The following is a 230686-nucleotide window of genomic DNA, read 5'->3' on the forward strand; positions in this document are numbered from 1 at the left end:
CGAGCGCGGTCTGGTCGGCAACTGGCGCGATGCCTTCGCCTCCGCCGCCACCGCGACCGATCTGGAGCGTTTCACCACGCATCTGTTGTCCGCGCACCTGCCGCATACGGTGATCATCGATTGCAGCGGTAGCGCGGACGTGGCCGATCGCTATGCGGACTGGCTGGCTGCCGGCATCCACGTGGTGACGCCGAACAAGCAGGCCGGCTCCGGTCCGTTGCAGCGGTATCAGGCGATCCGTGCGGCGGCCGATGCCAGCGGCGCGCGCTTCCGTTACGAAGCGACCGTGGGCGCCGGCCTGCCGGTGATCACCACGCTGCGCGACCTGGTCGATACCGGCGATACGGTGACCTCGATCGAAGGCATCTTCTCCGGCACGCTGGCCTGGCTGTTCAACAAATACGACGGCAGCGTGCCGTTCGCCGAACTGGTGACGCAGGCACGCGGCATGGGCTATACCGAACCGGATCCACGCGACGATCTGTCCGGTGTGGACGTGGCGCGCAAGCTGGTGATCCTGGCGCGCGAAGCCGGGCGCGAGATCAGCCTGGAGGACGTGCAGGTCGAGAGCCTGGTGCCCGAAGCACTGCGTCAGGCCAGCGTGGACGATTTCATGGCGCGCCTGCATGAGGTGGATGCGACCTTCGCACAGCGCCTGGCCGATGCACGTGCACGCGGCAATGTGCTGCGCTATGTCGCGCAGCTGCCGCCGGATCGCGCGCCCAGCGTGGGCCTGGTCGAGCTGCCGGCCGATCACGCCTTCGCCAATCTGCGCCTGACCGACAACGTGGTGCAGTTCACCACGCGTCGCTACTGCGAGAATCCGTTGGTGGTGCAGGGGCCCGGTGCGGGCCCGGAAGTCACCGCGGCCGGCGTGTTTGCCGATCTGCTGCGGGTGGCGGCGGGCGAGGGGGCACGCTTGTGAACCAGGCGGTTGCAGACCAGGCCGCGCAGATGCAACAGGTGGCGATTGCTGCGCGCGAGCTGGGCCAGGCACGCGCCTTCGCACCGGCCTCGGTGGCGAATGTGGCTGTGGGATTCGATCTGCTCGGCTATCCCATCGACGGCGTCGGCGACACCGTCACGGTGCGGCGTATCGAGGCGCCGCTGGTGCGCATCGCCGCCATCCGAGGCACCACCGTGGCCTTGCCGCTGGATGCCGCGCGCAACACTGCGGGTGCGGCCTTGATGTCGTTGCGCGCGGCGCTGGCGCTGCCGTTCGGCTTCGAGATCGAGATCGACAAAGGCATTGCGCTGAGTTCGGGCATGGGCGGTTCGGCAGCGTCCTGCGTGGCGGCGTTGGTTGCCGCCAACGCGCTGCTGGATGCGCCGCTGAGTAACGAGCAGCTGTATCAGCACGCCCTCGATGGCGAGGCGGTGGCCAGCGGCAGCCGCCATGGCGACAACCTGGGGCCGCTGTTTCTAGGCGGCCTGGTGTTGTGCACGCTGGAGCGTCTGGTGCCGATCAACGTGCCGGCGGCGTGGCACAGCCTGCTGGTGCATCCGGACGCGGTGCTGGAAACGCGGCGCGCGCGAGAAGTCCTGGCCGGCGACTATCAACTGCGCGAGTTCGTCGCGCAGAGCACCAACCTGGCCCTGGTGCTGGCCGGTTGCCATGCCGGTGATGCCGATTTGGTGCGTGCGGGCCTGCGCGATGTGCTGATCGAACCACGCCGCGCGCCGTTGATCGCCGGCTTTGCCGCTGCCAAGCAGGCCGCGCTGGATCACGATGCCCTGGGTGCCAGCATTTCCGGCGCCGGCCCCAGCGTATTCGCCTGGTTTGCATCGCGCGCGGCCGCCGACGCTGCCGCCGCAGCGGTGAAGGCCGCCTTCGCAGGCGTTGGCCTGGATAGCCAGCACTGGGTATCCCCGATCGCCAGCCCAGCCGCGCGGTTGCTCGCATGAGCCGTCGCACGCCTGTCGTTGTCGATCGATCGCCCGCGCACGGCAGGCAGGCCGTGCAGCGCGCAAGGCACGCGTCAACCGACCACGACCTCGCTGATCTGCATCACCGGCGCAAGATCGGTGTAGTTGGGAATGTCGCCCAGGATTTCCTGTGCATGTGGCCCGAAGCTGGCGCCGAAGGCCTCCACCGACTCGCAGAAGATATGGCACATGCCGATGAAGGCCGGGGGGCTGCCCGGCTCGCCGCCGCTGATGCCCTTGTCCACCGTGTAGCGCAGGCAGGCCGCGCCCATCCGCGCGCTCACCAGCGGCATATGCGCGTCGCGGTAGTAGGCATGGTCGAAGCGGGCGCCTTCGCGGTACGGGTACATCACGCTGACCTTGATCATCTGCCGGCTCCACTGGAAGGTGCGCGCAGCATAGCGCCGCGCCGCTCCTGCCGGGCGCCCCTGCGGCGCAGCGCGGCCATGCCGCAGTGTCCGGTCTTTTCATTCACGGGCCACGCCCCGTCTTCGCCTTGTCTGGAGTCGTCATCATGAACTTCCTCTCCACCCGTGGCGGCGCACCCGCCGCAAGCCTGAGCCAGGCGATTGCCGCCGGCCTGGCACCCGATGGCGGCCTGTACGTGCCGCAGGCCCTGCCACCGGCACGCACGCTGACGGCAGGCGCCACGCTGGCCGACACCGCCGCCACGTTGCTGCAGCCATTCTTCGACGGCGATGCATTGGCGCCAGAGCTGCCGGCCATCTGTGCCGAGGCGTTCGACTTCCCGGCGCCGCTGGTGGCCCTGGGCACGCCCGGCGATTACGCGCTGGAGCTGTTCCATGGCCCGACCGCCGCGTTCAAGGATTTCGGTGCGCGCTTTCTTGCGGCCTGCCTGACTCGCCTGCGGCGTGCCGAAGGCCGGCCGCTCACCATCCTGGTCGCCACTTCCGGCGACACCGGCGCTGCGGTGGCGGCGGCCTTCCATCGGCAGCCGGGCCTGCGCGTGGTGGTGCTGTATCCGGATGGGCGCGTGTCGCCGCGCCAGGCGCATCAGCTGGGCTGCTTCGGCGACAACATCCAGGCCCTGCGCGTTGCCGGCACGTTCGACGATTGCCAGGCGATGGTCAAGCAGGCCCTGAACGATGCCGCGCTGCAGGCGCAGCTGCCGCTGAGTTCGGCCAACAGCATCAGCCTGGGCCGCTTGCTGCCGCAGATGAGCTACTACGCGCACGCCGCCCTGCAGCACCATGCCGGCGCGGGGGCGGCGCTGAACCTGGTGGTGCCCACCGGCAACCTGGGCAACGGGCTGGCGGCGATCCTGGCGCGCGCGCTCGGCGTGCCGCTGGGCCGTATCGCGCTGGCCTCCAATGCCAATCATGTAGTGCCGGATTATTTTGCCGGCGACGATTACGCGCCGCAGCCCAGCGTGGCGACGCTGGCCAATGCGATGGACGTGGGCGCGCCAAGCAACTTCGAACGGCTGCGCTGGCTCTATGACGGCGACGATGCCGCGTTGCGCGAGGCATTTCGTGCGCTTTCGGTGGACGATGCCGCGATCCGCCAGACCGTGCAGCAGCGCTTTGCCCGCTATGGCGAAGTGCATTGCCCGCATACCGCCACCGCCGTGCATGTGCTGGAGCAGCTGCGCGCGGAAGGGGCCGAAGGCGGCACCGGCGACTGGGCGGTGGCGGCCACAGCGCATCCGGCCAAGTTCGAGGGCGTGGTCGAGCCCCTGATCGGGCGCGAGGTGGGCGTGCCGCCGGCGCTGGCCGCGCTGCTGCAGCGTCCCGCGCGTGCCGAAACGCTGGCGCCGGACTATGCCGCGTTGCGGCAGCGCCTGCTTGCGGATGCGGCCTGACCGAACGTGTTCAGGGTGTTGGGGTTGGAAAGTGCCGTCCATGGGGCTATTTCTAGCGGGTGCGGCCCCAGCGTGGCGCCGCGTCCGATGTGGGTTGGTGCATGTCTTATCGAGTGATCGCCGTTGCCGCCGCGTTGTGCGGGTGGGCAGCGGCTGGAGCGGCCAGCGCGGCCGATGTCATGTCTGCCTCGCCGTTGCCGGCGCTGGGCGCACCGCGTATCGGTCTGGTCGATGCATTGGCGCGGCAGGCGCCATCGCTGGATCGCCAGGTGCTGGCGCTGGCGGCCGAAGCTTTGCAATGCGCGCGGCAGCGCCAGCAGGTGGGCACCGAGCGCGTGCTGAGCGTCATCGACTACAGCCGGCCGTCGACCGAGCGCAGGCTATGGGTGTTCGATCTGGAGCGGCAGCGGCTGCTGTTCCAGGAATGGGTGGCGCACGGGCGCAATACCGGCAACAACCTGGCGGCCAAGTTCTCCAATGACGACGGCAGTTTCCAGTCCAGCCTGGGCGCATTCACCGCGCAGGAGTCGTATACCGGCCACAACGGCTATTCGTTGCGGCTCAAGGGCCTGGAGCCCGGGTTCAACGACCATGCGCGCGACCGCGCGATCGTGATCCATGGTGCGCCCTATGTCAGCGAGGCGGTGATCCGCACGCAGGGCCGGCTCGGCCGCAGCCTGGGCTGCCCGGCGGTGCGTCCGGCGGTGGCCAGGCAATTGATTGATACCTTGCGTGAAGGCGCCTTCGTGTTCGCCTACTACCCGGACCGGGCCTGGCTGCGGCAATCGCGGCTGCTGGGCGGCGGATGTGGTGCGTCGGTGGCAAGTGCGAATGCGGGCGGGCGCTGAGGCGTTCCGGCTTGCCAGCTATTAAGTCTCAGACGGTATCGCCGGCGAGGCTGCGCAGCGCCGCGTAATCCAGGATCTGCACCAGATGCAGCTGCGGCAGCGCGATCAACTGCTGTTGCCTGAGTTTGGTGAAGGTGCGGCTGACCGTTTCCACGGTCAGCCCGAGATGGTCGGCGATATCGCTACGGCTCATCGGCAGCGCGACGGTGTCGCCGCTGGCGCCGGGCTGGGTGGAGCGGGCCGCCAGGCGCAGCAGGAAGTGCGCCAGCCGTTCGCTGGGTTGCAGGCGCGCCAGCAGCAGGCCGGTGTCCTGTGCGGCGGCCAGTTCCATGCTGGCGCGCTGCAGCAGCTTGCGTTCCAGCTGCGGATAGCGCTCGCGCAACTGGCGCATCTGTGCCATCGGGGTGCGGCAGACCCGGCTGTCGATGATGGCTTCGATGTCGTGGCGGTGCTGCGGCGTTTCGGTCAGGCCGACATAGTCGCCCGGCAGCACGAAGCCGGTGACCTGGCGGCGGCCGTCGGCCAGCGTGCGCACCATGCGCAGCGCGCCGGAAGTCAGCGTATAGACGTGCTGGCGGATGTCGCCGGCGCGCACCAGGGTGCTGCCGGGCGCATAGGACTGGGCGCTGGTGGCCTGGTCGAGCGCGTCCATTTCCTGCGGCGACAGCGCCGCGCAGATGGCCCGGCCGCGGACCGCACACAGCGCGCAGTCGGAACCGCGCGCATCGCTGCGCCCGGCCGCGCTGGGCGCCGGGCAGGTCGTGCTGGGGTCTGAAAGCTGCCGGTACATGAGTCACGCACTGCTGGAACGCAGGTGAATGATACGCCATGCGGTCAGCGCGGCCGCCCAGCCGGTAGAATTGCGCGTTCGCCACATTGCCCTGCAGGAGTTTCGCTCGTGATCAAGCCCCGTACGCCGCCCGGCATCATGGAATTGCTGCCGCGCGAGCAGATCGCGTTCCAGCGCATGCTGGACGTCATCCGCCGCAACTACGAGCGGTTCGGGTTCCTGCCGGTCGAAACGCCGGTATTCGAGCTGTCCGATGTGTTGCTGACCAAGTCCGGTGGCGAGACCGAGCGCCAGGTGTATTTCGTGCAATCCACCGGTGCGCTGGCCAATGCCGCCGCCGTGGCGGACGAAGGCGGCGAGGGGGGCTTGCCCGAGCTGGCGCTGCGCTTCGACCTGACCGTGCCGCTGGCGCGCTACGTGGCCGAGCACGAGCACGACCTGAGCTTCCCGTTCCGCCGCTACCAGATGCAGCGCGTGTATCGCGGCGAGCGTGCCCAGCGCGGGCGTTTCCGCGAGTTCTACCAGTGCGACATCGACGTGATCGGCAAGGATGCGTTGAGCATCCGCTACGACGCCGAGGTGCTGGCGGTGATCCACGCGGTGTTCGCCGAGCTGGGCATCGGCGCGTTCAAGGTGCAGTTGAACAACCGCAAGCTGCTGCGCGGCTTCTTCGAAAGCCTGGGCGTGGCCGAGGGCGAGCTGCAGCTGGCGGTATTGCGCGAGGTCGACAAGATCGACAAGCGCGGCGCCGACTACGTGCGCGACACGCTGGTGGGCGAAGGCTTCGGCATCGCCGCCGAGCAGGTCGACAGGATCCTGGCCTTCGTGGCGGTGCGCTCGAACGGGCATGCCGATGCGCTGGCGCAGCTGCAGGCGCTGGAGGCCTCGGTCGCTGCGAGCGCGACCCTGGGCGAGGGCATCGCCGAGCTGCGCGAAGTGCTGGAGCTGGTCAAGGCACTGGGCGTGCCGGAGAGCGCGTACTGCCTGAACTTCTCGATCGCGCGCGGGCTGGACTACTACACCGGCACCGTCTACGAGACCACGCTGACCGACCACCCGCAGATCGGCTCGATCTGCTCGGGCGGCCGCTATGAAAGCCTGGCCAGCCACTACACCAAGTCCAGGTTGCCTGGCGTGGGCATCTCGATCGGCCTGACCCGCCTGTTCTGGCAGCTGCGCGAGGCCGGCCTGATCCAGGGCATCGCCGAGAGCAGCGTGCACGCGATGGTGGCGCTGATGGACGAGTCGCGGCTGGAGGACGCGCTGGATATCGCGCGCCGGCTGCGCATCGGCGGCATCAATACCGAAGTGCAGATGGAGCCGAAGAAGATCGGCAAGCAGTTCCAGTACGCCGCGCGCGCAGGCATCCGCTTCGTGGTGCTGGCCGGCGACGACGAGCTGGCGCGCGGGGTGGTGGCGGTCAAGGACCTGGTGCGCGAGCAGCAGTTCGAGGTGGCCCGCGACGAGCTGGCCAGCACCTTGCTGGTGGAACTGGAGCAGGCCAGGGCGATGCTGGTGGCCGGGGGCGTCAACGGCGATTGACGTCGCCGGAAGCGGTAAGAAGGCGCCGCCTGGTCGGTAACGGCAGCAGCGGCGCCGGGTGCATCCCGATGCACGGACAGGCCCATCGACGCCTCGGTGTCGGTGGGTTTGTCGTTTCTGACTCGCCGCACCGACCGGTACGTCCCTGAACGCTTTGCCCGCGGCGCTTGTCCTATGGCCTGCGTTTGCGTTAATGTGCTAACACGCTATTACATTAACGCAATGAAACAACGACCCGCCCCCCGCGAAAGTGCCGATGCCGCCGCCTCCCTCAAGATGCTGGCCGATGCCCTGGCCTGCCTGAAGGAGCCTGGGGCGGTCGAGGCCTTCCTGCGCGATCTGTGCACGCCCGCCGAGCTGGAGGCCATGTCGGATCGCTGGCGGGTGGTGCCGTTGCTGATCAAGGGCGTGCCGTATCGCGAAATCCACGAGCTGACCCAGGTCAGCGTGACCACCATCGGGCGCGTTGCGCGCACCCTGGAACATGGTGCCGGCGGCTATGCCGAGGCCCTGCGCGAGCAATCCTCGCGCCCTGTCGAATCCCACTGAGAGAACAAGATGAGTGCTTCCACGGCAGCACCGGCACGTGACCGGTTGCGTATCGCCATCCAGAAGAGCGGCCGCCTGGCCGAACCGGCGCGCAGCCTGCTGGCGGCCTGCGGGCTGAGCTGGCGGCAGAGCCGCGACAAGCTGTTCTGCTACGGTGAATCGCTGCCGGTGGACCTGCTGCTGGTGCGCGACGACGACATCCCCGGCCTGATCGCCGATGGCGTCTGCGACCTGGGCATCGTCGGCCAGAACGAACTCGAGGAGCAGGCATCCGAGCGCCGCCGCAATGGCCTGCCGGCCGCTTATCACGCGGTGCGCGGGGTCGGTTTCGGCCAGTGCCGGCTGATGCTGGCGGTGCCGGAAGAGTGGGACTGGCAGGGCGTGGCGCAACTGGCCGGCAAGCGGATCGCCACCAGCTACCCGGCGATCCTGGCCGACTGGCTGGAGCGCCAGGGCATCGATGCGGCAGTGGTGGAATTGTCCGGCTCGGTGGAAATCGCCCCGCGCCTGGGCACCGCGGATCTGATCTGCGATCTGGTCTCCAGCGGCGCCACCCTGGCCGCCAACCAGCTCAAGCCGGTGGAACTGGTGATGGAAAGCGAAGCGGTGCTGGCCGGTGCGGTGCGCGAGCCGGCCGACGCGCGCGCAGCATTGCTGGCGATGCTGCTGCGGCGCATGGACGGCGTGCTCAAGCTGCGCGACAGCAAGCTGCTGATGTTCCGCGCCGAGCAGGACGCCGTGGATGCGCTGCGCCGCCTGTTGCCCGATGCCGAGCCGCTGGTGCAGCTGCCCGACGACGGCAACGGCGCACTGCGGCTGCAGACCATGTGCCATGGCGCGGTGACCTGGCAGCGGCTGGAAGAACTCGAACGCGCAGGTGCGCAAGGTCTGATGGTGTTGACGGTGGAGCGCTCGCTGGCATGAATATTCTCGATTGGTCGCAACTGGACACCGCTGCGCGGACCCAGGCATTGACCCGCCCGGTGCAGACCGTGGCCACGCAGACGCGCGAGGCGGTCGCCGCATTGATTGCCGATGTGCGCACGCGTGGCGATGTCGCGCTGCGCGAGATCACCGCGCGTTTCGATGGCGTGGCACTGGACAGCTTCGCCGTGAGCGATGCCGAATTTGCCGCCGCCGAAGCGGCGGTGGCGCCGGAACTGCGCCAGGCCATGCAGGACGCGGTGGCGCGCATCGACACCTTCCACCGCGCGGGCATGAGCGAAGGCTATGCAGTGGAGACCGCGCCTGGCGTGGTCTGCGAAAAGATCGTGCGGCCGATCGGCCGGGTCGGCCTGTACGTGCCGGCCGGCAGTGCGCCGTTGCCGTCGACTGCGTTGATGCTCGGGGTTCCCGCGCGTCTGGCCGGCTGCCGCGAGGTGGTGCTGTGCACGCCGCCGCGCAAGGACGGCAGCGTGGATCCGGCGGTGCTGGCCGCCGCGCAACTGACCGGCGTGCGCCGTGTGTTCAAGCTCGGCGGTGCGCAGGCGATTGCGGCAATGGCGTACGGCACCGACTCGGTTCCGGGTTGCGACAAGTTGTTCGGCCCGGGCAACAGCTTCGTCACCGAGGCCAAGCAGCAGGTGGCGCAGTCCGGCGCGGCGGCGATCGACATGCCGGCCGGCCCGTCCGAAGTGCTGGTGATCGCCGATGCCGGCGCGCAGCCGGCCTTCGTTGCCGCAGATCTGCTCTCGCAGGCAGAACACGGCCCGGATTCGCAGGTGCTGCTGTTGTCCGACAGCGATGCGCTGATCGCGGCGGTGCAGGTGGAACTTGATGCCCAGCTGGCGCAACTCTCGCGCGCCGGGATCGCGCGCCAGGCGCTGGCGCAATCGCGCCTGATCAAGGTGCAGGCGCTGGAGGAGGCGTTTGCGATCAGCAATCGCTATGCACCGGAGCACCTGATCCTCGCGCTGCGCGAGCCGCGTGCGTGGCTGGGCCAGGTCGAAGCTGCCGGCTCGGTGTTTCTCGGCGATTACACGCCCGAAGCGCTGGGCGATTACTGCAGCGGCACCAACCACGTGCTGCCGACCAGCGGTGCGGCGCGCGCCTATAGCGGCGTAAGCGTGGCCAGCTTCCAGAACATGGTCAGCGTGCAGGCCGCCAGCAAGGCCGGCATCGACGGCATCGGCGCATGCGCGCTGATCCTGGCGCGCGCCGAGGGCCTGGATGCGCACGCCAATGCAGTGGCATTGCGCATGGGAGTGGCAGCATGAGTACGCCATCGATTCTGGAACTGGTGCGCGAGGATCTGCGTGCCTTCGCCGGCTATTCGTCGGCACGCACCAGCGCGTTGCAGGGCGATGTGTGGCTCAACGCCAACGAATCGGCCTGGGGCAATCCTGCCGATCCCAGCGGCAGCACGCGGCGCTACCCGGACCCGCAACCCAAGGGTCTGCGCGCTGCATTGGCGGGGCTGTATGGCTGTACGCCCGAGCAGCTGTTGATCGGCCGTGGCAGCGACGAGGCAATCGATCTGCTGGTGCGCGGCCTGTGCGTGCCCGGGCGCGATGCGGTGGTGGTGACCCCGCCGGTGTTCGGCATGTACGCGGTGTGCGCGCGCCTGCAGAACGCACCCCTGGTCGAGGTGCCGCTGGTGGATGGATCGGACGGTTTCCACGCGGATATTCCGGCGATCGTCGAAGCAGCGCTGAGCTCGCAGGCCAAGCTGGTGTTCCTGTGCTCGCCGTCCAACCCGGCCGGCTCGGCAATTGCCCTGGACGAGATCGAAACCGCCTTGCAGGCCCTGCGGGGCAGGGCGCTGGTGGTGGTTGACGAAGCCTACGGCGAGTTCTCCGACATACCCTCAGCAGTGAGCCTGCTTGCGCGCTACGACAATCTGGCGGTGTTGCGCACGTTGTCCAAGGCGCATGCGCTGGCAGCGGCACGCATCGGCAGCCTGATCGCCAACGCCGAGTTGATCGCCTTGTTGCGGCGCTGCCAGGCGCCGTACCCGGTGCCGACGCCGTGCGCGGCAATGGCCGAACAGGCCTTGTCCGCGCCGGCGCTGGAGGTCACGCGCCGGCGCATCGCCGAGGTGCGCAGCGAGCGCACACGCGTGCACACCGCACTCGAGCAGCTGGCCGGCGTGCGTCAGGTGTACCCCTCGCAGGGCAACTTTCTGCTGGTGCGTTTCGACGATGCCGAAGCGGCATTCCAGGCGCTGCTGGAGGCCGGCGTGGTGGTGCGCGATCAACGCGCGGTACCGCAGCTGTCCGATGCCCTGCGCATCACCCTGGGCACGCCCGAACAGAACGCGCGCGTGCTGAGCGCGCTGCAACGCACACAGGAGGCCGCCGCATGACCCCGATTCTCTTCGTCGACCGCGACGGCACGCTGATCACCGAGCCGGCCGATTACCAGATCGACGCCTACGAAAAACTGCGCCTGGTCGACAACGTGATTCCGGCAATGCTGAAGCTGCGCGACGCCGGCTATCAATTCGTCATCGTCAGCAACCAGGATGGCCTGGGCAGCGAGAGCTATCCGCGGGCGTCCTTCGATGGCCCGAACAACCTGATGCTGCAGATCTTCGCCAGCCAGGGCATCGTGTTCCGCGAGGTGTTGATCGACTGCAGCTGGCCGGCCGACAACGCGCCCACGCGCAAACCCGGGGTCGGCCTGATGGTGCCTTACCTGCAGGACCGCACGATCGACTGGGCACGCTCGGCAATGGTGGGCGACCGCATCACCGACATCCAGTTCGCGCAGAACCTCAATATCCGTGGCTTCCAGCTGCGCACCGACGAATTCGGCGGCGAGTGGGACTGGCCCGGCATCGCGCACGAGCTGGCCGATGCGCCAAGGCGTGCGGTGGTTCAACGCAACACCAAGGAAACCAAGATCCGCGTCGAACTGGATCTGGACCGCGTGGCCGAACCGAAGACCGCCACCGGCCTGCCGTTCTTCGACCACATGCTGGAACAGATCGGCAAGCACGGAGGCTTTGCGCTGGATATCCGCGCCGAAGGCGATCTGCATATCGACGAGCACCACACCATCGAAGACACCGGTCTGGCGCTGGGCCAGGCCTTGCGCGAAGCGCTGGGCGACAAGCGCGGCATCGGCCGTTACGGCTTCGACCCCGACGACAGCCCGTGGCGTGTGGCCGGCGATACCACCCAGCATGGCTTCACGCTGCCGATGGACGAAACCATCGCCAGTGCCGCGCTGGATTTCAGTGGCCGGCCATACTTCGTGTTCGAAGGCGAGTTCAAACGCGAACGTGTGGGCGACATGCCGACCGAACTGGTGCCGCATTTCTTCCGCTCGATCTGCGATGCCTCCGGCCTGAACCTGCACCTGAGCGTGCGTGGCGAGAACGATCACCACAAGGTCGAAGCCTGCTTCAAGGCCCTGGCGCGTGCGTTGCGCCAGGCGATCCGTCGCGAAGGCACTGCGTTGCCCACCACCAAGGGTGCGCTATGACCGATGTCGCGTTGATCGATGCCGGCGGCGCCAACCTGGGCTCGGTGCGCTACGCATTGGAACGGCTGGGCGTGGAAGCGCGCCTGGTACGCGATGCAGCAGGGTTGCAGGGCGCGCAGCGGGTGATCCTGCCTGGCGTCGGCGCCGCGCCCGAGGCGATGTCGCGCCTGCGCGCACAGGGCCTGGTCGAGCCGTTGCGGCAGTTGCAGGTGCCGTTGATCGGCATCTGCCTGGGGATGCAGTTGCTGTTCGAACATTCCGAAGAAGGCGATGTCGATTGCCTGGGCGTGCTGCCGGGCATCGTGCGGCACATGACGCCCGCACTCGGCATACGCGTGCCGCATATGGGTTGGAATCAGCTGGTGCCGATGCGCGACTCCGCGTTGCTGGCCGGTTTGCCGGAGCGCGCCAGTGCCTATTTTGTGCATGGGTATGCCGCGCCGGTGACGGCCGACACCGTGGCCGCCTGCGACCACGGCGGTCTGTTCACCGCAGTGGTGCAGCACGGCCTGCGCTGCGGCGCGCAGTTCCACCCCGAGCGTTCGGCCGAGACCGGTGCACGCATCCTGCGCAATTTTCTTGAGATGAGCTTCCCATGAGTTTCACCGTTTACCCGGCCCTGGATATCCGCAACGGCCGCGTGGTGCGCCTGCTGCAAGGCGACTACGCACGCGAGACGCAATACGGCGACGATGTGCTGCCGCGCGCGCAGGCGTTTGCCGATGCCGGCGCGCAGTGGATGCATCTGGTCGATCTAGATGCGGCAAAGGCCGGTGGTTACACGCTGGCCACCACACTGGGCGAGATCGCACGTGCCACCGGCTTGCGGGTGCAGACCGGTGGTGGCGTCCGCTCACGCGAGGATGTGGCGCGCATCCTCGATGCCGGCGCCGCGCGCGTGGTGATCGGCTCGTTGGCGGTGCGCCAGGCCGATACCGTCATCGCCTGGCTGCAGGAATTCGGCGCCGATCGGCTGACCATCGCACTGGACACGCGCCAGGACGCCGACGGCGTATGGCAGTTGCCGGTGCACGGCTGGACCGAGCCCGCCGAGGCCACGCTGGATCAGTTGGCCGTGCGTTACGCGCAGGCGGGCCTGCAGCATCTGCTGTGCACCGACATCGCACGCGACGGCATGTTGTCCGGCCCGAACATGGATTTGTACGCGCACCTGCGCACGCTGGCGCCGCAGTTGCAGGTGCAGGTGTCCGGCGGTGCGCGCAACCTGGCCGATGTCGCGGCCGCTAAGGCTGCCGGCTGCGCCGGTATCGTGCTCGGCAAGGCCTTGCTGGAAGGGCATCTTGCGTTGAAGGAGGCACTGGCATGCTGAGCCGCCGTATCATTCCGTGCCTGGACGTGCGCGACGGGCGCGTGGTCAAGGGCGTCAAGTTCCGCGACCACATTGATATGGGCGACATCGTCGAACTGGCGCTGCGCTACCGCGACCAGGGCGCAGACGAGCTGGTGTTCTACGACATCGGTGCCAGCCCGGAAGGGCGCTCGGTCGACTACACCTGGGTCGAGCGGGTGGCGCGGCTGATCGATATTCCATTCTGCGTGGCCGGCGGCATCGGCAATGTGGAAACCGCGCGCGCGGTGCTGCATGCCGGTGCCGACAAGATTTCGATCAACTCGCCCGCGCTTGGCCGCCCGCAGTTGATCTCCGAGCTGGCCGATGCCTTCGGCGTGCAGTGCGTGGTGGTCGGTGTCGACTCGATTCGTGAGGACGACGGGCAGTGGAGGGTGCGTCGCTATACCGGCGACCCGAGCAAGACCCAGGCCTTGCCGATGCGCACGCTGGACTGGGTGGCCGAAGCGCAGCGCCTGGGTGCGGGCGAGATCGTGCTCAACTGCATGGACAACGACGGCGTGCGGCGCGGCTACGACATCGCGCAGCTGCGCCAGGTACGCGCGCTCTGCCACGTGCCGTTGATTGCCTCCGGCGGTGCCGGCGACATGCAGCATTTTGCCGACGTGTTCGACCAGGCCGATGTCGATGGCGCGCTGGCGGCAAGCGTGTTTCACAGTGGCGCGATTCCGATCCCGGAACTCAAGCAATTCCTGCGCGCGCAACAGATCGAGGTACGTGATGGGCAGTAACGAGACGGCAGCGGGCGACGCGTTCGCCGCGCTGGACTGGCGCAAGGGCGATGGTTTGTTGCCGGTGGTCGTGCAGGACGCCGACAACCTGCGCGTGCTGATGCTGGGCTACATGAATGCCGAAGCGCTGGCGGTCACGCAGCAACGCGGCGAAGTCACCTTCTTCAGCCGCAGCAAGCAGCGCCTGTGGACCAAGGGCGAGAGCTCGGGCAACGTGTTGAAGGTGGTGTCGATCCAGACCGATTGCGATGCCGACACGCTGCTGGTGCAGGCGCGCCCGCATGGGCCGACCTGCCATCTTGGCCGCACCAGCTGTTTCCCCACCGCGCCCGGCCAGTTCCTCGGCAGCCTGGATGCCTTGATCGCCACGCGCGAGCAGGAGCGCCCGCACGGCAGCTACACCACCAAGCTGTTCGAGCAGGGCATCCGCCGCATCGCGCAGAAGGTGGGCGAGGAGGGCGTGGAAACCGCGCTGGCCGGCGTGGTGCAGGGCGATGCCGAGTTGCTCGACGAGTCGGCCGACCTGCTGTATCACCTGATCGTGCTGTTGCGCGCGCGCGGCCTGGGCCTGGGCGATGCGGTGGCGCTATTGGAGTCGCGGCACAAGTAACGTAGTCATGTAGGAGCGCACCCGGGCGCGACGCGTTAGGGGTAAGGCCCGTCGCGCCCGGGTGCGCTCCTACGGGGCACGTGTCGGCGTGTCTTTCGCGCCGTGCGCCTGGCGAGGGCGGGTACAATTTCCGCTGATCTTCGCGCGGGAAAACGCATGCAGCTTCGCTTCGCTCTGTTGGCCCTGGGTTTGCTCGCGGGGAGCGCGTACGCACGCGATGCCGTGGTCGATGGCATCGTCTACGAAGAACGCGACGGGCGTGCCGGACGCAGCGCCGACGAGCCGGGCATTGGCGACGTGACCGTCTCCAACGGCGAGCAGCTGGTGCGCACCGACGCGCAAGGCCGCTACCGCCTGCCGGTACGCGACGGGCAGACGGTGTTCGTGATCAAGCCAGGCGACCGCAGCTTTGTGCCAAGCGCGGACGGACTGCCGGGTTTCTGGCGTCACTACGCACCCACGGGATCGGCCAAGCGCAAGTACCCTGGCATCGCCGCCACCGGGCGCAACACCCGGCACTGGGATTTCGCGCTGACCCCGCGCGCCAGCGCCGGCAGGGATGGGTTCCAGATGCTGGTGTTCGCCGACAGCCAGACCGCCAGCCTGACCGACGTGGGGTACTACCAGCGCGATATCGTCGCGCCGATCATCGGCAAGACCCCGGCCCGGCTGGGCACCACGCTGGGCGATATCGTCAGCGACGATCTGAGCCTGTACCCGGCCCTGAACAAGGTCACCACCCAGCTGGGCGTGCCGTGGTTCCATGTGCCGGGCAATCACGATCTCAACTTCGACGCGGGCGACGATGCGCAGTCACTGGACAGCTGGCGTGCCGTCTACGGCCCGGACACCTACGCGGTGGAAGAGGCCAACGCCAGCTTCGTGTTCCTGGACGATGTGATCTATACGCCAGGCGGCAAACCGGCCTATGTCGGCGGCCTGCGCGAGGACCAGTTCGCGTTCCTGCAGGCCTATCTGGCGCAGCTGCCGCGCGAGCGGCTGCTGGTGCTGGGGATGCATATTCCGTTGTTCGACGCAGCGCCGGGGCAGGAGACCTTCCGGCATGCCGATCGCCGCCGCCTGTTCGCCCTGTTGAAGGATTTCCCGCATGTGCTGGTGCTGAGCGCACACAGCCATACCCAGCGACAGGTCGATCACGGCGCCGACGAAGGTTGGCAGGGCGCCCGCCCGCTGCACGAATACAACGTCGGCGCGGCCTGCGGTGCGTTCTGGTCCGGTGCCAAGGACGCCGCCGGCATTCCCGACGCGACGATGAGCGACGGCACGCCGAACGGTTACGCGGTGCTGCAGGTGGCGCCCGGCGGCGACTACACGCTGGCATATCACGTCGCGCGTTCGGTCGATGATGCGCAACTGATGCTGCACGGGCCCAAGGTGCTGCGCCAGGGCGCGTATGCGGCCTGGGGGATCTACGCCAATGTGTTCATGGGCCGGGACGACACCCTCGTCGAGATGCGCATCGACAATGGCGCATGGCAGCCGATGAAGCGGGTGGAGCGCGCCGATCCGCGGCTGCTGGCCGAGAACGTGCGCGACGATGCGGCCGAGCAGTTGCGCGGCTACGACCGCTCGCCCGAGGCCACGCCGTCCACGCACCTGTGGCGTGGCGCATTGCCGACCACGCTGGAGCTGGGCGAACACACCGTGGACGTGCGCGCGTCGCTGCCGACCGGGCAGTACAGCGCACGCACGGTGTATCGCCTGCAGCGCGCCGATCCTTGAGGGGCAGGCAGGGCTGTGCGGGATGCGAGAGTGTGTGGAGAGCCCTTCGCGCATGAATGCGCTCCTACGGGAGCGTTGTGGATGGATGCGCGGCTGAATCCTGGGGGGCAGAAACACAAACGCCTCCACGAGGGAGGCGTTCTGGGATCCGGGCTGGCAGGCGATGGCGCGCTGGCGGGGATCGATGCTGGCTGGCGTGTGCTGGCTGGCCGGGCGAGTGTAGCGAGGCCGCGCAAGCGCTGACGAAATGAGAATTAGTCTCAGCGCGTGACAGTGATCAGGGTGTCGGTGTCGGTGGCAAGGGCACGGGCAGCGGGTTGCGCGGGCGGGTGGGAGCGGCCGGTGTTTTGGCGTTCGTCGGGCTGTGCAGTGGCTGCGTATCGGAATCGCTTTCTGGAACGCGGTCTTGCCCGTCATCCGGCACAGCATCCAGCGGCGGATACGGATAGGCCACCGCCGGGCCTGTATGCAGGCCTGCACGCCAGCGTGCCAGCACCGGCGCGATGCGCCTGCCGAGCGACTGCTGCGGCAACGACGGCAATTCGCCGTCCTGTTTCTCGCGCGCAGTGATCGCCGTTTTGGCGCTGGCGAACGCTGCCAACGGGTCGTCGCTGCGGTTCATCGCATCGATCAACCAGGCCTGGCCGAAGTAGGTCGCATTGGAGGTGTTGCCGCAGCCGAACGAAGGCCGGTCTGCGCGCGCAGCAGTGAGGACCAGCGTGTCCGGTGAACGCAGCGCCGGAATGAAGCCACCCGAGTAGCAGGCCGACAGCACGATGATGCGGTTGCCGATCCCGGCATCGTCCAGCGCCTGGCGCAGATCCTGCGGGCTGATGAAATCCTCTTCGTTCTGGTCCACCTGCACGTACAGCGTGTGGTCTTCGGTGCCATGGGTGGTGACGAACAACAGCAGCGCGTCTTCCTTGCGATCCATGCGCTTGCCGACCGCCGCAAGCGTGTCGTAGAGGTTGTCGTAGGTCGCCAACGGTGCATACGGCTGCTCGCCCAGATTGTCCGGGTTGTTGACCAGCGCCACCACGCGGCCGCGCGCATCGAAGCGCCGTTCGAACAGCTGCTTGAGGTAGAGCGTCTCGTTGCGAAACACATCGTCGCTGGCATCGCCGGCGAAGCCGACCACATACAGATCGCTCACGCCGGGACGCTGCGGCTGCAGCGCGTTCAAGGCCTGCGCGAGCGCCGCGTGGTCGACCGGATCGACCTCGTCTTCGCTTGCCGCCTGGTTCGGCAATGCGGCACCGGCATCGGGATGGCAGCCGGCCATCAAGGCCACGATGACGATCAACAATGAGAGTCGCCGCAGCAAGGCGCTCGGTCCGAAGGTGGAATGCAGCGACATGGAAAAACGCCGAAGTCTGGGAGAGACGGGTGGAGCGCCTGGGCGCCGTGATTGCGACGCAGGCGGTGACGCTGCACAACGTCCATCGCTGTGCTTCAGGCACATCTTGCAGAATACGTCCCGTGCAGCTGGCCTTCCATGCCGGGCCTCGCCAATCCGCATTGGCGAGGCCGGCTGACCCGAGCCGGCAAAAGGCGGCGCGAGCGTGCCGTCAGGCAGGCGCAGATGGTGCACTTGAACCGTCACCTATCCGCAGCGCGCGCAGCACCAGACAGCGGCTGCGCTGACCCATTGGTGAGCGCAGCCGGCTTGTCGAGCGTGCTTACAGCGCCAGCTCGGTAAAACTCTCCACGCGCTGGTGGCTACCGATCTCGTCGGCTGCGCGTGGCGTGGGGTAATCCTCCAGACGGTCCAGCAGCGCAGTGCGCATGCCGGCACGCTTGGCGGCGTCCAGCTCTTCGATCACATCCGACAGGAACAGGATCTCGCCCGGCGGCACGCCGATGCGTTCGGCGATGCGGCGGTAGCTGGCGCTCTCGCGCTTGGGGCCGACCTCGGTATCGAACCAGTCGCTGATCAGCCCGCTCAGGTCGCCGGCATCGCTGTGCGCGAAGAACAGCTTCTGCGCCGGCACCGAGCCGGACGAATACACGTACAGCGGAATGCCGGCCGCATGCCAGGCCTGCAGCTGGATTGCCGCATCGGCATAGATATGCGCGGTGAAGTCGGCGGTCTTGTAGCCATCGCCCCAGATCATGCCCTGCAGCGCCTTGAGTGCGGTGTGCTTGCGATCCTCGTCGATCCAGGTCTGCAGGGTGCTGACCAGCACCTCGTCCGGCACATCCTCGCCGATCTCGTCGGCCACCTGGTTGAGCCAGTGCCGCACCTGTGGGTGGCCACCGTGCTCGCGCACGTAGGCCGGCATGGCGCGGCGCGCATACGGAAACAACACGTCCTTGACGAACGAGATGCTGCTGGTCGTACCTTCGATATCGGTGAGGATCGCTTGCGGTCGTGTCATCGTCAGCTGGCCTTGTGAGGTTTCTCGGGGGCGTAGCGGGGGAATTGTTGGGCGATTTCGGTGCCGGTGAAATGGCCGACCCAGCCATCGGGCTCGGTGAAGAAGCGGATCGCCACGAAGTGGGGCTCAGGCCCCATGTCGAACCAGTGCAGGGTGCTATCGGGCACGGCGATCAGGTCGTCCTTCACGCATTCGATCTCGTAGACCTTGTCGTCCACGTGCAGCGTGAACAGGCCCGAGCCGGCCACGAAGAAACGCACCTCGTCTTCCTTGTGGAAGTGCTCGTCGAGGAATTTGGCGCGCATTTCCTCGCGCTTGGGGTTGTCCGGCGCGATGCTGACCACGTCCACGGTCTTGAAGCCGCGCTCGGCACTGATGCGGTCGATGTCGACGCGGTAGGCATCCATGACCTGCTCGGGCGTGGCGCCGGGCTCGACCGGCTGGCTGGCATGCCAGCGCTCGAAGGTCACGCCGATCTTGGTCAGCTCGGCGGCGATGGCATCGCCGTCGCGGCTGTCGAATTCCGGAATGCTGGGATTGGTGTCGGCGAAGATACGCAGTCGGCTCATGGCGATCTGGCTCACAAGGGAAGGGGGAGGTGGCGAGGACTCAGCGCGGGCCGCGCAGCTTCAGCAGCTCGAGTTCGCAATGCAGCAGGAATTCGAAGGCCTCCAGGTGACGGCGTGCCTCGGCCATGTTGCGGCCCCAGGCATACAGACCGTGTCCTTCGATGAGATACCCCCACAGGCTCTGTTTGTCCAGCAAGGCCTCCACCTGCGCGGCCAGCACCTGCATGTCCTGGGTATTGGCGAACACCGGCACGTCCACTGCCGTTTCATGGGTGGTGTTGCCCTCGAAGGCTTTCAATAGCTCATAGCCTTCCAGCCGGATCACGCCGGCGCCGGCATACAGCCGCGAGGCGATGGTCTGCACCGGCGAATGGGTGTGCAGCACGCAGCCGATCTCCGGGAAGCGGCGATACAGCTGGGTATGCAGCAGCGTCTCCGCGGACGGGCGCAACGGCCGGCCGACGGCCAGGCCATCAAAGTCCACCACCATGATGTCTTCCTCGACCAGGCGGCCCTTGTCGCGGCCGGACACGGTGATCGCGGCGTGCTGTTCGTCCAGGCGATGGGAGAAATTGCTGCTGGTGGCCGGCGTCCAGCCGGCCTGGGCCAGCTCGCGGATGTTGCCGATCAGCAGTTGCGCCAGCTCGTGCAGACGCGCGGCGCTATAGGGCAGGGGGGCAGTGGTCGCATTCATGGTCCTATTCTACTGCCCCGCCGGATTACGGTCAGGTGCAGCGCAGCAGGGTTTGTTGCTGCCACGCCCGGGTCGCGAATGGCGACAGAAGACAAAGAGCGCGCGTCAGGCGGTGAACGCAATGGTTTTTGTTGGCCGCCTCTTGTCGGAGGCAGTCAGAGGGCCAGGTGAAACGCTTTAGTCGGTCGAGGGCGCGGTGCCCTCACCGCTTGCGGGACACGCCGTGAACCCGTCCCTGGGGGCTCGGTGGCGGCATCCATGCCGCCACACGGTCCCGCAACCGGTGAGGGCACCGCACCAGACAGTTGGTCGGCTGTTTTCTTAAAAAACATGTTGCTCGGCTTGCGGCGCGCAGGCTAGACGTTTGTAGTCTGGTCTTCCGCTCGACTTGCGATGAAAAGTGGTGAGAGGTTGAGCAGACGCCCAGTGATCCAACCAGAGCACGTCATGCACTGCTTGCAAACACACACACCGACCATTTCGACAGGTCCTTGCCCGCCCACCGGCGCGGGACCTTACGCGGCATGGATGCCGCGTAAGAGCCTACAGGGATGTACTTGCGGCGTGTCCCGCGATGGTGGGCGGGCAAGGGCCCTGCAGCCAAGACGCAGGTCAGATCAGGACCCTGCAACCAAGTTGCAGATCAGCGGATCAGGGTCCTGCAACCAGGTCACAGATCAGCCGCCCAGCAGCCGAAGACCTGTCGCCCTCTCTGCCATACACCGGCGGGCGGTCGTTCGTCAGTGGCTGCTGGCGTGCGCGCGTGCTCAGCGACCGTCGCGCAGACGGCTGTGGCGGTAGCCGTAGCCGAAATAGACCACCAGCCCGACCAGCGTCCACACCCCCATCAACATCCAGTTGTGCAGGGTCATCGCCGACAGCAGCGCCAGGCAACTCAACACGCCGGCGCTGCAGATCAGCCAGGCCACCGGCATGCGGAACGGGCGCGGCAGTTCCGGGTGGGTACGGCGCAGGATCAGCACACCGGCGCATACCGCCGCGAAGGCGATCAGCGTCCCCATCGAGGTCAGCTCGCCCAGCACATCCAGAGGAAACACCGCCGCCAGCAGGGCGATGCCTACGCCGGTGATCACGGTGTTGACGTGCGGGGTGCGGTACTTGGGATGGATGCGGGTGAAGATCGACGGCAGCAGGCCGTCGCGCGCGATGATCATGAAGATGCGCGGCTGGCCGATGATCATCACCAGCACAACCGACGACAGCCCGATCAGTGCACCCACTTCCACCACCACGCGCAGCCAGGCCAGTTGCGGATGTGCCGCTACCGCGGTCACCACCGGCTCGTCGGTGCCGAGCAGGGTGTAGGGCACCAGGCCGGTCATCACCGCCGCCATGGCGATGTAGAGCACGGTGCAGATGACCAGCGACAGGATCATGCCGATCGGCAGATCGCGTTGCGGGCGGTGCGATTCCTGCGCCGCCACCGACACTGCCTCGAAGCCAATGTAGGCGAAGAACACCATTGCCGCGCCGCGCAGCACACCTTCCATGCCGTACTTGCCCGGGCCTTCGTTGGCCGGGATGAACGGGTGCCAGTTATCGGTATCGACGTACTTCCAGCCCACTGCGATCACCAGCAGGATCAAGCCGGTCTTGAGGATCACCATCGCCATGTTCATTGCCGACGACTTGCGGATGCCCACGTAGCACAGCCAGGTCAGCAGCAGCACGATACCGGCCGCAGGCAGGTTGGCGATCGCGCCGGTGCGCTGCAGCTTGCCGTCCAGCGGCGCGCTGACCAGGGCGGCCGGCAGGTGGATGTTGAAATGTTCCAGCAGGCTGAGGAAGTAGCCGGTCCAGCTGACCGCCACCGCCGAGGCGGAGACGCCGTATTCCAGCACCAGCATCCAGCCGATGAACCAGGCCGCCAGTTCGCCGAAGGTGGCGTAGGTATAGGTGTAGGCACTACCGGACACCGGCACCATCGCGGCAAATTCGGCGTAGGCCATCGCGCAGAACGCGCAGCACACCGCGGCCAGCACGAACGACAGCATGATCGCCGGGCCGGCATGGTCGGCCGCGGCCTGGCCGGTGATGACGAAGATGCCGCCGCCGATCACCGCGCCAATGCCCAGGGCAGTCAGCCCCCAGGGCCCGAGTGCACGTTGCAGGCCCAGCCCGTCGGCCGCCTCATGGCTGGCGTGCGGGTGTTTGGTGGCCCAGAGTTGCTTGAACATGCAGCGGTTCCTGTTGAATCCCTGCACATGGAGGTGCGGGCGTGTGCGAGATGTGCGGGCTCTTGCGAGGGACTTGCAGTCAAACCCTGCGGGCCAGCCGGCTATGGCGAATGCCATACCCGAAATAGATGACCAGGCCGATCACGGTCCAGCCCACGAACACCTTCCAGTGTTCCTGGAAGGCCTGGAAGAACAGGAACAGGCAGGCCAGCGCGCCGAGCGGGCAGATCAGCATCGCCAGCGGCACCCGGAACGGCCGCGGCAGATCCGGCTTGGTGAAACGCAGCACCATGACCCCGGCGCACACGGTGGCGAAGGCGAGCAGGGTGCCCATCGACACCAGTTCGCCCAGCACGCTGAGCGGAATCAGCCCGGCCAGCAGCGCCGCGACCACGCCGACGAAGATCGTTCCGACGTAGGGCGTGTGGAACTTCGGGTGCACCTTGCCGAACAGTCTGGGCATCAACCCGTCCTTGGCCATGGTGTAGAAGATGCGCGGCTGCGCCATCAGCATCACCAGCACCACCGAGGACAGGCCGGCGATTGCACCGATCTCCACTGCGGTCTTGAGCCAGGTGAGCTGCGGGTGCGCTTCCAGCGCCGTGGCCACCGGCTTGGCAGTGCCAAGCTGGGTGTAGGGCAGCAGGCCGGTCAGCACCGCGCAGACGATGATGTAGATGACGGTGCAGACCGCCAGCGATACCAGAATGCCGATCGGCATGTTCTTCTGCGGATCCTTGGTCTCGCCGGCGGAGGTGGAGACCGCGTCGAAGCCGATGTAGGAGAAGAACACGATGGACGCCGCACGGAACACGCCGTCCCAGCCGAACTGGCCCGGCCCGGTGTTTTCCGGAATGAAAGGGTGCCAGTTGGCCGGATCGATGTAGGCGATGCCGAAGCCGACGAACAGGCAGATCACCACCACCTTGATCGCCACCACGATGGCATTGGCAAACGCCGACTGGGTGACGCCCACGTAGCACAGCATGCTCACCGCAGCCACGATCAGCACGGCCGGCAGGTTGATGAGGTTGCCGGAGCTGACAAAGTTGTGGCCGTCCCAGGCCAGTGGTGCACCGGCCAGCTCCGCCGGGAACGGCAATCCGAGCGTGCCGGTCAGGAAACTGATCAGGTAGGCCGACCAGCCGACCGCCACGCTGGAGCCGGCGAACAGGTATTCCAGCACCAGGCACCAGCCGATGAACCAGGCGATGCCTTCGCCAAGGGTGGCGTATGAATACGAGTAGGCGCTGCCGGAGACCGGCATCATCGCCGCGAACTCTGCGTAACACAGGCCGGCGAACGCGCAGGCGATGCCCGCAAACACGAAGGACAGCATCACCGCCGGGCCGGCATGGTTGGCAGCGGCCTGGCCGGTCAGCACGAAGATGCCGGCGCCGATCACCGCGCCGATGCCGAGCATGATCAGGTGCTTGGCGGTGAGGGTGCGTTGCAGGGTGGCTTCGCCTTGCAGGCTGCCTTCGACCGGTTCGCCCCCATCCACATGTCCAGCGGGCTCGATCGGTTTGACCCTCAACAGAGACTTCAGCATTCGGTACATCCCTAAGTGGCAAGGCTAAGGCGCTGGCGCCCGGGCGAAGGTGTGCGCCGCGTCCCCAACGGACAGGCAAGCGGCCTACCTTGCCAAAGCTACACGCTCACGACAAGCACGTACGCAGCATGAATGGCGATAATGGCCACCCGGCCCGCGACGGGCGACCGAGAACGACAGATGGTGGATGCAACCCTGCAACAGCGATTGGCCGACTACCGCGCACGCTGGCCCGACGAAGCCGGGCTGGCCGAGCAGTTCGCACAGCTGCTGGACGATGCCACCAACCCGTTCCTGCGCGAGCGTGTCGAAGGTCATTTCACCGGTTCGGCCTGGGTGGTCAGCGCCGATGGCACGCGCACGTTGCTGACCCACCACCGCAAGCTGCAGCGCTGGCTGCAGCTGGGCGGGCACGCCGACGGCGACCGCGACCTGGCGCAGGTGGCCCTGCGCGAGGCGCAGGAGGAATCCGGATTGAGCGGCTTGCGCCTGGTGGATGCAGACATCTTCGACCTGGACCGCCACTGGATTCCCGCACGCGGCGAGGTGGCCGGGCACTGGCATTACGACGCGCGCTATGTGGTGGTGGCTGGAGCGGACGAGGCGTTCGAGGTCAGCGAGGAGTCACTGGCCCTGGCGTGGCGGCCGATCGCCGAGCTGCTTGCCGATCCGCAGCTGGATCCGTCGATGCGGCGCATGGCCGAGAAGTGGGTGGCGCGAGGCGTGTAAGGGGGATTGAGGGCGTGTGCCCTCATCCGCCCTGCGGGCACCTTCTCCCGCAAGCGGGAGAAGGGAGCGCGCTGGAGAAAGAAGTGCGCGAGGGAAGGGCGCCAGCGGGAAGACAAGGGCGTGCGGAAGAGAGAAGCGTGCGCGAGAGGGGCGCGAGCGGTAGAAGGTAGCTTGCGGGAGAAGAAGGCGCGCGGAAGAGGGGAGCGCGCGCGAGGGACGCGAGCGAGACAAGGGAGCACGCGAGAGAAGGGGGGGCACCCGGGAGAAGGGGGGCACCCGGTAGCAGGGAGCTCCCGGGAGAAGGGAGCTCCCGGGAGAAGGGTGACCTGCACTTGCTTCTCCCGCTTGCGGGAGAAGGTGGCGCAAAGCGCCGGATGAGGGCCGCGGATGAGGGCCGCGCGTGCATCAACAGATCAATACAAGATCCGCGTCCGCAAGGTCCCCTCGATCAACGCCAGGCCTTCCTTCAGCGCGGTGGCCTGCGCCTCGCTGGCGCTGACGTCGATCACCACGTAGCCCACCTTGGCATCGGTGCGCAGGAACTGGCCGTCGATGTTGACGTTGTGGCGCGAGAACAGTTCGTTGATCTTGGACAGCACGCCCGGCACGTTGCGGTGGATGTGCAACAGGCGCAGGCTGTCGGGATGCTCGGGCAGGGTGACCTCGGGGAAGTTCACCGCCGACAGGGTGCTGCCGTTGTCGCTGTAGCGCACCAGCTTGGCGGCCACTTCGACACCGATATTGTCCTGCGCTTCCAGCGTGCTGCCGCCCACGTGCGGGGTCAGGATCACGTTGTCGTGTGCGGTCAACGGGGATTCGAACGCATCGCCGTTGCCCTTGGGCTCGATCGGGAACACGTCCACCGCCGCGCCGCCGATCTGGCCGGAGCTCAGCGCCGCGTCCAGTGCGTCGATGTCGATCACGGTGCCACGCGAGGCGTTGATCAAGTGCGCGCCGTGTTTCATGCGCGCGATTTCCGCCGCGCCGATCATGTCCTTGGTCGACGGCGTCTCCGGCACATGCAGGGTCACCACGTCCGCGCGTGCCAGCAGGTCGTCCAGGTCGATCGCCGCGCGCGCGTTGCCCAGCGACAGCTTGGTTTCGATGTCGTGGAAGATCACCTGCATGCCCAGCGACTCGGCCAGCACGCCGACCTGGGTGCCGATATGCCCGTAACCGACGATGCCCAGCACCTTGCCGCGCGTTTCGTGGCTGCCGGCGGCCGACTTGGACCAGCCGCCGCGATGGCATTGGGCGTTCTTCTGCGGGATGCCGCGCAACAGCAGGATCGCCTCGGCGATGACCAGCTCGGCCACGCTGCGGGTGTTGGAGTAGGGCGCGTTGAACACCGGGATGCCGGCCAGTTCGGCCGCGTCCAGATCGACCTGGTTGGTGCCGATGCAGAAACAGCCGACCGCGATCAGCCGCTTGGCATGTGCCAGCACCTGCGCGCTCAGCTGCGTGCGCGAGCGGATGCCGACGATATGCGCCTCGGCGATGCGGGCGATCAACTCGTCTTCCGGCAACGATTTGGCGTGCAGCTCGATCTGCGAATAACCGGCGGCGCGGAACACATCCACGGCAGTCTGGCTGATGCCTTCCAGCAACAGGACGCGGATGTCCTGCTTGGGAAACGAGGTTCTCTTCGGCGACATGGGGGGAGCGCATTGCAGCAATCGGGTCGGCAACTATGCCAGATGGGCTGCGCGATGGGGCGGTCGCAACGCAGTGTTTGCGCAGGCAAAGTCCTTGCGGTGCAACGGTTTCAGCTGAATCCAACACCGCCTCGGCCGCACGCCGTGCAGCTGGACGAGGCTGGCGTGCACTGGCACGCTGTGCGGTTCCTACCGCAGCGCCGTGTGCCATGACCGATCCCCGCATCCTTTCGTTGCAACAGGCCGTGCCGGCGTTGCGTTTGAAGACCGAGCCGGCCGACCTGGAACACTACGGCCGCGACTGGACGCGGCGCTGGACGCCCAACCCGCTCGCGATCGCCTTGCCTGGCTCGGTGGACGAGGTGCAGGCGGTGCTGCGCTGGGCAAATGCGCATGCGGTGGCGGTAGTGCCTTCGGGCGGGCGCACCGGCCTGTCCGGCGGTGCGGTGGCTGCCAACGGTGAGCTGGTGCTGAGCCTGGAGCGCCTGAACAAGCCGCTGGAGTTCAACGCGGTGGATCGCACGCTCACCGTCCAGGCCGGCATGCCGCTGGAGGCGGTGCACAACACCGCGCGCGAGCATGGGCTGGTGTATCCGGTGGACTTTGCCGCACGCGGTTCCTGCTCGATCGGCGGCAACATCGCCACCAATGCCGGCGGCATCCGCGTGATCCGCTACGGCAACACCCGCGAATGGGTGGCCGGCCTGAAGGTGGTCACCGGTGCCGGCGAACTGCTCGAACTCAACAACGCGCTGGTGAAGAATTCCAGCGGCTACGATTTCCGCCATCTGCTGATCGGCTCCGAAGGCACGCTCGGTGTGGTGGTCGAAGCGACGCTGCGATTGACCGACCCGCCGCCGCCCAGCAACGTGATGCTGCTGGCGCTGCCCTCGTTCGAGGTGCTGATGCAGGTGTTCGCCGCCTTCCGCGCGCAGCTGCGGCTGGAGGCGTTCGAATTCTTTACCGACCGCGCACTGGAGCACGTGCTGGCGCACGGCGCGCAGGCACCGTTTGCGCAGGTGCATCCGTACTACGTGGTCACCGAATTCGCCGCCGGCGACGCGGCGCAGGAAGCCGCGGCGATGGCGGCATTCGAGACCTGCATGGAGCAGGGCTGGGTCAGCGACGGGGTGATCAGCCAGAGCGATGCGCAGGCCGCGCAACTGTGGCGACTGCGCGAAGGCATCACCGAGGCGCTGGCGCGCTACACGCCCTACAAGAACGACGTGTCGGTGCGCATCTCGGTGATGCCGGCATTCCTGGCCGAAACCCAGGCGCTGCTGCACGATGCGTATCCGCATTTCGATGTGGTGTGGTTCGGCCATATCGGCGATGGCAACCTGCATATCAACGTGCTCAAGCCCGATGGCACCAGCCAGGCCGATTTCGTCGCGGCCTGCGACCAGGTGACCAAGTTGCTGGCGCAGGCCTTGCAGCGTTTTGGCGGCAGCATCTCTGCCGAACACGGCATCGGCCTGGTCAAGAAGGCCTATCTGTGGAGCACGCGCTCGGCCGAGGAGATCGCCCTGATGCGCGGGATCAAACATGTGCTCGATCCTCATCTTTTGCTGAATCCCGGCAAGCTGTTCGAGATCGACGACGCGCCTGCCGCCGCGCGTGCCGGTTAGTCTTTCACCACCTTCACACGGAATCGATACGCCAATGATGCGCTCCCTCGTGTTTTGCGCCCTGACGCTGCTGCCGCTGGCAGGCGTTGCCTCCAGCCTGGCCGGGACCTCGGCCGGTGCATCGTCGGCCGGTTCGTCCAATTCCTCCGGCAGCAGTTCCGGCGATGACAAGGTGGTGGCCGACGCACGCGAAGATGCGGCCGGCTTTGTCGCCAGCAATGGCGCGATCCGCGGCGTGCGGCTGGAAGCGGCGCTGCTGCAGCTGCGCAGCCGTAGCGATGCGGCGCGGCTGTCCAGCGACCTGGAACTGGCGCAGTCCATCCTGGCCCAGTGAGTTCTCCACGCCGGTGCTGGTGGCTGTGGCTGGCCGCAGCGATCGCACCGGCGGCGCAGGCCGAACCACGCGTCGATGTCGATCCGCAGGGCCTGTCGGCAGTGCAGATCGAGGCCTCGCATGCCTTGGTGCAGCAGGTTGCGCAGCGCCTGCCGCCGGTCTGGATGCAGCGTATCGACGCACCGATCCAGCTGCAGTGGCGTACGGATTTGCCGGCACACGTGCATGGCCGCGCGATCGGCCGGCGCATCCTGCTCGATCGTGCGCTGCTGGATGCCTGGAGCGCGCAGGCGACAGCTGCGCAGGCCGACTCCGGTGCACCGGCCACGCGCGCGGCGATGGCGGCGGTGGTGCACGAACTGGCGCACGTGCTGGACCGCGGTGCGCACGGTGGCCTGTCGCATTCCCCGCGCCTGCGCGACCTGGCTGGCTGGCAGGTGCGTCCCTGGCGGATCGGGCGTGGCGCAAACCGGTTCAGCGATCGCAGCCCCGACGATTACGAACGGCGCAGCCCGGCCGAATTCGTCGCGGTGAATCTCGAACACTACGTGCTCGATGCCGATTACCACTGCCGGCGTCCGGCGCTGGCGGCCTGGTTTGCCGAGCAGGTTGGCGCCATGCCCGATGCAACGCGCTGCGAGGCGGCGCTGCCGTATCTGCAGGCCGACAACGATGCCGGCGCAATGTCATTGCTGGCACTGGATCCATCGCGGGTGTATTCGGTGGATTACCTGCTGGCCGAGGGCAATGCGCAGCCGATGAGCCGCTGGGGCCACAGCATGCTGCGTCTGGTGATCTGCGCCCCTGGTCGTGCGCCCGGCCCCGATTGCCGTCTGGATCTGCAGTATCACCGCGTGCTGTCGTTCCGCGCCTTCGTCGGCGATGTGCAGATTTCCAGCTGGCGCGGGCTGACCGGCGCGTATCCTTCGCGGCTGTTCGTATTGCCCTTGAATCAGGTGGTCGACGAATACACCAAGGTGGAGCTGCGTGCCCTGTCGTCGGTGCCGCTGAAGCTCACGCCCGAGGAGATCGCCGCGCTGCTCGCACGCGCCGCGCAGGTGCACTGGAGTTACGACGGGCGCTACTACTTCATCGGCAACAATTGCGCGGTGGAGACTTTCAAGCTCCTGCACGACGGCGTGCCGCGGCTGGCCGCGGCCGGGCTGTCGTCGATCACCCCGCGCGGCGTGCGCCAGCGGCTGCACCGTGCCGACATCGCCGACCTGCAGGTGCTGGACGACCGTGCGCAGGCGACTCACCAGGGCTATTACTTCGAGTCGGCGGCGGCGCATTACCAGGCCATGTTCGAGGTGATCCGCCGCGGCCTGCCGCTGCCGCAGACCAGCGTGGAGCAATGGCTGGACGCGCGGCCGGACGCACGTGCGCAATGGTTCGAGCGCGGCGGTCTGCGCGAAACGGCTGCAGCGTTGTTGCTGGAACAGGCCGCGTTGCGCCGCCAGGAGTTGCTGGCACGCGATGCGCTCAAGCGCCTGCTGACACCCGGCGCAGCCGGGCGTGACCCGGTGCAGGGTCAACTGCAATCGCTATTCGCGCGGCAGGCCCAGCTCAGTCACCCGGCCACGCTGTTGGGCAGCGCCGGCTACGGACTGCCGCAAGCAGACGAGCAGCTGGACCTGAGCGCGCGCGTGGCGCAGGAAACCGGCGTACTGGTCGACGGCTGGAAACAGCTGCAGGCACTGGGGCGGCAGCAACTGCCGGCCGAGGTCCGCACTGGATTGGAGCAGGGCGAGGAAAATGTGCAACGTCTGCGCGCCCGCCTGCGCGGGCTAGCGCGGGGTGATGCGGCTGCCGACGAAGTGCGGTCAGGGATGGGGATACTTCCGCAGGCGCAATAGCGGTTCGGACCACGCGGGGGAGGGCGGTACCGGCCCCTCTCCCTGTGGGGCGAGAAGGCGCGGCGTGCGCGCCACCGGCGCGCGGAGCGGGGATTGGGGTCAAGGGACGGGGCGAAGCTCCCGTAGAGGTCCAACTGCATGAGGCTTCGCCCGTCCCCTCATCCGGCGCTTTGCGCCACCTTCTCGAGATGGGAGAAGGGATGCGCTGTGGTGTGCAGCTGCAAGTCCCAGTTTCCAGTGCTCCGGCCAGGGACGACGCATGCGCCAGCTGGCACCTGTCACACCAGCCGGCGCAGCTCAACCAGTCGGTTGCAGATCCGCCTGCACCGAATACTTGCGCAGCCAGTCGCTGACCTGCGCGTTGTTGCGGTACTGCTGCATCAGCTGTGCAAGCCGCGCCGGTGCCGGCGTGCAGAACTGCGCGATCGCCACGTCGATTTCGTGGCGGCGATCGGCGTCGTACGGCTCCTCGCCCGCGAAGTGCTCGCAGGTGTCGTAGTCCTCCACCAGCGTGCGCACATCCTCCGGCATGCCGCACAGGCCGGGCGGATGTTGCAGCCACTCTTCGTCCACCTTGGCGTCGGTGCAGGCCACTGGCGCGGGCGTGGCTGCGGACGTCGGCGCCGGAGCCGGTTGCTCCGTGCAGGCGGCCAACAGCCCCAGCGCAAGGACCACGACCGGCGTGCGCATCAGTCGGCGCGGCCCGCGAATTCGCCGGTGGTGGTGTTGACCAGCACGCGCTCACCGTTGGTGATGTACTCGGGCACCATGATTTCCAGGCCGGTGTTGAGCTTGGCCGGCTTGGGCCGCTTGGTGGCGGTGCCGCCCTTGAGTTCGGGCGGGGTTTCGATCACTTCCAGCGTCACCGTCTGCGGTAGTTGCACGGCCACCGGCTGGTCGTCGATCACCTGCACGTAGATGCCGGGCAACCCGTCGGTGATGTAGCCGGCGTCGGTGCCGATCACCTCCGCATCCAGCGTGTACGGCGTGAAGTCTTCGTCGTCCATGAACACGAACGCCTCGCCATCCTTGTACGAGAACGTGGACAGGCGACGCAGCAGTTCCACTTCCGGCAGGTTGTCGTCGGCGTCGAAGCTGGCGTCGGTTTTCACACCGCCCGGCACGCTGTACATGATGAAGCGGAAGCGCACATTGCCGCCGCGGCCCTGCGGCGAGCTGCGCTCGATGTCGCGGATCTGGTAAATGCCGCCGTTGTATTCGACGACGTTGCCTTTCTTGATGTCGTTGGCTTTCATGGGAATCGGGAGTTGGGAATGGGGAATCGAAAAAGCCGGGGGCCGGGACACTGAGAGCAGGGCGTCGTTACGATTCCCCATTCCCAACTCCCGATTCCCGCTACTTGGGTGCCAGGCGCACGCCGCCGTCCAGGCGAATCACCTCGCCATTGAGATAGCGATTGCGCAGGATGAAGGCGACGGTGTCGGCATATTCGTCGGGTTGGCCCAGGCGCGAGGGGAACGGGATCGCCGCGGCCAGCGATTGCTGCACCGCCTCGGGCATGCCGTCCACCATCGGGGTCCAGAACACGCCCGGAGCGATCGTCATCACGCGGATGCCGAAGCGCGCCAGTTCGCGTGCCATCGGCAAGGTCATGCCGACCACGCCGCCCTTGCTGGCGGCATAGGCGGCCTGGCCGATCTGGCCTTCGTAGGCGGCCACCGAGGCGGTGTTGATGATCACGCCGCGCTCGCCGTCGTCGCCGGCATGGTTGTGTTGCATCACGTCGGCCGCGGCCTTGGCCACGTTGAAGCTGCCGACCAGGTTGACCAGCACGGTGGTGCGGAAGGTCGCCAGCGGCATCGGCGCTTCCTTGCCGAGCACCCGGCCCGAGCCCAGGATGCCGGCGCAATTCACCACCAGGTTGAGCCCGCCCAGCGCCTGCGCGGCCTGCGCCACGTTGGCGGCAACCTGCGCCTCGTCGGTGACATCGGTGGCGACGTACAGTGCGTTGCCCGCACCGAGCAGCGCCAGCGCCGCGTCGGCCTTGTCGGCGTTGACGTCGAACAGCGCGACCTTGCCGCCATCGGCCACGATGCGCTGCGCCACGGCCAGGCCCAGGCCGGAAACGCCGCCGGTGACGATGGCAAGAACAGAAGAAGGCTGCATGCGGTGGTTCCTCGGAGATCCTGGAGGCCGGTGATGCCGGCCGGCGAACGGGTGGCGACGCAGCCGGCGATTCTAGCCGAAGCGTTAGCGCGACTGATCCTGGAATGGAGCGGGCGCGGCGACGGTGGCATGCCGGACTGGCGCCTCAGTCGGCGGCCGCCAGGGCCTTGCCGACCTTGCTGCCGGTCTGGCGGCCGAGCAACTGCGCCAGCCAGCGGCCGGTGTCGGCGAGGGCAGGCAGGTCGATGCCGGTCGGCATGCCCAGCCCGTGCAGCAGGTACACCACGTCTTCGCTGGCGACATTGCCGCTGGCGCCCTTGGCGTAGGGGCAGCCGCCGGCCCCGGACACCGCCGCATCGACCACGCGCGCGCCTTGCTCCAGGCAGGCAGCGATATTGGCCAGCGCCTGGCCATAGGTGTCGTGGAAGTGCACCGCCAATGCCGGCATCGGCACCGCCTGCGCCACGGCGGCCAGCATCTGGCGTGCCTTGCCCGGTGTGCCCACGCCGATGGTGTCGCCCAGCGAAATCTCGTAGCAGCCCAGCGTGTACAGCCGTTGCGCGACATCGACCACGTCGGCCACCGGCACCTCGCCCTGGTAGGGGCAACCCAGTACGGTGGAGACGTAACCGCGCACGCGCACGCCGTCGAGGGCCGCCTGTTCCAGGATCGGGCGAAAGCGTTCGATCGATTCGTCGATGCCGGCGTTGGTATTGGTGCGATTGAAGGCTTCCGACGCCGCGGTGAACACCGCCACTTCCCGTGCACCGGCGGCGCGTGCGCGCGCATAGCCCTGCAGGTTGGGCACCAGCACCGGATAGGCGATGCCCGGCGCCTGGGTGATGCCGGCGAACACCTCGGCCGCGTCGGCCAGTTGCGGCACCCAGCGCGGGCTGACGAAGCTGGTCGCCTCGATGCTGCGCAGCCCGGTCGCGGAGAGTCGGTCGATCAGCGCGATCTTGTCGGCGGTGGCGATCGGTGTGGCTTCGTTCTGCAGGCCATCGCGCGGGCCGACTTCGACAATGCGCACGAAGTCGCTCATGCCGCACCCTCCGGCAACCAGGCCGGGCTGCGCTTGTCGAGGAAGGCACCCAGGCCTTCCTGGCCTTCCGGGGAAACGCGCAGGCGTGCGATCCACGCGGCGTTGGCGGCGTCGATGGCGTCGCGGTCGGTCGGCGGCAGCGCCGCGCGCACCAAGGCCTTGGCGCTGGCGGCCGCCAGTGGCGCGGCCGCCAGCAACAGGCGGACCTGGCGCTCCACCGCGATATCCAGTTGGTCGGCGGCGACCAGTTGATGCAACAGGCCCAGCAACTGCGCGGTGGCCGCGTCGAAGATCTCGGCAGTGGCGAACCAGCGCCGCGCCTGGCGCGCGCCGATCGCCGCGATCACGTACGGCGAAATGACTGCCGGCAGCAGGCCGAGCTTGCTCTCGGTCAGCCCGAAGCGCGCCTCGGTGCAGCCGATGGCGATATCGCAGCACGCCACCAGGCCCACGCCCCCGCCGAACGCCGCGCCGTTGACGCGCGCGATGGTCGGCTTGGGCAGTTCGTCCAGCGTGCGCATCAAACGCGCCAGGGCGAGCGCATCGGCCGCGTTGTCGGCCTCGCTGGCACCGGCCATGCCGCGCATCCAGTTCAGGTCCGCTCCTGCAGAGAACGCGGCGCCGGCACCGGTGATCACCACCACCCGGATCTGCGCTGCCCGGCCGGCCTGCTGCAAGGCGTCGGTGAGCGCGCTGATCAAGGTCGCATCGAAGGCGTTGTGCACCGCCGGGCGGTGCAGACGTAACGTGCGGACCGCTCCCTGGTCCTCCACGATCAAGCCGGTGTCCTGCATAGCGTCAACGTCCATGAATGGGATGCGAACCATGATAGTGGCACGGGTCGGCCGAGCCATGACGCGGTGCGTCGATGCTAGAATTGAGAACCATTCCTAACAATCAGGCCGTCTTTGTGACGTTGTCCGACATGCCTTTGCATCGCGCCGCCATCGTGGAATCCGTGGAGGAGCGTCTGCCCAACGACACGATCGCCAGGCGGCTGCGCGAACTGGGCTTTGTCGCTGGCGAGGAAGTCACGGTACTGGCGACCGGTCCGGTCGGGCGCGAACCCTTGCTGGTGCAGGTCGGTTACACGCGGTTCGCCCTGCGGCGCAGCGAGGCGGCCCGCGTGCAGGTGCGCGTCGATGGAGCGCAGGCATGAGCACCGCAACCGTCCCCATGCGTCTGGCGTTGGTCGGCAACCCCAACAGTGGCAAGACCGCCCTGTTCAACCAGCTGACCGGCAGCCGGCAGAAGGTCGCCAATTACACCGGCGTCACCGTCGAACGCAAGGAAGGGCATTTCCGTGCGCCGTCCGGGCGCGACTTCGCGGTGCTGGATCTGCCGGGCGCCTACAGCCTGCAGCCGGCCAGCCTGGATGAAGCGATCACCCGCGACCTGTGCCGCGGCTTCTATCCCGGTGAGCCTGCGCCGGACGTGCTGGTGTGCGTGATGGATGCGACCAACCTGCGCCTGCATCTGCGCTTTGCGCTGGAGCTGCGCGAGCTGGGCCGGCCGATGATCGTGGCCCTGAACATGGTCGACGCCGCGCAGCGGCGCGGCATCGTCATCGACCTGCCGGCGCTGGAACAGGCGCTCGGGGTGCCGGTGGTGGAAACGGTGGCGGTGCGCCGCGGCGGTGCCAAGGCCCTGGTCGAGCGGCTCGATACGCAGGCGGCCAGCCTGGCCGCGCCGTCGGCCACGCCACCGGCCGACGGCAACTACCACGCCCAGGTGCGGCAGATTCTGGGTGCGGCAGTGACCATGCCCACGCGCACCTCGCGGGTGGACGATGCGCTGGACCGCTGGCTGCTGCATCCGGTCTGGGGCCTGGTCACGCTGGCGGTGGTGATGTTCCTGATCTTCCAGGCGGTGTACGCCTGGGCCAACCCAGTGATGGACCTGATCGATGCCGGCACCGCGATGCTGGGCGAGTGGGTGGGCACCACGCTGCCGGAGGGCCCGCTCAACAGCCTGCTCAAGGACGGCATCATCACCGGCCTGGGCGGGGTGATTAAGTTCCTGCCGCAGATCCTGATCCTGTTCGCCTTCATCCTGGCGCTGGAGGAGTCCGGCTACCTGCCGCGCGCGGCCTTCCTGCTCGATCGCATGATGTCGGCGGCCGGTTTGTCCGGGCGCTCGTTCATCCCGCTGCTGTCGAGCTTTGCCTGCGCGGTGCCCGGCATCATGTCCACCCGCAGCATCCAGGACCCACGCGACCGGCTCGCCACCATCATGGTCGCGCCCTTGATGACGTGTTCGGCGCGATTGCCGGTGTATGCGCTGCTGATCGGCGCCTTCATTCCGCAAAAAGCCGTGTGGGGCATCTTCAACCAGCAAGGCCTGATCCTGTTCGCGCTGTATGCCGCGGCCATCGTCAGCGCGCTGCTGGTGTCGTGGACGATGAAGAAGTGGCGCCGCGACAAGAGCGAGCATCCGTTGATGCTGGAGCTGCCGTCCTACCGCCTGCCGCATCTGCCGGACCTGGCGCTGGGGCTGTGGGAGCGTGCGATGATCTTCCTCAAGCGCGTCGGCGGCATCATTCTGGCCCTGACCATCCTGCTGTGGTTCCTGCTGTCGTTTCCGGCCGCGCCAGCCGACGCCACCTTGCCGGCGATCGATTACAGCTTCGCCGGGCGCATCGGCCATGCGATGGCGATCTTCTTCGCGCCGCTGGGCTTCAACTGGCAGATCTGCATCGCGCTGATTCCCGGCCTGGCCGCGCGCGAAGTGGCGGTTGCCTCGCTGGCAACGGTGTACGCGCTGTCGGCTGCCGACGACGATGCCGCCGCGCAGGCCCTGTCGCCGCTGATCAGCGATGGCTGGTCGCTGGCCACCGCGCTGTCGCTGCTGGTCTGGTACATCTATGCACCCATGTGCATTTCCACGCTGGCCACGATCAAGCGCGAAACCAACTCGTGGAAGCAGATGACCATCAGCGCGGTGTACCTGTTCGCGCTGGCCTACCTGGCCTCGCTGGTGACCTACCAGCTGGCCGTGCTGCTGGGAGCCGGCTGAGGTGGATCTGTCGCTCACCTTGCAATACGTGGTCATCGCCCTGGCGGTGTTGCTCAGCCTGTGGGTGGTGATGAAGAAGCAATTTCCCGGCACGCTGCGGCGCCTGCGTGGCGCAGTGGCGATCGGCCTGTTGCGCGATGGGCGGCCTGCATGGATGCGGGCGCTGGGCCGCCGCGTCGCACCGCCGGCCGCGCAGAACGCCGCGGCCTGTGGTGGCTGCGACAGCTGCGGGCCGACGCCGCCCCGTCGTCACTGACGCACTGCATCCCTTACACTTGCGCGGCCGCAGGACGCGGTGGTGCAGGGGACGCAGATGCGGTTGTTGGTGTTGTTGGCGGTCCTGGCGGCAGTCGCCGGTGTTTACAACTATGGCGGCAACGCGCTGGACGAAGCGCAGGTGCGCGATTTCTACGCCGCGCACGACAAGGCAATGCGTGGTCAGGACGGCGAAGCGCTGTGTGCGATGACCGCGCCGGCGTTCGAAATGGTGGTGCTGTACCGCATGGATTCGCATCAGCAGCGGCAGACCACCACACGCGAGCAGTACTGCAAATCCAATGGCGAGTGGGCGCAGGTGCTGCGTCAGATGCGTCATGTGGCCAACCCGGAAGAGTTGATCGACTACAAGCAGTCGATCACCAGGATCGAGATCGCCGCCGATGAAGCCTCGGCCATGGTCGAGACACGTGCCACGCTCGGCTTGCCGGGGGTGCGCATGACCTTCCGCTCGCGCGACAAGCTGATCCGAAAGCGCTGGAAGACCTTGATCGAACGCAGCGAAGGCACGGCCTGGGTCGGCCCGGCGTACGAGTAGGCGCCGCCGGCACTATCGCTGCCGCATTGCCAAGGCGGTGCCATCGATGCGCCGACGCGATGCCGGTCATCGGCACGCGCCGATCTGGCTCGCTGCCCAGCCGACCTGCGCGCGCAGCCTGCGTCGGCAGAAACAGGTGACATTCCGTGCATGGCGATGCACGCGCGGCGATCGCCTTGCTGGCAGACGCCAACGCGAGTATGTCGACCGTACTGCACGGCAATGTCGGTAGCGCCAGCGCAATGCAGGAAAGCAGGTCGCTACGCGTGGTGATGGTCGGTGCGGCACCACCCCCGTCATTGGCCGAGGTGCGCATCCGACGCTGCAGTGCACAGCGCGCCGGCCATACGCCTTCGCTATGCTTGGGCCATGACGACCTCCTTCCAGATCTCCCGACGTGCGCAGGCGCTGACCAGTTCGGCGATTCGCGAAATCCTCAAGGTGACCGAGCGGCCGGAGGTGATTTCCTTCGCCGGCGGGCTGCCGTCGCCGGCCACCTTTCCGGCGGAGCGCATGCGCGCGGCCAGCGATCAGGTGCTGCGCGATGCGCCGCAGGCCGCACTGCAATACGGCCCCACCGAAGGCTATGCGCCGCTGCGCGACTGGGTGGCCGCACGCCTGAGCCGCGACGGCGCCAGCATCCGGCCCAGCCAGGTGTTGATCACCACCGGCTCGCAGCAGGGGCTGGACCTGCTCGGCAAGGTCTTCATCGATGAGGGCAGCAAGGTGCTGGTGGAAACGCCAAGCTACCTGGGTGCGTTGCAGGCGTTTTCGCTGTTCCAGCCGAGCTTCGTCGGCATGCCCTCGGACGAGGACGGGCTGGTGGTGGAGGCGCTGGACCCTGCATTGCTGGCCGATGCGCGCTTTCTGTACTGCCTGCCGAATTTCCAGAACCCCACCGGCCGCCGGCTGCCGCTGGCGCGGCGCCAGGCCCTGGTGGAGCGCGCAGCAGCAGCGGGCGTGCCGATCGTCGAAGACGATCCGTATGGCGAGCTGTACTACAGCGGCCGGCCGCTGCCAAGCCTGTTGTCGCTCAATCCGGAGGGCGTGGTCTACATGGGCTCGTTCTCCAAGGTGCTCGCGCCCGGCTTGCGGCTGGGCTATGTGGTTGCGCCCGAGGCGGTGCTGGGCAAGCTGATCCAGGCCAAACAGGCGGCCGATCTGCATACGCCGTCGTTCACCCAGCGCGTGGTCCACCAGACGCTGCAGGACGATTTCCTGGACACGCATATCCCGCAGATCCGCGCGCTGTATGCGCGCCAATGCAGCCTGATGCTGGAGGCCCTGGATCGGCATTTCCCGCCCCAGGTGCAATGGAATCGCCCCGAAGGCGGCATGTTCCTGTGGGTGAGCCTGCCGCCCGGGCTGGACGGCACCGCGCTGCTGGCGCGTGCGATCGCGCGCAATGTCGCGTTCGTGCCGGGCGCGCCGTTCTACGCCACCTTGCCGCAGGTCAATACCTTGCGGCTGTCGTTCGTCACCGTGCCCGGCGACAGGATCGATGCCGGCATCCAGGTCCTGGGTGAGGTGTTGCGCGAGGCGCTGGCCGAGTTGCCCGGGCAGGGCGCGTGACCACGCAGACCAGTGGCGTGCAGGCGCCGGCGCTCGCGGTCAGCATCGACCGCGTGGCGATCGGGGTCGCACGCGATTTCACCCGGCCCGGTAGCCGCAGCGCCATCGACAAGCGTGCGGTGAGCGGGCCTGTGCGCGTCGGTCCGGACGGGCTGCACGGTGACGAGCAGGGCGACCTGCGTGTGCATGGCGGGCCGGACAAGGCGATCCATCACTATCCGCGCGATCACTACGCCGCCTGGCAGGCCGACCTCGGCGCGCATGCGTTGCTGGAGACGGCCGGCGCGTTCGGCGAGAACCTGAGCAGCGTCGGCCTTACCGAGGCCGAGGTCTGTCTGGGCGATCGCTTTGCATTGGGTACGGCGGTGGTGGAAGTGTCGCAACTGCGTCAGCCGTGCTGGAAGCTGTCCGACCGCTTCGGCCTGCGCGACATGGCGCGCCGCGTGCAGGACACCGGCCGCACCGGCTGGTATTACCGCGTGCTGCAACCCGGCGACGTGGCAGCCGGCGACATGCTGACGCTGCAACAGCGGCCGCATCCGCAATGGACGCTGTCGCGCCTGCAACAGGTGTTGTACGCGCGCGATGTCGATGCCGCCGCCATCACCGCAGTGTTGCAGCTGCCGCTGGTGCCGTCATGGCGGGCGCTATTCGAACGCCGCCTGCAACGCCGCGAAATAGAGAGCTGGAGCAAGCGCCTGCATGGCGCAAGCGACTGAGAGCCGCCAACACCATCGCACGCAATCAAAGCCCGCAGCCGCGCTAGCTGCAGGGCTGAGATTCGGGATTCGGGATTCGGGAATCGCGGTCACGAAGTCGGCAAACGCCACCTTCCAGGCGCCGCCATGATGGCCGTGTGCCATGCGTCTTCATCGTCCTTACCAACGTACAGCGGCGCAGCCCTCACCGACCCATGGCCGCTCGCGCCGTTGTGTGCCAACCACCACGCGCACCCCACGGACGCCACCAAGCCAAAGCGCCACAGCACATAAAACGCGCACACCCGCACCCGCTCTCACGAGTCCCTGATCCCGATTCCCGGCTTTAACGACTCCCGGCTTTAACGACTCCCCAATCCCGACCCCCCAATCCCAGCTTTTACGATTCCCGATTCCCGATTCCCAGCTATCTTGTACAACCCCATCGCCCAGCTAGGCCTGCCGCCATGACAACGTCTCCTGTAAAAGTTCTGATCCACGGCGCCTCCGGGCGGATGGGCAAGGCATTGCTGCGTCTGGCGGCCGAAGACGAGGCCTTGCACGTCGTCGGTGCGGTGGTGGGGCGTGCGCCCTCGCAGCGCGTGGTGGACGGCGTGCCGTATTTCGCCGCCAGCGAGCTCGGCGGTGCGCCGAGCTTCGACGTGGCGATCGACTTCAGCCTGCCGCAGGGCTTCGCGCCGATCCTGGCGTTGTGCGCGCAGCGCGGCAAACCGCTGGTATCCGGCACCACCGGTCTGGATGAGGCGCAGCGCGCCGCCTTGCTGGAGGCCGCGCAGCAGATTCCACTGGTGTGGGCGTCCAATTTCAGCCTGGGCGTTGCGGTGCTGACCGAGCTGGTGGAGCGTGCCGCCGGCAGCCTGCCGGGCTGGGATTGCGACATCGTCGAAGCCCACCACGTGCACAAGCAGGACGCGCCCTCCGGGACCGCGCTGACGCTGGGGGAGGCGGCCACCGGCAGTGGCGCGCAGCCGCGCTTTGCCAGCCTGCGCGCCGGCGACATCGTCGGCGAGCACACGGTGCAGTTCACCGGGCTGGGCGAGCGGGTGGAACTGGTGCACCGCGCGACCAACCGCGACATCTTCGCGCGTGGTGCCCTGCATGCGGCCAAGCGGCTGCTCGGCAAGCCGCCCGGCAGCTATCGCGTGCGCGATCTGGTGCTGTAACCGGCGCGTCGCCGCGCATGAATGGCGAATGATCGCAGTGGCGCCTTCATCCCGCCATTGCGATGCCGGCACGGCAGCCGGCGTTCTTCAGGCTGGCATGCCGGGGCACTTGCCTTTACAATTCTCGCTTGCCCGAACCAGCGTCGGACCGGTCCCCAGCACCGCGTCCGCGCTTTGCTGCAACCGGAATTTGGCCGGAAGCGCATCGGAGTCCCAGGCAGCCAGAGCGAGACCCCCACGTGACCCAACCCGCAATCCTTGTCCTCGAAGACGGCACCGTGTTCGAGGGCGAATCCGTAGGCGCCAACGGGCTTTCCGTCGGCGAAGTGGTGTTCAACACCGCCATGACCGGTTACCAGGAAGTCCTGACCGATCCCTCCTACGCCCGCCAGATGGTCACGCTGACCTATCCGCACATCGGCAATACCGGCTTTACCGATCAGGATGACGAGGCCAGCAAGATCTGGGCCGCCGGCCTGATCGTGCGCGATGTGCCGCGTCGCCCCAGCAGCTGGCGCAGCGAAGTCGCACTGCCGGAGTGGCTGCAGGCCCGCGGTGTGGTGGCCATTTCCGGCATCGATACCCGCAAGCTGACCCGCCTGCTGCGGCAGAAGGGCGCCCAGAACGGCGCGCTGATGGCCGGCGAGATCGATGTCGACAAGGCGCTGGAAGCCGCGCGCAGCTTCCCCGGCCTGAAGGGCATGGACCTGGCCAAGGTGGTTTCCACCGAGACCAGCTACAGCTGGCAGGAAGGCTCGCTGGATCTGAATTCGGATACGTTCGTGCGGGCCGAGCTGAAGCACAAAGTTGTTGCTTACGATTACGGCGTCAAGCTCAACATCCTGCGCATGCTGGCCGACCGTGGTTGCGACGTCACCGTGGTGCCGGCACGCACGCCGGTGGCCGAGGTGCTGGCGATGCAGCCCGATGGCGTGTTCCTGTCCAATGGCCCGGGCGACCCGGAGCCCTGCGATTACGCGATCGCCGCGATCAAGGAACTGGTCGCGCAGAAGGTGCCGACCTTCGGCATCTGCCTGGGCCATCAGCTGCTGGCGCTGGCCGCCGGCGCCAGCACGGTCAAGATGACCACCGGCCATCACGGCGCCAACCATCCGGTGCAGGATCTGGACGGCGGGCGGGTGATGATCACCTCGCAGAACCATGGCTTTGCGGTGGATGAAAGCACGCTGCCGGCCAATGTGCGGGTGACCCATCGTTCGCTGTTCGATGGCACCAACCAGGGCATCGCGCTGACCGACGCGCCGGCGTTCTCGTTCCAGGGCCACCCGGAAGCCTCGCCGGGGCCGCGCGATGTGGGGCCGTTGTTCGACCGGTTTGTGGAGCTGATGGCCAAGGATGCCAAGCGCGCATGAGCGCTCGGTTGATGGGTGTGCTGATCCTGCTGGTGGGCGCCGCCGTGGCCTATTGGGGCGTCTGGATGCCGCTGCAGCAGGCGCAGGCGGGCGTGGCGTCGATCACGCTGCCCGGAGGCATCAAACTGGCCTTGCTGGTGCCGATGTGTGTCGTCTTCGGCATCGGCTATGTGGTTGGAGGAGGATCCTTTCACCAGCGCATGCAGAACACCGACCCGGACAAGGTGCGTCGCTGGGGCAAGACCTCCGGGACCGGCTGGCTGTTGCTCCTGGTCAGCTTCGCCGCCGCGTTCGCGCTGCATCAGTGGATGCAGAACACCCTGCGCGCCCTGGGCTATGGATACGCCGGATGACCCCGGCTTTCGGCTCCGTGGAGTCGATGCAACATCATGCCGCGTCGCGATGCGATCGCCGCGGCCACTCTTCCGCACCTGCGGCTCGCCGCATGTTCCTAATCGAGTAAAGAAATGCCAAAGCGCACCGACCTAAAAACCATCCTGATCATCGGCGCCGGCCCGATCGTCATCGGCCAGGCCTGCGAGTTCGATTACTCCGGCGCGCAGGCGTGCAAGGCGCTGCGCGACGAGGGGTATCGCGTGGTGCTGGTCAACAGCAATCCGGCCACGATCATGACCGACCCGGACATGGCCGATGCGGTGTACATCGAGCCGATCAACTGGCAGACGGTCGAGAAGATCATCGCCAAGGAAAAGCCCGATGCCCTGCTGCCGACCATGGGCGGACAGACCGCGCTGAACTGCGCGCTGGATCTGGCCGACCACGGCGTGCTGGAGAAGTACAACGTCGAGCTGATCGGCGCCAAGCGCGAAGCCATCCGCATGGCCGAAGACCGCGAGCTGTTCCGCGTGGCGATGGGCGAGATCGGCCTGGATTGCCCCCGGGCCGAAGTGGCGCATACACTGGAAGAGGCGCTGGATATCCAGACCCGCGTCGGCTACCCGACCATCATCCGCCCCAGCTTCACCCTGGGCGGCAGCGGCGGCGGCATCGCCTACAACCGCGAAGAGCTGATCGAGATCGTCGGCCGTGGCCTGGAACTGTCGCCGACCACCGAAGTGCTGGTGGAAGAGTCGGTGCTGGGCTGGAAGGAGTTCGAGATGGAAGTGGTCCGCGACACCGCGGACAACTGCATCATCGTCTGCGCGATCGAGAACCTCGACCCGATGGGCGTGCATACCGGCGACTCGATCACCGTGGCACCGGCGCAGACGCTCACCGACAAGGAATACCAGCGCCTGCGCGATGCCTCGATCGCGGTGCTGCGCAAGATCGGCGTGGATACCGGCGGTTCCAACGTGCAGTTCGGCATCAGCCCGACAACCGGCCGCGTGGTGGTGATCGAGATGAATCCGCGCGTGTCGCGTTCCTCGGCGCTGGCGTCCAAGGCCACCGGCTTTCCGATCGCCAAGGTCGCCGCCAAGCTGGCGGTGGGCTATACGCTGGACGAATTGAAGAACGAGATCACCGGTGGCCTGACCCCGGCCTCGTTCGAGCCGTCGATCGACTACGTGGTCACCAAGATCCCGCGCTTTGCGTTCGAGAAATTCCCGCAGGCCGATGCGCGCCTGACCACCCAGATGAAGTCGGTGGGCGAGGTGATGGCGATGGGCCGCACCTTCCAGGAATCGCTGCAGAAGGCGCTGCGTGGGCTGGAAACCGGCAAGATCGGGCTGGATCCGACCGGCCTGGACCTGAGTAGCGAAGACGATATCGCCGCGCTCAAGCGCGAGCTCAAGGCGCCGGGTCCGGAGCGCCTGTTCTATGTCGCCGATGCCTTCCGCGCCGGCATGAGCGTGGCCGATGTCTACGCGCTGTCGTTCATCGACCCCTGGTTCCTGGATCAGATCGAGGAACTGATCAGCCACGAGCAGCAGCTGGCCGATGACGGCATGCAGGCACTGGATGCGGCGCGTCTGCGCACGCTCAAGCGCGCCGGTTTCTCCGATGCGCGCCTGGCCGAGCTGACCGGCACCAACGAAGAATCGGTGCGCACGCTGCGTCGCGCGCTCAAGGTGCGCCCGGTCTACAAGCGCGTGGATTCGTGCGCTGCCGAATTCGCCACCAGCACCGCGTACCTGTATTCGACCTACGAGGACGAGTGCGAGGCGCTGCCGACCGATCGCGACAAGATCATGATCCTGGGCGGTGGCCCCAACCGCATCGGCCAGGGCATCGAGTTCGACTACTGCTGCGTGCACGCGGCGCTGGCGCTGCGCGATGACGGCTTTGAAACCATCATGGTCAACTGCAACCCAGAGACCGTGTCCACCGACTATGACACCTCCGACCGTCTGTACTTCGAGCCGCTGACGCTGGAAGACGTGCTGGAAATCGTCGAGCTGGAAAAACCCAAGGGCGTGATCGTGCAGTATGGCGGCCAGACTCCGCTGAAGCTGGCACGCGCGCTAGAAGCCAACGGCGTGCCGGTGATCGGCACCTCGCCCGATTCGATCGACCTGGCCGAAGACCGCGAGCGTTTCCAGCAGCTGGTCGACAAGCTGGGCCTGAAGCAGCCGCCGAACCGCATTGCCCGCAATGCCGAGGAAGCCCTGGTGCTGGCGCGCGAGATCGGCTACCCGCTGGTGGTGCGCCCGAGCTACGTGCTCGGCGGCCGCGCGATGGAAATCGTCTACGGCGAATCCGATCTGGCGCGCTATGTACGCGACGCGGTCAAGGTCTCCAACGATTCGCCGGTGCTGCTGGACCGCTTCCTCGACAACGCGGTGGAAGTGGACGTGGACATCATCGCCGACAAGGATGGCAACGTGCTGATCGGCGGGCTGATGGAACACATCGAGGAAGCCGGCGTGCATTCGGGCGATTCGTCCTGCTCGCTGCCGCCGTATTCGCTCTCGCCCAGGACCCAGGCCGAACTGCGCCGCCAGGTGGTGATGCTGGCCGAAGGCCTGAACGTGGTCGGCCTGATGAATACCCAGTTCGCGGTGCAGGTGAACGAGGCCGGCGACGATGTGGTGTTCCTGCTGGAAGTGAACCCGCGTGCCTCGCGCACCGTGCCGTTCGTGTCCAAGGCGATCGGCATGCCGCTGGCCAAGATCGCCGCGCGCTGCATGGCCGGCAAGACGCTGGCCGAGCAGGGCGCCACCAAGGAAATCGTGCCGGGCTATTACTCGGTGAAGGAGGCGATCTTCCCGTTCGCCAAGTTCCAGGGCGTGGACCCGATCCTCGGGCCGGAGATGCGCTCCACCGGCGAGGTGATGGGTGTGGGCCGCAGCTTCAGCGCCGCGTTTGCGCGCGCGCAGGAGGCCGGCGGCATCAAGGCACCGCCGGTGGGCAAGGCATTCGTGTCGGTGCGCGACCCGGACAAGCAGCGCGTGCTGCCGGTGGCGCAGGCCCTGGTGGAGCGCGGCTATACGCTGGTCGCCACGCGCGGTACCGGCGCCTGGCTGCAGCAGAACGGGCTGAACTGCGAGATCGTCAACAAGGTCGCCGAAGGGCGCCCGCATATCGTCGATTCGATCAAGAACGGCGAGATCGTGTATATCGTCAACACCACCGAAGGCCGCGCCGCCATCTCCGATTCGTTCTCGATCCGGCGTGAAGCGTTGCAGCATCGCGTGACCTATTCGACCACTGTCGCCGGCGCCAAGGCGCTGGTGCATTCGCTGGAATTCCGCGGCACCGGCCCTGTCTGGTCGCTGCAGGAACTGCACAAGGAACTGGAAGCATGAGAGCACCCATGACGGCAAAGGGCGCGCAGCGCCTGCGCGAAGAGCTGGACCAGCTGAAGTCGGTCAAGCGTCCGGCGGTGATCAACGCGATCGCCGAAGCGCGTGCGCACGGCGATCTGAAGGAAAACGCCGAATACCACGCCGCACGCGAGCAGCAGAGCTTCATCGAAGGCCGCATCAAGCAGCTGGAAGGCGAGCTCTCGCATGCCGAGATCATCGACATCACCAAGCTGTCGGCCGGCAACAAGATCGTGTTCGGCGCCACGGTGACGCTGGCCGACACCGAGACCGACGAAGAGAAGCGCTACCAGATCGTTGGCGATCTGGAAGCGGACATCAAGCTGGGCATGATCGCGATCTCCTCGCCGCTGGCACGCGCGTTGATCGGCAAGCTGGAAGGCGATTCGGTCACCATCGATGCCCCGGCCGGCCAGCGCGAGTACGAAGTGGTCAGCGTTGCCTATCTGGACTGACTGGCCGGGATCGAGCGACCCCACCGACCGATGACCACCGCAACGCTGCTGCTGCCGGAAAGACGCCGCCTGCCCGGTGCGTTGGGCGACACGCCGGTGGCGCGTGCGCTGGCGCGCGCCGACCAGCAAAGCACCGAGCCCGGCGAGGTGGCGCAGCTGCAGCGCCACTTCACGCTGACGCCGGCGCAGTGGCCGGTGGCCGCATTGACCCGCCAGCTCGATGCCGGCGATGCGGCCGGTGCGACCTGGGTGCGTGCCGATCCGGCCTACGTGGTACCGGACATGCAGGGCGCGCGCTTGATGGGCTACGGCGAGGCGCTCGGCCCCACCGCCGAGGATCTGGCGGTGTTGTTGCCGATCCTCAAGCCGATGTTCGGCGATGCCGGCTTCCTGCTGGATGCGCCCACGCCTGCGCGCTGGTATCTGCGGCTGTCGCCGGATGCCAAATTGCCGGAATTTGCGCCACCGGATCTGGCGATCGGTGATGACCTGTTCGAGCATCTGCCGGCTGGCGAGATCGGCCGGCGCTGGCGTGCCTTGCTGACCGAAGCGCAGGTACTGCTGCATCAGCATCCCTGGAACGAGGGCCGCGTGGCCAGCGGCAAGCCGGCGATCAATTCGCTGTGGTTCTGGGGCGGCGGCGTGCTGCCGCAGGCGGTGAGCTCGCCGCACCGTCAGGTGCGCAGCCGCGAATCGCTGCTGCGTGCGCTGGCGCTGGCGGCTGGCGCCGATGCGCAGGGCGAACAACGCGTGGACGCATTGGTGGACCTGCGGCACCTGCGCTCGCTGCAGCAGTTCAGCGACGACGCAGTGGCGCCGTTGCTGGCGGCAATGGCGCGTGGCGAACTGGATCGGCTGGTGCTGGATTTCCAGGATGGCGACACCGTGTCGCTGACGCATGCGCAACGCTGGCGTTTCTGGCGCAAGCCGCGGGCACAGCTGGCGCAATGACCTCCACCCCGCGGATCGTCCGGCGCCCACCCGGGCAGGCCGGCAGTTGGCCCGATGCCATGTTGCCGCTGCTGCGCCGCATCTATGCCGCGCGCGGCGTGACCGATACGCAGGGCGCGCAGCCGCGTCTGGGGCAGTTGCTGTCGCCGCAGTTGCTGCACAACAGCGACGTCGCGGCCGAGCTGCTGGCCGATGCGATCGCACAGCAGCGTCGCATCCTGGTGGTGGGCGATTTCGACTGCGATGGCGCCACCGCCTGTGCGGTCGGCGTGCGTGGCTTGCGCATGCTCGGCGCGCTGGATGTCCACCACGCGGTGCCCAATCGCATGGTGCATGGCTATGGTCTGTCGCCTGCGCTGGTGGACGAGCTGGCTGCATTGCAGCCGGATCTGCTGGTCACCGTCGATCACGGCATCGCCTGCCACGCCGGCGTGGCCGCGGCCAAGGCGCGTGGCTGGACGGTGCTGGTCACTGACCATCACCTGCCTGGCGAGGTATTGCCGCCGGCCGATGCGATCGTCGATCCGAACCTGGCCAACGACTGCTTCCCGAGCAAATCCCTGGCCGGGGTCGGGGTGATCTTCTACGTGCTGATGGCCTTGCGCGGCGTGCTGCGCGCGCGCGGCGCCTTTGCCGAACGCGCCGAGCCGGACCTGTCGGTATTGCTGGACCTGGTGGCGGTCGGCACGGTCGCCGATCTGGTGCCACTGGACACCAACAATCGTGCGCTGGTGTCGGCCGGCCTGCGCCGCCTGCGCGAGGGCAAGGGATGCATCGGCCTGCGCGCCCTGATCGATGCCAGCGGCCGCGACGTGGCGCGCCTGAGCGCCAGCGATATCGGCTTTGCATTGGGGCCACGTCTCAACGCCGCCGGCCGGCTGGAAGACATGGCCCTGGGCATCGAACTGCTGCTCAGCGAAGACTGGAGCCGGGCGCGCGAGATCGCCGGTACCCTGGAGGAGATCAACGCCGAGCGTCGCGCGGTGCAGCAGTTGATGACCGACGATGCCGAGCAGGCGGTCACCAAGGTGGTGCTGGATGCCGATGGCGAATTGCCGATCGCCGCGTGCCTGTTCGACGCCGACTGGCACCCCGGTGTCATCGGCCTGGTCGCCTCCAAGCTCAAGGACCGGCTGCATCGCCCGGTGATTGCACTGGCGCCGGCCGAGCCGGGCAGCAGCCAGCTGCGTGGCTCGGCGCGTTCGATTCCCGGCCTGCATATCCGCGATGTGCTGGCTGCGGTGGACGCGCGCCACCCGGGCCTGATCCAGAAGTTCGGCGGGCATGCGATGGCGGCCGGATTGAGCCTGGAGCAGGCCGCGCTGGCGACCTTCGAGCAGGCATTCCAGCGCCAGGTGCAGACGATGGTGGACGCCTCGTTGCTGCATGCCGAATTGCAGAGCGACGGCGAACTGGCCGCGCACGAGCTCGATCACCTGCATGCCGAGGCATTGCGCGTGGCCGGGCCGTGGGGGCAGGGCTTTCCCGAGCCGCTGTTCGATGGCCGGTTCGAAGTGCTGCAATGGCGCCTGCTCAAGGAGCGCCATCTCAAGCTCACCCTGCGCTGCGCGGGTCGCGCCGAACCGCTCAACGCCATCCACTTCAATGGCTGGCGCGGCAGCGAGCCGGCACGCATGGTGCGGCTGGCGTACCGCCTGGTCAGCGACGATTATCGCGGCGGCACCGCGGTGCAGTTGATCGTCGAACATTGCGAGCCGGCGACAGTCACTGGCTGAGCTGCGGGCTCAGCGTTCTCTCTACCTTTTGTAGGCTGCAGCTGGCGTCATCTGGATGATCCAAGCTGCGTTGATCGAGGGCGCGTGGTGTCCTAGCCGCTCGCGGGATGCGCCGTGAATCCGTCCGTGGAGGGAGCTGAGCGTCGGGTTCTCAGGCGCGCGGCTGCCAGTCGCTGGCTTCGGTAAGGGGCGGCAGCGCGGCCGGGGATCGGCTCCTCGGTTCGGTCAGACATCCTGTCTGACTCGCCGCCGCGGGACATCCTGAGTGCCGCTCTCCGCCAATCCCCGGCCACGCTGCCGCCTCGGCATGTCGTTTCCGCGACCTGGTCAAGGCAGGCCGCTTCACCATCTTGTTTTCAAGCTTCGCGATGACGACGCTGCAGGTGTTTTCTTGAAGGCCCTGTGTTGTTCGGCGTGTGCCGGGAAGCCGATCGGACGCGCCGTGATCCAAGCCACACGCGTCGTGCTCCGCCTGCAACACGTACACCGACTATCTGGAGAGGTCCTTGCCCGCCCACCGTCGCGGGACCTTGAGCGGCATGGATGCCGCGCCAGAGCCTGCAGGGACGTACTTGCGGCGTGTCCCGCGAGGGTGGGCGGGAAAGGGCCTGCAGCCAGGCAACAGCTCAGCCGCTCTGCACGTGCTCTGCACTGAGCTTCGCACCACAGGCGGCATTTATGCGGGAGTACATGCTCTAAGAGCCGCATGCCTGACGGCCGCAAAGCAGTCTGGTTTGCAGTTCGAAGCGTCCTGCAAGACCGTGCAAGCGCACACTGACGCTCGCACTCGCTCGCACTGTCCTCGCCTCGATCAGGGCGCCTTCTTGACTTCGGTCACCAGGGTCGGCAATTCCCACGCGCCGCCAGCGGCGACCAATCTGCACAGGCCGGAGGTGGATTCGGAGGTCGGCACGAAACGGCGGCCGTCCCAGGTCCAGCTGGCCTCGCTGTAGCAATCGCCCAGGCCGCGGCCCTTCTGCGATTCAAGGATGGTGGAACCGTCGATATCGCTGGCGTGCGTGGTCACCAAGGTCGGCGCGAACGGCGCGCGTGCATTGATCACCCAGAAACCGGTGCCGACGTTGTAGGCGCCCATCCAGCAGTCGGTCGACACCAGCAGTTTGTCGCTGCTGAGCCGGGTGATCGACAGCGGCTCGGCCGTATCGTCGGCCTGCAGTCCCTTGCATTCCTCATCGGCCGGCAAGCTGGCACGCAGTGCTTGATAGAGCGCAGGCAGCGTGCCCAGGCGGGCATCGGCCGCTTGCGGTGCTGCCAGTTTGACCGCGCGCACCTGCGGTGCCGGCACGGCCGGCAGCACCGTGGCTTCGTCGCGATCGCCCTTGCGCACCAGTGCGCCGCGCGTGCCCAGCCGGCCCTGGAACTCGTCCATCTTCAGCAGCACCGCCGCCGCCCCACGATCGGACAGCTGCCAGCGGCGGCCATCGTTGCCCACTGCCACGATCTTGCTGCTGCGGGTCAGTGCGGCCAGCAGTGCGGTCACCTGCGCGCTGGTCAGCGGCGCGGTGCCGCTGTCGCGATTCAATGCCAGCTTGCCCAGGTCGCGCTGGTCGATGCGCAAGCTGAGCGAGGCCGGCATCTTGACCTCGTCGTACTGGCCCAGCATCAACTCGGCGGTGACCGCTTGTCCGGCACCGGCATTGCGCGTCAGCAGCACCGACACCGGCGTGCTGCCGTCGTCATCCGGCTGATAGCCGGCAGCGCGGCAGGTGCGGGTGTTGTCGCAGGCGATGGTCCAGTCCTGGTGGTCGAAGGCAATGCCGACCGGCGCATCGGCAAGGGCGGCGACAGGCGCGAGCAACAAGGTGGCGGCAAGCAGGGTAGGGCGCATGGTGTCTTCGAAAGAGCGTGTCCGGCGCGCATCTTGCGTTGCTGCCGACGGGCAGTCCAGTGCGTGGCATGCGAAACAGCGCCACCCCTGCGCCTGGTGTTCATGAGGTCATCGGCATGACGTCGGCCTTCCTCGCCGAACGCGGCGTGCGTGCGCGCAATCCGAACAAGGGACGCAACCAGCGCACCCGGCGGATCGCAAACTCGTGCAACGCCAAGCAGCCGATCACGGTGGCGGCGATCACCAGCGTCGGCTCCAGCCAGGCATTCAGATGCAGGGGCATCAGCCAGTACAGCGTCACGATGATCAGGCTCTGGTGCAGGATGTACCACGGGAACACCGCCTCCGTGCAGTACGGCAGCCAGCGGAACGGGCGGTTCAATCGGTGCCTGGCCCAGCCAAGAATCGTCAGCAGCGCCAGCCAGGTGTAGGCGGCACGTGCGCTGTGCTCGATCACCGCCCACGGCAGCGCGGCCAGCGCTGCACCCGGTTGCGCAGTCTGCCAATGGATGCTGGCATAGCGAATGGCCAGTTCGGTGCCGATTGCCGTAAGCGCGGTGCCTAGCGTGAGCCAGCGCAGCTGCACGGCCCACTGCCAGAAGCGCTCGCTGCGCGCCAGCAGGTATCCCAGGACGAATGGCGGGAACGACTCGGCGTGCACGAACCAGTCGCCAAACAGCGCGTGGGTGGGCGGATGGCGCGGCATCACCCACAGCACGCAAAACGCCTCCCACAGGATCGGCAACAGCAGCAGTGCCGGCACGGCCAGCGCAGCGGGCAGGCCCGGTAACGCGGTCAGCCGCAGCGGGCGTGTCAGCGACACCAGCGCCATCAATGCGATGGTGTAGGGCAGCAGATAGGCCAGATACCACAGGTGGTTCCAGGTGATGCCATGCTGCCAGCCATCGAAACTGCCGGCCGGCCACGGCCGCACCTGCCAGTAGCGCAACAGGAAGTTGCCCAAGCCCGGGCTGACCTTGCCGTTGCTCACGCCCTGGCAATAGGCCTGCACCGCGACCACCACGAACATGCCGAACAACAACGGTGGCAGCAATCGCCCGCAGCGCCGCAAGGCAAAGCGCCAGGGCGTGGCCTGCGGCCGCGACAGCCCGATGGCGATGCCGGAGATCATGAACAGCAAGGGCATCCGCCAGCGGTTGAGCACGATCATCGGCCATTGCAGCCACTGCGCGGTGTGCACGCTCTTGAGGTGGAACTCCCAGTCGGCCACGTAGGCCATGCCCGCGTGGTACAGGATCAGCAGTGCGAAGGCGAAGACGCGCAAGGCGTCGATATCGTGGCGGCGCTCGGTCATGGTCGTGTCGGTAGGAGACATGCCCGCATCCTCGGCAACGCCGGCCCCAGGCAGCTGCGCCAAGGGTGGCAATGCCGTCCCGGAGTGACCAGTTGCGGTCCTGCAGGGACGAACCGGGGGCGGCCAGCGGGCGGTTTGCATAGAATGCGCGGATGAATTCACCTGTGTCTGTGGCGATCGAACGCGAGACCGACAGCGATGCCAATGCGGGCAGGCGCTGGGTAGCGTTGATCTGGCTGCTGGTTTTCTATGGCAGCGCGCTGGGCAACACCGCCAGCACATGGCTGGCGGCACGGCGCGACGGCCAGCCGTTGCTGCTGTGGCAGGTGCTGACCTGGGAGTTGAGCAGCGCGACCGTCTCACTGCTGCTCTTGCCGCCGCTGATCTGGCTCTGCACGCGTTGGCCATTGCATGCCGATGTCTGGCGGCGGCGCGTTCCTGTCTATGTTGCGGCCGCACTTGCCTGGTGGCTGCTGCACGTGAGCGGCATGGTGCTGCTGCGCAAGCTGGTCTATCTGGCGGTCGGTGCGCACTACGATTTCGGCGCCTTGCGCTTGCAGTGGATGTACGAACTGTCCAAGGATCTGCGCACCTTTGCCCTGCTGGTGGCGCTACGCCACACGCTGGCCTGGTATGGCCGGCGTCGGCAGGGCGAGGCGCATCTGCTGGCCGCGCCGGACGAAGGCCCGCCGGTCGAGCCACTGGACCGTCCGGAACGCTTTCTGGTGCGCAAGCTGGGGCGCGACTTCCTGGTCGCCACCGCCGACATCGAGTGGATCCAGGCGTCGGGCAACTACGTCAACCTGCATGTACGCGGCCACGATTACCCGCTGCGCAGCACGATGGCCGCGATCGAGGCCAGGCTCGACCCGGCCGTGTTCGTGCGCATCCATCGCAGCTATCTGGTGAAGCTGGCACGCGTGCAGGCGATCGAGCCGCTGGAATCCGGCGACGCCCGCGTACACCTGGCCGACGCCGGCGTGCTGCCGTGCAGTCGCCGTTACCTGGCTGCATTACGGGCGTTGGCGGGGCAGGCGCCCACACCGCAGCGTGTCGAGGCCGCGCCGGGCTGACCGTTCCAGGCGGTCAGCCTTGCGACCGGAGCGAGCGCCAGCCTCGCAGTGGCAGATGAGCCCAGACGCTCGTCATCTGGACCGCCTGCTGGCTGCCTTGCTCCGGTCTGAGCTTGCAGTGGTCGCCATGACGTCCATGGCCGGCACGAAACTGCGGCCCGTCACGATCGCCACCGCGTTCCGCCGCCGCCGCCCGCTTGCTAAACTACCGGGCTTGTTTGCCGGAAATCCGTCATGATCGAAACCAATCCGATCCGCCAGCGCATCACCGATCTCAACGATCGCGTGCTCTCGCTCAGGGGGTATCTTTGACTACGACGTCAAGAAAGAGCGTCTAGAAGAAGTCAGCCGGGAGCTCGAGAGCCCCGACGTGTGGAACGACGCCGAGCGCGCGCAGGCCCTGGGGCGCGAGCGCTCGATGCTGGAAAAGACCGTGATCGGCATCGCCGACGTGCTGGCCGGCCTGGCCGATGCCGCCGATCTGCTGGAACTGGCCGAGAGCGAGCAGGACGAAGACACCGCGGTGGCGGTGATCGCCGATCTGGACAAGTACCAGACCCATGTCGAAAAGCTGGAATTCCAGCGCATGTTCTCCGGGCAGATGGACGGCGCCAATGCCTTCGTCGACATCCAGGCCGGCGCCGGCGGCACCGAGGCGCAGGACTGGGCCGAAATCCTGCTGCGCATGTACCTGCGCTGGGCCGAGTCGCGCGGCTGGAAGACCGAGCTGATGGAAGTGTCCGGCGGCGAAGTGGCGGGCATCAAGTCGGCCACGATCCGCATCGAGGGCGAGTACGCCTATGGCTGGCTGAAGACCGAGATCGGCGTGCACCGGCTGGTGCGCAAGTCGCCGTTCGATTCTGACAACCGCCGGCATACCAGCTTCACCTCGGTGTTCGTGTCGCCGGAAGTGGACGACAACATCGAGATCGACATCAATCCGGCCGATCTGCGTACCGACGTGTACCGCTCCTCCGGTGCCGGTGGTCAGCACGTCAACAAGACCGAATCGGCAGTGCGTATCACGCACATCCCGACCAACACCGTGGTCGCCTGCCAGACCGGCCGCAGCCAGCACCAGAACCGCGACAACGCGATGAAGATGCTGGCCGCCAAGCTGTACGAGCTGGAAGTGCAGAAGCGCAACGTCGAACGCGACGCGCTGGAAGCCACCAAGTCCGACATCGGCTGGGGCAGCCAGATCCGCAACTACGTGCTCGACCAGAGCCGCATCAAGGATCTGCGTACCGGCATCGAACGCAGCGATACGCAGAAAGTGCTGGACGGCGATCTGGACGAATTCGTCGAGGCCAGCCTCAAGGCCGGCCTGGCGGCAGGCTCCAAACGCCTGGATGCCTGATCGCGCGGCGAGGCCGCCGCGCCCGCTGCCACATCGGCGGCGCGGTTGCAGTGCGGCACATCGCCACGCAGTCCCGTTGCGCCGCGCAGTTGTCACCGAGACACCGTAAAACGCAGGAGCCGGCCCGCCCGGTTCCGCATTCTCCACCGGGCATGCGCCCGACCTATCGCAGACCGATTCCCGCCATGACCGAGCAGACCCCCGCGCCGCAGATCCCCGCCGACGAGAACAGCCTCATCGCCGAGCGTCGCGCGAAACTGGGCGCGTTGCGCGGCCAGGGCATCGCCTATCCTAACGATTTCGTGCGCGAGCACTTCGCCGGCGACCTGCAGGCCGAATTCGCCGACGCCGACACCTGGACTTCCGAAGCGCTGGAAGCAACCGGGCGCACGGTCCGGATGGCCGGCCGCCTGATGGCCAAGCGGGTGATGGGCAAGGCCAGCTTTGCGCAGATCCAGGACGAGTCCGGGCGCGTGCAGCTGTTCCTGCAGGGCAATGTGCTCGGCGATGCCTATACCGCGTTCAAGGGCTGGGATGTCGGCGACATCGTGGCGGTGGAGGGCGGGCTGACCCGCACCAAGACCGGCGAGCTGTCGGTCAAGGCCAGCGCGCTGCGCCTGCTGACCAAGTCGCTGCGTCCGTTGCCGGACAAGTGGCATGGCCTGTCGGACGTGGAGCAGCGCTATCGCCAGCGCTACGTCGACCTGATCGTCACCCCGGAGGCGCGCGAGGTCTTCATCAAGCGCTCCAGGATCATCCGCGCGATCCGCGCCTGGCTGGACGCGCGCCGCTTCCTGGAAGTGGAAACGCCGATGATGCATTACATCCCCGGTGGCGCCACCGCCAAGCCGTTCACCACCCACCACAACGCGCTGGACCTGGACCTGTACCTGCGCGTGGCGCCGGAGCTGTACCTCAAGCGGCTGGTGGTCGGTGGCCTGGAGCGCGTCTACGAGATCAACCGCAACTTCCGCAACGAGGGCGTGTCGACCCGGCACAACCCCGAGTTCACCATGCTCGAGCTCTACGAGGCCTATGCCACGTACCACCAGATCATGGACCTGACCGAACAGGTGATCCGCGACACCGCGCAGTCGGTGCTGGGCACCACCCAGGTGAACTGGGACGGCGCCGCCATCGATCTGGCGCCGGCTTTCCGGCGCTGGCGCATGGATGAGGCCGTCCGTCACCACAATCCTCAGATCAGCGCGGCCGATTGCACTGATCGCGACGCGCTGCTGGCGCACTGCGAGCGGCTGAAGATCAAGGTCAAGCCGTCCTACGGCTGGGGCAAGCTGTTGCTGGAAATCTTCGAGGCCACCGTGGAACACACGCTGGTGCAGCCGACCTTCATCACCGACCACCCGGTCGAGGTGTCGCCGCTGGCGCGTTCCAGCGACACCGAGCCGGGATATACCGACCGCTTCGAGCTGTTCATCAACGGCAAGGAGCTGGCCAACGGCTTCTCCGAGCTCAATGACCCGGAAGACCAGGCCGCGCGGTTCCAGGCGCAGGTGCAGGCCAAGGACGGTGGCGACGACGAAGCGATGCATTACGACGCCGACTACATCCGTGCGTTGGAGTACGGCATGGCGCCGACCGGTGGCCTGGGTATCGGCATCGACCGCCTGGTGATGCTGCTGACCGGCAGCACCTCGATCCGCGATGTGCTGCTGTTCCCATATATGCGCCCGGAAGCCTGATCTTTTTTGTGCCGTCGGCGTGCCGACGGCACAGATACTGCATATGCTAGAGCGGAGCCCCGAATGGCGTATCGTCGGGGGAGTCGGCCCGGCGGCCGGCGTCATCGCTTTTCCGTTCTCAGGAAAGAGGAGCAACGGCTATGCAGGATGTTTTGGGTAATCTTGCCGGCGTGTCGTCGGCGGATACATCGGGAAGCTGGTCGGAAAAGGCGGATCTGGGATTGAACATCGTCATTGTCGATGACCAGATGTCTGCGCGGACGATGCTGCGCCACGTCATCGAGGACATCGCACCGGAATTGAAGGTCTACGATTTCGGTGATCCGCTCGACGCGTTGGCGTGGTGCGAGGCCGGACGGGTGGATCTGTTGCTGCTCGACTATCGCATGCCGGGCATGGATGGCCTGGAGTTCGCCCGGCGTCTGCGCCGGCTGCCCAGCCATCGCGATATCCCGATCATCCTGATCACCATCGTCGGCGACGAGCCGATCCGCCAGGCCGCGCTGGAGGCGGGCGTGATCGACTTCCTGGTCAAGCCGATCCGTCCGCGCGAACTGCGCGCACGCTGCGCCAATTTGCTGCAGCTGCGTCAGCAGAGCGAAAGCGTCAAGCAGCGCGCGCTGTCGCTGGAGCAGCGTCTGCTGGCCAGCATGAACGAGGTCGAAGAGCGCGAACGCGAGACGTTGTCGCGGCTGGCGCGCGCCATCGAGTACCGCGACTCGGGCACCAGCGCCTTCCTGGAGCGCATGTCGCACGTGGCCGGCCTGATCGCCGAGCAGCTCGGGTTGTCCGAGGAAGAAGTGCGCATCATTGAGATGGCCGCGCCGCTGCACGACATGGGCAAGATCGCCATTCCCGATGCGGTGCTGCTCAAGCCGGGCAAGCTCACCGACGACGAGATGAGCATCATGAAGCGGCATCCGCGCATCGGCTACGAGCTGCTCAGCGGCAGCCAGAACCGTTTCATCCAGGTCGGCGCCTTGATCGCGTTGCGTCACCACGAGCGTTACGACGGCACCGGCTACCCGGATGGGCTGGTTGGCGAAGCGATCCCGCTGGAAGCGCGCATCGTGGCGGTGGCCGACGTCTTCGACGCGCTGCTGTCGCCGCGCCCGTACAAGGAGGCATGGACCATGGACGCCGCGCTGGCCTATCTGTATGCACAACGCGGTCGCCTGTTCGACCCGCGCTGCGTGGATGCGCTGCTGCGCGGTCGCGCGCAGCTGGACCAGATCTGCGGCGAATTCTCGACCGCATCGGCACGACCCGGGGTGTGAGGCAATGAATCCGTTCGGAAGGATCCGGCAGCGGTTGATGCATCGACCCGACAGCGAACATGGTCAGGCGATCGTCCGCATCGTGCTGATCAGCCTGATTCTGGCGTATGTCCTGCTGCCGGGTGTCCGGCACAGCCTGCCGCCGCACCAGCACACCGGCGTTCTGGTCATTGTGCTGACGGGCCTGAGTCTCGGACTTGCGTTGTTCGGGTGGCTGCTGTGGCGGCCCGGGCGCTCGGATGCGCGTCGCATCCAGGGCATGTTGGCCGATTACGGCTTGATGGCGGCCGGCATGATCCAGATGGGCGAGCCGCTAGCCTGGGTCTATGTCGTGGTGATGTGGGTCACCGTCGGCAACGGCCTGCGCTACGGCAACCGCTATCTGTACCTTGCGGTGGGAATGGCGGTAGTGAGCTTTTCCACGACGCTGTGGATGACCGACTACTGGCAACGCAACCAGCGGCTCGGTATCGGGCTTGCCGTTGGTCTGGCCGCCGTTCCGTTGTATTTCTCCAGTCTTCTGCGGCAGTTGACCCGCGCCACCGCCGAGGCGCGCCGTGCCAGTGAGGCCAAGAGCCGCTTCCTGGCCAACATGAGTCACGAGTTTCGGACACCGCTCAATGGCCTGTCCGGCATGACCGAGGTATTGGCAACGACGCGTCTGGATAGCGAGCAGCGCGAATGCCTGAAGACCATTCAGGCATCGACACGCAGCCTGCTGGCGCTGGTAGAGGAGGTGCTGGACATCTCGGCCATCGAAGCCGGCAAGCTGCGGATCAACACGTCCGACTTTGCGTTGCAGGACATCCTGCAGGCAATCGGTCTGATCCTGGAGCCGCAGGCCAGGGCCAAGGGGCTGCATTACCAGACAGCCGTGGCTGCCGACGTGCCTTCGCGTGTGCACGGGGACGCGGGACATCTGCGGCAAATCCTGCTCAACCTGGTCGGCAACGCGGTCAAGTTCACCGACCACGGCAGTGTCCAGTTGAAGGTGGCTGCCACCGAGGCCAGCGGCCGCGGCGGTTTGCTGCTCCGTTTTGAGGTGCTCGATACCGGCATCGGTGTGCCGGTCGATATGCGTCCGCGTTTGTTCGAGGCGTTTGAACAGGCAGATACCGGACTGGCACGCCGGTTCGAAGGCAGCGGCCTGGGAACCACGATCGCCAGGGGGCTGGTCCAGTCCATGGGGGGCGCGATCGGGTTCGAAGAAAATCCCGCGGGCGGCAGCTTGTTCTGGTTTGAACTGCCGTTTGGCCTGGCGGCCGCCAAGCCCGCAGCAACGCCATCGCCTGTGCTGCATGAGGCGGAGTCCACGATACCGGGCAACGTGATTGCGTTTGCCGATCCGTTTCTACGTCACCGTGCCCGCGTGCGCAGCATGCATATCCTGGTGGCGGACGATCATCTGGCAAATCGCCTGGTTCTGCAGCGGTTGCTGCAGAAAGCAGGCCATCGCGTGACCTGCGTTGACGGCGGCGAGGCCGTACTGGATGCATTGGCCGAGGCAGACTTCGACGCGGCCATCGTCGACTTGCACATGCCCGGTGTCAGCGGTCTGGACATGTTGAAGCAGCTCAGGGTGATGCAGGCGGGCGGTATGCCGGGCACCCCGGTCGTGGTGTTGAGCGCCGATGTCACCCCCGAGTCGATTCGCAGCTGCGAGCAGGCGGGCGCCTATGCCTTCCTGGCCAAGCCGGTGGCGGCGATCAAGCTGCTGGATACGCTGGCCGACATCGCCGTCAACCAGAAACTGCGTCAGGCCGATCCGGCCATCGCTACCCGCAGCCCGGCGCCGAGTGGCGCCGTCCTCGACCCTGCCGTGCTCGACGAGCTGGCGGAACTGGGGATGGGGAATGAGTTCGAACGCGAGTTCATTCAACAATGTCTCAGCGATGCCGCAGCTTGCGTTGTCCAGCTCGGCAAGGCGGCGGCGGACCAGGACTGGGCACGTCTGCGCGAGCATGCTCATGCGGTCAAGGGCGTTTCCAGCAATCTCGGGCTGGTGGCGCTGGCCGAACAGGGAGGTGAGTTGATGCGCCTGCCGGAAGCGCAGCTGCGCGCAGAATGGAGCCAGAGGCTGGAGCAGCTGAAGACGGGGTTGACACTCGGGCGCGAGGCGCTTGCTCAACGCGCACAGAACAAGTCCGACGGCGGAGTCAGCGGGAATGGCGACCGCGGCTAAGTGAAGCCCGGCGATAGGCCGGGCCTGATTCCCCCAGTACTGGATCCACCAAATCAGGCGGCACTTGCGCCAGCGCGGCGATTCTGTGCCTTGACCAAACGGTCCATCGTGCGCAGTGATTTCTCGCTCAGTGCCAGGGCAGTGTCGACCCAGACCTCGGTAATGCGCAGCAATTCGTCGTAAGGCACCGCCTGCGCGAGGTTGCGTGCGGCGTTCATCGCCAGATAGGCGTGGGAGATGCGCTTTTGCTGGCGAATCAGCGTTTCGGTGGCAACGACTCCCTGGCCCTTCGGTACGAGTACGTCCACGATTCCCATCGCATGCATTTCCTCGCTGCTGTAGATGCGTCCGTCGAGAATGATTTTTTCTGCCAGTTGGGGCGACACGCGACGGCACAGGAACGAATACGCGCCCATGCCCGGAAACAGACCGAACAAGACCTCGGGCAGTCCCATCCCGATGCCTTCTTCGGCCACGATGGTGTGGCAGGCCAGCGCCATCTCCAATCCACCTCCCAATGCATCGCCTTGCAGCAGCGCAATGCTGCGCACGTCCCCGCCAAAGCCTACATGCAGGTGATGGACGCCTTCCACGCAGCGGGTGGCATAGCGCATCAACTGCTCGCGGTTTTGGTCGCGGATCAGGCGTGCAAACAGGTCCAGATCGCCGCCGAGATTGAAGGCAGTGGAGTCGGATGCAAGCACGAAGTGGCGTAGTTCACCACTGCGCCGCTCATGCGGGGCGCGGGTGATGGATCCCATGACATCCCATATGTCGTCCAGCAATTCGGGACTGCAGCAGGGACGGATGCCAAAACGCGCATTGGCATGCATGAACAACCAGTGGGTGCCATCAGCGGCCGACGCATCGACCCGAATGGTGGAGTGGGGGCGGCCGATCGAAATCTTTTCAACGGTATTCATGGGCGTGATCCTGGAAAAGCCCGCGATGGGAGAGTGGACGCCGGCGGGCGCGCGCGATCCACTCCGAATCGATGCTACACCGGCACTATCTCCATGAACGCTGAGGGCTTCCTTTCTACCCGGTGAGCCCTGTGTGCTGAATCTTTCAGCGAATGTCTGCAAACAAATGCAGTTTATTGTGGATTACCCAGTGCTGAAATTATCTGTCTGGTCATTGGCCTATGGTTTCCTGCAGGACTCCCCTGGCCGGTGTTATCAACCGCAAAGTGCGTGCCTGCATTTGCGGGTGTCAAAAATGCGGATATAACCAGGTGCAAACTGGCCATCGTTCCGGCATGCCCGTGGTCGCATACCACTCGTCTGAGACGCGTGAACCGTCCGAAGCGTGCAAAAGCAGACGCCCGCAAGGCCTGGAGGCAGTGCGGGCGTGGGATGGCAGCCGGGTGGCCGTCGATCTGCGGTGGCGCCGGGGGATTATCCCTTGGGCGCATCCCGCAGTTCGCGGCGCAGGATCTTGCCGACATTGGTTTTCGGCAGTTCCTTGCGGAACTCGATCACGCGCGGCTGCTTGTAGCCGGTCAGGTTGGCGCGGCAGTGCGCCTTGACCGCATCGGCGGTCAGCGCAGGGTCCTTCTTCACGATGACGGCCTTGACGATCTCGCCGGACTTCTCGTCCGGTACGCCGACAGCGGCCACTTCCAGCACCCCGGGCATTTCGGCGATCACGTCCTCGATCTCGTTCGGGTAGACGTTGAAGCCGGACACCAGAATCATGTCCTTCTTGCGGTCGACGATGTAGACGAAACCCTGCTCGTCCATCCGCGCGATATCGCCGGTGTGCAGCCAGCCGTCGGCATCCATCACCTTGGCGGTTTCTTCCGGCTTCTTCCAGTAGCCCTTCATCACCTGCGGGCCCTTGATGCACAGCTCGCCGATCTCGCCCAGCGGCAGCATCGCGCCGGCGTCGTCCTTGATGCAGGCATCGGTGGACGGAATCGGCAGGCCGATCGAGCCGTTGTAGTCCTTCAGGTCCATCGGGTTGATGCAGGCGGCAGGCGAGGTTTCGGTCAGGCCGTAGGCCTCGACCAGGGTCAGGCCGGTGACCTTTTTCCAGCGTTCGGCGACCGACCGTTGCACCGCCATGCCGCCGCCAAGGGTCATCTTCAACGTGGAGAAATCCACCTGGTCGAAGCCGGGCGTATTGAGCAGGCCGTTGAACAGCGTGTTGACGCCGGTGAAGGCGGTGAAGCGGGTTTTCTTCAGTTCCTTGACGAAGCCGGGCATGTCGCGCGGATTGCTGATCAGGTGATTGCAGCCGCCGATCTTCATGAAGACCAGGCCGTTGGCCGTCAATGCAAAGATGTGGTACAGCGGCAGCGCGGTGATCACCACCTCGGCGCCTTCTTCCAGCTTGCCGGTGCCGGCAAGCCACTGGTGGGCCTGTTGCATGTTGGCCACCAGATTGCGGTGGGTGAGCATCGCGCCCTTGGCCACGCCGGTGGTGCCGCCGGTGTACTGCAGGAAGGCGATGTCATCGGGCTCGATCTGCAGCGTCGGCACGCTGTGCTTGCGGCCCAGCGCCAGTGCGTCGCGAAACCGGATCGCGCCCTTGATGCGGTAATCGGGCACCAGCTTCTTGACGTACTTGACGACGAAGTTGACCAGCGCCGCTTTCGGGAAGCCGAGCATGTCGCCCAGGCCGGTGGTGATCACTTGCTTGACCGGGGTGTCGGCGATGACCTGCTGCACGGTGGTGCCGAAGTTGTCGATCACCACCAGCACGCTGGCGCCGGCGTCGATCAGCTGATGCTTCAGCTCGCGCGGGGTGTAGAGCGGATTGACGTTGACCACGGTCAGGCCGGCACGCAGGATGCCGAAGGTGGCCACCGGATACTGCAGGCAGTTGGGCATCATCAGGGCGACGCGGTCGCCTTTCTTCAACTGCAATTCGCCAAGCAGATAGGCGGCAAACTGCTCGACCAGTTGGTCGGCTTGCCGATAGGTGAGGGTCTTGCCGAAGCTGTGATACGCGGGGCGGTCGGCGAACCGCTTGACCGAGGTGGCGAACACCTCTGCCACGGTCCGGAACTGCTCCAGATCGATCTCGGCGGCAACGCCGGCCGGATAACTTTGCAACCAAGGACGTGCCTGATTCATCTGCCCCCCTCCAGGGTGTTCGCTACGTGACGCGGTGTGTTCCACGGCGCTACAACAGCTGGCAGCATACCGTCATGGATGGAAAAGGCGAAGCGTGATGCAGGGCAGCATTCAAGCGCGGTGGCGGGGCGGGTTGGTTGCGATTTGTATCGTGGGCCTGGTCGGTTGCACGCGTGCCGCACCGGAGCAACGGCTGCGCGCAACGCTGGAGACGATGCACCAGGCGATCGAAGCGCGCGACATCGGCGAGGCGATGGCGCCGGTGGCCGAGGATTTTGTCGGCGACCAAGGACTGGACGCAGCCGGCCTGCGGCGATTGATGCAGCTGCAGATGCTGGGCAATCGCCGCATCGGCGTGACCCTGGGGCCGATGGATGTGCAACTGCACGATGACACCGCACGCGTGCGTTTCACCGCGCTGCTGACCGGCGGCAGCGGGCGCTGGCTGCCCGAGCAGGCACAGACCTACCAGGTGACCACCGGCTGGCGCTTGCAGGACGGCGACTGGCAGCTGTACCACGCGCAGTGGGAGCCGACCGGGCACTGATGCTGCGATTCTGGAGCGCGCATCGCCAGGTGGGCGCGGTGGGTGTCGGGTGGCAAGGTATTTCCCCGCTGCGCTGCGCTGCGTTTGCGTGCAGCGCCCGTCCGCTTCCGATGATTGCTCACCTGTCCGGCAATACGAGGTTCTGATTGCCCAAAACACCACTCCCGCCGGGCGGCGGGAGTGGGGTCATGCTTACAGGGCAGCGCGCTGCGCTCAGGCCGCCTTGCGGGCAGCCAGTTGACGCAGCACGTACTGCAGCAGACCACCGTGCTTGAAGTACTCCACTTCCTTGGGCGTCAGCAGCAGCACCTTGACCTGGAACTGCTTGACGCTGCCGTCGGACTTCTTCGCATCCACCGTGGCACGACGGCTGGCGCCGTCCTGCAGGCCGGTGATGTCCAGCACCTCCGAACCATCCAGGCCCAGGGTCTGGGCGTTTTCGTTCTCCAGGAACTGCAGCGGCAGCACGCCCATGCCGACCAGGTTAGAGCGATGGATGCGCTCGAAGCTCTCGGCGATCACCGCCTTGACGCCGAGCAGGTTGGTGCCCTTGGCCGCCCAGTCGCGCGAGGAACCGGTGCCGTATTCCTTGCCGGCCAGTACCACCAGCGGCACGCCGTCGGCCTTGTACTTCACTGCCGCATCGTAGATGGCCAGTTTTTCCGGCGCCGCGCCGTCCTTGCCGTAGTACAGGGTGTTGCCGCCTTCTTCGCCGCCGAACATCAGGTTCTTGATGCGGATGTTGGCGAAGGTGCCACGCACCATCACGTCGTCGTTGCCGCGGCGGCTGCCGTAGCTGTTGAAGTCGGCCGGTTGCACGCCGCGCTCCTGCAGGAAGCGACCCGCCGGCGAATCCTTCTTGATGTTGCCGGCCGGCGAGATGTGGTCGGTGGTGATCGAGTCGCCGAACAGGCCCATGATGCGTGCGCCATGCACGTCCTCGACATGGCCGACCTGCATGGTCATGCCATCGAAGTAGGGCGGGTTCTTGATGTAGGTCGAGGCCGCGTCCCATTCGTACAGCGCACCATCCGGAGAGGCGATGGTGTTCCAGCGGCTGTCGCCCTTGAACACGTCGGCATAGTTCTGCTTGAACATCTCCGGGCCGACGGTGGCGGCGATGGTGTCGCCGATTTCCTTGTTGCTCGGCCAGATGTCGCGCAGATACACCGGCTGCCCGTCGTTGCCGGTGCTCAGCGGGTCGGTGGTGAGGTTGATGTCGGTGGTACCGGCGATCGCATACGCCACCACCAGCGGCGGCGAGGCGAGGTAGTTCATCTTCACTTCGGGGTGCACGCGGCCTTCGAAGTTGCGGTTGCCCGACAACACCGAAGACACCACCAGATCGTCCTTGGCGATGGCCGCAGACACATCGTCCGGCAGCGGGCCGGAGTTGCCGATGCAGGTGGTGCAGCCATAGCCGACCACGTAGAACCCGAGCTTTTCCAGATCGGCGAGCACGCCTGCCTTGCTCAGGTAATCGGTGACCACGCGCGAGCCCGGCCCGAGCGAGGTCTTCACCCACGGCTGCGCCTTCAGCCCCTTGGCCGCCGCGTTACGCGCGAGCAGGCCGGCACCCAGCATCACTGCCGGATTGGAGGTGTTGGTGCAGGAGGTGATCGCGGCGATCACCACCGAGCCGTCGCGCAGCTGCCAGCCGGCGCCGCTGTCGGTGGAACTCTCGGCTTGCGCAGCCTTGGCGCCGACCGCAGTGCCGCCGCCACCTTCGTTCTTCAGGCGGTCTTCCTGCTTGACGTCGGTCAGGCGCTTGCTGCGCGCGTCCACGAACGGCTTGAGGCTCTCGCGGAAGTTGGACTGCATGTCTTCCAGCAGTACGCGGTCCTGCGGGCGCTTGGGGCCGGCCAGCGACGGCTTGACCTCGCCCATGTCCAGCTCCAGCGTGGCGCTGTACTGGGCCGGCGGAGTGTTGGCGTCGTGCCACAGGCCCTGCGCCTTGGCATAGGCTTCGACCAGGGCGATCTGCTCCTCGCTGCGGCCGGACAGGCGCAGATAGGTCAGCGATTCTTCGTCGACCGGGAAGATGCCGCAGGTGGCGCCGTATTCCGGTGCCATGTTGCCGATCGTGGCGCGATCGGCCAGCGGCAGGTGCTGCAGGCCTTCGCCGTAGAACTCGACGAACTTGCCGACCACGCCGGCCTTGCGCAGCATCTGGGTGACGGTGAGCACCAGGTCGGTTGCGGTGGCGCCTTCGGGCAGCTTGCCGCTGAGCTTGAAGCCGACCACCTGCGGAATCAGCATGGACGAGGGCTGGCCCAGCATCGCGGCCTCGGCCTCGATACCGCCCACGCCCCAGCCCAGCACGCCGATGCCATTGATCATGGTGGTGTGGCTGTCGGTGCCGAACACGGTGTCCGGGTAGGCGATCCGTGTCCCGTCCTTGTCCGCGCTCATCACCACGCGTGCCAGGTTTTCCAGGTTCACCTGGTGGACGATGCCGGTATTGGGCGGCACCACCTTGAAGTTCTCGAATGCCTTCTGGCCCCAGCGCAGGAAGCCGTAGCGCTCCTGGTTGCGCTGGAATTCGATCTTGCCGTTGAGGTCGAGCGCGTCAGCCGAGCCGAACACATCCACCTGCACCGAGTGGTCGATGACCAGCTCGGAGGGAATCTGCGGGTTGATCTGGTCGGCCTTGCCGCCGAGCTTGACCACGGCATCGCGCATCGCGGCCAGGTCGACCACGCACGGCACGCCGGTGAAGTCCTGCAGCACCACGCGGGCCGGCATGAAGGCGATTTCGATATCGGGCTCTGCCTTGGGGTCCCACTTGGCGACCGCTTCGATGTGGTCCTTGCCGACGGTGACGCCGCCGTCCTCGTGCCGGAGCAGGTTCTCCAGCAGGATCTTCATCGAATAGGGCAGGTGGCCGATCTCGAAGCGCTCGCCCAGCTTGGGCAGGCTGTAGTACTCGTAGCGCTGGCCGTGGACCTCGAACGAGGTGCGGGTGGAAAAGGAATCGCTCATGCATCACTCCTATGGCAGCAGGCTTTAGGTCTGTTTGGGACAGTGTGACCAATTCAGTGTGTACGTTCGGTTGCAGCACAGGGTATGTGGCCTTGAGTACGACAAGTCAAGTATGTAAAATCACTGCATACTTTCTGCCGGGGCCACCTCCATGGAAGCCACAGTTGCCGAACGCGGGCAGATCACGCTGCCCAAGGCCGTGCGCGATGCCCTGGGCCTGACCAAGGGCACCACGCTCAAGATCGAGCTCGACGGCGGGCGCATCATCCTGCGCAAGGACGTCAGCGAGGCGCTGCGCAAGGTGCGCGGCAAGTTCAAGCTGGTCGACGGGCTGACCAGTACCGATGAGGCGATGCGCGCCATCCGTGGCCGCGCCCCCGGGGATCCGTTCGACCCATGATTGCCCTGGATTCCTCGGTGCTGCTCGACATCCTGGTCGGTGATGCGGTCTACGGCGAGGTGTCGGAGATCTGCATCGGCGATGCGCTGGCGCGCGACGAGGTGGTGGTCTGCGATGCGGTGGTGGCCGAGGTGCTGGCCATGCTCGACACCCAGGTCGACCTGATGGAAACCCTTGCCTCGATCGGTGTGCGTTACGAAGCCACCCAGGAAGCGGCGGCGGTGCGCGCCGGCCATATGAACAAGCGCTTCCGCGCGCGCGGCGGCAAGCGCGAGCGGGTGGTGGCCGATTTCCTGATCGGCGCCCACGCGATGCTCCAGTGCGACGGGTTGATCACCCGCGACGAGGGCTTTTTCCGCGACTACTTCAAGGGTTTGAAGATCGTTGTCCCCAAACCCGCACGCTGATCCACGTTTCGCGTTTACACATTCACTGTTGTCTTTCGGAGAATCCGCATGTTGGAAGCCTATCGCCACCACGTTGCAGAGCGCGCCGCGCTCGGTATCCCGCCGCTGCCGCTGACCGCGCAGCAGACCGCCGAGGTCATCGAGCTGCTGAAGGCTCCGCCGGCGGGCGAAGAACAATTCCTGGTCGAGCTGCTCAGCCAGCGCGTGCCGGCCGGTGTCGATGACGCCGCCAAGGTCAAGGCCTCGTACCTGGCCGCGGTGGCGTTCGGCACCGAAAAGACCGCGCTGATCAGCCCCACGCGTGCGACCGAGCTGCTCGGCACCATGCTGGGCGGCTACAACATCCAGCCGCTGATCGATCTGCTCGACAACCCCGAGCTGGGCGCCACCGCCGCCGAGGCGCTCAAGCACACCTTGCTGGTGTTCGACGCCTTCCACGACGTGCAGGAAAAGGCCGAAGCCGGTAACGCGCACGCCAAGGCCGTGCTGCAGAGCTGGGCCGAGGCCGAGTGGTTCACCAGCAAGCCGGAAGTGCCGCAGAGCATGACCGTCACCGTGTTCAAGGTGCCCGGCGAGACCAACACCGACGACCTGTCGCCGGCCCCGGATGCGACCACGCGCCCGGACATCCCGCTGCACGCGCTGGCGATGCTGAAGAACGCCCGCGACGGCGCGGCCTTCGTGCCGGAAGAAGACGGCAAGCGTGGCCCGATCCAGGCCATCGCCGACCTCAAGGCCAAGGGCCATCTGGTCGCCTACGTGGGCGATGTGGTCGGTACCGGTTCCTCGCGCAAGTCGGCGACCAACTCGGTGCTGTGGTGGACCGGCGAGGACATTCCGTTCATCCCGAACAAGCGCTTCGGCGGCGTGTGCCTGGGCAGCAAGATCGCCCCGATCTTCTACAACACGATGGAAGACGCCGGTGCATTGCCGATCGAGCTGGACGTGTCGCAGATGGAGCACGGCGATGTGGTCGAGCTGCGTCCGTACGACGGCAAGGCACTGAAGAACGGACAGGTGATCGCCGAGTTCGCGATGAAGTCGGACGTGCTGTTCGACGAAGTGCGCGCCGGTGGCCGCATTCCGCTGATCGTCGGCCGCGGCCTCACCGCCAAGGCACGCGAATTCCTGGGCCTGCCGGCCTCGGACCTGTTCCGCCTGCCGATGGACCCGCCGGACACCGGCAAGGGCTTCTCGCTGGCGCAGAAGATGGTCGGCCGCGCCTGCGGTCTGCCGGAAGGCCAGGGCATGCGCCCGGGCACCTATTGCGAGCCGAAGATGACCTCGGTGGGCTCGCAGGACACCACCGGCCCGATGACCCGCGACGAGCTCAAGGACCTGGCCTGCCTGGGCTTCTCGGCCGACCTGGTGATGCAGTCGTTCTGCCACACCGCCGCTTACCCGAAGCCGGTGGACGTCAAGACCCATCACACCTTGCCGGAGTTCATCTCCACCCGTGGCGGCGTGTCGCTGCGTCCCGGCGATGGCGTGATCCATAGCTGGCTCAATCGCATGCTGCTGCCCGACACGGTCGGTACCGGTGGCGACTCGCATACGCGTTTCCCGATCGGCATCTCGTTCCCGGCCGGCTCCGGCCTGGTGGCGTTCGCCGCTGCCACCGGCGTGATGCCGCTGGACATGCCCGAGAGCGTGCTGGTGCGCTTCAAGGGTGAGATGCAGCCGGGCGTGACCCTGCGTGATCTGGTCAACGCGATCCCGCTGTACGCGATCAAGGACGGCCTGCTGACCGTGGCCAAGCAGGGCAAGAAGAACATCTTCTCCGGCCGCATCCTGGAAATCGAAGGGCTGCCGAACCTGAAGGTGGAGCAGGCGTTCGAGCTGTCCGACGCCTCGGCCGAGCGCTCGGCGGCCGGTTGCACCGTGCACCTGGACAAGGCGCCGATCATCGAATACCTGACCAGCAACATCACGCTGCTGCGCTGGATGATTGCCGAAGGCTATGCCGACGCGCGCACGCTGGGCCGCCGCATCAAGAAGATGGAAGAGTGGCTGGCCGATCCGCAGCTGCTGCAGCCCGATGCCGACGCCGAATACGCGGCCGTCATCGAGATCGACCTGGCCGACATCCACGAGCCGATCGTGGCATGCCCGAACGACCCGGACGACGTCAAGACACTGTCCGACGTGGCCGGCGCGGCGATCGACGAGGTGTTCATCGGTTCGTGCATGACCAACATCGGTCACTTCCGTGCCGCCGCCAAGTTGCTGGAAGGCAAGCGCGACATCCCGACCCGCCTGTGGGTTGCGCCGCCGACCAAGATGGATGCCTCCGAGCTGACCAAGGAAGGCCATTACGGCACTTTCGGCGCGGCCGGTGCGCGTATGGAAATGCCGGGCTGCTCGCTGTGCATGGGCAACCAGGCCCAGGCACGCGAGGGCGCCACGGTGTTCTCCACCTCGACGCGTAACTTCCCGAATCGTCTGGGCCGCAACACCAACGTGTACCTGGGTTCGGCGGAACTGGCCGCGATCTGCTCGCGTCTGGGGCGCATCCCGACCAAGGACGAGTACATGGCCGATGTGGGCGTGATCAAGACCAGTGGCGACCAGATCTACCGCTACATGAACTTCGATCAGATCCAGGAATATCAGGACGTGGCCGACACCGTCGCTGCCTGATCCAGGGGTTGGATCACCCGTTCGAAAACGCCCGGCAATGCCGGGCGTTTTTCGTTATTCGGGCGATGGCTTCGTCTTGGCCGCGTAATGCCGGAAGTTAAAGGCAATCGCAGTTAACTCACCTGCCGCATTGCAACAAAAATCTGAAGTCGGGAGGCCTAGAGTGGCGCCGCTTCCACTCGCTGTGATGATCTCCAATGCCTACTTGCACGATCGCTGGTCAAACGCTGCACTACGCACACTACGGTCACGGGTTTCCGGTTCTGCTCGGCCACAGTTATCTCTGGGATGCGGCCATGTGGGAGCCGCAGATCCAGGCGCTGTCGCAGCACTATCGGGTCATCGTCCCCGAGTTGTGGGGGCACGGACAGTCGGCAGCATTGCCGGCAGGCACGCAGACGGTTGGCGATCTTGCCAGGCAGATGCTGCAATTGCTGGACGCGTTGGAGCTGCCGCAGTGCGCGGTGGTCGGCTTGTCGGTCGGTGGCATGTGGGCCGCCGAGCTGGCGCTGCTGGCACCGGAGCGCGTGCGCAGCCTGGTGTTGATGGATACCTTCCTGGGGGCCGAGTCGCAGGCCACGCAAATGCGTTATTTCGGGTTGCTCGATGCAATGGAAGCCGCGGGGCAGGTGACGCCTGCGTTGATCGAGGCGATCGTGCCGATCTTTTTCCGTCCTGGCATCGATCTGAATTCCGCGCTGCCGGCTGCGTTTGCACAGCGCCTGGCGGCGCTGTCGGCCGAGCAGGTGCGCGCCTCCATCGTGCCGTTGGGCCGGCTGATCTTCGGGCGCGCCGATCGCCTGGAGGCGATGTCTGCGCTGAATCCGGCCAGCACGTTCCTGCTCGGCGGCGCGGACGATATTCCGCGGCCGCCGGAAGAATTGTGGCTGATGGCCGAGGTGATCGGTTGCGACTACGAGCTGATTCCCGATGCCGGGCATATCGCATCGCTGGAGAATCCGGCGTTCGTCACCGCGCAGTTGCTGGGGTGGTTGAAGCGCACGGTGGCATCGGATTCGACGCGGATGGAAAGGCGCGCGCTTGAAGGCAGCACTCAGGCACAGGCACCGCTCTGACTGGTGTGCTGCTGATCTGGTGAATCAGAACGACACCATGCGTTGCTTGCAACCATGAGCACCGACCATCTCGATTGGCGCTGCTTGCAACCATGAGCGCCGATCACCTCACTTGGTCCTTGCCCGCTCACCGTCGCGGGACCTTGAGCGGCATGGATGCCGCGCCAGAGCCTACAGGGACGTCCTTGCGGCGTGTCCCGCGATGGTGGGCGGGCAAGGGCCCTGCACCGAAGCACCAGATCAGATGCTTTGCCTTCTAGCAGGTTGCCTCGACCTGCTGATGCGAACGTAAAACGCTATGAGAACAGCCTGACAAACCACGACGTAGTGTCGTGAGCCGCTTCTAAGGCTGCGCACCCAACCAGGCTTCCAGTGCCGCCGCCGGCAAGGGCCGCGAAAACAGATAGCCCTGCAGCACTTCGCAGCCGAGGTCGGCAAGGAACAGGCGCTGCGCCTCGTTTTCCACGCCTTCGGCAACCACGTGCTTGCGCAGATGCTCGCCGATGCGCAGCACCGAGGTGGTGAGGGCGCGGGCGTCTTCGCTGTGTTCGATGTCGCGCACGAAGCTCATGTCCAGCTTGAGTTCGTCGATCGGCAGGCGATGCAGGTGGCTCAGGCTGGAGTAGCCGGTGCCGAAGTCGTCCAGCGACAAAGAGATACCGGCTTCGCGGATGGCATGCAGGTTCTCCAGCACGCCAGGCTGCCCGGACAGCATCACGCTCTCGGTCATTTCCAGCGTGAGGTCGGAGGGCTGCGCGCCCGTCTCGGCGATCAGGCGCAACAGGTCGCTGAGCATGCGCGGGCTTTCGAAGCTGCTCGCCGACAGATTCACCGACACCCGCGTCACCGGCACACCACGCGTGCGCCAATCGGCGATCTGCCGGCAGGCGCTGCGCAATACCCAATCGTTGAGCTGCGGCATCATGCCTTGCTCTTCGGCCACGGGCAGGAAACGCGCCGGCGAAATGGCGCCCAGTTGCGGATGATTCCAGCGCAACAACGCTTCCACGCCGTACAGCGCGTGCGGCGCGGCGCTGTGCAATTGCGGTTGATAGTGCAGCTGCAGCTGATCGCGGCCGATGGCCTGGCGCAGCTCCGCTTCCAGCGCGACGCGCTCCTGCGCCATGCGGTTCATGTCGGAACTGAAGAAGCGGAAGCGTCCGCCGCCTTCCTGCTTGGCGCGGTTCATGGCCAGATCGGCATGCCGCAGCAGGATGTTGATGTCGCGCCCGTCCTCGGGAAACATCGCCACGCCGATGCTGGCGGACGGATGCACGGTCATGTGCCCGACCGGCAGTGGCCTGGCAATGGTGCCCAGCACCCGTTCTGCGGCGGCACTGGCCTGCTCGGCACTGCATTGCGGCAGCGCAAGTGCGAATTCGTCGCCTGCCAGGCGCGCCAGCATGGCGGTGGCGGGCAGCTGTTCGCCGATGCGCAGGGCGATGTCGCGTAACAGACCATCGCCGGCGGCATGGCCCTGGCTGTCGTTGATCAATTTGAAGCGGTCGATGTTGATGAACATCAACGTGGCCGGTTCGCCGGCATATTCGGCCTGCGTCAGGGCCTGCTCGGCGCGTGCGCTGAACATGATGCGGTTGGGCAGGCCGGTCAGCGCATCGTAAAACGCGAGTTGGTGCACGCGTTGGCGGGTCTGCTCGCGCTCTAGTGCCAGCGTGCACAGCTGCTGGCACAGATCGGTGAGGCGTACGTGCCAGGCATCGGCCCGCTGGGCCTTGCGGTAGTACAGCGCGAAGGTCCCGAGCACGCGTGCGCTGTTGGAGCGGATCGGCGTGCTCCAGCAGGCGCGCAGGCCCATCGGCAACAATACTTCGCGAAATTGCGCGAACAGCGGGTCGGTGGCGATGTCTTCCACCATCACCGCACGGCCGCGCCAGGCGGCCGTGCCGCAGGCGCCTGCGCCCGGCGCGATCTTCAAGCCGTTGACCGCATCGGCATACTCCGGCGGCAGGCTGGGGGCCGCCAGCGAATGCAGGCAGCCTTGATTGTCCGCGCTCATGACCGTGGCCAGCACGTCCGGCGCGATGCGCTCGACCTCGGTGCAGATCAGCGTCATCACCTCGATCAGCGGCCGCTCCTGCACCAGCGCCTCGAGCACGCGGTGCTGCAGCACTTCATGCATCTTGGTGTCGGTGATGTCGGTCAGCACCGCCACGTAATGCGAGGGAAGATGCCTGGCGTCGTAGATCGGATTGAAGTTGAGCGAGATCCACAGCGGCGTGCCGTCCTTGCGATACACCAGCAGGTCGGCCTGGGTCTGCTGCAGGGCGTCAGCGCGGTCGCGGATGCGTGCCACCTCGTCCTGGTCGCTTTGCGCGCGGGTGAGCACGTCCGAGGGGCGCTTGCCGACCAGTTCGGCCTCGGTATAGCCGAACATGCGCTGGAAGCCGTCATTGGCATAGAGCAGGCGCGATTGCAGATCGCAGATCAGGATCGCACTGCTGCTGCCGTCCAGCGCTTCGGCCAGCAGGCGCGAGCGCGTGGCGTCGGGATGTTCGTCGGGCCTGGTCATGCCGGCGGTGATCGGGCCGGCCTTGATCGTCCCGGGCATGAGCGGGTGATCTGCTCGTGCATCCGCCGTCACCGGCGACGCGGCATCCGCGACGCCGGGAGCCGCCGCCTGTTCGGTCGGGTGCGGGGGGCGGGACTTCATGCCGGATCAGCGCGCCTGCGCCGACAGAGCGATCAGGCGCTCGGCCACGCGGTCCAGCGGTACCACTTCCTGCGCGGCGCCGAGTTTATAGGCGGCACCGGGCATGCCCCAGACCACGCTGCTGGCTTCGTCCTGCACCAGCGTGGGCGCGCCGGCCTGCAGCATTTCCAGCAGGCCGCGTGCGCCGTCGTCGCCCATGCCGGTGAGGATGGCGCCGACCGCATTCGGGCCGGCGTTGGCAGCGACGGAGCGGAACAGCACGTCCACCGCCGGCTTGTGGCGATTGACCGGTGGGCCGTCGTCGATTCGGCAGCGCCAGCGCGCACCGTCGCGGATGATGCGCAGATGCTGGCCGCCGGGCGGCAGGTAGGCATGGCCGGGCAGGATCGCCTCGCCGTCGCTGGCCTCGCGTACCGACATCGCCGAATGGCGATTGAGGCGCTCGGCGAAGGCGGTGCTGAAGCTGGCCGGCAGATGCTGGGTCATCACCACCGCCGGTGCATCGGCGGGCATGTGCTCGAGCACCACGCGCAGGGCTTCGGTGCCGCCTGCCGAAGCACCAATGGCGATCAGGCGGTCGGTGGTGCGAAAGCGCAGCGCGCTGCCCGGCACCGGTGCCGACTGCATGTCCAGGGTGACCTTGGGCGCGCTGGGACGATTGAGCGCGCTGACCTTGGCCTTGGAGGCCATCTTGACCTTGCTGACGATCTCCTCGGCATAGCCTTCCAGCCCGCGTGCGACGTCGATCTTGGGCTTGGAGACGAAATCCACCGCGCCCAGCGACAAGGCCTGCAAGGTGGTGTCGGCGCCCCGCTCGGTCAGCGATGAGATCATCACCACCGGGGTGGGGCGCAGGCGCATGAGGTTTTCCAGGAACACCAGGCCGTCCATGCGCGGCATTTCCACATCCAGCGTGATCACGTCCGGATTGAGGCGTTTGATCTTTTCGCGCGCCAGGATCGGGTCGGCGGCCGAGCCGATCACCTCGATGCCGGCATCGCGCGAGAGGATTTCGGTCAGCATCTGGCGTACGACCGCCGAGTCGTCGACGATCAATACACGCACAGGGGTTTCCAGCGTCATTCGAACAACTCCACTCCACCGGTGACCGGTGCTTTGGACAGACGGGCGCGCACGGCCGATTCGGCGGCGGCGACTTCGGCTTCGTGTGCATGCGGCAAACGCTGCACGACCACGCGTCCGGTCGTCGGGAAGAACCACACCTTGCGCGGATGGATGCCGCACAGATCTTCGGCAATGATGGGAATGTGCTCGGCCTGCAGGTACTGGCGCACGAACTCGGCATTGCGGGTGCCGACCGGATTGCTGGTGAAGCCCTTGAGCACGTTGGCGCCACCGAACACCTTGGCTTCGATGCGTTTGCGATGCGCGCCGCGCTTGAGCATGTCGTTGATCAGCAACTCCATCGCATAACTGCCGTAGCGCGCGGGTGCGCCGTCACCGACCTGGCCTTCCGGCAACAGGAAGTGATTCATGCCGCCGATCTTCAGGACCGGGTCGCGCAGGCAGGCGGCAACGCACGATCCCAAGGTGGTCGTCAACGCGGTGTCGTCGTCCACCACCAGGTATTGGGTGGGCAGCAGTTTGGCGGTGATGGTCTGGAACCGCGAGTCGCGGTAGCGCATGACATCGTCGACCTGCACGGCGGTGCTCATGTGGCGGCTCCGGCGCGCGGCGCACGCCGATACAGCGTGCGCCCGCACGGCTGGATCAGGTCGGCTGCGTGCAGGTAATTCTCCGAGTGCCCGGTGTAGAGCAGACCGTCATCGCCCATGTGGCTGACCAGACGCGACAGGATGCCGCGCTGGGTCGGCTTGTCGAAATAGATCATCACGTTGCGACAGAACAGCGCCGCGTACGGGCCGCCGACGTCGTAACGCGGTGCCAGCAGATTCAGCTGGCGGTATTCGATGAGTTGGCGCAACGCCGGGATGACCCGGCACTTGCCCTCGTTGGGGCCGCTGCCGCGCTGGAAATACTTGCGCTTGATCGATGCGTCCAGCGAGGCGACGCGGTCGATGGCGTAGACGCCGCGCGAGGCGGTTTCCAGCACCTGGGTGTCGACGTCGGTGGCCACGATGCTGACCGGCGGGGTCAGGGTGCCGAAGGCTTCGCAGGCGGTGATGGCGATGGAGTAGGGCTCCTCACCGGTGGAGGCCGCGCACGACCAGATCTTCAAGGGCGCCTGCGAGGCACGCTTTTGCAGTTCTTCGCGCAATTTGTCGAAGTGGTGCGGCTCACGGAAGAACGAGGTCAGATTGGTGGTCAGCGCGTTGGTGAACGCCTGCCATTCCTCTTCGTCGGTGCCTGCTTCCAGCTGGTCCAGATAGTCGCGGAAGGAGCGCAGACCGAGCACGCGAAGACGACGCGACAGCCGGCCATACACCATGTCGCGCTTGGCCGGAGCCAGGGCGATGCCGACACGCTGATAGATCAGGTCGCAGACGCGCTTGAAATCGCGGTCGCCAAAATCAAATTCGCGTGTGTCTGAAGCGGGAGTCGAGGTGGTCGTCATATCCATAAGCGTCGTGAGCTATGACTGGATATCGGCCACGTGGTCATGCAACTGAAGCACTAATCGGTGTCTTGCGGGGGCAGGTCGCATCTGGCGCCTGCAACCGCGTTGGCGGGGTAGCCGGCGAGGCCAATGCGCGGCGCTGCGCACTGCGCTGGCTGCAGATGCGCAAAGCCCCGGCAGTGCCGGGGCTTTGCGGGACAGCCTTGGATCAGAACTCTTGCCAGTTGCCGTCGGCCAGGGCGGCCTGCGGCTTGGCCGGCCGCGACGGCGTGGCCGCCGCACGCGCGGCCGGCTTGGTTGCGGGCGTCACCGCAACCGGGCGCGAGGCGACCGGGCGGGCGCGTGCAGCCGGCGCGGCCGGCGCAGCCGGCTCGTCCAGCTTGAACACCGACACCGCTTCGGCCAGGTGGCCGGCCTGCTCTTCCATCGAGCGTGCGGCCGCAGTGGCTTCTTCCACCAGGGCGGCGTTCTGCTGGGTGGTCTCGTCCATCTGGGTGATGGTCTGGTTGACCTGCTCGATGCCGGCCGATTGTTCCTGCGAGGCGGCGGAGATCTCGCCCATGATGTCGGTGACACGCTGCACGCTGGCCACGATCTCGGCCATGGTGGCACCGGCCTTGCGCACCAGTGCCGAGCCCTCGGCCACCTTGTGCACGGAGTCGTCGATCAGGCCCTTGATCTCCTTGGCCGCGCCGGCCGAACGCTGTGCCAGCGTACGCACTTCCGAGGCGACCACGGCAAAGCCGCGGCCCTGTTCGCCGGCACGGGCGGCTTCCACCGCCGCGTTCAAGGCCAGGATGTTGGTCTGGAAGGCGATGCCGTCGATGACCGAGATGATGTCGGCGATCTTCTTGGACGAGGCCTCGATGCCGGACATGGTGGTGACCACCTGCGAGACCACGTCGCCGCCCTGCGAGGCCACGCCGGTGGCGCCGATGGCGAGCTGGTTGGCCTGGCGGGCGCTTTCGGCGTTCTGCCGGACCGTGGAGGTGAGCTCCTCCATCGAGGCGGCGGTTTCTTCCAGGTTGGCCGCCTGCTGCTCGGTACGATGCGACAGGTCGCTGTTGCCGGAGGCGATCTCGCCGGCAGCCGAGTTGATCGCGGTGGACGAGACCTTGATGCGCCCGACGATGTCGGAAAGCTGCTCGGCGGTGGCATTGGCATCGTCACGCATCTGCGCGAACACGCCACTGAATTCGCCGCGCATGCGCACGGTCAGGTCGCCGCGCGACAGCGCCGACAGCAATGCGGAGATCTGCTCCAGGCTGGCGGCGTTGGCATCCAGCAGGCCGTTGAGCTGCTGGGCCAGCTGCAGGAAGAAGCCCTGCTTGCCATCGGTTTCCACCCGGCCGCTCATGTCGCCGCTGGCGGCGGCACGCACGATGCGGGCGACTTCTTCTTCGACCTGGACCTCGATGGTGCGATCGCGCCATTCACAGACATCGCCGGTGCTCTCGCCCTGCTCGTTCTTGATGACGGTGACGGTCTGCATCATCACAAACTCGCCGTAACGCTCCTCGAAGCTGGTGATGCCGTCGCGTTCCAGCGCTGCGATGGCCTTGTGCACGGTCGCTTCGGGCAGGCCGAGATAGCTGATGTGCTGACCGATGATCTTGCTGGCCTCAAACTCGGGCGAGGACAGACGGATGCTGCCTTCGTAATGGGTGACCAGCTTCTGGAACGCCTCGTTGGCGTAGATCATGATCCGATCGGTGTCGGTGATGAAGGTGCTGGTGGAGGATTTGTCCAGTGCGGTACGGATACGCAGGTTTTCGTCGGCGATCTTCTTGTCGCGTTCGATGCGTTCCTTCAGGTCGCGCTGCATCCGGTGCATGGAGCGCATCAGTTCGCCCACTTCGTCCTGGCCCTGCACATTGATCTGGCCATCGAGCTTGCCGCTGGCGATTTCGGTGGCGGTGGACACCGCGCCGCGCATGCTCTTGACGATGGACCGTGCGAACAGGAATGCCAGGCCCAGGCCACCGGCGATGCCGATCAGCAGCACCAGCACGGTCAACGAGACCGAGGTGGCATGGACCTTTTCGGCCTTGCTCTTGGCAGCCTGCGCCAACTTGTTGTCTTCGGCGATCAATGCGGCCAACGATGCCTGTGCCTTGGCATGCAGTGCGCTGGTCTCGCCAACGAAGGTATCGACGGCGTCGTCAGGCAGGTTCAGTTCCAGCATTTCGTCGACGCTTTCGTAGGAGGCCGAGGCCTTCTTCCAATCCGCAACGAAGGTGGCAAACAGCTGCTTTTGCTGCGGGCTCTCGATCAGGCGGGGATAGCCCTTGATCGTGGCTTCGATTTCGCCATTGAGCCGCTTGGCGCGGACCTTGGCTTCCTGCTTGACCGAGTCGCTGGCGCGCACCAGATTTTGATAGGACGCATTTCGATATTCGCCGAGCATGCCGCGCAGATCGCCTGCTTCGCGCACGCTGGACATGGTATTGCCGGCCAGGTCGCGGGTGACATTATTGAGCGAGGCCAGGCCCGCGTAGGCGATGATTCCCTGCACCAGCATGATCAGCAGCACGATGCCGAACGCCAGCATCAGCTTGGGCATCAATTTGAGATTGTTGATCCATTGCATTGACACGATTCCCCGGTAGAAGTCAGTGCGCATAACCGCAAACAGCAGATCGCCACGCGCGAGGGCGTGGCGATCTGCTAGGCGATTACTTGATGGTGGCCAACTTCAGGCTGGCCGGCGAGCTGACTTCGATTTCGGCACGCGAGCTGTCGCGCTGGATCTTGCCGAGCACACAGACGTCCTTGCCTTCCAGGGATTCCGGGGCAAAACTGAACTTGCCGCGGTTGGCGCCGTCGATGCGGGCCGAGAAGGTGTGACGCGGGAACATGCCGCCCATGTACAGGAAGGTGGGTTCACCTTCCGAGCTCTGGGCGTACTTGGCCTTTTCGACCTTGCCGCACACCATGCCGTCCTTGCCGACGAAACGGGTCGCCATTTCCGGCGGAATCATTTCCTGCGACTGAGCCGACAGCGTGGGAGCAACGATCACGAGAGCAGCGACGGGGAGGAGCGAGAGCAGGAACTTCATTGGGATTCTCCAGAATCAAAAGTCGAACGGTGACCCGTTTATGTGCGCGGGCTTCTATTCAGCTATCGGCTAGCCGCCGTTCAACTTGAATCCGAAAAACGTGATTTCTATCTCACTTCAACTTCGTTGTGCGTCTCGTGTCGGGAAGCTCCCGACACCAGATGGTCTGAATCAGGCCGCTTCTTCGGCCAGCTGCTGCTGACCGAGCTCGGTGCTGTCCAGCAGGGTCTCGATATCCAGCAGGATCAGCATGCGATCGTCCTGGGTGCCGATGCCCGAGATGAAGCGGGTATCGACCGAGGCGCCGAATTCGGGGGTGGGGCGGATCTGATCGTCGTTGAGCGGGATCACGTCCGAGACGCTGTCCACCACGATGCCGACGACGCGGTCTTCGACATTGAGCACGATCATTACGGTGAAGGCGTCGTAGCGCGCTTCTTTCAGGCGCAGCTTCAGGCGCAGGTCGATCACCGGCACGATGGTGCCGCGCAGGTTGATCACACCCTTGATGTAGTCCGGTGCGTCGGGCAGACGGGTGACCGAGTCGTAGCCGCGGATTTCCTGCACTTTCAGGATGTCCACGCCGTAGTGTTCTTCGCCAAGGGCGAAGCTGAGGAATTCACCACCGGTGCCGGTGGTCGTGCTTTTGTCGTTCATGGAAACTCCGGGCGTTGCGGCTGAGTGTCGGATTGCAGCTATAAAAAAGCATGCGGATGAGGATTGCCCTAGCAACATCGGCGCAGTGCAGGGCAACTTTAGCCGTGCGCCGAGGCTGGTGCGGGTGGGTTCAGAACACGCCGCTCTTGCGCGCATTGCGCTGGCGGTCGACCCGGAAGATGTAGCGCTGGATGGTCTCGTCGGCGCCGCGTGGCAGGTCGCTGAACTGCATGCCGACACGGAAGCCTTCGCTGCCGTTGGGCAGGGTCTGCTTGTACTGGCTGCATACCGTCAGCGGCAGGGTGATCGGCGCGGTGTCGGGCAGTTGCAGCGTGCAGTTGCGATAGGTGCGCTGTGGTTCGAGCAGGGGCATGCCGTCGGTGAGCGAGACCGCCAGGCCGCCGCTGCTGATGTCGATCACGCGCAACTGCAGGTTGAGATTGCCGCCCTGTGCCTCGTCCTGGCGAATGATGCAGATGGGCGAGTCGGTGATCGGCGTCTCCAGCCGATACGACTCGCGGCGCTGCATGTGGTACATCGCCTCGGGCAGGTCGGCGCGGAAGGCGACATGGATGTCGCGTTCCAGCCGATCGGGCGTTTCCAGCCGGAAGCGGATGTTGACCCGTTCCAGTTGTGCGTAGCACAGCAGGTACTTGGCCTCCTGGATGGCGCGGTTGGAGGCCTCGTTGTGGCTGCCGTCCAGAATCACGCAGTCCTCGTCTTCATCCACTTCGAGCACGGCGGTGGGCACGGCCATGTCGCGTCCGGCCACATGCATGGTCACGATGGCACGCTGGTCGAGCAACTGGCGCAGCAGGCCACGGATCTGCCGTTTGTTGCGCAGCAGATAGCGCTCGTCACCTTCGGCAAGGTGATCGTCGTGGTCCAGCTCTGAGGTATCGCCTTGGGACATGGGCACAAGCACAGTAGATGCGGGAAGACGCCGGAACGGTTGTCCTGGCGTCGCCTTGATATCGGCGGCAAAGCGAAATCTTTAAGAGCGGCTGACAAAAAACCACTGCGTGACGTCTTGGTTGCTTCGGCGCTGTGTTCCTGGCGCTGGATGGTGCGGATGGATCCAGTTGTGGAGCGGGCGGGATCTGCGGGTTTGCTGCAGGGCCCTTGCCCGCCCACCATCGGAGGACACGCCGCAAGTACGTCCATGTAGGCTCCGGCGCGGCATCCATGCCGCTCAAGGTCCCGCGACGGTGGGCGGGCAAGGACCTATCGAGATGGTCGGTGTGCACGGTAAGAGCGGTGCTGGATGCGTCGTTCGCTCATAACGTATCGGCTCCATGTCTGATGGGCACCGCGCGCTCGACGCTGCGGGTTTGCTGCAGGGTCCTTGCCCGCCCACCATCGCAGGACACGCCGCAAGTACGTCCATGTAGGCTCCGGCGCGGCATCCATGCCGCTCAGGGTCCCGCGACGGTGAGCGGGCAAGGGCCAGTCAAGATGGTCGGTGTGCATGGCAAGAGCAGTCCTGGATGCTCCTTGCTTGATCACGAGGCATAGGCTCCAGGTCTGATGCACACCGCACGACAGGCAGCTTTTCAGATGAGCATCGACCAACTGTCTGGTGCAGTGTCCTTGCCGGTTGCGGACCGTGTGGCATCAGCTATAGGCGTGCCGTGCGTTGGCCAGCAAGGTGTTCAGTTGGTCCTGCTGTTCCAGGCGGAACACCGCTACTGCATCCACTAGCTGCGCGGCCTGGTCTTCCATCGCGCGCGCAGCTGCAGTGGCTTCTTCCACCAGCGCGGCGTTCTGCTGGGTGGTTTCGTCCATCTGGGTGATGGTCTGGTTGACCTGGGTGATGCCGGCGGCCTGCTCGCGCGAGGCGCTGGTGATCTCGCCCATGATGTCGGTGACGCGCTGCACCGAGCTGACCACCTGCTGCATGGTGCTGCCGGCCTCGGAGGCCAGCGCGGCGCCGTTGCCGATGCGGGCCACCGAGTCGTCGATCAGGTGCTTGATCTGCTTGGCTGCACCGGCCGAACGCTGCGCCAGCATCCGCACTTCCGAGGCGACCACGGCGAAGCCGCGCCCCTGTTCGCCGGCGCGCGCCGCTTCCACCGCCGCGTTCAAGGCCAGGATATTGGTCTGGAAGGCGATGCCGTCGATGACCGAGATGATCTCGGCGATCTTCTTGGACGAGGTGTCGATGTCGGCCATGGTGGTGACCACGCGGCCCACCACGTCGCCGCCCTTGGCCGCCACGCCGGCGGCATCCAGCACCAGCCGATTGGCCTGGTCGGCGTTGTCGGCGTTCTGCCTGACGGTGGCGGTGAGCTCTTCCATCGAGGCGGCGGTTTCTTCCAGTGCTGCGGCCTGCTGTTCGGTGCGACGCGACAGGTCGCCATTGCCGGTGGCGATCTCGGTGGCGGCCGCGTTGATCGCCAGCGACGAGTCCTTGATCCGGCGCACGATGCCGGCCAGCTGGTCGGCAGTGGCATTGGCGTCGTCGCGGATGGTGGCGAACACGCCTTGCAGGTCGCCATCCATGCGTGCGGTCAGATCGCCCTGCGACAGCCCAGAGAGCAGCGCGGACACCCGCGACAATCCGTCTGCATTGTTGTCCAGCAGCACGTTGAGTTGCTGGGCGAGCAGCAGCAGGAAGCCCTGCTTGCCTTCCAGGCCGACACGCCCGCTCAGGTCGCCGGCAGCGGCGGCCTGCACGATGCGTGCGACCTCCTGTTCCACCTGGACTTCCTGGGTGCGGTCGGCCCACTCGACCACAAAGCCCATGCGCTCGCCGGCCGCGCCCAGCACCGGGTTGACCACCAGTCGCATGGTGCGGCCACCGACATGGATCTGCGCAGTGTGCGTGTCGGTGAGCTGATCGAGCATGCGTGCCTGATGCTCGGGCCTGCGATGGAACTGGTCGATGCTGGCATCGATCAGCGCATCGGCATCGAAGTTGGGCAGGTCGCGGCGCAGCTCGTCCTGCACGCTCTTGAGCATGCGCTGCAGCGGGCGGTTGACGTAGATGATGCGGCGATCCGCATCGGCGATCATCACGTTGGTGCTGACATCGTCCAGCGCGGTGCGCACGCGCAACGCTTCGCTGGCGATCAGGTGGTCGCGTTGCAGGCGCGCGCGCAGGTCGTCGCGCATGGTGCGCGCGTCGCGCAGCAGGCGGCCGAGTTCGTCGTGGCGGTCGATCTCGATCGGGTTGTCCAGGCGGCCGGCAGCGACATCGCCGAGCACGCGTTCCACCGCCAGCAGCGGGCGGGTGACCATCTTGCGCGCGGCGATGAACACCACTGCGATGCACAGGCCCAGCACCACCAGCGAGAGCAGCAGCATGCTGCCCATCAGCTCGTCCAGCGGGCCGTCGATGGCGCTGCGCGGCTGGGTGCCGATCACCGCCCACTGCCATGGCGCATAGCGCTGGGCGGTGACTTCGAAGGCCTGGCTGTTGCCCTTGGCATCGCGCAACTGCAGGTTGGCGCTGGGCTGCTTGCCGTCCAGTACCGACTGCAGCAGTGCCTGCTGCCCGGCCGGCACCAGGGCCGCCAGGGTGGCCGGCGTGCCCGGCGGGGCGGCGATGACCTGGCCCTGATGCTCGCCCGGCGCCATGTCGACGATGACGAAATAGCCGTCCTGGCCCAGCCTGGTGGTACCGACCTGCGCCTTGAGCGCGGCCAGGCCCTGGGTGTAGTTGCGACCGACGAACAGCGCGCCGATCACGTCGCCGGCGGCATTGCGCAGCGGCTGGTAGTGGGTCATGTATTGCTCGCCGAACAGCTGCGCCTGGCCGGTGAAGGGCTTGCCTTCGGACAATGCGGCGTAGGCCTTGCCCTTGCGGTCGAGCAGGGTGCCGATCACGCGTTCGTTCTGCTTGTTGCGTAGCGAGGTGGTGATGCGCACGAAGTCCTCGCCGGTGCGCGCGAAGATGGTCGCAACGCCGCCGGTGGTCTGCGCAAAGCGATCCACCGCATCGAAATTGAGATTCTGTACCTGTGTGCCGGAGCGCAGCGTAGGCGTGTTCTGCTCGCCGATGGTCACGGTGCTGGCGGTATCCAGCTCGCGTGCGCCGCGCGGCAGCATGTCGTCGAACACGCTGCCCAGGCGCTGGGTGCCCTCGGTCAGGGTGACGTCGTACATCGCGACCGACTGCTGCATCAGCCGGGTACTGGAGTGCAGCTCGGCCTTGACCTGGGATGCGATGTCCGCGGCGGACTGGCGGTAGATGGTCAGGGCCAGCAGGCCGAGGGAAAGCGCGATCACCAATGTCAGCAGCGCGGACAGCCGGGTACCGACAGACAGCCGGTGGAAGGAGTGCATGAGAAATCGACCTTGCCCGGGGGAGGGCGTTACGGATGCGTGAAATCGATAGCGGCCGTTTATGCGATTAATTAATGATTTGCGTCGAAAACAGCACAATTGTCCGGTTCGCTTGCCTTCTGGAGCAATCGTGGCGGAATAGTGATTGTTATTTTTGGGTGAAGAATAGCGCTCTGCGCAGTACCCGCCTGCTGCCGTCCGACGGGTCCCCAAGGGACAAAAAAAGGGCCGTTTCCCTCGCCAGGAAGCGGCCCTCAAGATTCGTGGATCACGAATCAAACTGCGCTCGAATACTGTTTCTGGAGACTGCGGGTGTGACGCGTTGCGGTGGGGCTTAGAACTCCTGCCAGTCGCTGGAACCGGCGGTGGCTGCCGCCGTCGCCGTGCCGGTGGTGCTGCGGCGCGGGGCTGCGTTGCCGACCGCACGTGCGGCCGGGCGTGTGGCAAAGCGTGCGTTGACCGGCGCGGCGACCATCGACGAGGGCCGGGGGGCTGCCGGGCCCTGCTCGACGATCTTGAATACGGCAACCGCCTCGGTGAGCTGCTGGGCCTGCTCTTCCATGGCACGTGCGGCGGCGGTGGCTTCTTCCACCAGCGCGGCGTTCTGCTGGGTGGCTTCGTCCATGTGGGTGACGGTCTGGTTGACCTGCTCGATGCCGGCCGACTGTTCCTGCGAGGCGGCGGAGATCTCGCCCATGATGTTGGTGACGCGCTGCACGCTGGCCACGATCTCGGCCATGGTCTTGCCGGCCTGGTCCACCAGTTGCGAGCCGTCGGCCACACGCTGCACCGAGTCGTCGATCAGGCTCTTGATCTCCTTGGCTGCTGCGGACGAGCGCTGTGCCAGGGTGCGCACCTCGGAGGCAACCACGGCAAAACCACGGCCCTGGTCGCCGGCACGGGCCGCTTCCACCGCCGCGTTCAATGCCAGGATGTTGGTCTGGAACGAGATGCCGTCGATGACGCTGATGATGTCGGCAATGCGCTTGGACGAGGCTTCGATGCCGCTCATGGTGTCGACCACCTTGCTGACCACCTCGCCGCCCTGCGAGGCCACGCTGGCGGCGCCGATGGCAAGCTGGTTGGCCTGGCGAGCGCTTTCGGCGTTCTGGCGTACGGTGGAGGTGAGCTCTTCCATCGAGGCGGCGGTTTCCTCCAGGTTGGCGGCCTGCTGCTCGGTGCGCTGGGACAGGTCCTGGTTGCCGGCGGCGATCTCGCTGGCGGCGGCGTTGATGGACGTGGCCGAGTGCTGGATGTGCCCGACGATGCCGGACAACTGGGTCGCGGTGGCGTTGGCGTCGTCGCGCATCTGTGCGAACACGCCCTTGAACTCGCCGTCCATGCGCGCGGTCAGGTCACCCGCCGCAATCGCCCGCAGGATGCCCGACAGCGACTGCAGGCTGCCATCGGCGGTGGCCATCAACTGGTTGAGGCTCTCGACCATGACGCGGAAATCGAACTGGAACTGCGCCGCATCGCCGCGTGCGCCGAAGTCGCCGTCGGCGGCGGACTGGGCCAGCTGCTTGATCTGCTGATTCATCGAGGACAGGTTGGTCTTCACCTGCGCCATGGTGTCGGTCAGCCTGGCCTTTTCGCCCGGCAGCGCGTCCATGTCTTCGCTGAGGTCGCCGATCGCGTAGCGGCCCATGATCTGTGCCAGACGCAGCGTGACCTGGACGTGGCTGTCGACCAGCGCGTTGGTGTCGCCGGCCATGCGGCCGTAGTCGCCCGGGAACGCCTCGGCATCCATGCGGAAGCTGATCTGGCCGCTGTCGTGGCGCTTGGCCATGTCCAGCTGCGCGGTGATCAGGTTGCGCACCTGCGACTGCATCTTGTCCATCGCCTGCAGCAGACGGCCGGTCTCGTCGCTGGCCTCGCTGTGCACGGCGTTATCGAGCTTGCCGTCGGCGATCGCCTCGGCAGCACGGGTGGCGCGGTTCAACGGGCCGGTGAGGCTGCGGGTGATCGTCCAGGCCAGCAGGGCGCTCAGCAGCACCACCGCAAGGCCGCCGCCAATCAGCATGCTGCGGCCACGCGCCATCGAAGCATTGGCCTGGTCGTAGGCCAGCTGGCTGCTCTTGCGCTGCGCGTCCGAGTAGGTACGGATCGCATCCTGCCAGCGCTGGGTGGCCGGCGCGGCGCGTTCAAGCAGGATCGGCATGGCCTGGTCGACCTTGCCGGCGGTGCCCAGTTCGCGCACCTGCTGGTTATGCGCCAGTGCCTGCTCGCGGGTCGAATCCAGCGCGTTGCGCAGTTCCTGGTCGTGCGCGTCGGCGGGGAATGCGTAGAGCTTGTCGCGCAGCTCCTTGTAGCGGATGCGCTGGGCGTCGATCACTTCACCGAACTGGCGATTCTGCTCGGCAGTGGTCGGCAGCACGATGTTGCGCAGATTCAACGAGATGGTGGCATTGGCGTCCAGCATGTCGGTGGCGTACTGGATCATCGCCATGTTGCGGTTGACGATGGTGTCCAGGCGTTCGCGCGCCTGGCTGAGCGTGTACAGACCGGCGGCCACCAGCGCGCAGGAGAGAAGGATCAAGACGCCGAAGGCCAGGGAAAGGCGCTTGCCGACGTTGAAGCGGTGCAGGAAGGAGTTCATGGAGTGACCTGAGCGAATGTGCCGTTGGATGGAGTGGCATGCAGCGCAGTGCTGGAGCAGTGCGTTGCACGTCATCCCTTGTGTGATGCGTCGGTCAGATAACGGCGTTAGCGCTGCTGCATTGAGGCAGGCTGGACCGGTTGGTAAAGCCGGGTCTCAGGCACGTGACTGCCATGTGTATGCGGGGTAGGGAATCGGTGGGGGTGTGTGGGGAATATCCCTAGAAAACCCCGCTTGAAAGCGGTTTTGGGGGTGTGCCGGCGCAGGCCGGCCCGGACGATGTGAAGTGCGATTTCACGCTGCCCACGGTGCATAGCGGCGTGCGGACAGCTGCCTGGTCGTGCACAACGCAAAACGGCACCGCGTGTGCGGTGCCGTGATAAAGATGCTGCTGATGCGGATTACATGGCCGCGTGCCTGGGCGTGGTGTGTCCCTCGCGCACAGACACGCGCGTTGCCGGCAGCGGTCGGTGCCGCTTAGAACTCCTGCCAGTCGCCCACGTCGGTTGCCGTCGCGGATGCGCCTGCGGCGCTGCGCCGCAACGGCGCGGCACTGCTGGTGCGGGCGATCGGACGCGGTGTGCCGCGGGCATTGGCGGGCGTATTGGCAATGGCCGACAACTGGCGCGCCACCGGTGCGTGCTCTGCGACCTTGAACACGGCGACCGCTTCGGTGAGCTGCTGGGCCTGTTCTTCCATCGCACGTGCGGCGGCGGTGGCTTCTTCCACCAGCGCGGCGTTCTGCTGGGTGGTTTCGTCCATCTGGGTGACGGTCTGGTTGACCTGCTCGATGCCGGAGTACTGCTCCTGCGACGCGGAGGAAATCTCGCCCATGATGTTGGTGACGCGCTGCACGCTGGCCACGATCTCGGCCATGGTGGTGCCGGCCTGATCGACCAGGGTGGCGCCCTGGGTGACCTTGTCGACCGAGTCGTCGATCAGCTGCTTGATCTCCTTCGCCGCACTGGCCGAACGCTGCGCCAGGGTACGTACCTCGGAGGCGACCACCGCGAAGCCACGGCCTTGCTCGCCGGCGCGTGCCGCTTCCACCGCCGCATTCAAGGCCAGGATATTGGTCTGGAAGGCGATGCCGTCGATGACGCTGATGATCTCGGCGATCTTCTTCGACGAGCTCTGGATGTCGGACATGGTGGTGACCACCTTGGCCACCACGGCGCCGCCCTGCGACGCCACGGCCGCCGCGCCGATGGCGAGCTGGTTGGCCTGGCTGGCGTGCTCGGCATTCTGCTTGACGGTGGAGGTCAGCTCTTCCATCGAGGCGGCGGTTTCCTCCAGATTGGCGGCCTGCTGCTCGGTGCGCTGCGACAGGTCCTGGTTGCCGGAGGCGATTTCGCCCGATGCCAGGCCGATCGCGTCGGCAGCGCTCTGGATGCGGCCCACGATGCCGGCCAGCTGTTCGGCGGTGGCGTTGGCGTCGTCGCGCATCTGCGCAAACACACCCTGGTACTGGCCGCTCATGCGTGCGGTGAGATCGCCGGCGGCGATCGATTGCAGCAGGCCGGAGAGCGATTGCAGGTTGCCGTCGGCGGTGGCCATCAAGTTATTGAGGCTCTCCACCATGACGCGGAAATCGTACTGGAACTGCTCGGCATTGCCGCGGGCGGTGAAGTCGCCGTTGGCCGCCGACACGGCCAGATGCTTGATCTCGGTATTCATCGCACCAAGATTGACCTTGACCTGCGCCATGGTGTCGCTGAGCACGGCCTTTTCGCCGGGCAGCTTTTCCATGTCCTCGGACAGGTCGCCGATCGCATAGCGGCCCATGATGTGCGCCAGGCGCATCTTCACCGCGAGGTGCGAGCCGACCAGGGCATTGGTGTCCTTGGCCATGCGGCCGAAGTCGCCCGGGAAGGCGCCGGCATCCATGCGGAAGCTGATCTGGCCGTCATCGTGGCGCTTGGCCATGTCCAGCTGGGCGGTGATGAGGTTGCGTACCTGGCCCTGCATGCGATCCATGGCCTGCAACAGACGGCCGGTTTCGTCGTTGGACTGCGTGCGCACGTCGTTGTCGAGATTGCCGTTGGCGATCGCTTCGGCGGCGCGGGTGGCCTGGGTCAGCGGGCGTACCAGGCTGCGGGTGATCAGGAAGCCGAGCAGGGCGCTGAACAGCACCACCGCCAGCCCGCCGCCGATCAACATCGCACGGCCACGTGCCATTTCCTCCGTGGTGGCGACATAGGCTTCGCGGGTGCGCTGGCGCTGCAGGTCCGAATACTCCGTCAATGCGTTCTGCCAATGCTGCGTACCCGGTGCGGCCTTCTCCAGCAGCAGTTTGAGTGCTTCGTCAGGCTTGCCGGTCAGGCCCAGCTGCGCGACCGCGTCGTTGGTCTTGCGGGCCTGGTCGCTGGCCAGGTCGATGCGGTCGCGGATCTGGGTGGCCTGGGGCGAGGCAGAAAACGCGTACAGCTTGCGGCGGGTCTCCTCGTAGTCCTTCAGCTGGTCCTTGATGACGGCGTAGAAACGCAGATTGTCTTCTTGCGAGGTGGGCAACACGATATTGCGCAGCTGCACGGCGATGACCGAGGTGGCGTTGGTCATGTCCTGTGCGTATTGCATGATCGTGATGTTGCGGTTGACCACCGTGTCCATGCGATCGCGGGCCTGCGCCAGCGTGTAGAGGCCGGCAGCGACCAGTGCGCACGACAACAGGATCAGCGTGCCGAAAGCGAAGCTCAGGCGCTTGCCGACGTTGTACCGTTGAAGAAGAGCGATCATTTGGGGGTCTCGAGGCAGTGGGGCAAGAAAGGACAAAACGCGTCGGCGCGGACGCGTGGGTCTGATGCAGGTACGGCAAGGCAGGTATCCAGCCGATCCATCGCGCGGGCAACAGCGGGAGACCCCGGCGATGACAAGGCTGGTAAGCGTGCCGTGGAAGGTAACGGCCCGTGGTTGGGCGACTGAACTGGTCAGCCGCGCTGCGTATGGGCGGCCGTCACCGAAGTGACGCGCATGTGCAGAAATGGACCGGAAACGTCGATGTGCGTGCCATCGACGCAGTTGCATCGACCGGCGGATTCACATCTGGCTCACTCGTTCGAGCGTGATGCGGCGTTGCGGTTGCAAGGACAGACGGGCGGACGGCACCGGCTGCTGGAGCGATGCAGCAGCCTGGTGAGCCTGGCGCCGTATGCGCAGGCGGGGCTATTGGCTGCGGCAGTATTGCCTGCGGCAGGAATCGAACCTGCGCTGGGCAGTTGAAGCGAGTCCGCAACGGCGGGGTGGCGCCACTGCCTCGGTTGCGACCCGGGTGCAATGCGCGATCGCAGGCGCAGGCGGGGTGGCTCAGCCAGTCTCGGTCAAGACACCGCGGCCGGCGACCACGTAGCAGACACCGCGGCCAGTGACCGCGCAGCACGAGTGCACGGTGTGACTGCCCCCATGCGCGCGGCGTCGCCCACCGCGCGCGTACCCAACTCCGCACGCAGGGGCGTCAGGCGGCACGCACGCGTCGGGCCGGCACCACGGCGGCGTGCAGCTGGAACACCGACACCGCATCGCGCAACTGCTGCGCCTGCTGTTCCATCGCCCGTGCGGCGGCGCTGGCTTCTTCCACCAGCGCGGCGTTCTGCTGGGTGGCCTGGTCCATCTGTGCGACGGTCTGGCCGACCTGTTCGATGCCCTGCGACTGCTGCTGCGAGGCGTCGCTGATCTCGTGCATGATCTCGGTGACGCTGTGCACCGAGTCGACGATGTCCTGCATGGTGCGACCTGCCTGGCTGACCAGCACATTGCCTTGCTCGACCCGGCACACCGAATCGTCGATCAGCTGCTTGATCTGCTTGGCCGCGCCGGCCGAGCGCTGCGCCAGCGTGCGCACTTCCGAGGCGACAACCGCAAAGCCGCGCCCCTGTTCGCCGGCGCGGGCCGCTTCCACTGCCGCGTTCAAGGCCAGGATATTGGTCTGGAACGCGATGCCGTCGATGACCGAGATGATGTCGGCGATCTTCCGGGACGCGGCCTGGATGCCGGCCATGGTGCCGACCACGTCGCCCACCACCGTGCCACCTTGCGAGGCCACCGCGGCGGCGCCGACCACCAGCTCGCTGGCGCGCCGCGCGTGCGCGGCGTTGCTGCGCACGGTGGAGGTGAGCTCTTCCATCGCAGCGGCGGTTTCCTCCAGGTTGGCGGCCTGCTGCTCGGTACGCTGCGACAGCTCCTGGTTGCCGGCGGCGATCTCGCTGGCGGCAGCGTTGATGGCATCGGTGGAGCGCTGGATGCGTCCGACGATATCGGCCAGCTGCGCCACGGTGGCATTGGCATCGTCACGCATCTGCGCGAACACGCCGTGGAAGTCGCCCTGCATGCGGGTGGTGAGGTCGCCTGCCGCGATGGCCTGCAGCACGCTGGACAACGCCCCCAGATTGCCGTCGGCGGTGGCCATCAGCTGGTTGAGGCTCTCGACCATGGCCAGGAAGTCGTGCTGGAAGCGCTGCGTATCGCCACGCACGCTGAAATCGCCGTTGGCAGCGGCCTGCGCCAGCAGCTTGATCTCGTTGTTCATTGCCGACAGGTTGGCCTTGACTGCATCCATGGTGTCGCTGAACACGGCTTTCTCGCCGGGCAGGCGGTCCATGTCCTGGCTCAGGTCGCCGATTGCATAGCGCGACATGATCTGGGCGAGTTTCATCTTCACTGCGATATGCGAGCCAATCAGGGCGTTGGTGTCGTGCACCATGCTGGCGTAGGCGCCCGGAAAGGCATCGGCGTCCATGCGGTAACTGATCTGGCCGGCATCGTGGCGTTGCGCCATCTCGCTCTGCGCGGCCAGAACGCGCTGCAGCTGCTCCTGCATCCGGCGCATGTTGTCGAGCAGCTGGCCGGTTTCATCGCGGCTGGGCGCGGCGATAGGCTCGCCGAGCTGGCCTTGGGCGATATTGGCCGCCACCGCAGCGGCGCGGCGCACATTGCGGGTCAGCCTGGACAGGGTGGACCAGCCCAGCGCCGCGATCAGCACCGCCAGCAGCGACAATCCGGCAATGGCCTGCCACATCGCGTTGCGGGCATCGGCCAGGTGACGTTCGGACTGGCGCTGCAAGGCCTGCAGCGAGACGCTGCCGAGCGCTTGCATGGCCTGGCCGAGCGCGTCCAGCGCAGCGTTCCACTGGAGATCGGCGCTGGCGTCGTTGCCGTCCAGCGCGGTGCCGAGTGCGGCCAGCGCCGCGTTCGCACGCGCGGTTTCGGCCTTGGCGGCATCGGCCAGCGCGAGGTCGGGCTGTTCCAGCAGGCCGATCGCCTTGTCCAGCTCGTGGCGGAAACGCCGGTGGCTGCGCGCCAGCTGGTTGAGCTGTTCGCGCAGCATGGCGCGGCTGCCGGCCGCCTGCGACGGGTCGCTGGCCGCATCCAGCCGGGTCAGCGACTCGGTGGCATCGGGGCTGTAGATCAGTGTGGCCACCACCAGGTGGTAGCTCTCGATATACGGGGTGTAGACCAGCTGGCTGTCGTCGCGCAGGGCATCGAGTGCGGCAAACGCCTGTTCGCTGACGGCGGCGTAGCCGTTTGCAGCGGCAGCGGCGACGTGGCGTTGCTGCAGGCCCAGCAGGGCCTTCTGGCTGCGTTCGAAGCCCGGCATGGTTGCCGTGGTGGCCAGCAGGCGCTGCAGATCGCGCTCGGCGCGCTCGGCCGCGGCGCGGGCGGTGCTGCCGCTGTCCACGTGGGCCGCGTGCAGATCGGTGATCAGCCCCAGCATCTGTTCGAGCGGCGCATAGCTGCGCAACTCGTTGCTGCTGATGGCCACACTTTCATTGAGCTTGCCGCTGTACAGCAGCACCGGAATGACCAGGCCGGCCAGCGCCAGCATCCCGATCACACCAAGCTTCCTGGCGATCGCCAGATCATCCCAGCGGCTGCTCCAGCGATGCGCAGAACGTGGGGCGGTCGGTGGCGACGGCACGGGCGAGGTGATCATGGATGCGTCTCATAGGCGTACGCAGCCTATCGGCCGATCACCGTTGTGCCTTGAGCCGGCCGGTGTCGCGCCGGCCGGCTCCATTCAGACTGTTGTGCCCGCTTGGCTCAGAACTCCTGCCAGCTGGTGTCGTTGCTGGGCGCGGTGACGACCATGCGCGGCCTGGCCGCGGCGGTGCGTCCGGCCGCTGCCACCTTGGCCTTCAGCGCGGGAGTCACCACCGGGCGCGGCGGCACGGTGCGCACCGGAGCCTTGGCATAGGCATGGGCATCGGTCTTGAACACCGCAACGGCGTCGGTGAGCTGGGTGGCCTGGTCTTCCAGCGCCCGTGCGGCGGCAGTGGCTTCTTCCACCAGCGCGGCGTTCTGCTGGGTGGTCTCGTCCATCTGGGTGACGGTCTGGTTGACCTGCTCGATGCCCGAGGATTGCTCCTGCGAGGCGGCGGAGATCTCGCCCATGATGTCGGTGACCCGCTGCACGCTGGAGACGATCTCGCCCATGGTCTTGCCGGCGCTATGCACCAGCACCGACCCCTCGGAGACGCGCTGCACCGAGTCGTCGATCAGCCCCTTGATCTCCCTGGCGGCCGCCGACGAGCGTTGCGCCAGCGTCCGCACTTCCGAAGCGACCACGGCAAATCCGCGCCCCTGTTCGCCGGCACGCGCCGCTTCCACCGCCGCGTTCAAGGCCAGGATGTTGGTCTGGAACGAGATGCCGTCGATGACCGAGATGATGTCGGCGATCTTCTTGGAGGAGGCTTCGATCCCGCTCATGGTCTCGACCACCCTGCTGACGATCTCGCCGCCCTGCGAGGCCACACCGGCCGCGCCGATGGCGAGCTGGTTGGCCTGACGTGCGCTCTCGGCGTTCTGCTTGACGGTGGAGGTGAGCTCTTCCATCGAGGCAGCGGTTTCCTCCAGGTTGGCGGCCTGCTGTTCGGTGCGCTGCGACAGATCCTGGTTGCCGGCCGCGATCTCGCTGGCGGCGCCCTTGATCGACACCGCCGAGGCCTTGATGCCGCTGACGATCTCGGCCAGCTGCGTGGCCGTGGCGTTGGCATCGTCGCGCATCTGCGCGAACACGCCGCGGAAGTCGCCGCTCATGCGCGCGGTGAGGTCGCCGGCGGCGATGGACTGCAGCAGGCTGGACAGCGACTGCAGATTGCCGTCGGCGGTGGACATCAGGTTGTTGAGGCTTTCCACCATCAGGCGGAAGTCGTACTGGAAGCGCTCGGCATCGCCGCGGGCACTGAAGTCGCCGTTGGCCGCCGACACGGCCAGGTGCTTGATCTCGGTGTTCATTGCGCCGAGATTGACCTTGACCTGCGCCATGGTCTCGCTGAGCACGGCCTTTTCGCCGGGCAGTTTCTCCATGTCCTCGGACAGGTCGCCGATCGCGTAGCGGCCCATGATCTGCGCCAGACGCAGCTTCACCGCGATGTGCGAGCCCACCAACGTATTGGTGTCATGCGCCATGCGGCCGTACTCGCCGGGGAAGGCGTCGGCATCGATACGGAAGCTGATCTGGCCATCGTCGTGGCGCTTGGCCATGTCGGTCTGGGCGGCGAGCAGGTTGCGCAACTGCAGCTGCATCTTGCTCATCGCCTTGAGCAGGCGGCCGCTTTCGTCGTTGAACTGGGTGTCGACGTCGTTGTCCAGCTTGCCGCCGGCAATCGATTCGGCCGCGCGGGTGGCCCGGCTCAGCGGCTGGGTCAGGCTGCGGGTGATCAGCAGGCCCAGCACGCCGCTCAGCAGCACCACCAGCAGCGAGCCGGCGATCAGCAGCTTGCGCGAGTCGTCCATGGATTGAAGCGCAACGGCGGAGGCCTCGGCCGACAGCGTGTTCTGCAGCGCGATGTTCTCGGCGATCTTGTCCTGCCACTGCTGCATCGCCGGTGCGGCCTTGGTCAGCAGCAAGGGCAGGGCCTCATCGCTATGGCCGGTCTGGACCAGGTCCATGACCTGGTCGTTGAGTACCTTGACCACGGCGCGGCGGCGATCGATTTCTGCGCGGATCTCCCGGCCCTGGTCAGACGGTGGAATCGCATACAGTGCTTCGCGTGCCTTGGAATAGTCGGCGCGCGCAGCCTGGATGGTCTCGATAAACTTGAGATTATCTTCGCTGCTGGTTGGCAAAACCACATTGCGGATCTGCATCGCAATAATGTAGTTGGCATTCATCATGTCGTTGGACAGGCGAATCTTCACCATGTTCTGGTGCACCAGATCGTCGACCAGGGTGCGTGCCGAGCTCAGCCCGCGATAGCCGATAATGGCAATGAGGGCGGAGAGAACGATAAGCACGGCAAATGCCGCCGCCAGTCGGGGGGCGACGTTATAGCGTTGAAGAAATGCAGTCATGATCAATTCCCGGCAGGCGGTGCGCAATGGATGGGAGCGATCAGGTGACGCCGAACAGTGTCTGCGTCACATGTCGCTATGCGCAGTAACGGCGCGCGACAGCATCGCTGAATACCTCGATATCAAAAAAATATATAACGCGGTCAGGCTTGTGAAAAATAATAAATCGCGAGAATGGAATTGATCGGTTTGTGTAATCGTTATCGGCGGGGGATGACGGCGGACTCGACAATAATCGTATTGCTACATAAATAAAAAGTTATTCGAATGCTGTTTTATTCTTTATCGGGTTGATGCGCCTTTTAAAAAGCGTGGCGCGGCATAAAAAAAGCCGCGCTCTGGAGAGCGCGGCTTGCGTTTGACGGCGGCCAGTGTGCGGCCGCTGCGGCGAGGCCTAAAACTCGGCCCAGTCCGATTCGTTGGACGGAGCCAATGCCACGGCAGCACGTGCCGCCGGCCTGGCGACCTGCGGCCTAGGCGCCGGTGCGCTGGCCGCGGCAGGCCGCTTGGCAGCGAGTTGGCGCACCACCGGCGTGGCGCGGGTCACTGCTTCGAGTTCGGCTGACAGGCGGAACAAGGCGACCGCCTCGGTGAGCTGTTGCGCCTGTTCTTCCATCGACCGTGCGGCGGCGGTGGCTTCTTCCACCAGTGCGGCGTTCTGCTGGGTCGCCTCGTCCATCTGGGTGACGGTCTGGTTGACCTGCTCGATGCCGGCCGACTGTTCCTGCGAGGCGGCGGAGATCTCGCTCATGATGTCGGTGACGCGCTGCACCGAGGAGACGATCTCGCTCATGGTGCTGCCGGCCTGGTTCACCAGCGCCGAGCCTTCGGCCACCTTGCTGACCGAATCGTCGATCAGGCTCTTGATTTCCTTGGCGGCGCCGGCCGAACGCTGTGCCAACGTGCGCACCTCGGAGGCGACCACGGCAAAGCCACGGCCCTGTTCGCCGGCGCGCGCCGCTTCCACCGCCGCGTTCAAGGCCAGGATATTGGTCTGGAAGGCGATGCCGTCGATGACCGAGATGATCTCGGCGATCTTCCTGGACGAGGTCTGGATGCCGGACATGGTGTCCACCACCTGGCTGACCACGGCGCCGCCGTGCGAGGCCACATCGGCCGCACCGATGGCGAGCTGGTTGGCCTGGCGCGCATGCTCGGCGTTCTGCTTCACCGTGGAGGTGAGCTCTTCCATCGAGGCGGCGGTTTCTTCCAGGTTGGCGGCCTGCTGCTCGGTGCGCTGCGACAAGTCGTTGTTGCCGGCGGCGATTTCGCCGGCAGCGGTGTTGATGGCCAGCGTGGAGTGCTTGATGCGGCCGACGATATCGGTCAGGCGCTGGGTGGTGGCATTGGCATCGTCACGCAGGCGCGCGAACACGCCGTGGAACTGCCCGTCCATGCGTGCGGTCAGGTCGCCTTCGGCCACCGCGCCGAGCAGCTGCGACAGCTTGCCCAGATTGCGGTCGCTGACCTCCATCATCGAGTTCAGATCCGCCACCATCACCGCGAAGTCGTACTTGAAGCGCGCCGCGTCGCCACGTGCGCTGAAGTCGCCGGCGGCTGCGGCCTGCGCCAGCTGCTTGATCTCGGTATTGATCGACAACAGGCTGGCCTTGGCCGCATCCATCGCTTCATGCAGGATCGCGCGGCTGGCCGGCAGGCGGCGTGCGTCCTGGGTCAGGTCGCCCTGTGCGTACTGGTTGAGGATGCACACCGCGTCGGTGATGGCATCCAGATGCTCGAAGATCATCGTGTTGATGCCGCCGGCCAGCGTGCCGTACACGCCGGGGAAATCCTCCGGCATGCGGTGGGTGATGTCTTCGGCCGCATGCAGGTGTGACATGCGCGCGGTCTCGTCGCTGAAGCGGCGCAGCATCTGCGTCATGCCGCCGGTGGCCTCGAGCATCTGGCCGATCTCGTCGTTGCTGGTCTTGTGGACCTGCACGCTCAGGTCGCCGCGCGAGACCGCCTTGATGGCGCCCAGCGCCTTGGCCAGCGGATTGGTGATGCTGCGTGCGATCAGCCAGCCAAAGGTTACCGACAGTGCCGCCATCAGCAGCGTGCCCAGCAGCAATACCGCGCTGGTCAGCTTGAACGAGGCGGCGCTGGCCGCGACCATGTCGCTCAGTGCCTTGGACTGCTGTGCATAGAGCTTGTCGACCGAGGCGAACACCTCCTTGCGCAGTTCGCCGGACTGATTGCGCGAAAATTCCATCGCCGCGCTGCGATCGGGTTGTGCATAGAGCACGCGCAGCTGCCGGTTGGCGGCGAAATAGCGCGTGCTGGCATCGGTCAGCCTGGCGTATTCGGCCTTCAGCGGTGAGGCAGCGCCGATCTTGGCGTCCAGGAGCTTTTGCGTCTCCACGTACTTGGCCTGGATCTCGTCCATGCGCTTGAAGAACATCGCATAGCGTTCCGGGTCGTCCAGATTGGCAAACTGGCCCACTTCATAGACGCGGAATTCGCCGGCAAAGCCACGCAGCTCGGACAGACGGCTCAGCACCGGCACCACGTCCTGGTTGATCAGGGTGGTCTGCTGCTGCATCTGCCGCATGCGTGAATAGCCCAGGCCGCCCAGCAAGGCGGTGAGCACGGCGCTCAGGCAGAAGGCAACCATCAGTTTGCGGCGGATCGGCCAATCGTTGAACTTGTTCATCAGTGACTCCGGGACATTGCGCAGGGACGCTCTCCAGCACGCTAACGGCCGCCCGGGATGATTCTTTATTTTTGAAGGACGAACGGTAGGGCCGCCGGCCGGTGTGTGCGGCGATCAGCCGCCGGCAACGCGGCCGTGGCGGGCAGGGTGCGCACGCCGGTGACGCTGAAGGTGCGCGGGAGCCGCCCCGGTCAGGGCAGCGCCGCTGCACTCAGAAATCCTGCCACTGGCTGTCGTTGCCGGCGGCACTGCCGGGCGACTTGCGGGTAGGGGGACGCGGCGGCATGGCAGCGCGCTTGTTGCCGGTCGGTGCCCGTGTGGAGGGCGCAACCGGGCTGACGCCGGGTGTGGCGGCAGCGGCAATCGCCGCCGGCCTGCCGACGTGGCTGAGCTTGAACACCGCCACCGCATCGGTCAGTTGGCCGGCCTGTTCTTCCATCGCGCGTGCAGCGGCGGTGGCTTCTTCCACCAGGGCCGCGTTCTGCTGGGTGGCTTCGTCCATCTGGGTGACGGTGAGGTTGACCTGCTCGATGCCGCTGGACTGCTCCTGCGAGGCGGCGGAGATCTCGCCCATGATGTCGGTGACACGCTGCACGCTGGCCACGATCTCGGCCATGGTGGTGCCGGCCTGCTGCACCAGCGACGCGCCCTGCGCGACCTTGCCTACCGAGTCGTCGATCAACTGCTTGATCTCTTTCGCCGCGCCGGCCGAGCGCTGCGCCAACGTGCGCACTTCGGTGGCGACCACGGCGAAACCACGCCCCTGTTCGCCGGCACGCGCCGCTTCCACCGCCGCGTTCAAGGCCAGGATATTGGTCTGGAAGGCGATACCGTCGATGACCGAGATGATCTCGGCAATCTTCTTCGACGAGACTTCGATGCCGGACATGGTGGTGACCACCTGCGCCACCACCGCGCCGCCATGCGAGGCGACATCGGCCGCGCCGATCGCCAGCTGGTTGGCCTGGCGCGCGTGCTCGGCGTTCTGCTTGACGGTGGAGGTGAGCTCCTCCATCGAGGCGGCGGTTTCCTCCAGGTTGGCGGCCTGTTGTTCGGTGCGTTGCGACAGGTCGCTGTTGCCGGCGGCAATCTCGCTGGCGGCCGCGTTGATCTGCGTGGCCGAGGTCTGGATGCCCGCCACGATGCCGGTCAGTTGCGCCACGGTGGCGTTGGCATCGTCGCGCATGCGGGCGAACACGCCCTGGAACTGTCCGTCCATGCGCACGGTGAGGTCGCCCTCGGCCAGCGCGCTGAGCAGGCGGGAAATACGTTCCAGGCCTTGCGAGGTGGTTTCCAGCAGGCCGTTGAGCTGACGGCCGAATTCCAGATAGAAGCCGTGCTTGTCGTCCAATGCCAGGCGTTGGCCGAAGTCGCCCATCAGCGCCGACTGCACCAGCGCGGCGACCTCTGCCTGCGTGCTGACCTCGGCGCTGACATTGCGCCACAGCAGCATGCTGCCGCTGCGATGACCATCGGCGGCGTACAGCGGGGTCATGCTCAGATCCAGCGTCACCGGCCCGAAGGCGTAGCGCTCCAACGTGGTGGACTGCAGTTGTTGCAGGCGTTGCAAGCGTGCCTTGCCGTCGGCATCGGTGCCGAACACATAGTCCAGCGGATTGCCGACCACCGCATCGGCGCTGAAGCCCTGCTGGCCCTTGGCATGAAACGCCGCTTCGCTGCGCTTCAACGAGTTGTGCAGCGCCTGGGTGATGAACACCGCCGTGTGCTGCTCGTCGGCCAGCAGCACTTCCATCTCCGAATGTTCCAGCGCGGTGCGGATGCGCAGGTTTTCGTTGGCGATCTGCGCATCGCGCTCGATGCGCTGGCGCAGGTCGGTCTGCATGCGCTGCATGGCGCCCATCAGGCGGCCCACCTCGTCCTGGCGCTGCGCGGCGATCTGGTTGTCCAGCTTGCCGGAGGCAATGGCACCTGCCACCTTTGCAGCGGCATCCAGCGGGCCCACCACCTGACGGCGCAACAGTGCGAACAGCGCAACGCTGAGCACCAGCGCCGAGCCCAGGCCGACCGCCAGGATGGTCCACAACAGGCGATGTGCCTGCTGCATGATCGCCGCATACGGCACCACCACGCCCAGCGCAAAACGCTCCTGCGCGTGGCCGATCTGCAACGGCACATAGGCGCTGACCGTGCCGGCGGCGTCCGGCGTGAAGTCCAGATAGTCCTTGCCGGCCCTGGTGGCCTTCAGCATCGCGCGGTAGTCGGCACCGTCGGCCGGCTTGCCGATCCGCGCAGCGTCGCGCGAGGCCAGAATCACCCCGGCCGGCGAGATCAGCTCGACATAGCCATCGTCCATCGGACGCAAGGTGCTCAGGCGCTTCTGCAACGCGGCCAGGGCGAAATCCACCGACACCACGCCCACATAGTTGCCATGGTCCAGGATGGGCGTGGACAAGGTGGTCATCAGCACCGGCTTGCCGCCGATCTGGTAATCGTAGGGGCCGGCCACGATCTGGCGGCCCAGCTCGCGGGGCTTGAGGTACCAGTCGCCGTCGCCGGGCTTTTCGTAGCCGACCAACGGCTCGCGGATCAGCGACTGCCCGTTGTAGGCCCAGTAGGTCATGAAACGGCCGGTGTTGTCGTGACCCTGGGCATCGACATAGTCGCCGTCCTTGCCGTCGAAGGCCTGCGGCTCCCACAAGGTGCCCATGCCCACCCATTCGGGATGGTTCTGCAACGCGTCGTGCACGATCGCCGCCGCCGCCTCGCGGCTCACCCCGCCATGCGCACGCTGCGCCAGCAAGGCGCTGGCGAGCGACTGGCCGGTGGTGAATGCCTGCCCCAGCTCGCTGCCGATCTGCTCGGCCTGATAGCGCGCCGCGTTCTGCATCGTGGTCTGTGCCGAAGCGATCAGCGCGCGACTGCTTTGCCAGTAGCTGATCGCCGCGGTCAGGCCGAAGCACAGCAATGCAGCGACCGCGGTGCCGAGCATCAGGCGGTACGCCAGACTGCCGCCGGAGCGGGATTGCGTGGGGGGCGAGGGCATGGGCGTGGCTTCGAAGTGAGGAGGTGGTACGGGAGAGCGATCTGGTGGCGATCAGCTGGCGACGCGCAGGGCCTCCGCGCGCGTGGCACCACGGCCGGGGCCGCGCTGCACGGGCGAGGCCGCGGTCACCCGGAAGCTGGACACCGCCTCGTCGAGCTGCTGCGCCTGCTGCTGCATGGCGTTGGCGGCGGCGGTGGCTTCTTCCACCAGCGCGGCGTTCTGCTGGGTGCTCTCGTCCATCTGGGTGACGGTGAGATTGACCTGCTCGATGCCGGCCGATTGCTCCTGCGAGGCGGCAGAGATCTCGCTCATGATGTCGGTCACGCGCTGCACCGAGGACACGATCTCGGCCATGGTCTTGCCGGCCTGATCCACCAGCGCCGAGCCCTGCGCCACCTTGCCGACCGAGTCGTCGATCAGGTGCTTGATCTCCTTTGCCGCGCCGGCCGAGCGCTGCGCCAGCGTGCGTACCTCGGAGGCAACCACGGCAAAGCCGCGGCCCTGTTCGCCGGCACGGGCCGCTTCCACCGCTGCGTTCAAGGCCAGGATGTTGGTCTGGAAGGCGATGCCATCGATGACCGAGATGATCTCGGCGATCTTCTTCGACGAGGTCTGGATGCCGGACATGGTGTCCACCACCTGGCTGACCACCTGGCCGCCTTGCGAGGCCACCGATGCGGCGCCGATTGCCAACTGGTTGGCCTGGCGCGCGCTTTCGGCGTTCTGCCTGACCGTGGAGGTGAGCTCTTCCATCGAGGCGGCGGTTTCTTCCAGGTTGGCTGCCTGTTGTTCGGTGCGCTGCGACAGGTCGTTGTTGCCGGCGGCGATCTCGCTGGCCGACCCGGTGATGGCACCGGCGGCCTGCTGGATGCGCCCGACGATGCCGGCCAGCTGCGTGGCGGTGGTGTTGGCATCATCGCGCATGCGCGCGAACACGCCGTGGAACTCACCGTCCAGGCGCGCGGTGAGGTCGCCCTCGGCCAGCGCGGCCAATAGCTCGGACAGCTTGCCCAGGTTGCGGTCGCTGACGTCCATCATCGCGTTGAGGTCGTTGATCATGCGCGCCGAGTCGTGCCTGAAACGCGTGGCATCGCCGCGCTGGCTGAAGTCGCCATTGGCCGCAGCCTGGGCCAGCCGCTTGATCTCGGTGTTGATCGCCAGCAGGCTGGCCTTGGCCGCATCCATCGCTTCGTGCAGCACCGCCCGGGTACCGGGCAGGCGCGCGGCGTCGCGCGACAGGTCGCCTTGCGCGTACTCGTTGAGGATGCCGATCGCATCGATGATGGCGTCCAGGTGTTCGAAGATCATCGTGTTGATGCCGCCGGCCAGCTCGCCGTAGACGCCGGGAAAATCGGTGGGCATGCGGTGGCTGACGTCTTCGCCGGCGTGCATGTGCATCATCACCTTGGTCTGCGCGGAGAAGCGCTCCAGCGTATGCACCATGTCGTCGGTGGCCTTGAGCATCTGGCCGATTTCATCGCTGCCATGCTGGGCGGTGCGCACGCTCAGATCGCCACGCGCCACGCCCTTGATGGCGGCAAGCGCGCGCGACACCGGCTCCAGCACCGAATTGCCGATCAGCCAGCCCACCAGCAGGTTGAGCAGCACCAGCACGCCGCCGGCCAGGGTGACGATGCCGGTGAAGACCAGCGCCTGCGCCTGGGTGTCGTCCAGATACACGCCGGTGCCGATCACCCAGCCCCACGGCTTGTACAGCGAGGCGTAGGAGGTTTTCTGCACCGGGTCTTTTTCGCCGGGCTTGGCCCAGGCGTAATCGACGTAGCCGCCGCCGGCCTGCGCCGCGCTGACGAAGGCCGGGAAGATGCGCTTGCCGTCGGGGCTCAGCACATCGTTGAGCGGCTTGCCGATGAGGTCCGGGCGGGTGGGGTGCATCAGCATCATCGGCGCCTGGTCGGTGACGTAGATGTAATCCACGCCGCCACGTGCGCGCATGGTGGACAAGGTATGCAGCGCGGCCTTCTTGGCGCTGTCCACATCCATCTCGCCCTTTTCGGCGCGCTCGGCATAGCCATTGACCACCGCGATGGCCATTTCGATCTGGCTCTTGAGCCCGTCGCGGCGCGTATCGGTGAGATCCACGTATTGCAAGCGTGCGGCGATCACCGCCAGCACGATGATGCCCAGCGCCACCAGCGCGGTCTGCGCCAGAAACTTGCGCTTCAGCGGTACGTTGGCCAGCGTGTTTGCAATCGTGGTCTTGAAGGTCATGGCAGGTATCCAGCAAAGGAATGTGACCGAGGTAAGTCGAATAGCGACCTGATCCCCAAAATGTTGAGCAGTGCGCGACAGCCGGCGTGAGGGCGTTTTTCAGTGCGTTTTGCAGGTGCGCCAGCCGCACCTTGGGGGCGTCATACGGGTGCCATGGCGATGCGGCGGCGTGTATCGGGCCGGGCAGGGCACGCGGCCCGTGGACCCGCTGGCAAAGGCCGTGCGCACGAGGGCGATAGGACCTGCAGCGCAGGCCGGCGCTTCGGCGCACGTCGCGCAGCGCGGGGCTGGCTGGCTGGCTGGCTGGAGAGCCTACGACGCCGCGGCGAGCATCGCGGTCGCGAGGCGGGCAATGCTCAGTGGCGTTGCGTTGTGCCCACGCTGGCCATCGATTGCTGCAGGGTGTGCAGTTGCGTCCACAGCCGTGCGTCGCCTGCATGGTCCAGCGACAAGGCCTGCGCAGCCTGCAGGTCGCCGGCATGCAGGGCGCGGTTGGCCTGGCGCTGCTGCGCCAGATACTGGCCCAGTTGCTGCTGCACCAGCGCAAACTGGCGCGCCTGCTCGCCCTGTGGCGCGCTGGCCTGGACGTAGCCCGCATGCCGTGCGATGCGTTGACGCAGGTTGCCCAGGCGCTCGTCGTAGGCCTCGATGCGGGCGGGGTCATGCGCTGCGGCAAGCTGCGCCCGCTGCTCGTCGCGCAACTGCACCAGGTCGATGGCGAGGGACTGCAGCGCGTTCACCGGCACGTTGTCCAGCAGGACCGACACCGGCGCGGCCGGTGCTGCGAAGGACGGCGGCAACGAGATGCTGGCAGCCAGCAGCGCGGCGGCGCACACCGAGCCCAGCAGGTGGCGGACAGCGCGTGGTGAGTTGACGGTGGGCATGCGGACTTCCTTCGACGTGGCGCGGGCCAGGCAGCCCTCATTGCTCCCTGTATCGGCCGCAGCGGCGCGCGCTTGATCACCTTTCGACGGACGGCACGTTTGCGGGGGAAACGCAGGGGGTATTGCGAAGGGCGTGCGTCTGTCGGTCGCTGCCAGATGGCAGAACGCCCCGGCAGGATCGGGGCGTGTTGAGCGTCGCCGTGGTTGGCCCTGCGCGCGCGGGTAGGCGCTGCGCCGCACATGTTCCGACACGTGGGGCAGCGGCTGCAGGCCGTGCGGCACGCGTCGCGGGGCAGGTGCGCAATTGACGGGACTGTGCCGGACTGCGGTGCCTGGCAGAAATGAAAAGCCCCGGCATCGCTGCCAGGGCTTTGTCGTGACCGCACACAGTCGGCGGCCTTTTCTCCCGCGGGAGAAGGAGCCACACCGCGCTTGGTGCGTGGCCTGGCGTGTTACGCGGCCTGCGGCACACGCAGCGAGCGCACCAGCCCGCCGATGTCCACGATCAGCGAGACCCGGCCATCGCCTAGGATGGTGGCGCCTGAGACACCCGGGATACGGCGGTAATTGTTCTCGATGTTCTTGACCACGACCTGTTGCTGGCCGAGCAATTCGTCCACTTCCAGCGCGATCTTCTGGCCGTCGCCTTCGACCACCACCACCAGCGGTTCCTGCGAGGACTGCTGCCCGCCGAAGCCGTAGTAGTCGGTAAGCGACAGGATCGGCAGGTACTCGCCGCGCACCCGCAGCACCCGACCATCGCCCGCCATCGAGCGGATGTCTTCCGGCGCCGGCTGCAGTGCCTCGAGCACGTAGGCCAGCGGCAGGATCAGGGTTTCGCCGGCGACCGAGACGGTCATGCCGTCCAGGATGGCCAGGGTCAGCGGCAGGCGGATCAGCACGCGGGTACCGCTGCCGGCGTTGCTTTCCAGCTGCACTTCGCCACCCAGGCCCTGGATGTTGCGGCGGACCACGTCCATGCCCACGCCACGACCGGACAGGTCGGTCACCGCATCGGCGGTGGAGAAACCCGGTGCGAAGATCAGGTCCCACACCTGCGCGTCGGTCGGGTTGTCCGGCACGGCGATGCCGCGTTCGGCGGCTTTTTCCAGGATCTTGGCGCGATTGAGGCCACGGCCGTCGTCGCTGACTTCGATCACGATATGGCCGCCCTGGTGCGAGGCCGCCAGGGTGATCGTGCCGGTCTCGTCCTTGCCGGAGGCGCGACGCGCATCGGGCATTTCCAGACCGTGGTCGATCGAGTTGCGCACCAGGTGCACCAACGGATCGGCAATCTTTTCGATCAGGCCCTTGTCCAGTTCCGTGCCTTCGCCGATGGTGCGCAGGCGGACCTGCTTGCCGAGGCGGCTGGAGAGGTCGCGGACCAGGCGCGGGAAGCGACGGAACACCGCGTCCACCGGCAGCATGCGCACGCCGATGACCGCTTCCTGCAGGTCGCGGGTATTGCGTTCGAGCAGATCCAGGCCGGCGAACAGCTGTTCGGCATGCGCCGGATCCAGGCCGGTGGAGACCTGCTTGAGCATGGCCTGGGTGATGACCAGCTCGCCGACCAGATTGATCAGGGCATCGACCTTGTCGACGCTGACGCGGATCGAGGTTTCCGCTTCGGCCGCGGCGGCCTTGGCCGGCGTGGCAGCGGCGGCGGCAGGTTCGGCAGGTGCCGCAGCGACGGCGACAGGCGCAGCGGCGGCTTCGACGGCCAGGCTCGGCGGCGGGCCGGGCACCGCCATCGGGCGGATCTCCAGCTCGCAATCGTCCACCACCCAGGCGAAGGTGTCTTCGATCTTGCTGCGCGGAATCTTGCCGATCAGGCCCAGATCCCAGGCCAGGTAGGCTTCCAGCGGGTCGATGTTCTCGAAGCCCGGCATGCGCTCCAGGCGCGCGGCAATCTGCAGCGGGCCCAGGTGCTCGAGCTCGCGGATGATGCGCAGCGGGTCGTTGCCGCTCATGAACAGCGACGGCGCCGGGGTGAAGCCGATATGCCAGGCTTCGGGTTCTTCTTCCTTCGGCTTGGCCACCGCCGCGGCGGTCGGCGCTTCGCCGGCCAGCACCGCGTTCAAACGGGTATGCACGGCCTTGACCGCGGCCGGGTCGGCCGGGGTGCCGTGTTCGGCTTCGCGCAGCAGCGCGCGCAGCACGTCGACCGAGCCGAGCATGGCATCGACCGCATTGGGCTCGAGCTGGCGCTTGTTGGAGCGCAACTCGTCCAGCAGCGTCTCCAGCACGTGGGTCAGGCCGGCGACCGCTTCGAAACCGAAGGTGGCAGCGCCGCCCTTGATCGAGTGCGCGGCGCGGAACACCGAGTTGATGATTTCCGGGTCGCGGTTGCCCTCTTCAAGGGACAACAGCCCGGCCTCCATCGCGTCCAGCCCTTCGCGGCTTTCCTCGAAAAAGGTGGCGTGGAAACGTTGCAGGTCCATGCTCATGGGCGTGACATCCGATGGTGAGGCAAGTGGAATTAACCCAGAACTTTCTGGACGGTGGCGATCAGCTGTTCCGGGTTGAACGGCTTGACCAACCAGCCGGTGGCACCGGCGGCCTTGCCTTCGGACTTCTTGTCGGCCGCCGACTCGGTGGTGAGCATCAGCATCGGGGTGAACTTGTAGTCCGGCAGCTGGCGCAGCTCACGGATCAGCGAGATGCCGTCCATGTTGGGCATGTTCACGTCGGTCACCACCGCGTTGAAGCGTTGGCCCTTTGCGCGGCCCAGCGCCACGGCGCCGTCCTCGGCTTCTTCGACGGCAAAGCCGGCAGAGGTGAGGGCGAAAGAGACCATCTGGCGCATTGACGCCGAATCGTCCACCACCAAGATACGTGCGCTCATGCGGCGTTCTCCACAGATTTCAGGTTGTCATTGGATGCGGAAAGTCCGAGCGCGTCGGTGACGCCGAGCAGACGGGCCGCATCTCTAAAAGTGTCGTTGCAGCCATCGAATTCGGTATGCAACCCCGCCTGGCGGCGGGTCTGCACAAAGGCACAGAGCAACTGCACGCTGGCGGTATGGATACGCCGGACGTCGCCGGCATTGAGCACCACCTCGCCGTCCTGGGCCAGGAACGCGGCAAGCTTCTGCTTGAGGTCGGCGCTGGTCTCGATGCCGAGATCCTCACCCAATGTCACTGTGCTCATTGTTGCTCCGAACGGATGGTTCTATGCGTACTAACGGCGGGCGGCGGGAAAGCTTTAACGGTGAATCGTTGCGCGTGCAGGTGCGCGTCAGCTGCGGGCCGGATCAATGCAGCAAATGGCTGGCATCGAGCAGGATCATCGGCTGATGGCCCAGCCGCGCGACGCCGCGGAACAGGTTGTTGGAAATGCGGCACAGGCGTGCGTTGTCCGGTGGTTCGATCTGCTGATCGGTCAGGCTGGTGACGTCTTCCACCGCCGACACGCGCAGGCCCATGGTCTCGCCGTTTTCCTCCAGCACCACCACGCGCGTCTGCAGATCCATGTTGATCGGCGCCGAGCCCAGATGCATGCCCAGGTCGATCACCGGCACCACCTGGCCACGCAGGTTCATGATGCCGAGCATCGCGCTGGCGGTGCCGCGCAGTGGCAGCAGCGGCACCGGCAGTACCACCTCCTGCACCTTGAGCAATTCCAGCGCATAGGTCTGTTCGCCGCAGCGCAGGCGCAGCCAGCGCGTGCTGCGTTCGGCCGCGCGCCGCTCGGCCTGGATGTGCTCGGCCTGGCCGGGGGCCAGCAGTGCCTGCAGGCCTTGCGGATAGATCGGCGACGGCGGTGCGCGGTGCGGTGCCTGCATCGGTGCCGGCGCAGGCCGCGCAGGTGCCGGCGCGGCGGGTGCGGCATCGGCAAAGGCCGGGTCGGCATCCATCTCCGACAGCAGATCGGCGGCCAGCAGGTCGGCGCCGGAGGCAGCGCTGGCGAAGGCCGGGTCTGCGTCCATCTCGGCCATCAGGTCGGCGGTGCTCATGAACGGGCTGGGCGCCGCCGTGGCGAACGCCGGGTCGGCATCCATTTCGGCGAGGAAATCGGCAGCGATGTCTGCAGCGCTGGGCGCGGCGACCACCGGCGGGCCGAACGCCGGGTCGGCATCCATTTCGGCGAGGAAATCGGCAGCGATGTCTGCAGCGCTGGGCGCGGCAGCCACCGGCGGGCCGAACGCCGGGTCGGCATCCATTTCGGCGAGGAAATCGGCAGCGATGTCTGCAGCGCTGGGCGCGGCGACCACCGGCGGGCCGAAGGCCGGATCGGCATCCATTTCGGCGAGGAAATCGGCGGCGATGTCCGCGGCGCTGGGCGCAGCGACCACTGGCGGGCCGAAGGCCGGGTCGGCATCCATTTCGGCAAGGAAATCGGCGGCGATGTCCGCGGCGCTGAGCACCGCGGCGATCGCGTTGGACGTGGCCGCTTCGGAGACAGCGGCGGCTTCGGGGGCCGCGGCAGCCTGCACCGGCGCTTCGGCCAGCGTGACGTCTGCCTCGGCAGTTGCCGGTGCCGCCGCGACGGTGGCAGTGGCAGCCGGGGCAGTGGGTTCGACGCCGGCATCGTGCAGCAGGCCTTCCAGATAATCGTCCAGCTCACCGTTGGCGGCGTGGTTGCTCATGCGGCTTGCTCCATACGCACCGCGTCATCGGCCAGCACCCATTCCAGCGCACGGCGATAGGCGGACAGGCCGCGGCCCTGGTAGTCGCCGCCGGTGGCGGGGACGGTCAACGCGGCGGCATTGCAGATTCGGGTATCCACCGGCACCGCGTCTTCCCAGACGACGGCGCCGTAGGTGTCCTGCATCTCCTTGAGCGTCTCGGTGCCGGCGCGGGTGCGGCGGTCGAACAGGGTCGGCAGGATCGACACCGGCAGTGCGCGGCGACGCGAACGCTGCACCATGTCGGCGGTACGCACCATGCTGGCCAGGCCGTGCAGCGCCAGCGGCTCGGCCTGGGTCGGCACCACTACGCGGTCGCAGGCGGCCAGCGCGTTGATCATCAGCAGGCCGAGCGTGGGCGGGCAGTCGAGCAGGATGTAGTCGTGCTGGCCGGCATGCCGGGTCATCGCGTTCTGCAGGGCCAGGCCCAGCCCGGGCTGGTTGGCGCTGCGGCGTTCCAGCGTGGCCAGTGCGGCTTGCGCGCAGACATAGGACAGGCCGGGGATGGCACTTTCGTGGGCCAGGCTGGCCAGGTCGCTCGGCGGGGTGCCGAACAGGTCCAGCACCCCGCGCGGCGGCGGGTCGATCGCCACCCCGAACGCGCGGGTGAGTGAGGAGTGCGGATCGAGGTCGATCAACAATACCCGGTGGCCGAGCGCGGCCAGGCCACGACCCAATGCCAGCGTCGTGGTGGTCTTGCCGACGCCGCCCTTCTGGTTGGCGATTGCCCAGATACGCATCTCACTGCACTCCTTGAATTACGGCGGGAACGGAACTTGTGCCGCTTTCGGTGGTGACGGCCGTTTGGCCGCCGTCAGACTTGGGAAGCTTGGGCGCCCCGGCGGCGGTCGCATGCAGCTGCGATGGCGGATCGGGTGCGAGTGAGCCAGCCGAGTCAGCGAGGATGATCAACACCACACGCCGGTTCGCATTCCGTCCCGCCTCAGTGCTGTTATCGGCACGTGCGCGGAATTCTCCATAGCCCACCATCGCCAATCGCTGCGGGGCGATGCCGTCGTCGGCAAACAGGTGCACCACGCTGGCGGCGCGCGCGGCCGACAGCTCCCAGTTGGAGGGAAACTGTGCGGTGGCGATCGGCTGGTTGTCGGTATAGCCCTCCACGCGCACGCCATTGGGCGCATCGCGCAGCACCGCGGCCAGCGCCGACAGGGTGCCGCGGGCGCTGCCGGCCAATGCCGCCGAGCCGGTACCGAACAGGATGTCGCTGTTGATCTCCACCTCGATCCACAGATCGTTGCGGCGGATGGTGATGAGTTTCTGGTCGATCAGCGGTGCCAGCGTCTTGCCCAACTGCTGGGCCACCGCGTCCATCTGCCGCTGCGCACGCGCCAGCTGCGCCTGGTTGCGCAGCGACACCGGCATGCGCATCTGCGCGGCCATCGACGGCAGCAGGGTGGGGTCGGTCGGTCCTCTGGACGCGGCCATCGGCGCGCCGGCCTTGATCACCGACGGGCGGTCGTAATCGGCACCCAGGGTCTGGGTCCTGCCGACCTGCACCGGGCTGGCGGCGGTGGACGCGCCACCGAAGGCGGTGGTCAGCGCCTGCGCCATGACCTTGTACTTGCCCTCGTTGAGCGAGGAGATTGCGTACATCACCACGAAGAACGCCAGCAGCAGCGTCATCAGATCGGCATACGGAATCGCCCACGCTTCGTGGTTGCCATGGTCTTCGTGGTGTTTGCGACGGCGGGCCATGACGGGACTAATGCAAGTAGCCTGCCAGTTTCGACTCGATGTTGCGCGGGTTCTCGCCCTGGGCGATCGCGATCAAGCCTTCGATCGCCATTTCGCGCTCGTTGGTGCTGCAATGGATGACGCTCTTGAGCTTGGCGGCGACCGGCAGGAACAGCAGGTTGGCCGAGGCGATGCCGTAGATGGTGGCGGTGAAGGCCGCGGCGATGCCATGGCCGAGCATGGCCGGGTCGGCCAGGTTCTTCATCACCGCCATCAGCCCGAGCACCGCACCGATGATGCCCAGCGTGGGCGCGTAGATGCCCATGCCTTCGAACACCTTGGCCGCGGCAAGGTCCTGCCGCTCCTGGTTGTCCATTTCGATCTCGAGCATATGCCGCATGGATTCGGGCTCCACGCCATCGACCAGCATCTGCAGGCCCTTGCGCAGGAACGCGTCGTCCTGGCGCGGGAGCTGGTCTTCCAGGCCCAGCAGGCCCTGGCGGCGGGCGATGTTGCTCCACTCGACGATGCGCGCCAGCAACTGCGGGCGGTCGCTGGCCGGCGGCTGGATCACCCAGCGCAGGATCTTGAAGGCGCGCCGGAAAACCGCCGGTGAGGTGTGCAGCAGGATCGCCGCCACGGTGCCGACGATCACGATCACGAAGGCAGCCGGCGACCACAGCGACGAAATGCCGGCGCCTTTCAACACGCTGCCGCCCACGATCGCCACGATCGCGAGCACCAGTCCGATGATGCTGAGTCTGTCCATGGAGGCGATATCGGCGCGAGCGCGGCGGACTTGATAGAGCAGATGGTCGAGAGCGCCAGAAAGTTGTCGTTTTGCGGCATGGGCCGCCTCCACGCTGGCGTCGATGCAGGGTTGCCAGGTCATCGGCGCATGCGCTCCCGACCAGGGCGTGTCATCAATGCCGCAGCAGGCCCCGCCACCCTTGCGCGTGCACGCAGGCAACAGGCGCGCGCATGTTCGGTGTGGCGACCGCGTTGGCGATGGCCGCCAAGCGGCGTGTGGTGGGCGATGCCCTCAGCTCCATCCAGTCTCTTGCTGAGCCCGGTTTTAAACAAGGTGTGTGCTGGCGCTTCGGCAAACCGCTTGCGTCCGGTTGCGGGCGAGGCTGTGTTGCTTGCAGCGATCACGCTGCTGCAGCCGCGACGCGGTCGGCTGTGCCGTGCCGCGTGCAAGCGTGGCGGGCCGGCCGCCCATCGTGGATGCCTCGCAACGCCGCCGGTCTGTTGCGCGGCAGAATGCGCTGCCGCTTGGGCTGTGCTACTTAGCTTTCCACGGCATTAGAACGATCTAATCGCATCTGCGTGGAAGCGGACGCAAGAGGAGGGGGCAGGTTGCCGCAACGGCGACGGATCGTTTTTGTGTCACTTCGCGCAACGTTCTTGGCCGATCGCTGGATCGACAGAAATCCGCCGAAGCCAATCACCTTTGGGAGAGCATGATCGAAATGAACTGCATGCCATTCGCACGCCACCGCAGCACGCTGTCCGCCGGTATCGCCATCGCCTTGTTCGCGAGTGTCGCCTCCACCGCCGCCGCCCAGCAGGCCAACGGCACGCCGGCGCCCACGGGCCAGGCCGAGGTGCAGGCCACGGACCTGGACGCAGTGACGGTGACCGGCTACCGCTACGCGATCGAAAAAAGCCTGGAGCAGAAGCGCAACGCCAACGCCGTGGTCGATGTGATCACCGCCGAGGACGTGGGCAAGTTCCCCGACAAGAATGTGGCCGATGCGCTGCAGCGCGTGCCCGGCGTGGTCATCAGCCGCGACGGCGGCGAGGGCAAGAACGTCAGTGTGCGCGGCCTGTCCTCGGAGCTGGTGCTGACCGAATTGAACGGCAACTACATCGCCACCGCCGAGTCCAACGGCGACCCCACGCGCTCGTTCAACTACACGCTGCTGCCGTCGAACCTGCTGGGCAGCGCGGAGCTGTACAAGACCCCGGAAGCGCGCATCGACGAAGGCGGCATCGGCGGCACGGTGATCCTGCAGACGCGGCGCCCGCTGGAACTGGAGCCAAACTCCGGCTTCGTCTCTGCCGAGGGCACCTGGTCCGATACCAGCAAGAAGACCGACGGCCAGTTCTCCGGTTCGTATTCGTGGCACGACAAGGACAACCGCTTCGGCGTCTTCGTCGGCTACACGCAGCAGAAGCGCACCGCACGTACACTCGATGCCAGTACCGAGAGCTGGCAATGGTACGGGCGCGACGAAGGCGGCCCGGCGGTCGACGTGAACGGAAATCCCTCGGACTTCAACGCCAACTGGTGGGGCGGGACCGGTTTCTGGAACCAGGACGGCGATTACGCCACCGGTTTCATGATGCCGACGGCGGTGAGCCTGGGCGCCAAACGCGAGGAGCGCGAGCGCAAGGGCGGGCAACTGACCTTGCAGTTCAAGCCGACCGACGACCTGACGCTGACCGCGAACTACTTCCGCTTCGACCTGTCGCAGGACTCGCAGACCAATACCATCAAGATTCCCGAGTGGAACATCGCCCGTTACAACGGCGACGGCAACTGGCGCGGCGGCCGTCTGCTCGACCGGCTGCAGTTCGATCCCAGCGGCACCATCGTCACTGGCGCCGCCTACAGCCTGCGCCCGGGCAGGACCTACTACTGCAACGAGGCGCAGGCCGCTGCGGCCGGCCTGCCGCCGGGCGGCTGGGGCTCGGACGACTGCACGGTGCCCACGCCGCAGATCACCGGCAGCTACAACATCGAAAAATCGCTGTCGCAGACCGTGGACCTGGGCGGCGAATGGCGTGGCGAGCAGGTGGACGTGGCGTTCAAGGCCGGCCGCACCTGGGCCAAGGGCGGGCCGGAGCTGCAGTTTTCCCTGCCGATCAAGCCGCGCCTGCAGAACGCCGACGGCAGCTGGACCAACGCCAACTTCGCCAGTGCCTGGGACCTGACCGGCACGCCGTCCATGACGTTCTCGCCAGCGCTGATGCAGAACCTGCGCGACGGCATCCTGCAGGTCGACCTGGGCTCGACCGGCTCGTCCTGGACCCGCAACACCAACCAGCAGCAGTACGCGCAGATCGATACCACCTGGCATTTCGACGGCGAGGTCTTCGACTCGCTGCAGTTCGGCATCAAACGTCGCGACGGCGGCATCCACCGCAGCACCGGCAACAACTACTGGGTGTGCCCGGGCACCGACCCGAGCGACTACGACAACCGCTACTGGAACGGGCGCTGCAATGCCATCGCCACGCAGTTCTCCCCGGGGCTGCTGTTCGCGCAGGACAACCTGGCCGGCGGCGTCAACGCCAGCGCGTTCCCGGCGATCAACTTCCCGGGCTACATCGGCTATTTGAACCAAACCTACGGCGCGATGCAGACCCGCAACGAAAACAACTTTGTCTACAACGTGGACGAAGAGATCTATTCCAGCTACCTGCAGCTCAACTTCCACACCGGGCGGCTGCGTGGCAACGTCGGCGTGCGGGTGGCGCGTACCGGCCAGCGTGCCGAGTCCACCGACAAGGTGAGCGCCTACAACGACTACTTCTTCGACGGTGCCGACGGCAATCCGCTGGCCTGCCAGCAGGGCGCCGCCATGCCCGGCGGTGCCCCGGCCGACACCTATTGCGGCACCGAAGGCTACTGGCGCTTGGCCGACAGCGTGCAACGCACCGAGTCGTTCGTGGTCAGCGGGCTGGACCGCAACTACACCGACGTGCTGCCGAGTTTCAACCTGGCCTATGACCTGACCGAGAACCTGTTGCTGCGCGCGGCAGCCGCCAAGGTGATCGCACGCCCAAGCTACAACGACATCGCCGCGCCTGGCAGCCTGGAGTTTTACAGTCCCGAGTACGTGGCCGACCGGCGCCTGACCGGCGGTGCCAGCGAGCAGGGCTGGTACGGCTCGGGCAGCAATAAGAACCTGGAGCCGTACAAGGCCAACCAGTTCGACCTGGGGCTGGAATGGTATTTTCTCCCGGGTTCGGTGGCGGGTGTGGGGCTGTTCCGCAAGAACGTGGAGAACTTCGCGGTCGACGTGATCAGCGACGTCAACATGATGGTCGACGGGCAACCGGTCACCGTGCAGAACTACAGCACCCAGGCCGGCGGCCAGGACGCGGTGTCGCAGGGTGTGGAGCTGTACGCGCAGCACACGCTGCCGTTTGGCCTTGGTGTGCAGTTCAACTACACCTACAACGATGCCAGCAAGGCGGCAGTGCGGCTGGAAGACGGCACCGAGGCCGGCGAGACCGCCATGCCGGGCAGCGCCAGGAACCAGACCAACCTCACCGTGTTCTACGAGACCGACAGCCTGCTGCTGCGCGCCTCGTACAACCGTCGCGGTGAGCTGGTGCAGGGCCTGGTCAACGGGTTGAACGTCTTTGAAGAGCCGTACTACCAGATCGATGTCAACGCGGCCTACAACATCACCCCGGCTCTCAGCCTCACCGCCTCGGTACTGAACCTGACCAAGCAGGAGTCCCGCTCGCACCTGGGCGAGGACACCCGCGCGCGCTTCTACACCGGCGGCTACGCAGGCCGGCTGGCGTACCTCGGGCTGACCTACAAGTTCTAGGTGCAACGTGTTGCGCCCATGCCTGCCGCGTGGCGGTATGGGCGCGATGGTTCGGCGGCGGCCGGGCTGCAGTGGAAGTGAACCTGGAACCGTTGTTTCATAGCCTCATACCCCTATCAAATCGAGAAAAAGTTCCGGCCTCTTCTATGCACCGCTTTCCAAACGCTTCTGCAATGCTTCGATCAGCATGCGAACACGTGTGGGTACGTTCTTTGAGGTGGGAATGAGTGCCCAGATTGGCAGGTTCTGGGCAATGGCATTAGCGATTGGCACCGCACGTAGGCGACCCGACTCAATTTCTGGCTCCACATCCCAATAACTCAACATCGCCAAGCCCATCCCTTGCAGGCAGGCCTCTTTCACGCCTTCCGCACTACTACAAGCAAAGCGTCCACGGATTGGTAGCATGCGCAGTTCATCGCCGGCCATGAATGGCCAGGCCGTCATGGCTGTTGAATGAAGCCCGTTGTGATGGGAAAGGTCGCTGAGAGACTTAGGTATCCCATGCTTGTCCAAGTACGCAGGTGTGGCATAGAGGGCGCGAGGGTTGTCTGAGAGCTTCCGGCCCACCAAGCGCGAGTCCTTTGGGTGCGCCAGGCGGATGGCGACGTCAATGCCTTGCTCAACAATGTCGATGATGTCATCGCTCAGGCCTAGCTCCACGCGCAAGCGTGGTTGTTCCTCCTGTAGCACGCCAAGCAGCGGCACCATCACAGCGCGGCCAAATACATGAGGGCAGGTCACCTTTAATGTCCCAGATGCAACGTCTGGGTCGGTCGTGACGCTGGTACGGGCAGTTTCACCCAGGTCAAGGATGGCTCGGGCGTGGGGAAGGAAGGCTTCGCCTTCTGGCGTCAGTGAAATTGATCGCGTCGTCCGATGCACCAAGCGGGTGCCTAGCTCGGTTTCTAGAGCCGCTAGTGCCCGTGAGGCGGCCATCGCGCTCATTCCCAAGCGCCGCCCCGCGGCGGCCAAGCCGCCAGCAGCGACGACGGCAACAAACACTTCGAGATCTTTGAAGTTCATTCAAACGAAATTCGTTATACAGCCAGTCATTTTAGGTGGATTGTGCCTGTTTTTGGCAGATTTACTATGTAAATTGATATTTTTTGGGGTGAGCCGCAATGTCGAACGAGTCTGCTGAAGTTCCAACCAACAGGCCTAACAACCTTGCCATTTCCAGCACGGCCAGTGGTTGGGCGATCGGCGTTTTGTCCTTGGCTGCCTTCGTGATAGTCACCACCGAATTCATCATCGTCGGCTTGATACCTGCGCTGTCGAAGGATCTTGGTATCTCCATTTCGATGGCCGGACAGTTGGTGACGATCTTCGCATTCACGATTGCCCTCGCAGGCCCATTCATGACGGCTTGCTTATCCCGCTATGAGCGCCGCCAGTTGTTCGTCTGGATATTGGTGGCATTTGCGGTATGCAACGCCGCTGCCGCGCTGTCGCCTAACTACTGGACGCTTATGGTGGCTCGTCTGATTCCGGCAGCGCTTGTGCCGGTATTTTGGGGAATAGGTAGCGACGCCGCAGGACAGATCGTGCGCAAGGAGAAGGCTGGTAAGGCCGTGGCACAAGTTTACTTCGGTGTGACCGCAGCACTTCTCTTCGGTATTCCTCTTGGGACGGTGCTGGGTGACGCCGTAGGTTGGCGTGGCACCTTTTGGGTGCTGGCAGCGATATCCCTAGGGATGGTTCCGATCCTGCTTGCTGTGATGCCGAAGGTACCGGCAGGTCCCGATCAAAGCCTGTTGACTCAGGTTTCGATTCTCAAGAGCAGTTTCTTCCTGGCCAATCTGATCTTGTCCTTGGCCATCTTCACTGCCATGTTCGCCGCCTATACCTATCTAGCAGACATGCTTGAAAGCATTGCCGGCATTCCTTCTGCCAATGTCGGTTGGTGGTTGATGGGCTTCGGAGCCGTTGGCCTGGTTGGCAACTATGTCGCCGGGCGCTTGGTAGACAAGTATGCGGTGCAAGCCAGTGTGCTGTTCTGTGTGCTTCTGGCTGTCGGCGCGGTATCGGCTGCCGTTATTGCTGAACACCTGATTCCGTTCATCGCAGCCTTGGCAGTCTGGGGTGTTGCCCACACCGCGCTATTCCCGTTGTCTCAGATCCGCGTCATGAACGCGGCCACGGCAGGGAAGGCGTTGGCCGGCACGCTCAACATTTCGGCTGCCAATGCGGGGATCGGCCTGGGAGCGCTCTTGGGCGGCTGGGCTATTAGCCACGGCGGTATCGCCATTGCGTGCTTTGGCGCCGGCATTCTCATCGGGGCATGCGCGATCGCGACGCCGATTGTAGAGAGGATGCGCCCGACTAGTCCCTCCACTGACCATCATTCTTAAACCACCTGGAGAGCATTATGGATCTGCAACTGAAAGGTAAGACTGCCGTCGTCACGGGTGCGAGCCAAGGTCTTGGCCGCGCAATCGCCTTGGAACTGGCCCGCGAAGGCGTCAAGGTATTCGGCACTGCGCGCAATGAGGAGCTGTTGGCCAGCCTAGTCTGCGACGCCGCAGCGCAAGGTTTGGCGCCAATCGACACATTCATTCAGGACTTCATGGCGGCGGATGCTCCCAAGAAGATCGCTGATCAAGCCCTTGGTGTTCTGGGTTACGTCGACATCCTCATCAACAACGCAGGCGGAAGCCGGCCGATCGACATGGTCGGTGAGGACTCGGTCTGGGAGGAGACGATGACGCTCAATTTCGACCGTCACCGCCAACTAACGCAGCACCTGATTCCGCAGTTCGTCGAGCGCGAGCAGGGTTCCATTCTGAACATTACAGGTACCTACGAGGCCCCTGTGGTCAATGCCGGCTCCGTGGCGAAGGCAGCCATGGCAGTCTGGTCCAAGGGCCTGTCCAGCCAACTGGGCAAGCACGGAGTCACCGTGAACTCGTTGCAGCCTGGCCTGCTCGACACCGCCCAGATCCGTCGGCTGTTCCCCGGTGATGCTCGACGGGAGTACGCGCAGGCCCACATCTCGCTGGGCGACTTCGGCGAGCCGCAGGATGTGGCCAACGTGGCAACATTCCTGGTTTCCACGCGTGCGCGCTATATGACTGGCTCGGTAACCACTGTGGATGGCGGTATGCGCTACTACTCGTTCTGAGAATCGCCGTGGTACGTCACCCTGCATCCGCGGGGGTTCCGCTGCCGCACCATTCACATGGAAGGACGAGAGCCATTGCGTGCCGTTGCGCCACAGCGCTGCGGACATGCCTCGCATGTCCACTACAACCACCAGATTCCTTTTGCTAATGCTGATGCTGGCAACAATGCAGCGGTCGGCAAACTGACAGGGAAGGTGTGCGATGGAACTCCGGCATCTTCGTTGCTTCCTGGCCGTAGCCGAAGAACTTCACTTTGCCCGTGCGGCCGAACGGCTGCACATGGAGCAGTCGCCGCTGTCTCGGAATATCAAAGAGTTGGAAGAAGAACTGGGCGAACGGTTGTTCATTCGCACCAGTCGCAGCACGCGCCTGACGCGGGCGGGCATCTTGTTTATGGAGCATGTGCCCCGCGTCTTCACCGCTTTGCAGCAGGCCCGCGACAGTGTAAAGGCAGCCGCCAATGGCTTTCACGGTCAATTGCGCATTGCGCTTTCCGACGGCATCACGCCGTCGCGGTTGCCGATCTTGTTGGCAATGTGTGCGTAATGGGGTCAGGTGCACTTAATCAGGCGACGGTGCTCGGCTTGCGTGGCCCGTATGGAACTGCGCCAGGCGCACACAGCCGCGCGAGACGCGCCACCGTGTATTGACACGCCGGACCGTGTACTTGCAATCTAGTCCCAAGGAGCGTCGAAACTCCTCTAGTAGCGGTACCCACCTCCGTCAAACCGGTGGGTTTTTTGTGCCTGCATCCTGCAGGGACAAGCCGGCGCAATGCCTGCGTCGGGAGGGCGGCTAATACAACACCCGCAAGGGGAATACGCCCGCCGGCTACTAGCGGTTTCGAACCTCCCGACATCCCGTCGCCGTTGGCGGCGGTTCTTGGTTTGTTCCAGGAGGGCGTTGCCATGTCTACCGCACTATCCATACCGGCATCTGTGCCGGTTGATCTGTTGCCAGCTTCCGCTCACCGCCTGCGGTGGGATATGGGCGATGTGCTGCGCAGGCTCGACGCACGCACAGCTATTGAGCAGGCGAAAGACCATACCGCGCGTCCGCTGAGTCGCCAGCTCGGTGTATTGCCGCACTCCTCGCGCCGCCTGTCGGCACGCAGGGCTGTGCCGTTGCAGCAGTACGTCGCTGCAACCATCACCCGCCATCACCAGGAGGCGCCATGACACGCCGCCGCCCACCCACGGTATCTGCCAGCGCACGGCCCACCCGCACACGTACGCGCCCCGCGCCGCCCAAGCGGGTGCAGTGGGTCGTTGTGGAGCCCGACCGCACCAAGCTGCCACCGATGCTCCTGCCCGACCCGGACGCCTCCCCGCAAGGCCCCGGCACGCTACGCGCACCCCGCCGCGCCCGCCGCCCGCGCCAATGCACTGTGAGCTACACCCATTACCCCGGCGCCCACGACCACGCCGGTGACCAGCACGTGCCCCACGTCCGCCTCAGCGGCCTATGGCTGGAACAACTGGGCTTTGCCATCGGCACCAAGCTGCGCATCACCGCCAGCGAAGGGCAGCTGTTGATGGAGGTGTTGCCGCCGGTGGAGGTGCCGGCCAGGGCGCGCAGCGTGCGGCGATGATGCGGCGGCTGCCATACCCGTTGCAAAAGAACGGGGTCAGATTCACTTAAGGAAGTCAACCTGACCCTGAGGTTTGGACCCGTTATTCGACAAATAGCTGCCATTGTTGAATGGCCGGGATTGGTGGAATGCGGAAAGGCTGGTTTCGAAGCAGCTAAAGCGATTCCCGCCGCTTAGCCGTATCACCAAACCGGCGGAGATTTCTGTCTTGCGAGGTGGCGACACCATACAACGTCGCGTATTCGGACAGGAAGCATCCGTCCGAATAGGGTGATACCCTCTGCATGGCTCAAACGCTGATGTTGGAGTGGGGAGTAAAAAATGGTCGCCTCAATTAAACGCCGCACTGTTTTGGCTGCGGCATTATCCATGGCCCTGCCGATGCGTAGCTTTGCCAAACCCGGAATTGAAGCTGATAGCGTGTCCTCGGCCCTTCGCCGTCGCGTAGCCGAGGAAAAGCAGGGCACCGGGGCCGTATTGGGGGTGGTACGCGCAGGCGAATTGAAGACCTTCCACTACGGAACGGTTGGCCTAGGTAAACTCCAACAGCCGAATGATCGGTCAGTATTTCAGATCGCCTCGCTCACCAAGATATTCACGGCACTATTACTTGCTGATTGCGTTCAGCGGGGTGAAGTGAATCTCGTCGATCCGCTATCAATGTACATTGCAGTTCCTCCCGCCACCTTCGACGGGAATGAGATCACGCTTCTCGATTTAGCCACTCATACGAGTGGGCTACCACTTCGGCCATCCAGTCGCACCGGCCTCAGTCAAGACAACCCCTACGCCGGCTACACCGAGAGCGATCTTTGTGCTGATTTAGGTCGTGTTCGTCTCACGCGCTTACCGGGGTCGAGTTTTGAATACTCAAATTTTGACTACGCGTTATTGGGTTACGCGTTGTCACAGCGCCTTGGCAAAACGTATGCTGACCTCTTGCGAGCTCGCATTCTTGAACCGCTTCGTATGGACGAGACTACGCTTACTCTATCAACGGCGATGCAACACCGGGAAATTTGGGGTTATGATGCGGACTTCCACTCGGCTCAACCCTGGGAATTTGGTGCGCTTGCGCCGGCAGGGGGCCTTTTTTCGACGGTGAAGGATCTGTCGAAATTCATGACACTTTGGACAAACAAAGAAAGCGGTCCCCTCTCGCGGGCGGCTTCAATGATGCTGACCGTAGATAGGCCCGGCGATAATACCGATACCAGAATGGGTATCGGCTGGCGGAAGGTCCATCCGGATGGCCAGAGCATAGCTTGGAGCAATGGAAATGGCGGCGGCGTTCGTAGCTTCATGGGCTTCAACGCCGACACGCGCGTCGCCGCAATCGCGTTTATCAACAAAACATCGGGTTTTGGAGTTGACGATATCGCGCTTGGGATGCTTGCACCAGCTGGCTCGCATGTTCCCCCGTTTTTCTAAAACCCCATAACGGTTCCAGGTTCATTTCTTTCACCATCCGGACTACAGCCTCAGGGCATCCCAAGATCCCGCATCATGGTGCCGCAGTGCAACTCGGAAAGTCCTTGAGATAATCTGCGAGCGAATCCATCCCCACGCTCGTGCGCAGCGCGTCCACATCACCGCTGCCATCAAGCGGTTGCGCCACACGCTTTCCGTCGACGCACGTCACCTGCGTGCCGTAACGCTGCCTGCCGGTCAACTTAAGCATCACCCGATCATGTAGGAAAGCATACTGACGGGGCAGGGCACGACCCTCGTAACTCCGTTGCAAGGCCTGCAGCGCGTCGTACTGCAGCTCAGGGCGATGGTCGCCGTGCTGCACGAGCGCCCACAGTTGCTGCTGCATGTCCTCGCTGATCCTCGGCGGCGCAGGCCAACCTCCATAGCGGGCAATCTGCTCCTCGGCGTACAGGATATTGCTGTCGTCCAGCAAGCGCAGGTCCGCCTCGAGCGCAAATGCATATAAGGCAAACGTGGGAGTGCCGATCGCCTCCTCACCATGACCCGGTAGCGAATCAAAAGCGTATCTCAACACTTGATCTTGTGCGAATCGACGCCCAAGCTCCTTGGCATCCTTGGTGGCCGAATCCGCGTCGTCACGGACTTTGTGAATGGCATCGACCGCGGTTGCGACTTGCCGGTACGTAGCCACATAGGGCTGCGCCTGCCGCGCGGCAGTAACAAACGCGTCCAATGAAGCAACATCAGCTGCCGTGGCCTCGGCGCTGACTACCAGCGCGCATCGATGGTTGCCATAGCATCCGCGGGGCAGTGCCGACGCATCCACGCCACGGTCCGCAAACGCTTCTCGCAGACGTTTTGTCTCCGCCTCGCTTGCCGGACCTCGCGCCCACGCGAGCAGCGAATCCCATCGCGCACGCTCGGCCGCGTCGGCGGAGAACCGAGGAGCAACCCATTGCAGCGATGCGATATCAACCACCGCATCCGACGGGACCTGCTCCAGCAGGACGGGCGCAGCGGCGGTAGCGCTGATCGGCAGACTGCTGCCGGTCAGCATCACCACAACACCCATGCGTAACAATAACGACGTTCCATCATTCATGTCACAAACCTTAAGGGAGGGCGTGCTCGGTCAGGCATCCGCATCGTCAACGGCGATGTTGCTTAAGTTTGCCTCTGCGGCTGCATCGCGGGTCCGCGACGTGGTGCCACCAGATACGGCATTGAGCTCTGCATCGGTCGGTTCGCGTGCCAGGTCATTGCTCAGCAGGCGGAAAGACCCGGTCGTACCATGCCGCTTCGATTCTCGCTTGGACATCGGGAGGACCTCCTTGGGTTGAGAGCCATCCACGAAAACTGGCTCCGGACTTCTCTATCATCTCCCATCGGAATGGCGTCAAGTGGTTTGGTGGCATAAATAGATCGAAATAACGATTCCAGGTTCACTTCCACGGCAGCCTGACCGTCGCCAGACCATCGCGCCCATGCCTGCGCGCGTAGCGGCGTAGATCGGCAGCGATGCTGGTAGTGAAACGACAACGGCCGCAGTACGAGGCCGTTGTCGTTAGATCACGCAAACAGGATCGTCTTGATGATTCCCGATTCCCGATTCCCGAATCCCGAATCCCGAATCCCAAATCCCGAAGCTCAATGATCGCTGGAACGCAATCCATCCACATCCAGGATCAGCGCCATGCGGCCATCGCCGATCAGGGTGGCGCCGGCGTAGCCGGGCAGGCCGCGTAATGCGCGGGGCAGGGGCTTGATCACCACTTCCTCGCGGCCGCGGACCTGGTCCACCACCAGGCCGAAGCGAGTTTCGCCGGCCTGCAACAGCACCACGGTCAGTAGCGGCGGTTGTTCGGCAGGCACGCCCAGCCAGCGACGCAGGTCGATCAGGGGCAGGGTGTGCGAGCGGCGGTCCAGCACGGCGCGGCCGTCGAACCAGCCCAGCGAGGTCTGCGGGGCGTGCAGCACCTCGACCACGCGCGCCAGCGGCAGGGCATACACCGCTTCGCCGGCCTGCACCAGCAGGGTCGGCAGGATCGCCAGGGTCAGCGGCACGCGGATCATGAAACGGCTGCCGCGCCCCAGTTCGGACTGGATCTGGATCTGCCCGCTCAACTCGCGGATACGTGACTGCACCACGTCCATGCCAACGCCGCGGCCGGAGATGTCGGTGACCTCGGCCTTGGTCGAGAAGCCCGGCATGAAGATCAGGTGCATGCACTCGTCGGTGCTCAGGCGGCGGCCTCGGCGTCGATCAAGCCCTTGTTGCGGGCGATCTCGCGCAGACGCTCGGGATCGACGCCGGCGCCGTCGTCCTAGATTTTGATACTGACGTAGTCGCATTCCTGCCGCGCGGACAGGCGCACACCGCCTGTTGGTGGCATCCCGCAGGGCGGGCAATTCGATTTGCCAATAGCCTGTTCCGGCAAGAAACTTGGAATATTATTTTCCTGTTTTATCAAAATAATTTTGGAATGATTTTGTTTTTTTGTCACCGCGCGACATAAAAGCTTAAAGGCAGTCGCTTACCTTAAATGCCCGAGGGGGTTGGATCTAAATCTGGGTATTTACATGTGTATAGATGCTGGTGCGAGTGAATTGATAACTAGGTCTATTATCGCGACTTGGTGGAATTTGGCGTCCATAGTCAGTCTTGAATCGAGAGCAGGAGGGTGAATTGATGTCTGGTTCAACGAGGTCGGTCTTTATTTTGGTTGTCATTGCGGGGCTGTTTGCCGCAGCTGCTCTCTATGTTGCGCATGGCGCGCAAACCAGCGGATCGACCATGCCTGGAGTTGCAAGATCCTCCGGTGAGGATCGTCCAATGGTTAAAAGCATTTCTCCTAATGGCAACGCCAATGGGCAATGGGATGCATCTGATTTTTCAGAACTTTCAGCGAGCGATCAATCTTTCACGGCGGGCAATGTCGTGTCACATCTCAATGGGTTTTTTTCAAGGCTCTACTCGGATCGGACAATGACGCTGGCAGAGCGGGACGCATTTGCCTATCGGCTTGCATTGGCGCTCGAAAGCGATAAGAACACCCGCAAGGCGGTCTCTGAGTATTACCGTCAAATCCCGGCCGACAAAGCGATGCGGCGCGACATCATGCGGAACATGCTCGCAGTTGGGCCTGTAGGTCGTGCAGTCATGCTGGACGAGGCCAAGCGGATATGGGACAGCAAGGACAAGGAGTCATACCAGCACATGTACGAAACCTATTCGGGCTTTCCGGGCCAGGCCCCCAAGCCGGTTATCGTCGATGCCATTGCCGGCCTCAGTACGCATGGCATTGGGAGCGGGACTGCTGTCGCATCGTTGAACCTCATCGGCACGCTGGAAAAGGATGATTCGCTGGACGCTGCGCAATTGCGCAAAGCAGCCGTATCGCAAATGAGTTCTCTTGTATCCAACGATCAGGATAAATCAGTGCGCGGGATCGCAGCGCAAAAAATCTATCAACTCTCCTCACCCGAAGATGCCGCAAATCTCGCCGCCGGCTTCATCAGGAAAGATGGAGCCAACCCGTGGATGGTCGATCAGACGCTTTATTCGGTCTCCAGCGGCGATGTAGAGCTGACGCCAGCACTAAGGTCAGCACTTGCGTCCGCCGTCGCGCGAGGGTCTCTTCCAGCAGCCGCAGTGGCGCACTACAACGCTGTTGTTTCGCAGGGACCCTGATCACCTGTTCGAACCGGTAATACCGATGACCGACAATCGGCGTCCTACTCCGGAGTTGCCGATGCAGTGGAGCGGGTCCGTATAGCCGGATGCGTCCCGGGGTATTGGTTTGTTATCGGCAGGGAAGCGCGTTTTAAACATTTTTACATCTGATGCATCTGCCTTTGAAGTGATTATTGCAGTAATTATTCCGCTCATGCGTTTGAATTGGGCGCGCAGCGCGATTTGCGATATTTCAGAACAATCCTTCCGCCTCTTTTGGAGCATATTTATGTTTGAGCATCACCAATCTGGTCGGCGCCTACGATTTCGAAACATGTTGGCGATTGTGGCGCTGTCACTTGTGTCAATCGGTTCTGCGCAGGCACAGACCATAAAAGACAATTTTCAGCAATGGCTCGGGCACCAGCAGAAGGCCTACTATGTCAACAAGTCCACCAATGCCATCGCCTGCCCAAGAGGAGGTGGTGGTGCATGCATCCAAGGGCAGGAAACCTCGGGTACGAGCCAGTGTGTGGAGCAGTCCTTTAACATCGGCGCAAGTTGGGAGCCGCCCATTCCACCGGTCTGGGGCGCGTTTTCCCTAAGCGGCGGGGGCGGTAAAAGCTGGTCGGCATGCCACGAGCGGTCCGAGTCGGTGACCTGTCAACCGGATCATGGCTTTGAGGGCCGGGCCGCCAATTGGGTCGGTGAGCGAATGGGGCGGATCAAGATGATCTCGGCCAAAACCTATCGTGTCGCCGGACAGTTCGCAGCCTGTCCACCACACTTCACTGCGTCGGATTTCTCTGGCAAGTGGGGAAGGTTTACCTTATGCACGTTCAATGGGGCAGGCCAAACGGTGGATGGCTACCTGCCTGAGTTCGAACGCCAAATTTGCCTTTATACCCCGATCTGAGAGCTGTTGATGAGCAAGCTTCCGGATGTGGTCTTGCTCGCGCAGTGACGGTCCGTATTGGCAGCGGATCAGCGTGAGCGTCAAGCATGCCGAGCTTACGTGACGGAAACACCATCCATCCGGGAGCTGTTGGTGGTATGGGGCTTACCCGTACCCTTGACTCCCGGATGGATGACTGAGCGGCCCGGACGAAACGTCTGAAGGCAGCGCGCTCGGCCATCGTGGCCCTGTTTGCACACGCTGGTCGTTTAAATCTTCCACAGTCGGCCTGGGCTGCGTTGGCCGCACTACCGCGATACTTCAATGATCGCTGGAACGCAATCCATCCACATCCAGGATCAGCGCCATGCGGCCATCGCCGATCAGGGTGGCGCCGGCATAGCCGGGCAGGCCGCGCAGGGCACGGGGCAGGGGCTTGATCACCACTTCCTCGCGGCCGCGGACCTGGTCCACCACCAGGCCGAAACGGGTTTCGCCGGCCTGCAGCAGCACCACGGTCAGCAGCGGCGGCTGTTCGGCAGGTACGCCCAACCAGCGGCGCAGGTCGATCAGCGGCAAGGTGTGCGAGCGGCGGTCCAGCACGGCGCGGCCGTCGAACCAGCCCAGCGAGGTCTGCGGGGCGTGCAGCACTTCGACCACGCGGGCCAGCGGCAATGCATAGACTGCTTCGCCGGCCTGCACCAGCAGGGTCGGCAGGATCGCCAGGGTCAGCGGCACGCGGATCATGAAACGGCTGCCGCGCCCCAGTTCGGACTGGATCTGGATCTGCCCGCTGAGTTCGCGGATGCGCGATTGCACCACGTCCATGCCCACGCCACGGCCGGAGATGTCGGTGACCTCGGCCTTGGTCGAGAAGCCCGGCATGAAGATCAGATGCAGGCACTCGTCGGTGCTCAGGCGGGCGGCGGCTTCGGCGTCGATCAGGCCTTTGTTGCGGGCGATCTCGCGCAGGCGCTCGGGGTCGATGCCGGCGCCGTCGTCCTGGATCTCGATGCTGACGTAGTCGCCCTCCTGCTGCGCGGACAGCCGCACATGGCCGCTGCGCGGCTTGCCTGTGGCTTCGCGCAGGGCCGGCGATTCGATGCCGTGGTCGATCGCATTGCGCACCAGGTGCACCAGCGGGTCGGCCAGGGCCTCGACCAGGTTGCGGTCCAGTTCCGTCTCGGCGCCGATCAGCTCCAGCTCCACTTCCTTGGACAGGGTGCGCGCGACATCGCGGGCCACCTTGGGAAAGCGCGAGAACACCTTGCTGACCGGTTGCATGCGGGTGCGCATCACCGCGGTCTGCAGGCGTGCGGTGGCGATGTCCAGCGTGCTGACCGCGCGGTCGAGTTCCTCGTCGCGCAGGCGGGTGCGCAGGGTCTTGAGGCGATTGCGCGACAGCACCAGTTCGCCGATCAGGTTGACGATGGCATCCAGGCGCTTGGTGTCCACGCGCACGGTCTGCTCGGCGTCGGCTCCCTTGGCCGCCGCCTTGGGCGCGGCCTTGGCGCCGGGCGCAGCGGCGCCATGTGCGTCGTCGGGTGCGGGCGCTGCGGCGGCGGCCTTGGGCGCGGCCTTGACCGCCGGCGGGCCGCTCTTGGCATCGAACTGCGCAATCAGCGAGGCCGGTGCATGCGGCACGGCTTCGCCCGAGCCCATTGCATCCAGCATGGCCTGCAGGTAATCCAGCGACTGCTGCGCGGCATCGAAGTGATGCGCCTGCAACACCGCCTGGCCGGAGCGCGCCATGCCCAGGGTTTCCTCGGCGGCGTGGCAGAGCTCGACCATCGGCTTGATCGCCAGAAAGCCGGCGCCGCCCTTGAGCGTGTGGAAGCCGCGGAACACCGCGTTCAGCTGGTCGGCTTCGTCAGGTGCCTGTTCCAGCGACACCAGCTGTTCGCCGAGGCGGTCCAGGATTTCCTGGGCCTCGACGATGAAATCGGCAGCAATATCGTCTGGAACAGCACTCATGGTTACAACCCCAATCCGGACAGCAGGTCATCGGCGTCGTCCTGCGACACCGCGTGACGGTCCAGGCCCTTGACTGCAGGACCGGCAAGACCGCCGTCGTCTTTCTTCGGCTCTGGATTCTTCGGCGGCAGGCCGAGCGCACCGAAGCCCTCGTGCACGCGCCGGACGATGCCGGCCACGCGACGGATGATCTGCCCGCTCAGGTCCTGGTAGCTCTGCGCCAGCGACAGCTCGGTCAGGTTGTGGCGCATCTTGTCCATCAGCGCGCCCTGGTCCTGATTGAGCCCACCGTCGCGTAGCTGGTTGGCCAGCTCACGGCATTCCTCGACCAGATCCAGCGTGCGATGGCTGGCCTTCTCGGTCATCTCCACCACGTGGTCCAGGCGCGAACACGCATCGTCCAGCTCGCCGGCTTCCTCGGGCACGGTGGGCAACTCGCCCAGCGCCTGGCCGAGTTCGCGCGCAAGCCGGCTCAGGCCCTGCATCATCGGGCGCGTGCGCAGGGCGGCGAGGTGGTCGACCTCGCGCTTCCACGCAGCTTCGTCACCGCTTTCCAGTGCATCGAGCGCGCCCTGCAGGCGGTCGATCAACGCGGCGCGTTCGGCATTGGTGTCCACGGTGGCGTTCATCAGGCGGTCGCCGCCAGACGTTCGAACACCTTGCCCAGCTTCTCTTCCAGCGTCTGCGCGGTGAACGGCTTGATGATGTAGCCGTTCACGCCGCACTGGGCCGCTTCGATGATCTGCTCGCGCTTGGCTTCGGCGGTCACCATCATCACCGGCAGGTGCTTGAGCTTGGCGTCGGCGCGGATGTTGCGCAGCAGGTCGATGCCGGTCATGCCGGGCATGTTCCAGTCGGTGACCACGAAATCGAACGGGCCAGCCCGCAACGCCGCCAATGCGCTGTTGCCGTCTTCGGCCTCTGCGGTATTGGTGAAGCCAAGATCGCCCAACAGATTCTTGACGATGCGCCGCATCGTCGAGAAGTCGTCCACGATCAAAATCCGCATGTTCTTGTTCACATCAAGCTCCTAACACTAAAAAATACGCGAAAAAATCATTCGTCAATTTCGACACCGGCATCGGCCAGTTCGAAGACCTTGAGGCGGCCGCGCAGACGCACCACCGCCTGGCCATGGATCTGGCACACGCGCGATTCGCTGACACCGAGCACGGCGCCGATTTCTTTCAGGTTCAATTCCTGTTCGTAGTACAGCGACAGCACCAGCTGCTCGCGCTCGGGCAACTGGCCGATGGCCTTGCCCAGCTCGCGGCCGAACTCGCCGCGCTCCATCATCTGCTGCGGATTGGGGCCACCCTTGGCGGTGGTGTCCAGCTCGCCGTGATCCTCGATCCGCGACTCCAGGCTCAGCACCTGGCCGCGGGCGGCATCTTCCATCAGACGCAGGTAGTCCGGCAGCGGCATCTCCATCGCGGCGGCCACTTCGGTGGCGGCGGCTGCGCGGCCGGTGTGCTGCTCAATCTTGCGCACGGCCGCGGCGGCATCGCGTGCGCGTCGGTGCACCGAGCGCGGCACCCAGTCGCCACGGCGGATCTCGTCGATCATCGAGCCGCGGATGCGGATCGAGGCATAGGTCTCGAACGAGGCGCCCTGCTCGGAATCGTAACTGCGCGAGGCTTCGATCAGGCCGATCATGCCGGCCTGGATCAGGTCGTCCACTTCCACGCTCGCCGGCAGGCGCGCGGCCAGATGGTGGGCGATGCGGCGCACCAGGTCGGCGTGCTGGGTGACGATGTCATTGGCGTTGTTGCGCTGCACGGCACGGTACTGCGCGGTGGCCGTGGTTGCGGTAGCGGTGCTCATGCGGCCACTCCCCGTTGGATGATGCGTTCGACGAAGAATTCGACGTTGCCGCGGGACACGGTCGGGGCCTGCCAGCGCGAGGTACGGCGAGCGATTTCTGCAATGGCCTGCGCCGACGGACTGGCGGGGTAGGCCTTGATGACCGGTTGCTGGCGCTGTACCGACAGGCGCAACCAGTCGTCCTGCGGCACGTGGCCGAGGTAGTTCAGCGACACGTCGCCGAGGAATTTTTCGCAGACCCGCGACAGCTTGTCGTACAGCAGGCGGCCTTCGTTGGGGTCGCGCACCATGTTGGCGATGATCTGCAGGCGGTCCACGCCGCGTTCGCGCGAGAGCACCTTGATCAGCGCGTAGGCGTCGGTGATCGAGGCCGGCTCGTCGCAGACCACCACCACGGTGTCCTGGGCGGCCTGGCAGAAGGTCAGCACGCTGTCGGTGATGCCGGCGGCGGTGTCGATGACCATCACGTCCAGGTCGCGTTCCAGTTCGGAGAACACGTTGACCAGGCCGATGTGCTGGGCCGGGGCCAGTTCGGCCATGTGGCGGCGACCGGAGGCGGCCGGGACCACCAGCACGCCGCCGGGACCTTCGATGATCACCTCGTCCAGCGTGCAGCGGCCGGCGATCAGGTCGGCCAGGGTGTACTTGGGCGACAGGCCCAGCACCACGTCCAGGTTGGCCAGGCCCAGGTCGGCGTCCAGCAGCAGGGTGCGCTTGCCCATGTCGGCCAGCGCCACGGCCAGGTTGGCGGAGATGTTGGTTTTGCCCACGCCGCCCTTGCCACCGGTCACGGCAATGGTGCGCACCGGGCCCAAAGGCTCGGGACGGGTCGCCGACAGGGGGAAGGCGTTGGTCAGCTTGGCGTATTCACGCGACTGCATGGTTGTGCTCCGGAGTACAGGGCTTATCGGCAGCGCGCCGCAAATCTTCAAGGCGAAGAACGAGACTGGCGGCATTGGCGCGGTGCAGGTCGTCGGGGACCCGCTGTCCGTCAGTCACCCAGGTGATGGGCATTTGGTGATCGACGACGACCGACAGCGCACTACCGAAGCGGCCGGTCTCGTCAAGTTTGGTCAGCACCACGCCCTGGGGCTTGGCGTGGGCGAAGCGGCGCACGACCTCGTCGAGGTCGGAAAAGTGCGCGTTGGCAGGCAGCACCAGCAGCGAGGTGACCTGGTGCGCGGCGCGCAGCCAGTTCAGCTGGGCGGCCAGGGCGCGGTCGCGCTGGCCCATGCCGGCGGTGTCGATCAGCACCAGCTTGTAGTCGCGCAGGCGCTCGAGCAGTTCCAGCAGGCTCTCGGCGCTGTCGGCCTCGTGCACGGCGATGCCGAGCTGACGGCCGTAGCTGTGCAGCTGCTCGCGGCCGCCGACGCGCTGGGTGTCGGTGGTGACCAGGGCCACGTCGCGCGGGGCGTGCTGGGCGGCGAAGCGCTGCGCCAGCTTGGCGATGGTGGTGGTCTTGCCGGCACCGGTCGGGCCGACCAGGGCGATCACGCCGCCGCGTTCCAGCGGGTCGACCGGGGCCACCGGCAGGCGCTTGGACAGCAGGCCCAGCATCAGCCCGCGGCCGCGGTGCAATTCGGTATCGGCCGGGATCTGCAGCGCCACATCGCGGATCAGGCCGGCGTCGAAGCCATAGTCGTCCATCAGCTCCAGGGCCTGCGCACGCACCGGTGAGCCGCGCAGGCGCTCGTCGGTGAGGCGGTTCATCTCGCGCTCGATCATCTGCCGCATCAGCGCCAGCTCGCCGCGCAACTGCTTGAGTTCTTCGTCGTTCTGCGGCGCCGGGACGGCGGCGGCCGGCACCGCGGCCAGCGCCGGCGGGGCGGCCACCAGCGGCGGCAACGCGGCCGGCGGCAGGATCTGCGGCAGCGCGTCCAGGTCGAAGTCGGCGTCGTCGGCCAGCGCGTCTTCGTCCTGGTCGTAGCCGGCCTGCACAGGGGCGGCGGCGGCGGCCATGATCGGCGTCGGCGCCTGCACCGGGGCGGCCTGCACGGCGGCGCGCTGCACCGGGGCGGTGGTCAGGAAGTCGGCGAACAGTTGTTCCGGCACCGCCGACAACGCGTGTTCCTGGCGCGGTGCGGCGGACACCGCAACGGCGCGGGCCAGGGCCTGGGCGGCGGGCGAGGGGACGGCGGCGGTACGGACCGGTGCGGCGACCGGGGCCTGACGCGGCACGTTGACCGGCTGGCGCAGCGCCATCGCGGCGATCATGTCTTCGGCAGCGCTGGCAATGCGCTGGCGCTGGCTCGTACCGGTATCGGCGGCCGGCGTGAGCGGTGCGTGGACCGGCGCGGCCGCGGCTTGCGGGGCCGGGGCCTGCTGGGCAGGTGCCGACGGGATCGGCGCGGCGGCAACCGCCGGCGTCTCGGAGCGCGCGGTTTCCAGGGCGCGCTGTACGAGTTCTTCGTCGTAGTTGCTGGCAGCGACGATCTCGATGCCTTCGGCGGTACGGCGATTGGACAGGATCACTGCGTCCGGGCCGTGTTCTTCACGCACCATGCGGAATGCGGTGCGCATGTCCGGGGCAACGAAGCGTTTGATTTTCATGCCAAGTGCCTCCAGGAACGGGACCCGCCGGACGCCGGACGGGTGCGCGATGAATGTGGGTGCGTTGCCAGCGTCATGAGGTGCCTGTCCCGTTCGGTTGTTCCAAGTGCTGCTCTCGCCCCGCAGCGGTGACGCTGGCTGCGGTCTCGTCAGAGCTAATGCACGCGGCGTGCCAAAACGTGGTGCCAGGGTTCCGGCGCGTGACCCTGGCCGGTCGGGGGTAGAGCGGCGGCTGTGCGTCTGGTCCGGATTGGGAGGTTCAAGTCAATGGATTGATTGACTTTTCTCCGGGCCGGCACAGTGTTGGCATTGCCCGTGCGGGCGGATGCGCTGGCGGTGCGGGCGCCGGGACTGCAGTGCCCGGAACGCCTCGAAACGGCCGGCAGCGTGCAATCGATTGGATGACCGGACCGGTGGCGGCTTTCCGACGCCGGGTGTGGCGGTCGGTCTGAACGCGGTGCCGGTCGGCGCGGCGGAGGCACAACGGCCTGACGATTTCGTAGGAGCGCACCCGGGCGCGACGCGGCTGTCCCGGTAACGCCGGTCGCGCCCAGGTGCGCTCCTACAGGGTGTTCTGGTTTGCGGCGTGCCGTCGGATACCCGGCACGTCGTAGGAGCGCACCCGGGCGCGACGGGGCTGTCCTGGGAAAGCCTGTCGCGCCCAGGTGCGCTCCTACAGGGGTGTTCTGGTTTGCGGCGTGCCGTCGGCTACCCGGCGCATCGTAGGAGCGCACCCGGGCGCGATGGGGCTGTCCCGGTAAGGCCCGTCGCGCCCAGGTGCGCTCCTACAGGGGTGTTCTGGTTTGCGGCATGCCGTCGGATACCCCGGCGCGTCGTAGGAGCGCACCTGGGCGCGATGGGGCTGTCCTGGGAAAGCCCCTCGCGCCCAGGTTTGCTCCTACAGGGGTGTTCTGGTTTGCGGCGTGCCGTCGGATACCCGGCACGTCGTAGGAGCGCACCCGGGCGCGACGGGGCTGTCCTGGGAAAGCCTGTCGCGCCCGGGTGCGCTCCTACGCCTTAGCTGATTGTGCCGACCAGCTTCAGGCGCTTGTCTTCGGGCACTTCGCTATAGGCCAGCACCGACAGGGACGGGACGCTGTGGCGGACCAGGCGGGCCAGCGCGGCGCGGACCTGGCCGGGGACCAGCACCACCGCCGGTTCGTTGCGGGCTTCCTGCTTGCCGACGCAGTCGGCCAGGCTCTGGTGCAGGCGCTCGGCCAGGCCGGGTTCCAGCGCCACGCCGTTGCCGTGGGTGGATTCCTGCAGCACGCGCTCCAGCTGCGGGGCCAGCGTGTAGACCGGCAGCTCGGCCGACATGCCGGCGATCTCCTGCACGATGAAGCGGCCCAGCGAGGTGCGCACCGCGGCGGTGAGCGTGGTGGGGTCCTGGCTGTGCGGGGCGTGCTCGACCAGCGCTTCGACGATCTTGCGCAGCTGGCGCACCGGGATGCGCTCGATCAGCAGGTTCTGCAGCACGCGCACCACCACCGACAGCGGCAGCGCCTTCGGCGTGAGGTCCTCGACCATCTTCGGCGCGGTCTTGGCCAGGGTCGCCAGCAACTGCTGCACTTCCTCGTGGCCGAGCAGTTCCGGGGCGTGTTCGCGGATCAGGTGCGACAGATGGGTGGCGACCACGGTGGCCGGGTCGACCACGGTGTAGCCCATCGATTCGGCATAGGCGCGTTGATGCGGCTGGATCCAGGTGGCATCCAGGCCGAACGCCGGGTCCTTGCCGGGAATGCCGTCGAGCTGGCCGAGCGCACCGCCCGGGTCCAGCGCCAGTTCGCGGTCGGGATAGATTTCCGCGGTGGCCACCGGCACGCCGTGCACCAGCAGCCGATACGCGTTGGCCGACAGCTCCAGGTTGTCGCGGATATGCACCGGCGGCACCAGGAAGCCGATGTCCTGGGTGAGCTTGCGGCGCACGCCCTTGATGCGCGCCATCAGTTCGCCGCCCTGGTTCTTGTCCACCAGCGGAATCAGCCGGTAGCCCACTTCCAGGCCCAGCGGGTCGATCGGGCGCAGCTCGTCCCAGCTCAGCTCGGAGCTGGCCTGGGCGGCGGTGGCCGCCGCGGCGGCCTTGGGGTCGGTGGCCGGGTCGCCGGTCGGCGGGATCACCAGGCTGCGCTTGTACATTTTCCAGGCGATCACGCCCAGGATCAGGCCCAGCGTCAAAAACGCGACGTTGGGCATGCCGGGCACCAGGCCGACCAGGCCCAGGATGGCCGCGGCCACCGCGAGGGCGCGGTGCTGGCCGAACACCTGGCTGATCATGGCGCCGCGCATGTCCTGCGCGCGCGAGGCGCGGGTCACCAGCAGGGCCACCGAGGACGACACCAGCAGGGCCGGCAGCTGTGCCACCAGGCCGTCGCCGATCGACAGCAGGGTGTAGGTGGAGGCGGCATCCACAAAGCTCATGCCGTGCTGGAACATGCCCACCGCCATGCCGCCGACCAGGTTGATGAACAGGATCAGGATGGCGGCGATGGCGTCGCCGCGGATGAACTTGTTGGCACCGTCCATCGCACCGTAGAAGTCGGCTTCCTCGCGGACTTCCTCGCGGCGGGCCTTGGCTTCCTCGCGCGTCAGCAAACCGGCGTTGAGGTCGGCGTCGATGGCCATCTGCTTGCCGGGCATGGCGTCCAGGATGAAGCGGGCGGTCACTTCCGACACGCGCCCGGCACCCTTGGTGATGACCACGAAGTTGATGATGGTCAGGATCGCGAACACCACGATGCCCACGGCGTAGTTGCCGCCGATGACGAACTGGCCGAACGCCTCGATCACCTTGCCGGCCGCGGCATGGCCGTCCTGGCCGTTGATCAGGATCACGCGGCTGGAGGCCACATTCAGCGCCAACCGCAGCATCGTGGTCATCAACAGCACGATCGGGAAAATGGTGAATTCCAGCGGGCGCTGCACGTACACCACCGCCAGCAGCACCATCAGCGAGATGGCGATGTTGAAGGTGAACAGGGCATCCAGCACCGGTGCGGCCAGCGGCACCATCAGCATGGCCAGCATGGCCATCAGGGCCAGTGGCGCGCCCAGGCCGTTGCGCAGCAACTCCATGATGCGCCGGGCATTCATCGGGGCGGGTTGGGCGCTCATGCGCTGGCTCCCTTGCCGAACTCATCCACGTCCAGCGACGGCAATTCCGGCATCGGGCCGCCGTTCCAGCCACGCAGCTGGTAGACGTAGGACAGCACCTGGGCCACGACCGAATAGAGTCTCACGGGAATTTCCTTGCCAATTTGCGCTTCTCTATACAAGGCGCGTGCCAAAGGCGGGGCGGTGACGATCGCCACCCGGTGCTGTTCGCAGGCTTCGCGGATGCGGAAGGCCATTTCGTCCACGCCCTTGGCCACCACGATCGGGGCGCGCATCTTGCCGCCTTCGTACTTGAGCGCCACCGCATAGTGGGTCGGATTCATCAGCACCACGTCGGCCTTGGGCACCGCTTCCATCATCTGGCGCTGCGACATCTGCATCTGCATCTGGCGGATGCGGCCCTTGACCTCCGGGCTGCCCTCGCTTTCCTTCATCTCGCGCTTGATCTCTTCGCGGGTCATCTTGAGCTTCCGCAGCCAGTTCCACTTCTGGTACGGGGCGTCGATGGCGGCCAGCAGCACCAGCGCGCCTGCGGTGTAGAACAGCAGGCTCTTGGTGAAGTCCAGGCCGTTGCCCACGGCCTGTTCCAGCGGCTGGTTCACCAGCGAGCGCAGGCCGTGCAGGCCCTTGGAGATGCACAGGCTGGCGGCCAGGCCGACGAACAGCAGCCGCAGCACCGACTTGACCAGCTCGGCCAGGCTGTTGCTGCCCCACATGCGCTTGATCCCGTTGGCCGGGTTGAGCTTGGTGAGGTCGGGCATGATCGCCTTGCCGGAAAACCGCAGCCCGCTCATCAGCAGCGGGCCGGCCAGGCCGGCGGCCAGGCAGATGCCGATCAGCGGCAGCATCACCCACAGCAGTTGCAGCAGCAGGTCGCCGAAATGGCCGAACAGCGCCATCGGGTTTTCACGCATCTTCGGGTCCGGGCTGAGCGCGGTCTTCATCCACACGCTGGCGCCATCGCCGATGCCGCGGGCCAGGGCCATCAGCGCGAACACGCCGGCGCCGAACACCGCAGCGGTGGACAACTCGCGCGATTGCGGGATGTTGCCCTGCTCGCGGGCTTCGCGCACGCGTTTTTCGGTGGGAAGCTCTGTGCGTTCGCCGCCGTCTTCGGACTCGGACATGGAGATGCCGGTGGGGGATCAGCCTGGTCTCATGCAAGCTGCGTTCCACTTGGGGCCGGGAATCGGGAATCGGGATTGGGGAATCGGAGAGCGGTGATCGCGTGGAGCCGCTGGCGGGGTGTTGTGGCTGGTGGTGAGCAAGCGCACGCCGGGCTCTGTGGATGGCGCTGCCATCGCGATAGATCGCCCCGCCTGCGCGCCTGCGACGGCTGTTGCAGTTAGAAGGCGCGCAGGTCGCCGCGTGCGCGGGGGAGGGCCGCAGGCAGGAATGGGGGCGGCGGACCAAGTGCAGGCTGGTGCTTGGCTTGGTTGGCGGGTCAGAGATTGATGGCAGATGCCGGGGCAGCGATCGTTTTGACGCCTTTCGCTTAACCGGTCGGGCGAGTTGCGCCGTCGCGTTGGGCGACCACCACCGCGATGAAGTGCTCGGCGTCCATCGGCCGGCCCAGCAGATAGCCCTGCAGCTGGTCGCAGCCCAGCCGTTCCAGGGTGTTGCGCTGGGCGGCGGTCTCCACGCCCTCGGCCACCACCTGCAGGCGCATGGTGTGGGCCAGCGCCACCACCGCGGCGACGATGGCGATGTCTTCCGGGCCGTTGTCCAGGGCCTGCACGAAGCTGCGGTCGATCTTGAGTTCGTGCGCGGGCAGCTTGCGCAGGTACATCAGGTTGGAATAGCCGGTGCCGAAGTCGTCGATGGCGATGCGCACGCCCAGCGTGTTGAGCTGGCCGAGCGTGCGCAGGCAGGCTTCGGCATCGCGCATGGCCATGCTCTCGGTGATTTCCAGGGTGAGCTGGGCCGGTGGGATCGCGTAGTCGGCCAGGGTGGTGGCCACCTCGTCCAGCAGGCTGGGCGAGGCCAGTTGCGTGGCCGACAGGTTGACCGCCACACGCCAGTGCCCATGTCCGGCCTCGCGCCAGTCACGCATCTGCCGGCAGGCCTGCTGCAGGACCCAGCTGCCGAGCGGGCCGATCATGCCGCTGCGCTCGGCCAGCGGGATGAAGCTGTCCGGCGGCACCAGGCCGCGCTCGGGGTGCTGCCAGCGGATCAGCGCCTCGGCACCGATCGGGCGGCCGTCGTCGGCGCAGTACTTGGGCTGGTAATGCAGGACGAACTGGCCCAGTTCCAGCGCACGCGGCAGATCCTGCAGCAGCTGCAGGCGTTCGCGGGTGGTGCCGGTCATCGAGCGCTCGAAAAAGCTGTAACGGTTGCGCCCGGCCTGCTTGGCGTGACGCATCGCTGCATCGGCATGGGTCATCAACTGATGCTCGCTGCCGGCATCCTCCGGATACAGCGCAATGCCGACGCTGCTGCTGAGGCGCAATTCCTGGTTGGCGACCAGGAACGGCACCGCCAGTGCCTGCAGCAGATGCGCGGCGATCGCGGCGGCATCCTCGGGGTCGGCGATGGCCGATACCAGAACGAACTCGTCGGCACCCAGCCGCGCCAGGCTGCCGTGGGCGCGCCGGTGTGCACGCATGCGCTCGGCCACCGCCACCAGCAACTGGTCGCCGAACGGGTAGCCGTAGCCATCGTTGATCGCCTTGAATCCATCCAGGTTGATCAGCATCACCGCAAAGCGTTGCCCGTCGCGCTGGGCGCGGTCGATGCCCTGCAGCACGTGCTCGTGCAGCAGCACGCGGTTGGGCAGGCGGGTGAGCGGGTCGTACAGGGCCGCCTGCACCAGCTCGGCATTGGCCTGCGCCAACGACGCGGAGAGCACGTCGGTGCGTTGCTGGAACCGCCGCGACAGTACCGAGATCACCAACGCCAGCGCCAGCAGCGCCAGCGTGACCAGCACCACCACGGCCGCCAGCCAGGGCAGCGGCAGGTGCGCACCGGCCGCCGCACCGCAGAGGCTGCCGGGCGCGAAGCGCGCGGCCGCCATGCCGGTGTAATGCATGCCCACGATCGCCACGCCCATGATCATCGCCGCGATCAGCCGCAGGCTGTAGCGGCGGCCGCCGTGGCGCAGCCGGAAGGCGATCCACAACGCCGCTGCCGAGGCGCCGATGGCGATGAGGATGGACAGCCCGAACAGCAGCGGGTCGTAGCTGATGGCCGGGGACATGCGCAGCGCGCCCATGCCGATGTAGTGCATCAACGCAATGCCCAGCCCCATCAGCACCGCACCCAGGCCCAGCCGCGGCCACGGCAGGTTCGCACGCGAGGTCAACCACAGCGCCAGGGCCGCGGCCAGAATCGCCGCCAGCATCGACCAGGTGGTCAGCGCCAGGTCGTAGCCCAGCGGAATCGGCAGGCGAAACGCCAGCATGCCGACGAAGTGCATCGACCAGATGCCGATGCCCATCGCCACCGCGCCGCCCATCAGCCAGGCCACGGCATCGCTGCCACGACTGGCCGTCACACGTGCGGCCAGATGCAGCGCGGTATAGGAGGCCAGCACGGCCACCACCAGCGACAGCATCACCATGCCAGGGTTGTAGGTTCCGACCACCCATCCACTTCCAGCGCCGAAGGACGCGCTTGCTCAAGCACGTAGCGACCCCGGGCGCCAGTTCTTGAGCGCCTGCGGGCAGCCAGCGGCGATCCAAGGCGCATGCGCTGATCGGCCTGGCGCGGGCGGCAGGCGATGCGGTGATGTGGCGCGTCAGCCATGCAGTTTCTGCACAAGGCGACGATGCTGCCGCACCTGTGATCGGCAGGCGGGTCGGCGTCACTGCACGCGTGGGTGCCGTGTATCGGAAGCAGGATCCGTACGTGGGTATCGAACCGACCTACGCCCGAGCGGCGGCGCGCATGCTCATGCCACCGACGATTCGGGCTCCTCCGGTTCGATGCGATTGCGGCCATGCCGCTTGGCGCGGTACAGCGCTTCGTCGGCACGCGCCAGCAGCGTGGCGGCGTTGTCGCCGCTCCGGAACCAGGCCACGCCCACCGAACAGGTCACCTGCAGCGGCCGGGTGGTGCCGACCTCGTACGGTGCCAGGCTGAGCTTTTCGTGGATGGCGCGCAGCCGGTGCTGGCTGTGCCGCGACATGCCCGGCAGCAACAACAGCAGTTCCTCGCCGCCATAACGGCCCACCTTGTCCGAGTCACGCAGGCAGCTAGTCAGGCGCGCACCCACCTTGGCCAGCACCGCATCACCGACCAGGTGCCCGTGCTGGTCGTTGACCAGCTTGAAGTGGTCCAGATCGATCAGCACCACCGCCAGCGGATGGCCGCCGTGCGCGCAGGCCTGCAGTTCTTCGGCCATGGCGTCGAGCACGCCGGAGCGGTTGAGCAGGCCGGTCAGGGCATCGTGGCTGGCCTTCAGGGCCAGCGCTGCGCGCGCGCTTTCCAGGTCGCGTTTTTCGTGTTCCAGCTGGTAGGTGCGCTCGGCCACCAGTTCGGCGAGCATGCGCTCGCGTGCAACCAGATGGCGATGCCGCCAGCGCCACAGGCCGGCCAGCAGTGCGCTGCCGATCAGCACATACAACGCGATCGCCGGCGGGCTGCGCCACCACAGCGGCGCCACCGCAAACGCCAGCTCGGCGATCGGCGAGGCCGTGCGGCGGTAGCGGTCCAGGACCTGCACTTGCAGGCGGAAATGCCCGGAGGGCAGCGGCGGTTGGTCGATCGACAGGTCCTCGCTCTGGATCCATGCGTCGTGCAGGCCGCGCAGGCGGTAACGCACCGTCAGGCGGCTCGGGTCGTCGTACACCTCCATCGTGGACAGCTCGATATGCAGCGGCTTGTCGCTCCAGCCCAGCAACTGGCCTTGCTGCACCGGTACGCCGCCGCGGCTGACGCTGTCGATGCGCACGCTGGGCTGGCGCGCATCGAACAGCTGCGCCGGATCCAGCAGATGACTCACGCCGCGCGAGGTGCCGATCCAGACCGATCCATCCGGATCCTCGGCGAAGGCCGCTTCGGAGATGTCGTCCCACAGCAGGCCCTGCGACTGCGACAGATGCGCCCAACGCTCCCCGTCGTAGACCTCCACCCCGCGTGCGTGTCCTACCCAGACCCGGCCGATGCTGTCGCCACGCATCAGGTAGACGCCGACCTCGCGCAGCGCTTCGTCGCTGATCGCCTGCAGGTCCAGCCGGTCGCCCAGCAGCATGCCGTGCCAGAGACCGGGCCGATAGAACGCCAGCCACACCTCGCCGCCATCGCTGATGTGGAACTTGCTGATCCACGGGTCGGACGTGCCGCCGTTGACCAGCACCTCGACCCTGGACCAGCGCGCGCCCTGCAGGCGGAACAGGCCGTTGGCGGTGGATACCCACAGCGTGCCGTTGGCGGTCTGCTGGATGTCGGTATAGGCGATCGCGGGCATGTCGGCGACCGCTTCCATCGTGCCGCCTTCCAGCGGGCGCCGGATCACGAACAGCCCGCCCGCGCTGAGCATCCACATCCGCCCCTGCCGGTCGATCAGCAGGCGGCGCGCGGTACGCGGCAGCTTGGCGACCTGGGCACTGCGGCCATCCGGCCAGGTGCGGCGCAAAAAGCCGGCCGAATTGAGCGTCCACAGGCTGCCGTCGGCACTGCGTTGCATGCCAATGATCTGGATCCCGGAGGCAGGCAAGGCCGGAACGAACCGCCCGCCCGGATCGGCCTGGCGGCCGGCACCGTGTTCGTTGCCGACCAGCAGCGCCCCCTGCGCGTCGCGGGCGATCGACCAGGTGGGGGCGGCCGGCATGCCTTGCGAGGCGTCCCAGTTCTCGATCCATTCGTAGCCGGCCCAGCGCACCAGGCCTTCGCCATCGACGGTCATCCAGACATCGCCATCGCGGTCCACCAGGATCGCGTCGCTACTGCCGGGCGGCAGCCCGTTGCCGGCACCGAAGCTGCGCCAGCGGCCGTTTTCCCAGCGCGCCAGACCGTCGTTGCGGCGGACCAGCACGCGCCCTTCGCGGTCCAGCACCAACGGCGCCTGTCGCCCGATGGTGCTGCCATCGAGCAATGGCAGCGGCCGCACACTGAATCTGCTTGCGCCCGGCGCGCGATACAGCAGGGTGCCGGTGCCACGCACCCACAGTGCGCCGTCATGGTCGCGCAATACGCTGTACCAGCGATCTTCCGGCACGCCCTGGTCCGGCCCGTAGACCTGCACCTTGCGCTGCGCATCGATGGCGCACAGCCGCCTGGCGCAGCCGGCCCACAAGGTGTCGCCTTCCACCGACAGGCTTAGCACCTTGGCCAGTTCGGGCACGCGTACCCGGGTGGCGGTGTCCAGCAACGGTTCGCTATGCCAGCGGCCATTGCCGCGTGCGCTCAACCGCTCCAGCGTGCCGCCATTGGCCAGCACCGTGCCCCAGGAGGGACTGGCCAGCAGCATGTCTTCCTGCAGATGTTCGGCCTCATCGGGGGCCAGCTTGCGGAAGCCGTGCTCGTCGCCGACAAACAGCGCCTGGAAGCCGGCCACCCACAGCCGCCCGTCGGCGGCTTCGCTCATCGAGGCAATCGGTTCGTTGCGCAGGCCATCCAGCTCGACCTGCTGGAAGCTGCGCCCGTTGTAGCGATACAGGCCGCTTTCGGTGCACACCCACAACAGCGTGGTGCGGGTCTGCAGCAGGCAGGTGCCGGCAAGCCCGAGCAGGCCCTGGTCGTGGGCATAGCGACGAATGCTCGCGCTCTGCGCGGCAGCCAGATCGGCCAGCAACAGCAATCCCAGCAGCAGCACCGCCAGCAACGGTGCACACCGGTGTGACGACCTGCATTGGCGGTACTCAGACCCCACGGGCGTTGCACTCTCCCACGCGTCGGCCTGCGTGCTCCGCGCCCTTCGCGCGGGTGTCTCACGCTTGCCATGGGCGGCCCCCATCGTAGGCCGCAGTAAACCGACTAGCGGCTGTTCACGTGTGTTTCTTTAATGCGTGAGCAGGCATGGTGGCGTGATTGCGCAGCGGGCACCGCCATACCAGTGGCCTGTTTTCCCGAACCGCGCACTGTCGCTGCAGGCGCGATCACGCAGATTGCTTGATGCCGGTTGCGCAACGGCTGCGTGCTGCTTGCGCAACGGCTGCGTGCTGCCCGCGTCCAGGCCTCCATTCGGCAGAAGACATGGCGTTGTCGGCGATGCGTCGGTAAGGCGCGCTGCGTGCCCCGGCCGGTTTGCAGATCGCAGCATCGGCACTGCTTTTCAGCCGGCGAGGCAATGCAGGTTCAGCCGTTGGCCGCCGCGTGGTAGGCCACCTGGTCGTAATCGATGCGGTTGCGTCCACTGCGCTTGGCGCGATAGAGCGCGGCGTCGGCGCGCGCCAGCAGTTGTTCCAGGGTTTCGCCCGGCTGGAACCAGGCCACGCCCACCGAACAGGTCACCGGCAAGACGCCGCCATCGATGGGGTAGTGGCCGCAGATGCCGCGATGCAGCGCCTGCAGGCGATGGCTGGCCTCGGCACCGAGCCCCGGCAGCAGTGCCAGCAATTCCTCGCCGCCATAGCGGCCGATGCGGTCGTCGCCGCGCACCAGCGTATCCAGGCGCCGGCCGACCTCGGCCAGCACCGCATCCCCGGCCAGATGGCCATGCAGGTCGTTGACCAGCTTGAAGTGGTCCAGGTCGATCAGTGCCACCGCCAGCGGCTGCGCGCTGGTATCGGCATGGGCCAGCATGCCGCGCAGCGCGTGCAGGATGCCGGCGCGGTTGAGCAGCCCGGTCAATTCGTCGTGGGTGGCCTTGAGTGCGAGTTCGGCGCGCGCCGCTTCCAGCTCGCGCTTGTCCTGCTCCAGCTCGGCGGTGCGCTCGGCCACCAGCTGCTCCAGCTCGCGCTTGCGTCGCAGCAGCTTGCGCGTGCGCCAGCGCAGCAACGCAATCACCGCCGCAATGCCCAGCAGCACGTAGCCGGCCATTGCCGGGGCGCCGCGCCACCACGGTGGGCGCAGCACGAAAGGCAGCCGCGCCACCGGGCTGGCGCTGCGCTGGTAGGCGTCCAGCGCCTGTACTTCCAGCGTGTAGGCGCCGGGTGGCAACAGGGGATAGGTGAGGTGGCTGAGCGAGGTCGTGGTCCAGCGCGCCTGGTGGCCCTCCACCCGGTAGCGGAAGCCGATGCGGTCCGGGCCGCCTTCGGCGCCGGGTGCGCTGATGTCCACATCCAGCGGCACCTGCGACCAATCGACCTGTGTCCCTGCGGTGATCGCCTGGTTGCCACGCCGCACGCGCAGGATGTCCGCGCGCAATGGCGGTGCGGCGAACACGCGCAACGGATCGATCAGATGGGTGGCGCCGCGACTGCTGCCGAGCCAGATGCTGCCATCCACGTCCTCGAAGAATGCATTGGCCGACATGTCGTCCCACAGCAGGCCCTCGGTGCGCGTGGCCCGCGACCAGTGGCCGTTTTCCAGCATGTCCAGGCCCTGGCTGCTGCCCAGCCATAGCCGGCCCTTGCGGTCGTGGCGCAGGATGAACGGCATCACCCGCGCCACCAGCGGGTCGTCGACCGCGCGCAGCGCCAGCACGCCATCGGCCTGCAGGCGGCCATGCCACAGCCCGGTATCGCGCAGCGAGATCCACAGCTCGCCATCGGGGGCAAAATCGATCAGGAAGAAATCCTGGCTGGGCAGCGCGCCACGCACCTGCACGCGTTGCCAGGTGCCGTCCGCCCGCCGGTTGTACAGCCCCTCGCGGGTACTGGCCCAGAGCCGGCCCCGGGGATCGAGGTCGACATCGCCTATGAACGCGGCCGGCACGCCCGCATCGCGGGTGGCCTGATACGGCGCGCCCGGCGGCATGTGATACAGGCCGCGCGGCGTGGTGATCCACAAGGTGCCGGTGGCGTCGAACAGCAGCTTGTTGATCGGCAGGCCCAGCTGCAGCACGTCGACGGTCCTGCCGCTGTGCGGATCGCGCCGCGCCAGTGCGCCGGATGAGCGCGCCACCCAGGCCGCGCCGTCTGCCGGCGAGAGCGCCATGGAGATCGACTGCAGCAGCGGCTGCCCGTCGTCCAGCGTCCAGGGTTGCATGCGCCCGCTGCGCGGATCCAGCACGTTCGAGCCGGCGTCGCTGCCGACCAGCAGTTCCCCGCTGGGCAGGCGCTGGATCATCCAGGTCGGCGCTTCTGCCAGTCCCTGGTTTTCGTCCCAGTGCTCGATGTTGCCGTAGCCCAGCCAGCGCTGCACGCCCAGGCCACGGGTGCCGATCCATAGCTGGCCGGTGCTTTGCATCATCAGCGGGCCGACCATCGGGCTGATCGGCAGCCCCTGGTCATGGCCGAAATAGCGCCAGTGATCACCTTCCCAGCGCACCAGGCCGCGATCGGAACGCGTCAGCAGGCGGCCCTGTGCGTCTTCGGACAGGGTGGTGGCCGCCGAGAGCGTGTCGAAGCTGGTGCCTGCCGGCGCCGCATGACTGCGGAATACGCGCTCGCCCGGCGCGCGCGCCAGCACCAGCCCACCGCCACGCAGCCACACGGTGCCCTGGTGGTCGCGGAAGATCGCCCGCCACTGCCGCTCCGGCACACCGTCGGCTTGCCCGAGCAGCTCGCTGCGCCCGTTCGCGTCGATCCGGCAGACGTGCTGTCCGCAGCTGGTCCATAGCGCCGTGCCATCGGCCAGCAGTGCCTTGCCGGCGGGCAGGGAGGTGCCATCGGCCAGCTGCAACGGCAGCGGGCGCACCGACCAGCCGCCCGCGTGCTCCGGCGACAGGCGCAGCAAGGCGTTCTCGCTGACCACCACCATGCCGTCGGCGTAGGCGGCCAGCACGTTGCCGCTGTCGGCGCGGATCGGTTTGCCGTCATGCAGGAGTTGCACGAATGCGCCGCCGTCGCGGACGAACACGCCGTTGGCACTGGCCACCCAGAGCCGTCCTGCCGCATCCAGCGCCAATGCGCGGATGTAGCGTGCATCCAGGCCGCTTTCCTGGCCGACCGGTATGAAGCTCTCGCGCTCGAAGCGGTGCAGGGCCAGCTCGGTGCCCACCCAGACCACGCCCTGGCGGTCTTCGAGCAGGCTGTTGGCGGTCATGCCCTGCAGGCCATCGGCCTGGGCGTAGTCGCGGAAGCTGTAGGTCTGTGCCTGGGCGTGCCCGCACACCACGATCCCCAGCATCCAGACGCAGGCCCGGGCCCACCAGTGGCCGCCTCGTGACGCAATCGGAGCGAACAGCGCAGACACGTTGGGCATCGGTTCCCGCGGGCGTTGGCGTGGGTGAGTGATGGCGACTGGCGGTGTCAATCGTCCTGTGGCGTTGACGGCTGGCCAGGGCGAAACTTGAGGCAGTTCACATTTACGGATGTGCCCGCTAGGCGGTCAATTCCCTGGCGGCGTCGAAGGCGGTATCGAACATGCGCTGCACGGGCGGGGCGAATTCGCTGGCGAAGCTGGACAGCAGGAACAGCCCCAGCAACACCGTCAACGGCAGGCCCAGCTGCATCGGGTTCAACGCCGGCGCGGCCTTGGCCAGCGCACCGAAGGCCAGGTTGACCGCCAGCATCGCCACCATCATCGGCAATGCCAGGGTGAGCCCGCCGCGCAGGATCTGCAGGAACAGGGTGGGCGCCACCTCGGCGAATGCGGCGGCGTCGGGGATGGCGGTGCCGATCGGCAGGGCCTTGTAGCTGTCCACCAGCAGCGCGATCACCGCAAGATGGCCGTTGGCCGCGAAGAACAGCAAGCCGAATCCCAGGTAGAACCACTGCGCGATCACCCCGGAGGTCACCCCGCGCAGCGGGTCGGACATCTGCGCGAACGACAGGCCGGTGGACTGCGACACCAGCTCGCCGGCCATCGCGCCGGCCTCGAAGATCAGCTTGAGCATGAAGCCCATGCTGGCGCCCACCGCCAGCTCACGGGCGACGCTGAGCACCGCCTGCGCGGTGAATCCGTCCCAGTCCGGCACCGGCGGCAGCAGCGGCGCCAGCACCATCGACAAGGTGCCGGCCAGCATCACCCGTACCCGTCCCGGTACCGCGCGCGTGCCGATCAACGGCATCGCGGTCAGCAACGCACCGGTGCGCAGCATCGTCCACATGATCGCCCCGACCATTGCGAACGCGCGCTGGCCGTCGATCACCATCTGGGTGGCAGCATCCATCCGCGCTGGTCCGCTAGCCGATCAGATGCGGAATGCGCTGGAACAGCGCAATGGTGAACTCCACCAGATGCCCCAGCAGCATGCTGCCGGTGGCGAACAAGGTGGCCGTCAGCGCGACCGCCTTGGCCACGAAGGCGATGGTCGGCTCGTTCAACTGGGTGGCGGCCTGCACCACACCGATCACGACACCAACGACCAGCACCGCCAGCAACATCGGTCCGGCAATCCACAGGACGGTGACCAGGCCACCACGCAATTCGGTCAGGGCGATTTCAGGGCTCATGGGTGTGGTGATGCAAGTGGGGTGCCAAAGGATGGGATTGGGGATTGGGGATTGGGGAATCGGGAGGCGGGAATCGGGAATCGGGAATCGGGAGTGTGAATAGGGGGCGGAGATTTGAGCTGTGCGACGGGTATGGGCTGACGAAGGTGCGGTCTGCAGAAGCTCGCCCCTCTCCAGCGGGAGAGGGGTTGGAGTGAGGGTGCGAGGCGAAGCCACGCGTGTTGGGTGGTTCGGCTGGGGCATTGCTCAGCTGTGCGCTTCGGCCGCTGTTGGCTGCACTGGCTATCGCGGTCGTTGTTTGCTCTGCGGTAGCGTCGGCGTTTGCTGCTCGGCCTCGGGACTGCACAGCGACGCCGGCAAACCGGGTAGACACGCCGGCGGGGCGGCGCGCATGCAGACCGCGCGGCTACGACGCGTTGAAGCTCGCGGCCAATGTGCCCACCACCAGCACCCAACCGTCCACCAGGATGAACAGCAGGATCTTGAACGGTGCCGAGATCAGCATCGGTGACAGCATCATCATGCCCATCGACATCAGTACGCTGGCGACCACCAGATCGATGATCACGAACGGAATGAAGATCAGAAAGCCGATCTCGAACGCGGTCTTCAGCTCGCTGGTCACGAACGAGGCCACCAGCACCGGGAACGGCACCGCGTCCGGGCCGGCGTACTTGCCGTCGCCGGCCATGCCGGCGAAGGTCATCAGGTCGGTCTCGCGGATCTGCGCCAGCATGAAGGCGCGCAGCGGCTGGGTGGTCAGCGTCCAGGCAGTCTGGAAATCGATCTGGTTGTTGAGGTACGGCGACAGCCCGGCGCCCCACATCTTCTGCCACACCGGCATCATCACCAGCGCGGTCAGAAACATCGACAGCCCCAGCAGCACCTGATTGGACGGGGTCTGGCCGGTGCCCAGTGCCTGGCGCAGCAGGCCCAGCACGATGGTGATGCGGGTGAAGGCGGTCAGCACCAGCAGCATCGACGGCAGCAGGGTGATTGCCGTCATCAGCAGCAGGGTCTGCAGCGGCAGGCTCACCGGCTGGTCGCCGATGCGGCCGACGCTGACATTGGGCAACGACGGCAGCTGATTGGCACCGGCGGGCGCGGCCGCCGGCGCTGCGGCGGGAGCGGCGGCCTGGGCCATGGCCGGCAATGCGGCAGGCGTGGCCGCGGCCAGCAGCGGGCAGCTCATCACCAGCAGGATCAGCACCAGGCGGAGGCTGCGCCCCCAGCGATTCCAACGACTCAACATGTCACGGGTCCTTGCGCAGCTTCTGTGCCAGCAGCTGGGCGAAATTGGGAAGTTGCTTGAAGTTGGGCAGGGTGGGGGCGGGCGCGGGCGGCAGCGGTTCGGACAGGGTGTGCAAGGTGTTGATGCCGCCGGCGGTGACGCCCAGCAGCAATTGCTGGCCGTTGACCTCCACCACCACCACGCGTTCCTTGGCACCCACCGCCAGGCTGGTCACCAATCGCAGGCCCTCGGTGTTGCGGAAACCGCTGCCGGGCATGCGCTTGAGCAACCAGCCCAGGCCGACGATCAGCGCGAGCACCAGCAGCAATGCAAAGACCGCGCCAAACAGGCTGGGCGAGGACGGCGCCTGCGCGCCGACCTGGGTGGCCTTGGCCGCGACCGGCGCGGCAGCGGCCAGCAGGCCGATCACCGCAGCCTCCGGATCCGTTCGCTGGGGCTGACCACGTCGGTCAGGCGGATGCCGAAGCGGTCGTTGATGACCACCACTTCGCCATGCGCGATCAGGGTGCCGTTGACGTACACGTCCAGCGGTTCGCCGGCGCCGCGCTCCAGCTCCACCACCGAACCCTGGTTGAGCTGCAGCAGGTTGCGGATCGGGATGCGCGCGCGGCCTACTTCCAGCGACAGCGTCACCGGCACGTCCAGGATGACGTCCAGGTTGAGGTCGGTGGCATTGTTGTCGTGCTCGGCCTGCAGGCTGTCGAAGGTGGCGGGCGCGGCGTCGAGGGTGTCGGAGTTGATCATTTGCTGGAATCCTGGGAGGGAACGGCGCGTGGGGCTTGCACGCCGGGCGGGCGTACGGCGGTGATCTTGACGGCGTTGTTGCCATTGGACACGCCGAATTCGCCGGTGAACAACGGGATGTCTTCCACGCACAGCGGCACCTGTGCGGGCAGGTCGATCGGCAGGATGTCGCCGACCTTCAGGCCGGTGAGCTGGCGCAGGCTCATGCGCTTGCTGGCCAGCACGCTGGACAGGGTCACCTCGGCGGTGTCCAGCTGCTCGCGCAGCATCACGTTCCAGGAGTCGTCGCGGTCGTTGCGGTCGCTCTGGATGCCGGCATCGAGCAGTTCGCGGATCGGCTCCAGCATCGAATACGGCAGGGTGATGTGGATCTCGCCGCCGCCGCCTTCCAGTTCGACATGGAAACGGCACACCACCACGTACTCGCGCGGGGTGACGATGTTGGCGAAATGCGGGTTGATCTCCGAGTTGATGTACTCGAAGTCCACTTCCATCACCGGCGCCCAGGCTTCCTTCAGGTCGGCGAAGGTCTGCTTGAGCATCAGCTGCACCACGCGCATCTCGGTGGCGGTAAATTCACGGCCTTCGATACGGGTGTGGTAACGGCCGTCGCCGCCGAAGAAGTTGTCCACCACGGTGAACACCAGCGTGGGTTCGAACACGATCAGGCCGGTGCCGCGCAGCGGCTTGAAGCGGATCAGGTTGAGGTTGGTGGGCACATACAGCGAGTGCATGTACTCGTTGAACTTGACCAGGTCGATGCCGCGCACCGACAGGTCGGCCGAGCGCCGGATCAGGTTGAACAGGCCGATGCGCCACAGCCGAGCGAAGCGCTCGTTGACCATCTCCAGGGTCGGCATGCGGCCACGGATGATGCGGTCCTGGCTGGACAGGTCGTACTGGCGCGCCTCGCCGGGCAGCGGCTCCGGCTCGGTGTTGACCGCACCCGAATCCACGCCATGCAGCAGGGCATCGATTTCGTCCTGGGAAAGCAGATCGCTGACGCTCATGGGGCAGGCCTTACTGGGTGACGAAACTGGTGAACAGCAGTTCTTCGACGCACTTCTTGCCGGTCTCGCCGGTCATGACCTTCTGCGCTTCGGCCAGGGCCGCCTTCTGCAGCTTCTGCTTGCCGACCAGGTCGGCCACATCGGCGGCCTTGACCTGCGACAGCAGCATCAGCAGATGCGCGCGGATGGCCGGGGCGTTTTCGGTGATCAGCTTGAGGTCTTCCGGATCGCGGGTGACCAGCTGCACTTCGACCTGCAGGTACTGCGGGCCGTCGCCGGGGTCGGCCAGGTTGACCACGATCGCCGGGTCCATCGGGAAGTACTGCGCCGGCTTGGGCACCTCGGCCACCTTGGGCGCGTCGTGCTTGCCGCCTTTCTCCTCGCCCTTGTGGCCGAAGAAGAACCAGGCGCCGCCGCCGGCCGCGGCCAGCACCACGACCCCGACGGCGATCAGCAGAAGTTTCTTGCCGCCCTTCTTCTTGTCGCCCTTGTCGTCTTTGTCTTCGGTCTTCTTGGGTTTTTCAGCGGCTGCCACAGTCTGCTCCAGGGGAATGCTCACCCAATGGATGCAATTGGCATGCCAATGAAGCGACGGTTTCCTGGCGCACCTGCAGGTTCAACGACAAAACCCCCGCAAGCCTTGCGCTGCGAGGGTGGGTGGGCGGTGCCGGCACGTGCCGACACGCGGTTTTCGGCCGCGCCGGGACGTTCCCGGCGCGCGGGCTCAGGCGTAGGCGTCCAGCAATCCACGCTGGCGCAGCACCACCGACGGAATTCCGACGGGCGGGCTGTCGTCCAGGCTGAGGCCGTTGCCGTCGCTGCCGCCACCGTTGCGGTTGCCGGACTGGCTCTGCTGTTGCTGGCCGACATCGGCCTGGCCGAGCTGGAAACCGTTCTGCCCGAGCATTTCGCGCAGGCGCGGCAGGCTCTGCTCCAGCGCCTGGCGCACGTCGGCATTGGCGGAGCTGAAGCTGGCATTGACCTTGTCGCCGTCCAGGTGCAGCCGCACCTCGACCGGACCCATCTCGTTCGGGGTCACCTTGATATGCGCATGGCCGATCTTCTGGTCGGCCAGCCAGCTCATGCGCGCGCCGATGGCGTCGTCGAAGCTGTCGCTGCCCATGTCCGGGGTCGGGGTGGGCGAGGCGCTGAACACCGGCGCCGGGTCCTGCAGGCGGCCGAGCGCGGTCGCGGTGGTGGTGGTTGGCAGCACGAACGCCGGGGCGTCCGGCGCTGCCGGGCCGGCGCTGTCGTCGGCGCCCGGCTCCAGGGCCTTTGACGCCATGCTCATCAGCGCAGCCGCCTGGGCGTCGCCGCTCAAGGCGGTGACGGACGTGGGCTTGGCCCCGGCGGCGGCAGCCGGTGCCAGCGCGCCCAACGCGGGCAGGGCGGTGCCGGCGGTCGAGGGTGCAGCGGGGGCGGCCGCGTCGGTCGGCAGCGCGGTTGCGGTCGGCGTGGTGCCGGCGGCAGCGGTCACGCCGGCCGCCAGTGCCGCGGCCGCGGCGGCGAGTACATCGCCACCGGGCAGCGCCTGCGTCAGCAGGCCCATGCCGAAACCGCCCAGGCCCGGCGGTGGCCAGCTGGGGTCGGTGGCGGTCGCCGCGTCGGCCGGCGCGTCTTCGTCGTTGGTTGTGGGCTTGCCGGTCTTGGCGGAGGCGGCGGCGCTGCTGCCATCGGCGGCAGCCGGTTCCTTGGCGCCGGCCTTGGCGGCCTTGGCATCGCCGTCCTGCGCGCGCGGGCGTGCGGTGGCATCGCCGGGCGCATCGTCGCCGTGGTCGTCGTCGCTGCGCTGCCTGTCGGGCTGGTTGGGCTTGGGCGCGGCCTGCTTGGCCGGCACGCGCTCGGGCGCCTGCGGCGGGGCCTGGTTCGGCGTGTTGGCCGGGTTGAGCATGCGCGCGAACTGGTCCTGGCCGGCGTCCGGCTCGGACGAGGGATCGCTGTAGCTGGATTTCTTACCGGTGCTAGCGAGGGCGCCGAGGCCGGCTGCAAAGGCGGACAAGGGGTTCATGCGGATTCTCCGTGGGTATCTTCGCTGCGGGCCAGGCGCGAACGACGCGCGCCGAGGTCGTCCATCTCACGCTGGTCGCGGCGTTCGATCACCTTGTTCTCCTGCGCGCGGTAGCTGGCGGCCAGCTGTTCCAGCACCTGCTTCTCGCGGCTGGCCAGCAGCAGCCGGGTGCGCTCGGCTTCCACCTTGTTGCGGTTGTTTTCCACCGTCTGTGCCTGCTGCAGCACCGCGCTGTCGAGCCGGTCCAGGAAGGCGCGGCGGTTGCTCAGTGCAGCGGCGCTGGTGCCGGCCATGTGGCTGTTGGCGTATTCCTCGGCGTAGCGGCGCAGCTCTTCCAGGCGCGACTGGTGGGTGTCCAGGGCGCGCTGACGCTCGGCCAGGTCGCGCGCGACCTTGTCTTCCTGTTCCTGGGCGCGGCGCAGCAGCGGGTCGATCCGTTTGGATTGCATCATGGATTAGTTCTCGGGTTCGACCAGCCGCTGCAACGCGGACAGGCTGTCTGGCAGGTCGGCGGCCCGGTGGACGTCCTGGCCGAGGAATTCGACGATCTCCGGCCAGCGCGCCAATGCTTCGTCGGTGGCCGGATCGCTGCCGCGCTGGTAGGCGCCAATGGCGATCAGGTCGCGGTTGGCGGTGTAGGCCGACAGCAGCCGCTTGAGCTTGCGGATGCGCAGGCGCCAGGTGTCGTCGGCGATGTCCTGCACCACACGGCTGACCGAGGATTCGACGTCGATGGCCGGGTACAGGCCGCTGTCGGCAACCCGGCGCGAGAGCAGGATGTGGCCGTCGAGAATGGCGCGCGCGGCGTCGGCGATCGGGTCCTGCGGGTCGTCGCCTTCGGTCAGCACGGTGTAGAAGGCGGTGATCGAGCCGCGCCCCTTGGCGCCGTTGCCGGCCCGTTCGACCAGCGCCGGCAATTTGGCGAACACCGACGGCGGGTAGCCGCGGGTGGTCGGCGGCTCGCCGACCGACAGGCCGATCTCGCGCTGCGCCTGGGCGAAACGGGTCAGCGAGTCCATCAGCAGCAGCACGTTCAGGCCCTGGTCGCGGAACCATTCGGCGATGGCGGTGGCGCGGTAGGCGCCATGCAGGCGCGCCAACGGCGGGCGGTCGGCCGGGGCGGCCACGACCACGGCGCGGCGCAGGCCTTCTTCGCCCAGGGTGGTTTCGACGAAGTCGCGCACTTCGCGGCCACGTTCGCCGATCAGCCCGACCACGATCACGTCGGCCGAGGTGAAGCGGGTCATCATGCCGAGCAGTGTCGATTTACCGACGCCGGAGCCGGCGAACAGGCCCACGCGCTGACCGCGGCCGATCGGCAGCAGTGCGTTGATCGCGCGCACGCCGACATCCAGCGAGGTGGTGATCGGCTCGCGTGCCAGCGGGTTGATCGACACGCCGGCCATGCTGACGCTGCCTTCGCCGCGGATCGGGCCCTTGCCGTCCAGCGGGGTGCCGTCGCTGTCGATGACGCGGCCGAGCAGGCCTTCGCCCACTTCCACGCCGCCGCGGCGCCGCGACGGCACCACGCGGGCGTTCGGCAGCAGGCCATGCAGTTCGGCGCTGGGCATCAGGTAGGTGCGTTCGCCGGCGAAGCCGACCACTTCGGCATCGACCCAGCCGCCGTCGACCTCGACCTTGCAGGTGGCGCCCATCGGCGCCTCGCAGCCGGTGGCTTCCAGGGTCAGGCCGACCGCGCGACGCAGGATGCCTTCGCGGATCAGGGTTCGCCCGGCCGTGGGCTCCAGCCCGAGGCCGCCCAGGCGGGTGGCCAGGCGCAGGTTGCGCGCGTCCAGCCAGTCGGCCGGGGCCGGGGTGGCGCCCAACAGGTCGCTCACAGGCCCGCTCCGGATTTGCGCATGACCGTCTCCAGCGCGGCCCGCAGGCGCGCATCCAGTGTTCCGTCCACGCGCACGCTTTCGGCGTGCACGCGCAGGTCGCCGCGGCTCAGGCTCAGGTCCGGGGCCACGCGGGTGGTGCTGCTGGGCGCCAGATGCGGCAGCAGCGCGGTGATGTCGTCCGGGTGCAGGCGCACTTCCACTTCGCGGCCGGCCCCGCCGACTGCGTCGATGGCCTCGTGCACCAGCTCGGCCAGCAGCTGCGGGTCGGCCTGATAGGCACGCCCGACCAGCGAACCGGCGATGCGCACGGCCAGCTCGCCGAGCGCGCCGACCACTTCGTTCTCCAGCCGCGCCAGCGGGCGGGTGAAGTTGTCCAGGATGCCGTCGATCTGCGCGGTCAGGCGGCGCACCTCCGACTGGCCCTGGGCAAAGCCGTCGGCATGCCCGCGCGCAAAGCCTTCCTGCTGGGCGGCGTCTTCGATGGCCTGGATCTCTTCCAGGGTCGGCGGACGCAGCACCGGCTCGTACACCGCCGGCTCGTCGAATTCCGGCTCCGGCGGGGCCGGCTCCAGGTGCAGGTCGGGGGCCAGCCAGCGGGTGACGATGTCGGTCATACCATCGCCTCCGCACCGGCACCGCCCAGGCTGATGGCGCCTTCGTCAGCCAGGCGGCGGACGATGGTGAGGATTTCCTTCTGCGCCGCTTCCACGTCGGCCAGGCGTACCGGGCCGCGCGCTTCCATGTCCTCGAGCAGGATCTCGGCCGCGCGCTGGGACATGTTGCGGGTGATCTTCTCGCGCACCTTGACGTCGGCGCCGCGCAGGGCCAGCCCCAGGCGCTCGCCGGAGACTTCGCGCAGCAGCGTCTGCAGGCCGCGGTCGTCCAGGTCCACCAGGTTGTCGAACACGAACATCAGGTCCTGGATCTTGCCGGCCAGGTCGGCGTCGATCTTGCCGATCTCGCCCAGCACGCCCTGGTCGGCGCCGGTGTCCAGGAAGTTGAGGATGTTGGCGGCCACCTTGATGCCGCCCACGTTGGACGACTTGAGGTTCTGGTTGCCGGAAAACTGGCGCTCCATGATGTCGTTGAGCTCGCTCAGCGCATTGGGCGGGATGCCGTCCAGGGTGGCGATGCGCAGCAGCACGTCGGCGCGGGTGCGCTCGGGCAGCAGCTTCAAGGCCTCGGCGGCCTGGTCGCTGTCCAGATGCGCCATGACGATGGCGATGATCTGCGGGTGCTCGTTGCGCACCAGGTCGGCCACCGCGCGCGGGTCCATCCACTTCAGGGTGTCCAGGCCGGTGGTGTTGCGGCCGAGCAGGATGCGGTCGATCAGGCCACCGGCCTTGTCGGCGCCCAGTGCCTGGATCAGCACGTTGCGGATGTAGTCGTCGGCGCCCACGCCCAGCGAGGTCTTGCCGGCCAGTTCGCCGTTGAACTCGTCCATGACCTTCTCGACCTGGTCGCGCGAGATGCCGGTCATGGTGGCCATGGCGATGCCGATCTTCTGCACCTCCTTGGGGTCCATGTGCTTGAGCACTTCGGCGGCGTCGCTTTCCCCGAGCGACAGCAGCAGCACGGCGGCGCGTTGTACGCCGGTCATCGGTGGTGTATCAGGCTTCACTGGCGACCCATCCCTTCACGACTTGTGCGACACGTTTTGAATCGGCTTTGACTGCTTCGCGTGCGAGGCGCATGCGTTCTTCGTAGGCGTCCGGCAGCGCGATCGGGGTCTTGCGGTCCTGACCGAGCTGGGCGGTGTCCTCTTCCAGGCGCGGCATCAGGTCGTCATCGTCGACCATCCGCACGTCGGCGCTCTGCGGAGTGCCATCGTTGCCGCCCTTGGCCTGCTTTTCCTTGATCGCGGTCACGCCGGTGAGCTGGCGCAGGGTGGGGCGCACCACGCCGAACAGCAGCGCCAGCACCACCACCGCACCGACCAGCAGGCGCAGACCGTTCTGCACGCGCGGGTCTTCCCACCACTTCGGACCTTCCTCGCCGGCCACCGCTTCGCGCACGAACGGGGCGTTCATCACCGACACCGTGTCGCCACGGGCCGCGTCGAAGCCCACCGCCTGCTTGACCAGGCCCTCGATGCGGGTGAGCTCGGCCGCCGTCAGCGGCTGCTCGACCATCTTGCCCTTGGCACCGGGGCGCGGGACGTTGTCCAGCAGCACCGCCACCGACACCCGCTTGATGCGGCCGGCCGGCTGGCGGGTGTGTTGCAAGGTCCGGTCCAATTCGTAATTGCGGGTGGCGCTCTTGGAACTTTCGGTCGGCGCGGCCGCTGCGGCGGCCTGGCCATTGGCAGCGGCCGGGGTGCCCGGTGCGCCGGCAGTGGCGTTTGCGGCTGGCGCCGGCGGCTGGCCGGGGCTGTTGCTGGTGGCGCCCGGCGGGCCCTGCGGGCCGGTGGCGCTGGTGCTGGTGTCGCTGACCTGCTCGCTGCGCAGCTTGGCCGGCTCGCCGTTGTAGAGCTCGCGGGCTTCCTCGACCACCGAGAAGTCCATGTCCACGCTGACTTCCGGGTTGACCCGGCCCGGGCCGGTCATCGGCTCGAGCAGCTCGCGGATACGCTGGTTGTAGGAGCTTTCCTGGCGACGCACCTGTTCGAACTGGGCGGCGTGCTGGGCGGCGTCGCTGTTGGGATCGGCGATGGAGAGCATGCGGCCGCTCTGGTCGACCACGGTGACGCGCTCGGGGGTCATGTCCGGGATGCTGGAGGCGACCAGGTTGACGATGGCGTCGACCTGGTTGCGTTCCAGGCCCTGGCCACCGCGCAGCTCCAGCACCACCGAGGCGCTGGCCACGTCACGCTGGCGGGTGAAGGCGCTGGGCTTGGGAATGGCCAGGTGCACGCGGGCTTCGCGCACCGGGCGCAGGGTGCCGATGGTGCGCGACAACTCGGTTTCCAGGGCGTGCTGGTAGCGGGCGTTTTCCACGAACTGGCTGACGCCGAAGCCCGGGTCCTTTTCCATCAGCTCGAAGCCGCCGCCGGTTTCCTTGCCGGTCAGGCCGGAGCCGGCCAGCTTCAGGCGGGCGTCGTACAGACGGTCCTGCGGCACCGAGATGGCGCCGGTGTCCTGGTCGATCTTGAACGGGATCTGCGCGGTGCGCAGCAGGTCGGCCGCCTCGGCATTGCCCTTGTCGTCCAGGCCGGTGTACAGCGACTGGTAACCGGGTTTCTGCGACCAGAAGAACACCGCCAGACCGGCCGCCACCGCCACGGCGATCATCGCCATCATGGTCAGCTTGCGGGTGATCTGCAGGCTGCGGACACGGTCGAACCATTGCCCCGCCTTTTCGGCGTTCTGGTTCATGTTTTCTTTGGTGATCGCGAGTGCCATGTGTCGTCAACCCTTACAGCGGCATGTTCATGACGTCCTGATAAGCCTGGACGAGACGGTTGCGGACTTCCACGGTGGCGCGGAAGGCCACCTGGGACTGCTGGGAGGCGACCATGACCCGTGCCAGATCGGCATTGGGGTCGCCCATTTCGAAGGCCTTGGCCAACGCACCGGACTTCTGCTGGGCCTCGTTCACGCCGCCGATGGCGCCGCGCAAGGTCTCGCTGAAGCTCGGGGCCTGGGTGGCCGGTGTTCCCTGCGTGCCGGCCAGCCCCTGGATCTGGTTGCCGCGCGCCGCATCGCCCACCGCACCCATCGGGCCTTGGCCCATCTGCGTCTGGTAGCTGCGGATCTGCGAGAGGATGGAGGTAACGGAGTCGCTCATGGGTGCGGTCAGCCAGGGAGGCATCCACACCAATGCAAGCGGCGTGCCGAAACTGCGCCGGGATTCCGGCGCGGGACGTTCCTGGGGCGCCTGTCACGAGCACGTCGCAGCGATTCCGGCCCCCATCCGCCCTTCGGGCACCTTCCCCCGCACGCGGGGGAAGGGAGCCGATGGTGGTCAGCTGCAGTGCACCGACAGATCACGCGCAGCCAAGGTTTTCCCTTCCCCCGTCACGCGCAGCCAATGCTTTCCCTTCTCCCGCGGGCGGGAGAAGGTGGCGCGCAGCGCCGGATGAGGGCAACACCGCCAATTGCCACCCGGCTGCAGGTACGGCAGCGCGCGGCGCTGGAGTGTGGTCGCACGCCCCCATCCGCCCTTTGGGCACCTTCCCCCGCACGCGGGGGAAGGGAGCCGGCAGGCGACCAGTGGCAGTGCAACCGACAGCTCACACGCAGCCAGGCATCCGTTCTACCGCAAGGGGGAGAACGCTGAAGCGGCGTGCCAGGCTAGTCGGGCAACCAGGCCGCCCGCCAGGTATCCAGGTTGCTGCCGCGCAACATCCAGTCGCGGCGCACCACGTCACGCAATGCCGCGCCTTTTGCTGCCGAAGCGGCCGGGTCGGCAAGATGGTCACGGATCGCGCCGATCCAGTCGCGGTAGCGGTTCTTCACCAGGGTCACCGGCAGGCCGCCCTGGTAGCAGCGCACGTCGCTGGCGATGACCGGGTAGCCGCAGGCGCCGTACTCCAGCAGGCGCAGATTGCTCTTGCACTCGTTGAACAGGTTTTGTTCCACCGGCGCCAGCGCCAGGTCCAGATCCAGCGCCGCCAGTGCGGCCGGGTAGTGGTCGATCGGCACGCCGGGCTGGAACTGATGGATGTGCTGGCGCAGTGCGAACGGATACATCCCCATGAACACCCATTCGACCTCGTCGGCCAGCTCGCGCACCACATCGGCGATCAGTTCCAGGTCGCCGGTGTGGCTGGCGCCGCCGGCCCAGCCGATGCGCGGCTTGCCGCCCTGGCGTTCCTTACGGTCGGACCGCGCGGGCAGGTGTTCCCACCAATGCGGCGGCAGGCGGTTCTCGGCCACGCGGATGTCGCTGTGCAACCCGGCGAATGCCTCGGCCAGCGCCTGGGTGGACACCACGAAGCGGTCCACCATGCCCAGCCCACGCCGCACTGTCTTGAGAATGTCCTTGGGCATGTGCTCGCGATGCGCATTCTTCAGGGGCAGGTTGGGCAGATAGTCGTCCAGCTCATAGACCTTGAACGCGCGCGACAGCGCCTGCATCCGCCGCATCGCTTCCAGTCGCGGCTCGCCGACCTGGCGTTGCAGGATCACCACGTCGGGATCCTGACGCGCCAGCTCGCTGATCTCCAGATAGCCGTTGAACAGCACGCCTTCGACCATGCCGGCCTCGCGCAGGGCGCGCAGCGGCTGGATCACCCGATAGTGGCCGCAGCCTTCGACATCGGCGGGCAGCGCGATCATCGTCGGCAGCGGTCGCCACGACTGCAATGGCCGCCAACTGGCGCGCGGGTCGGCCAGCTGGAAGCCGGCGCCGGGATCCAGCGAGAAGCCCGGGTTGTAGGCCGGGTCGTTGGCCATCACCGGTAGCCAGCGCGCATACATCGCTTCTTCGTCGAGTGCGGTGGCGGGCGTTGCGTCGGGAGGATCGATCAGCAGCTGCGCGCGCGCGGCGTAGACATTGAGATAGCCGGCCTGCTGCAGGCGCAGGCACAGATCGACATCGCTCCATTGCGCCAGCGCCGGCTCCTGCGCAAAGCCGCCGGCATCCAGGAACAGCTGGCGCGGCAGCATCAGGCATTCGGCACTGAGCGCGCTGTAGTTCTGATCCAGCTGCAGGCGTTGCAGATAGCCGGAGTCGTCGAACGCGGCACCTTCGAACGCGCGTGCTGCCGGTGCCCCCAGGCCCAGCAGCAAGCCGGCGTGATGCACGGTGCCGTCACCGCGCAGCAGCTTGCCGGCCACCGCGCCGACCTCCGGGCGCAGCGCGTGGTTGAGCAGCTGCGCCAGCCAATCGGCCTTGATCGCAGCGGCGCCCGCTGCCAGCCACAACAGCAGCTCCCCACGCGCCTGCCCGGCCGCGGCATTGCAGGCCGCCTCGCGCGAGGGCGCACCGTCGAAGCGCAGCACGCGGATCTGCTGCAGGCCAAGGTTGTCGATGCCCGCCAGCCAGTCGCGCAGCGCCGGCTCGGCGCTGTCGCCGCGATCCAGCAACAGCAGCTCGTAATGCGGGTAGCCGGTGTTGGCGAGCACGCTTTCCAGGCAGCGTTGCAGCTGCGCCAGGCGTCCATCCACCAGCACCAGAATGCTGACCAGCGGCTGCTGTGCATGGCGGTAATCCACCGCGTGCCGGCCGGGGCCGTTGCTGTCCACCACCGCGTCCACGTATCCGCGCGCGGCAAGATGGCGGCTGATGGCGCGCTGCTGGTCTTCGTCGCCATGCCGCGTGCTGGCCGATGCCACCAGCAAGGGTTCGGCGATGTGCTGGACGCAGGCCAGGCCGTAGCGTTCGACCAGCCCCAGCTGGTAATCCAGTTCGAAGGCGTCGCCCGTTCCAGCCGGAAAACCGCCATCGGCAACCAGCGTAGAGTGCCGGAACAGCCAGTGCCGCGACATCGTCGACGGCGCACTCAGCAACATGTCCAGGTATAGCCCCGGCCGCATCGCCAGCCCCAGCTGACCGCCGTCCAGCGCGACCACTTCATCGGCGTAGATGGCCTGACACGTGTCCGGCAGCGCAAGCATCTCCAGCGCCACGACCAGCAGGCCGCTGGCGGTGAACAGGCTGCCGGCCTCGACCAGCAGTACCCAGTCGATGGACTGTTGTGCGGCGATGGTCCGGTTGAGCGTGGACACCAGCCCGTCCGGGCCGACCAGCACACCGCGCTCGCCGTGCTCGGCGGCCTGCTGCGGGGAGCTGCTGAGCACCCAGGTCTGCTGATTCGGATAACACGCCACCGCTGCCAGGCTGGCCTGGGTTGCGGCCACCGCTGCCGCATCGCCAGTGTCGTCGATCAGCATCACTGCGATCTGCGGGCCGCCCGCATGCGCCTGCAAACGCGCATCGATCAAGGCGCGCTGCACGGTGCTGGGATGCCGCACCCCCAACCAGGTGGCCGGCGACACGCGCTCGGCCAACCCCGCGCTCTGCATCAACGCATTGACCAGATCCACCGACTTGAACACGCGTGCCTTGTGCGGGCTGAGCGGGGCGACGCGCACCTGGCGGTTGTCGCCACTCTCGCGCCGCCAGCCCAACTGGCGGATGCCCTGGCGCAGATCTTCGTGGCCCTGGTCGCCGACCCCGACCTGATCGCGGCCGGCCTGACTGAACTGCGCGCTGGACACGCGAAAATGCGTGAGCGGGCTGGACAGCAAGGCCAGGTTGCCGTGACGCAGCAGCTTGACGTAGATCGCCAGATCGCCGACCCAGTGGATGGCCTTGCCATTCAACATCATCAGCTCGCCACCCAGCGCCGCCAGGTCGGCGCGCCGTGCAAGCACGCAACTCGGCTCGCCGATGAAGTTGATGGCATGGTCGGCCAGGAACGACACCAGCTCCGGCCCGTCGATCAGCACATCGTCGGTAAACGGGAAGCTGGTGGCCAGGATGTCCGGCAACGGCGCACCGTCATCGTCGATCCGCAGCCGGCGCGAGGACGCCAGCGCGGTGCCGGGGTTGCGTTCCATCGCCGACACCAACTGCGCAATGCAGTCCGGCTGCAGCACATCGTCGTCATGCAGGAACTTGACGTATTCGCCTTGCGCCAGGCCGATGCCCTTGATGGTGCTGCCGAGTTCGCCCAGTCGCGTCGGATTGCGGTGGTAGCGGATCGGGAAGGGAGCGCTCGCCAGGCGCGGCGCCAGCACAGCCTCAATCGCGCCATCGCCATTGTCGTCGCAGATCACCAGTTCCAACGCCGTGTAGGTCTGCGCCAGCACGCTGTCCAGCGCCTGCGCGACATAGCGCGGCTTGTAGGCCGGCATGACGATGCTGACCAGGGCGTTGGGCGTCATCGGCGATCGATTGGCTTGAACAGTCACAGGTGGATCCAAGGCGCGGAACGGGGAGGGCGGGGCGCCCATCGTGCGCCAGTAGATAGCGCACCTGGGTGGGGTTCAACCTAGCCGGTCATGCAATAAGCGTGCCGTCGGTGGTGCGGTGGCAACCTGACCGGCAGGGGCACGCAGTCGCCCTTATGGCTGAGGACGATCTCGCGGTTGTGCTGAGTCTTTGCGATACACCACCTCGATCCAATCGGTACGCAAGCTCTTGGGGTTCTTCGACAGTTTGGCGATGTCCCACAACGAAAAGCCGGCCGCCTGCATCAGGTTGACCACGTCGACGAAGCTGTTGGTCTTGCCGTAGAAATCGTAAAGGCCGATCTCGATCACTGCGCAGTCGGTGTGCTGCAGGATCGCAGTTGCACCCTCCAGCACCTGTCGCTCGAACCCCTGCACATCGATCTTGAGAATATGTACCTGGGCGATCCCCAGCAAGACGCAGGCATTGTCGAGGGTGGTCTTGCTGACCACAATTTCCTCGTTCGTCGCCTGCCGCGCATAGCCGAGCGAGTCGGTGGAATCCGCGTTGATCGGCAGCAACCCGCCCAGGTGCGAGATGCTCTGCCGGTAATAATGACCGACTTCTTCCTTCTCGCCCAATGCAACGCACATGGCGGTCGTGCCGAACTGTGCAGCCACTTTTTCCAGCTCGGCAAAATTCTGCGGATCTGGCTCGAACGAATACATCTGGCAATCCGGATAGATCGACTTGAAGTGCCGGATCGACTCGCCGCGATGCGCACCCACGTCCAGCACCACCGGCGCGTCGGTCTTCAGTAACTGGTCGAAGAAGCGACGTGGCGAATACGCCTGGGCATGCGCCTGGTTTCTGAGATCGGATGTGCCGCAGATGGGCGAATGCATGCCGGGCTGCGTGTCGGACGTCTCATCCTGGCTCATGGCGCGTTCTGCTCGCCGAGCTGCATCATGCGCAGTGCTGCTTCCACCCGCACTACATCAGCCGGCGTATCCACCGCGATCGACTGGTTGCTCATCTGCACCATGCGCACTTCGAAGCCGAGTTCGAGAAAGCGCAGGATCTCGATATCCTCGACTTCTTCCAGGGGCGTCTTGCAAGGCACCGATGCAAACGCCTGCAATGCCTGCCTGGGAAACGCATAGGCGCAGACCTGCCGCCAGGCGTGCCGGAACTCGCCTTGCTTGGTGACCGGGATTGCCGCGCGCGACATGTACAGCAAACGCCCATCCGGGCGAACGACCACTTTGGGCACGCTTGGATTACGGAACTCGTCGATGTTGGCGACCGGGCAGTAACCGTTGATCACATGACCCGGCGCTGCTGTCGCAGCGTCTATCAGCAGGCGTAGGTCTTGTGGATTGAATAGCGGATCGTCACCCTGCACATTGATGTAGGTGTCCACGTCGAGCTGTTGTGCAACTTCGGCAACGCGATCGGTGCCGGTCAGGCAGGCACCGGATGTCAGCAGGGTGCGGATGCCGGCCTGCTCGCAGGTACGTTGAATCACATCGCAGTCGGTGGCGACCAGAATCTGCTCGGCCGGCGCCGCCTTGGCGCATTGCTGATAGGTGCGCACGATCATGGGCACACCGCCCAGCTCGATCAACGGTTTTCCGGGCAGGCGCGAAGAGTCGCGTCGCGCGGGGATGATGATGGCGTAAGTCATAGAAGCCTCCTGGCAACCGATGGCGTTGAGTGGCGAGGGTGGCTCAGCCAACTCTGCCTTGCCAAAAATCGGTGGAGTTGAGCTCCAGCTGGCTGACTGCCTCGGCAGCCTCAAGTACCGCATCGGTGTCAGTGAACAGCCGGTTCCACAAGTCCGTCGAGAAACCGTAGCTATTGTCGCGCGCTACATTGAACAACGACACGAGCTTCAATGACGTCCAGCTCATCTGTGGCTCCAATGCCAGCAGACGGGACTTTGCAAAACGGTAGCTGTCGACCAGGGTCTCGGCCTGAAATCCGAGCTGGCGTGCGTAGCTCTTCCACAACGACGATTCGAAGGCGTATTGGCTCAGCTGTTGAAAATGCCGATCGGGTGCAAGTTCGTTCATTGGAGAAAACTCGTCGTCCGCATAATTCGCCGGTCGCGGATCCTCTGGCATCGACCACAACGCCAGCATGTCCTGCGTCCTGCCAAGCATGGCTTTCTCGGTGAAAAGGAACGGGATGTTTCGAAACCCTGCTCCCAAAGAAATTGCGATTTTTCCTTGATTGCGTTTGCCTCTGAAATGGACATTGATGGCGTCGTGCGTTGAGCCGGTCAGCACGTTGTCGCTACGGCAACGCACCGCAAACGCGATGCCTTGCTCGGCCAGATGCTCCACGCCCAGACGTGCGGAACGCAGCACCGCATTGCGGTAGTGCAGGCCCAGGTTGTCCGGCTGAGGCACCAGAATCAGCTTATCCAGCCAGGGCCTGCAGCGGTCCAGTAGCGCACTTGGTTGGTGGTCCCAGGTCACCATGCACTGGTACGCCCAAGGGAAACGCAGACGATTCCAGGCCAGCACCAGGGGCGTAAAGTCGAACGCTAGCCCCTGCACGAAGATGCCGGTATCCGGCTTGGTCAGTTGTCGCGACAGTTGCAGCTCGGGCAACAGGCGCGAGAAATCCTGCAATTCCTGCAATAGTGCAACGCTGACCTGGCCGTATTCGACGGCACGTACCGTGCGGAAACGGCCATGTGCCTTTGCAATCTGGTTCATCACCTCTGCGGCGTGATTGGAGAAGATGACGATCAGCACATCGTCGACCGATTCCTCCTCCAGTGCCGAAGGTGGTCTGACCGGCAGGCCATGGACAGTTGTGCCCTGATTCTCCGGCCGCGGACAGATGGTGTACTGCAAGTTCAACTGCTGGGCGATGGCTGGATAGAAATCACGGAAGAATTGTCCTGCCCCCCAGCCGATCAACTTGGTGTTGCGCAGATTCAGTCCTGGATATTTGATCGTGGCTCGCTCGATCGAGCCGACTGCTAACGCCATGACAGGGCTTCCTTATGTACTTTGCTGGTCTTATCAGTGTCATTGAATTCGGAGATGCTGTTGTTCTTCGTCGAGCAGCATCGCGCCGATTGCGATTGCGATTGCGATTGCGATCATCCAGCGCCATGTCACGATCGAGTCGGCGACATGGCGCTGGGCGCCTGACGGGTGCGGCGTAGGCGGTCATCGTCGGGCAAAGCGGGCCGTGCACATCGCGACGATTTTTTTCAAGCCCCCCGCGTTGCGGGCGTCAGTCATCGCTCCATCTCTCAAGTCGTGAGTTTCCCCGGGCTTACTCCGCCCAGGGCGGCGGTGCGGCACCGGCCACGGGCGATGCATACAAAACGAGGTCGTAGTAGTGGCCGGGAGAGTGCTGGCGTAGACGGAAGTGATAGCCATCGACCAGTTTGTCCAGTTGCTCCACGATATCCAGCAGATCCTGGGCGTAGTGGTATACACAAATGGCCATGCGGGGGCGCTGGGTACGGATGAGGTGAGATGCGCCTTCCAGTGCCCTGGCCTCGAACCCTTCGATGTCCAACTTCAGTAGGGTGAGCTTTTCCAGCTCGTCGTCCAGGCGTGTCGTAGCCACGGAGATTCCGCCATTTGGCGATACATGGCTGGAAACGGTGCCGGTCTGCTCGAAGCGCAGCGTCGTCTGTTCGTTGGAGATGGCTTTCTTTATGGCCCTGAAGTTATGCGGGGAAAGGGGGAGGGTGCTGGCGATGCCCTCCAATTTCTGGAAGTTGATGCTATCGGGTTCAAAGGCGGTGATGCTTTCATAATGATGGCGGGATGCTTCTAGAAACTTGTGCACGATGGGGCCCTGGAAGGCACCGCCATCGCAGAAATGTTCACGCCGACCCAGCTGGAATGTGCTGCTATCGGCGTATGTTGAAAAGTACTCGTTGATCGGCGTCGCCCAGCAATCCAACAGGAGGCTGGAGTTGTAGGTCAGGCGGAACAACAGGTTGCTGTAGAGCGTAAAGACGCTGAGATCGTCGTCCAGTCGATCGGCAAGACGCAGGAATTCGTCCAGGCGCGCAAGCGTCCGCTGACGGTATACCCGGGCAGGCTCGTATACGGCGGGCAGCCCACAGTGCGCAACGGCCAGGCAGGCATCCACCCTTTCAATGCCTGCTTGTTCGCAGAGCTTGCGGGCAAGACCCGATTCTCCAGGGCTGTAGGAAAAATCGATGGCCAATGCCTGGGGATGCTGAGCCGCTTGTTCAATGAACTGGCGCGAGCTCCAACGCGGCACGCCATGAACGGTGTCGCTGTCGCTTGGCTGGTCATCGACGGCGGCAATGACATGGCTGGAGCGCTGGACGATCTTTGGGCCATAAATCTCGCCAATGCCCGAGCGCGGATGGAGCAGAAAGAGGGGGCGTTGCTCGAAGCGTGGGATCAGCGGATCCAGGCAAGGCGCAATGCTCAGCTGCTCGATGCCCGCGCTGGTACAGAGGGCATTTGCAAACGCCCGACCGCGCGGGCTGCAAGAGAAATCGATAGCGATCGCATCGGCGTACTGCCCTGCCTTGGCAAGGAATTCCTGACTACTCCAGCGCGGTGCGCCGTGAATGCGGTCCAGGTGGATGCTTTGGTCATCAATCGCGGCAACCACATGGCGCAGGTCGGCAACGACGCTGGGGCCATGCACCACGCCAGCATAGGACTCGGGAGCGATGAGGAAGGCAGGGCGGCCGGCAATCGCGGGCAGGCGCGCGATGACATCTTCGAGTACGGGGCGCTCCTGCTCCGCAATTCGGAGAATCTGTTGGCGAAGCTGCTCATTTCTTGAGCTCATGAACGTCATCTCTCGTAGGTATGAATAGGGGCGTCGTAGCGCGCGTCGAAATAGGTCTTGGCAGGTACGTCCTCGCAGTAGACGCGCGGCCAGCCAAGTTCGCAGCTTCGTCCCACCTTGACGCCACCGCGCACGATGGCGCCAGTCCGCAGGATGCTATTGCCGCCGATCTCGACGCCCGCGCCGACGTGCACACCGTTCTCTATCCAGCATGACGATTTGACGCGGCATGCCGGTCCGAGGTGCGCGCCGGCATGGATGACGGTGTTGTAGTCGATCCTGCACCCGTGCCCAATAACAGCATGGGCACCCACGAATGCGTTGAGTCCGATGACCGTGTCAGCGCCGATGGTTGCGCTGGGGTGGATGAAGGGCTCCAGCTTGAAGCCACGTTCCATTGCTGCCTGCATCAGTTCCATGCGCTTGAAGTTGCCGAAGCGTTCGTCGAAAGCCACGAACATGGCCCCTTCGGTCGGATTCAGCCCATCCAGCACGCCAAGATCGAACTCGTGTCCCGCGTCTTGTGGCACGTCGACCCTGATGACCGTCTCGTCCTGCCGCGTCTGCTTCCAGGCGTGAAAGGCCAGGTCGAGGTAGTCGCTGCTGCCGATGATCCACCTAGATTTCATGTTCGGTTTCCATCAGCGTCGTGTACCAGCGTTCGACCAGGCGATTCATGGATTCATAGGCTCCCTGGGTAGGTAGCGGAGCGTCTGTGTGCAAGGCCGCCTGCACCCGCTCCATGATGTCCACGTCTTCGCCTACCACCACCTTGCTGCCGTGCATCTGTGCCAGTAGCACTTGGCTGGAGGAACCGTAAGGCTGTTTCCTGCGTGCGCTAAACCAGTAAATTTCCAGGTCGGTCTGGTCCGGCGCGACGGGAATGTGGTGTTCCAGGGTGAAGGAATAGCCGCCGTTAGCACTGGCGATATGCAGGTTTGGGAAGGCAAGCCAATTGAAGTAGGCGTCCTGCTTGCCCCAGCGTTCCACTTTCTCGTGCCAGCCGAAATGCTGAAGGCTGGGGATGGCGGCTTCCGGGCCGCCGAAACTGAAGCGGCGCATCTCGCGCCTCAAGGCAGCGGGCGAGCTGTCTCGCAACGCTTCCATGGACTCCCTGGCTTGTTCCTCGTTCACCTCGGGAGTGAAGCTGACGCTCTTGGCCAGTGTCTTGGGGTGGACGAAGCGCGGGTGATTGGCATCGCGAAGATTTTCGTAAGCGAGTTTCCAGTTGTACCGGCCACGCCACGTAGTCACCATGACCTCGGTGTCATAGGCATTGGAACTGCTTTCCAGCAAGGCGATGAAGTCTGCCGAAAACTGCTCCTCGATCGGCATCGGGTCGGGATCGAGGTTGACGAACAGCAGGTTGCCCACCTCGCGCAGGGCGAACTCCCGCAATTTCAGGCCGCGTCTTTCTTCCTCGTCGAAGCCATACACAGCCGCGCACTCGGGGATGTTCTCAACCCGACCGTCTGCGTCGTACTTCCATGCATGGTAGGGACAGACCAACGGGCGCTTTCCCACCGCAGTGGTCTGCAGCAGCGCGCTGCGGTGCAGGCAGACGTTCTCGAACGCGCGCAGGCGGCCCTGGAAGTTCTGGATCAGCACCGGAATCCCAGCGAGCCTGCGGGTGATGAAGCAGTTGTTGTCGGGCAGCAGCGTCTTCAGCCCGGCAAACAACCAGGCCTTGCGAAAGATCTTGCGCTGTTCGCGGGCGAAGATGTCCGTCGACAGGTAGTAGCTGGGGTGCATTCGCGATCGCATCGGCGCGGCTTCCTCAGGAATCCTTGTGGTAGATGATCCGGGCCGGGTTGCCGAACACGCTGGCGCCGGCCGGCACGTCCTTGACCACGACCGCGCCGGCACCGACCACGGCGCCGACGCCAATGTGGATGCCGGGCAGGATGGTGGCGTGCGGGTGCACGATGGCGCGCTCACCGATCCGCGCGCCGCCGCCGATGAAGGTCATCGCACCGATCTGCGCGTAGTCACCGACATGGACGTCGTGTCCAAGCATGGTGTTGGCGTGCACATTGGCGAAGTCGCCCAGCCACACGTCGGGGCTGAGCTGTACGCGATGGCACAGGAAGCAGCCCTGGCCGATGCGCACGCGCGGGCTCAGGAATGCACCGGTGAGGATCGGAATGAATTGCGCGCCTTGCGCCAGCAGCGGCTGCGCATAGCGCTGGCGCGCATGCGGATCACCGATCGCGCAGACGAAGCGCTCTTCGTCCCGCGGCTGGTACGCGAGCGGGCTGCCGACGATGGCCAGATCGCAGCCGTGGCCGTCCAGCATCTGCGGGCGCGTGTCGAGAAAGCCCACCGGACGCCACTGCGTTCCGCACGCCGGATCGCCCTGCATCTGCGCCAAGACCTCGCGACCCCATCCGCCGGCACCGATGATCAAGACCGGATGGGTCATAGGATCGAGCCGCCGTCCATGACCAGACTGGTCCCGGTGACCCAGCGGCTGGCGTCGGCCAGCAGGTAGATCGCGGCGTTGGCGACGTCCTGCGGCTCGCCCAGGCCCAGCGGATGCCGCGCCTTCTGCGCCTCGAGTTGGGCGGCGCCCCACATCGGCGTGACCACGGCCGAGGGGGAAATGCCGTTGACCCGGATCCTGCGCTTTGCCTGTTCGAGCGCCAGGCACTTGATGATGCCGATCAGGCCGGCCTTCATCGCCGAATACGGCCCCACGCCGCGCGTGCCAAGGTGCGCGGCAGTGGACAGCATGAACACGATCGAGCCCTGCGGGGCGATGGCGTTTGCCTGCAGCAGGCGCTGCGTCAGCATTACCGGAGCGAGGAAATTGACCGTGTACATCTCGGTCATCGCCGCCTCGGTCAGCTGCCGGATCGGGCAATGCTTCTGCATGCCCGCGCAGTGCACCACGCCATGCACCGCCGCGCCTGCCGAGACAACCAGCGCCTCGCGGTCGGCGGCGCTGGTCAGGTCGCCGAGCACGCCGACATGGCCCGTGCCCTGCAACTGCGCCTGGGTCTGCGCGAGGCGGTCCGTGTCGCGGCCGGCCAGGATGATGCGGGCGCCTCGCTGTGCACAGGCAATGGCGATCTGCCGGCCGAGCCCCGACGACGCTCCCGTCACCAGGATCTTCTTGCCCTCGAGCGAGAACGCAGTGCGTGCCGGTGTAGTCATGCGTAGATATCCATCGGCACCGTGAGGCCGCCGTCCACCACGAAATAGGTACGCGTGATCCAGCGGCTCGCATCGGCCAGCAGGAACGTGGCGGCGTAAGCGACATCCTCCGGCTCGCCCATACCCAGCGGTGTCAGTTCGAACAGCCCTTCCATGTTGCCGCCGCTGCCCTGCAGGCCGTCCAGCAGCGGTGTGCGCACGTAGCCCGGGGCGATACAGTTGGCACGGATACCGTTCTTGGCAACCTCCTGCGCCAGCGATCTCATCATGCCGAGCAGGGCACTCTTGCTAGCCGCGTAAGCGCTGCTCGCCATTGGCCCGATGTGCGAAGCGACCGAAGCGACGAACACCAGCGAGCCGTTTGCGGCGATGCGCTTCTTTGCCAGCAGGCCGCGTGTCAGCAGCATCGGTGCGAACGTGTTGCTGGAGAAGATGGTGTCCAGATGCGCCCGGTTGACCAGGCGCAGCGGCACCAGCCGGGAGATCCCGGCCGCATGTGCCATCCCGTCCAACACGCCGACCTCGGCGACCAGACGGTCGATGTCCTCCTGCCGGTCCAGGTCTGCCGCGATTGCCATGTGGCCCTCGCCTGGCAACGCCTCCAGGGTCGACGTCAACCGCACATGGTCACGTCCGTTGATCACCAGCTGGGCACCCAGCTCGGCGCAGGAAATCGCGATCTGGCGGCCGATACCCGAGGAAGCGCCGGTGACGAGGATGCGTTTGCCGGCAAGCGCGAAGTGGTCGGGAGCAATGCTCACGATTCGATGAGATCTGGAAAAGCGGCCCCTTCGATGTCGAGCAGGCAGGTGCCCCACGACAGCCCGATGCCGAAGCCGCATAGCAGCACACGCTTGCGCCCTGATTCCAGGTCCTTGTTGATGCGTGCGGTCATGGTCACCGGCAGCGAGGCGCCGCTGGTATTGCCGAAGTCGCGCAGCGTTGAAGGCACCTTCTCCACCGGCAGGCCGAGCTTCTTGCGGATGGTCTCATTGATCATGCGGTTGGCCTGGTGGAACACGAAATAGTCGATCTCCTCCTTGGACACGCCCGCATACTCAAGCAGCTTCTGCACTGCCGGCGGGATGCGCTGGGTGGAGAAGCTCAGCACTGCCACGCCGTCCAGGATCAGGTCCACGCCACGCTTCCAGGCACCATCCGCCTCGTCGCGGTACGGCACCAAGTGCTGGATGCCGACCGGTTCACGGTGGCCGCCCACCGGCAGGATGATCGCCCTGTAGCCGCTCCCATCGCTGTTGAGGTCGAAATGCATCGGCGGCGCGTCGGCGCTGAACTCCAGCGCGGTGGCGGTGCCGGAATCCGAGAAGATTGGATCTTCCAGCGTGGCACTGCGGTCACCGACCAGCAGCAGGCCCTTCTTGACGCCGCCGGCGGCGATCATCGAGCCGAGCAGGTTGATGCCGAACGGGTAGGCCGAGCAGCCCAGGTTGACGTCGAAGGCAACCGTGGCGTGCGACAGCCCCAGCCGGTCCTGCAGGATGATCGCGGTGGCCGGGATCGGATAATCCGGCGACTGGGTCACCACGATCAACGCATCGATCTCTTCGCGCTTCCACTGCAGCTTTTCCAGCAGCACCTGCGTCGCATCGAAGGCCATGTCGGAAAAGCACTGCCACTCCGACGCCATGCGGCGCGTCTCGATGCCGATGTTGCGCACCAGCCGCTCGCGCTCGGAGCGGATCTGCGGCCGGCAATCGGTGAGATTGGACACGACCCGCTTCGGCACGCAGGTCGCCATGCCGGCGAAGCGGACGTTGTGCAGCGTGGAGGTCGGCATGCTGCTTACGCCTCGGTCAGTTTGTAGAGATCGCCGACGGTGACGGCGGCGGTCAGGTCCTCGCCGGTGATGGTCTTGCCGTACTCCATGTCGAACATCACGATCACGCCCAGTGCGGCCAGCGAATCCCATTCCGGGAGTTCGAGCAGCACGGTGTCGGCGGTGACCTCGACCGGCTCCTGGAAGTCGGTGGCGGCGATGAAGTTCTCGATAAACGTTGCCTGGGTCATGCGATCTCGCCTGGTTGCCTGTTGAAGATGCGGGAGTCTGAAAAAAGCGTGCAGCGGGTTGCCGTCATGTCGCCTGTTGCCTGGCGATCAGATCGGCAATGGTATCGACCTGGTCGCGGGTCAGGCCAGGAAAGATCGGCAGGCACAGTACCTGTGCGGCCACCGAGCGCGCGACCGGCAGCCGTGCCGGCGCCGAGGAGGGCAGGGCGCGATACATCGGAAAATCGCTGATCAACGGATAGAAATAGCGCCGTACCAGGATGCCGTGCTCGCGCATCAACTGATACAGCGCATCGCGCGACAACGGGTAGTCGTCCTGCACCAGAATCGGAAAGTACGCGTAGTTGGCACTGGCATGATCTGGCCGCGCCACGCAGCGCACGCCGCGGATATCGCTCAGGCGCTGCCGATACTGCGCGTCGATGGCGCTGCGCTGGGCGATGGCATGGTCGATGTGCTTGAGCTGCAGCAGGCCGAAGGCCGCGCTGATCTCATTCATCTTGCCGTTGATGCCGGGTGCCACCACCGTGGTTTCATCGACGAAGCCGAAATTCTTCAGATGCCCGATGCGCTGGTAGGTGCGTTCGTCGGGGCAGACGATGGCGCCACCTTCGAAGGTATTGAACACCTTGGTGGCGTGGAAGCTCAACGCGCTCAGGTCGCCGTGACGCAGGATCGAGCCCCCCTCGTCGCGCACCCCGAACGCATGCGCCGCGTCGTAGATCACCTTGAGGTTGTAGATGTCGGCGATGCGGGTGATGGCGGTGGTGTCGCAGGCAGTGCCGTAGCAGTGCACCGGCATGATGGCGGTGGTCTGGGGGGTGATGGCCGCCTCGATCTTGGACGGATCCATGTTGAGCGTCACCGGGTCGATATCCACGAACACCGGCGTGATGCCTTTCCACAACAGCGAATGCGCAGTGGCCACGAACGAGTAGGGCGTGGTGATCACCTCCCCGGTGATGCGCAGCGCCTGCAGGGCGGTGATCAACGCGGTGGTACCGTTGGTCAGCAGGGCCAGGTGCGGCACGCCCAGGTACTCGCACAACGCGCGTTCGAAGGCGCGATGCATGTCACCCCCATTGCTGACAATGCGGCTGTCCCAGATCTGCTCCAGGTAGGGCAGAAATTCTTCCAGCGGCGGCAGCAGCGGGCTGGTGACGGGGATGGGCATCAATGCCTCGGCAGGTGCTGGTGAATGTCGGGATTGCGCCGCAGCCGACGGCTGCGGACGGTGTGATCCTGCTGAAGCAAGTGCCGTGCCAGCAAGCGGGGCCAGGAATGCGCCCCGCTCAGTTCGCCAGCTCGGTCTGCTCGCGATCGATGCCGTACTTGCGCAGCTTTTCCACCAGCGTGGTGCGGCGCAGGCCGAGCAGCTGCGCTGCATGCGCCACCACGCCCTGGGTGCGTTCCAGCGCCTCGTTGATCAGCGCCAGCTCGATGTTGGCCATGTGGCCCCGCAGGTCGATGCCATCGTCAGGCAGGCTGGAACTGGTCGCCGGCTCGGCATCGGCGGTCGCAGGCTGCAGGGTCACGACATTGCCCGGCAGCGCGACGGCTTCGACGGGGGCGGCAACCAGTGCCGGCTCCGGCACGGGCTCGACCGCAAGGGCCGAGGCAAAATCACCGCGGTAGCGTGCCGGCAAGTCCTGCACGCGTACCAAACCGCCTGGATGCAGCACCGCCAGGCGCTCCACCAGATTGGTCAGCTCGCGTACGTTGCCCGGCCAGTCGTAGCTGCGCAGCGCCTGCAGGGCCTCGTCGGCAAAGCGCACTTCGCCGCGTCCGGTGCGTGCCAGTTGCCCGGCGATGGTCTGCACCAGCATGGCCAGGTCGTCGACGCGTTCCCGCAGCGCCGGCATCTCGATCGGGAACACGTTGAGGCGATAGAACAGGTCCTCGCGGAACTGGCCGTCGCTGATGCGGGTTTCCAGGTTGCGGTGGGTCGCGGCGATCACGCGCACGTTGCAACGGATGGTCTGGCCCCCGCCGACGCGCTCGAAGCTGCGCTCCTGCAGCACGCGCAGCAGCTTGACCTGCATCGGCAGGCTCATGTCGCCGATCTCGTCCAGCAGCAGGGTGCCGCCCTCGGCCATTTCGAAGCGGCCCTTGCGGGTGCTCAGCGCGCCGGTGAAGGCGCCTTTTTCGTGGCCGAACAGCTCGCTTTCCAGCAGGTCCGGCGGGATCGCACCGCAGTTGATCGCCACGAACGGTCCGTCGCGCCGTGGCGAATGCTGGTGGATGGCGCGTGCCACGACCTCCTTGCCGGTCCCCGATTCGCCCAGCACCAACACCGTGGTGTCGAAGGCGGCCACCTGGTCGATCAGGCGGCGCAAGCGGGTCACCGCCTCGCTGTTGCCGGTTGGGCCGGTGTCCTGCTGCACGCCGGCCTGGTGCTCGGCATCCAGGCGCTTGAGGCTGGCACGGCGCAGCAAGGCTTCCAGCTGTGTATGCCGCAGCGGCGTGTCTAGCGTCCAGACATTGGCTTCGTGCAGGCCGTGGGCCTGCGCAAACGCGCTCGGGCTGCCTTCCATCAGCAACACCGGTGGCGGCAGCTTGGCATCGGCCAGCCAGTCGAAGAACTTGTCGGCCTGTGCGGCATCCTGCGCCGAGCCCACCATCACCGCCATCCACTCGTCATGGCGATGGCGGCCAGGATTGATGTCGGCGCCGTCGGTGACCCAGCGTGGATTGAAGTCCATGAACTCGAGTAACGAGACGGTGCGCTCGGCGCGCACGGCATCGCTGTCGATCAACAGAATGCGGGACTCACTCATTCCTGGCTCCTTACCGTCAGGCCCTCCAGGATTGGCATGACTTCCTGGATATAGGACAGCTTGCTAACAAAATTGTCAGCACCCGCGCGAAGAGCGTGTTCACGATGCTCTGCATCGTCGAAGTGGCTCGCGATGACAATATACGGCGGATCGTCCTGCGTCTTGATCAGACGCGTTGCCTGCAGCCCGCCCATCTCCGGCATGGCCAGGTCCATCAGCACGACATTGGGGCGCAGCGACTCAGAGCGCTCGATCGCTTCCAGTCCATTGGCGGCACTGCCCACGATATCGAGCCACTCCACTTTGCGAAAATGACGCATCGCAGCGTTGATGAAGCCCTCGTGGTCGTCGACCAGCAGCACGGTGAGTTTGCTCATAGTAATCCTTATCCTGCCCGGGCAAGCGGCGGTTTGTTGGTGCGGCGGCGCTCGCGTGCCGGGGCGATGTCGAGTTGTTCGCGGTACTTGGCCACAGTGCGACGGGCAATGTTAACGCCCTGGCGCGACAACAGCCCGGCGATGGCTTCGTCGGCCAGCGGCCGGCCGGCCGGCTCGCTTTCGATCAGTCGGCGCACCATCGCCTTGACCGCCTGGCCGGAAACGCTGGCGCCTTCCAGACGCACCGCAAAGAAGTGCTTGAGCTCGAAGGTGCCGCGCGGGGTCTGGATGTATTTGCCGGTGGTGATGCGCGAAATCGTCGATTCGTGCATGCCGATCTCATCGGCGATTTCCTTCAGCGTCAGCGGTGCCATCGCTTCCTCACCGCGCACCAGGAACGTGGCCTGGCGTTCGACGATGGCGCGCGTGGCGCGCAGCAGGGTCTCGTAGCGCATCGACAGGCCGCGGGTCAGCCAGCGCGCTTCCTGCAGCATGTCGCGCAGCGGCTGGGCGGCGTCGCCGGCCTCGGCCAGTGCACGCTCATGCACGGGATTGATGCTCACCCGATGGGTGGTGGCCGGGTTCAATGCCACCCGCCAGCTGCCGTCGGCATGCCAGGCGAGCACGTCCGGAATCACGCTGGCGTTGCTTTCCTGCAGCAGGTCATCGCCGGGGCGCGGTTGCAGCGACAGGATCAGCCGGACCGCCTCGCGTGCATCGTCCACTTCGGCATCGTGCGCGCGCGCCAGCAGCGGATAGTCGTGGCTGGCCAGCAGGTCCAGGTCGCCGGCAAGGATGCGCGCGGCCAGATGACGCGCCGGCACGCGGCCGGGCAGGGCGGTCAGCTGGGCCTGCAGGCACTCGCGCAGGTCGCAGGCGGCCAGGCCGGCCGGGTCGCCGTGCAGCAGGCGCTGGCGGACCGCTTCCACTGCCTGCACGGTCATACCAAGCCGGGTCGCGCCGAGCTGCTGCAGCGTCGCCAGGGCCTCGGTCAGATAGCCGGCCTCGTCGGTCTGCTCCAGCCAGAACGCGGCGGCCCCCAATGCGGCCTCGTCCAGGTCCAGTGCCAGCTCGCGCAGGATGCGCACGTGCGGGTCGGTGGATTCGCCGGCTGCCACGCGCTGCATGCGGTCGTCGTCGCCATCGTTCCAGCTGCTGCTCGGCACGTCCCACATCGTGCTTTCCGGCAGTTCGTCGAAGGCGGCGACATCGGAGGCGCCATCGTCGCTGCTCGCGACGGCGTCGCTGTCGGCCAGCTCTTCCAGCTCCAGCAGTGGATTGGTTTCCAGCGCGCGACGGATTTCCAGTTCCAACTGCATGCCGTCCAACTGCAACAGACGGATCGACTGCAGCAACTGCGGGGTCAGGTGCAGTTGCTGGCCAAGCTGGGCGGAAATGGTCGTCTTCATCGAAGCGCTTCCGGAAGGCGCCGCACGTGGCAGCGATGGAACGCATCTTGCAGGACAAGGCGACGGGTTTCTAATCAGGGAATCGCGTGAGGCAATTCGTGATTTTCCTGACAGCGCGTGGGGAATTCCCTGACGTACAAGACGGACTCAAGCGTGCTCGCCGGAATCCCGTCACTGTTTTGTTCGCTGGCGGCCGTTTCCGGTCATCGCCCGGCGGCCGGCCCTCAGACCAGTTCGTTGTGATGCTTGGCCGCCAGCAACACCAGATCGTTGGCACGCCGGCAACCGAGCGATTCCATCATGCGCGCGCGGTGGGTCTCCACCGTCTTGACGCTGATGCCGAGGTCGGCGGCGATTTCCTTGTTGCTCTGGCCGCGGCCGATCTCGCGCAGGATCTCGCGCTGGCGCGGCGACAAGGCGGCGATGCCGACCGGTTTTTCGCGGCCCAGCATCGGCGCGATCATCTTGGACGAAATCTGCGGGCTCAGGAACACCTGGCCGGCCGCCGCTGCACGCAGTGCCAGCTCCAGCTCCAGCGGCGCGGCATCCTTGACCACGAAGCCGACCGCGCCGCGATCCAGCGCATCGCGCACGTGCACCGGGTCGTCGTGCATCGACATCATCACCACGTGCGTACGCGGCGCAGCGCGCAACACATCGGTCATGGCATCCAGGCCGCTGCGGCCGGGCAGGGACAAATCCATCAACACCAGATCAGGCCGGTGCAGGGATGTCATGTCCAGGGCTTGCTGTGCGTTGCTGGCCTCACCCACGACATCGATGCCGGCGAAGGTTTGCAGCAGCCTGGACAAGCCGGCACGGACAAGGGTGTGATCGTCGACGATGATGACTCGCACGGCGCAGAAGAGACCTTTTTCAGTAAAGGGCACCTTAGCCGACCCGGCGCCCCGCGCCAACAGGCGGTATCAGCGCTGGCGGCGGGCGTCGGCGATCTGACGGCGATGCAGACGGAACAGATGACGTTCCAGCGCCTCCTGCAAGCCTGGCGAAAGCGGCGCAAACCGCAGCCAAAGCCAATGGTCGTGACCATCACTTGCGCTTGCCAGGACCTCGGCAGGAAGCTGTACCAGTTCAGGAAGCCAGTCGGACGGTTGCAGGCAAACACTCCCCAACGTGCCCGGCGGATGGCTGCTTGCGCAGCTCAGGCGGATTCCGCGCACCGACCACTGCACGTTCGCCTGGATCAGTCCGCTGTCGCCCTGCTGCACCAGACGGCCGATCAGGGCCAGCATCAGGTCGAGCTTGGCGTCCATGCGCTGCACCAGCAGCGGCAGCTCGCCACGGTCTTCGCTGGTGTCTTCGCTGCGCAGGTCTTCTACCTGGCCCAGGCTGCGCAGCAGGGTTTCCGCAGCGCCGTGCGGGCCGGCATCGCTGCCGGCGCGGAAGCCGGCCGGCAGACGCACTTCGCAGCTGAGCGTGTCGGCGAACAGCGCGGCATCGGCCGATGGCGCGAGTGTGCCGAGCACGGGCATCAGATCCGCCCGACCCGGGCGTAGGCGCGGCTGGCAGAGGAGGACGTACGCTGCGCGCGGATCAGGTCCAGCAACTTGCGGCGGCGCTCGAGCATCATCCGCATCAGATCCTGCTGCATGGCCTGCAGCGCCTGCAGTGCGTCGCGGTCCTGGTCCAGGTCCGCCTGCTGCGCGTACTCGCGCAGGTGCAGATCGTGGGTGTCCAGCATGAACGGCATCACCTCGAATTCCTCCTGCGCCATGGCCAGGCGGATGTCGGCGATTTCGGCTTGAAGGCTCTGCGCGCTATGCATGGTCTGGCTCACGAAACGGCAGAAAGGCCGCGTTGATCGAGGGGGATGGAATTCCACGCCGAGTCGATTTCGCTGAGCAACTCCAGCGCTTCGGTCAACGCGGTTTCGTCGTTGTGCAGGTTGGCGGCAGTCAGCCGCTGCATGACGTAGTCGTAGAGCGCCGACAGGTTACCAGCGATCTCGCCACCGGCTTCGTGATCGAGCGAGCCGTTCAAGTGACCGACGATCGCGCAGGCTTCGCCGATGGCCTTGCCCTTGCGCGCCTGGTCGCCCTGCGCCAGGCAGGCCTGGGCCAGGCGGATGCGCTGGCAGGCGCCGGCGAACAGCAGCGACACCAGCTTGTGCGGGTCGGCTTCGGTCACGCTGGTGGACACGCCGACCTTGCGGTATTGCTCGGCATACTGACGATTGGAACCGTACATGGATGACTCCTCAATGGGCTGACCTTCGCGTGTCCCGGAGCGCTGCGCTCGGGCGACGACGCTCCTGCCGGAAGGCAAGGCCGATATCACGATAGGCCCTTCTTGTATCGGCAAGACCATTGCGGGACTTGAGGATCGTGATCACGAAAATCAGCCTGTCAGCAGGCTGCTGAGCGAACTGGTGCTGCTCTGCAGCTTGCTGATCATGGTTTCCATCGCGGTGAACTGGGCGGTGTAGCGATCGCTGAGCTTGGTCATGCGCGCGTCGAGGTCGTCCAGGTCAGACTCGTAGCCCTTGATCTGCTTGTTCAGGCTGTCCGAGCGCATGGTCAGGGTGCCGTCGTTGGCGTTGACGTTGCTGTCGAGCAGCTTGGTCATGGCCGAGCCGAACTTGCTGTCCTTGCCGAACACCTCGGCGGCGGCACCACCGTCCTCGGCGATGGCGGTATCGAACTTGCCGCCATCGAAGCTCATCACGCCATCCTTGTCGATGGTCAGGCCGAGCCCCTTGAGTTCGATGAGGTTGCCGCTGACCTGGCCGCGCAGCTGCTGCTGCAGGCCGCGCACCAGCGAGTCGCCGGTGAGTGCCGCGGCCGTCTTGGTGGTGGCGTCGTAGGCGCTGCTCTTGGCCAGCAAGGTGTTGGCGGTGTTGTAGGCGGCGGCGTACGCGGTCAGATTGGCCTTGAGGCTGCTGGTGTCGGCCGCAACGCCCAACGTGACCTTGGTGCCTTCGGCGGCCTTGGTGAGGTTGAGCACCACGCCCGGCACGATGTCGGTGACGGTGTTGGAGCTGGAGGTGCGTTCGAAGCCGTCCACGCGCACCAGCGCGTCGGTTGCGGCCACGGACTGGGTCAGGCCGCCGCTGACGCCGGGGCCGTAGGTGAGGCTGCTCAGGCTCGGGTCGCTGGCACTGACGGTCAGCGCGCCCTTGGTCCCGGAGTCGACCGCGTTGAACACCAGGTGCTGGCCGTCGTTGGCGGTCACCACGCTGGCGTTGACGCCCTTACCGCCGGCCGCCTTGTTGATGGCCGCAGCGATGTCGGTGAGCTTGTCGGTGCCGCTGATGTCAACGGTGATCTTCTTGTCGCCATACCCGATCGTCAGCGTGCCGCTGCCGACAGTGGCATCGGCGACGAACGCGCCAGAGGCGAGCTTCTGCGCGCTGGCCAGCGAGACCACTTCCACCGAGTAGTTGCCCGGCGCGGCCGAGCTGGTGGTGGTGGCGGTGAAGCCGGCATCGGTGGGCACCGTTGCCTTGTAGGCATTGGTGTCGGCGCTGCTGATGACCTTGTCCAGCGCAGACTTGAGCGTGGTCATGCTGCTCTTGATCTGGCTGATCGCCGACAGCTGCGTCGTCGCAGCGGCTCCGGCCTTGTTGATGCGCGCCTGCTCCGGGTCTTTCTGCCGGGAAACCAGGGTGGACACCACGGTGGGGATGTCCAGACCGGAGCCGGAAGTGCTGATCACCGATGCCATGTTGCATTCCTCGTCTGGGCGTCCAAGCAAGGATGGACGCATGGGATTACGAGACGGGTATCGGCCGCCTCGGCGAGGACTTTAGCGGCGGCGAGCCCGTCTCGCTCACGAGGTTGGGTGATGCAATTTCCATGCCGGCGATGCGTCAAGAAACCCGCGCCAGAAACCCGTGCTGCGCGATCGTGTCGAATCTCTGCGGCTGAAACATTCGCGCGCACAAAAAAGCCCCTCCGGAGAGGGGCTTTGGACTTGCTGCGACGCGCTGCCGATTACTGCAGCAGGCTCAGCACGTTCTGCGGAACCGACTTGGCCTGGGCCAGCATCGCGGTACCGGCCTGCTGCAGGATCTGCGTGCGGGTCAGCTCGGCGGTTTCCTTGGCGTAGTCGGTGTCGCGGATACGGCTACGCGAGGCCGACAGGTTTTCCGAGGTTGCGCTCAGGTTGGCGATGGTGGAGGTGAAGCGGTTCTGCACCGCACCCATGTCGGCGCGCGAGGAGTTGACCGCGGTCAGCGCCTTGTCGACGATTTCCAGGGCCTTCTGCGCGCCGGAGAACGTGGAGATGTCCAGGGTGCTCAGGGTCGAAGCGGTGGAGCCGGAAGCGGCCGAGGCGGTGGTGATGCCGGCGCCGACGGTGATGCCTGCGGCGCTGGAGGTACCGGCGGTCAGCGAGGTGAAGTCCTGGCCAGCCTTCAGCGATTCGATCTGCACCGTACCGTCGGTCTTGATCGAGGCGTACATGCCGGTCTGGTCGAGCTTGTCGTTGATCGCGGCAGCCACCTTCTTGTTGACGTCGGCAGCGCTCTCGCCTACGCCGACCTTGACGTCCGCGATGGTGACGCTCTTGGCCGCACCGCTGGCGTCCTTGAACGACAGGCTCATGCCGCTGATCGAGCCGGAGGCGGTGGAGGTGCCGCTCACGCCAGCGCCGGAAACGGCGGCAGCGAAGTTGGCCTTGCCCAGCGAATCGACGTTGGCGTCGACGATGCTGTTGATGCCGATGGTCTGGCCGGCGTCGGCGCCGACCTGGAACAGCGCGCCGGAGAAGTCGCCGTTCAGCAGCTTGGTGCCGTTGAAGTTGGTCTGGTTGGCGACGCGGTCGATTTCGGCGGTGAGCTGCTTGACTTCGGAGTTCAGCGCGTCACGGTCGGTCGGCGAGTTGGTGGCGTTGGACGACTGCACCGACAGCTCGCGGATACGCTGCAGGTTGCTGCCGATTTCGACCATCGCGCCTTCAGCGGTCTGGGCCAGCGAGATACCGTCGTTGGCGTTGCGCGAGGCAACGTCCAGGCCGCGGATCTGCGTGGTGAAACGCTCGGAGATCGCCAGACCTGCGGCGTCGTCCTTGGCGCTGTTGATGCGCAGACCCGAGGACAGACGCTGGATGCTCGTCGACATGCTCGCGCTGCTGGTGTTGAGGTTCCGCTGAGCGTTCAGCGACATTACGTTGGTGTTGATTACCTGTGCCATTTTGATTTCTCCTAAGCGATTTTTCCGGCAAGGGGGACTTGCCCGGAGCCTCCGCAGGGGGGCCATCAAGTTGGCCGTTGCCGCTGCTGAGATGAATAACGGCGTTGCGTCGGGAACCTTTAGCGAAATCCAGTGTTTTTTTGCTGTCTTTCTGCTGCAGGACGAAATACGGAAGCGTTGTGTAGCAAGGGGTTTGGTTTATTCGGCAGCACCCCGTCGATCTTTAGCGTTGGTATAACTTTTGACGAATAAACTCCGTCGGCCTGCGCAGGTGCGCGCGCGCAGGCGTGCAGAAAATGTGGGTTTTCTGCGGAAAATCAGCGGATCAGGTTAAACAACGACGACGACTGCATCTGCTGAAAAATCGTTTGGGCGGCCTGCAACGAGGCCTTCTCCAGTTCGTATTGCCCGAGCGCCGAGGCGAAATCCAGGTCGCGGATCGACGACAGGGTGGTCTTGAGGGTGACCTCGTTGGATTCGAGCAGCGAGTTGGCGTTATCGATCGCCGACAGCTGTGCGCCGCCGGAGGCGCGCGCATCGATCATCTTCGACGAGGCCTGTGCGATGTCGCGCATCGACGACTGCAGCGTGTTGATCATCGCCGCCTTCTGCGGCGGGGTCTGGGTGTCGGAATTGAGCGCGCCGACCAGGTCGTCGATGGTGGAGAACACGTCCTTGGTGGTGGAGGCGCCGATCTGGAAACTGTCGCCCACCGCCGGTGCACCGCTGATGCGCATGCGCACGCCGGCCGCGTTGATGTCTTCGCCATCCTTGTAGGTGCCGGTCCCGACCACCGTATTGGTGCTGTCGCGCACCTCGTAGGTGTCTGCGGCGGTGAACTGCACGCTGTAGCTGCCGCCGTTCCAGCTGCCGGTGCTGGCATCACGGCTGAAATCCAGCAGCAGGCCGGTGCCGGTATTGGCGTTGTCGGGGTGCGCATCCACGGTGCCGTCGCCGGTGCGGATACGCATGAAGATTTCGCTGCCGGGCAGGGTGTCGCTGACAAAGGTGTCCGGCGCCACCTCGACCTGTTTCTGGGTCTGGTCGCCGTTGTAGGTGACGCCGCCATTGCTCTTGATGAACGGTGCGCTGCCATCGGCGCTGCCGCCGAACAGATAGCGCCCGGTGCCGTCGGTGCTGTTGGCCAGGCTGACCATGCTGTCGCGCAGCGCGGTCAGTTCCGAGGCGATCGCCTTGCGGTCGTCGGGGCTGAGCGAGGAATTGTTGGCCTGCACCGCCAATTCGGTGACGCGCGCCATTTTGTCGCCGGCCTGCGACAGGGCGTTTTCCTGCAGGCCGAGCCGGTTCTGCACGTTGTTGGCGTTCTCGCCAAAGCGCGTGATCGCCGCCAGCGCGCGATCCAGGCCGACCGCGGTGCCGGCGGCGACCGGGTCGTCCTTGGCGGTGACCAGGCGCTGCCCGCTGGCGAGCTGGGCCTGGATCTGGCTCAGCCGGGACTGCTTGGCCGTCATCGACGACACCGACTGGCTGTACATCATGCTGGTGGAGATACGGTCGGTCATCAGCGTACGGCGCCCAGGATGGCTTGGAAGATGGTGTCGGCGGTGGAAATCATCTGTGCGGCGGCCTGGTAGGCCTGCTGCAGCTTCAGCATGTTGGCGGCTTCCTCATCGAGGTTGACGCCGGAAATCGAGTCGCGGCTGGCCTGCGCCTGGTCGTTGATGACCTTCTGCGCATCCGAGGCGTAGCTGGCCGCGCGCGCAGCCGAGCCGACCGAGGTGGTCAGGCCCGACAGCGCGCCGTTGAGCGTGACCGTGCCGCCGCTGAGCGCCTTGGCGTCGTCGATCTTGGCCAGCAGCTTGACGTTGCCGTTGTCGCTGGAACCGGCGCCGGTGGGGCCGACCCCGAAGGTGTCGCCGGCCTTGGGCGCGCCGTCCAGCGCAAAGCTCCAGCCATTGGCGCTGATGGTCTGGCCGGCGGTGTAGGCGAACGGGCCGCTGCCATCGATGGTGTACTGGTTGGCGTCGATGAACTCCACCGAGGCCGGGGTCAGCAGCGCCGGGTTTTGCGCGTTGGTGACCTTGACGTCGCTGATCTTGCCGGTGCCCAGGTTGGCGAGCGTGGCGGTCGCCTTGACCGGGGTGGCCGCGGCAATCCGCGAGGGGTCGGTGATGGCCACCGACAGGCTGCCGGCCAACCCTGCGGTGGGCTGCAGCAGGAACTTGTCGCCGTTGGCCGGCGTGCCGCCCACCACCAGGCTGACGCCGTTGAGCACCAGCGGATTGGCCGGGGTGCCGGCGCCGCTGATCGGCACCGCCGACCCGGTGCTGGCGTTGGTGGCCTTCCACGCAGTGCCGTCGAAGCTGAGCGTGACGTTCTGCCCATCCACCGCCGACATGTTGCTGAAGCTGGCGCTCAGCGACGCGCTGCCGGTATTGCTGGGATTGGCGGCAGTGGTGGGCGTGCCGATGTTGAAGAAGTTGCCGCCCATCGCGCCGTACAGGTCCATGCCTTGCGCGTGACCGGCGTTGAAGGTGCTGGCCATGCCCACGGCCAGGCGACCGAGTTCGGCCTGGGTCGGTTCCAGCACGCTGGTCCGGAACTCCAGCAGGCCGCCGATCTGCCCGCCCAGCGAGCTGGTGCTGAGGCTGACATTCTGGCCCTGGGTCTGCATCGCCACCTGCAGCTTGGTCGGCTGATACGGGTCGGCGACGGTGGTCAGCTTGGACGAGGTGGTTCCCACCACCAGGGCCTGGCCGCCGGCGGTGAAAACATTCATGAAGCCGCCGTCCTGCATCACCGCGGTGCCGCCGGTGTAGCCGACCAGCTTGGACACCAGCGCGTCACGCTGGTCGAGCATGTCGGGCGAGGCGCTGTCGATGCTGCTGCCGATGGTGCCGTTGATCTTGGCGATCTGCTGGGTCAGGCGATTGACTTCGTCCACCGAGGAGGTCAGGCCGCTGTTGACCTCGTTGCTGAGGCTGTCCATCTGCCCGTTGAGCTGCTTGAAACGCGTGGCCAGCGAGTTGCCGCTGTCGAGCATGCTCTGCCGCTCGGCCGTGGACGAGGCATTGGACGACACCGCGCTGGTGGAATCGAAGAAGTTCGACCACAGCCCGGCCACATTGGTGGCGGTGTTGGAGTACAGGCTGTCGACGCGGTTGGACAGCGAGGACAGCTGCTGCAGCCGCGAGAGCTCGCCGCCGCTGTCGAGCAGGCGCGAGGTGGCCAGCTGGTCGGCCACCCGGCTGACGTCGGTGATCTTGGCGCCATTGCCCACGAACGCGTAGCCCATGTCGGTAGGCGTGCGCGTTGCAAATTCCACACGTTGGCGGCTGTAGCCTTCGGTATTGATGTTGGCGACGTTATGGCTAACGGTCGACAACGCCCGTTGGAAGGCGATCAGCGCACTGGTCCCGGTGGACATGATGGACATGGGCGTTTACCTCAACGACGGATGGTGCCGAGCCCGGCAGGCTCGGCGGTGCTGGCATAGCGGTTGGACAGGTCGGCCGCCGCGTTGCCGATCGCGGCTACCGCACGGTCGATGGTCGGACCGTTGGCGATCGCCGCGATCTTGGCTGCGTAGCCCGGATCGGTGGCGTATCCAGCCTGTTGCAAGCCGCGTGCAAAACCCTTGATATCGGTGCCGGCCTGCAGCGCGGGCTGGTAACGACTGTTGTTCTTCAGCAGCCGCACGTAGTCGGCAAAGCTTTCCTCGGCCGAGCCGTAGGCACGGAAATCGGCGGTTTCGGTGGTTTTGACGCCATTGACGTATTCGTGGGTGCCGGTGGTGACCTTGTCGCCGCTCCAGCCGGTGGCCTTGATGCCGAACAGGTTGTTGGAGTTGCCGGCATTGCCGATACCGCGCCGGCCCCAGCCGGTTTCCAGCGCTGCCTGCGCCACCAGTGCACGCGGATCCACGCCCAGTTCGCGCGCGGCCTTCTGCGCATGCGTCCAGATCTTGGCCACGAAGCCTTCCGGGGTGCGCTCGCCCAGGCTGGCAGCGGCGCTGCTCGCCGCGCTCGCATTGACCGCGGCGTTGGCATCGGCGGCGTCGCTGGCGGCCACGTCGGCCCAGCGATCGTTGGCCGAGGGCCAGCTCAGTGCGGCCGCAGCGTCGCTGCCGGCTTCGCTGCTGCCGGTACGCCCGGCGATCAGATCCAGCACCTGGCTCATGCCGATGCCGCCCAGGCCGCCTGCGCCGATGCCTGCCGCGCTGCCGATGCCTGCACCGACGCTGCCCGCAGCCCCATCACGGGCCGGCAGCGGCAACGAGGCGTCGCGCTTGCCGGCCACCAGCGCATAGGCCTTGGCGGCATCGGCGGTGCTGAGCGAGGTATTCAACGCCGGGCCGCCGGTGTCGCCGCTCAGCTGCTTGGAGATCATCGCCGACAGGCCCAGCCCCTTGCCGTCGGTCAGCGACTTGGCCATCTGCTGGTCGTACATCTCTCGGAACATCTGGTTTTCGCCCGGAAACATCGGGTCGCCGGAGCTCGCATCGCGCATGCTCTTGACCAGCATCTGCGCGAACTGTCCTTCGAGCTGACGTGAGACCTTGTCGATCTTGGCGGGATCGGCCTTGGTGCTCGGGTTGAGATCAATGGGCGAGGCTGCGATACGCATGTCAGATCACCTCCAGCTCCGCCGTCAGCGCACCGGCTTGCTTGAGCGCTTCCAGGATGGCCACCAGGTCGCCGGGAGCGGCGCCCACTTCGTTGACCGCGCGTACGATCTGATCGAGCGTGGTGCCGCCTTCGAACTTGAACATGCGGCTGCCTTCAGAGGTGGCCGTGATCGTCGATTGCGGGGTCACCGCGGTGCGGCCGCCGCTGAAGGCGCCCGGCTGGCTGACATTGGTGTTCTCGCTGATGGTCACGGTGAGCGAGCCATGCGCGATCGCCGCCGGCATCACCCGCACCAGCTGGCCGATCACCACCGTGCCGGTGCGTGCGTTGACCACCACCTTGGCCGGCGCGTCGCCCGGAGAGAGTTCGACATTTTCCAGCCGCGCCAGCAGGCCGATACGCGCGCCGGGATCGGTCGGCGAGCGCACTGCCACGGTCACGCCGTCCACCGCACGTGCGGTCCCGGCACCGAAGCTGCTATCGATCGCCGCGACCATGCGCGAGACGGTGGTGAAATCGTTCTGGTGCAGGTTGAGGGTGATCTCGCCGCTGCCGGCAAACACATCCGGCAAGGCGCGTTCGACGGTGGCGCCGTTGGGGATGCGACCGACGCTGGGAATGTTGACCGACACCCGCGAGCCGTCCTTGCCCTGCGCGCCGAAGCCACCGACCACCAGGTTGCCCTGCGCCATCGCGTAGACCTGGCCGTCGGCGCCTTTCAGCGGTGCCATCAGCAGCGAGCCGCCACGCAGCGACACCGCGTTGGCGATCGAGGACACGGTGATGTCGATCGGCTGGCCGGGCTTGGCGAATGGCGGCAGTTCGGCATGGATGGCCACGGCGGCGACGTTCTTCAGCTGCGGATTGACGTTCGCCGGAACATTGACGCCCAGCTCGCCGAGCAGGTTCTTCAGGCTCTGCACGGTGAAGGGCGCCTGGCTGGTGCGGTCGCCGCTGCCGTCCAGGCCGACCACCAGGCCGTAACCGACCAGCGCGTTGCCGCGCACGCCGCCGACCTGGGCAAGATCCTTGATGCGCTCGGCCGAGGCCGGCGCGGCGATCGCGCAGACCGCCACAGCGGCAGCCAGCAGACGGAAGGGCAGGGAAGACAGATTCATGGTCGCAGGCTCAGTAGGGCGACAGACGGGAATTGAAGAAGCGGCTCAGCCAGCCCATCGCGTTGGACTGCGCGATCGCGCCGCGGCCGCCGTAGGCGATGCGGGCGTCGGCCACCTTGCTCGAAGGCACGGTGTTGTCCGGGCCGATGTCGGCGGCGCGCACGATGCCCTGTACCTGCACCAGTTCGTCGCCCTGGGTCAGGCGCAGGTTCTTCTGCCCCTGGATCACCAGATTGCCGTTGGGCAGGCGCTGCATCACGGTGACGGTCACGCTGCCCTGCATGCGGTTGCTCTGCGCGGTGTTGCCCTTGCCGGCAAACGTGCGGTCGCCGCTGGTGGAGTTGCGCAGCACATCGGTGCCGTTGACGGTGAGCGGAACGCCGAGCAGCGTGGGCGTGCTCATGTCCACGGTGTCGGCCTTGCTGACGCTGGTGTTGGCGGTGGACGAGGCAGTGGTGCTTTCCACCAGGTTCACCGTCAGCAGATCGCCGACATCGCGGGCGCGGCGGTCACCGTACAGATTCAGGCTCGGGCCGGCGGCATAGATCGCTCCGGCGGTGGGCTGCGCCACCGGCGCGACCACCGGCACGATCGGCGCCAGTTCGGCGAACGGCCGCACATCGCCGGCCGCCACGCAGCCGCCCAGCAGCGCGCTGCAGGCGATGGCGAGGCACAGGGAGGAAAGGGAAGGCAGGCGTGACATGGCGTGGATTCCTGAGAGGGCAGCGACCGGTGGGCCGATCAGACGTTGTTGTTCAAGTAACCGAGCATCGAGTCGGTGGTGGAGATCGCCTTGGCATTCATTTCATAGGCGCGCTGGGTCTCGATCATGCTCACCAGCTCTTCCACCGTATTGACGTTGCTGCCTTCCAGCGCGCCCTGCACGGTGTTGCCCAGGCCGTTGAGGCCAGGGGTGCCGTTCTGCGCGGGGCCGGAGGCGGTGGTTTCGACGAACAGGTTCTCGCCCTTGGACTGCAGGCCCGAGGGATTGATGAAGTCGGTCAGCGTCAACGCACCGATTTCCTGCGCGGCGGCCTGGCCGGCCAGCGTCACGCTGATGGTGCCGTCGTTGCCGATGGTCAGCGACTGCGCGCCTTCGGGGATCTGGATGCCCGGCTGCAGCGGGTAGCCGCTGTTGGTGACCAGCTCGCCCTGCGCATTGATCTGGAAGGTGCCGTCGCGGGTATAGGCCGAGGTGCCGTCAGGCATCTGCACTTCGAAGAAGCCGCGGCCGTTGACCATCACGTCGAGCGCGCGGCCGGTCTGCTGCTGGCTGCCCTGGTCGAAGCCCTTGAAGGTGGAGACCACCCGCACGCCGGTACCCAGCTGCAGGCCGGTCGGCAGCTGCGTCTGCGCGGAGGTGGAGCCGCCGGGCGCACGCACCTGTTGATACAACAGGTCTTCGAACGCCGCACGATCGCGCTTGAAGCCGGTGGTATTGGTATTGGCCAGGTTGTTGGAAATGACCGACATGCGCGTCTGTTGCGCATCCAGTCCGGTTTTGGCGACCCACAAAGCCTGATTCATGACCCGATTCCTCGTTAGACCCGGGGATGTGTTCCGGGTACGGCTGGGTAGATGCACGTGGCGTGCCAAACCCGCGCCGGATTTTTGCCGGCTGTGCGCTGGATCACGCGAAGCGGGCGCGGCGGCCTGCGCGGGGCAGGGCTGGCGGCGGACAGGCAGCGGCTAGGCCGAAGCGGCGGAAACCTGCGCGGCAGATCAGGCGCGCTAGATCGGTCGCCGGTCAGCGATGTGTTCGACGACGTGTGAACCCTTGGCGCTGCCTGCGGAAGGGTTCTCGGGATTTGCCGGCTGGCATTGCGACGCAGTCAACAGGCTGGTTGGTCGAGCGCGCAGTGGCCTCACCGCTCGCGGGACACGCCGTGAACCCATCCCTGGGGGCTCGGTGGCGGCATCCATGCCGCCACACGGTCCCGCAATCGGCGAGGCCACCGCCCCAGAGAGTGAGTCGGTGGTCGTGTGAAAAGCTGCTTGTTGCTCGGGTTGAATCGGGAAGCGGATCGGAAGCGATGCGATCCAAGCAACACACCGCATGCTCTGCTCGCAATCCTGCGTACCGACTATCTCGCCTGGTCCTTGCCCGCCCACCGTCGCGGGACCTTACGCGGCATGGATGCCGCGCAAGAGCCTACAGGGATGTACTTGCGGCGTGTCCTGCGAGGGTGGGCGGGCAAGGGCCCTGCAGCCAAGTCACAAACCAGCCGCTCTGCAGCGAACCCAGGCGGCCGCCATCCAGGTGCTCGCCAGCGCGGCAAGCCAACCAGCGGTCCGTCAATGGGCGCCAGTGACGCTTAGCCGCTGACCCGCAGCAGCGAATTGGCCGATTGCGCGTTGTCGTCGCCGTTCTTGATGATCTTGACCTGCATTTCGAACTGGCGCTGCAGCTGGATCATCTCCACCAGTGCGCCGGCGGCATCCACGTTGCTGCCCTCCAGCATGCCGCTGTTGATTGTCTTGCCGGTGGCCACCGCAAACGCCTGCGCCGGGTCGGTGCTGGTATTGCGCATCAGCCCGTCCGGGCGCCGCGTCAAACGGTCGGCGGGGGCGTCGACCACCTTCATCTTGCCGACGATGGCCATGGTCTGCGGGCCTTCGCCCTGCGGAATGATCGAGATGCTGCCGTCGCTGCCGATCTCCATCGCCTGGTGCGGCGGGATCGTCATCGGATTGCCGCCTTCATCCAGCACCGCATGGCCATTGGCGGTGACCAGCTGGCCATTGGCAGTGAGCGCCAGCTCGCCGTTGCGGGTATAGGCCTCGCTGCCGTCGGGCGACTGCACCGCCAGCCAGCGGTCCTGCTGCAGCGACACGTCCAGCGGGTTGCCGGTGACCTTCTGGTGGCCCTGGCTGCGGTCGAAGCCCTGGTCCACATGCAGCGCATCGATCCGCGACGGATAACCCTTGCCCTGGATCTTGAACGCCTCGGTATTGGCCAGCGCAGCCTTGAACCCCACCGTATCGACGTTGGCGAGATTGTGCGACACGGTGCCCTGCGCCTGCAGGGAGGCGCGGGCGCCGGTCATCGCAACGTAGAGAGCTTTGTCCATGAGGCACCGGGAATCGGGAATCGGGAATGGAGAATCGCAAAGGCGGGATTGCTGGAGACTGGAAGAAAGGGGGGCAAGGCGGGCATCCGATACACGCAATGCCAGCTCTTACGATTCCCTATTCCCCAATCCCGATTCCCAGCCGTTAACGGATATTGATGATCGTCTGGGTGACCTGATCCTGAGTCGAGATCATCTGCGAGTTGGCCTGGAAGTTGCGCTGGGCCACGATCATGTTCACCAGCTGCTCGGTCAGGTCCACCGTGGAGGATTCCAGCGAGCCGGATTCGATCTGGCCCAGGTCCGAGGTGTCCGGTGCGCCGGTGCGGGCGGCGCCGGAGGTGTAGCTTTCGGCCCACATGTTGTTGCCCTGCGACTGCAGGCCCTGCGGATTGACGAAGCTGCTCAGCGCGACCTGGCCCAGCGGCTTGTCGGCACCGTTGGAATAACGGGCGAACACCACACCACTGGTGTCGATGCTGATCTCGTTGAGCTTGCCGCTGGCATAGCCGTCCTGGCGGGTGTCGCGCAGCGCGAAGGCCTCGCCGTACTGGGTCGAGCCGCTGACGTTGAGCTGCATGCTCAGCACGCCGGCACCGGTGCTCGGAGTGAACGGGTCCATCGTGATGATGCCGTTGGCCGGGGTGGTCAGTGCGCCGGTATCGGAGAACTGCAGCGTGGTCGGCGCGCCGACCGCGGCGCCGTCCACGTAGTTGTGCACCTGCCATTCGTTCGGGTTGGCGGTCTTGACGAAGTAGGAGGTCTGCACATGGCTGACGCCCAGCGAATCGTAGACGTTGATGCCGCCGGTGGAGTGGCTGTAGGTCTTGTCGTCGGCCGGGCTGAACGGGGTCACCGTCGGTGCGGTGGCGTTGCCGGGCAGGGTGAAGGCCAGGTTGACCGTGGAGGTCGACTTGGGCGGGCTGTCGGTGGTCAGCAGCTGCAGGTCCGACAGGCGACCGACGTCGAAGCCGTTGCCGCTCGGGTTGGGGGCGAAGACCTGCAGGCGTGCGCCCTGCGGATTGACCACATAGCCGTTGGCATCGGTCTGGAAGTTGCCGGCGCGGGTGTACATCTTGGCGCCGTTGGAGGTCACGGTGAAGAAGCCTTCGCCGGAGACCGCCAGGTCCAGGCTGCGCCCGGTCGGATCGATGTTGCCCTGGGAGAACTGCTGCGCCACATTGCTGACGCGCACGCCCGAACCCACCGCATTGCGCGACAGGCCGTAGCTGGTGCTCTGGAACATGTCGGCAAACTCGGCGCGCGATTCCTTGAACCCGGTCGTGTTGACGTTGGCGATGTTGTTGGAGGTGACGTTCAGATCGGCATTGGCTGCGTTGATGCCGGACAACGAGGTATTGAAAGCCATGGATGAGGTCCTTTGAGTGTCGGTTGCCGGCTCAGCTGACGCGGAGCACGTTGGCGAGCGGGGAAGTGCCTAGCCCGGTCAGGTTGAGATACAGGCCGTCCGAGCCGATCGTGACGCTGTCCACCGGTGCGTCGACATAGGTGGACAACTTGCTTTTGGCACCGGCGGTGTCGGTCTGGGTGGCGGTCACGCCATACTTGCCGGCGGCCATGCGGTTGCCGTTGGCATCGGTGCCGTCCCAGGCGAACGACACCTCGCCGGCGGCGCTGGCCGGCACGCTGAGCTGCTTGACGAACGCGCCGTTGGCATCGGTGATTTCGAAATTGACGGTGCCGGCCGAGGTCGCGGCAACCACGCCCTTGGCCGAGTTGGTGGCATCGATGGCCAATTGCGCGGAGGGCACCAGCACGTTGTGCCCGACCAGCGAGGCGCCCTTCAGCACCTGATCGCTGCTCTGTGCTGCAGAGAAGCTGCTGACCTTGGTATTGAGGTCACCAATGCCCTGCACGGTGGAGAACTGCGCCAACTGGCCCAGAAACGCGCTGTTTTCCATCGGTTTGAGCGGGTCCTGGTGCTGCAGCTGCTCGGTCATCAACTTGAGGAAGTCGGCCTGGCCGAGCGATTCCTCCTTCTTCTTGGTCGCCGTGGCGCTGCTGGAGGTCAGCCCGAGGCTGGTGTAGAGGTCACTACCGATCGTGCTCATATGAAAAAGTCCGTAAGGGAAGGGTCAGCTAGGCGGGTCAGCGACCCATGGTCAGGGTGGCGAGCGCCAGTTCCTTGGCGGTGTTGAGCATTTCCACGCCGGCCTGGTAGTTGCGCGAGGCCGAGATCATGTTGACCATCTGCGAGACCGGATCCACGTCGGGCGAGAACACGTAGCCGTCGGCATCGGCCAGCGGATGGCCGGGCTCGTAGCGACGGATCGGCGGCGCGTTGGTGGTGGTGATCTCCTTGACGTTCACCGAGGTCAGGCTGGGGTCCTGGCGACTTTGCTGGGCCTGGAAGATCGGCTCGATCGGCTTGTAGGTCGCCTCGGCCGAGCCGGCGACCGAGTCCGCATTGGCCAGGTTGGAGGCGATGGTGCTCAGGCGGACCGACTGCGCATGCAGCGCCGAGCCGGCCACATCGAAGATGGGAAGATTGCTCATGACTTATTGGCCGGTGATCGCGGTGAGCATCGAGCGCACCTTGGATTCGAGGAAGCTCAGCGAGGCGCGGTATTCCAGCGCGGCGCGGCCGTAGGCAGCACGTTCGGCATCGGGATCGACGGTATTGCCGTCCAGGCTGGGCTGGTCGGATTCGCGGGTGATCTGGAACGGGTTGAGCCCGCCGCTGCTGCCGATCTCGAAATGCTTGGCGTCGGTGGTCTGCAGCAGGGTGCCGTCGCGCACGCCTTCGGCCGATTTCAGCGCGGCTTCGAAGTCCATGTCCTTGGCTTTGTAGCCAGGGGTGTCCACATTGCTCAGGTTGCTGGCAATGAGCTTCATGCGCTGCTCGCGCAGCGGCAGGGCATCGCCGTGGATGCCTAGAAAGGACGAGATGGAATTGGACACGGTGCTCTCCCGCGAAGTGTTGCCAGGGAGAAAGCAATGTTTGTGCCAATCGGGGTGGTGCGGGTCAGGGAACTCGGAAGGTGATCGGCGCCGCCGACGAACGGCAGCTTGGCCGTCCGGGATACAGGGTGGACCTGTGTAAGTCGCAGCGTTGGCTTACTCAGGCGCGCCAGGCTGGAAGGCCCCGCATGACCCTGAGCGCCGCCCGGCGTCGGGGTGTCACTTCAAGTCGGGGGTGTCATCTCAAAAGGTGTCGACCCACCGACCCCAACCGCGCGATCTTCCATGACGCCGCACCTTTGCAGCGCAGCGCTCATCGCTATTGTCGGCTCCGACCAGGCAGCCGCTTTGTGGCCTGCTCAGACCGCTTCGGCGACCACTTTCAGGCGGGCCAGCACGTAATCGGCCAGTTCGTGCGCGCTGTACTTGGCCACAAAGGCATTGGCGCCGACCTGTTCGACCATGGCGTTGTTGAACACGCCCGACAAGGAGGTGTGCAGCAGCACGTACAGGCCCTGCAACCCCGGCGTGCGCCGGATTTCCGTCGTCAGCGTGTAGCCGTCCATGGCCGGCATCTCGATGTCGGAGATGACCATCGCATAGCGGTCGGCCGGATTCTCGCCTGATGCTGCCACCTGCAAGAGGTGGTCCAGCGCCTGGCGACCGTCGGACAACAAGGTCGCCGCCACGCCGAGCTGGTCGAGCACGCTGCGGATTTGCTGACGCGCCACGCGCGAGTCATCCACCACCAGCACCTGGAACTGCCGGTCATAGGCGACCAGCTGCAGCGAAGGATCCAGCTGCACGTCCTTGCTGACCTTGGCGATGTCGGCCAGCACGCTCTCCACGTCGATGACCTGGATCAACTCGCCCTGGAAGCGCGTCACCGCCGTCAAATAAGTGGCTTCGGCGCCCAGTTCCGGCGGCGGGTGGATATCTTCCACCGCAATATTGACGATGCGCTCCACGCCGCTGACCAGAAAGCCCTGGACCGAGCGGTTGAATTCAGCCACCACCAGGTAGCCGGGGCCGTTCTCCGAGTGCGCATCGCGCTCCGGGTGGCCGATCGCCAGGCCCAGGTCCAGCACCGGCACCGAGCGCCCGCGCACATCCGCCACGCCGGCGAACTCGGTCGGCAGGCCGGGCACCTGGAACAACTCCGGGCGGCGCAGCACTTCCTGCACCTTGAAGACATTCACGCCAAAAAGCTGGCGCCCGCCCAGCCGGAACAGCAGCAGGGCCAGTCGGTTGTGGCCAGCCAGACGCGTGCGCTGGTCGATGCGGTTGAGCAGATCGTGGGTCATGGGGCAGATATCGACAGCGCCCTCGGAAAACTTGAGCGGTTTCAGCTTGGCGTAGGGCGCTGTCGGGAATCGGGAGTCGGGAATGGGGAATCGCAAAAGCGGAGGGCTTTTTGCAGCAAGCCCGAGGCGAAGGGCCGTGGTGTGACGTACCTACGGTGTTCACTAAGGAAATCGCACATCAGCAGCGAAGACCGATCAAGGCTCAGCCCCCGACCGATTCCCCATTCCCGATTCCCGATTCAAAAAACAGGCACGCCACTTGCACTGCCTATTCCGTCTTCCTCCGGATCTGGTCCCATGCGCCTGCTCCTGCTTGTCATCTTGTTGGCTGCCGCTCCGGCCTGGGCCCAGAGCTATCAGTCTGTCGATTCCATCCGCGCTGCGGCACTGGCCACCGTTGGCCCGGACGCCGAGGCCGAGGCCACGCTCGATCCGGGCTTGCGCATGCCGGCCTGTCCGATTGCGCTGCAGGCGCAGCCGACCGGCACCAATACGGTGGAAGTGGCCTGTCCGCAGCCGGCTGGCTGGCGCCTGTTCGTGCCGCTGAAGGTGCGCCGCAATCAGGACGTGTTGGTGCTGCGCCGCGGCATCAGCGCTGGAGAAGTCATTTCGCTGGCCGATATCAGTATCGAGAAGCGTGACGCCGCACGCATCGTCGGCGCGGTGCTGGCCGATCCGGTGGCCGCAGTGGGCAAGAGCGCCCGGCGCATCCTGCCGGCCGGTTCGCTGCTCTCGGCCAACGATCTGGTGACGCAGCGGCTGGTCCGGCGCGGCGACACGGTCCCGCTGGTGTCGCGCAACGGCGGTCTGGAGGTGCGCATGAGTGGTCGCGCGCTGTCCGATGCCGGTGAGAACGAGCGGGTGTCGGTGGAAAATTCCTCGTCGCGCCGGGTGGTGCAGGGGATTGTCGAAGCGAGCGGGACCGTTTTGGTCTCCAGATAGAAATTCGCTATAAAGTTTTTTTTTGGCATGCCGTTATCCCCTACGACCTGTAGAGGAGTTCCTGACATGACACAGAAAATCGAAGGCAATCTACCGACCGCTGCCACCCTTCGCACCGCGGCCACGAGCAGCAAGATCGCTTCGGCCGGTGAAGACCGCGCGTCCCCGATCGCCGCATTGCCGCCGACCGACAGCGTCAAGCTGACCGGTGAGGCGACCAACCTGCAGAACTTGCAGCGCACGCTGTCGCAGTCCTCGGCGATCGACACCGGTCGCGTCCAGGCCGTGAAGGATGCGTTGCAGAACGGCAGCTATTCCATCAATCCGGATGCCATCGCCAGCCGCATGATGGATCTGAATCAGCAACTGGCGGGTTAATTCCCGACCCAAAGGATGAATGTGAACGAGTTCCTGCAACGTCTCAGCGATGCGCTGGCCGGCGAACGCCAGGCATTACTCGAGAACGACATCGATGGGTTGATGCGGCACACGCAGGACAAGCTGTCGGCGCTGCGCGCGCTGGAAGCGGCAATGCCCCAGGGCGAAGAAGAGCGGCTGCGCGAACTGGCCGAAGCCAACCGCGCCAACGGCGCGCTGCTGGCACGCCGGCGTCGTGAGGTGAACTGGGCGTTGCGTCATCTGGGCCGCACCGAGAGTGCGCCGTCCTACGATGCCAAGGGCCAGTCGAGCGTGCTGCGCGGCGGTCGTTCGCTGGCCGTGGCCTGACGCGCCACAGCGTGCCCGAGCGCACGCATAGGCCGCGCGGGCGGCGTGGTGGTGCAGCCTTGACGGGCCCGGTGTGCAGGAGCGTGGCGCCGCGCAATACGGGGCCTGGGCGGTTCGGCGTATATTGAAGCGTCCTCTACGCCGCCCTGTCCCGTGACTGCCAAGTTTTTTCTCAATCAAGCCTTATTACCGTCCTCGGCCATGCTGCGCGCTTTCGGCGACCAGATGCTTGAGGGCGTGTTGCTGTTCCGCGCAGACGGGCAGCTGATCCTGGCCAACGCCATCGCACGCCAGAGCCTGTGCAGAGAAGATCCCGCCGACGACCGCAATCTCGGCGAGCGGATCTCGCAGGTGCTGCCCTCGGACGCGCTGAATCAGGCGCGCAGCAAGGGCAGCTGGACCGGCAGCCTGCCGGTTGCCGATCGCGTGGTCATTGCGCATCTGTACTACAACGAAGAACAGGGCGTCGGGCACTTTCTGGCGCTGTTCCACAACATCGAAGGCCAGCAGGATTACGAGCGCGAGCTGCAGCAGCGCCACGCCGAACTGCGCCAGGCCTATCTACGTCTGAACGGTGCCCAGGACAAGCTGCTGCAATCGGAGAAGATGGCCTCCATCGGCCAGCTGGCCGCCGGCGTGGCGCACGAAATCAACAACCCGATCGGTTACGTGCACTCCAATCTGGGCAGCCTGCAGGAATACCTGCGCAGCCTGTTCACGCTGATCGAAGCCTACGAGCGCGCGCTGCAGGCGCCGGATCCGAAGGCGTTGATCCCGGAGATCGACGAGATCCGCAACCGCGCCGACATCGACTTCATCAGCCGCGACCTGCCGCAGTTGATGGCCGAGTCGCGCGAAGGCATCGAGCGGGTCACCCGCATCGTGCGCGACCTCAAGGACTTCTCGTATTCGGACCGTTCCGAGTCGTGGAAGATGGTCGACCTGCATGCCGGGCTCGAATCCACGATCAACATCATCTGGAACGAGCTCAAATACAAGGTGACGCTGGAGCGCAACTACGCCGAGCTGCCATTGGTGGAATGCCTGCCGTCCGAGCTCAACCAGGTCTACATGAACATGCTGCTCAACGCCGGCCAGGCGATTGTCGAGCGCGGCACGATCACCGTCACCACCGGCCGCGACGAGGCCGAAAACGTCTGGATCCAGTTCCAGGACAGCGGCGCCGGGATCGCCCCGGACCTGCTGCAACGCATCTTCGACCCGTTCTTCACCACCAAGCCGGTCGGCAGCGGCACCGGCCTGGGCCTGTCGATTTCCTACGGCATCATCAACAAGCACCACGGCCGCATCGATGTCGAAAGCGTCCCGGGGCAGGGTGCCAGTTTCAGGATCGTATTGCCGGTGCGGCAGCCGCGGTAGCGCTGCGCGCCGGGAATCGGGAGTGGGGAATCGGGAATCGGTAGAGCCGGGTTTGCTTGTGATTTGCGCTTGACGCGGGCGGTGAAAATCTTGGGAAACGTGCAGAGCCAGTGCGCTGCCGTACCGATTCCCCACTCCCGATTCCCTATTCCCTGCCGTTACGCAGCTCATCGTGCGTCCGGAAGGCCTGGCGAATGTGCTCGCGTAGCTCGTCGTCGTTCCAGGGCTTGGTCAGGAAGCGGTAGATCGCGCCGCGGTTGATCGCTTCGGTGACGGTGGCAAGGTCGGTATAGCCGGACAGCACCAGGCGCACGGTGTCTGGGTAGAGCATCTTGACCCGGCCCAGGAACTCGGTGCCGCTCATGTCGCTCATGCGCTGGTCCGACAGGATCACCTGCACGTCGTTGGTGGCGAGCAGGTCGAAGGCATCGCGCACGTTGCCGGCGGCCAGGATGCGGTAACCGTCGCGGCGGAACAGCCGCACCAGCGAGCGCAACACGTTTTCTTCGTCGTCCAGCAGCAGCAGCGTGCGGTCGGGGCGGCTTTCGGCGAACGATTCCGGGCGCAGATAGCGGCGGCGTAGCGCCATGCCGGCCGACTCGGCCGACATCGGTTCGCCAAACAGATAGCCCTGGAAGATGTCGCAATCGTTGCGACGCAAAAAGCCCAGTTGCGCCTGCGATTCCACGCCATTGGCGATCACCGTCATGCCCAACTGATGACCCATCGCGATGATCGCGCGCGCGATCGCCGCCTCGCGGCTGCCGGCCGGCGCGCTCTTGATGAAGCTGCGGTCGATCTTCAGCCGGTCCACCGGATAGCGCACCAGCGCACTCAGGCTGGAATCGCCGGTACCGAAGTTGTCCAGGCTCAGGCTGATGCCTTCGTTGCGCAGGTTGGCCATCGTCTCGTGGACGAAGTTGACGTTGTTGGTCAACGCGCTTTCGTTGATCTCCAGCGTCACGAACTGCGCCGGCACGCCCGCGGTCTGCAGCATCGCCATCACTTCGTTGAAGAAGCCCGGCCGCAGCAACTGCAGCGTGGACACGTTCACCGCGATGCTGAAATCGTCGAAGCCCTGGTCGCGCCAGAGCCGCGCCTGACGCACCGCGTTCTGCAGCACCCATTCGCCGATCTGCACGATCACGCCCAACCGCTCGGCGGTGCGCATGAAGCGTTCCGGCACCAGCATGCCCAGGGTGGGCGATTGCCAGCGCAACAGCGCCTCCATGCCGACGATGCGGCCATCGCGCGCGCTCACCAGCGGCTGGTAGCGCAGGCGCAGTTCGCCATGCGGGATCGCATCGACGATCTGCCGCGCAATGATGCTTTCGCTATGCGCGTTGGTGGTCGAGTTGCGGGTATACAGCCGCACCGTATTGCCGCCTTCGCGTGCGGCCTGGTAGCTGGCTTCCTCGGCGTAGTCGAGCAGGATCGACAGCGAGGTGGAGTGTTCCGGGCACAGGCTGATGCCGACCTTGCCGGTCATGAACAAGGTGTACGGCAGCACCGACAACGGCAGCTCCAGCTGCTGCCGGATCTCTTCGGCAAAATCTTCCGGCAGCGGGGTGTCTTCGCGCCGCACCGCCACCACCACCATCTCATCGCTGCCGTGGCGCCACAACTTGCCACGCGCGCCGAGGAAGTCCTGCAGCCGGCGCGCGACCAGCGTCAGCGCCTGATCGCCGACCTCGGCGCTCATGTTCTCGTTGATCGAGGCGAAGTGGTCGATATCGATATGGAACACCATCAACGGCGGACCGCCGGAGGCGGCAGCGTCCACCAGATGCAGCAGTTCGGGGTTGCCCGCGCCCAGGCGGGTGGGCTTGACGATTTCCAGGCCAGGCGGGATTACGGGGCTCCACATGACTTAACGTCCACCATCGTCGTGGACGGACTCGCCGACCGGGTGATAGGGCAGGCGCAACGTCACGCGCGTGCCTGCTCCGGGGGCTGATTCTATCGCGAGCGCACCGCCGACGGTTTGCGCACGCTCACGCATCACGATCAGCCCGAGCCCGCGCGGGCCTTCCGGCTCGAAGCCATCGCCGTCATCGCTGACTTCCAGGCGAAAGCTCTCGCTGTCGATCGAGTGCAGGCGCATGCGCACTTCGCCTGCGCAGGCGTGCCGCAGCGCATTGGTCAGGCTTTCCTGCGCAATCCGGAAACATGCTTGCTCGATCTCGTTGCCTGGCCGCACGTCCAGTGCCTGGATATCCAGCTCCAAACGCACCGGCGATGCGCGAAACAACATCGAGGCCTGCCAGCGCAAGGCCGCTTCCAGACCCAGCGCATCCAGCTGCGGCGGACGCAACAGCATCGACAGGTTGCGCAGCTTGGTCACGGTGCTGTCGGCCAGCGACACCACTTCCAGCAGGTCCTCGCGGCGCGCGTCCGGATCCGGTTCGTCCAGTGCGGCATGTGCGGACAGCTTCATCGCGGTGATGGCCTGGCCGATGTCGTCATGCAGGTCGCGCGAGATCGCGCGGCGTTCGTCCTCCTGCAGCGAGAACAGGCGCTTGGCCATCGCCTGCAGCTCGGCGTTGCTCTCGGCCAGCGCATCGCGCATGCGTTCGGGTTCGCTCAGGTCGCGCACCACCAGCAACTTGCAGCTGCGTCCGCCATAGCGGATGTCACCGGCCGACAGCCCGGCATAGAAGGTGCTGCCATCGCGACGGCGCATCGCCCGTGCGCTGGACACCGGCTCGTTGCGATCGCTGCCCGCGCGCAGGTACTCGCGCACTACCGGCAGGTCGCTGTCGCTCACCAGGGTCTGCAGCGGTTCGCCCAGGATGGTTTCGCCCTGGAAACCGAACTGCACCGACCCGGCGGCATTGGCATACATCACGTGCTCATCGGCCAGGATCAGCACGCCATCCGGCAGCACCCTGACCAGCTCGCGGAACTGCTCCTCGCGCTCGCGCAGCAACCGGCGCGATTGCTCGCGTTCGCTGACGTCCTGCAGCGTGCCATGGATATGCCGGGTGCCGTTCGGGCTGGCCACGCTTTCGGCGCGCAGATGGACGGTGCGCGGCTGCGAGTCGCCGCCGGTCAGCGGTAGCAGCACATCGATCTGCACTTCGCCGCCGGTGCACATGTCCTCGATCATGCGTTCGATCCGCGTCTGGGTGGCGGTGTCCGAGGCGGTCAACAGTTCTTCCAGCCGGTGGTCGCGCCGATGCATCGGCACGCTGCGGCCGAGCAGGCGATACACCGCCGGCGAGTAGCGTCCCAACCCGGTCGCGCAATCCAGTTGCCACGAGCCCAGCCGCGCGATGCCTTGCGCTTCTTCCAGCCGCTGCAGCGCCTCGTCGCGCAAATGCTGCGCCTGGCGTTCTTCGCTACGGTCCACGGTGACCACCAGGCGGGCGGGGCCGCTGGCCAGATGCAGCTGGTTGCTGCGGATCTCGACATGGCGCGAGCCGCTGCGGGTCAGCAGATCCTCGTGCAAGGTGCAGGTGGCGTCGCCCTTGGCGCGGATCTGGGTGATGATTTCCTCCAGGCGCGCGCCATCGGCGTTGGGCCAGATCGCCTGCAGCGTCTGCTGCAGAAATTCGTCGCGCTCCCAGCCGAAGAACTCCAGCGCCGCCGGGTTGGCATCCAGGATGCGCAGCGTGGCCAGGTCGTAGACCAGGGCCGGGCTGGGCAAGGCCAGGAACTTGGCCTGCAGCACTGCCTCCGACTGCGCCAGTTGTGCATGCTCTTCCACGATCAGCGCCACGAAACGGCGCAGCACCAGGTGGATCACCACGCTGGACAGCAGCAGAAAGCTCGCGTCCGACCAGCGCTCCGGCATGGCGGCGCCGGCCAGGTGCAGCAGCCGGTTGCCCAGCAGCAGCCAGATCACGCCGACCAGCAAATACAGCCCGGTCAAGGTCCACAGACCTTGCTGCAGACGCTCGGCGAGGCGAAGACGGGACACGGGAGCGGACGAAAACGCGGGCGCGGCGACAGGATGGGGCATGGGTCCGCGGACGACCTTTGGTGCTGGCGATGCAACCATCTTAGCCGCAACTCGGCCCGGTTCGGTCGAGCCCGAAACACGCGCCTCAACTAATCCAGGAAACGGCCGTTATCCATTGCGACTCCGAAGGCAGGGGTCGATTCTTCGGAGTGTTCCAGAGTGGACTCAGGCGTCATTGCAAGCATGCTGCAGCACCCGCTGACCTCGGCGGTGGTGTTGTTGGATGCGCATGGTCAGCCTCTGGCGGCCAACCGTGTTGCGCAATCGCTGGGATTGCCGGCCACCCTTGGCGCCTATGTGGAAGTCCTGGAAAGCAGTCGCGCCCAGGTGGCCAGCAGCGGCGGCATGACCGCCTGCGTGCTGCCGGGGGCCGGCGGCGGGCGCCTGGAAGGCTGGCTCCGCGCGGTCTGCGATGAGCATGGCCAGGTCATGGCCTTCACCCTGAGCATTCCCGAGCCGATGGGCGCCGACGGCACCAGCCGCTGGGAAATGGGCCTGGACAGCGCCGATCACGGACTGTGGGACTGGGATATTCCGGCCGATGTGGTCTACCGCTCCGAGCGCTGGACCCGCATGCTCGGTTACTCCGAGCAGCCGCTACCGAACAATCTCACCGCGCTGTCCGGGCTGATCCATCCGGACGACCACGCGCAGGTCAGTGCTGCCGTGCAGGCGCACCTGGACGGGCGCACCGATACCTATACGGCCGAATTCCGCCTGCGCCAGCACGACGGCCAATGGCGTTGGATCCTCGACCGCGGCCGCGTGGTTTCGCGGACTGCCGACGGCCGCCCGTTGCGCATGGTCGGCACGCATACCGACGTGCACCAACAGAAATTGCTCGAGCAGCAGCTGCGCGAGCAGCAGGCCCAGCTCGAAGAGGCCCAGCGCATCGCCAGCATGGGCAGCTGGAGCTGGGACACGCTCAAGGACGCGCTGTGGGTGTCGCCGGATTTCCTGCAGCAGCTCGGCATGACCGAACTGCGCCTGCAGGGCATCCGTGACATCCTGCGTCTGCTGGGGCGGCCATCGGTTGCACATCTGCGCAGTGCCTGGCGCAAGATCAAGCACGAAGGCGTGCCGGTGCATTTCGAGCTGGAGATCAACGGGCCTGCCAGCATCAATCCGCATCACCTGCGGGTCTGGGCGCAGCCGGTGTTCGACGGCAACGGCGCCATGGTGCGCCTGCTGGGCCAGTTGCAGAACGTCACCGAGCAGCGCCAGACCGATGCATTGATCCGCTGGCGCACCGAGCTGCTCAACCGCGTGTCTGCGCTGGGCAAGATCGGCGGCTGCGAGATCGAGGTCGACACCCGACGCATGCAATGGACCGAGGAGTGCTACCGCATCCACGGCCTGCGCAAGGAAAACATCACCCTGGAGCAGGCGCTGTCGCTGTACACGCAGGATTCGCGCGACGCCTTCGAGGCGGCGCTGCTGCGTATTTCCGACGGTGGCCTGCCCGAACAGCTGGAACTGTGTTTCTACCGCAATTCCGGCCAGCGGATCTGGGTACAGGTGCTGATCGAGCTGGACCGCCGCGAAGGCCTGCCGCCGCGTTTCGTCGCCTTGTTCCGTGACGTCACCCGCGAACGCGAGGCCAACGAGCGCATCGAGCTGCTGGCCCACTACGATCGCCTGACCGGTCTGCCCAACCGTTTCCTGCTGCGCGAGCAGGCGGAGAACGCCATTCGCGAGGCGCACGAGCGAGGCCAGGTACTGGCAATGCTGCTGATCGACCTGGATGGCTTCAAGAGCATCAACGATTCGTTCGGTCACGCCACCGGCGACAACCTGCTCAAGCTGGCCTCTGCGCGCCTGCATCAGCATCTGCGCAACAGCGACCTGTTCGGTCGCTTCAGCGACGACGAATTCATCGTGCTGCTGCGCGATCTCTCCGAACCGGAAGACGCCGGCCACGTTGCGCGCAAGTTGATCAGCGCACTTGGCGAGCCGCTGCGCAAGGACCACGTCACCCTCAAGCTCGGTGCCAGCATCGGCATCGCGCTGCAGGGCGAAGGCCTGTCGGATTTCGACAGCCTGTTGCGCGCCGCCGATGCGGCGATGTATGCAGCCAAGGAATCGGGCCGCAACACCTTCCATTACTACAGCCAGGACGTGCTGATGCGTGCACAGCGCCGCCTGGAGCTGGAACACGCGCTGCAAGGCGCGCTGGAGCGCGAAGAGTTCACCCTGGTCTACCAGCCGCTGGTCAATACGGTGGGCGAATCCTCGCCCGCGATCGAAGCGCTGATGCGCTGGAATCGCCCCGGCCATGGCCAGTGCAGCCCGGTCGAATTCATCCCGATTGCCGAGGAGTGCGGCGAGATCGTGCGCCTGGGCGAATGGGTGATCGGCGAAGCCTGCCGCCAGGCCGTGGTCTGGGATCGCGCCGGGCTCAATTTCAGCCGCATCGCCGTCAATGTGTCCGCGGTGCAGCTGCGCGAGCGCGGCTTTGCCGAGCGTGTACTGGAAATCTGCCGCGACAACGGCTGGTCGCCCTCGCGTCTGGAACTGGAATTGACCGAATCGGCATTGATCCGCGATTCGGATGCGCTGCGCCGCTGTTTCGAGCTGTTCGAACAGAATGGCGTGCTGTTGGCGGTGGACGACTTCGGTACCGGTTTTTCCAACCTGCATTACCTCAACCGCTTCCCGGTGCAGCGCCTGAAGATCGACCGCAGCTTCGTCCAGGGGATGCTCGACGACGCCAACACCGCCGAAGTGACCCAGGCCATCGTGCATCTGGGCCATGCGCTCGGCATGCAGGTGGTGGCCGAAGGGGTGGAGACGGTGCAGGAAGATGCACTGCTGCGCCAGCAGGGCTGCGACGAAATCCAGGGCTACTTCTATTCGCGGCCGCTGTCGCCGCGCGACATGGCGCAGTGGCTGCGCGAGGCCGAAGCCGGCATGCGCCTCGGTGCACGCCTGGTCATCGCCGGCTGACGCAACCTGTCGCAGGGCCTGGCGTCGTCCGGCTGTTCAATCGTCTGACGGTCCGCATACGCAAGTCAAAAGCTCGATGAGTCGAGGGCGCGATGCCTTCGTCACTTGCGGGATACGCCGTGAATCCCTCCCTGGAGGCTCCGTGGCGGCATCCATGCCGCCATGGGTTCGGCAACCGGCGAGGGCAACGCACCGAGAGTTGGTCGGTTACTTTAAAAGCTTGCCCGCTGCTAGGCTTTCGTTGGGAAGATGCCCCCAACTCCCGGCTATCCGGAGAGCGGACGTCATGCACCGCTTGCAACCATGCACACCGACCATCCCGACTGGTCCTTGTCCGCCTACCGTCGCGGGACCTTGAGCGGCATGGATGCCGCGCCAGAGCCTCCATGGACGGATTCACGGCGTGTCCCGCGACGGTGGGCGGGCAAGGACTCTGCAGCCAAGCTGCAAAGCTAGGCGCTCTAAACCTCACCTATCGGACTTCCGGAAAGGCACACGCTGCAATTCAGAGCAGGAGCTGCGTCGTGCCGGTGCAGCCCGCTCAGCATCCTGGGGACCTTGTGCGGCATGGATGTCGCTGAAGCGACTTCAGGAGCGGATTCATGGCGTGTCCCGCAATGGTGGGCAGACAAGGGCGCTGCAGCCAAGCCACAGCGCCAGGCGCTCTACACCTGAGCTATCACGCGCCAAACTACCGAAGGCACATGCGGCAGCTGCGAGCAGCAGGGGCGTCTCGATCCAGCCCGCTGACTATCTCGGAACCTGCGGCACGGATACCGCATAAGGGCCTCGAGCGATGGAGTCGCGGCGTGTCTCGTGACGGGGGCGGGGGCAAGAGTCCTGCAGCCAGGCCGTAGATCAGCCGAGCGAAGCGGGACATTGTTTCGTGGGATTCTTAGAGGTCGTCGAGCAGACGGGCAGGGGAGAGGTCACCCTGGTGCTGCAATCGAATGGTCGCCCATGCTCGGAGCCACGCATGGTGGCACGGCCTGGCGTACCAGCGCCACATGTCGGGCAGTGGAAACAACCGGCGGGGCGCCTGCCGAGGCACGCCCCGCCGTTGCACAGGTGTCAGGCTCCAGACACGCCGACAGCGGCGCCATCCAGACCCAGATCCCAGGCCACGGTCGCAAACAGCAGTTCTTCTTCGCTGCAGCTGCGGCGGGGGTTCTGCATTGCCTGCACTTCCGCACGGGCGGCATGCTCCAGCCGTTCCAGCGCGGCCGGCATGCGCACGCTGCGCAGCGCAGGCCGGGCAGCGTCGCTTTGCGCGATGCGCTGGGCATGTGCAGCCGCCAGCGCGGCTGATTCCAGCACGGCGGTGGATGCATCGGTGGGCGGGGCAAGTAGCGTCATGAGTGGATACCAGGTTGTTGCGGAACGACAAATCCCCGGAAGGCCGGGGAATGTCGGAATCAGGCAGTGCGTGGCAGCGGTCTTAGAACAGTTCGACCGTACCGGCACCCATGCCTTGCTGCGCCACCGGCTTGTGCGGCGGGCGCTCCCACTCCACACGCATGTCGCGCAGGCGGGTGGACACCTTCTGCAGCGCGGCGACCAGATCGCTGTCGTACACGCCGCCGTTACGATGCAGAAGTTCCTGCAGCGCCACCGCTTCACGGTTGATCGCGGTGAGACGATCCAGGTGGGTATGGATACCGCTCAGCGTCTGCGTGGCGATGTCCTCGAACTGCAGGGCGCGCACCGCTTCGGCCACGCTACCGTCGATGGAACGCGCGCACTCGGAGATTTCGCGCATGCCGTCGCCCAACGAGGCGTTGATCTGCGCGACATTCTCCAGCATCGCCGCCGATTCATGGCGGGCTTCGCGGGAACGATCCATGTGACGCGAGGCCAGCTGCGAGACCGTTTCACGGACCTTGGCGATCGATTCCTTGGAGCTGTGTGCCAGCTTGCGGATCTGTTCGTTGAAGGTGGTGGAACGCTCGGACAGATTGCGCACCTCGTCGGCGACCACCGCGAAGCCGCGACCGGCTTCACCGGCACGGGCTGCTTCGATGGCGGCGTTCAGGGCCAGCAGGTTGGTCTGGTCGGCGATCGACTTGACGTCTTCCAGCAGCGCGAAGATGCCATCCAGGTGCTGGGCCATCTCATCGATGTGGTGCACCGTGTTGGTACTTTGGCCGCTCACCTGTTCCAGCGCTTCCACCAGCTGCTCCATCCGGGAGCTGGCGTGCTGGGCGAAGCGGGCGACGTCGACACCGGCGCTGCCGTCGTCACCGGCACGGTCGACGATGCGGGCCAATGCCTGGCTTTGCTGGCGCGACTTGCGGTTCATCGCTTCGAAGCTGCCACCAAGACCGGACACGGCCTGGCGGATCAGTTCGCGGGCACGCTCGACTTCCGAGCGCGAACCGTCGACTTCGTTGCTGACGAACGTACGCAGTTCGTTGAGCAGCTGGTCCTGCTCGCGCAGGATGCGGGTCTGGTCCGGATTACGCCGGAACTGGGAGTAGGTCACCCAGGCAGCGAAACCGAGCCAGCTGAGCGTCATGGTCGCCAGGATCGCCCAGCGCACCGAAGCGGGCCAGTCGAATCCGACAGCGAAGGGAAACAGCAAGGTCAGGGCCAAAGGGGCGGCCAGACGGATAAGTGGACGTGAATACATGGGCGTTCTCGGCAGAGTCACGGTTGCTGTATCGGCCGTCCCCCCTGTGTCTTTAGCGACGATCGCCACATCGTCTCGCCCGTTCAACCGATGTTGACACGCGCCAGCGACCGCTGGCGCATGTGGCAACCCGAATTGTCAGGTGGTTAGCGCAGCGCGCGGTCCACCGCCTCGATCATTGCGCGCTTGGCGAACAGGAAATCCCACAGGCTGCCACCCATCTGCCGCCACAACACCGCCGAGCGGACAGCGGCCAGCAGCAACGCGCGGATTTCCGCAACCACGCCGGCCTGGCCCAGGTAATGCGGATTGCCCTGCACCATGACCTTGGGGCGCAGGTGGCTGATGGTTTGCGCATACAGCCCGCCGAGCGAATTCAATACGTCCGGATGGCCGCTGTCGCCCAGGCTCTGTGCCTGACGCGCGGCCGCCTCGATGCCCTTGGAGACCGTGGCGACGGTGGTGGTGTCGCGCACGAAGCGGCGCTCCAGCTGCAGCACCGCCAACGCAAGCCGCGGCAGGACCTCGTCCTGGCCCTGATTGTGGAAATAGTTATGCAGCAGCCGCAGGCCCGGTGCCAGGTCCGCTGGCGAGCCGTACACGGCCTCCGGCGAGGCCGCATCCACCCGGAACACGCTGTCCATGGCGGTACGCACCGTCGCAGCCTCCGAGTGCCCGGTGTCGGCGATCCGCCGCACCTGTTGCAAGGCCTGGGCGACACCGGCAAGCGCCAGTACGCGGTGATCCATGGAAGAACTCATCAAGCCACTACCTCAGGTGAAAAAGAAGATCCCGCCAATTGGCGTTCCAGCGGCGCATCGGTGGCGGCAATGACCGCGCCGCCCAGGCATTCCTCGCCGTCGTACAACACCAGCGACTGCCCGGGCGTTACCGCCCGCTGCGGCCGCTCGAAACGCACCTGCACGCTGCCATCGTCCTGCACCTGCACCGTGCACGGCTCGTCGGGCTGCCGGTAACGGGTCTGTGCGGTGCAAGCGAAGCTGCGCGCCGGCGGCGCGCCGGTGACCCAATGGGCCTGCTCGGACTGCAGCCAGCGTGATTGCAGCAGCGGGCTGTCACGGTCCTGGTCCACATACAGCACATTGCTCGCCACATCCTTGCCGACCACGTACCACGGCGCGGCGGCGCGTCCACGCACGCCGCCGATGTTCAGGCCTTCGCGCTGCCCTAGGGTGAAATAGAACACCCCCGGATGCTCGGCGATGCGTTGCCCCTGCGGGTCGCGGATCTCGCCGGTGCGCGCGGGCAGGTAACGGCCCAGGAACTCGCGGAAATCGCGCTCGCCGATGAAGCAGATGCCGGTGGAATCCTTCTTGGCATGCGTCGGCAGGCCGGCATCCTGGGCGATCCGGCGCAGCGTGCTTTTTTCCAGGTCGCCGATCGGAAACAGCGTCGCGGCCAGCTGGGTCTGTCCCAGCTGATGCAGGAAATAACTCTGGTCCTTGCCGCGGTCGGCGCCGCGCAGCAGGCGCCAGCGCCCGCCGCTGTGCGCCACCCGGGCGTAGTGGCCGGTGGCGATGCGCTCGGCGCCCAGCGCCTGGGCCGCATCCAGGAAATGCTTGAACTTGACCTCGCGATTGCACAGCACATCGGGGTTGGGCGTGCGCCCGGCCGCGTATTCGGCCAGGAAGTGCTCGAACACGCCGCTCCAGTATTCGCCGGAAAAATCGCGGAAATGGAACGCAATGCCCAGCACCCCGCACACCGCCACCGCATCGCGGCGGTCATCCTCGGCGCGGCAATCGCCGCTGCCATCGTCGGCCCAGTTCTGCATGAACAGTCCGGCGAGCGACTCGCCTTGCTGGGCCAGCCGCCAGGCCGCCACGGACGAATCCACGCCGCCGGAGACCCCGACCACGATGCGCGGCGTACTCATGCGACGTGCCGCACCAGTGCCAACGGATGGCGCTGGCCGGCCAGGTAATCGGCCACCACCTCCCACACCAACGGGCTGCGCATCCGCTCGGTGGCGCTGCGCAATTCTTCCGGCGTCATCCACAAGGCGCGCACCACGCCGGTGTCCAGGCTGCGCTCGGGATGGTGGGTCAGGGCCTCGGCGACAAACGCAAACCGCAGGAAGCACTGGCCGCTCGGGGCGACCCATTGGTAGGTGCCGATGAAGTGGGTCGGGCGCACATCCCAGCCGGTCTCTTCCAGGGTCTCGCGTACCGCCGCGTCGAGCAGGCTTTCGTCCGGTTCCAGGTGTCCGGCAGGCTGGTTCAACAGCAGCCGGTCACCGATGTGCTCTTCGACCTGCAGGAAGCGCCCGTCGCGCACCACCACGGTGGCCACGGTGACATCCGGATGCCAGCGTTGTCCGGAGGCGCTCATCGTTGCTGGTCCTGCTCGATCGAAGGGTTGCTCGCCTCGCCGGCGAGGGTCAGCGCGTGAAGTCGGCCCAGACGGCCGTTGGACCCTGCTTCGCGCATGGAGCTGGACAAGTCGGCGGTGAACGACGGCGCCAGCAAGGGCGCGGTCAGGGAATCGGTCATCAAGGGCCAGCCATGGAATCGGAGACAAATTGTGCGGGGCGCGGCGTAAATCGTCCAATGCGTGCGGCGATGAACCGTATAATGCCCGGATGCCTCGTAAGACCTCACACGAACACGATCACGGCCTCACGGTCGAAGCCAGCAAGCCTGAAGTGGCGCCACCGCCGCGTTATCAGGTGCTTCTGCTGAACGACGACTACACCCCGATGGACTTCGTGGTGACGGTGCTGCAGCAGTTTTTCAACCTCGATCTGGAGCGGGCCACGCAGGTCATGCTGCACGTCCATACCCGCGGACGTGGCGTTTGCGGGGTCTACAGCCGCGAAGTCGCCGAGTCCAAGGTCGCCCAGGTCAACGAATTCTCGCGCATGAACCAGCATCCGCTACTGTGCACGATGGAGCAGGCCTGACCGGTCGATCGGATCATTCCAGCAGCGCAACACTGTGGCTGCAATCACATGCTAACGCCGTCTGAACATGCCTATCCGATAGGGTTGTGGTAAATCCCAACAAAAGCCGCATATTGTTGGCAACAGCCGTTCGGAGTTACCAATGTTCAGCAAAGACCTAGAGCAAACCATCGGCCAGTGCTACAAGCGAGCACGCGAGGCGCGTCACGAGTTCATGACCGTCGAGCACCTGCTGCTCTCGCTGCTGGACAACCCGTCCGCCCAGGCCGTCCTCAAGGCCTGTGGCGCTGACCAGGTGCGTCTGCACAACGATCTGGAGCAGGCGATCGAGGCCTCTGTCTCGCGCCTGGCCGAAGACGATGGCCGCGACACCCAGCCCACGCTGGGCTTCCAGCGCGTGCTGCAGCGTGCGGTCTATCACGTGCAATCCTCGGGCAAGAAAGAAGTCACCGGCGCCAATGTGCTGGTGGCGATCTTCGGCGAGAAGGATTCGCACGCGGTGTATTTCCTGAATCAGCAGGACATCACCCGTCTGGATATCGTCAACTACCTCTCGCATGGCATCGCCAAGCTGGGCGAGGACGGCGAGCAGCCGTCCACCTCCGATGGCGAGCCCAAGAGCGAGGGCGGGGAGGGCGAGGCCAAGGGCGATGCGCTGGCCGAGTTCGCCACCAATCTCAACGAGCAGGCCCGCAACGGCAAGATCGACCCGCTGGTCGGCCGTGGCGACGAAATCGAGCGCACCATCCAGGTGCTGTGCCGCCGCCGCAAGAACAACCCGCTGTACGTGGGCGAGGCCGGTGTCGGCAAGACCGCGATCGCCGAGGGGCTGGCCAAGCGCATCGTCGACAACGACGTGCCGGAAGTGCTGGCCGACGCGGTGATCTTCTCGCTGGACCTGGGCGCGCTGGTGGCCGGTACCAAGTACCGCGGCGACTTCGAGAAGCGCCTCAAGGGCGTGCTGGCGGCGCTGAAGAAGGTGCCCAATGCGGTGCTGTTCATCGACGAGATCCACACCATCATCGGTGCCGGTTCGGCGTCGGGCGGCACGATGGATGCCTCCAATCTGATCAAGCCTGCGCTGTCGTCGGGCGAGCTGCGCTGCATCGGCTCGACCACGTTCCAGGAATACCGCGGCATCTTCGAAAAGGACCGTGCGCTGGCGCGTCGCTTCCAGAAGATCGACATCGTCGAGCCGACCGTGGGCGAGACCTTCGAAATCCTGCAGGGCCTCAAGCCCAAGTACGAAGCGCACCACGGCGTGACCTATGCCGACGATGCGCTGCAGGCCGCCGTGGACCTGTCGGTCAAGCATATCGGCGACCGCCTGCTGCCGGACAAGGCGATCGATGTGATCGACGAAGCCGGTGCGCGTCAGCGCCTGCTGCCCGAGGGTAAGCGCAAGGAGCTGATCGATATCGAGGAGATCGAGACCATCGTCGCCAAGATGGCGCGGATTCCGGCCAAGCAGGTCAGCGCGACCGACAAGGACGTGCTGCAGCATCTGGAGCGCAATCTGAAGATGGTGATCTTCGGCCAGAACCCGGCGATCGAGACGCTGGCCGGCTCGATCAAGCTCGCGCGCTCGGGCCTGGCCAATCCGGAGAAGCCGATCGGCAACTTCCTGTTTGCCGGTCCCACCGGTGTCGGCAAGACCGAGGTCACCAAGCAGCTCGCGCTGCAATTGGGGATCGAGCTGGTGCGCTTCGACATGTCCGAATACATGGAAGCGCATTCGATCAGCCGCCTGATCGGCGCGCCTCCGGGCTATGTCGGTTTCGACCAGGGTGGCCTGCTGACCGAGAAGATCGTCAAGACGCCGCACTGCGTGCTGCTGCTGGACGAGGTGGAGAAGGCGCATCCGGACATCTTCAACATCCTGTTGCAGGTCATGGATCGCGGCATCCTCACCGACACCAACGGGCGCGAGGCGAACTTCAAGAACGTGATCCTGGTGATGACGACCAATGCCGGCGCCACCCAGGCGTCGCGGCGGTCGATCGGCTTCACCAAGCAGGATCACTCCACCGATGCAATGGAATCGATCCGTCGCGGGTTCACGCCCGAGTTCCGCAACCGCCTGGATGCGATCGTGCAGTTCCAGCCGCTGGGCTTTGACCACATCCTGCGCGTGGTGGACAAGTTCATCATCGAGCTGGAAATGCTGTTGCAGGAAAAGCACGTGTCGTTGTCGGCCACGCCGACTGCGCGCGACTGGCTGGCCCAGCACGGCTTCGATCCGCTGATGGGTGCGCGCCCGATGTCGCGGGTGATCCAGGAGAAGATCAAGCGCCCGCTGGCCGACGAGCTGTTGTTCGGCAAGCTGGTGGAAGGCGGTCGGGTCAATATCGACGTCAAGGATGGCGAGCTGGTGGTGGAGGCGCATCCGGAACCGGAGCGTCTGCTGCCGGCGACGGTCGACTGATCGCCTTGCAGTCCTGAAGTGAAAAAACCGCTCGAAGGAGCGGTTTTTTTATGTCCCTGGAGACGCACAGCGGGAGGGACACACAGGCGCGGCAATCGCGGAGGAGCGGCAAACCACGAGCGACAACCGCACGCTTCGGAACCGAGGCAATGGATCGGCTGGCATAAACGCCAATGACACCAGCGAATGCAGGGCAAGCCGACGACATCGGCTAGCCATGCCTGCCAAATACACAGATCCCGGCCACGACAAAAAGCGGCCATTGGCCGCCTCGCGTCTCACACCAGAACCGCTTACTTCATGCGGTAGGTAATACGACCCTTGGTCAGGTCGTACGGAGTCATCTCAACTTTGACCCGGTCGCCGGTCAGGATGCGGATGTAGTTCTTGCGCATGCGGCCGGAGATGTGGGCGATGATTTCATGCCCGTTTTCCAGCTTGACCCGGAACGTGGTGTTGGGGAGCGTCTCGCTGACGCTGCCTTCGAATTCAATGGAGTCGTCTTTCGACATGTAATCCTGTGCAATCACGGCTGGCCCGGGAGGGCCGTAAGGGACAGCATTTTACGCTCCATCTCCCCGCGGTGCAAATTTTATGTTAAGCGGACTTCAGCAAGCGCGCTGGCAGGCCGCTCGCCGTAGCGCTCGGACCAGCTGCCCGGCAGCGCAGTCTGGCCGACCTGCAGCCGTACCTGCTGCAGGAAGTCTGCACGTGGCAGGCGCTGCGCGCCCAGGCGCATCAGGTGCGGATTTTCCACCTGCGCATCGAGCAATGGCCAACCGCAGGCGTGCAGATGCGCGGCCAGCGCCGCCAGCGCCACCTTGGAGCCGCCGCTGTCGGCACTGAACATGCTCTCGCCGAAGAACATCTGGCCGATCGCCACGCCGTAGATACCGCCGACCAGGCGTGGGCCATCGAACACTTCCAGCGAATGCGCATGGCCCAGCCGATGCAGTTCGAGGTAGGCCTGCTGCATCGTGGTGGTGATCCAGGTGCCTTCCTGGCCGGCGCGCGGAATCGACGCGCAGGCCGCGATCACCTGTGCGAAGGCGGTATCGGCGCGCAGCATCCAGCGGCTGCCGCGCAACTGGCGCCGGAAGCGCGAGGACAGGCGTACGCCATCGGTACGAAACACCGTGCGCGGGTCCGGGCTCCACCACAGGATCGGCTGGCCGTCCGAGAACCAGGGGAACACGCCACCGGCATAGGCCTTGAGCAGGCGTTGCGGCGACAGATCGCCGCCGATGGCAAGCAGGCCGTCCGGCTCGCGCAGCGCCTGTTCGGCCGGCGGGAAGGGCGCGGCCGGGTCGGTCGCAAGCAGGTAGGGAAGGGTGCGGGACATGCGCGCAGTGTAGAGCCTGTCGTCCATGGCGCACCCGGGCACGCAGTCCCCGGCACGCTGCACTGCGTCCTCGATACGCGCCGCGGCATGCGTACACGAGCACGCGCTGCCGGGCGTGCAGTTCTTACCGGGCTGACGACTGTCCTTGGACGGGGCGCGTCGCGCGTCGCCTGCAAGAGGCCAGCCTGCGATCAGGGCGGGTGCAGCCGGCCTGGCTGCCGCGCGGGTTCAATCGCGGAACGGGCTGTGCTCGGACAGCTCGCGTGCGTGCCGGGCGACCGCCTGGCGTTCGTCGGCGCACCAGTGCGCCAGCGGCTCGCGAAAGCCGGGGTCGGCAATCCAGTGACGGCTGCGGACCAGGGTGGGCAGAAAGCCGCGTGCGATCTTGTGCTCGCCCTGCGCGCCCGGCTCGAAGCGGGTCAGGCCTTCGCGCAGGCAGTAGTCGATGCCCTGGTAGTAGCAGGTTTCAAAATGCAACCCAGGCAGGGCTTCGCCGCCCCAGTAACGCCCGTACAGCGTGTCGCGCCCGCGCAGGCACAGCGCGCCGGCGATCGGGCGCCCGTCCAGCTCGGCCAGAAACATCACCAGCTGGCGCGGCAGGTGCCGGGCCAGATGACGCAGGAATTCCGGCGTCAGCGCAGGCGAGTTGCCGTATTCGTTGAAGGTCTTGAGATAGAAGCCATACATCGCTTCCAGGTCGGCAGCGCTGGCTTCATCGCCATGGACCACGCGCAGCTGCACGCCGGCCCGCTGCACCTTGGCGCGCTCCTGGCGGATGTTCTTGCGCCGTTTGTGGTCCATCGCGGCCAGGAAGGTTTCGAAGTCGCTCCAGCCGCTGGCGTTATGCCAGTGGTACTGCAGGTCGTTGCGCTCCAGCCAGTCGCTATCGAAGGCCGCATCTTCGCCGGCCGGGTAGAAGTTCACATGCGCCGATGACAGCCCGCTGCGCTCCACCAGCTCGCGCATCGCTGCGAGCAATTGCGGGTGCCATCGCGGTGCCCCCAGCAGGCGCGGGCCGGTCACCGGCGAGTAGGGCACCCCGCACAGCCACTTGGGAAAGTACTCCTGCCCATAACGCGCATACGCATGCGCCCAGGCGTGGTCGAACACGAACTCGCCATGCGAGTTGTTCTTCAGGTACCCCGGCGCCGCAGCGACCAGCGCGTCGCCGTCCCACAGCGTCAGGTGCAGCGGATTCCAGCCCCAGTCCGGGCGCAGGCAGCCCTCCCGTTCGAGGCCCTCCAGGAAGGCATAGGAAATGAACGGGTGCGCGCCGTCGTGCAGCGCGTCCCAGGCACCGGCCGGGAGCTCGTCCAGCCGGCGGCACCAGCGGGCGGTGACGCTCATGCGCCCGGCCCGCCGGCATCGGCGCTGCCCGCGCGGCGCGGCCGGCGGTCAGCGGCCACCTCAGGCGCTCTTGTCGAGATAGCGCTCGGCATCCAGTGCGGCCATGCAGCCGAAACCGGCCGAGGTGATCGCCTGGCGGTAGTGCTGGTCGGCAACGTCGCCGGCAGCGAACACGCCGGCCACCGAGGTCTCGGTCGCCGCGCCGTTGAGGCCGGAGCGGATTTCCAGGTAGCCGTTGTTCATCGCCAGCTGGCCGTCGAACAGCTGGGTGTTGGGGTGATGGCCGATGGCGACGAAGAAGCCGTGCGCGACGATCTCGCGGGTGCTGCCGTCGAGGGTGGACTTGACCCGTACGCCGGTGACACCGGCATCGTTGCCCAGCACTTCGTCGATGGCGTGGTGCCAGACGGTCTCGATCTTGCCGGCGGCGACCTTGGCGAACAGCTTGTCCTGCATGATCTTTTCGGCGCGCAGGGTGTCGCGGCGGTGGACCAGGTAGACCTTGCGGGCGATGTTGGACAGGTAAAGCGCTTCCTCGACTGCCGTGTTGCCGCCGCCGACCACCACCACGTCCTGGTCCTTGTAGAAGAACCCGTCGCAGGTGGCGCAGGCAGACACACCGCGGCCCTTGAAGGCTTCCTCGCTGGGGATGCCCAGGTACTTGGCGGTGGCGCCGGTGGAGATGATCAGTGCGTCGCAGGTGTACTCGGCACCGTCACCGATCAGCCGGAACGGGCGCTGCGACAGGTCGGCGGTGTGGATGTGGTCGAAGATCACCTCGGTCTCGAAGCGCTCGGCATGGGCCTGCATGCGGCTCATCAGGTCCGGGCCCATCAGGCCGTGGGGGTCGCCCGGCCAGTTGTCGACTTCGGTGGTGGTCATCAGCTGGCCGCCTTGCTGCAGGCCGGTGATCACCACCGGCTTGAGGTTGGCGCGGGCGGCGTAGACCGCGGCGGTCCAGCCGGCCGGGCCGGAGCCCAGGATCAGCAGGCGGGAATGCTTGGCGGGACTGGCAGAAGAGGCGCTCATGTATACTCGCGGTCTAGGAATTGGCAGGGCAGGCGACTGAATTCGCGCCCCTGTGGCGGCATAGAGTGGCGGTCCCCACCCGGTGAATCAAGGCGGCGCGATGGAACTGCTTGAACCGCAGATGGCATGGTCCACCCCGTACGCGTAATCGACGCCGCCTCGTGCGGCGTTTTTTGTTGACCGGCGCGTGCCCGGGCAGGCGACGCTCATACAACAGCTGAAACCGCGGCCTCGGTCGTTTATTATCAACCACTAACAGCATTTTTCTAAGGTCTGGCTACAGGTGGCAAAGCAGGTTCCCGAACGCAGCAAGCCCGCTGAGGGCAAGACGTCCTCGCGCAAGACAGCGGTGGCGGACAATCCGCGTCGGCAAAAGCTCTGGCGCGATCTGGCATTGATCGCGGTGGCGCCGCTGCTGCTGTATCTGCTGGCCAGCCTGTTCACCTATTCGAGCGCCGATCCCGGCTGGTCGCAGACCGGCAGCGTGGTCGCGCCGGTGCACAACATGGGCGGCCGCGTCGGCGCCTGGACGGCCGACGTGCTGCTGCAGCTGTTCGGTTATGTGGCCTTCCTGCTGCCGGTGGTGCTGGGTGCGGTGGCCTGGATCGCCTTGTTCGGCATGGACAAGGAAGGGCAGGCCGAAGCCGATCTGGGGCCGGCATTGCGGCTGGTCGGCATGGTCGGGTTCTTGATCGCCTCGACCGGCTTCCTGCATCTGCGCCTGTTCAACGGCGATGTGGCCGGGGCCGGCGGGATCCTTGGGCGCTTGGTCAGCAATTCGCTGAGCGCCGGGTTCGGGGCGCTGGGTGCCAACCTGTTCGTGCTGGTGCTGCTGCTGGTGTCGATCACCCTGGCCACCGGCCTGTCGTGGTTTGCGGTGATGGAGCGCATCGGCACCTGGGTGCTGGCGCTGGGGCCGTTGATGCAGCGCAAGACCCACCAGGCCAGCGAGTGGCAGCAGACCCGCGTGATGCGCGAAGAGCGCGAGGAAGTGCGCAAGGTCGATGCGGTCAAGCAGGCCAAGCGCGAGCCGGTCAAGATCGAGCCGCCGCCGGCACCGGTGGTGGAAAAGAGCGAGCGCGCCAAGCGCGATACCCAGATCCCGATGTTCCAGGGCGTCAGCACCGACGGTTCCGACCTGCCGCCGCTCGCGCTGCTGGACGATCCCAAGCCGCAGGCCAAGGGCTATTCGGAAGAGACGCTGGAGACGTTGTCGCGGCAGATCGAGTTCAAGCTCAAGGACTTCCGCATCGAGGCGCAGGTGGTGGGGGCCTATCCGGGCCCGGTGATCACCCGTTTCGAGATCGAGCCGGCGCCGGGCATCAAGGTCAGCCAGATCAGCTCGCTGGACAAGGACATTGCGCGGGGGCTGTCGGTCAAGTCGGTGCGCGTGGTGGATGTGATCCCGGGCAAGTCGGTGATCGGCCTGGAGATCCCCAATGTCAGCCGCGAGATGATCTTCCTGTCCGAACTGCTGCGCTCCAAGGAATACGACAAGTCGGCCAGCCCGCTGACGCTTGCCCTGGGCAAGGACATCGCCGGACGCCCGACCGTCGCCGACCTGGCGCGCATGCCGCATTTGCTGGTGGCCGGTACCACCGGCTCGGGCAAGTCGGTGGCGGTCAACGCGATGGTGCTGAGCCTGCTGTTCAAGGCTTCGCACAAGGAACTGCGGATGCTGATGATCGACCCGAAGATGCTGGAATTGAGCGTTTACCAGGGCATCCCGCATCTGCTGGCGCCGGTGGTCACCGACATGAAGGAGGCCGCCAACGGCCTGCGCTGGTGCGTGGCCGAGATGGAGCGCCGCTACAAGCTGATGAGCGCGGTGGGCGTGCGCAACCTGGCCGGCTTCAACAAGAAGATCAAGGACGCCATCGACGCCGGCCAGCCGATGATGGACCCGCTGTTCAAGCCCAACCCCGAACTGGGCGAAGCGCCGCGGCCATTGGAGACGCTGCCGTTCATCGTGATCTTCATCGACGAATTCGCCGACATGATGATGATCGTCGGCAAGAAGGTCGAGGAGCTGATCGCGCGCCTGGCACAGAAGGCGCGTGCGGCCGGCATCCATCTGATCCTGGCCACGCAGCGGCCGTCGGTGGACGTGATCACCGGCCTGATCAAGGCCAATATCCCGACCCGCGTGGCGTTCCAGGTCAGCTCCAAGATCGACTCGCGCACCATCCTGGATCAGTCCGGCGCCGAAGCGCTGCTGGGCAACGGCGACATGCTGTACCTGCCGCCGGGCACGGCGCTGCCGGACCGCGTGCATGGCGCCTTCGTCAGCGACGAGGAAGTGCATCGGGTGGTCGAGCACCTCAAGGCCAGCGGACCGGTGTCGTATGTCGACGGCGTGCTGGACGAAGTGCAGACCATGGGCGATGGCACCGTGGTCGGTGCGACCGGCTTGCCCGAGAGCAGCGGTGGTGGCGGCGACGAGTCCGACCCCTTGTACGACGAGGCCTTGCGTATCGTCACCGAAACCCGGCGCGCTTCTATCTCCGGCGTGCAGCGGCGCTTGAAGATCGGCTACAACCGCGCCGCACGCCTGATCGAAGCGATGGAAGCGGCCGGCGTGGTCAGCCAACCCGAGCACAATGGCGACCGCACCGTGCTGGCGCCGCCGCCGCCCAAGTAACCGGCGGCCGGCAACGCGGTGGAATCCGCCTGCCGGTGGCAGCGGATTGCGCGCTGATCCGGGCTGCCTGTGCATGCCCGCACGCAGGGATGCGGTGATCTTGGAGGCCGGTGCCTGACGCTGCGGCGTGCACCGGCTACCCTGTTGCACGAGGGCCGCTCCGGTCCGCCGCGATTCAAGGCCCATGCTGCGTCGTTCCGTGTTGCTGCTCCTGCTGCTGATCCCATTGCCGTTGCTGGCCCAGGCCCAGCAACAGCCTGCCCCTGCTGCGGCTGGCGCGCGCGCGCAGGCCGACACCAACTACAGCTTCGTGCGCTACCGCGCCGACTACGAAGTGCGTGCCGACGCCAGCAGCGTGGAAACCGACGAGTACGAGATCCTGCTGAAGACCAAATCGGCGGTGGAGCAGTTCAGCCAGGTGCGGCTGAGCTACAGCGAGAAGATGGAGACCCTGGAGGTGCTGCAGGCCTATACCGTCACCGCCGAAGGACTGCGCCAGGACGTGGCGCCCGACAAGATCTACACCCAGGAAAGCTATTCCAGTGCCGCGGCGGCGATGTATGCCGACCGCAAGGTCAAGGTGGTGGTGTTCCCGAATCTGGCGCCGGGTGCGCGCATCGTCTATCGCGTGCGGCGGGCGCAGAACACGCCGTACTTCCCCGGGTATTTCAGCCTGTGGGAAACCTTCAGCGTGTTCGCGCAATACGACGATGCGGTGGTCACCCTGGTGGCGCCGAAGGCATTGCCGATGCATTTGTCGGTGCGCGGGCTGCAGGGCGGGACCAGGCCGGTGGTGCGCGGCGACCAGGCGCGCTGGGAGTGGCGCTATCAGCGCACCGCGCCGATGAAGAACCAGAACTGGAGTGCGGCGACCTGGGAATTCAGCCCCACCCTGATGGCCAGCACCTTCGACAGCTGGTCGCAGATGGGCCTGGCCTATCACGTCAAGGGCGGCCGCGCTGCCGCGGTGACGCCGGCGATCCAGGCGCTGGCCGACGAAGTGACCCGCGGTATCGACGCGCCGCGCGCGCAGGCCGCCGCGTTGTACGCGTGGGTGGCGCGCAATATCCGCTACGTGGCGGTGTACCTGGGCAACGGCGGGCTGGAGCCCAATAGCGCCGACAGCATCCTGGCCAACCACTATGGCGACTGCAAGGACCACACCGTGATCCTGGAAGCCTTGCTGGCGGCCAAGGGCATCGCCAGCACGCCGGTGCTGATCGGTGCCGAAGGCGGGCCGACACTGCCGCCGATTCCGGTGCTTGGCCGCTTCAACCACGCCATCACCTACATCCCGGCGTTCGACCTGTATGTGGATTCGACCAATCCCTATGCGCGCTTCGGCCAGTTGCCGGCCGGCGATCTCGGCGCGCCGGTGGTGCATACGCTGGACGGAAAGGTCACGCATACCCCGCCCAACGACCGCAAGGTCAACCGCTACGTCGCGCGTACCGAGTACCGCTTTACCCCGCAGGGCGGGCTGCACGGCTTGACCACGCTCGACAGCGGGCAGACCGGCGAGGTGGGGCTGCGGGCGATGTTCGTGCAGCTCAATGCGCAAAACCGCAATCGCATCGAGGAGTCGATCATTGCGCAGTCCGGCTTCGATGGCACCGGCGATCTGCTGATCCAGGGCGACCCGCTGGACCTGGATGCGCCGTTCAACTATCGCTACGCGTTCCAGGCCGACGACGCAGTGGATTTTTCGGTGGTCGGCGGCATGACCTTGCCGGATATGCCCGGCGCCGAATCCACCCGTGGCATCTACACGACCACCTCGGCCGAAGACAACCTGACCCCGTTCTACTGCAACGACAGCGTGCGCGAAGAGACCTATGTGGTGAGCTTTCCGGCAACGGTGCCGATCATCGCGATCCCGCGCAGCAGCCGCTTTCGCAATGCCGCTGGCGAGTATGCGGTCGAGTGGACGCGCCAGGGCCAGACGGTGACGGCGGTGCACCGGTTGCAGCGCGCTGCAGTGCGTGGACCGCAGGCGCTGTGTCAGCCGCAGGATTACCGCGCGTTTCGCGAGCTCTACCAGCAGGTGCGGCGCGGTTTTCGCGGGCAGATCGTGTATGGCGATCTGTCCAGCGTGCAGACCGCACAAGGAATGGACTGACCGGCCGCCGCCGCGATCTGAACGCATCACGCGATAGCGCTCGCCCATTCATCTACGAAGTATCAGAATTGACGCATTCCCTTTCTGGAACCTGCGATGCATCGCCAGCTCCGTTATGCCGTCCTCGCCACCGCTCTGTTTGCCGGCACCGCGTTCGCCGGCGCGCGCCAGGAGCTGGATACGTTCACGCGCGGCCTCAAAGGCCTGGACGGGCAGTTCAGCCAGCAGGTCTCCGATGCCAATGGTCGGGTCAAGGAGCGCGCGAGCGGGCGGGTGGCATTGTCGGCGCCACGCCAGTTCCGTTGGGAGTACGCCAAGCCCTACCGGCAATTGATCGTGGCCGACGGCAAGAAGGTCTGGGTGTTCGACCCGGATCTGGAGCAGGTGACCGTGCGCGCGCAGGGCAGCGAAGAACAGAACAGCCCCCTGGTCGCGTTGATCGACCCGGCGCGCCTGGACAAGCAGTACGACGTCAGCGAAGAGGCCGCGCCACGTGACGGACTGCAGTGGCTGTCGCTGACGCCCAAGGTCGACACCGAGGCCAGCTTCCAGATGGCCTCGCTGGGGTTCGGCAAGGATGGCCTGGCCAGGATGGAAGTGGTGGATGCGGTCGGCCAGCGCACTGCGATCAGCTTCAGCGGCTGGAAGCGCAATCCGGCATTCGCTGCCGACACCTTCCGCTACACGCCGGGCAAGGGCGTGGACGTGGTCGGCGACGCGCAGTAAGCCGTCGCCTGCAGCATCCACTCAGCCAATGGCGTTCTTCGCAGAAGGTCGCTGGCTGACGCGATACAATGCCGCGTGGCACGAACCAAGCTCCCCATCGCTCCCGAAGCCGATCTGCTCAGCGTAGACGGCGAGCATCTGCGCCCGCTGGCCGAGCGCATGCGTCCGCGCACCCTCGACGAGATGGTCGGGCAGAAGCGACTGCTCGCGCCCGACAGCGCATTGCGACGCGCGGTGGAATCCGGTCGCGTGCATTCGATGATCCTGTGGGGCCCGCCCGGCTGCGGCAAGACCACCCTGGCACTGCTGCTGGCGCATTACGCCGATGCCGAATTCAAGGCGATCTCGGCGGTGCTGTCGGGTTTGCCGGAGGTGCGGCAGGTCCTGGCCGAGGCCGCGCAGCGTTTCGCCAGCGGCCGCCGCACGGTGTTGTTCGTCGATGAGGTGCACCGCTTCAACAAGGCGCAGCAGGATGCATTCCTGCCGCATATCGAGCGCGGCACGATCCTGTTCGTCGGTGCGACGACCGAAAATCCCTCGTTCGAATTGAATTCGGCATTGTTGTCGCGCTGTCGCGTGCACGTGCTGGAGGGCGTTTCGCCGCAGGACATCGTCGAGGCCTTGCAACGTGCCCTGCATGATCCAGAGCGCGGGCTGGGGCAGGAAACGCTCCAGGTCAGCGATGCCTCGCTGCTGGAAATTGCCAGCGCCGCCGACGGCGACGTGCGCCGCGCGTTGACCCTGCTGGAGATTGCCGCGGAACTGGCAGGCGGCGAGGGTGGCCAGATCACCCCGCAGACGCTGCTGCAGGTGCTGGCCGACCGCACGCGTCGGTTCGACAAGAACGGCGAGCAGTTCTACGACCAGATTTCGGCGCTGCACAAATCGGTGCGCAGTTCCAATCCCGATGCCGCGCTGTACTGGCTCACGCGCATGCTCGACGGCGGCTGCGACCCGGCCTATCTGGCGCGGCGGCTGACCCGCATGGCGATCGAGGACATCGGCCTGGCCGATCCGCGCGCGCAGAGCATGGCGCTGGAAGCCTGGGACATCTACGAGCGTCTGGGCAGCCCCGAAGGCGAGCTGGCGTTCGCACAATTGGTGCTGTACCTGGCCAGTACCGCCAAGTCCAATGCCGGCTATGCCGCCTTCAACCAGGCCAAGGCCGAGGTGCGCGCCACTGGCACGCAGGAGGTGCCACTGCACCTGCGCAATGCGCCGACCAAGCTGATGAAGACGCTCGGCTACGGGCAGGACTATCAGTACGACCACGATGCCGAAGGCGGGATCGCGCTGGACCAGACCGGCTTTCCGGATGCGATGGGCGAGCGGGTCTACTACAACCCGGTGCCGCGCGGACTGGAGATCAAGCTCAAGGAAAAGCTCGACCGTCTGCGCGCCGCGCGCGAACAGGCACGGGCTGACAAGGTCGGCAAGCCCACGGCATAATCGACCGTGCAGGAGATGGCATTCCTCCTTGAACCGCACGCACCTTGCGCGCTGATGATGCCTGCCCACCCCCGCCGGGGCGGCAGGTCTGTGCCCCGGCATCTTTTCTCGCTCAGGAACTGGATGCTGCTGACCATGCACGACACTTCGTTGAAAACCCCTTCGGCCGCCTGCCGAGTGCGCGCATGAACGCACCGGTGTGGTGGCAGCAATTGCTGTTGGCGATGACCGGCGGTGCGCTGGGTTCCGGCCTGCGCTTTGCCATTGGTGCCTCGTTGCTGCAGCGCTTTGGCAACGGATTTCCGTGGGGCACGTTGACGGTGAATCTGCTCGGTTCGTTCGTCGCCGGCGTGCTGCTGGTCTGGCTGGATGCGCGCGGGCCGGCGAGCTGGCCGCTGCGGGCCTTGCTGATCGTCGGCGTGATCGGCGGGCTGACTACGTTCTCGTCGCTGATGATGGAATGCCTGGTGTTTGCACGCACGGATCGGTCCGCGATGATCGGCGTGTATCTGGCCATCACGCTGGTGGCCGGGCTGGCGCTGGTGTTTGCCGGTGCGCGTACCGGTCAGTGGCTGGTGGCGCGTTAGGCTTGGGTCTGCCGTGCGCTCGCGAGAGTGAAGCGAAGACCGGGATGCGGTGGCATTGCGTGCGCGCCACGCCGGCTATCGAACGGCTGGCACGTTCTGGGCGTTCTTGCCGCAGATGCCGCCGGGCGGCAGTCAATGCGCCGATCAGGAGCATGCTCAAATGCGGCGCTCGGCCAGCGTGCCTATCGGGCGCGCAACGAATGCATGGTGCCGCTTGCATCCGCTGACGACCGCCCGCACTGGCGCATAAAGAAGGCGTGCTTGCGCACGCCTTGGTTGACTGACAGCCGCGTCAGCGTTGCGAGATCGGCTTGGCAGCCGATCTCGCGATCCGTGACTTACAGCGCTTCGATGATGCCGGCCGCGCCCATGCCGGTGCCGATGCACATGGTGACCATGCCGTACTTCTGCTGGCGACGGCGCAGGCCATGCACCAGGGTGGCGGCACGGATCGCACCGGTGGCGCCCAGCGGGTGGCCCAGGGCGATGGCGCCGCCCAGCGGGTTGACCTTGGACGGATCCAGTTCGCTGTCGCGGATCACCGCCAGTGCCTGCGCGGCGAAGGCTTCGTTGAGCTCGATCCAGTCGAGCTGGTCCTTGGTCAGGCCGGCCTGCTTGAGCGCCTTGGGGATCGCCGCGATCGGGCCGATACCCATCACTTCCGGGCGCACACCGGCCACCGAGAAGCTGACAAAACGCGCCAACGGGGTCAGGCCGTAATCCTTGATTGCCTGTTCCGAGGCCATCAGCACCGCACCGGCGCCATCGCTCATCTGCGAGGAGTTGCCGGCGGTGACGCTGCCGCCGAACTGGCCATTGCGGAACACCGGGCGCAGCTTGGCCAGGCCTTCCAGCGAGCTGTCCGGGCGCGGGCCTTCATCGGTGTCGACCAGGCGCTTGCGCAGTGCGATGACATTGCCGGCCAGGTCGGGCTGGTGCGAGAGGATCTCGTACGGAGTGATCTCGTCGCGGAACTCGCCGGCAGCAATGGCGGCAATCGCCTTCTGGTGCGAAGCGAGTGCAAACGCATCCTGATCCTCGCGCGAGACCTTCCATTCCTCGGCGACCTTCTCGGCGGTGATGCCCATGCCGTAGGCGATGGCGACATGGTCGTCGGCGAACACGTTTGGCGACATGGCAACCTTGTTGCCCATCATCGGCACCATCGACATCGACTCGGTACCGCCGGCCAGCATCAGGTCGGCATTGCCCAGGCGGATCTGGTCGGCGGCCATCGCCACCGCCTGGATACCGGACGAGCAGAAGCGATTGATGGTCTGGCCGGCCACGGTGTTGGGCAGGCCGGCGAGCAACACGCCGATGCGCGCCACGTTCATGCCTTGCTCGCCCTCGGGCATCGCGCAGCCGATGATGGCGTCGTCGATGCGCGACAGGTCGATGCCCGGCGCCTGCGCCACCACTGCGCGCAAGACGTGCGCCAGCATGTCGTCAGGACGGGTATTGCGGAACACGCCCTTGGGCGCCTTGCCCACCGGCGTACGCGTGGCGGCGACAATGTAGGCTTCTTGAATCTGCTTGCTCATGGCTATCTCCGATAGCCGGGAATCGAGAATGGGGAGTCGGGAATCGCAAGTGCGGATTCGCCTGAGTTCGCCATTTTCATTACCCGGCAGAATAGTGGGGAGAAGCGGGGAGTCGGTTGGGCTTTTACCCATTCCCGATTCCCCACTCCCGAATCTCAGTTCCTGAGTGGCTTACCCGTCTTGAGCATGTGCCCAATCCGTGCCTGGGTCTTTTCCTGCTGGGCCAGTTCGACGAAGTGCTTGCGCTCCAGCTTGAGCAGCCATTCTTCGTCGACCAGCGCGCCGCGATCGACCTCGCCGCCGCACATCACCGTGGCGATGCGGGTGGCGATTTCATAGTCGTATTCGCTGATGAAGCGGCCTTCCAGCATGTTGACCAGCAACATCTTGAAGGTGGTGATGCCGACGTCGCCGGCGACCTGGATGCGGCGTGCCGGCAGCGGAGCGCGGTAGCCGCCCTCGGCCAGTGCGCGCGCTTCGGCCTTGGCGATGTGCAAGGCCTCGAAGCCGTTGAACACCACCTTGTCGGTGGCGCGCAGCAGGCCCAGCTCCTTGGCATTGACCGCCGAATTGGAGACCTTGGCCATCGCGATGGTTTCGAAGGTCTTCTTCAGCTCGGCGAACACGTCGCCGCCCGGACCTGCCGCCACTGAGGCGCGCGCGGCGATTTCCTTCAGCCCGCCGCCGGCCGGCAGCAGGCCGACGCCGGCTTCGACCAGGCCGATGTAGCTCTCCAGCGAGGCCACGGCCTTGGCGCTATGCATCTGGAACTCGCAGCCGCCGCCCAGCGCCAGCCCGCGCACCGCCGAAATCACCGGCACCTGCGCATACTTGATGCGCTGGCTGGTGGCCTGGAAGTTGGCGACCAGCGCTTCGAACGCATCGACCTTGCCGGCCTGCAGCAGACCCAGCGCACCGGCCAGATCGGCGCCGGCGGAGAAGGGCTCCTTCTGCTGCCAGATCACCAGCCCGGCGAAGTCCTTCTCGGCGCGGCCGACCACTTCCTGCAAGCCATTGAGCACGTGGTCGGAGACGGTGTTCATCTTGGTCTTGAAGCTGACCACGGCGATGTCGTCACCGTCGTGCCACATGCGCACGCCGTCGTTTTCGAATACCGTCTCGCCCGGCGAGAACTGCTCGCCCAGCAACGGGTCGGGGAAGCGCTGGCGCTTGTATACCGGCAACGCCGAACGCGGCAGCTTGGCATCGCGTGCCGGGCTGTACGAGCCCTCGGCTGCATGCACGCCGTCGCGGCCGTCGAACACCCAGTTCGGCAGCGGTGCGCTGCTCATGCTCTTGCCGTTGGAGATGTCTTCGGCAATCCACTGCGCCACCTGCTTCCAGCCGGCGGCCTGCCAGGTCTCGAACGGGCCGAGCGACCAGCCGTAGCCCCAGCGGATCGCCAGGTCCACGTCGCGCGCGGTCTCGGCAATATCGGCCAGGTGGTAGGCGCTGTAGTGGAACAGGTCGCGGAACGTGGCCCACAGGAACTGCGCCTGCGGGTGCTGGCTCTCGCGCAATTTGGCGAACTTCTCGGCCGGGTTCTTGATCTTGAGGATCTCGACCACTTCCGGCGCGGCGCTGCGGTCGGCGGTCCTGTAATCCTGCTTCTGCAGGTCCAGCACCACGATGTCCTTGCCGACCTTGCGGAAGATGCCGGCGCCCACCTTCTGACCGAGCGCGCCCTTGCCGATCAGCGCATCCAGCCACTTGGGCGATTTGAAATATTGATGCCACGGATCGTCGGGCAGGGTGTCGCCCATGGTCTTGATCACGTGCGCCATGGTGTCCAGGCCGACCACGTCCGAGGTGCGGTAGGTCGCCGACTTCGGGCGCCCGACCAGCGGGCCGGTCAGCGCATCGACTTCGTCGAAGCCCAGACCGAACTCGGCGGTGTGGTGGATGGTGGACAGGATCGAGAACACGCCGATGCGGTTGCCGATGAAGTTCGGGGTGTCCTTCGCATACACCACGCCTTTGCCCAGCGTGGTGACCAGGAAGCTCTCCAGGCCTTCCAGCACGGCCTTATCGGTGCCCTTTGCGGGAATCAGTTCGGCCAGGTGCATGTAGCGCGGCGGATTGAAGAAGTGCACGCCGCAGAAGCGGTGACGCAACTGCTCGGGCAGCACGTCGGAGAGCTTGTTGATGCCCAGGCCCGAGGTATTGGAGGCCAGCACGGCGTGCTCGGCCACGAACGGGGCGATCTTCTTGTACAGGTCCTGCTTCCAGTCCATGCGCTCGGCGATCGCCTCGATGATCAGGTCGCAATCGCGCAACTGCTCCAGGCCGCTCTCGTAATTGGCCGGGGTGATCGCCTCGGCCAGCGCCTTGCTGGCGAGCGGGGCAGGGCTGAGCTTGCCGAGGTTGGCGATGGCCTTGAGCACGATGCCGTCGGCAGGACCCTCCTTGGCAGGCAGGTCGAACAGCACGGTGTCGACACCGGCGTTGGTGAGATGCGCGGCGATCTGCGCGCCCATGACGCCGGCACCGAGCACGGCAGCACGACGGACTAGCAACGGATTGGACATAGCGATGAGCCTTTGGTGTGAGCGACTACGGTGTGGAATGGGTACGGAAACCCGGTTCTGCAAAACGGATCAGTTCGCGCGCGGCGCGCGCGCGGTGGTCGGCCTCGCTGACGCCGGCCGGCCGCTTGATGAGGCCGAAATCGGCCATGGCATAGGTGAGCGCACCGGCGAGGAAATCCAGGCGCCAGTAAAGCTCCTCCTTGCTCAAACCCGGCACGCAGGCAGCGATGGCCTTGCCGAATTCGCGCAGCACATGCCCGTAGTGGTCGGACAGGAACTTGCGCAGGTTGTCGTTCTTTTCGGCGTAGGCGCGCGCAATCACGCGCACGAAGGCGCCGCCGCTCTGGCGGTCCTGGGCCATCGCCAGGGCCGGCTCGACGAAGGCCGCGAGCACCGCGGTGAGCTCGCCTGGCTGTGACTTCCTGGCCGCGTCCAGTTGCTGCAGGCGCGCGGCGGTCATCTCGTCCATGCGGCGGCGGAACACCTCGTTGACCAGGTTTTCCTTGGAACCGAAGTGGTAGTTGACCGCGGCGATATTGACGTCGGCCTGGGTGGTCAGCTGGCGCAGCGAGGTCCCGGCGAAGCCATGCTGGGCGAACAGCTCCTCGGCCGCGCCGAGGATGCGGTCCTTGGTGGAGAAGTGGGCGGGCTTGGGCATGCGCGGGAGGAAACTCAATCAAACGATTGTTTGAGTCTACGGGCTGGCCGCCGCGCCGGTCATGCGGCACCGCAGCACGATTCAGGGGGCGGTGTGCAAATGCAGCGATGAAGAGATAGAATTGACCATCGCAAAGAAGCCTAAGCCCGCGTTTTGACGCGGGTTTTTTTCATGATAATCTCGGGCCTTCAGTGGCCCGCCCAACGGAGATCTTCCCATGGCGCTGGAGCGCACCCTGTCCATCATCAAGCCCGACGCCGTTGCCAAGAACGTCATCGGCGAAATCTACAGCCGTTTCGAAAAGGCCGGCCTGAAGATCGTGGCATCCAAGTACAAGCAGCTGTCGCGTCGCGAAGCCGAAGGCTTCTATGCTGTGCATCGCGAGCGTCCGTTCTTCAACGCGCTGGTCGAGTTCATGATCTCCGGCCCGGTGATGATCCAGGCGCTGGAAGGCGAGAACGCTGTTGCCGCACACCGTGACCTGCTGGGCGCGACCAATCCCAAGGACGCCGCGCCGGGCACCATCCGCGCCGACTTCGCCGACTCGATCGATGCCAACGCCGCCCACGGCTCGGATTCGGTCGAGAACGCTGCCAACGAAGTCGCGTATTTCTTTGCCGCCACCGAAGTGGTCTCGCGCTGAGGCCGAGAGAGTCGAATCGTGAATGAGGTCGTGATCCCCTCCGTGCTGCAGGACGTCCCCGTCCGTGCCCCGGAACTGCGCAAGCAGAACCTGCTCGACCTCGACCGCGAGGGACTGGAGCGCTTCTTCGCCGACACGCTCGGCGAAGCGCGCTACCGTGCCCATCAGGTGATGAAGTGGATCCACCATCGCTACGTCACCGATTTCGACCAGATGACGGACCTTGGCAAGGCGCTGCGTGCGAAGTTGCACCAGCATGCCGAGGTCCTCGTCCCGAATGTCGTGTTCGACAAGCCGTCCACCGATGGGACCCACAAATGGCTGCTGGCCATGGGCACCGACGGCAAGAACGCGATCGAAACCGTCTACATCCCCGACAAGGGGCGCGGCACGCTATGCGTGTCGTCCCAGGTCGGCTGCGGCCTGAATTGCACCTTCTGTTCGACCGCCACCCAGGGCTTCAACCGCAACCTCACCACCGCCGAGATCGTCGGGCAGGTGTGGGTGGCGGCGCGCCATCTGGGCAACGTGCCGCACCAGCAGCGCCGCCTCACCAACGTGGTGATGATGGGCATGGGCGAGCCGTTGATGAATTTCGACAACGTCGTGCGTGCGATGAGCGTGATGCGCGACGACCTGGGCTACGGCCTGGCCAGCAAGCGGGTGACGCTGTCGACCTCGGGCCTGGTGCCGATGATCGACCGGCTCTCGACCGAAAGCGATGTCTCGCTGGCGGTCTCCTTGCATGCCGCCAACGACACGCTGCGCGAAAGCCTGGTGCCGTTGAACAAGAAGTACCCGATCGCCGAGCTGATGGAGTCGTGCGCGCGCTATCTGCGCGGCAACAAGAAGCGCGATTCGGTCACCTTCGAGTACACCTTGATGAAGGGCATCAACGACCAGCCCGAGCATGCGCGCCAGCTGGCCCGGTTGATGCGGCAGTTCGACAATGCGGTGCAGTCCAAGGACGCCGGCAAGGTCAACCTGATCCCGTTCAATCCATTCCCGGGCACGCGTTATGAGCGCTCGGGCGAGACCGAGATCCGCGCCTTCCAGAAGATCCTGCTCGATGCGCAAGTGCTGACGATGGTGCGCCGTACCCGCGGTGACGACATCGACGCCGCCTGTGGGCAGCTCAAGGGGCAGGTCATGGACCGTACCCGTCGGCAGGCGGACTTCCTGCGCACCCTGGAAGGGCAGGCCGGTCGAGATGCGGCAGCGTGATCTTGCCGTCATGGCGGCCGCGGCGATCGCGCTGAGCGTGGTCGGCTGCGGTGGTCGCAATGCCAAGGCGGGCTCGGTCCAGACGGTCGAGGAGGTCGCGCAGGTGCACTCGTTCCGCGACAGCAACGCAACCAAGAATCGTCTGGCGGTGCAGGAAAAGCTCGGTCTGGCCAATAACCGGCTGCAGATAGGCGACTATGCCGCTGCCGAGGAACAGGTCCGTGCAGCCTTGAAGAAAGATCCCCAATCGGTGGATGCCATTGGGTTGCTCGCGCTGATTCAGGGTGCCAAGGGCGATGTTTCCGGCTCCGGTGCCTCTTACCGCCGGGCTGCGGAACTTGCACCCCAGCGTGGCGATGTCTTGAACAATTACGGCGCATGGTTGTGCGCGAACGGCTCGCCGGCCGAAGCCTTGCTCTGGTTCGATCGCGCCCTGACCGACAGAAACTACGCATCGCCCGCCTCTGCATTGGGCAATGCAGGCGGTTGCGCGCTCAAGGCCGGGCAGCCGGAACGTGCAGCCAGTGACTTGCGGAAAGCGCTGGAACTGGATCCACTCAATCCGTACGCACTCGAGTCGATGGCGCGTTCGGAAGCGACACGTCGCAATTATTTCGAAGCGCGCGCCTTTATCGAACGACGGCTTGCGGCTGCACCGGCAACCGCTTCCGTGTTACAACTCGCCATTCAGATTGAGCAAGGGCTGGGCGACAAGGTAGCTGCCAGCCGTTACCAACAGCGGTTGGTCAGGGAATTTCCTGACGCAGCGACCGCCAACTCCGGGGCCAATGCATTGTGATCAGTGATTCCAATCCGAACCCTTTCGAGCAGGAAAAGGGCTGCGGACAGCATTTGCGCGACGCGCGCGAAGCGGCAGGTCTGAGCGTGGACGAAGTCGCCGGCAAGCTGCGCATGCCGGCGCATGTGGTGCGCTCGCTGGAGCAGGAAGAATGGCAGCGCCTGGGCGCGCCGGTCTTTGTGCGTGGTCAGTTGCGCAGCTATGCGCGCCTGCTGCATGTGGACCTGGAGCCATTGCTGAAGCAGGCCACCATTGCGCCGATCGAGCCGGTCAAGCTGGTCAGTCATACGCATACGCCGCGGGCGCGGCGCATCCTGGAAAGTACGGCGCGCAAGGCGATGTATGTGGTGATCACCGGCGTGTTCGCGGTGCCGGTGTGGTATGCGACCCGCTCACACCTGGATGGCACGGTGCCCAGCACGGTGTCGCTGGACAGCATGCCCGAAACGCCCAGGGCCGGCACCCCGGCCAACGCTGCAACACAGCCGGCCGGCGCGCCGCGCGAGCAGCCGGCCCCGTACATCGCCTCGATGACGCCAGTGCCGCGCGCCACGCCGGAGGTCGAGACGCCTGCAGCGGCGTCCGCCACTGGCGGCAGTCTGTCGTTGAGCTTCAGTGGCGACAGCTGGGTGCAGATTCTGGCGCCCGATGGCAGCGCGGTCGAAAAAGCACTGGTGCGTGCCGGCGAGCGTCGCAGTTATTCGCCCGGGCAGGTGGGCCGGGTCGTGCTGGGCAACGCGTCGGCGGTAGAGGTTCAGCAAGGCGGCAGTATCGTCGACGTGAGACCGTTCCAGCGCGCTAACGTCGCCCGTTTTGCGGTATCCTCCGACGGCTCCGTGGTACCTGCTTCCGAGTGAAGCGGACTGCGGTTTTTCATTTTTCCCTATTGATGTTCCGCGCCTCCGGGAT

At 66.0% G+C, this 230686-nt stretch carries 189 protein-coding genes, 2 pseudogenes and 1 riboswitch (1 of these 192 only partly in view); of the genes and pseudogenes, 69 read left to right on the top strand and 122 right to left on the bottom strand.

From position 1 onward, the window contains the following. Both thrA and H7A86_RS09550 read left to right on the top strand, forming a co-directional pair. Window positions 1-925, top strand: partial view of a bifunctional aspartate kinase/homoserine dehydrogenase I gene (gene thrA, locus H7A86_RS09545; protein ID WP_119132071.1) — the 3' end only. Its footprint begins 1583 nt before the window's first position; only the last 925 of its 2508 coding nucleotides appear in the window; the start codon falls outside the window, past its left edge; it ends in the stop codon at window positions 923-925. Window positions 926-954: 29 nt separating this feature from the next. Beyond that, on the top strand, window positions 955-1905 hold the full coding sequence (locus tag H7A86_RS09550) for a homoserine kinase (protein WP_119132110.1): 951 nt from the start codon (window positions 955-957) through the stop codon (window positions 1903-1905). 74 nt (window positions 1906-1979) lie between these two features. On the opposite strand, the gene H7A86_RS09555 is transcribed toward H7A86_RS09550, so the two are convergent. After that, window positions 1980-2294, bottom strand: a complete 315-nt coding sequence (locus H7A86_RS09555; RefSeq protein WP_119132070.1) for an EthD family reductase — start codon at window positions 2292-2294, stop codon at window positions 1980-1982. Between the two features lie 143 nt (window positions 2295-2437). Here H7A86_RS09555 and thrC point away from each other — a divergent pair, with 143 nt between their 5' ends. Then, window positions 2438-3748 carry a threonine synthase gene (gene thrC, locus H7A86_RS09560; protein WP_180708141.1) on the top strand — a complete coding sequence of 437 codons (1311 nt, stop codon included), beginning with the start codon at window positions 2438-2440 and terminating at the stop codon, window positions 3746-3748. A 101-nt stretch (window positions 3749-3849) separates the two neighbouring features. Then, complete coding sequence (locus H7A86_RS09565) at window positions 3850-4596, top strand: murein L,D-transpeptidase catalytic domain family protein (protein ID WP_119132068.1); 747 nt, start codon at window positions 3850-3852, stop codon at window positions 4594-4596. Window positions 4597-4624: 28 nt separating this feature from the next. Here the strand turns inward: H7A86_RS09565 and H7A86_RS09570 are convergent, their stop codons facing one another. Next, entirely contained in the window at window positions 4625-5248 is a 624-nt protein-coding gene (locus tag H7A86_RS09570) for a Crp/Fnr family transcriptional regulator (RefSeq protein ID WP_080591401.1), read from the bottom strand. 246 nt (window positions 5249-5494) lie between these two features. On the opposite strand from H7A86_RS09570, the gene hisS reads away from it, so the two are divergent. The 11 genes from hisS (at window position 5495) to H7A86_RS09625 (ending at window position 16358) form a co-directional block, all read left to right on the top strand. Next, complete coding sequence (gene hisS, locus H7A86_RS09575; protein WP_119132067.1) at window positions 5495-6928, top strand: histidine--tRNA ligase; 1434 nt, start codon at window positions 5495-5497, stop codon at window positions 6926-6928. Window positions 6929-7150: 222 nt separating this feature from the next. Next, window positions 7151-7477, top strand: coding sequence for a YerC/YecD family TrpR-related protein (locus tag H7A86_RS09580; protein WP_039521339.1), 327 nt, complete (start codon window positions 7151-7153; stop codon window positions 7475-7477). A gap of 9 nt (window positions 7478-7486) precedes the next feature. Further along, window positions 7487-8401: an ATP phosphoribosyltransferase gene (gene hisG, locus H7A86_RS09585; protein WP_104535551.1), complete on the top strand. Its 915-nt coding sequence runs from the start codon at window positions 7487-7489 to the stop codon at window positions 8399-8401. Next, window positions 8398-9693 (top strand): histidinol dehydrogenase, encoded by a 1296-nt coding sequence (gene hisD / locus H7A86_RS09590; RefSeq protein WP_119132066.1) that lies wholly within the window; start codon window positions 8398-8400, stop codon window positions 9691-9693. Before hisG ends, hisD begins: the two co-directional genes overlap by 4 nt. Next, window positions 9690-10781, top strand: coding sequence for a histidinol-phosphate transaminase (hisC, locus tag H7A86_RS09595; protein ID WP_119132065.1), 1092 nt, complete (start codon window positions 9690-9692; stop codon window positions 10779-10781). The genes hisD and hisC overlap by 4 nt, the downstream gene beginning before the upstream one ends. Beyond that, window positions 10778-11905: a bifunctional histidinol-phosphatase/imidazoleglycerol-phosphate dehydratase HisB gene (gene hisB / locus H7A86_RS09600; protein WP_119132064.1), complete on the top strand. Its 1128-nt coding sequence runs from the start codon at window positions 10778-10780 to the stop codon at window positions 11903-11905. Before hisC ends, hisB begins: the two co-directional genes overlap by 4 nt. Next, window positions 11902-12504: an imidazole glycerol phosphate synthase subunit HisH gene (hisH, locus tag H7A86_RS09605; protein WP_104648626.1), complete on the top strand. Its 603-nt coding sequence runs from the start codon at window positions 11902-11904 to the stop codon at window positions 12502-12504. Before hisB ends, hisH begins: the two co-directional genes overlap by 4 nt. Further along, window positions 12501-13235, top strand: a complete 735-nt coding sequence (hisA, locus tag H7A86_RS09610) for a 1-(5-phosphoribosyl)-5-[(5-phosphoribosylamino)methylideneamino]imidazole-4-carboxamide isomerase (RefSeq protein WP_119132063.1) — start codon at window positions 12501-12503, stop codon at window positions 13233-13235. Before hisH ends, hisA begins: the two co-directional genes overlap by 4 nt. Then, window positions 13229-14005: an imidazole glycerol phosphate synthase subunit HisF gene (gene hisF, locus H7A86_RS09615; protein ID WP_119132062.1), complete on the top strand. Its 777-nt coding sequence runs from the start codon at window positions 13229-13231 to the stop codon at window positions 14003-14005. Before hisA ends, hisF begins: the two co-directional genes overlap by 7 nt. Then, window positions 13995-14615 (top strand): bifunctional phosphoribosyl-AMP cyclohydrolase/phosphoribosyl-ATP diphosphatase HisIE, encoded by a 621-nt coding sequence (gene hisIE / locus H7A86_RS09620; protein ID WP_119132061.1) that lies wholly within the window; start codon window positions 13995-13997, stop codon window positions 14613-14615. Before hisF ends, hisIE begins: the two co-directional genes overlap by 11 nt. 156 nt (window positions 14616-14771) lie before the next feature. Next, window positions 14772-16358: a calcineurin-like phosphoesterase C-terminal domain-containing protein gene (locus H7A86_RS09625; RefSeq protein ID WP_119132060.1), complete on the top strand. Its 1587-nt coding sequence runs from the start codon at window positions 14772-14774 to the stop codon at window positions 16356-16358. A 277-nt stretch (window positions 16359-16635) separates the two neighbouring features. Here H7A86_RS09625 and H7A86_RS09630 read toward each other — a convergent pair whose 3' ends face one another. From H7A86_RS09630 to H7A86_RS09655, 6 genes are all read right to left on the bottom strand, one after another. After that, window positions 16636-17715, bottom strand: a complete 1080-nt coding sequence (locus H7A86_RS09630; protein WP_119132059.1) for a C13 family peptidase — start codon at window positions 17713-17715, stop codon at window positions 16636-16638. 322 nt (window positions 17716-18037) lie between these two features. Beyond that, on the bottom strand, window positions 18038-18736 hold the full coding sequence (gene mtnC, locus H7A86_RS09635; RefSeq protein ID WP_115676855.1) for an acireductone synthase: 699 nt from the start codon (window positions 18734-18736) through the stop codon (window positions 18038-18040). Between the two features lie 2 nt (window positions 18737-18738). After that, window positions 18739-19305, bottom strand: a complete 567-nt coding sequence (locus H7A86_RS09640) for a 1,2-dihydroxy-3-keto-5-methylthiopentene dioxygenase (RefSeq protein ID WP_104585392.1) — start codon at window positions 19303-19305, stop codon at window positions 18739-18741. Window positions 19306-19345: 40 nt separating this feature from the next. Continuing rightward, a complete protein-coding gene (locus H7A86_RS09645) occupies window positions 19346-19999 on the bottom strand; it encodes a methylthioribulose 1-phosphate dehydratase (protein ID WP_104535541.1) in 654 nt (217 codons plus the stop codon). A gap of 767 nt (window positions 20000-20766) precedes the next feature. Further along, on the bottom strand, window positions 20767-22197 hold the full coding sequence (locus H7A86_RS09650; RefSeq protein WP_119132058.1) for an amino acid permease: 1431 nt from the start codon (window positions 22195-22197) through the stop codon (window positions 20767-20769). A 79-nt stretch (window positions 22198-22276) separates the two neighbouring features. Further along, the gene (locus tag H7A86_RS09655; RefSeq protein ID WP_164739368.1) at window positions 22277-23749 is read right to left on the bottom strand and encodes an amino acid permease; all 1473 of its coding nucleotides are present in this window, start codon (window positions 23747-23749) and stop codon (window positions 22277-22279) included. Window positions 23750-23890: 141 nt separating this feature from the next. On the opposite strand from H7A86_RS09655, the gene H7A86_RS09660 reads away from it, so the two are divergent. Next, complete coding sequence (locus H7A86_RS09660; protein ID WP_180708100.1) at window positions 23891-24478, top strand: NUDIX hydrolase; 588 nt, start codon at window positions 23891-23893, stop codon at window positions 24476-24478. A 413-nt stretch (window positions 24479-24891) separates the two neighbouring features. On the opposite strand, the gene serA is transcribed toward H7A86_RS09660, so the two are convergent. Beyond that, entirely contained in the window at window positions 24892-26133 is a 1242-nt protein-coding gene (gene serA, locus H7A86_RS09665) for a phosphoglycerate dehydrogenase (protein ID WP_119128833.1), read from the bottom strand. A 209-nt stretch (window positions 26134-26342) separates the two neighbouring features. Here serA and H7A86_RS09670 point away from each other — a divergent pair, with 209 nt between their 5' ends. Genes H7A86_RS09670 through H7A86_RS09680 form a run of 3 tightly spaced genes read left to right on the top strand, consistent with a single transcriptional unit; the run spans window position 26343 to window position 29951 of the window. Then, window positions 26343-27761: an FAD-binding oxidoreductase gene (locus H7A86_RS09670; RefSeq protein WP_119132057.1), complete on the top strand. Its 1419-nt coding sequence runs from the start codon at window positions 26343-26345 to the stop codon at window positions 27759-27761. Window positions 27762-27795: 34 nt separating this feature from the next. Continuing rightward, the gene (locus H7A86_RS09675) at window positions 27796-28095 is read left to right on the top strand and encodes a DUF2388 domain-containing protein (RefSeq protein ID WP_119132056.1); all 300 of its coding nucleotides are present in this window, start codon (window positions 27796-27798) and stop codon (window positions 28093-28095) included. Next, window positions 28092-29951: an Lnb N-terminal periplasmic domain-containing protein gene (locus H7A86_RS09680; protein WP_119132055.1), complete on the top strand. Its 1860-nt coding sequence runs from the start codon at window positions 28092-28094 to the stop codon at window positions 29949-29951. The genes H7A86_RS09675 and H7A86_RS09680 overlap by 4 nt, the downstream gene beginning before the upstream one ends. A gap of 297 nt (window positions 29952-30248) precedes the next feature. On the opposite strand, the gene H7A86_RS09685 is transcribed toward H7A86_RS09680, so the two are convergent. From H7A86_RS09685 to H7A86_RS09705, 5 genes are all read right to left on the bottom strand, one after another. Beyond that, the gene (locus tag H7A86_RS09685) at window positions 30249-30641 is read right to left on the bottom strand and encodes a hypothetical protein (protein WP_119132054.1); all 393 of its coding nucleotides are present in this window, start codon (window positions 30639-30641) and stop codon (window positions 30249-30251) included. Continuing rightward, entirely contained in the window at window positions 30641-31207 is a 567-nt protein-coding gene (gene yeiP, locus H7A86_RS09690) for an elongation factor P-like protein YeiP (protein ID WP_119132053.1), read from the bottom strand. The genes H7A86_RS09685 and yeiP overlap by 1 nt, the downstream gene beginning before the upstream one ends. Window positions 31208-31307: 100 nt before the next feature. Then, entirely contained in the window at window positions 31308-32078 is a 771-nt protein-coding gene (locus H7A86_RS09695) for an SDR family NAD(P)-dependent oxidoreductase (protein WP_104648639.1), read from the bottom strand. Between the two features lie 145 nt (window positions 32079-32223). Then, window positions 32224-33120, bottom strand: coding sequence for a hydroxymethylglutaryl-CoA lyase (locus tag H7A86_RS09700; RefSeq protein WP_119132052.1), 897 nt, complete (start codon window positions 33118-33120; stop codon window positions 32224-32226). After that, complete coding sequence (locus tag H7A86_RS09705) at window positions 33117-33914, bottom strand: enoyl-CoA hydratase-related protein (RefSeq protein WP_119132051.1); 798 nt, start codon at window positions 33912-33914, stop codon at window positions 33117-33119. Before H7A86_RS09705 ends, H7A86_RS09700 begins: the two co-directional genes overlap by 4 nt. Window positions 33915-34030: 116 nt before the next feature. On the opposite strand from H7A86_RS09705, the gene H7A86_RS09710 reads away from it, so the two are divergent. The 6 genes from H7A86_RS09710 to H7A86_RS09735 all read left to right on the top strand — a co-directional run bounded on the left by H7A86_RS09710 (window position 34031) and on the right by H7A86_RS09735 (window position 39240). Beyond that, entirely contained in the window at window positions 34031-34279 is a 249-nt protein-coding gene (locus H7A86_RS09710) for a FeoA family protein (protein WP_104585288.1), read from the top strand. Further along, the gene (gene feoB, locus H7A86_RS09715; protein WP_119132050.1) at window positions 34276-36135 is read left to right on the top strand and encodes a ferrous iron transporter B; all 1860 of its coding nucleotides are present in this window, start codon (window positions 34276-34278) and stop codon (window positions 36133-36135) included. Before H7A86_RS09710 ends, feoB begins: the two co-directional genes overlap by 4 nt. 1 nt (window position 36136) lies before the next feature. Next, window positions 36137-36391, top strand: coding sequence for a DUF6587 family protein (locus H7A86_RS09720; RefSeq protein WP_016904924.1), 255 nt, complete (start codon window positions 36137-36139; stop codon window positions 36389-36391). Between the two features lie 57 nt (window positions 36392-36448). Continuing rightward, window positions 36449-36949: an autotransporter outer membrane beta-barrel domain-containing protein gene (locus tag H7A86_RS09725; protein WP_104585307.1), complete on the top strand. Its 501-nt coding sequence runs from the start codon at window positions 36449-36451 to the stop codon at window positions 36947-36949. A gap of 369 nt (window positions 36950-37318) precedes the next feature. Further along, on the top strand, window positions 37319-38521 hold the full coding sequence (locus tag H7A86_RS09730; RefSeq protein ID WP_119132049.1) for an aminotransferase-like domain-containing protein: 1203 nt from the start codon (window positions 37319-37321) through the stop codon (window positions 38519-38521). Further along, the gene (locus tag H7A86_RS09735) at window positions 38518-39240 is read left to right on the top strand and encodes an MOSC domain-containing protein (RefSeq protein WP_119132048.1); all 723 of its coding nucleotides are present in this window, start codon (window positions 38518-38520) and stop codon (window positions 39238-39240) included. The genes H7A86_RS09730 and H7A86_RS09735 overlap by 4 nt, the downstream gene beginning before the upstream one ends. Here H7A86_RS09735 and H7A86_RS21260 read toward each other — a convergent pair. Next, window positions 39169-39384 (bottom strand): flagellar motor protein MotB, encoded by a 216-nt coding sequence (locus H7A86_RS21260; RefSeq protein ID WP_425509746.1) that lies wholly within the window; start codon window positions 39382-39384, stop codon window positions 39169-39171. The two genes, H7A86_RS09735 and H7A86_RS21260, sit on opposite strands and share 72 nt — an antisense overlap. 302 nt (window positions 39385-39686) lie before the next feature. Between H7A86_RS21260 and dapB the strand changes: the two genes are divergently transcribed. From dapB to recJ, 7 genes are all read left to right on the top strand, one after another. After that, the gene (gene dapB, locus H7A86_RS09740) at window positions 39687-40403 is read left to right on the top strand and encodes a 4-hydroxy-tetrahydrodipicolinate reductase (RefSeq protein WP_104585275.1); all 717 of its coding nucleotides are present in this window, start codon (window positions 39687-39689) and stop codon (window positions 40401-40403) included. A 239-nt stretch (window positions 40404-40642) separates the two neighbouring features. Further along, on the top strand, window positions 40643-41776 hold the full coding sequence (gene carA / locus H7A86_RS09745; RefSeq protein WP_119132047.1) for a glutamine-hydrolyzing carbamoyl-phosphate synthase small subunit: 1134 nt from the start codon (window positions 40643-40645) through the stop codon (window positions 41774-41776). A gap of 11 nt (window positions 41777-41787) precedes the next feature. After that, window positions 41788-42129, top strand: a complete 342-nt coding sequence (locus tag H7A86_RS09750; RefSeq protein WP_232087973.1) for a hypothetical protein — start codon at window positions 41788-41790, stop codon at window positions 42127-42129. A 114-nt stretch (window positions 42130-42243) separates the two neighbouring features. After that, window positions 42244-45486 carry a carbamoyl-phosphate synthase large subunit gene (carB, locus tag H7A86_RS09755; protein WP_119132046.1) on the top strand — a complete coding sequence of 1081 codons (3243 nt, stop codon included), beginning with the start codon at window positions 42244-42246 and terminating at the stop codon, window positions 45484-45486. An 8-nt stretch (window positions 45487-45494) separates the two neighbouring features. Then, window positions 45495-45959 (top strand): transcription elongation factor GreA, encoded by a 465-nt coding sequence (greA, locus tag H7A86_RS09760; RefSeq protein WP_016903166.1) that lies wholly within the window; start codon window positions 45495-45497, stop codon window positions 45957-45959. A gap of 30 nt (window positions 45960-45989) precedes the next feature. Further along, a complete protein-coding gene (locus tag H7A86_RS09765; protein WP_104648646.1) occupies window positions 45990-46910 on the top strand; it encodes a phosphoglycerate mutase in 921 nt (306 codons plus the stop codon). Continuing rightward, a complete protein-coding gene (recJ, locus tag H7A86_RS09770; protein ID WP_119132045.1) occupies window positions 46907-48646 on the top strand; it encodes a single-stranded-DNA-specific exonuclease RecJ in 1740 nt (579 codons plus the stop codon). The genes H7A86_RS09765 and recJ overlap by 4 nt, the downstream gene beginning before the upstream one ends. A gap of 811 nt (window positions 48647-49457) precedes the next feature. On the opposite strand, the gene H7A86_RS09775 is transcribed toward recJ, so the two are convergent. After that, on the bottom strand, window positions 49458-50495 hold the full coding sequence (locus H7A86_RS09775; RefSeq protein ID WP_119132044.1) for a DUF1176 domain-containing protein: 1038 nt from the start codon (window positions 50493-50495) through the stop codon (window positions 49458-49460). 100 nt (window positions 50496-50595) lie between these two features. Next, the gene (locus H7A86_RS09780) at window positions 50596-51810 is read right to left on the bottom strand and encodes an acyltransferase family protein (RefSeq protein ID WP_119132043.1); all 1215 of its coding nucleotides are present in this window, start codon (window positions 51808-51810) and stop codon (window positions 50596-50598) included. A gap of 152 nt (window positions 51811-51962) precedes the next feature. On the opposite strand from H7A86_RS09780, the gene H7A86_RS09785 reads away from it, so the two are divergent. From H7A86_RS09785 to H7A86_RS09805, 5 genes are all read left to right on the top strand, one after another. Continuing rightward, complete coding sequence (locus tag H7A86_RS09785) at window positions 51963-52883, top strand: LytTR family DNA-binding domain-containing protein (RefSeq protein WP_232099304.1); 921 nt, start codon at window positions 51963-51965, stop codon at window positions 52881-52883. Window positions 52884-53117: 234 nt separating this feature from the next. Then, window positions 53118-54243, top strand: a protein-coding gene (prfB, locus tag H7A86_RS09790; protein ID WP_104648650.1) for a peptide chain release factor 2 whose coding sequence is annotated in 2 segments (ribosomal slippage) — window positions 53118-53192 and window positions 53194-54243 — 1125 coding nt in all. Because the reading frame shifts where the segments join, the coding sequence is not laid out codon by codon here. A gap of 185 nt (window positions 54244-54428) precedes the next feature. Beyond that, the gene (gene lysS / locus H7A86_RS09795) at window positions 54429-55946 is read left to right on the top strand and encodes a lysine--tRNA ligase (protein WP_053045483.1); all 1518 of its coding nucleotides are present in this window, start codon (window positions 54429-54431) and stop codon (window positions 55944-55946) included. A gap of 140 nt (window positions 55947-56086) precedes the next feature. Continuing rightward, window positions 56087-57223, top strand: a complete 1137-nt coding sequence (gene rpfG / locus H7A86_RS09800) for a cyclic di-GMP phosphodiesterase response regulator RpfG (protein WP_026064477.1) — start codon at window positions 56087-56089, stop codon at window positions 57221-57223. Between the two features lie 4 nt (window positions 57224-57227). Then, entirely contained in the window at window positions 57228-59405 is a 2178-nt protein-coding gene (locus H7A86_RS09805) for an ATP-binding protein (RefSeq protein ID WP_119132041.1), read from the top strand. Window positions 59406-59458: 53 nt separating this feature from the next. On the opposite strand, the gene H7A86_RS09810 is transcribed toward H7A86_RS09805, so the two are convergent. Continuing rightward, complete coding sequence (locus H7A86_RS09810) at window positions 59459-60328, bottom strand: crotonase/enoyl-CoA hydratase family protein (RefSeq protein WP_016903176.1); 870 nt, start codon at window positions 60326-60328, stop codon at window positions 59459-59461. 474 nt (window positions 60329-60802) lie between these two features. Further along, window positions 60803-62485: a fatty acyl-CoA ligase RpfB gene (gene rpfB, locus H7A86_RS09815; RefSeq protein WP_026064479.1), complete on the bottom strand. Its 1683-nt coding sequence runs from the start codon at window positions 62483-62485 to the stop codon at window positions 60803-60805. A 97-nt stretch (window positions 62486-62582) separates the two neighbouring features. Between rpfB and H7A86_RS09820 the strand changes: the two genes are divergently transcribed. Continuing rightward, entirely contained in the window at window positions 62583-63032 is a 450-nt protein-coding gene (locus H7A86_RS09820) for a Cif family virulence factor (protein ID WP_119132040.1), read from the top strand. Window positions 63033-63245: 213 nt separating this feature from the next. Here H7A86_RS09820 and acnA read toward each other — a convergent pair whose 3' ends face one another. Next, window positions 63246-66014, bottom strand: coding sequence for an aconitate hydratase AcnA (acnA, locus tag H7A86_RS09825; protein WP_119132039.1), 2769 nt, complete (start codon window positions 66012-66014; stop codon window positions 63246-63248). A 151-nt stretch (window positions 66015-66165) separates the two neighbouring features. On the opposite strand from acnA, the gene H7A86_RS09830 reads away from it, so the two are divergent. From H7A86_RS09830 to H7A86_RS09845, 4 genes are all read left to right on the top strand, one after another. Further along, window positions 66166-66414, top strand: a complete 249-nt coding sequence (locus tag H7A86_RS09830; RefSeq protein ID WP_016903180.1) for an AbrB/MazE/SpoVT family DNA-binding domain-containing protein — start codon at window positions 66166-66168, stop codon at window positions 66412-66414. Beyond that, window positions 66411-66821 (top strand): type II toxin-antitoxin system VapC family toxin, encoded by a 411-nt coding sequence (locus H7A86_RS09835; protein WP_016903181.1) that lies wholly within the window; start codon window positions 66411-66413, stop codon window positions 66819-66821. Before H7A86_RS09830 ends, H7A86_RS09835 begins: the two co-directional genes overlap by 4 nt. 48 nt (window positions 66822-66869) lie before the next feature. Then, the gene (gene acnB / locus H7A86_RS09840; protein WP_104644554.1) at window positions 66870-69461 is read left to right on the top strand and encodes a bifunctional aconitate hydratase 2/2-methylisocitrate dehydratase; all 2592 of its coding nucleotides are present in this window, start codon (window positions 66870-66872) and stop codon (window positions 69459-69461) included. A gap of 197 nt (window positions 69462-69658) precedes the next feature. Next, window positions 69659-70537: an alpha/beta fold hydrolase gene (locus H7A86_RS09845; RefSeq protein WP_232099306.1), complete on the top strand. Its 879-nt coding sequence runs from the start codon at window positions 69659-69661 to the stop codon at window positions 70535-70537. 343 nt (window positions 70538-70880) lie between these two features. Here the strand turns inward: H7A86_RS09845 and H7A86_RS09850 are convergent, their stop codons facing one another. The 13 genes from H7A86_RS09850 to H7A86_RS09910 all read right to left on the bottom strand — a co-directional run bounded on the left by H7A86_RS09850 (window position 70881) and on the right by H7A86_RS09910 (window position 94635). Beyond that, window positions 70881-73106, bottom strand: coding sequence for a sensor domain-containing protein (locus tag H7A86_RS09850; RefSeq protein WP_164740896.1), 2226 nt, complete (start codon window positions 73104-73106; stop codon window positions 70881-70883). 108 nt (window positions 73107-73214) lie between these two features. Then, window positions 73215-74291 (bottom strand): protein-glutamate methylesterase/protein-glutamine glutaminase, encoded by a 1077-nt coding sequence (locus H7A86_RS09855; RefSeq protein ID WP_047125438.1) that lies wholly within the window; start codon window positions 74289-74291, stop codon window positions 73215-73217. Next, window positions 74288-74884, bottom strand: a complete 597-nt coding sequence (gene cheD, locus H7A86_RS09860) for a chemoreceptor glutamine deamidase CheD (RefSeq protein ID WP_024937701.1) — start codon at window positions 74882-74884, stop codon at window positions 74288-74290. The genes H7A86_RS09855 and cheD overlap by 4 nt, the downstream gene beginning before the upstream one ends. Next, the gene (locus H7A86_RS09865; protein ID WP_104537492.1) at window positions 74881-75750 is read right to left on the bottom strand and encodes a CheR family methyltransferase; all 870 of its coding nucleotides are present in this window, start codon (window positions 75748-75750) and stop codon (window positions 74881-74883) included. Before H7A86_RS09865 ends, cheD begins: the two co-directional genes overlap by 4 nt. A gap of 205 nt (window positions 75751-75955) precedes the next feature. Then, window positions 75956-78337 (bottom strand): methyl-accepting chemotaxis protein, encoded by a 2382-nt coding sequence (locus tag H7A86_RS09870; RefSeq protein WP_047125435.1) that lies wholly within the window; start codon window positions 78335-78337, stop codon window positions 75956-75958. 85 nt (window positions 78338-78422) lie between these two features. Then, complete coding sequence (locus H7A86_RS09875; RefSeq protein ID WP_372358778.1) at window positions 78423-78728, bottom strand: hypothetical protein; 306 nt, start codon at window positions 78726-78728, stop codon at window positions 78423-78425. A gap of 249 nt (window positions 78729-78977) precedes the next feature. Further along, entirely contained in the window at window positions 78978-79463 is a 486-nt protein-coding gene (locus tag H7A86_RS09880; RefSeq protein WP_016904902.1) for a chemotaxis protein CheW, read from the bottom strand. Window positions 79464-79593: 130 nt separating this feature from the next. Next, window positions 79594-80376: a flagellar brake protein gene (locus H7A86_RS09885; RefSeq protein WP_164739190.1), complete on the bottom strand. Its 783-nt coding sequence runs from the start codon at window positions 80374-80376 to the stop codon at window positions 79594-79596. 701 nt (window positions 80377-81077) lie between these two features. Further along, window positions 81078-83750, bottom strand: a complete 2673-nt coding sequence (locus H7A86_RS09890) for a methyl-accepting chemotaxis protein (RefSeq protein ID WP_119132036.1) — start codon at window positions 83748-83750, stop codon at window positions 81078-81080. Window positions 83751-84084: 334 nt separating this feature from the next. Then, a complete protein-coding gene (locus H7A86_RS09895) occupies window positions 84085-86349 on the bottom strand; it encodes a methyl-accepting chemotaxis protein (RefSeq protein WP_119132035.1) in 2265 nt (754 codons plus the stop codon). A gap of 477 nt (window positions 86350-86826) precedes the next feature. Further along, window positions 86827-89085 (bottom strand): methyl-accepting chemotaxis protein, encoded by a 2259-nt coding sequence (locus tag H7A86_RS09900; RefSeq protein WP_119132034.1) that lies wholly within the window; start codon window positions 89083-89085, stop codon window positions 86827-86829. Window positions 89086-89800: 715 nt separating this feature from the next. After that, a complete protein-coding gene (locus H7A86_RS09905; protein WP_119132033.1) occupies window positions 89801-92275 on the bottom strand; it encodes a methyl-accepting chemotaxis protein in 2475 nt (824 codons plus the stop codon). Between the two features lie 107 nt (window positions 92276-92382). After that, window positions 92383-94635, bottom strand: coding sequence for a methyl-accepting chemotaxis protein (locus H7A86_RS09910; RefSeq protein WP_119132108.1), 2253 nt, complete (start codon window positions 94633-94635; stop codon window positions 92383-92385). On the opposite strand from H7A86_RS09910, the gene H7A86_RS09915 reads away from it, so the two are divergent. Then, window positions 94634-94819 carry a hypothetical protein gene (locus tag H7A86_RS09915; RefSeq protein WP_126943016.1) on the top strand — a complete coding sequence of 62 codons (186 nt, stop codon included), beginning with the start codon at window positions 94634-94636 and terminating at the stop codon, window positions 94817-94819. The genes H7A86_RS09910 and H7A86_RS09915 overlap by 2 nt on opposite strands. Before the next feature lie 210 nt (window positions 94820-95029). Here the strand turns inward: H7A86_RS09915 and H7A86_RS09920 are convergent, their stop codons facing one another. From H7A86_RS09920 to H7A86_RS09970, 11 genes are all read right to left on the bottom strand, one after another. After that, window positions 95030-97288, bottom strand: coding sequence for a methyl-accepting chemotaxis protein (locus H7A86_RS09920; RefSeq protein ID WP_119132032.1), 2259 nt, complete (start codon window positions 97286-97288; stop codon window positions 95030-95032). A 211-nt stretch (window positions 97289-97499) separates the two neighbouring features. After that, entirely contained in the window at window positions 97500-100292 is a 2793-nt protein-coding gene (locus tag H7A86_RS09925) for a methyl-accepting chemotaxis protein (protein ID WP_180708101.1), read from the bottom strand. Between the two features lie 51 nt (window positions 100293-100343). Next, window positions 100344-102521, bottom strand: coding sequence for a methyl-accepting chemotaxis protein (locus tag H7A86_RS09930; protein WP_119132030.1), 2178 nt, complete (start codon window positions 102519-102521; stop codon window positions 100344-100346). 356 nt (window positions 102522-102877) lie between these two features. After that, a complete protein-coding gene (locus H7A86_RS09935; RefSeq protein ID WP_047125429.1) occupies window positions 102878-103405 on the bottom strand; it encodes a hypothetical protein in 528 nt (175 codons plus the stop codon). Between the two features lie 452 nt (window positions 103406-103857). Then, window positions 103858-105852 (bottom strand): chemotaxis protein CheA, encoded by a 1995-nt coding sequence (locus H7A86_RS09940; RefSeq protein ID WP_119132029.1) that lies wholly within the window; start codon window positions 105850-105852, stop codon window positions 103858-103860. 32 nt (window positions 105853-105884) lie between these two features. Continuing rightward, a complete protein-coding gene (locus H7A86_RS09945) occupies window positions 105885-106250 on the bottom strand; it encodes a response regulator (RefSeq protein ID WP_002806565.1) in 366 nt (121 codons plus the stop codon). Then, window positions 106247-106555: an STAS domain-containing protein gene (locus H7A86_RS09950; protein WP_026064926.1), complete on the bottom strand. Its 309-nt coding sequence runs from the start codon at window positions 106553-106555 to the stop codon at window positions 106247-106249. Before H7A86_RS09950 ends, H7A86_RS09945 begins: the two co-directional genes overlap by 4 nt. A 103-nt stretch (window positions 106556-106658) precedes the next feature. Next, entirely contained in the window at window positions 106659-107993 is a 1335-nt protein-coding gene (locus H7A86_RS09955; protein WP_119132028.1) for a chemotaxis protein CheW, read from the bottom strand. Beyond that, window positions 107990-108772 (bottom strand): ParA family protein, encoded by a 783-nt coding sequence (locus H7A86_RS09960; protein ID WP_016904758.1) that lies wholly within the window; start codon window positions 108770-108772, stop codon window positions 107990-107992. The genes H7A86_RS09955 and H7A86_RS09960 overlap by 4 nt, the downstream gene beginning before the upstream one ends. A 1-nt stretch (window position 108773) precedes the next feature. Continuing rightward, a complete protein-coding gene (gene motD / locus H7A86_RS09965; RefSeq protein WP_104585116.1) occupies window positions 108774-109748 on the bottom strand; it encodes a flagellar motor protein MotD in 975 nt (324 codons plus the stop codon). Between the two features lie 7 nt (window positions 109749-109755). After that, complete coding sequence (locus tag H7A86_RS09970; RefSeq protein WP_026064871.1) at window positions 109756-110496, bottom strand: flagellar motor protein; 741 nt, start codon at window positions 110494-110496, stop codon at window positions 109756-109758. A 649-nt stretch (window positions 110497-111145) separates the two neighbouring features. Between H7A86_RS09970 and H7A86_RS09975 the strand changes: the two genes are divergently transcribed. Further along, a complete protein-coding gene (locus H7A86_RS09975) occupies window positions 111146-114298 on the top strand; it encodes a TonB-dependent receptor (protein WP_180708143.1) in 3153 nt (1050 codons plus the stop codon). 144 nt (window positions 114299-114442) lie between these two features. On the opposite strand, the gene H7A86_RS09980 is transcribed toward H7A86_RS09975, so the two are convergent. After that, window positions 114443-115324, bottom strand: coding sequence for a substrate binding domain-containing protein (locus tag H7A86_RS09980; RefSeq protein WP_119132027.1), 882 nt, complete (start codon window positions 115322-115324; stop codon window positions 114443-114445). Window positions 115325-115422: 98 nt separating this feature from the next. On the opposite strand from H7A86_RS09980, the gene H7A86_RS09985 reads away from it, so the two are divergent. The 6 genes and pseudogenes from H7A86_RS09985 (at window position 115423) to H7A86_RS10010 (ending at window position 120445) form a co-directional block, all read left to right on the top strand. After that, window positions 115423-116652: an MFS transporter gene (locus H7A86_RS09985; RefSeq protein WP_119132026.1), complete on the top strand. Its 1230-nt coding sequence runs from the start codon at window positions 115423-115425 to the stop codon at window positions 116650-116652. A 17-nt stretch (window positions 116653-116669) separates the two neighbouring features. Next, on the top strand, window positions 116670-117422 hold the full coding sequence (locus tag H7A86_RS09990; RefSeq protein ID WP_119132025.1) for an SDR family NAD(P)-dependent oxidoreductase: 753 nt from the start codon (window positions 116670-116672) through the stop codon (window positions 117420-117422). 202 nt (window positions 117423-117624) lie between these two features. Beyond that, window positions 117625-117963: pseudogene (locus H7A86_RS21140) on the top strand (LysR family transcriptional regulator); the annotation flags it as partial. A gap of 368 nt (window positions 117964-118331) precedes the next feature. Continuing rightward, window positions 118332-118601 carry a hypothetical protein gene (locus H7A86_RS21010; RefSeq protein WP_232099308.1) on the top strand — a complete coding sequence of 90 codons (270 nt, stop codon included), beginning with the start codon at window positions 118332-118334 and terminating at the stop codon, window positions 118599-118601. Beyond that, the gene (locus H7A86_RS10005; RefSeq protein ID WP_119132023.1) at window positions 118598-119014 is read left to right on the top strand and encodes a SymE family type I addiction module toxin; all 417 of its coding nucleotides are present in this window, start codon (window positions 118598-118600) and stop codon (window positions 119012-119014) included. The genes H7A86_RS21010 and H7A86_RS10005 overlap by 4 nt, the downstream gene beginning before the upstream one ends. Window positions 119015-119335: 321 nt before the next feature. After that, window positions 119336-120445 carry a serine hydrolase domain-containing protein gene (locus H7A86_RS10010; protein WP_119132022.1) on the top strand — a complete coding sequence of 370 codons (1110 nt, stop codon included), beginning with the start codon at window positions 119336-119338 and terminating at the stop codon, window positions 120443-120445. 73 nt (window positions 120446-120518) lie between these two features. On the opposite strand, the gene H7A86_RS10015 is transcribed toward H7A86_RS10010, so the two are convergent. The 3 genes and pseudogenes from H7A86_RS10015 to H7A86_RS10025 all read right to left on the bottom strand — a co-directional run. Then, window positions 120519-121550 carry a DUF6624 domain-containing protein gene (locus H7A86_RS10015; RefSeq protein ID WP_147421343.1) on the bottom strand — a complete coding sequence of 344 codons (1032 nt, stop codon included), beginning with the start codon at window positions 121548-121550 and terminating at the stop codon, window positions 120519-120521. Between the two features lie 30 nt (window positions 121551-121580). Next, window positions 121581-121766 carry a hypothetical protein gene (locus tag H7A86_RS10020; protein ID WP_180708103.1) on the bottom strand — a complete coding sequence of 62 codons (186 nt, stop codon included), beginning with the start codon at window positions 121764-121766 and terminating at the stop codon, window positions 121581-121583. A 329-nt stretch (window positions 121767-122095) separates the two neighbouring features. Beyond that, window positions 122096-122844: pseudogene (locus tag H7A86_RS10025) on the bottom strand (chemotaxis protein CheA); the annotation flags it as partial. 293 nt (window positions 122845-123137) lie between these two features. On the opposite strand from H7A86_RS10025, the gene H7A86_RS10030 reads away from it, so the two are divergent. Further along, window positions 123138-124139, top strand: coding sequence for a hypothetical protein (locus H7A86_RS10030; RefSeq protein WP_146099245.1), 1002 nt, complete (start codon window positions 123138-123140; stop codon window positions 124137-124139). Window positions 124140-124308: 169 nt separating this feature from the next. Further along, window positions 124309-125037, top strand: coding sequence for a hypothetical protein (locus H7A86_RS10035; RefSeq protein ID WP_146099246.1), 729 nt, complete (start codon window positions 124309-124311; stop codon window positions 125035-125037). 300 nt (window positions 125038-125337) lie between these two features. On the opposite strand, the gene H7A86_RS10040 is transcribed toward H7A86_RS10035, so the two are convergent. From H7A86_RS10040 to fliD, 46 genes are all read right to left on the bottom strand, one after another. Further along, window positions 125338-126990, bottom strand: coding sequence for a chemotaxis protein CheA (locus H7A86_RS10040; protein ID WP_104585130.1), 1653 nt, complete (start codon window positions 126988-126990; stop codon window positions 125338-125340). 2 nt (window positions 126991-126992) lie between these two features. Further along, complete coding sequence (locus H7A86_RS10045) at window positions 126993-127619, bottom strand: protein phosphatase CheZ (protein ID WP_104585132.1); 627 nt, start codon at window positions 127617-127619, stop codon at window positions 126993-126995. Continuing rightward, window positions 127619-128011, bottom strand: coding sequence for a chemotaxis response regulator CheY (gene cheY / locus H7A86_RS10050; RefSeq protein WP_002813536.1), 393 nt, complete (start codon window positions 128009-128011; stop codon window positions 127619-127621). The genes H7A86_RS10045 and cheY overlap by 1 nt, the downstream gene beginning before the upstream one ends. Before the next feature lie 35 nt (window positions 128012-128046). Continuing rightward, the gene (locus H7A86_RS10055) at window positions 128047-128814 is read right to left on the bottom strand and encodes an RNA polymerase sigma factor FliA (RefSeq protein ID WP_047125417.1); all 768 of its coding nucleotides are present in this window, start codon (window positions 128812-128814) and stop codon (window positions 128047-128049) included. Beyond that, the gene (locus tag H7A86_RS10060; RefSeq protein ID WP_047125416.1) at window positions 128811-129695 is read right to left on the bottom strand and encodes a MinD/ParA family protein; all 885 of its coding nucleotides are present in this window, start codon (window positions 129693-129695) and stop codon (window positions 128811-128813) included. The genes H7A86_RS10055 and H7A86_RS10060 overlap by 4 nt, the downstream gene beginning before the upstream one ends. Next, window positions 129682-131364 (bottom strand): flagellar biosynthesis GTPase FlhF, encoded by a 1683-nt coding sequence (flhF, locus tag H7A86_RS10065; RefSeq protein WP_119132020.1) that lies wholly within the window; start codon window positions 131362-131364, stop codon window positions 129682-129684. The genes H7A86_RS10060 and flhF overlap by 14 nt, the downstream gene beginning before the upstream one ends. A gap of 1017 nt (window positions 131365-132381) precedes the next feature. Then, the gene (flhA, locus tag H7A86_RS10070) at window positions 132382-134454 is read right to left on the bottom strand and encodes a flagellar biosynthesis protein FlhA (protein ID WP_024937671.1); all 2073 of its coding nucleotides are present in this window, start codon (window positions 134452-134454) and stop codon (window positions 132382-132384) included. Window positions 134455-134471: 17 nt separating this feature from the next. Then, entirely contained in the window at window positions 134472-135602 is a 1131-nt protein-coding gene (gene flhB, locus H7A86_RS10075) for a flagellar biosynthesis protein FlhB (RefSeq protein ID WP_119132019.1), read from the bottom strand. A gap of 368 nt (window positions 135603-135970) precedes the next feature. Next, the gene (locus H7A86_RS10080) at window positions 135971-138058 is read right to left on the bottom strand and encodes a putative bifunctional diguanylate cyclase/phosphodiesterase (protein WP_119132018.1); all 2088 of its coding nucleotides are present in this window, start codon (window positions 138056-138058) and stop codon (window positions 135971-135973) included. Between the two features lie 306 nt (window positions 138059-138364). Further along, window positions 138365-141286, bottom strand: a complete 2922-nt coding sequence (locus H7A86_RS10085; protein WP_180708104.1) for a ligand-binding sensor domain-containing diguanylate cyclase — start codon at window positions 141284-141286, stop codon at window positions 138365-138367. 425 nt (window positions 141287-141711) lie between these two features. After that, on the bottom strand, window positions 141712-144588 hold the full coding sequence (locus H7A86_RS10090; RefSeq protein WP_119132016.1) for a diguanylate cyclase domain-containing protein: 2877 nt from the start codon (window positions 144586-144588) through the stop codon (window positions 141712-141714). Between the two features lie 193 nt (window positions 144589-144781). Next, window positions 144782-145573, bottom strand: coding sequence for a flagellar biosynthetic protein FliR (gene fliR, locus H7A86_RS10095; protein ID WP_053051291.1), 792 nt, complete (start codon window positions 145571-145573; stop codon window positions 144782-144784). A 13-nt stretch (window positions 145574-145586) separates the two neighbouring features. Then, window positions 145587-145856 (bottom strand): flagellar biosynthetic protein FliQ, encoded by a 270-nt coding sequence (locus tag H7A86_RS10100; protein WP_005917968.1) that lies wholly within the window; start codon window positions 145854-145856, stop codon window positions 145587-145589. A 406-nt stretch (window positions 145857-146262) separates the two neighbouring features. Continuing rightward, a complete protein-coding gene (gene fliP / locus H7A86_RS10105; RefSeq protein WP_039521458.1) occupies window positions 146263-147108 on the bottom strand; it encodes a flagellar type III secretion system pore protein FliP in 846 nt (281 codons plus the stop codon). A gap of 1 nt (window position 147109) precedes the next feature. Further along, window positions 147110-147517: a flagellar biosynthetic protein FliO gene (fliO, locus tag H7A86_RS10110; protein ID WP_104533353.1), complete on the bottom strand. Its 408-nt coding sequence runs from the start codon at window positions 147515-147517 to the stop codon at window positions 147110-147112. Next, complete coding sequence (fliN, locus tag H7A86_RS10115) at window positions 147514-147852, bottom strand: flagellar motor switch protein FliN (RefSeq protein ID WP_104648690.1); 339 nt, start codon at window positions 147850-147852, stop codon at window positions 147514-147516. Before fliN ends, fliO begins: the two co-directional genes overlap by 4 nt. Further along, window positions 147849-148862, bottom strand: coding sequence for a flagellar motor switch protein FliM (gene fliM / locus H7A86_RS10120; RefSeq protein WP_104582707.1), 1014 nt, complete (start codon window positions 148860-148862; stop codon window positions 147849-147851). The genes fliN and fliM overlap by 4 nt, the downstream gene beginning before the upstream one ends. A gap of 10 nt (window positions 148863-148872) precedes the next feature. Continuing rightward, window positions 148873-149421: a flagellar basal body-associated FliL family protein gene (locus H7A86_RS10125; RefSeq protein ID WP_180496968.1), complete on the bottom strand. Its 549-nt coding sequence runs from the start codon at window positions 149419-149421 to the stop codon at window positions 148873-148875. A gap of 165 nt (window positions 149422-149586) precedes the next feature. Continuing rightward, window positions 149587-150870, bottom strand: coding sequence for a flagellar hook-length control protein FliK (locus tag H7A86_RS10130; protein ID WP_119132015.1), 1284 nt, complete (start codon window positions 150868-150870; stop codon window positions 149587-149589). After that, window positions 150867-151322 carry a flagellar export protein FliJ gene (fliJ, locus tag H7A86_RS10135; RefSeq protein ID WP_104582704.1) on the bottom strand — a complete coding sequence of 152 codons (456 nt, stop codon included), beginning with the start codon at window positions 151320-151322 and terminating at the stop codon, window positions 150867-150869. The genes H7A86_RS10130 and fliJ overlap by 4 nt, the downstream gene beginning before the upstream one ends. 3 nt (window positions 151323-151325) lie before the next feature. Further along, a complete protein-coding gene (gene fliI, locus H7A86_RS10140; protein ID WP_104582703.1) occupies window positions 151326-152708 on the bottom strand; it encodes a flagellar protein export ATPase FliI in 1383 nt (460 codons plus the stop codon). Continuing rightward, the gene (locus H7A86_RS10145; RefSeq protein WP_104582702.1) at window positions 152705-153325 is read right to left on the bottom strand and encodes a FliH/SctL family protein; all 621 of its coding nucleotides are present in this window, start codon (window positions 153323-153325) and stop codon (window positions 152705-152707) included. Before H7A86_RS10145 ends, fliI begins: the two co-directional genes overlap by 4 nt. After that, window positions 153322-154311, bottom strand: coding sequence for a flagellar motor switch protein FliG (gene fliG / locus H7A86_RS10150; RefSeq protein ID WP_016904678.1), 990 nt, complete (start codon window positions 154309-154311; stop codon window positions 153322-153324). The genes H7A86_RS10145 and fliG overlap by 4 nt, the downstream gene beginning before the upstream one ends. Window positions 154312-154321: 10 nt before the next feature. Further along, window positions 154322-156052 (bottom strand): flagellar basal-body MS-ring/collar protein FliF, encoded by a 1731-nt coding sequence (fliF, locus tag H7A86_RS10155; RefSeq protein ID WP_104582701.1) that lies wholly within the window; start codon window positions 156050-156052, stop codon window positions 154322-154324. Window positions 156053-156065: 13 nt separating this feature from the next. Further along, window positions 156066-156437, bottom strand: coding sequence for a flagellar hook-basal body complex protein FliE (gene fliE / locus H7A86_RS10160; protein ID WP_164737138.1), 372 nt, complete (start codon window positions 156435-156437; stop codon window positions 156066-156068). A gap of 506 nt (window positions 156438-156943) precedes the next feature. Next, window positions 156944-160453 (bottom strand): glycosyltransferase, encoded by a 3510-nt coding sequence (locus H7A86_RS10165; protein ID WP_119132105.1) that lies wholly within the window; start codon window positions 160451-160453, stop codon window positions 156944-156946. Window positions 160454-160663: 210 nt separating this feature from the next. After that, on the bottom strand, window positions 160664-161431 hold the full coding sequence (locus H7A86_RS10170; RefSeq protein WP_119132014.1) for an FkbM family methyltransferase: 768 nt from the start codon (window positions 161429-161431) through the stop codon (window positions 160664-160666). After that, on the bottom strand, window positions 161428-162291 hold the full coding sequence (locus H7A86_RS10175) for a 3-deoxy-manno-octulosonate cytidylyltransferase (protein ID WP_232099310.1): 864 nt from the start codon (window positions 162289-162291) through the stop codon (window positions 161428-161430). Before H7A86_RS10175 ends, H7A86_RS10170 begins: the two co-directional genes overlap by 4 nt. Then, entirely contained in the window at window positions 162221-163495 is a 1275-nt protein-coding gene (locus H7A86_RS10180) for a hypothetical protein (RefSeq protein ID WP_119132012.1), read from the bottom strand. Before H7A86_RS10180 ends, H7A86_RS10175 begins: the two co-directional genes overlap by 71 nt. Window positions 163496-163787: 292 nt before the next feature. Further along, window positions 163788-165311 carry an FkbM family methyltransferase gene (locus H7A86_RS10185; protein ID WP_119132011.1) on the bottom strand — a complete coding sequence of 508 codons (1524 nt, stop codon included), beginning with the start codon at window positions 165309-165311 and terminating at the stop codon, window positions 163788-163790. Continuing rightward, on the bottom strand, window positions 165308-165931 hold the full coding sequence (locus tag H7A86_RS10190; protein ID WP_119132010.1) for an LbetaH domain-containing protein: 624 nt from the start codon (window positions 165929-165931) through the stop codon (window positions 165308-165310). Before H7A86_RS10190 ends, H7A86_RS10185 begins: the two co-directional genes overlap by 4 nt. Then, window positions 165921-167066: an aromatic ring-hydroxylating oxygenase subunit alpha gene (locus tag H7A86_RS10195; RefSeq protein WP_119132009.1), complete on the bottom strand. Its 1146-nt coding sequence runs from the start codon at window positions 167064-167066 to the stop codon at window positions 165921-165923. Before H7A86_RS10195 ends, H7A86_RS10190 begins: the two co-directional genes overlap by 11 nt. A 13-nt stretch (window positions 167067-167079) precedes the next feature. Next, complete coding sequence (locus H7A86_RS10200) at window positions 167080-167724, bottom strand: NeuD/PglB/VioB family sugar acetyltransferase (protein WP_104648700.1); 645 nt, start codon at window positions 167722-167724, stop codon at window positions 167080-167082. Continuing rightward, window positions 167721-168458, bottom strand: a complete 738-nt coding sequence (locus H7A86_RS10205; RefSeq protein ID WP_119132008.1) for an SDR family NAD(P)-dependent oxidoreductase — start codon at window positions 168456-168458, stop codon at window positions 167721-167723. Before H7A86_RS10205 ends, H7A86_RS10200 begins: the two co-directional genes overlap by 4 nt. Then, window positions 168455-169219 (bottom strand): SDR family NAD(P)-dependent oxidoreductase, encoded by a 765-nt coding sequence (locus tag H7A86_RS10210; RefSeq protein WP_119132007.1) that lies wholly within the window; start codon window positions 169217-169219, stop codon window positions 168455-168457. The genes H7A86_RS10205 and H7A86_RS10210 overlap by 4 nt, the downstream gene beginning before the upstream one ends. Then, window positions 169216-170256, bottom strand: coding sequence for a ketoacyl-ACP synthase III (locus H7A86_RS10215; RefSeq protein ID WP_119132006.1), 1041 nt, complete (start codon window positions 170254-170256; stop codon window positions 169216-169218). The genes H7A86_RS10210 and H7A86_RS10215 overlap by 4 nt, the downstream gene beginning before the upstream one ends. A 5-nt stretch (window positions 170257-170261) precedes the next feature. After that, the gene (locus H7A86_RS10220; protein ID WP_104582690.1) at window positions 170262-170486 is read right to left on the bottom strand and encodes an acyl carrier protein; all 225 of its coding nucleotides are present in this window, start codon (window positions 170484-170486) and stop codon (window positions 170262-170264) included. A gap of 64 nt (window positions 170487-170550) precedes the next feature. After that, the gene (locus tag H7A86_RS10225; RefSeq protein WP_104582689.1) at window positions 170551-171660 is read right to left on the bottom strand and encodes a DegT/DnrJ/EryC1/StrS family aminotransferase; all 1110 of its coding nucleotides are present in this window, start codon (window positions 171658-171660) and stop codon (window positions 170551-170553) included. A 118-nt stretch (window positions 171661-171778) separates the two neighbouring features. Continuing rightward, window positions 171779-173263, bottom strand: a complete 1485-nt coding sequence (locus H7A86_RS10230; protein ID WP_104648704.1) for a sigma-54 dependent transcriptional regulator — start codon at window positions 173261-173263, stop codon at window positions 171779-171781. Then, window positions 173260-173640: a response regulator gene (locus H7A86_RS10235; RefSeq protein ID WP_104582687.1), complete on the bottom strand. Its 381-nt coding sequence runs from the start codon at window positions 173638-173640 to the stop codon at window positions 173260-173262. The genes H7A86_RS10230 and H7A86_RS10235 overlap by 4 nt, the downstream gene beginning before the upstream one ends. An 8-nt stretch (window positions 173641-173648) precedes the next feature. Continuing rightward, on the bottom strand, window positions 173649-175049 hold the full coding sequence (rpoN, locus tag H7A86_RS10240; RefSeq protein ID WP_119132005.1) for an RNA polymerase factor sigma-54: 1401 nt from the start codon (window positions 175047-175049) through the stop codon (window positions 173649-173651). Window positions 175050-175273: 224 nt separating this feature from the next. Continuing rightward, complete coding sequence (locus H7A86_RS10245) at window positions 175274-175906, bottom strand: response regulator transcription factor (RefSeq protein WP_003482986.1); 633 nt, start codon at window positions 175904-175906, stop codon at window positions 175274-175276. A 69-nt stretch (window positions 175907-175975) separates the two neighbouring features. Next, window positions 175976-176542 (bottom strand): PilZ domain-containing protein, encoded by a 567-nt coding sequence (locus tag H7A86_RS10250; RefSeq protein WP_104582685.1) that lies wholly within the window; start codon window positions 176540-176542, stop codon window positions 175976-175978. Beyond that, the gene (locus tag H7A86_RS10255; protein ID WP_119132104.1) at window positions 176542-176835 is read right to left on the bottom strand and encodes a hypothetical protein; all 294 of its coding nucleotides are present in this window, start codon (window positions 176833-176835) and stop codon (window positions 176542-176544) included. The genes H7A86_RS10250 and H7A86_RS10255 overlap by 1 nt, the downstream gene beginning before the upstream one ends. A gap of 8 nt (window positions 176836-176843) precedes the next feature. Next, window positions 176844-177257 carry a flagellar export chaperone FliS gene (fliS, locus tag H7A86_RS10260; protein ID WP_104537438.1) on the bottom strand — a complete coding sequence of 138 codons (414 nt, stop codon included), beginning with the start codon at window positions 177255-177257 and terminating at the stop codon, window positions 176844-176846. Window positions 177258-177407: 150 nt separating this feature from the next. Next, window positions 177408-178733 (bottom strand): flagellar filament capping protein FliD, encoded by a 1326-nt coding sequence (gene fliD, locus H7A86_RS10265; RefSeq protein ID WP_104582684.1) that lies wholly within the window; start codon window positions 178731-178733, stop codon window positions 177408-177410. A gap of 32 nt (window positions 178734-178765) precedes the next feature. Between fliD and H7A86_RS21015 the strand changes: the two genes are divergently transcribed. Beyond that, window positions 178766-178936 (top strand): hypothetical protein, encoded by a 171-nt coding sequence (locus H7A86_RS21015; protein ID WP_232099312.1) that lies wholly within the window; start codon window positions 178766-178768, stop codon window positions 178934-178936. Between the two features lie 66 nt (window positions 178937-179002). Here the strand turns inward: H7A86_RS21015 and H7A86_RS10270 are convergent, their stop codons facing one another. From H7A86_RS10270 to H7A86_RS10330, 13 genes are all read right to left on the bottom strand, one after another. Then, the gene (locus H7A86_RS10270; RefSeq protein ID WP_104648707.1) at window positions 179003-180202 is read right to left on the bottom strand and encodes a flagellin; all 1200 of its coding nucleotides are present in this window, start codon (window positions 180200-180202) and stop codon (window positions 179003-179005) included. Window positions 180203-180519: 317 nt separating this feature from the next. Next, a complete protein-coding gene (gene flgL / locus H7A86_RS10275) occupies window positions 180520-181725 on the bottom strand; it encodes a flagellar hook-associated protein FlgL (protein ID WP_115677162.1) in 1206 nt (401 codons plus the stop codon). Beyond that, window positions 181725-183599: a flagellar hook-associated protein FlgK gene (flgK, locus tag H7A86_RS10280; RefSeq protein WP_104648709.1), complete on the bottom strand. Its 1875-nt coding sequence runs from the start codon at window positions 183597-183599 to the stop codon at window positions 181725-181727. Before flgK ends, flgL begins: the two co-directional genes overlap by 1 nt. Before the next feature lie 11 nt (window positions 183600-183610). Continuing rightward, on the bottom strand, window positions 183611-184789 hold the full coding sequence (gene flgJ / locus H7A86_RS10285; RefSeq protein ID WP_119132004.1) for a flagellar assembly peptidoglycan hydrolase FlgJ: 1179 nt from the start codon (window positions 184787-184789) through the stop codon (window positions 183611-183613). Window position 184790: 1 nt separating this feature from the next. Further along, window positions 184791-185909, bottom strand: a complete 1119-nt coding sequence (locus H7A86_RS10290; RefSeq protein ID WP_104582679.1) for a flagellar basal body P-ring protein FlgI — start codon at window positions 185907-185909, stop codon at window positions 184791-184793. Window positions 185910-185919: 10 nt separating this feature from the next. After that, a complete protein-coding gene (gene flgH / locus H7A86_RS10295; protein ID WP_104582678.1) occupies window positions 185920-186612 on the bottom strand; it encodes a flagellar basal body L-ring protein FlgH in 693 nt (230 codons plus the stop codon). A gap of 38 nt (window positions 186613-186650) precedes the next feature. Beyond that, the gene (flgG, locus tag H7A86_RS10300) at window positions 186651-187436 is read right to left on the bottom strand and encodes a flagellar basal-body rod protein FlgG (RefSeq protein WP_016901723.1); all 786 of its coding nucleotides are present in this window, start codon (window positions 187434-187436) and stop codon (window positions 186651-186653) included. A 788-nt stretch (window positions 187437-188224) separates the two neighbouring features. Beyond that, the gene (gene flgF / locus H7A86_RS10305) at window positions 188225-188980 is read right to left on the bottom strand and encodes a flagellar basal-body rod protein FlgF (protein WP_005921307.1); all 756 of its coding nucleotides are present in this window, start codon (window positions 188978-188980) and stop codon (window positions 188225-188227) included. A 145-nt stretch (window positions 188981-189125) separates the two neighbouring features. Continuing rightward, window positions 189126-190349 carry a flagellar hook protein FlgE gene (gene flgE / locus H7A86_RS10310; protein ID WP_039814466.1) on the bottom strand — a complete coding sequence of 408 codons (1224 nt, stop codon included), beginning with the start codon at window positions 190347-190349 and terminating at the stop codon, window positions 189126-189128. Window positions 190350-190380: 31 nt separating this feature from the next. Next, window positions 190381-191052 (bottom strand): flagellar hook assembly protein FlgD, encoded by a 672-nt coding sequence (locus tag H7A86_RS10315; protein ID WP_104582675.1) that lies wholly within the window; start codon window positions 191050-191052, stop codon window positions 190381-190383. Between the two features lie 37 nt (window positions 191053-191089). Then, a complete protein-coding gene (flgC, locus tag H7A86_RS10320; RefSeq protein WP_005914451.1) occupies window positions 191090-191497 on the bottom strand; it encodes a flagellar basal body rod protein FlgC in 408 nt (135 codons plus the stop codon). A gap of 3 nt (window positions 191498-191500) precedes the next feature. After that, a complete protein-coding gene (gene flgB / locus H7A86_RS10325; protein WP_104533384.1) occupies window positions 191501-191902 on the bottom strand; it encodes a flagellar basal body rod protein FlgB in 402 nt (133 codons plus the stop codon). Between the two features lie 359 nt (window positions 191903-192261). Next, window positions 192262-193206: a chemotaxis protein gene (locus tag H7A86_RS10330; protein WP_119132002.1), complete on the bottom strand. Its 945-nt coding sequence runs from the start codon at window positions 193204-193206 to the stop codon at window positions 192262-192264. Window positions 193207-193503: 297 nt separating this feature from the next. Here H7A86_RS10330 and flgA point away from each other — a divergent pair, with 297 nt between their 5' ends. From flgA to H7A86_RS10350, 4 genes are all read left to right on the top strand, one after another. Beyond that, window positions 193504-194148 carry a flagellar basal body P-ring formation chaperone FlgA gene (gene flgA / locus H7A86_RS10335; protein ID WP_104648710.1) on the top strand — a complete coding sequence of 215 codons (645 nt, stop codon included), beginning with the start codon at window positions 193504-193506 and terminating at the stop codon, window positions 194146-194148. A gap of 66 nt (window positions 194149-194214) precedes the next feature. Continuing rightward, window positions 194215-194526: a flagellar biosynthesis anti-sigma factor FlgM gene (gene flgM, locus H7A86_RS10340; RefSeq protein ID WP_104582672.1), complete on the top strand. Its 312-nt coding sequence runs from the start codon at window positions 194215-194217 to the stop codon at window positions 194524-194526. Between the two features lie 15 nt (window positions 194527-194541). Beyond that, the gene (locus H7A86_RS10345) at window positions 194542-194874 is read left to right on the top strand and encodes a hypothetical protein (protein ID WP_024939614.1); all 333 of its coding nucleotides are present in this window, start codon (window positions 194542-194544) and stop codon (window positions 194872-194874) included. Window positions 194875-195027: 153 nt separating this feature from the next. Next, the gene (locus tag H7A86_RS10350) at window positions 195028-196254 is read left to right on the top strand and encodes an ATP-binding protein (protein WP_104582670.1); all 1227 of its coding nucleotides are present in this window, start codon (window positions 195028-195030) and stop codon (window positions 196252-196254) included. A 145-nt stretch (window positions 196255-196399) separates the two neighbouring features. Here H7A86_RS10350 and H7A86_RS10355 read toward each other — a convergent pair whose 3' ends face one another. Both H7A86_RS10355 and H7A86_RS10360 read right to left on the bottom strand, forming a co-directional pair. Beyond that, entirely contained in the window at window positions 196400-198121 is a 1722-nt protein-coding gene (locus H7A86_RS10355; protein WP_039521514.1) for an EAL domain-containing protein, read from the bottom strand. 3 nt (window positions 198122-198124) lie between these two features. Then, entirely contained in the window at window positions 198125-200257 is a 2133-nt protein-coding gene (locus H7A86_RS10360) for a sensor histidine kinase (protein ID WP_164739794.1), read from the bottom strand. 120 nt (window positions 200258-200377) lie between these two features. Here H7A86_RS10360 and H7A86_RS10365 point away from each other — a divergent pair, with 120 nt between their 5' ends. Continuing rightward, window positions 200378-203164 (top strand): sensor domain-containing protein, encoded by a 2787-nt coding sequence (locus H7A86_RS10365; protein WP_180708106.1) that lies wholly within the window; start codon window positions 200378-200380, stop codon window positions 203162-203164. 1071 nt (window positions 203165-204235) lie between these two features. Here H7A86_RS10365 and H7A86_RS10370 read toward each other — a convergent pair. From H7A86_RS10370 to H7A86_RS10395, 6 genes are all read right to left on the bottom strand, one after another. Continuing rightward, on the bottom strand, window positions 204236-204520 hold the full coding sequence (locus H7A86_RS10370) for a hypothetical protein (RefSeq protein WP_104648712.1): 285 nt from the start codon (window positions 204518-204520) through the stop codon (window positions 204236-204238). 82 nt (window positions 204521-204602) lie between these two features. Then, complete coding sequence (locus H7A86_RS10375; protein WP_180496970.1) at window positions 204603-205880, bottom strand: methyl-accepting chemotaxis protein; 1278 nt, start codon at window positions 205878-205880, stop codon at window positions 204603-204605. Window positions 205881-205939: 59 nt separating this feature from the next. Further along, window positions 205940-206554, bottom strand: a complete 615-nt coding sequence (hflD, locus tag H7A86_RS10380; protein WP_119132000.1) for a high frequency lysogenization protein HflD — start codon at window positions 206552-206554, stop codon at window positions 205940-205942. Further along, window positions 206554-207690: a tRNA 2-thiouridine(34) synthase MnmA gene (gene mnmA, locus H7A86_RS10385; protein ID WP_119131999.1), complete on the bottom strand. Its 1137-nt coding sequence runs from the start codon at window positions 207688-207690 to the stop codon at window positions 206554-206556. Before mnmA ends, hflD begins: the two co-directional genes overlap by 1 nt. After that, window positions 207687-208145 carry an NUDIX hydrolase gene (locus H7A86_RS10390; RefSeq protein ID WP_104582665.1) on the bottom strand — a complete coding sequence of 153 codons (459 nt, stop codon included), beginning with the start codon at window positions 208143-208145 and terminating at the stop codon, window positions 207687-207689. Before H7A86_RS10390 ends, mnmA begins: the two co-directional genes overlap by 4 nt. Beyond that, a complete protein-coding gene (locus H7A86_RS10395) occupies window positions 208142-208306 on the bottom strand; it encodes a hypothetical protein (RefSeq protein ID WP_180708107.1) in 165 nt (54 codons plus the stop codon). The genes H7A86_RS10390 and H7A86_RS10395 overlap by 4 nt, the downstream gene beginning before the upstream one ends. 89 nt (window positions 208307-208395) lie before the next feature. Between H7A86_RS10395 and clpS the strand changes: the two genes are divergently transcribed. Both clpS and clpA read left to right on the top strand, forming a co-directional pair. Then, window positions 208396-208716 carry an ATP-dependent Clp protease adapter ClpS gene (gene clpS, locus H7A86_RS10400; protein WP_104582664.1) on the top strand — a complete coding sequence of 107 codons (321 nt, stop codon included), beginning with the start codon at window positions 208396-208398 and terminating at the stop codon, window positions 208714-208716. 142 nt (window positions 208717-208858) lie between these two features. Continuing rightward, a complete protein-coding gene (clpA, locus tag H7A86_RS10405) occupies window positions 208859-211141 on the top strand; it encodes an ATP-dependent Clp protease ATP-binding subunit ClpA (protein ID WP_104582663.1) in 2283 nt (760 codons plus the stop codon). Window positions 211142-211434: 293 nt separating this feature from the next. On the opposite strand, the gene infA is transcribed toward clpA, so the two are convergent. The 4 genes from infA to trxB all read right to left on the bottom strand — a co-directional run bounded on the left by infA (window position 211435) and on the right by trxB (window position 214859). After that, window positions 211435-211653, bottom strand: a complete 219-nt coding sequence (infA, locus tag H7A86_RS10410) for a translation initiation factor IF-1 (protein WP_002813418.1) — start codon at window positions 211651-211653, stop codon at window positions 211435-211437. A gap of 80 nt (window positions 211654-211733) precedes the next feature. Then, window positions 211734-212483: a leucyl/phenylalanyl-tRNA--protein transferase gene (aat, locus tag H7A86_RS10415; RefSeq protein WP_119128877.1), complete on the bottom strand. Its 750-nt coding sequence runs from the start codon at window positions 212481-212483 to the stop codon at window positions 211734-211736. A gap of 228 nt (window positions 212484-212711) precedes the next feature. Continuing rightward, entirely contained in the window at window positions 212712-213830 is a 1119-nt protein-coding gene (locus tag H7A86_RS10420) for a GNAT family N-acetyltransferase (RefSeq protein ID WP_119131998.1), read from the bottom strand. A gap of 60 nt (window positions 213831-213890) precedes the next feature. Next, the gene (gene trxB, locus H7A86_RS10425) at window positions 213891-214859 is read right to left on the bottom strand and encodes a thioredoxin-disulfide reductase (protein WP_104582661.1); all 969 of its coding nucleotides are present in this window, start codon (window positions 214857-214859) and stop codon (window positions 213891-213893) included. 283 nt (window positions 214860-215142) lie between these two features. On the opposite strand from trxB, the gene H7A86_RS10430 reads away from it, so the two are divergent. The 5 genes from H7A86_RS10430 (at window position 215143) to crcB (ending at window position 222381) form a co-directional block, all read left to right on the top strand. Next, on the top strand, window positions 215143-217500 hold the full coding sequence (locus H7A86_RS10430; protein WP_104582660.1) for a DNA translocase FtsK: 2358 nt from the start codon (window positions 215143-215145) through the stop codon (window positions 217498-217500). Between the two features lie 184 nt (window positions 217501-217684). Further along, window positions 217685-219619 (top strand): DUF3857 domain-containing transglutaminase family protein, encoded by a 1935-nt coding sequence (locus H7A86_RS10435; RefSeq protein WP_119131997.1) that lies wholly within the window; start codon window positions 217685-217687, stop codon window positions 219617-219619. Window positions 219620-219715: 96 nt separating this feature from the next. Next, window positions 219716-220345 (top strand): outer membrane lipoprotein periplasmic chaperone LolA, encoded by a 630-nt coding sequence (gene lolA, locus H7A86_RS10440; RefSeq protein ID WP_115048362.1) that lies wholly within the window; start codon window positions 219716-219718, stop codon window positions 220343-220345. A 159-nt stretch (window positions 220346-220504) separates the two neighbouring features. Beyond that, on the top strand, window positions 220505-221794 hold the full coding sequence (locus H7A86_RS10445; RefSeq protein ID WP_232087975.1) for a replication-associated recombination protein A: 1290 nt from the start codon (window positions 220505-220507) through the stop codon (window positions 221792-221794). A gap of 2 nt (window positions 221795-221796) precedes the next feature. Next, window positions 221797-221865, top strand: a riboswitch (Fluoride riboswitch). A gap of 114 nt (window positions 221866-221979) precedes the next feature. Then, entirely contained in the window at window positions 221980-222381 is a 402-nt protein-coding gene (gene crcB, locus H7A86_RS10450; RefSeq protein ID WP_119131996.1) for a fluoride efflux transporter CrcB, read from the top strand. Window positions 222382-222719: 338 nt separating this feature from the next. Here the strand turns inward: crcB and H7A86_RS10455 are convergent, their stop codons facing one another. From H7A86_RS10455 to H7A86_RS10465, 3 genes are all read right to left on the bottom strand, one after another. Further along, complete coding sequence (locus H7A86_RS10455) at window positions 222720-223925, bottom strand: acetyl-CoA C-acyltransferase (RefSeq protein WP_119131995.1); 1206 nt, start codon at window positions 223923-223925, stop codon at window positions 222720-222722. 155 nt (window positions 223926-224080) lie between these two features. Then, window positions 224081-226453 (bottom strand): 3-hydroxyacyl-CoA dehydrogenase/enoyl-CoA hydratase family protein, encoded by a 2373-nt coding sequence (locus H7A86_RS10460; RefSeq protein WP_119131994.1) that lies wholly within the window; start codon window positions 226451-226453, stop codon window positions 224081-224083. Between the two features lie 25 nt (window positions 226454-226478). Next, window positions 226479-227111, bottom strand: coding sequence for a TetR/AcrR family transcriptional regulator (locus tag H7A86_RS10465; RefSeq protein ID WP_119131993.1), 633 nt, complete (start codon window positions 227109-227111; stop codon window positions 226479-226481). A 217-nt stretch (window positions 227112-227328) separates the two neighbouring features. On the opposite strand from H7A86_RS10465, the gene ndk reads away from it, so the two are divergent. From ndk to H7A86_RS10485, 4 genes are read left to right on the top strand one after another with little or no spacing between them, the layout of a single operon-like run. Further along, complete coding sequence (gene ndk / locus H7A86_RS10470; protein WP_024940120.1) at window positions 227329-227754, top strand: nucleoside-diphosphate kinase; 426 nt, start codon at window positions 227329-227331, stop codon at window positions 227752-227754. 18 nt (window positions 227755-227772) lie between these two features. Beyond that, window positions 227773-228978, top strand: coding sequence for a dual-specificity RNA methyltransferase RlmN (rlmN, locus tag H7A86_RS10475; RefSeq protein ID WP_104582654.1), 1206 nt, complete (start codon window positions 227773-227775; stop codon window positions 228976-228978). 10 nt (window positions 228979-228988) lie between these two features. After that, on the top strand, window positions 228989-229777 hold the full coding sequence (pilW, locus tag H7A86_RS10480) for a type IV pilus biogenesis/stability protein PilW (RefSeq protein WP_119128876.1): 789 nt from the start codon (window positions 228989-228991) through the stop codon (window positions 229775-229777). Then, window positions 229774-230634 carry a helix-turn-helix domain-containing protein gene (locus H7A86_RS10485; protein WP_104582653.1) on the top strand — a complete coding sequence of 287 codons (861 nt, stop codon included), beginning with the start codon at window positions 229774-229776 and terminating at the stop codon, window positions 230632-230634. Before pilW ends, H7A86_RS10485 begins: the two co-directional genes overlap by 4 nt. Window positions 230635-230686 lie beyond the last annotated feature (52 nt).

The organism is Xanthomonas euroxanthea (genome assembly GCF_903989455.1).
GTDB classification, from domain to species: domain Bacteria; phylum Pseudomonadota; class Gammaproteobacteria; order Xanthomonadales; family Xanthomonadaceae; genus Xanthomonas; species Xanthomonas euroxanthea.

Excerpts from the sequence above, each read along its gene's own strand:
- crcB (WP_119131996.1), top strand. The coding sequence starts at position 221,980 with ATGAACGCACCGGTGTGGTGGCAGCAATTGCTGTTGGCGATGACCGGC.
- H7A86_RS10235 (WP_104582687.1), bottom strand. The coding sequence starts at position 173,640 with ATGAGCAAACTCACCGTGCTGCTGGTCGACGACCACGAGGGCTTCATC.
- flhB (WP_119132019.1), bottom strand. The coding sequence starts at position 135,602 with ATGTCCGAGTCCGAAGACGGCGGCGAACGCACAGAGCTTCCCACCGAA.
- mtnC (WP_115676855.1), bottom strand. The coding sequence starts at position 18,736 with ATGACACGACCGCAAGCGATCCTCACCGATATCGAAGGTACGACCAGC.
- fliD (WP_104582684.1), bottom strand. The coding sequence starts at position 178,733 with ATGGCATCGGTGATCAGCACTTCCGGCTCCGGTCTGGACATCCCCACC.
- H7A86_RS10190 (WP_119132010.1), bottom strand. The coding sequence starts at position 165,931 with ATGAAATCTAGGTGGATCATCGGCAGCAGCGACTACCTCGACCTGGCC.
- H7A86_RS09670 (WP_119132057.1), top strand. The coding sequence starts at position 26,343 with ATGACCGATCCCCGCATCCTTTCGTTGCAACAGGCCGTGCCGGCGTTG.
- H7A86_RS10255 (WP_119132104.1), bottom strand. The coding sequence starts at position 176,835 with ATGCATAGCGCGCAGAGCCTTCAAGCCGAAATCGCCGACATCCGCCTG.
- greA (WP_016903166.1), top strand. The coding sequence starts at position 45,495 with ATGACGGCAAAGGGCGCGCAGCGCCTGCGCGAAGAGCTGGACCAGCTG.
- H7A86_RS09915 (WP_126943016.1), top strand. The coding sequence starts at position 94,634 with ATGATCAATTCCCGGCAGGCGGTGCGCAATGGATGGGAGCGATCAGGT.
- hisF (WP_119132062.1), top strand. The coding sequence starts at position 13,229 with ATGCTGAGCCGCCGTATCATTCCGTGCCTGGACGTGCGCGACGGGCGC.
- H7A86_RS10250 (WP_104582685.1), bottom strand. The coding sequence starts at position 176,542 with ATGCCCGTGCTCGGCACACTCGCGCCATCGGCCGATGCCGCGCTGTTC.
- H7A86_RS10090 (WP_119132016.1), bottom strand. The coding sequence starts at position 144,588 with ATGCTGGGGATCGTGGTGTGCGGGCACGCCCAGGCACAGACCTACAGC.
- H7A86_RS10130 (WP_119132015.1), bottom strand. The coding sequence starts at position 150,870 with ATGAACCCCTTGTCCGCCTTTGCAGCCGGCCTCGGCGCCCTCGCTAGC.
- H7A86_RS10225 (WP_104582689.1), bottom strand. The coding sequence starts at position 171,660 with ATGCCCATCCCCGTCACCAGCCCGCTGCTGCCGCCGCTGGAAGAATTT.
- H7A86_RS10370 (WP_104648712.1), bottom strand. The coding sequence starts at position 204,520 with ATGACGCTACTTGCCCCGCCCACCGATGCATCCACCGCCGTGCTGGAA.
- H7A86_RS09870 (WP_047125435.1), bottom strand. The coding sequence starts at position 78,337 with ATGCAATGGATCAACAATCTCAAATTGATGCCCAAGCTGATGCTGGCG.
- H7A86_RS10185 (WP_119132011.1), bottom strand. The coding sequence starts at position 165,311 with ATGACGTTCATGAGCTCAAGAAATGAGCAGCTTCGCCAACAGATTCTC.
- flgF (WP_005921307.1), bottom strand. The coding sequence starts at position 188,980 with ATGGACAAAGCTCTCTACGTTGCGATGACCGGCGCCCGCGCCTCCCTG.
- flgL (WP_115677162.1), bottom strand. The coding sequence starts at position 181,725 with ATGACCGACCGTATCTCCACCAGCATGATGTACAGCCAGTCGGTGTCG.
- H7A86_RS09625 (WP_119132060.1), top strand. The coding sequence starts at position 14,772 with ATGCAGCTTCGCTTCGCTCTGTTGGCCCTGGGTTTGCTCGCGGGGAGC.
- H7A86_RS09820 (WP_119132040.1), top strand. The coding sequence starts at position 62,583 with ATGCAGGGCAGCATTCAAGCGCGGTGGCGGGGCGGGTTGGTTGCGATT.
- H7A86_RS10005 (WP_119132023.1), top strand. The coding sequence starts at position 118,598 with ATGACACGCCGCCGCCCACCCACGGTATCTGCCAGCGCACGGCCCACC.
- H7A86_RS10145 (WP_104582702.1), bottom strand. The coding sequence starts at position 153,325 with ATGACCGACATCGTCACCCGCTGGCTGGCCCCCGACCTGCACCTGGAG.
- H7A86_RS10020 (WP_180708103.1), bottom strand. The coding sequence starts at position 121,766 with ATGTCCAAGCGAGAATCGAAGCGGCATGGTACGACCGGGTCTTTCCGC.
- H7A86_RS10390 (WP_104582665.1), bottom strand. The coding sequence starts at position 208,145 with ATGAGCGCCTCCGGACAACGCTGGCATCCGGATGTCACCGTGGCCACC.
- acnA (WP_119132039.1), bottom strand. The coding sequence starts at position 66,014 with ATGAGCGATTCCTTTTCCACCCGCACCTCGTTCGAGGTCCACGGCCAG.
- H7A86_RS09570 (WP_080591401.1), bottom strand. The coding sequence starts at position 5,248 with ATGGACGCGCTCGACCAGGCCACCAGCGCCCAGTCCTATGCGCCCGGC.
- acnB (WP_104644554.1), top strand. The coding sequence starts at position 66,870 with ATGTTGGAAGCCTATCGCCACCACGTTGCAGAGCGCGCCGCGCTCGGT.
- H7A86_RS09865 (WP_104537492.1), bottom strand. The coding sequence starts at position 75,750 with ATGGATATGACGACCACCTCGACTCCCGCTTCAGACACACGCGAATTT.
- H7A86_RS10180 (WP_119132012.1), bottom strand. The coding sequence starts at position 163,495 with ATGGCGTTAGCAGTCGGCTCGATCGAGCGAGCCACGATCAAATATCCA.
- H7A86_RS21260 (WP_425509746.1), bottom strand. The coding sequence starts at position 39,384 with ATGGCACACGGCCATCATGGCGGCGCCTGGAAGGTGGCGTTTGCCGAC.
- H7A86_RS10465 (WP_119131993.1), bottom strand. The coding sequence starts at position 227,111 with ATGCCCAAGCCCGCCCACTTCTCCACCAAGGACCGCATCCTCGGCGCG.
- H7A86_RS10010 (WP_119132022.1), top strand. The coding sequence starts at position 119,336 with ATGGTCGCCTCAATTAAACGCCGCACTGTTTTGGCTGCGGCATTATCC.
- H7A86_RS09655 (WP_164739368.1), bottom strand. The coding sequence starts at position 23,749 with ATGCTGAAGTCTCTGTTGAGGGTCAAACCGATCGAGCCCGCTGGACAT.
- H7A86_RS10460 (WP_119131994.1), bottom strand. The coding sequence starts at position 226,453 with ATGTCCAATCCGTTGCTAGTCCGTCGTGCTGCCGTGCTCGGTGCCGGC.
- flgK (WP_104648709.1), bottom strand. The coding sequence starts at position 183,599 with ATGTCCATCATGTCCACCGGGACCAGTGCGCTGATCGCCTTCCAACGG.
- H7A86_RS09775 (WP_119132044.1), bottom strand. The coding sequence starts at position 50,495 with ATGCGCCCTACCCTGCTTGCCGCCACCTTGTTGCTCGCGCCTGTCGCC.
- H7A86_RS09900 (WP_119132034.1), bottom strand. The coding sequence starts at position 89,085 with ATGATCGCTCTTCTTCAACGGTACAACGTCGGCAAGCGCCTGAGCTTC.
- H7A86_RS09960 (WP_016904758.1), bottom strand. The coding sequence starts at position 108,772 with ATGCGTATCTGGGCAATCGCCAACCAGAAGGGCGGCGTCGGCAAGACC.
- H7A86_RS21015 (WP_232099312.1), top strand. The coding sequence starts at position 178,766 with ATGGACGCATGGGATTACGAGACGGGTATCGGCCGCCTCGGCGAGGAC.
- motD (WP_104585116.1), bottom strand. The coding sequence starts at position 109,748 with ATGGCCCGCCGTCGCAAACACCACGAAGACCATGGCAACCACGAAGCG.
- H7A86_RS09785 (WP_232099304.1), top strand. The coding sequence starts at position 51,963 with ATGAATTCACCTGTGTCTGTGGCGATCGAACGCGAGACCGACAGCGAT.
- H7A86_RS09920 (WP_119132032.1), bottom strand. The coding sequence starts at position 97,288 with ATGAACAAGTTCAACGATTGGCCGATCCGCCGCAAACTGATGGTTGCC.
- H7A86_RS10215 (WP_119132006.1), bottom strand. The coding sequence starts at position 170,256 with ATGCCGACCTCCACGCTGCACAACGTCCGCTTCGCCGGCATGGCGACC.
- fliN (WP_104648690.1), bottom strand. The coding sequence starts at position 147,852 with ATGATCAACTCCGACACCCTCGACGCCGCGCCCGCCACCTTCGACAGC.
- H7A86_RS10455 (WP_119131995.1), bottom strand. The coding sequence starts at position 223,925 with ATGAGCAAGCAGATTCAAGAAGCCTACATTGTCGCCGCCACGCGTACG.
- H7A86_RS09565 (WP_119132068.1), top strand. The coding sequence starts at position 3,850 with ATGTCTTATCGAGTGATCGCCGTTGCCGCCGCGTTGTGCGGGTGGGCA.
- H7A86_RS09955 (WP_119132028.1), bottom strand. The coding sequence starts at position 107,993 with ATGAGCAACCACGCCGCCAACGGTGAGCTGGACGATTATCTGGAAGGC.
- H7A86_RS10355 (WP_039521514.1), bottom strand. The coding sequence starts at position 198,121 with ATGTGGAGCCCCGTAATCCCGCCTGGCCTGGAAATCGTCAAGCCCACC.
- H7A86_RS09705 (WP_119132051.1), bottom strand. The coding sequence starts at position 33,914 with ATGCAGGACACCGGCTTGATCGTGGAGGACCAGGGAGCGGTCCGCACG.
- H7A86_RS10200 (WP_104648700.1), bottom strand. The coding sequence starts at position 167,724 with ATGACCCATCCGGTCTTGATCATCGGTGCCGGCGGATGGGGTCGCGAG.
- flgJ (WP_119132004.1), bottom strand. The coding sequence starts at position 184,789 with ATGCGTATCGCAGCCTCGCCCATTGATCTCAACCCGAGCACCAAGGCC.
- H7A86_RS09930 (WP_119132030.1), bottom strand. The coding sequence starts at position 102,521 with ATGACCTTCAAGACCACGATTGCAAACACGCTGGCCAACGTACCGCTG.
- H7A86_RS10270 (WP_104648707.1), bottom strand. The coding sequence starts at position 180,202 with ATGGCACAGGTAATCAACACCAACGTAATGTCGCTGAACGCTCAGCGG.
- flgG (WP_016901723.1), bottom strand. The coding sequence starts at position 187,436 with ATGAATCAGGCTTTGTGGGTCGCCAAAACCGGACTGGATGCGCAACAG.
- H7A86_RS10420 (WP_119131998.1), bottom strand. The coding sequence starts at position 213,830 with ATGAGCGTCACCGCCCGCTGGTGCCGCCGGCTGGACGAGCTCCCGGCC.
- H7A86_RS10330 (WP_119132002.1), bottom strand. The coding sequence starts at position 193,206 with ATGACCCACGATCTGCTCAACCGCATCGACCAGCGCACGCGTCTGGCT.
- H7A86_RS10195 (WP_119132009.1), bottom strand. The coding sequence starts at position 167,066 with ATGCGATCGCGAATGCACCCCAGCTACTACCTGTCGACGGACATCTTC.
- dapB (WP_104585275.1), top strand. The coding sequence starts at position 39,687 with ATGACAACGTCTCCTGTAAAAGTTCTGATCCACGGCGCCTCCGGGCGG.
- H7A86_RS09910 (WP_119132108.1), bottom strand. The coding sequence starts at position 94,635 with ATGACTGCATTTCTTCAACGCTATAACGTCGCCCCCCGACTGGCGGCG.
- H7A86_RS09935 (WP_047125429.1), bottom strand. The coding sequence starts at position 103,405 with ATGCCCACCGTCAACTCACCACGCGCTGTCCGCCACCTGCTGGGCTCG.
- lolA (WP_115048362.1), top strand. The coding sequence starts at position 219,716 with ATGCATCGCCAGCTCCGTTATGCCGTCCTCGCCACCGCTCTGTTTGCC.
- H7A86_RS10040 (WP_104585130.1), bottom strand. The coding sequence starts at position 126,990 with ATGAGTGCTGTTCCAGACGATATTGCTGCCGATTTCATCGTCGAGGCC.
- H7A86_RS10220 (WP_104582690.1), bottom strand. The coding sequence starts at position 170,486 with ATGACCCAGGCAACGTTTATCGAGAACTTCATCGCCGCCACCGACTTC.
- H7A86_RS09855 (WP_047125438.1), bottom strand. The coding sequence starts at position 74,291 with ATGACGCTGGAAACCCCTGTGCGTGTATTGATCGTCGACGACTCGGCG.
- H7A86_RS09730 (WP_119132049.1), top strand. The coding sequence starts at position 37,319 with ATGACGACCTCCTTCCAGATCTCCCGACGTGCGCAGGCGCTGACCAGT.
- H7A86_RS10015 (WP_147421343.1), bottom strand. The coding sequence starts at position 121,550 with ATGAATGATGGAACGTCGTTATTGTTACGCATGGGTGTTGTGGTGATG.
- fliJ (WP_104582704.1), bottom strand. The coding sequence starts at position 151,322 with ATGATGCAATCCAAACGGATCGACCCGCTGCTGCGCCGCGCCCAGGAA.
- H7A86_RS10030 (WP_146099245.1), top strand. The coding sequence starts at position 123,138 with ATGTCTGGTTCAACGAGGTCGGTCTTTATTTTGGTTGTCATTGCGGGG.
- rpfB (WP_026064479.1), bottom strand. The coding sequence starts at position 62,485 with ATGAATCAGGCACGTCCTTGGTTGCAAAGTTATCCGGCCGGCGTTGCC.
- flgH (WP_104582678.1), bottom strand. The coding sequence starts at position 186,612 with ATGTCACGCCTGCCTTCCCTTTCCTCCCTGTGCCTCGCCATCGCCTGC.
- fliR (WP_053051291.1), bottom strand. The coding sequence starts at position 145,573 with ATGGATGCTGCCACCCAGATGGTGATCGACGGCCAGCGCGCGTTCGCA.
- H7A86_RS09650 (WP_119132058.1), bottom strand. The coding sequence starts at position 22,197 with ATGTTCAAGCAACTCTGGGCCACCAAACACCCGCACGCCAGCCATGAG.
- H7A86_RS10165 (WP_119132105.1), bottom strand. The coding sequence starts at position 160,453 with ATGCCGGCCTACAAGCCGCGCTATGTCGCGCAGGCGCTGGACAGCGTG.
- H7A86_RS10360 (WP_164739794.1), bottom strand. The coding sequence starts at position 200,257 with ATGGTTGCATCGCCAGCACCAAAGGTCGTCCGCGGACCCATGCCCCAT.
- flgE (WP_039814466.1), bottom strand. The coding sequence starts at position 190,349 with ATGGCTTTCAATACCTCGTTGTCCGGCATCAACGCAGCCAATGCCGAT.
- H7A86_RS10445 (WP_232087975.1), top strand. The coding sequence starts at position 220,505 with ATGCGTCCGCGCACCCTCGACGAGATGGTCGGGCAGAAGCGACTGCTC.
- H7A86_RS10045 (WP_104585132.1), bottom strand. The coding sequence starts at position 127,619 with ATGAACGCCACCGTGGACACCAATGCCGAACGCGCCGCGTTGATCGAC.
- H7A86_RS10060 (WP_047125416.1), bottom strand. The coding sequence starts at position 129,695 with ATGCAGTCGCGTGAATACGCCAAGCTGACCAACGCCTTCCCCCTGTCG.
- H7A86_RS09845 (WP_232099306.1), top strand. The coding sequence starts at position 69,659 with ATGCCTACTTGCACGATCGCTGGTCAAACGCTGCACTACGCACACTAC.
- H7A86_RS09725 (WP_104585307.1), top strand. The coding sequence starts at position 36,449 with ATGCGGTTGTTGGTGTTGTTGGCGGTCCTGGCGGCAGTCGCCGGTGTT.
- H7A86_RS09940 (WP_119132029.1), bottom strand. The coding sequence starts at position 105,852 with ATGAGCATGGACCTGCAACGTTTCCACGCCACCTTTTTCGAGGAAAGC.
- H7A86_RS10170 (WP_119132014.1), bottom strand. The coding sequence starts at position 161,431 with ATGAGCCAGGATGAGACGTCCGACACGCAGCCCGGCATGCATTCGCCC.
- H7A86_RS09875 (WP_372358778.1), bottom strand. The coding sequence starts at position 78,728 with ATGATTCCGCCGGAAATGGCGACCCGTTTCGTCGGCAAGGACGGCATG.
- H7A86_RS09695 (WP_104648639.1), bottom strand. The coding sequence starts at position 32,078 with ATGCAGCCTTCTTCTGTTCTTGCCATCGTCACCGGCGGCGTTTCCGGC.
- H7A86_RS10055 (WP_047125417.1), bottom strand. The coding sequence starts at position 128,814 with ATGAGCACCGCTACCGCAACCACGGCCACCGCGCAGTACCGTGCCGTG.
- H7A86_RS09685 (WP_119132054.1), bottom strand. The coding sequence starts at position 30,641 with ATGCGCACGCCGGTCGTGGTCCTTGCGCTGGGGCTGTTGGCCGCCTGC.
- aat (WP_119128877.1), bottom strand. The coding sequence starts at position 212,483 with ATGTCCCGCACCCTTCCCTACCTGCTTGCGACCGACCCGGCCGCGCCC.
- H7A86_RS09885 (WP_164739190.1), bottom strand. The coding sequence starts at position 80,376 with ATGTCCCAAGGCGATACCTCAGAGCTGGACCACGACGATCACCTTGCC.
- H7A86_RS10435 (WP_119131997.1), top strand. The coding sequence starts at position 217,685 with ATGCTGCGTCGTTCCGTGTTGCTGCTCCTGCTGCTGATCCCATTGCCG.
- fliM (WP_104582707.1), bottom strand. The coding sequence starts at position 148,862 with ATGAGCGTCAGCGATCTGCTTTCCCAGGACGAAATCGATGCCCTGCTG.
- flgC (WP_005914451.1), bottom strand. The coding sequence starts at position 191,497 with ATGAGCAATCTTCCCATCTTCGATGTGGCCGGCTCGGCGCTGCATGCG.
- H7A86_RS10230 (WP_104648704.1), bottom strand. The coding sequence starts at position 173,263 with ATGAGTGAGTCCCGCATTCTGTTGATCGACAGCGATGCCGTGCGCGCC.
- hisD (WP_119132066.1), top strand. The coding sequence starts at position 8,398 with ATGAATATTCTCGATTGGTCGCAACTGGACACCGCTGCGCGGACCCAG.
- H7A86_RS10100 (WP_005917968.1), bottom strand. The coding sequence starts at position 145,856 with ATGAGCCCTGAAATCGCCCTGACCGAATTGCGTGGTGGCCTGGTCACC.
- H7A86_RS09780 (WP_119132043.1), bottom strand. The coding sequence starts at position 51,810 with ATGACCGAGCGCCGCCACGATATCGACGCCTTGCGCGTCTTCGCCTTC.
- mnmA (WP_119131999.1), bottom strand. The coding sequence starts at position 207,690 with ATGAGTACGCCGCGCATCGTGGTCGGGGTCTCCGGCGGCGTGGATTCG.
- fliE (WP_164737138.1), bottom strand. The coding sequence starts at position 156,437 with ATGAGCGACTCCGTTACCTCCATCCTCTCGCAGATCCGCAGCTACCAG.
- hisG (WP_104535551.1), top strand. The coding sequence starts at position 7,487 with ATGAGTGCTTCCACGGCAGCACCGGCACGTGACCGGTTGCGTATCGCC.
- H7A86_RS09990 (WP_119132025.1), top strand. The coding sequence starts at position 116,670 with ATGGATCTGCAACTGAAAGGTAAGACTGCCGTCGTCACGGGTGCGAGC.
- H7A86_RS09835 (WP_016903181.1), top strand. The coding sequence starts at position 66,411 with ATGATTGCCCTGGATTCCTCGGTGCTGCTCGACATCCTGGTCGGTGAT.
- H7A86_RS09830 (WP_016903180.1), top strand. The coding sequence starts at position 66,166 with ATGGAAGCCACAGTTGCCGAACGCGGGCAGATCACGCTGCCCAAGGCC.
- serA (WP_119128833.1), bottom strand. The coding sequence starts at position 26,133 with ATGTCGCCGAAGAGAACCTCGTTTCCCAAGCAGGACATCCGCGTCCTG.
- fliS (WP_104537438.1), bottom strand. The coding sequence starts at position 177,257 with ATGTACGGTTCCAATCGTCAGTATGCCGAGCAATACCGCAAGGTCGGC.
- infA (WP_002813418.1), bottom strand. The coding sequence starts at position 211,653 with ATGTCGAAAGACGACTCCATTGAATTCGAAGGCAGCGTCAGCGAGACG.
- cheD (WP_024937701.1), bottom strand. The coding sequence starts at position 74,884 with ATGAGCACCGCCGTGCAGGTCGACGATGTCATGCGCTACCGCGACTCG.
- H7A86_RS09850 (WP_164740896.1), bottom strand. The coding sequence starts at position 73,106 with ATGCCCGGGACGATCAAGGCCGGCCCGATCACCGCCGGCATGACCAGG.
- H7A86_RS09810 (WP_016903176.1), bottom strand. The coding sequence starts at position 60,328 with ATGAATACCGTTGAAAAGATTTCGATCGGCCGCCCCCACTCCACCATT.
- H7A86_RS09925 (WP_180708101.1), bottom strand. The coding sequence starts at position 100,292 with ATGCCCTCGCCCCCCACGCAATCCCGCTCCGGCGGCAGTCTGGCGTAC.
- H7A86_RS10395 (WP_180708107.1), bottom strand. The coding sequence starts at position 208,306 with ATGACCGATTCCCTGACCGCGCCCTTGCTGGCGCCGTCGTTCACCGCC.
- H7A86_RS09675 (WP_119132056.1), top strand. The coding sequence starts at position 27,796 with ATGATGCGCTCCCTCGTGTTTTGCGCCCTGACGCTGCTGCCGCTGGCA.
- H7A86_RS10205 (WP_119132008.1), bottom strand. The coding sequence starts at position 168,458 with ATGACTACACCGGCACGCACTGCGTTCTCGCTCGAGGGCAAGAAGATC.
- fliF (WP_104582701.1), bottom strand. The coding sequence starts at position 156,052 with ATGGCACTCGCGATCACCAAAGAAAACATGAACCAGAACGCCGAAAAG.
- fliG (WP_016904678.1), bottom strand. The coding sequence starts at position 154,311 with ATGACCGGCGTACAACGCGCCGCCGTGCTGCTGCTGTCGCTCGGGGAA.
- hisH (WP_104648626.1), top strand. The coding sequence starts at position 11,902 with ATGACCGATGTCGCGTTGATCGATGCCGGCGGCGCCAACCTGGGCTCG.
- recJ (WP_119132045.1), top strand. The coding sequence starts at position 46,907 with ATGACCTCCACCCCGCGGATCGTCCGGCGCCCACCCGGGCAGGCCGGC.
- H7A86_RS09895 (WP_119132035.1), bottom strand. The coding sequence starts at position 86,349 with ATGAACTCCTTCCTGCACCGCTTCAACGTCGGCAAGCGCCTTTCCCTG.
- H7A86_RS09985 (WP_119132026.1), top strand. The coding sequence starts at position 115,423 with ATGTCGAACGAGTCTGCTGAAGTTCCAACCAACAGGCCTAACAACCTT.
- yeiP (WP_119132053.1), bottom strand. The coding sequence starts at position 31,207 with ATGAAAGCCAACGACATCAAGAAAGGCAACGTCGTCGAATACAACGGC.
- H7A86_RS09880 (WP_016904902.1), bottom strand. The coding sequence starts at position 79,463 with ATGAACGACAAAAGCACGACCACCGGCACCGGTGGTGAATTCCTCAGC.
- H7A86_RS09640 (WP_104585392.1), bottom strand. The coding sequence starts at position 19,305 with ATGAGCCGACTGCGTATCTTCGCCGACACCAATCCCAGCATTCCGGAA.
- H7A86_RS10290 (WP_104582679.1), bottom strand. The coding sequence starts at position 185,909 with ATGAATCTGTCTTCCCTGCCCTTCCGTCTGCTGGCTGCCGCTGTGGCG.
- hisB (WP_119132064.1), top strand. The coding sequence starts at position 10,778 with ATGACCCCGATTCTCTTCGTCGACCGCGACGGCACGCTGATCACCGAG.
- H7A86_RS09805 (WP_119132041.1), top strand. The coding sequence starts at position 57,228 with ATGAATCCGTTCGGAAGGATCCGGCAGCGGTTGATGCATCGACCCGAC.
- H7A86_RS09660 (WP_180708100.1), top strand. The coding sequence starts at position 23,891 with ATGGCCACCCGGCCCGCGACGGGCGACCGAGAACGACAGATGGTGGAT.
- H7A86_RS09555 (WP_119132070.1), bottom strand. The coding sequence starts at position 2,294 with ATGATCAAGGTCAGCGTGATGTACCCGTACCGCGAAGGCGCCCGCTTC.
- fliP (WP_039521458.1), bottom strand. The coding sequence starts at position 147,108 with ATGTTGAGTCGTTGGAATCGCTGGGGGCGCAGCCTCCGCCTGGTGCTG.
- H7A86_RS21010 (WP_232099308.1), top strand. The coding sequence starts at position 118,332 with ATGTCTACCGCACTATCCATACCGGCATCTGTGCCGGTTGATCTGTTG.
- H7A86_RS09980 (WP_119132027.1), bottom strand. The coding sequence starts at position 115,324 with ATGAACTTCAAAGATCTCGAAGTGTTTGTTGCCGTCGTCGCTGCTGGC.
- carB (WP_119132046.1), top strand. The coding sequence starts at position 42,244 with ATGCCAAAGCGCACCGACCTAAAAACCATCCTGATCATCGGCGCCGGC.
- H7A86_RS09905 (WP_119132033.1), bottom strand. The coding sequence starts at position 92,275 with ATGATCACCTCGCCCGTGCCGTCGCCACCGACCGCCCCACGTTCTGCG.
- trxB (WP_104582661.1), bottom strand. The coding sequence starts at position 214,859 with ATGAGCGCCTCTTCTGCCAGTCCCGCCAAGCATTCCCGCCTGCTGATC.
- lysS (WP_053045483.1), top strand. The coding sequence starts at position 54,429 with ATGACCGAGCAGACCCCCGCGCCGCAGATCCCCGCCGACGAGAACAGC.
- hflD (WP_119132000.1), bottom strand. The coding sequence starts at position 206,554 with ATGAGTTCTTCCATGGATCACCGCGTACTGGCGCTTGCCGGTGTCGCC.
- clpS (WP_104582664.1), top strand. The coding sequence starts at position 208,396 with ATGCCTCGTAAGACCTCACACGAACACGATCACGGCCTCACGGTCGAA.
- hisIE (WP_119132061.1), top strand. The coding sequence starts at position 13,995 with ATGGGCAGTAACGAGACGGCAGCGGGCGACGCGTTCGCCGCGCTGGAC.
- flgM (WP_104582672.1), top strand. The coding sequence starts at position 194,215 with ATGACACAGAAAATCGAAGGCAATCTACCGACCGCTGCCACCCTTCGC.
- feoB (WP_119132050.1), top strand. The coding sequence starts at position 34,276 with ATGAGCACCGCAACCGTCCCCATGCGTCTGGCGTTGGTCGGCAACCCC.
- clpA (WP_104582663.1), top strand. The coding sequence starts at position 208,859 with ATGTTCAGCAAAGACCTAGAGCAAACCATCGGCCAGTGCTACAAGCGA.
- H7A86_RS09970 (WP_026064871.1), bottom strand. The coding sequence starts at position 110,496 with ATGGACAGACTCAGCATCATCGGACTGGTGCTCGCGATCGTGGCGATC.
- H7A86_RS09580 (WP_039521339.1), top strand. The coding sequence starts at position 7,151 with ATGAAACAACGACCCGCCCCCCGCGAAAGTGCCGATGCCGCCGCCTCC.
- pilW (WP_119128876.1), top strand. The coding sequence starts at position 228,989 with ATGGCGGCCGCGGCGATCGCGCTGAGCGTGGTCGGCTGCGGTGGTCGC.
- H7A86_RS09890 (WP_119132036.1), bottom strand. The coding sequence starts at position 83,750 with ATGCACTCCTTCCACCGGCTGTCTGTCGGTACCCGGCTGTCCGCGCTG.
- flhF (WP_119132020.1), bottom strand. The coding sequence starts at position 131,364 with ATGAAAATCAAACGCTTCGTTGCCCCGGACATGCGCACCGCATTCCGC.
- H7A86_RS09700 (WP_119132052.1), bottom strand. The coding sequence starts at position 33,120 with ATGAGCGACTTCGTGCGCATTGTCGAAGTCGGCCCGCGCGATGGCCTG.
- H7A86_RS09750 (WP_232087973.1), top strand. The coding sequence starts at position 41,788 with ATGGGTGTGCTGATCCTGCTGGTGGGCGCCGCCGTGGCCTATTGGGGC.
- flgA (WP_104648710.1), top strand. The coding sequence starts at position 193,504 with ATGCGCCTGCTCCTGCTTGTCATCTTGTTGGCTGCCGCTCCGGCCTGG.
- H7A86_RS09630 (WP_119132059.1), bottom strand. The coding sequence starts at position 17,715 with ATGTCGCTGCATTCCACCTTCGGACCGAGCGCCTTGCTGCGGCGACTC.
- H7A86_RS10345 (WP_024939614.1), top strand. The coding sequence starts at position 194,542 with ATGAATGTGAACGAGTTCCTGCAACGTCTCAGCGATGCGCTGGCCGGC.
- hisC (WP_119132065.1), top strand. The coding sequence starts at position 9,690 with ATGAGTACGCCATCGATTCTGGAACTGGTGCGCGAGGATCTGCGTGCC.
- H7A86_RS10315 (WP_104582675.1), bottom strand. The coding sequence starts at position 191,052 with ATGAGCACGATCGGTAGTGACCTCTACACCAGCCTCGGGCTGACCTCC.
- rpfG (WP_026064477.1), top strand. The coding sequence starts at position 56,087 with ATGCAGGATGTTTTGGGTAATCTTGCCGGCGTGTCGTCGGCGGATACA.
- H7A86_RS09765 (WP_104648646.1), top strand. The coding sequence starts at position 45,990 with ATGACCACCGCAACGCTGCTGCTGCCGGAAAGACGCCGCCTGCCCGGT.
- hisA (WP_119132063.1), top strand. The coding sequence starts at position 12,501 with ATGAGTTTCACCGTTTACCCGGCCCTGGATATCCGCAACGGCCGCGTG.
- H7A86_RS09645 (WP_104535541.1), bottom strand. The coding sequence starts at position 19,999 with ATGAATGCGACCACTGCCCCCCTGCCCTATAGCGCCGCGCGTCTGCAC.
- H7A86_RS09550 (WP_119132110.1), top strand. The coding sequence starts at position 955 with ATGCAACAGGTGGCGATTGCTGCGCGCGAGCTGGGCCAGGCACGCGCC.
- rpoN (WP_119132005.1), bottom strand. The coding sequence starts at position 175,049 with ATGAAGACGACCATTTCCGCCCAGCTTGGCCAGCAACTGCACCTGACC.
- ndk (WP_024940120.1), top strand. The coding sequence starts at position 227,329 with ATGGCGCTGGAGCGCACCCTGTCCATCATCAAGCCCGACGCCGTTGCC.
- H7A86_RS09950 (WP_026064926.1), bottom strand. The coding sequence starts at position 106,555 with ATGAGCACAGTGACATTGGGTGAGGATCTCGGCATCGAGACCAGCGCC.
- flhA (WP_024937671.1), bottom strand. The coding sequence starts at position 134,454 with ATGAATGCCCGGCGCATCATGGAGTTGCTGCGCAACGGCCTGGGCGCG.
- H7A86_RS09945 (WP_002806565.1), bottom strand. The coding sequence starts at position 106,250 with ATGAGCGCACGTATCTTGGTGGTGGACGATTCGGCGTCAATGCGCCAG.